This is a genomic window from Chthonomonas sp. (genome assembly GCA_016788115.1).
Lineage (GTDB): Bacteria > Armatimonadota > Fimbriimonadia > Fimbriimonadales > Fimbriimonadaceae > UBA2391.
Genome location: JAEURR010000007.1, coordinates 1 through 230,686, shown reverse-complemented (window position 1 = coordinate 230,686; position 230,686 = coordinate 1). Strand labels below are relative to the sequence as shown.

General features: G+C 59.8%; 204 protein-coding genes, 4 tRNA genes, 1 rRNA gene and 3 pseudogenes (1 of these 212 cut by a window edge). 120 read left to right on the top strand and 92 right to left on the bottom strand.

The features are described 5' to 3' along the window. Positions 1-765: the 5' portion of a phenylalanine--tRNA ligase subunit alpha gene (gene pheS / locus JNM85_08575; protein ID MBL8088105.1), read on the bottom strand. Its footprint begins 240 nt before the window's first position; the window shows 765 of its 1,005 coding nt (coding positions 1-765); it begins with the start codon at positions 763-765; its stop codon lies off the left edge, out of view. A gap of 215 nt (positions 766-980) precedes the next feature. Here pheS and JNM85_08570 point away from each other — a divergent pair, with 215 nt between their 5' ends. Then, positions 981-2,564, top strand: a complete 1,584-nt coding sequence (locus tag JNM85_08570; GenBank protein ID MBL8088104.1) for an HD-GYP domain-containing protein — start codon at positions 981-983, stop codon at positions 2,562-2,564. Here JNM85_08570 and JNM85_08565 read toward each other — a convergent pair. Beyond that, a complete protein-coding gene (locus JNM85_08565) occupies positions 2,561-2,866 on the bottom strand; it encodes a hypothetical protein (protein MBL8088103.1) in 306 nt (101 codons plus the stop codon). The two genes, JNM85_08570 and JNM85_08565, sit on opposite strands and share 4 nt — an antisense overlap. Positions 2,867-3,005: 139 nt before the next feature. On the opposite strand from JNM85_08565, the gene JNM85_08560 reads away from it, so the two are divergent. The 4 genes from JNM85_08560 to JNM85_08545 all read left to right on the top strand — a co-directional run bounded on the left by JNM85_08560 (position 3,006) and on the right by JNM85_08545 (position 6,968). Further along, positions 3,006-3,992, top strand: coding sequence for a glycine--tRNA ligase subunit alpha (locus JNM85_08560; GenBank protein ID MBL8088102.1), 987 nt, complete (start codon positions 3,006-3,008; stop codon positions 3,990-3,992). Between the two features lie 108 nt (positions 3,993-4,100). Beyond that, on the top strand, positions 4,101-4,724 hold the full coding sequence (locus JNM85_08555; protein ID MBL8088101.1) for a sigma-70 family RNA polymerase sigma factor: 624 nt from the start codon (positions 4,101-4,103) through the stop codon (positions 4,722-4,724). 98 nt (positions 4,725-4,822) lie between these two features. Continuing rightward, the gene (locus tag JNM85_08550) at positions 4,823-6,133 is read left to right on the top strand and encodes a hypothetical protein (GenBank protein MBL8088100.1); all 1,311 of its coding nucleotides are present in this window, start codon (positions 4,823-4,825) and stop codon (positions 6,131-6,133) included. A 4-nt stretch (positions 6,134-6,137) separates the two neighbouring features. Beyond that, positions 6,138-6,968: a DUF1460 domain-containing protein gene (locus JNM85_08545; GenBank protein MBL8088099.1), complete on the top strand. Its 831-nt coding sequence runs from the start codon at positions 6,138-6,140 to the stop codon at positions 6,966-6,968. Here the strand turns inward: JNM85_08545 and JNM85_08540 are convergent. Both JNM85_08540 and mgtE read right to left on the bottom strand, forming a co-directional pair. Continuing rightward, entirely contained in the window at positions 6,965-8,239 is a 1,275-nt protein-coding gene (locus JNM85_08540; GenBank protein MBL8088098.1) for a PDZ domain-containing protein, read from the bottom strand. The two genes, JNM85_08545 and JNM85_08540, sit on opposite strands and share 4 nt — an antisense overlap. Positions 8,240-8,357: 118 nt before the next feature. Continuing rightward, positions 8,358-9,764 carry a magnesium transporter gene (mgtE, locus tag JNM85_08535; GenBank protein MBL8088097.1) on the bottom strand — a complete coding sequence of 469 codons (1,407 nt, stop codon included), beginning with the start codon at positions 9,762-9,764 and terminating at the stop codon, positions 8,358-8,360. Positions 9,765-9,796: 32 nt separating this feature from the next. Between mgtE and tilS the strand changes: the two genes are divergently transcribed. From tilS to tgt, 4 genes are all read left to right on the top strand, one after another. Beyond that, positions 9,797-11,206 carry a tRNA lysidine(34) synthetase TilS gene (gene tilS, locus JNM85_08530; GenBank protein ID MBL8088096.1) on the top strand — a complete coding sequence of 470 codons (1,410 nt, stop codon included), beginning with the start codon at positions 9,797-9,799 and terminating at the stop codon, positions 11,204-11,206. A gap of 108 nt (positions 11,207-11,314) precedes the next feature. Beyond that, positions 11,315-13,216 (top strand): ATP-dependent zinc metalloprotease FtsH, encoded by a 1,902-nt coding sequence (gene ftsH / locus JNM85_08525; protein MBL8088095.1) that lies wholly within the window; start codon positions 11,315-11,317, stop codon positions 13,214-13,216. A 93-nt stretch (positions 13,217-13,309) separates the two neighbouring features. Further along, a complete protein-coding gene (locus tag JNM85_08520; protein MBL8088094.1) occupies positions 13,310-13,657 on the top strand; it encodes a tetratricopeptide repeat protein in 348 nt (115 codons plus the stop codon). Positions 13,658-13,659: 2 nt separating this feature from the next. Next, complete coding sequence (gene tgt / locus JNM85_08515) at positions 13,660-14,757, top strand: tRNA guanosine(34) transglycosylase Tgt (GenBank protein ID MBL8088093.1); 1,098 nt, start codon at positions 13,660-13,662, stop codon at positions 14,755-14,757. Here the strand turns inward: tgt and JNM85_08510 are convergent. Continuing rightward, complete coding sequence (locus JNM85_08510) at positions 14,754-15,332, bottom strand: response regulator transcription factor (GenBank protein ID MBL8088092.1); 579 nt, start codon at positions 15,330-15,332, stop codon at positions 14,754-14,756. The genes tgt and JNM85_08510 overlap by 4 nt on opposite strands. A 163-nt stretch (positions 15,333-15,495) precedes the next feature. Next, positions 15,496-15,807 carry a 4a-hydroxytetrahydrobiopterin dehydratase gene (locus tag JNM85_08505; GenBank protein MBL8088091.1) on the bottom strand — a complete coding sequence of 104 codons (312 nt, stop codon included), beginning with the start codon at positions 15,805-15,807 and terminating at the stop codon, positions 15,496-15,498. Between the two features lie 52 nt (positions 15,808-15,859). Here JNM85_08505 and mfd point away from each other — a divergent pair, with 52 nt between their 5' ends. Both mfd and JNM85_08495 read left to right on the top strand, forming a co-directional pair. Then, positions 15,860-19,420 carry a transcription-repair coupling factor gene (gene mfd / locus JNM85_08500; protein MBL8088090.1) on the top strand — a complete coding sequence of 1,187 codons (3,561 nt, stop codon included), beginning with the start codon at positions 15,860-15,862 and terminating at the stop codon, positions 19,418-19,420. A gap of 66 nt (positions 19,421-19,486) precedes the next feature. Beyond that, entirely contained in the window at positions 19,487-20,245 is a 759-nt protein-coding gene (locus tag JNM85_08495) for a hypothetical protein (protein ID MBL8088089.1), read from the top strand. Positions 20,246-20,305: 60 nt separating this feature from the next. On the opposite strand, the gene JNM85_08490 is transcribed toward JNM85_08495, so the two are convergent. Continuing rightward, positions 20,306-20,851 (bottom strand): acyloxyacyl hydrolase, encoded by a 546-nt coding sequence (locus JNM85_08490; GenBank protein MBL8088088.1) that lies wholly within the window; start codon positions 20,849-20,851, stop codon positions 20,306-20,308. A 52-nt stretch (positions 20,852-20,903) separates the two neighbouring features. Between JNM85_08490 and der the strand changes: the two genes are divergently transcribed. From der to groL, 3 genes are all read left to right on the top strand, one after another. Continuing rightward, positions 20,904-22,253, top strand: a complete 1,350-nt coding sequence (gene der / locus JNM85_08485; GenBank protein MBL8088087.1) for a ribosome biogenesis GTPase Der — start codon at positions 20,904-20,906, stop codon at positions 22,251-22,253. Between the two features lie 80 nt (positions 22,254-22,333). Next, the gene (gene gyrA, locus JNM85_08480; protein ID MBL8088086.1) at positions 22,334-24,811 is read left to right on the top strand and encodes a DNA gyrase subunit A; all 2,478 of its coding nucleotides are present in this window, start codon (positions 22,334-22,336) and stop codon (positions 24,809-24,811) included. Positions 24,812-24,992: 181 nt separating this feature from the next. Beyond that, a complete protein-coding gene (gene groL, locus JNM85_08475) occupies positions 24,993-26,621 on the top strand; it encodes a chaperonin GroEL (GenBank protein MBL8088085.1) in 1,629 nt (542 codons plus the stop codon). A 138-nt stretch (positions 26,622-26,759) separates the two neighbouring features. Here the strand turns inward: groL and JNM85_08470 are convergent, their stop codons facing one another. Together JNM85_08470 and JNM85_08465 are read right to left on the bottom strand one after the other, a co-directional pair. Continuing rightward, positions 26,760-28,148: a hypothetical protein gene (locus JNM85_08470; protein MBL8088084.1), complete on the bottom strand. Its 1,389-nt coding sequence runs from the start codon at positions 28,146-28,148 to the stop codon at positions 26,760-26,762. A 1-nt stretch (position 28,149) separates the two neighbouring features. Next, positions 28,150-28,812 (bottom strand): hypothetical protein, encoded by a 663-nt coding sequence (locus JNM85_08465; protein MBL8088083.1) that lies wholly within the window; start codon positions 28,810-28,812, stop codon positions 28,150-28,152. A gap of 307 nt (positions 28,813-29,119) precedes the next feature. Between JNM85_08465 and JNM85_08460 the strand changes: the two genes are divergently transcribed. The 4 genes from JNM85_08460 (at position 29,120) to JNM85_08445 (ending at position 35,949) form a co-directional block, all read left to right on the top strand. Continuing rightward, positions 29,120-30,448 (top strand): hypothetical protein, encoded by a 1,329-nt coding sequence (locus JNM85_08460; GenBank protein MBL8088082.1) that lies wholly within the window; start codon positions 29,120-29,122, stop codon positions 30,446-30,448. Then, positions 30,445-35,103, top strand: coding sequence for a hypothetical protein (locus tag JNM85_08455; GenBank protein MBL8088081.1), 4,659 nt, complete (start codon positions 30,445-30,447; stop codon positions 35,101-35,103). The genes JNM85_08460 and JNM85_08455 overlap by 4 nt, the downstream gene beginning before the upstream one ends. Then, a complete protein-coding gene (locus tag JNM85_08450) occupies positions 35,100-35,831 on the top strand; it encodes a VanW family protein (protein ID MBL8088080.1) in 732 nt (243 codons plus the stop codon). The genes JNM85_08455 and JNM85_08450 overlap by 4 nt, the downstream gene beginning before the upstream one ends. Before the next feature lie 44 nt (positions 35,832-35,875). Then, a tRNA-Gln gene (locus tag JNM85_08445) sits at positions 35,876-35,949 on the top strand. Between the two features lie 70 nt (positions 35,950-36,019). On the opposite strand, the gene JNM85_08440 is transcribed toward JNM85_08445, so the two are convergent. Next, positions 36,020-36,517 carry a TlpA family protein disulfide reductase gene (locus JNM85_08440; protein ID MBL8088079.1) on the bottom strand — a complete coding sequence of 166 codons (498 nt, stop codon included), beginning with the start codon at positions 36,515-36,517 and terminating at the stop codon, positions 36,020-36,022. Positions 36,518-36,579: 62 nt separating this feature from the next. On the opposite strand from JNM85_08440, the gene JNM85_08435 reads away from it, so the two are divergent. Continuing rightward, positions 36,580-37,809: a hypothetical protein gene (locus JNM85_08435; protein MBL8088078.1), complete on the top strand. Its 1,230-nt coding sequence runs from the start codon at positions 36,580-36,582 to the stop codon at positions 37,807-37,809. On the opposite strand, the gene pheT is transcribed toward JNM85_08435, so the two are convergent. From pheT to trxA, 5 genes are all read right to left on the bottom strand, one after another. Next, positions 37,773-39,827 (bottom strand): phenylalanine--tRNA ligase subunit beta, encoded by a 2,055-nt coding sequence (pheT, locus tag JNM85_08430; GenBank protein ID MBL8088077.1) that lies wholly within the window; start codon positions 39,825-39,827, stop codon positions 37,773-37,775. The two genes, JNM85_08435 and pheT, sit on opposite strands and share 37 nt — an antisense overlap. 33 nt (positions 39,828-39,860) lie before the next feature. Further along, positions 39,861-40,964, bottom strand: coding sequence for a dipeptide epimerase (locus JNM85_08425; GenBank protein MBL8088076.1), 1,104 nt, complete (start codon positions 40,962-40,964; stop codon positions 39,861-39,863). Positions 40,965-40,984: 20 nt separating this feature from the next. Then, the gene (locus JNM85_08420; GenBank protein ID MBL8088075.1) at positions 40,985-41,602 is read right to left on the bottom strand and encodes a helix-turn-helix transcriptional regulator; all 618 of its coding nucleotides are present in this window, start codon (positions 41,600-41,602) and stop codon (positions 40,985-40,987) included. 134 nt (positions 41,603-41,736) lie between these two features. Continuing rightward, positions 41,737-43,317: a murein biosynthesis integral membrane protein MurJ gene (murJ, locus tag JNM85_08415; GenBank protein MBL8088074.1), complete on the bottom strand. Its 1,581-nt coding sequence runs from the start codon at positions 43,315-43,317 to the stop codon at positions 41,737-41,739. A 103-nt stretch (positions 43,318-43,420) separates the two neighbouring features. After that, a complete protein-coding gene (trxA, locus tag JNM85_08410; protein ID MBL8088073.1) occupies positions 43,421-43,744 on the bottom strand; it encodes a thioredoxin in 324 nt (107 codons plus the stop codon). A gap of 173 nt (positions 43,745-43,917) precedes the next feature. Between trxA and JNM85_08405 the strand changes: the two genes are divergently transcribed. The 4 genes from JNM85_08405 to JNM85_08390 all read left to right on the top strand — a co-directional run bounded on the left by JNM85_08405 (position 43,918) and on the right by JNM85_08390 (position 47,974). Beyond that, the gene (locus tag JNM85_08405) at positions 43,918-44,793 is read left to right on the top strand and encodes a hypothetical protein (GenBank protein MBL8088072.1); all 876 of its coding nucleotides are present in this window, start codon (positions 43,918-43,920) and stop codon (positions 44,791-44,793) included. A 12-nt stretch (positions 44,794-44,805) separates the two neighbouring features. After that, entirely contained in the window at positions 44,806-46,536 is a 1,731-nt protein-coding gene (dnaG, locus tag JNM85_08400) for a DNA primase (protein MBL8088071.1), read from the top strand. Positions 46,537-46,611: 75 nt separating this feature from the next. Next, the gene (locus tag JNM85_08395; GenBank protein MBL8088070.1) at positions 46,612-47,472 is read left to right on the top strand and encodes a sigma-70 family RNA polymerase sigma factor; all 861 of its coding nucleotides are present in this window, start codon (positions 46,612-46,614) and stop codon (positions 47,470-47,472) included. Then, positions 47,456-47,974, top strand: a complete 519-nt coding sequence (locus JNM85_08390; protein ID MBL8088069.1) for an AhpC/TSA family protein — start codon at positions 47,456-47,458, stop codon at positions 47,972-47,974. The genes JNM85_08395 and JNM85_08390 overlap by 17 nt, the downstream gene beginning before the upstream one ends. Here the strand turns inward: JNM85_08390 and JNM85_08385 are convergent. After that, positions 47,948-48,712 (bottom strand): hypothetical protein, encoded by a 765-nt coding sequence (locus JNM85_08385; protein MBL8088068.1) that lies wholly within the window; start codon positions 48,710-48,712, stop codon positions 47,948-47,950. The two genes, JNM85_08390 and JNM85_08385, sit on opposite strands and share 27 nt — an antisense overlap. Positions 48,713-48,778: 66 nt before the next feature. Here JNM85_08385 and JNM85_08380 point away from each other — a divergent pair, with 66 nt between their 5' ends. After that, complete coding sequence (locus JNM85_08380) at positions 48,779-49,810, top strand: serine hydrolase (GenBank protein ID MBL8088067.1); 1,032 nt, start codon at positions 48,779-48,781, stop codon at positions 49,808-49,810. Here the strand turns inward: JNM85_08380 and JNM85_08375 are convergent. Beyond that, entirely contained in the window at positions 49,719-50,387 is a 669-nt protein-coding gene (locus JNM85_08375) for an LON peptidase substrate-binding domain-containing protein (GenBank protein MBL8088066.1), read from the bottom strand. The two genes, JNM85_08380 and JNM85_08375, sit on opposite strands and share 92 nt — an antisense overlap. 179 nt (positions 50,388-50,566) lie before the next feature. Between JNM85_08375 and JNM85_08370 the strand changes: the two genes are divergently transcribed. After that, on the top strand, positions 50,567-52,282 hold the full coding sequence (locus JNM85_08370; protein ID MBL8088065.1) for a GAF domain-containing protein: 1,716 nt from the start codon (positions 50,567-50,569) through the stop codon (positions 52,280-52,282). Here the strand turns inward: JNM85_08370 and JNM85_08365 are convergent. Beyond that, complete coding sequence (locus tag JNM85_08365; protein MBL8088064.1) at positions 52,279-53,022, bottom strand: PIG-L family deacetylase; 744 nt, start codon at positions 53,020-53,022, stop codon at positions 52,279-52,281. The two genes, JNM85_08370 and JNM85_08365, sit on opposite strands and share 4 nt — an antisense overlap. 34 nt (positions 53,023-53,056) lie before the next feature. Between JNM85_08365 and JNM85_08360 the strand changes: the two genes are divergently transcribed. After that, positions 53,057-54,067 carry a glycosyltransferase family 9 protein gene (locus JNM85_08360; GenBank protein ID MBL8088063.1) on the top strand — a complete coding sequence of 337 codons (1,011 nt, stop codon included), beginning with the start codon at positions 53,057-53,059 and terminating at the stop codon, positions 54,065-54,067. An 8-nt stretch (positions 54,068-54,075) separates the two neighbouring features. Continuing rightward, the gene (locus JNM85_08355) at positions 54,076-54,969 is read left to right on the top strand and encodes a hypothetical protein (protein ID MBL8088062.1); all 894 of its coding nucleotides are present in this window, start codon (positions 54,076-54,078) and stop codon (positions 54,967-54,969) included. Here JNM85_08355 and JNM85_08350 read toward each other — a convergent pair. The 3 genes from JNM85_08350 to JNM85_08340 are packed head-to-tail and all read right to left on the bottom strand — an operon-like array spanning position 54,943 to position 57,391. Next, positions 54,943-55,683 (bottom strand): HAD-IIA family hydrolase, encoded by a 741-nt coding sequence (locus tag JNM85_08350; protein MBL8088061.1) that lies wholly within the window; start codon positions 55,681-55,683, stop codon positions 54,943-54,945. The genes JNM85_08355 and JNM85_08350 overlap by 27 nt on opposite strands. Further along, entirely contained in the window at positions 55,680-56,663 is a 984-nt protein-coding gene (locus JNM85_08345) for a polyprenyl synthetase family protein (GenBank protein MBL8088060.1), read from the bottom strand. Before JNM85_08345 ends, JNM85_08350 begins: the two co-directional genes overlap by 4 nt. Next, on the bottom strand, positions 56,660-57,391 hold the full coding sequence (locus tag JNM85_08340) for a ubiquinone/menaquinone biosynthesis methyltransferase (GenBank protein ID MBL8088059.1): 732 nt from the start codon (positions 57,389-57,391) through the stop codon (positions 56,660-56,662). Before JNM85_08340 ends, JNM85_08345 begins: the two co-directional genes overlap by 4 nt. 102 nt (positions 57,392-57,493) lie before the next feature. Here JNM85_08340 and JNM85_08335 point away from each other — a divergent pair, with 102 nt between their 5' ends. Further along, positions 57,494-57,901: a prepilin-type N-terminal cleavage/methylation domain-containing protein gene (locus tag JNM85_08335; protein MBL8088058.1), complete on the top strand. Its 408-nt coding sequence runs from the start codon at positions 57,494-57,496 to the stop codon at positions 57,899-57,901. Positions 57,902-57,903: 2 nt separating this feature from the next. Here the strand turns inward: JNM85_08335 and JNM85_08330 are convergent, their stop codons facing one another. Continuing rightward, positions 57,904-59,106: an ABC transporter permease gene (locus tag JNM85_08330; GenBank protein ID MBL8088057.1), complete on the bottom strand. Its 1,203-nt coding sequence runs from the start codon at positions 59,104-59,106 to the stop codon at positions 57,904-57,906. A gap of 440 nt (positions 59,107-59,546) precedes the next feature. Here JNM85_08330 and JNM85_08325 point away from each other — a divergent pair, with 440 nt between their 5' ends. From JNM85_08325 to nuoD, 7 genes are all read left to right on the top strand, one after another. Beyond that, complete coding sequence (locus JNM85_08325; GenBank protein ID MBL8088056.1) at positions 59,547-60,440, top strand: prepilin-type N-terminal cleavage/methylation domain-containing protein; 894 nt, start codon at positions 59,547-59,549, stop codon at positions 60,438-60,440. Between the two features lie 7 nt (positions 60,441-60,447). Further along, a complete protein-coding gene (locus JNM85_08320) occupies positions 60,448-60,627 on the top strand; it encodes a hypothetical protein (GenBank protein MBL8088055.1) in 180 nt (59 codons plus the stop codon). Positions 60,628-60,920: 293 nt separating this feature from the next. After that, entirely contained in the window at positions 60,921-61,838 is a 918-nt protein-coding gene (locus tag JNM85_08315) for a prepilin-type N-terminal cleavage/methylation domain-containing protein (GenBank protein ID MBL8088054.1), read from the top strand. A 377-nt stretch (positions 61,839-62,215) separates the two neighbouring features. Then, complete coding sequence (locus JNM85_08310) at positions 62,216-63,127, top strand: prepilin-type N-terminal cleavage/methylation domain-containing protein (GenBank protein ID MBL8088053.1); 912 nt, start codon at positions 62,216-62,218, stop codon at positions 63,125-63,127. Between the two features lie 3 nt (positions 63,128-63,130). Next, entirely contained in the window at positions 63,131-63,340 is a 210-nt protein-coding gene (locus tag JNM85_08305) for a hypothetical protein (GenBank protein MBL8088052.1), read from the top strand. A gap of 100 nt (positions 63,341-63,440) precedes the next feature. Continuing rightward, complete coding sequence (locus JNM85_08300; GenBank protein MBL8088051.1) at positions 63,441-64,409, top strand: PEP-CTERM sorting domain-containing protein; 969 nt, start codon at positions 63,441-63,443, stop codon at positions 64,407-64,409. Positions 64,410-64,454: 45 nt separating this feature from the next. Continuing rightward, positions 64,455-65,672: an NADH dehydrogenase (quinone) subunit D gene (gene nuoD, locus JNM85_08295; GenBank protein ID MBL8088050.1), complete on the top strand. Its 1,218-nt coding sequence runs from the start codon at positions 64,455-64,457 to the stop codon at positions 65,670-65,672. 64 nt (positions 65,673-65,736) lie between these two features. On the opposite strand, the gene JNM85_08290 is transcribed toward nuoD, so the two are convergent. From JNM85_08290 to JNM85_08270, 5 genes are all read right to left on the bottom strand, one after another. Continuing rightward, the gene (locus tag JNM85_08290; protein MBL8088049.1) at positions 65,737-66,069 is read right to left on the bottom strand and encodes a hypothetical protein; all 333 of its coding nucleotides are present in this window, start codon (positions 66,067-66,069) and stop codon (positions 65,737-65,739) included. A 146-nt stretch (positions 66,070-66,215) separates the two neighbouring features. Continuing rightward, positions 66,216-67,136, bottom strand: coding sequence for a site-specific DNA-methyltransferase (locus JNM85_08285; GenBank protein ID MBL8088048.1), 921 nt, complete (start codon positions 67,134-67,136; stop codon positions 66,216-66,218). Beyond that, positions 67,114-67,674 carry a hypothetical protein gene (locus tag JNM85_08280; protein ID MBL8088047.1) on the bottom strand — a complete coding sequence of 187 codons (561 nt, stop codon included), beginning with the start codon at positions 67,672-67,674 and terminating at the stop codon, positions 67,114-67,116. The genes JNM85_08285 and JNM85_08280 overlap by 23 nt, the downstream gene beginning before the upstream one ends. Positions 67,675-67,684: 10 nt before the next feature. Further along, positions 67,685-68,095, bottom strand: coding sequence for a hypothetical protein (locus JNM85_08275; GenBank protein ID MBL8088046.1), 411 nt, complete (start codon positions 68,093-68,095; stop codon positions 67,685-67,687). Between the two features lie 188 nt (positions 68,096-68,283). Then, positions 68,284-69,618, bottom strand: coding sequence for a hypothetical protein (locus JNM85_08270; protein ID MBL8088045.1), 1,335 nt, complete (start codon positions 69,616-69,618; stop codon positions 68,284-68,286). Positions 69,619-69,795: 177 nt separating this feature from the next. Between JNM85_08270 and JNM85_08265 the strand changes: the two genes are divergently transcribed. From JNM85_08265 to JNM85_08255, 3 genes and pseudogenes are all read left to right on the top strand, one after another. Next, positions 69,796-70,716: a prepilin-type N-terminal cleavage/methylation domain-containing protein gene (locus tag JNM85_08265; GenBank protein ID MBL8088044.1), complete on the top strand. Its 921-nt coding sequence runs from the start codon at positions 69,796-69,798 to the stop codon at positions 70,714-70,716. 168 nt (positions 70,717-70,884) lie between these two features. Next, positions 70,885-70,980, top strand: a pseudogene (locus tag JNM85_08260) (prepilin-type N-terminal cleavage/methylation domain-containing protein). 999 nt (positions 70,981-71,979) lie between these two features. Beyond that, entirely contained in the window at positions 71,980-72,750 is a 771-nt protein-coding gene (locus JNM85_08255; protein ID MBL8088043.1) for a PEP-CTERM sorting domain-containing protein, read from the top strand. A gap of 55 nt (positions 72,751-72,805) precedes the next feature. Here the strand turns inward: JNM85_08255 and JNM85_08250 are convergent, their stop codons facing one another. Continuing rightward, positions 72,806-73,387 carry a DUF1211 domain-containing protein gene (locus JNM85_08250; GenBank protein ID MBL8088042.1) on the bottom strand — a complete coding sequence of 194 codons (582 nt, stop codon included), beginning with the start codon at positions 73,385-73,387 and terminating at the stop codon, positions 72,806-72,808. A gap of 5 nt (positions 73,388-73,392) precedes the next feature. Continuing rightward, positions 73,393-74,247 carry a neutral zinc metallopeptidase gene (locus JNM85_08245; protein ID MBL8088041.1) on the bottom strand — a complete coding sequence of 285 codons (855 nt, stop codon included), beginning with the start codon at positions 74,245-74,247 and terminating at the stop codon, positions 73,393-73,395. Between the two features lie 90 nt (positions 74,248-74,337). Between JNM85_08245 and JNM85_08240 the strand changes: the two genes are divergently transcribed. Genes JNM85_08240 through JNM85_08230 form a run of 3 tightly spaced genes read left to right on the top strand, consistent with a single transcriptional unit; the run spans position 74,338 to position 76,659 of the window. Beyond that, positions 74,338-74,958, top strand: coding sequence for an NAD(P)H-dependent oxidoreductase subunit E (locus tag JNM85_08240; GenBank protein ID MBL8088040.1), 621 nt, complete (start codon positions 74,338-74,340; stop codon positions 74,956-74,958). A 4-nt stretch (positions 74,959-74,962) separates the two neighbouring features. Continuing rightward, positions 74,963-76,291 carry an NADH-quinone oxidoreductase subunit NuoF gene (nuoF, locus tag JNM85_08235; protein MBL8088039.1) on the top strand — a complete coding sequence of 443 codons (1,329 nt, stop codon included), beginning with the start codon at positions 74,963-74,965 and terminating at the stop codon, positions 76,289-76,291. Next, positions 76,291-76,659, top strand: a complete 369-nt coding sequence (locus JNM85_08230) for a VOC family protein (GenBank protein ID MBL8088038.1) — start codon at positions 76,291-76,293, stop codon at positions 76,657-76,659. The genes nuoF and JNM85_08230 overlap by 1 nt, the downstream gene beginning before the upstream one ends. Positions 76,660-76,728: 69 nt before the next feature. Here the strand turns inward: JNM85_08230 and JNM85_08225 are convergent, their stop codons facing one another. From JNM85_08225 to JNM85_08205, 5 genes and pseudogenes are all read right to left on the bottom strand, one after another. Next, positions 76,729-76,887 (bottom strand): hypothetical protein, encoded by a 159-nt coding sequence (locus JNM85_08225; protein MBL8088037.1) that lies wholly within the window; start codon positions 76,885-76,887, stop codon positions 76,729-76,731. 774 nt (positions 76,888-77,661) lie between these two features. Further along, positions 77,662-77,799: pseudogene (locus tag JNM85_08220) on the bottom strand (prepilin-type N-terminal cleavage/methylation domain-containing protein). Positions 77,800-78,238: 439 nt separating this feature from the next. Beyond that, complete coding sequence (locus tag JNM85_08215; GenBank protein ID MBL8088036.1) at positions 78,239-79,336, bottom strand: NTP transferase domain-containing protein; 1,098 nt, start codon at positions 79,334-79,336, stop codon at positions 78,239-78,241. A 6-nt stretch (positions 79,337-79,342) separates the two neighbouring features. Next, a complete protein-coding gene (locus JNM85_08210; GenBank protein MBL8088035.1) occupies positions 79,343-79,678 on the bottom strand; it encodes a hypothetical protein in 336 nt (111 codons plus the stop codon). After that, positions 79,675-80,124 (bottom strand): hypothetical protein, encoded by a 450-nt coding sequence (locus tag JNM85_08205; GenBank protein ID MBL8088034.1) that lies wholly within the window; start codon positions 80,122-80,124, stop codon positions 79,675-79,677. Before JNM85_08205 ends, JNM85_08210 begins: the two co-directional genes overlap by 4 nt. Before the next feature lie 41 nt (positions 80,125-80,165). Here JNM85_08205 and JNM85_08200 point away from each other — a divergent pair, with 41 nt between their 5' ends. From JNM85_08200 to JNM85_08175, 6 genes are read left to right on the top strand one after another with little or no spacing between them, the layout of a single operon-like run. Beyond that, entirely contained in the window at positions 80,166-80,855 is a 690-nt protein-coding gene (locus tag JNM85_08200) for an endonuclease III (GenBank protein ID MBL8088033.1), read from the top strand. Then, positions 80,848-83,421 carry a hypothetical protein gene (locus tag JNM85_08195; GenBank protein ID MBL8088032.1) on the top strand — a complete coding sequence of 858 codons (2,574 nt, stop codon included), beginning with the start codon at positions 80,848-80,850 and terminating at the stop codon, positions 83,419-83,421. Before JNM85_08200 ends, JNM85_08195 begins: the two co-directional genes overlap by 8 nt. A 3-nt stretch (positions 83,422-83,424) precedes the next feature. Beyond that, positions 83,425-84,078 carry a glycerol-3-phosphate 1-O-acyltransferase PlsY gene (gene plsY / locus JNM85_08190; protein MBL8088031.1) on the top strand — a complete coding sequence of 218 codons (654 nt, stop codon included), beginning with the start codon at positions 83,425-83,427 and terminating at the stop codon, positions 84,076-84,078. Further along, positions 84,078-84,860 (top strand): hypothetical protein, encoded by a 783-nt coding sequence (locus JNM85_08185; protein MBL8088030.1) that lies wholly within the window; start codon positions 84,078-84,080, stop codon positions 84,858-84,860. Before plsY ends, JNM85_08185 begins: the two co-directional genes overlap by 1 nt. Continuing rightward, positions 84,857-85,933: an LptF/LptG family permease gene (locus JNM85_08180; protein ID MBL8088029.1), complete on the top strand. Its 1,077-nt coding sequence runs from the start codon at positions 84,857-84,859 to the stop codon at positions 85,931-85,933. The genes JNM85_08185 and JNM85_08180 overlap by 4 nt, the downstream gene beginning before the upstream one ends. After that, positions 85,930-88,236, top strand: coding sequence for a hypothetical protein (locus JNM85_08175; protein ID MBL8088028.1), 2,307 nt, complete (start codon positions 85,930-85,932; stop codon positions 88,234-88,236). The genes JNM85_08180 and JNM85_08175 overlap by 4 nt, the downstream gene beginning before the upstream one ends. On the opposite strand, the gene JNM85_08170 is transcribed toward JNM85_08175, so the two are convergent. Continuing rightward, positions 88,233-89,018, bottom strand: coding sequence for an ABC-2 family transporter protein (locus JNM85_08170; protein MBL8088027.1), 786 nt, complete (start codon positions 89,016-89,018; stop codon positions 88,233-88,235). The two genes, JNM85_08175 and JNM85_08170, sit on opposite strands and share 4 nt — an antisense overlap. 37 nt (positions 89,019-89,055) lie before the next feature. On the opposite strand from JNM85_08170, the gene JNM85_08165 reads away from it, so the two are divergent. The 4 genes from JNM85_08165 to folP all read left to right on the top strand — a co-directional run bounded on the left by JNM85_08165 (position 89,056) and on the right by folP (position 93,753). Then, complete coding sequence (locus JNM85_08165) at positions 89,056-90,945, top strand: DUF2029 domain-containing protein (protein MBL8088026.1); 1,890 nt, start codon at positions 89,056-89,058, stop codon at positions 90,943-90,945. 86 nt (positions 90,946-91,031) lie between these two features. After that, a complete protein-coding gene (locus JNM85_08160) occupies positions 91,032-91,580 on the top strand; it encodes a hypothetical protein (protein ID MBL8088025.1) in 549 nt (182 codons plus the stop codon). Next, positions 91,577-92,929, top strand: a complete 1,353-nt coding sequence (locus tag JNM85_08155) for an aspartate kinase (GenBank protein MBL8088024.1) — start codon at positions 91,577-91,579, stop codon at positions 92,927-92,929. The genes JNM85_08160 and JNM85_08155 overlap by 4 nt, the downstream gene beginning before the upstream one ends. Then, positions 92,926-93,753 (top strand): dihydropteroate synthase, encoded by an 828-nt coding sequence (gene folP, locus JNM85_08150; protein ID MBL8088023.1) that lies wholly within the window; start codon positions 92,926-92,928, stop codon positions 93,751-93,753. Before JNM85_08155 ends, folP begins: the two co-directional genes overlap by 4 nt. On the opposite strand, the gene JNM85_08145 is transcribed toward folP, so the two are convergent. Further along, positions 93,719-94,042, bottom strand: coding sequence for a hypothetical protein (locus JNM85_08145; protein MBL8088022.1), 324 nt, complete (start codon positions 94,040-94,042; stop codon positions 93,719-93,721). The genes folP and JNM85_08145 overlap by 35 nt on opposite strands. After that, a complete protein-coding gene (locus JNM85_08140) occupies positions 94,039-94,923 on the bottom strand; it encodes a sugar phosphate isomerase/epimerase (GenBank protein MBL8088021.1) in 885 nt (294 codons plus the stop codon). Before JNM85_08140 ends, JNM85_08145 begins: the two co-directional genes overlap by 4 nt. Positions 94,924-95,021: 98 nt before the next feature. Here JNM85_08140 and JNM85_08135 point away from each other — a divergent pair, with 98 nt between their 5' ends. From JNM85_08135 to JNM85_08120, 4 genes are all read left to right on the top strand, one after another. After that, positions 95,022-95,621 carry a PilZ domain-containing protein gene (locus tag JNM85_08135; GenBank protein MBL8088020.1) on the top strand — a complete coding sequence of 200 codons (600 nt, stop codon included), beginning with the start codon at positions 95,022-95,024 and terminating at the stop codon, positions 95,619-95,621. 63 nt (positions 95,622-95,684) lie between these two features. After that, entirely contained in the window at positions 95,685-96,599 is a 915-nt protein-coding gene (locus JNM85_08130) for an ABC transporter ATP-binding protein (protein ID MBL8088019.1), read from the top strand. Next, positions 96,596-97,372 (top strand): ABC transporter permease subunit, encoded by a 777-nt coding sequence (locus JNM85_08125; GenBank protein MBL8088018.1) that lies wholly within the window; start codon positions 96,596-96,598, stop codon positions 97,370-97,372. The genes JNM85_08130 and JNM85_08125 overlap by 4 nt, the downstream gene beginning before the upstream one ends. Beyond that, entirely contained in the window at positions 97,369-98,376 is a 1,008-nt protein-coding gene (locus JNM85_08120; GenBank protein MBL8088017.1) for a hypothetical protein, read from the top strand. The genes JNM85_08125 and JNM85_08120 overlap by 4 nt, the downstream gene beginning before the upstream one ends. On the opposite strand, the gene JNM85_08115 is transcribed toward JNM85_08120, so the two are convergent. Continuing rightward, on the bottom strand, positions 98,373-99,650 hold the full coding sequence (locus JNM85_08115) for an MFS transporter (GenBank protein ID MBL8088016.1): 1,278 nt from the start codon (positions 99,648-99,650) through the stop codon (positions 98,373-98,375). The genes JNM85_08120 and JNM85_08115 overlap by 4 nt on opposite strands. Before the next feature lie 166 nt (positions 99,651-99,816). Here JNM85_08115 and JNM85_08110 point away from each other — a divergent pair, with 166 nt between their 5' ends. Both JNM85_08110 and aspS read left to right on the top strand, forming a co-directional pair. Then, positions 99,817-101,706 carry a hypothetical protein gene (locus JNM85_08110; protein ID MBL8088015.1) on the top strand — a complete coding sequence of 630 codons (1,890 nt, stop codon included), beginning with the start codon at positions 99,817-99,819 and terminating at the stop codon, positions 101,704-101,706. Between the two features lie 57 nt (positions 101,707-101,763). Further along, entirely contained in the window at positions 101,764-103,578 is a 1,815-nt protein-coding gene (gene aspS / locus JNM85_08105) for an aspartate--tRNA ligase (protein MBL8088014.1), read from the top strand. Here the strand turns inward: aspS and JNM85_08100 are convergent. Continuing rightward, complete coding sequence (locus tag JNM85_08100; protein MBL8088013.1) at positions 103,575-105,428, bottom strand: diguanylate cyclase; 1,854 nt, start codon at positions 105,426-105,428, stop codon at positions 103,575-103,577. The two genes, aspS and JNM85_08100, sit on opposite strands and share 4 nt — an antisense overlap. A 251-nt stretch (positions 105,429-105,679) precedes the next feature. Between JNM85_08100 and nrdR the strand changes: the two genes are divergently transcribed. Both nrdR and JNM85_08090 read left to right on the top strand, forming a co-directional pair. Then, positions 105,680-106,162 carry a transcriptional repressor NrdR gene (nrdR, locus tag JNM85_08095; protein MBL8088012.1) on the top strand — a complete coding sequence of 161 codons (483 nt, stop codon included), beginning with the start codon at positions 105,680-105,682 and terminating at the stop codon, positions 106,160-106,162. Positions 106,163-106,264: 102 nt separating this feature from the next. Further along, on the top strand, positions 106,265-109,843 hold the full coding sequence (locus JNM85_08090; protein ID MBL8088011.1) for a vitamin B12-dependent ribonucleotide reductase: 3,579 nt from the start codon (positions 106,265-106,267) through the stop codon (positions 109,841-109,843). 57 nt (positions 109,844-109,900) lie between these two features. On the opposite strand, the gene JNM85_08085 is transcribed toward JNM85_08090, so the two are convergent. Continuing rightward, positions 109,901-110,539 (bottom strand): hypothetical protein, encoded by a 639-nt coding sequence (locus JNM85_08085; GenBank protein ID MBL8088010.1) that lies wholly within the window; start codon positions 110,537-110,539, stop codon positions 109,901-109,903. Positions 110,540-110,586: 47 nt separating this feature from the next. On the opposite strand from JNM85_08085, the gene JNM85_08080 reads away from it, so the two are divergent. From JNM85_08080 to argH, 11 genes are all read left to right on the top strand, one after another. Continuing rightward, complete coding sequence (locus JNM85_08080) at positions 110,587-112,242, top strand: formate--tetrahydrofolate ligase (GenBank protein ID MBL8088009.1); 1,656 nt, start codon at positions 110,587-110,589, stop codon at positions 112,240-112,242. Positions 112,243-112,365: 123 nt separating this feature from the next. Beyond that, positions 112,366-113,169 (top strand): PEP-CTERM sorting domain-containing protein, encoded by an 804-nt coding sequence (locus JNM85_08075; GenBank protein ID MBL8088008.1) that lies wholly within the window; start codon positions 112,366-112,368, stop codon positions 113,167-113,169. Between the two features lie 74 nt (positions 113,170-113,243). Further along, positions 113,244-114,875, top strand: coding sequence for an L-glutamate gamma-semialdehyde dehydrogenase (gene pruA, locus JNM85_08070; GenBank protein MBL8088007.1), 1,632 nt, complete (start codon positions 113,244-113,246; stop codon positions 114,873-114,875). 54 nt (positions 114,876-114,929) lie between these two features. After that, a complete protein-coding gene (gene argG / locus JNM85_08065; GenBank protein ID MBL8088006.1) occupies positions 114,930-116,147 on the top strand; it encodes an argininosuccinate synthase in 1,218 nt (405 codons plus the stop codon). After that, positions 116,144-117,202 (top strand): hypothetical protein, encoded by a 1,059-nt coding sequence (locus JNM85_08060; protein ID MBL8088005.1) that lies wholly within the window; start codon positions 116,144-116,146, stop codon positions 117,200-117,202. Before argG ends, JNM85_08060 begins: the two co-directional genes overlap by 4 nt. Further along, positions 117,192-118,244, top strand: a complete 1,053-nt coding sequence (argC, locus tag JNM85_08055; protein ID MBL8088004.1) for an N-acetyl-gamma-glutamyl-phosphate reductase — start codon at positions 117,192-117,194, stop codon at positions 118,242-118,244. Before JNM85_08060 ends, argC begins: the two co-directional genes overlap by 11 nt. 2 nt (positions 118,245-118,246) lie before the next feature. Then, entirely contained in the window at positions 118,247-119,371 is a 1,125-nt protein-coding gene (locus JNM85_08050; protein ID MBL8088003.1) for an aspartate aminotransferase family protein, read from the top strand. Continuing rightward, complete coding sequence (locus JNM85_08045) at positions 119,368-120,366, top strand: N-acetylornithine carbamoyltransferase (GenBank protein ID MBL8088002.1); 999 nt, start codon at positions 119,368-119,370, stop codon at positions 120,364-120,366. The genes JNM85_08050 and JNM85_08045 overlap by 4 nt, the downstream gene beginning before the upstream one ends. Then, positions 120,353-121,228 (top strand): acetylglutamate kinase, encoded by an 876-nt coding sequence (argB, locus tag JNM85_08040; protein ID MBL8088001.1) that lies wholly within the window; start codon positions 120,353-120,355, stop codon positions 121,226-121,228. Before JNM85_08045 ends, argB begins: the two co-directional genes overlap by 14 nt. Then, a complete protein-coding gene (locus tag JNM85_08035) occupies positions 121,225-122,301 on the top strand; it encodes a M20/M25/M40 family metallo-hydrolase (GenBank protein MBL8088000.1) in 1,077 nt (358 codons plus the stop codon). The genes argB and JNM85_08035 overlap by 4 nt, the downstream gene beginning before the upstream one ends. Next, on the top strand, positions 122,298-123,488 hold the full coding sequence (gene argH / locus JNM85_08030) for an argininosuccinate lyase (GenBank protein ID MBL8087999.1): 1,191 nt from the start codon (positions 122,298-122,300) through the stop codon (positions 123,486-123,488). Before JNM85_08035 ends, argH begins: the two co-directional genes overlap by 4 nt. Here argH and JNM85_08025 read toward each other — a convergent pair. Then, the gene (locus JNM85_08025; protein MBL8087998.1) at positions 123,478-123,933 is read right to left on the bottom strand and encodes an HIT family protein; all 456 of its coding nucleotides are present in this window, start codon (positions 123,931-123,933) and stop codon (positions 123,478-123,480) included. The genes argH and JNM85_08025 overlap by 11 nt on opposite strands. A gap of 37 nt (positions 123,934-123,970) precedes the next feature. On the opposite strand from JNM85_08025, the gene JNM85_08020 reads away from it, so the two are divergent. Continuing rightward, on the top strand, positions 123,971-125,293 hold the full coding sequence (locus tag JNM85_08020; protein MBL8087997.1) for a hypothetical protein: 1,323 nt from the start codon (positions 123,971-123,973) through the stop codon (positions 125,291-125,293). On the opposite strand, the gene JNM85_08015 is transcribed toward JNM85_08020, so the two are convergent. The 12 genes and pseudogenes from JNM85_08015 to JNM85_07960 form a co-directional block, all read right to left on the bottom strand. Continuing rightward, positions 125,208-127,133, bottom strand: a complete 1,926-nt coding sequence (locus JNM85_08015; GenBank protein ID MBL8087996.1) for a GNAT family N-acetyltransferase — start codon at positions 127,131-127,133, stop codon at positions 125,208-125,210. The two genes, JNM85_08020 and JNM85_08015, sit on opposite strands and share 86 nt — an antisense overlap. A gap of 35 nt (positions 127,134-127,168) precedes the next feature. Then, positions 127,169-127,408, bottom strand: coding sequence for a hypothetical protein (locus JNM85_08010; GenBank protein MBL8087995.1), 240 nt, complete (start codon positions 127,406-127,408; stop codon positions 127,169-127,171). Positions 127,409-127,520: 112 nt separating this feature from the next. Continuing rightward, positions 127,521-129,644 (bottom strand): sodium/proton-translocating pyrophosphatase, encoded by a 2,124-nt coding sequence (locus JNM85_08005; GenBank protein MBL8087994.1) that lies wholly within the window; start codon positions 129,642-129,644, stop codon positions 127,521-127,523. A 42-nt stretch (positions 129,645-129,686) separates the two neighbouring features. After that, a pseudogene (locus JNM85_08000) lies at positions 129,687-130,694 on the bottom strand (sodium/proton-translocating pyrophosphatase). Positions 130,695-130,913: 219 nt separating this feature from the next. Continuing rightward, complete coding sequence (locus JNM85_07995) at positions 130,914-131,636, bottom strand: hypothetical protein (GenBank protein MBL8087993.1); 723 nt, start codon at positions 131,634-131,636, stop codon at positions 130,914-130,916. Positions 131,637-131,702: 66 nt separating this feature from the next. Next, on the bottom strand, positions 131,703-132,440 hold the full coding sequence (locus JNM85_07990; GenBank protein ID MBL8087992.1) for a hypothetical protein: 738 nt from the start codon (positions 132,438-132,440) through the stop codon (positions 131,703-131,705). Then, positions 132,437-132,985 (bottom strand): RNA polymerase sigma factor, encoded by a 549-nt coding sequence (locus JNM85_07985; protein MBL8087991.1) that lies wholly within the window; start codon positions 132,983-132,985, stop codon positions 132,437-132,439. The genes JNM85_07990 and JNM85_07985 overlap by 4 nt, the downstream gene beginning before the upstream one ends. Before the next feature lie 86 nt (positions 132,986-133,071). Further along, the gene (locus tag JNM85_07980) at positions 133,072-133,533 is read right to left on the bottom strand and encodes a hypothetical protein (protein ID MBL8087990.1); all 462 of its coding nucleotides are present in this window, start codon (positions 133,531-133,533) and stop codon (positions 133,072-133,074) included. Between the two features lie 2 nt (positions 133,534-133,535). Further along, a complete protein-coding gene (locus tag JNM85_07975) occupies positions 133,536-135,377 on the bottom strand; it encodes a hypothetical protein (GenBank protein ID MBL8087989.1) in 1,842 nt (613 codons plus the stop codon). Positions 135,378-135,387: 10 nt separating this feature from the next. Next, positions 135,388-135,975, bottom strand: a complete 588-nt coding sequence (locus JNM85_07970) for a hypothetical protein (protein ID MBL8087988.1) — start codon at positions 135,973-135,975, stop codon at positions 135,388-135,390. Positions 135,976-135,983: 8 nt separating this feature from the next. Beyond that, positions 135,984-136,436 carry a type II secretion system protein gene (locus JNM85_07965; protein MBL8087987.1) on the bottom strand — a complete coding sequence of 151 codons (453 nt, stop codon included), beginning with the start codon at positions 136,434-136,436 and terminating at the stop codon, positions 135,984-135,986. A gap of 134 nt (positions 136,437-136,570) precedes the next feature. Further along, positions 136,571-136,936 (bottom strand): prepilin-type N-terminal cleavage/methylation domain-containing protein, encoded by a 366-nt coding sequence (locus JNM85_07960; GenBank protein MBL8087986.1) that lies wholly within the window; start codon positions 136,934-136,936, stop codon positions 136,571-136,573. 172 nt (positions 136,937-137,108) lie between these two features. Between JNM85_07960 and JNM85_07955 the strand changes: the two genes are divergently transcribed. Then, positions 137,109-137,924 (top strand): M48 family metalloprotease, encoded by an 816-nt coding sequence (locus JNM85_07955; GenBank protein MBL8087985.1) that lies wholly within the window; start codon positions 137,109-137,111, stop codon positions 137,922-137,924. Here JNM85_07955 and JNM85_07950 read toward each other — a convergent pair. After that, positions 137,911-138,447 carry an HD domain-containing protein gene (locus tag JNM85_07950; protein ID MBL8087984.1) on the bottom strand — a complete coding sequence of 179 codons (537 nt, stop codon included), beginning with the start codon at positions 138,445-138,447 and terminating at the stop codon, positions 137,911-137,913. The genes JNM85_07955 and JNM85_07950 overlap by 14 nt on opposite strands. Positions 138,448-138,562: 115 nt before the next feature. Between JNM85_07950 and fliM the strand changes: the two genes are divergently transcribed. The 7 genes from fliM (at position 138,563) to flhB (ending at position 144,104) form a co-directional block, all read left to right on the top strand. Then, positions 138,563-139,615, top strand: a complete 1,053-nt coding sequence (fliM, locus tag JNM85_07945; protein ID MBL8087983.1) for a flagellar motor switch protein FliM — start codon at positions 138,563-138,565, stop codon at positions 139,613-139,615. A gap of 3 nt (positions 139,616-139,618) precedes the next feature. Further along, positions 139,619-140,527: a flagellar motor switch protein FliN gene (gene fliN / locus JNM85_07940; GenBank protein ID MBL8087982.1), complete on the top strand. Its 909-nt coding sequence runs from the start codon at positions 139,619-139,621 to the stop codon at positions 140,525-140,527. After that, complete coding sequence (locus JNM85_07935; GenBank protein MBL8087981.1) at positions 140,527-141,222, top strand: flagellar biosynthetic protein FliO; 696 nt, start codon at positions 140,527-140,529, stop codon at positions 141,220-141,222. Before fliN ends, JNM85_07935 begins: the two co-directional genes overlap by 1 nt. Positions 141,223-141,333: 111 nt before the next feature. Further along, entirely contained in the window at positions 141,334-141,999 is a 666-nt protein-coding gene (gene fliP / locus JNM85_07930) for a flagellar type III secretion system pore protein FliP (protein ID MBL8087980.1), read from the top strand. Positions 142,000-142,001: 2 nt separating this feature from the next. Next, entirely contained in the window at positions 142,002-142,271 is a 270-nt protein-coding gene (gene fliQ / locus JNM85_07925; GenBank protein ID MBL8087979.1) for a flagellar biosynthesis protein FliQ, read from the top strand. Continuing rightward, entirely contained in the window at positions 142,268-143,044 is a 777-nt protein-coding gene (locus JNM85_07920) for a flagellar biosynthetic protein FliR (protein MBL8087978.1), read from the top strand. Before fliQ ends, JNM85_07920 begins: the two co-directional genes overlap by 4 nt. After that, complete coding sequence (gene flhB, locus JNM85_07915) at positions 143,031-144,104, top strand: flagellar biosynthesis protein FlhB (GenBank protein ID MBL8087977.1); 1,074 nt, start codon at positions 143,031-143,033, stop codon at positions 144,102-144,104. Before JNM85_07920 ends, flhB begins: the two co-directional genes overlap by 14 nt. Here the strand turns inward: flhB and JNM85_07910 are convergent. The 3 genes from JNM85_07910 to JNM85_07900 form a co-directional block, all read right to left on the bottom strand. Beyond that, positions 144,101-145,102: an alpha-ketoacid dehydrogenase subunit beta gene (locus JNM85_07910; protein MBL8087976.1), complete on the bottom strand. Its 1,002-nt coding sequence runs from the start codon at positions 145,100-145,102 to the stop codon at positions 144,101-144,103. The two genes, flhB and JNM85_07910, sit on opposite strands and share 4 nt — an antisense overlap. Before the next feature lie 10 nt (positions 145,103-145,112). Then, a complete protein-coding gene (locus JNM85_07905) occupies positions 145,113-146,240 on the bottom strand; it encodes a thiamine pyrophosphate-dependent dehydrogenase E1 component subunit alpha (GenBank protein ID MBL8087975.1) in 1,128 nt (375 codons plus the stop codon). A gap of 160 nt (positions 146,241-146,400) precedes the next feature. Continuing rightward, positions 146,401-147,372 carry a thioredoxin family protein gene (locus JNM85_07900; protein MBL8087974.1) on the bottom strand — a complete coding sequence of 324 codons (972 nt, stop codon included), beginning with the start codon at positions 147,370-147,372 and terminating at the stop codon, positions 146,401-146,403. Between the two features lie 97 nt (positions 147,373-147,469). Here JNM85_07900 and JNM85_07895 point away from each other — a divergent pair, with 97 nt between their 5' ends. Then, entirely contained in the window at positions 147,470-148,828 is a 1,359-nt protein-coding gene (locus tag JNM85_07895) for a glycosyltransferase family 39 protein (GenBank protein MBL8087973.1), read from the top strand. Then, positions 148,825-150,591: a hypothetical protein gene (locus JNM85_07890; protein MBL8087972.1), complete on the top strand. Its 1,767-nt coding sequence runs from the start codon at positions 148,825-148,827 to the stop codon at positions 150,589-150,591. Before JNM85_07895 ends, JNM85_07890 begins: the two co-directional genes overlap by 4 nt. On the opposite strand, the gene JNM85_07885 is transcribed toward JNM85_07890, so the two are convergent. Genes JNM85_07885 through JNM85_07870 form a run of 4 tightly spaced genes read right to left on the bottom strand, consistent with a single transcriptional unit; the run spans position 150,588 to position 154,992 of the window. Next, a complete protein-coding gene (locus JNM85_07885; GenBank protein MBL8087971.1) occupies positions 150,588-151,346 on the bottom strand; it encodes an ABC transporter ATP-binding protein in 759 nt (252 codons plus the stop codon). The genes JNM85_07890 and JNM85_07885 overlap by 4 nt on opposite strands. Before the next feature lie 8 nt (positions 151,347-151,354). Continuing rightward, entirely contained in the window at positions 151,355-152,542 is a 1,188-nt protein-coding gene (locus JNM85_07880; GenBank protein MBL8087970.1) for a branched-chain amino acid ABC transporter permease, read from the bottom strand. Continuing rightward, positions 152,539-153,714, bottom strand: coding sequence for a branched-chain amino acid ABC transporter permease (locus tag JNM85_07875; protein MBL8087969.1), 1,176 nt, complete (start codon positions 153,712-153,714; stop codon positions 152,539-152,541). The genes JNM85_07880 and JNM85_07875 overlap by 4 nt, the downstream gene beginning before the upstream one ends. After that, positions 153,715-154,992 (bottom strand): ABC transporter substrate-binding protein, encoded by a 1,278-nt coding sequence (locus tag JNM85_07870; protein ID MBL8087968.1) that lies wholly within the window; start codon positions 154,990-154,992, stop codon positions 153,715-153,717. Between the two features lie 147 nt (positions 154,993-155,139). Here JNM85_07870 and JNM85_07865 point away from each other — a divergent pair, with 147 nt between their 5' ends. Both JNM85_07865 and JNM85_07860 read left to right on the top strand, forming a co-directional pair. Further along, the gene (locus JNM85_07865) at positions 155,140-155,985 is read left to right on the top strand and encodes a hypothetical protein (protein ID MBL8087967.1); all 846 of its coding nucleotides are present in this window, start codon (positions 155,140-155,142) and stop codon (positions 155,983-155,985) included. A 3-nt stretch (positions 155,986-155,988) separates the two neighbouring features. Beyond that, entirely contained in the window at positions 155,989-157,209 is a 1,221-nt protein-coding gene (locus tag JNM85_07860; GenBank protein ID MBL8087966.1) for a PDZ domain-containing protein, read from the top strand. Here JNM85_07860 and JNM85_07855 read toward each other — a convergent pair. Both JNM85_07855 and JNM85_07850 read right to left on the bottom strand, forming a co-directional pair. Beyond that, a complete protein-coding gene (locus JNM85_07855; GenBank protein MBL8087965.1) occupies positions 157,145-157,801 on the bottom strand; it encodes a uracil-DNA glycosylase in 657 nt (218 codons plus the stop codon). The two genes, JNM85_07860 and JNM85_07855, sit on opposite strands and share 65 nt — an antisense overlap. Before the next feature lie 521 nt (positions 157,802-158,322). Further along, positions 158,323-158,398: transfer RNA gene (locus JNM85_07850), tRNA-Arg, on the bottom strand. A gap of 309 nt (positions 158,399-158,707) precedes the next feature. Between JNM85_07850 and JNM85_07845 the strand changes: the two genes are divergently transcribed. Further along, entirely contained in the window at positions 158,708-159,049 is a 342-nt protein-coding gene (locus tag JNM85_07845; GenBank protein MBL8087964.1) for a hypothetical protein, read from the top strand. Between the two features lie 241 nt (positions 159,050-159,290). Here the strand turns inward: JNM85_07845 and JNM85_07840 are convergent, their stop codons facing one another. Then, positions 159,291-159,488, bottom strand: coding sequence for a hypothetical protein (locus tag JNM85_07840; protein MBL8087963.1), 198 nt, complete (start codon positions 159,486-159,488; stop codon positions 159,291-159,293). A 139-nt stretch (positions 159,489-159,627) separates the two neighbouring features. Between JNM85_07840 and JNM85_07835 the strand changes: the two genes are divergently transcribed. Continuing rightward, positions 159,628-160,734, top strand: a complete 1,107-nt coding sequence (locus JNM85_07835) for a DUF1385 domain-containing protein (protein ID MBL8087962.1) — start codon at positions 159,628-159,630, stop codon at positions 160,732-160,734. Here the strand turns inward: JNM85_07835 and JNM85_07830 are convergent. After that, positions 160,731-161,276, bottom strand: coding sequence for a CAP domain-containing protein (locus JNM85_07830; GenBank protein MBL8087961.1), 546 nt, complete (start codon positions 161,274-161,276; stop codon positions 160,731-160,733). The two genes, JNM85_07835 and JNM85_07830, sit on opposite strands and share 4 nt — an antisense overlap. 13 nt (positions 161,277-161,289) lie before the next feature. Continuing rightward, the gene (locus JNM85_07825; protein ID MBL8087960.1) at positions 161,290-162,084 is read right to left on the bottom strand and encodes a tryptophan synthase subunit alpha; all 795 of its coding nucleotides are present in this window, start codon (positions 162,082-162,084) and stop codon (positions 161,290-161,292) included. 144 nt (positions 162,085-162,228) lie between these two features. Here JNM85_07825 and JNM85_07820 point away from each other — a divergent pair, with 144 nt between their 5' ends. Then, entirely contained in the window at positions 162,229-164,598 is a 2,370-nt protein-coding gene (locus JNM85_07820; protein ID MBL8087959.1) for a transglycosylase domain-containing protein, read from the top strand. Between the two features lie 294 nt (positions 164,599-164,892). Next, a complete protein-coding gene (gene mrdA / locus JNM85_07815; GenBank protein MBL8087958.1) occupies positions 164,893-166,731 on the top strand; it encodes a penicillin-binding protein 2 in 1,839 nt (612 codons plus the stop codon). Here the strand turns inward: mrdA and JNM85_07810 are convergent. From JNM85_07810 to JNM85_07785, 6 genes are read right to left on the bottom strand one after another with little or no spacing between them, the layout of a single operon-like run. Next, entirely contained in the window at positions 166,665-168,752 is a 2,088-nt protein-coding gene (locus JNM85_07810) for an O-antigen ligase family protein (GenBank protein ID MBL8087957.1), read from the bottom strand. The two genes, mrdA and JNM85_07810, sit on opposite strands and share 67 nt — an antisense overlap. Further along, entirely contained in the window at positions 168,749-169,678 is a 930-nt protein-coding gene (locus JNM85_07805) for a glycosyltransferase family 2 protein (GenBank protein MBL8087956.1), read from the bottom strand. The genes JNM85_07810 and JNM85_07805 overlap by 4 nt, the downstream gene beginning before the upstream one ends. Beyond that, positions 169,629-170,522, bottom strand: a complete 894-nt coding sequence (locus tag JNM85_07800) for a glycosyltransferase family 2 protein (GenBank protein ID MBL8087955.1) — start codon at positions 170,520-170,522, stop codon at positions 169,629-169,631. The genes JNM85_07805 and JNM85_07800 overlap by 50 nt, the downstream gene beginning before the upstream one ends. Positions 170,523-170,531: 9 nt before the next feature. Continuing rightward, positions 170,532-170,786 carry a twin-arginine translocase TatA/TatE family subunit gene (gene tatA / locus JNM85_07795; GenBank protein MBL8087954.1) on the bottom strand — a complete coding sequence of 85 codons (255 nt, stop codon included), beginning with the start codon at positions 170,784-170,786 and terminating at the stop codon, positions 170,532-170,534. 4 nt (positions 170,787-170,790) lie between these two features. Further along, positions 170,791-170,988: a twin-arginine translocase TatA/TatE family subunit gene (gene tatA / locus JNM85_07790; protein MBL8087953.1), complete on the bottom strand. Its 198-nt coding sequence runs from the start codon at positions 170,986-170,988 to the stop codon at positions 170,791-170,793. 54 nt (positions 170,989-171,042) lie between these two features. Next, positions 171,043-171,729 (bottom strand): hypothetical protein, encoded by a 687-nt coding sequence (locus JNM85_07785; protein MBL8087952.1) that lies wholly within the window; start codon positions 171,727-171,729, stop codon positions 171,043-171,045. Between the two features lie 70 nt (positions 171,730-171,799). On the opposite strand from JNM85_07785, the gene JNM85_07780 reads away from it, so the two are divergent. Beyond that, positions 171,800-172,411 (top strand): HD domain-containing protein, encoded by a 612-nt coding sequence (locus JNM85_07780; protein MBL8087951.1) that lies wholly within the window; start codon positions 171,800-171,802, stop codon positions 172,409-172,411. On the opposite strand, the gene JNM85_07775 is transcribed toward JNM85_07780, so the two are convergent. Continuing rightward, a complete protein-coding gene (locus JNM85_07775; GenBank protein MBL8087950.1) occupies positions 172,393-174,708 on the bottom strand; it encodes a hypothetical protein in 2,316 nt (771 codons plus the stop codon). The genes JNM85_07780 and JNM85_07775 overlap by 19 nt on opposite strands. Before the next feature lie 45 nt (positions 174,709-174,753). Here JNM85_07775 and tkt point away from each other — a divergent pair, with 45 nt between their 5' ends. The 3 genes from tkt (at position 174,754) to glnA (ending at position 178,735) form a co-directional block, all read left to right on the top strand. After that, complete coding sequence (gene tkt, locus JNM85_07770; protein ID MBL8087949.1) at positions 174,754-176,703, top strand: transketolase; 1,950 nt, start codon at positions 174,754-174,756, stop codon at positions 176,701-176,703. Further along, complete coding sequence (locus JNM85_07765) at positions 176,700-177,155, top strand: hypothetical protein (GenBank protein ID MBL8087948.1); 456 nt, start codon at positions 176,700-176,702, stop codon at positions 177,153-177,155. Before tkt ends, JNM85_07765 begins: the two co-directional genes overlap by 4 nt. A gap of 170 nt (positions 177,156-177,325) precedes the next feature. Beyond that, positions 177,326-178,735 (top strand): type I glutamate--ammonia ligase, encoded by a 1,410-nt coding sequence (glnA, locus tag JNM85_07760; GenBank protein MBL8087947.1) that lies wholly within the window; start codon positions 177,326-177,328, stop codon positions 178,733-178,735. Positions 178,736-178,783: 48 nt separating this feature from the next. Here the strand turns inward: glnA and JNM85_07755 are convergent, their stop codons facing one another. Then, positions 178,784-180,220 (bottom strand): aldehyde dehydrogenase family protein, encoded by a 1,437-nt coding sequence (locus JNM85_07755; GenBank protein ID MBL8087946.1) that lies wholly within the window; start codon positions 180,218-180,220, stop codon positions 178,784-178,786. A 42-nt stretch (positions 180,221-180,262) separates the two neighbouring features. Between JNM85_07755 and pyrF the strand changes: the two genes are divergently transcribed. Genes pyrF through JNM85_07740 form a run of 3 tightly spaced genes read left to right on the top strand, consistent with a single transcriptional unit; the run spans position 180,263 to position 182,856 of the window. Next, on the top strand, positions 180,263-180,940 hold the full coding sequence (gene pyrF, locus JNM85_07750) for an orotidine-5'-phosphate decarboxylase (GenBank protein ID MBL8087945.1): 678 nt from the start codon (positions 180,263-180,265) through the stop codon (positions 180,938-180,940). A 2-nt stretch (positions 180,941-180,942) separates the two neighbouring features. Beyond that, complete coding sequence (gene mutY, locus JNM85_07745) at positions 180,943-181,932, top strand: A/G-specific adenine glycosylase (protein MBL8087944.1); 990 nt, start codon at positions 180,943-180,945, stop codon at positions 181,930-181,932. Between the two features lie 9 nt (positions 181,933-181,941). Continuing rightward, positions 181,942-182,856 carry a serine hydrolase gene (locus tag JNM85_07740; protein ID MBL8087943.1) on the top strand — a complete coding sequence of 305 codons (915 nt, stop codon included), beginning with the start codon at positions 181,942-181,944 and terminating at the stop codon, positions 182,854-182,856. On the opposite strand, the gene JNM85_07735 is transcribed toward JNM85_07740, so the two are convergent. Next, positions 182,846-183,097, bottom strand: a complete 252-nt coding sequence (locus JNM85_07735) for a hypothetical protein (protein ID MBL8087942.1) — start codon at positions 183,095-183,097, stop codon at positions 182,846-182,848. The two genes, JNM85_07740 and JNM85_07735, sit on opposite strands and share 11 nt — an antisense overlap. 51 nt (positions 183,098-183,148) lie before the next feature. Next, positions 183,149-185,002: an ADP-ribosylglycohydrolase family protein gene (locus tag JNM85_07730; protein ID MBL8087941.1), complete on the bottom strand. Its 1,854-nt coding sequence runs from the start codon at positions 185,000-185,002 to the stop codon at positions 183,149-183,151. 51 nt (positions 185,003-185,053) lie between these two features. Here JNM85_07730 and JNM85_07725 point away from each other — a divergent pair, with 51 nt between their 5' ends. After that, positions 185,054-185,608 carry a phosphatase PAP2 family protein gene (locus JNM85_07725; GenBank protein ID MBL8087940.1) on the top strand — a complete coding sequence of 185 codons (555 nt, stop codon included), beginning with the start codon at positions 185,054-185,056 and terminating at the stop codon, positions 185,606-185,608. Here the strand turns inward: JNM85_07725 and JNM85_07720 are convergent. Together JNM85_07720 and JNM85_07715 are read right to left on the bottom strand one after the other, a co-directional pair. Beyond that, positions 185,584-186,159, bottom strand: a complete 576-nt coding sequence (locus JNM85_07720) for a GerMN domain-containing protein (protein ID MBL8087939.1) — start codon at positions 186,157-186,159, stop codon at positions 185,584-185,586. The genes JNM85_07725 and JNM85_07720 overlap by 25 nt on opposite strands. Then, on the bottom strand, positions 186,143-187,918 hold the full coding sequence (locus JNM85_07715; GenBank protein ID MBL8087938.1) for an N-acetylmuramoyl-L-alanine amidase: 1,776 nt from the start codon (positions 187,916-187,918) through the stop codon (positions 186,143-186,145). Before JNM85_07715 ends, JNM85_07720 begins: the two co-directional genes overlap by 17 nt. A gap of 95 nt (positions 187,919-188,013) precedes the next feature. On the opposite strand from JNM85_07715, the gene JNM85_07710 reads away from it, so the two are divergent. After that, positions 188,014-188,089: transfer RNA gene (locus JNM85_07710), tRNA-Val, on the top strand. Positions 188,090-188,163: 74 nt separating this feature from the next. Continuing rightward, entirely contained in the window at positions 188,164-189,132 is a 969-nt protein-coding gene (locus JNM85_07705) for a PEP-CTERM sorting domain-containing protein (protein ID MBL8087937.1), read from the top strand. A 1-nt stretch (position 189,133) separates the two neighbouring features. Here the strand turns inward: JNM85_07705 and lepB are convergent, their stop codons facing one another. From lepB to JNM85_07685, 4 genes are read right to left on the bottom strand one after another with little or no spacing between them, the layout of a single operon-like run. After that, positions 189,134-190,051 (bottom strand): signal peptidase I, encoded by a 918-nt coding sequence (gene lepB / locus JNM85_07700; GenBank protein ID MBL8087936.1) that lies wholly within the window; start codon positions 190,049-190,051, stop codon positions 189,134-189,136. 3 nt (positions 190,052-190,054) lie between these two features. Beyond that, positions 190,055-190,405, bottom strand: a complete 351-nt coding sequence (gene rplS / locus JNM85_07695) for a 50S ribosomal protein L19 (protein MBL8087935.1) — start codon at positions 190,403-190,405, stop codon at positions 190,055-190,057. A 54-nt stretch (positions 190,406-190,459) separates the two neighbouring features. After that, positions 190,460-191,173: a tRNA (guanosine(37)-N1)-methyltransferase TrmD gene (gene trmD, locus JNM85_07690; protein ID MBL8087934.1), complete on the bottom strand. Its 714-nt coding sequence runs from the start codon at positions 191,171-191,173 to the stop codon at positions 190,460-190,462. A 3-nt stretch (positions 191,174-191,176) separates the two neighbouring features. After that, positions 191,177-191,692, bottom strand: a complete 516-nt coding sequence (locus tag JNM85_07685) for an LmeA family phospholipid-binding protein (GenBank protein ID MBL8087933.1) — start codon at positions 191,690-191,692, stop codon at positions 191,177-191,179. Positions 191,693-191,764: 72 nt separating this feature from the next. Between JNM85_07685 and JNM85_07680 the strand changes: the two genes are divergently transcribed. Beyond that, positions 191,765-193,219: a family 10 glycosylhydrolase gene (locus JNM85_07680; GenBank protein ID MBL8087932.1), complete on the top strand. Its 1,455-nt coding sequence runs from the start codon at positions 191,765-191,767 to the stop codon at positions 193,217-193,219. Beyond that, the gene (locus tag JNM85_07675; protein ID MBL8087931.1) at positions 193,219-194,805 is read left to right on the top strand and encodes a family 10 glycosylhydrolase; all 1,587 of its coding nucleotides are present in this window, start codon (positions 193,219-193,221) and stop codon (positions 194,803-194,805) included. Before JNM85_07680 ends, JNM85_07675 begins: the two co-directional genes overlap by 1 nt. Here JNM85_07675 and trpE read toward each other — a convergent pair. Continuing rightward, entirely contained in the window at positions 194,802-196,274 is a 1,473-nt protein-coding gene (gene trpE, locus JNM85_07670; protein MBL8087930.1) for an anthranilate synthase component I, read from the bottom strand. The genes JNM85_07675 and trpE overlap by 4 nt on opposite strands. 44 nt (positions 196,275-196,318) lie before the next feature. Between trpE and JNM85_07665 the strand changes: the two genes are divergently transcribed. The 10 genes from JNM85_07665 (at position 196,319) to JNM85_07620 (ending at position 207,804) form a co-directional block, all read left to right on the top strand. Beyond that, positions 196,319-196,972, top strand: coding sequence for a YggS family pyridoxal phosphate-dependent enzyme (locus JNM85_07665; protein ID MBL8087929.1), 654 nt, complete (start codon positions 196,319-196,321; stop codon positions 196,970-196,972). A 33-nt stretch (positions 196,973-197,005) separates the two neighbouring features. Next, positions 197,006-197,413: a cell division protein SepF gene (locus JNM85_07660; GenBank protein MBL8087928.1), complete on the top strand. Its 408-nt coding sequence runs from the start codon at positions 197,006-197,008 to the stop codon at positions 197,411-197,413. 162 nt (positions 197,414-197,575) lie between these two features. After that, on the top strand, positions 197,576-198,178 hold the full coding sequence (gene leuD, locus JNM85_07655; GenBank protein ID MBL8087927.1) for a 3-isopropylmalate dehydratase small subunit: 603 nt from the start codon (positions 197,576-197,578) through the stop codon (positions 198,176-198,178). Further along, positions 198,175-198,792: a DUF192 domain-containing protein gene (locus JNM85_07650; GenBank protein MBL8087926.1), complete on the top strand. Its 618-nt coding sequence runs from the start codon at positions 198,175-198,177 to the stop codon at positions 198,790-198,792. The genes leuD and JNM85_07650 overlap by 4 nt, the downstream gene beginning before the upstream one ends. A gap of 32 nt (positions 198,793-198,824) precedes the next feature. Further along, positions 198,825-199,739: a hypothetical protein gene (locus JNM85_07645; GenBank protein ID MBL8087925.1), complete on the top strand. Its 915-nt coding sequence runs from the start codon at positions 198,825-198,827 to the stop codon at positions 199,737-199,739. A 203-nt stretch (positions 199,740-199,942) separates the two neighbouring features. Continuing rightward, positions 199,943-201,316 (top strand): hypothetical protein, encoded by a 1,374-nt coding sequence (locus tag JNM85_07640; protein MBL8087924.1) that lies wholly within the window; start codon positions 199,943-199,945, stop codon positions 201,314-201,316. Positions 201,317-201,494: 178 nt separating this feature from the next. Next, positions 201,495-203,027: a hypothetical protein gene (locus tag JNM85_07635; protein MBL8087923.1), complete on the top strand. Its 1,533-nt coding sequence runs from the start codon at positions 201,495-201,497 to the stop codon at positions 203,025-203,027. Between the two features lie 191 nt (positions 203,028-203,218). Continuing rightward, positions 203,219-204,733, top strand: coding sequence for a hypothetical protein (locus tag JNM85_07630; GenBank protein MBL8087922.1), 1,515 nt, complete (start codon positions 203,219-203,221; stop codon positions 204,731-204,733). A gap of 150 nt (positions 204,734-204,883) precedes the next feature. Further along, positions 204,884-206,278 (top strand): hypothetical protein, encoded by a 1,395-nt coding sequence (locus JNM85_07625; GenBank protein ID MBL8087921.1) that lies wholly within the window; start codon positions 204,884-204,886, stop codon positions 206,276-206,278. 14 nt (positions 206,279-206,292) lie between these two features. Then, positions 206,293-207,804, top strand: coding sequence for a M28 family peptidase (locus JNM85_07620; protein MBL8087920.1), 1,512 nt, complete (start codon positions 206,293-206,295; stop codon positions 207,802-207,804). Here the strand turns inward: JNM85_07620 and JNM85_07615 are convergent. Further along, positions 207,801-208,178 carry a hypothetical protein gene (locus JNM85_07615; GenBank protein MBL8087919.1) on the bottom strand — a complete coding sequence of 126 codons (378 nt, stop codon included), beginning with the start codon at positions 208,176-208,178 and terminating at the stop codon, positions 207,801-207,803. The genes JNM85_07620 and JNM85_07615 overlap by 4 nt on opposite strands. 48 nt (positions 208,179-208,226) lie before the next feature. Between JNM85_07615 and JNM85_07610 the strand changes: the two genes are divergently transcribed. The 3 genes from JNM85_07610 to scpB all read left to right on the top strand — a co-directional run bounded on the left by JNM85_07610 (position 208,227) and on the right by scpB (position 209,930). After that, positions 208,227-208,302: transfer RNA gene (locus tag JNM85_07610), tRNA-Cys, on the top strand. 303 nt (positions 208,303-208,605) lie between these two features. Continuing rightward, positions 208,606-209,367: a segregation/condensation protein A gene (locus JNM85_07605; protein ID MBL8087918.1), complete on the top strand. Its 762-nt coding sequence runs from the start codon at positions 208,606-208,608 to the stop codon at positions 209,365-209,367. Positions 209,368-209,369: 2 nt separating this feature from the next. Continuing rightward, entirely contained in the window at positions 209,370-209,930 is a 561-nt protein-coding gene (gene scpB / locus JNM85_07600) for an SMC-Scp complex subunit ScpB (GenBank protein ID MBL8087917.1), read from the top strand. Here the strand turns inward: scpB and JNM85_07595 are convergent. Beyond that, on the bottom strand, positions 209,927-210,925 hold the full coding sequence (locus tag JNM85_07595) for a hypothetical protein (GenBank protein MBL8087916.1): 999 nt from the start codon (positions 210,923-210,925) through the stop codon (positions 209,927-209,929). The two genes, scpB and JNM85_07595, sit on opposite strands and share 4 nt — an antisense overlap. Positions 210,926-211,029: 104 nt before the next feature. Then, positions 211,030-213,870: a zinc-dependent metalloprotease gene (locus JNM85_07590; GenBank protein MBL8087915.1), complete on the bottom strand. Its 2,841-nt coding sequence runs from the start codon at positions 213,868-213,870 to the stop codon at positions 211,030-211,032. Positions 213,871-214,124: 254 nt separating this feature from the next. Between JNM85_07590 and JNM85_07585 the strand changes: the two genes are divergently transcribed. Genes JNM85_07585 through JNM85_07575 form a run of 3 tightly spaced genes read left to right on the top strand, consistent with a single transcriptional unit; the run spans position 214,125 to position 217,296 of the window. Beyond that, positions 214,125-214,886: a type II secretion system protein gene (locus JNM85_07585; GenBank protein MBL8087914.1), complete on the top strand. Its 762-nt coding sequence runs from the start codon at positions 214,125-214,127 to the stop codon at positions 214,884-214,886. Further along, positions 214,886-215,704, top strand: a complete 819-nt coding sequence (locus JNM85_07580) for a type II secretion system protein (protein MBL8087913.1) — start codon at positions 214,886-214,888, stop codon at positions 215,702-215,704. The genes JNM85_07585 and JNM85_07580 overlap by 1 nt, the downstream gene beginning before the upstream one ends. Continuing rightward, a complete protein-coding gene (locus JNM85_07575) occupies positions 215,701-217,296 on the top strand; it encodes a hypothetical protein (protein MBL8087912.1) in 1,596 nt (531 codons plus the stop codon). Before JNM85_07580 ends, JNM85_07575 begins: the two co-directional genes overlap by 4 nt. On the opposite strand, the gene clpB is transcribed toward JNM85_07575, so the two are convergent. The 3 genes from clpB to JNM85_07560 form a co-directional block, all read right to left on the bottom strand. Next, the gene (clpB, locus tag JNM85_07570; GenBank protein MBL8087911.1) at positions 217,283-219,901 is read right to left on the bottom strand and encodes an ATP-dependent chaperone ClpB; all 2,619 of its coding nucleotides are present in this window, start codon (positions 219,899-219,901) and stop codon (positions 217,283-217,285) included. The genes JNM85_07575 and clpB overlap by 14 nt on opposite strands. Positions 219,902-220,036: 135 nt before the next feature. Continuing rightward, positions 220,037-220,312, bottom strand: coding sequence for a hypothetical protein (locus JNM85_07565; protein MBL8087910.1), 276 nt, complete (start codon positions 220,310-220,312; stop codon positions 220,037-220,039). Then, positions 220,281-221,642, bottom strand: a complete 1,362-nt coding sequence (locus tag JNM85_07560; protein ID MBL8087909.1) for a D-alanyl-D-alanine carboxypeptidase — start codon at positions 221,640-221,642, stop codon at positions 220,281-220,283. Before JNM85_07560 ends, JNM85_07565 begins: the two co-directional genes overlap by 32 nt. A 46-nt stretch (positions 221,643-221,688) precedes the next feature. On the opposite strand from JNM85_07560, the gene JNM85_07555 reads away from it, so the two are divergent. After that, positions 221,689-222,708 carry a GNAT family N-acetyltransferase gene (locus JNM85_07555; protein ID MBL8087908.1) on the top strand — a complete coding sequence of 340 codons (1,020 nt, stop codon included), beginning with the start codon at positions 221,689-221,691 and terminating at the stop codon, positions 222,706-222,708. Here JNM85_07555 and JNM85_07550 read toward each other — a convergent pair. Continuing rightward, positions 222,705-223,871: a hypothetical protein gene (locus JNM85_07550; protein ID MBL8087907.1), complete on the bottom strand. Its 1,167-nt coding sequence runs from the start codon at positions 223,869-223,871 to the stop codon at positions 222,705-222,707. The genes JNM85_07555 and JNM85_07550 overlap by 4 nt on opposite strands. A 59-nt stretch (positions 223,872-223,930) precedes the next feature. On the opposite strand from JNM85_07550, the gene JNM85_07545 reads away from it, so the two are divergent. Then, complete coding sequence (locus tag JNM85_07545) at positions 223,931-224,293, top strand: hypothetical protein (GenBank protein MBL8087906.1); 363 nt, start codon at positions 223,931-223,933, stop codon at positions 224,291-224,293. Next, on the top strand, positions 224,290-224,826 hold the full coding sequence (locus JNM85_07540) for an acyl-CoA thioesterase (protein MBL8087905.1): 537 nt from the start codon (positions 224,290-224,292) through the stop codon (positions 224,824-224,826). Before JNM85_07545 ends, JNM85_07540 begins: the two co-directional genes overlap by 4 nt. A gap of 1 nt (position 224,827) precedes the next feature. Here JNM85_07540 and mnmE read toward each other — a convergent pair whose 3' ends face one another. Then, positions 224,828-226,126 (bottom strand): tRNA uridine-5-carboxymethylaminomethyl(34) synthesis GTPase MnmE, encoded by a 1,299-nt coding sequence (gene mnmE / locus JNM85_07535; GenBank protein MBL8087904.1) that lies wholly within the window; start codon positions 226,124-226,126, stop codon positions 224,828-224,830. 90 nt (positions 226,127-226,216) lie between these two features. Here mnmE and fsa point away from each other — a divergent pair, with 90 nt between their 5' ends. Then, the gene (fsa, locus tag JNM85_07530) at positions 226,217-226,888 is read left to right on the top strand and encodes a fructose-6-phosphate aldolase (GenBank protein ID MBL8087903.1); all 672 of its coding nucleotides are present in this window, start codon (positions 226,217-226,219) and stop codon (positions 226,886-226,888) included. A gap of 4 nt (positions 226,889-226,892) precedes the next feature. Here fsa and JNM85_07525 read toward each other — a convergent pair whose 3' ends face one another. Beyond that, on the bottom strand, positions 226,893-227,492 hold the full coding sequence (locus JNM85_07525) for a hypothetical protein (GenBank protein MBL8087902.1): 600 nt from the start codon (positions 227,490-227,492) through the stop codon (positions 226,893-226,895). Between the two features lie 290 nt (positions 227,493-227,782). Between JNM85_07525 and JNM85_07520 the strand changes: the two genes are divergently transcribed. Further along, positions 227,783-230,686, top strand: a 23S ribosomal RNA gene (locus tag JNM85_07520); the annotation flags it as partial.

Genomic DNA, 230,686 nt, shown 5'->3' with positions numbered 1-230,686 from the left:
CCCGGGTTCGACGAACGGGAAGAAGTCGGGTCGGAACCGAACATTCACGTCCTCGCCAAACATGGCGCGTGCGAACGCTCCCAGCGTCCCCTTCAGGTTTGCCATAGAGACCTTCTCGTCCACCATGAACGCGTCCACCTGGTGGAAGGTGTGGCTATGGGTTCGGTCAACCGCTTCATTCCGGAACGTACGGCCTACGGCGAAGAACCGGAACGGAGGCTTGCGCGTCTCGAACATCCGGCCTTGGACGGCGGTCATCTGAGTTCTCAGCAGCAGGTCGTCGGTCACGTAGAACGTGTCTTGATCGTCCATCGCTGGATGGTCGAGCGGGTAGTTCAGCGCGGTGAAGTTGTACTTGAACTGTTCGAGCTCGGGCGATTCCACGTACTCAAAGCCGAGGCCGACGAAGACGCGCTTGATCCGGTTGATCGTGAGTTGCAAGACGTGCTCGTGGCCCACCGCCAGGGGCCGGGAAGGCATCGTGATATCGATCCGCTCGGACTCAAACTGAGCGGCCTGCTCGCGAGCTTTGAGTTCGGAGTGGCGCTGATCAATCGCGGCCTGGACCCGACCGCGCGCCTCGTTGAGGTTCTTGCCAAACTCACGCCGTGCATCGGGGTCCAGAGAACCCAGTTTATTCATGAGCAGCATCAGCGACCCTTTCTTACCGAGGAAGTCTGACTCGCACTGCTTGAGGGCTGCCAGATTTGGCGCTTCTGCAACCGCGCTCGAGGCTCGAACTTCGATGTCGACAATCTCCTGCATTCAGCCATCCATCTTACGCAACTACAGGTTTCTTTGCAATGGGCGTCCCAGTTTATGCAGCGCGATGCAGGTATTTATGCGAGCTAGTGTTCGCGCCAGTGTGTGGAAGTTAATAGGCAAGACCCATCGGGGAAGCCGTGCAGGGATGCTGGCAGTATGGGTTTGGGTGAGTTACTTTGGGACACATTGGAGTAGTCAGACCGACACGGATGCCGGTGAGTCAGAAGCTGATGCTTTTGATCACGGGCGTCGCTGTGCTCTTTCTGGCTGGCGTCGTGGTTTGGCGCCTTTCTGAGCAGAAGCGTGCTCACGACCTCCTGTCCCAGAACGCCGCAACCCGTAACAAGCAGCTCGACAAGTTTGTCGACTTCTTCGGGGCACAGCTTGAACGGATGGTGATTGACAACGCCACCGATAGCAAGCTCATGCGCGACGTCAGCCGTGGGGTGTCGACCGACTACACACGAGGTGTGGTCGGCGACATTGTCCAGGCGGGGGCGGATGCGGTTTGGGTCGTTTCCAAGAACGGTGAGAAGGTGGACTTCAAGGTGTCCGACCGCGATAAGGGGGCGTTTCCTGCCAACGCGGCGGCGCTGAAATCGCTGTTTAGCGATGCCAGCCGTTCGGTCCACTACTTCGCTCGGGTGCGAGACGGGGTCTTCATCGAGATGCGGGGAGCCAAGATCATTGATGCTTCGGGTCGTTCCTCGGGCGCATTGCTCGTGGGTCGTCGATGGGAGAAGAATGGCTACATGGCCGACCTCGGCCAGATCACGGGCACAACGGTCCGCGTCGTACCGATCGGGGATGTGAAGAAGACCGACGTTGCGGCTCCGTATCGCATGCCAGGGATCGACGGTAACGATCTCGCGGTCGTCTACTTCGATGATAAGAACAATGTGACGTCTCTCATGACCAAGGCGACGAACAACGCCCTGTTCATTTTCGCGATCTTCGCGATGACGGTTTTCGGCGTGATCATCACGGCGATGGTGCGCTGGGTAACGACTCCGCTGAAGCGCGTGTCCGAGGCAATGACCCACGGGGAACTCACCGCGCTGAGCGACATTGAGAAGGCCGGTGCAGAGTTCGAGCAGTTGGCAAGCCTGATGGCGCAGTTCGTGCTCCAGAGGGACGCGATCGCCAAGACGAAGGACATGCTTGAGAAGCGGGTCAACGAGCGCACCGCCGAACTCCGAGACGCGTACGAAGCGACCATCGAAGGTTGGTCCCGTGCATTGGAATTCCGCGATCAAGAGACCGAAGGCCACTGTCGCCGTGTGACTGCGATGACTGTTCGCCTATCCCACGAGTTCATGATCGAGGGCGACGACATGACCAATCTGCGCCGCGGCGCGCTTCTGCACGACATCGGCAAGATGGGCATTCCGGATAGCATTCTGCTCAAACCGGGCAAGCTGACCGAGGAAGAACGCCACGTGATGGAGCAGCACACGATCTACGCGTACCAGATGCTCGAACCGATCGCCTTCCTGCGGCCCGCGCTCGACATCCCGCTGTACCACCATGAGAAGTGGGATGGCACTGGATATCCTTACAAGCTCAAGGGTGAACAGATCCCGCTTTCTGCACGAATCTTCGCGGTTGTGGACGTCTGGGATGCACTGCGCAGCGACCGACCGTACCGCGAGGCGTGGTCTGAAGAGCGCGTGACGAGCTATCTCATTGAGAATTCAGGATCGCACTTCGATCCCGCTGTCATCCAGGCTTTCCTGCGCATCTCTGATGCGGAGAAGCTTGGAATCCGAGCCAGCGTGCAGCATCGCCGCGCGGCTTAACCGATTCGGCGGCTTCGGCCCAATTGGGCTTCGGGCAGATTCACCACTGCGGTTGGGCACGGATGCGTCGGAGTCTGCTCTTCCATGGTGACTACCACACGACGAGCGAGTTCCTTCCGCGTCGTCTTGCGCAGCATCAGCAGGGCCCCTGGCACGAGCAGATACAGCAACGCTGTGAGCGTGTGCGGCTCGCTGGGATCTAAGCGACGTCCGGTAGGTACGGACGGCTCGAATGGGCTCGCCTGGACCGGAGTGTCGGTGAGCGCGCGCGAGGTGACCTGTCCGGGAGATTCCGCAGGCAAGAGGGTGGCAACCGCAACCGCTAAGGCTATAACGAAGCAACGCATATGCTAAGAGCATCGGGCGAAACCTGAAGAAACTTGAGAGCTTTTCCGCTCTGCAGCCCTGGCGCCCGATGCATCACAATAGGGAGCACCCGCCATGGTCACGCTTCAAGATCTCATTTTCAAGCTCGACGAGTACTGGTCCCAGCAAGGATGTGCCATTCTCCAGCCCTACGACATGGAGGTGGGAGCAGGAACCATGCACCCGGCCACGACTCTGCGGTGCTTGGGGCCTGACCCCTGGAATGTGGCCTATGTGCAGCCGAGCCGACGTCCAGCGGACGGTCGTTATACGCGCAACCCGATGCGATCCCAGCGGTACTACCAGTACCAGATCATCATGAAGCCGTCACCGGAGAACATCGTGGATCTGTACATGGGTAGCCTTGACGCAGTTGGATTCGACACGAGCAAGAACGACGTCCGGCTCGTCGAAGACGACTGGGAGAGCCAGGCGGCCGGAGCGGCAGGAGTCGGCTGGGAAGTGTGGTTGAACGGGACCGAGATCACCCAGTTCACGTTCTTCCAGCAGATGGGTGGAATCGAGTGCAAGCCGGTCTGCGCGGAGATCACGCTCGGGCTCGAGCGGTGGGTCCTGATGCTCAACAACCAGAACAGTTTCTGGGACGGCATGATGTGGAATGAATCCACCTCGTACCGCAATGTAGATTTCCAGTTGGAGATGCAGAACAACATCTACAACTTCGATTTCGCCAGTACCGAGATGCTGTACACGCTTTTCGACCTCTACGAGGCGGAATCGAAGCGCGTCATCGAAGCGCCGTGTTTCTGGGAGCAGGATCTCGGGATACTGCAAGTGGGTGAGTGTCCGTACCCTGCGGAGCAGCGCGAAGCGCTGCGCACGGTACACGCCCAGGCGGGCGATGGCCCGGAGGGCATGGCCTATCCGGCGCTCGATCTTGCGCTTCGATGTAGCCACGTATTCAACGTGCTGGATGCACGAGGCGCAATCTCGGTCACCGAGCGCGCGGCGTTCATCAATCGAATTCGCGCACGTATCCGGGCCGCCTGTCTCAAGCACATCGAACAGTACAAAGTTGCACCCGCTGAAGTGAAGTCGTAACGAACGACTTCTGTCGACGGAATCTGTACTTTTTTGTCTGTGCCCGCATTTTTCTGGAACTGGGACCGTCTACCATGCGTTGCAATCAATACCAATCGGTACAGAACTATGCAGGCAATGGAAAACAACTCGGTACTTGAGCGCGATTTCCCTGATATGATGCGACAGTCGTACAAGAAGGTCTTCAACTTGGCCTATCGACTGAGCGGAGATCGGGCTGACGCAGAAGATCTCACGCAAGAGGCGTTCTTCAGAGCCTATCGTGGGTTCGACAAGTACGAAGGCGACCGACCGTTCGAGAATTGGATTTTCCGAATCGTCACCCGACTTTTCTTGGATCTGGTTCGCAGTCGCCGCCGCCGCGTGAGTACAGTCAGCTACGACTCGCCGGTGAGGGCCGACGGAGTGGACAGCGACCTACACTTGCAAGCGCCGGCCTACGGGCCTAATCCTGAGGAAGCGTTGCTGATGAACTCGCTGGACGACGACCTGGCGCGCGCCCTCGAAAGCTTGAAGCCGGATCAGAGAACATTGGTGATCTTGGCCGACGTCGAGCAAATGACTTATCAAGATATCGCCGCTTCGCTGGGAATCCCCGTCGGAACGGTGCGATCACGACTTCACCGGGCACACAAAAAGCTCAAATCGCATCTCGAAGCCGCCAACAAAGAGCGCGAGCGTTCGACTCGAGGGCTCCTCACCTCTCCGAGCCCATGCTTTGGTTGCGTTTGACAGTGCCGTAAGCAACAAGCCAACACTCCCAACATTGCCTTGCGGTCTCACCCCTCAAACCGCAAGGCTTTTTTCAATGACAGGTACGCTTTGGCGCAATGATCGAACTCACGTTGCGCCGCGTGATCACGGTCTACACACCTCTCGCGCTCTCCTGGTTGCTCATGGCGGCCGAATCGCCGGTGGCCGTGTCGATCCTGTCTCGGGGGGCAGAGCCTAAACTCCACACGGCAGCATTACTGGCGCTGATGGCGATCTGCCTGATGCTTGAGTCTCCGGTCATTGACCTGCTCACCACCTCCACTGCACTGGGTTCCGATGCCCAGCGGCTGAGCGTTCTCAGTCGGTTCACCCTCCTGATGATGGGTTTGTGCACCGCCGCCCACCTCTTGCTAGTGGCGACCCCTGCTTACGGATGGCTGATGGACGTGATGCAGCTCCCCCAGGCGTTGCGCGACATCCTGTTGCCAGCGCTGGTGATCATGTTGCCCTGGAGCGCAGCGATTGGCTGGCGCAGGTATCGGCAAGGCATCATGATCCGCAACGGCCTGACGCGAGCGATCAGCCTTGGCACGGGATTGCGGCTACTCACAATCGCGTCGGTCGGCTTTGGATTGGCGTCCCTGACGAAGTTGCCTGGCATTCAGGTCGCCGCCGCCGCCATTGTCAGCTCGGTCGTCGTCGAGGCCCTGTTCGTTCACTTTGCCAGCAAGAGCGCGGTCGAGATTCAGACTTCCGCGCCCGCCGATGAACGACCGCTGGATCTGCGCGCGGTGCTGAAATTCCATACTCCGCTGACGGGAGCGACCTTTGTGCAACTTGCGAGTATCTCGTTGATCTCAGCGGCGCTGGCCCGTACTCACGACAGCATCCTCCAGATGGCCGCATGGCAGGTGTGTTCGAGCATTGCATGGTCGTTTCGCACGATGACGTTTGCGCTTCCTGAGGTCATCATCTCGCTCGGCACAAATCGTCAGGCGGCGACACTCCTTCGGCGCTTCTGCCTCAATCTCGGGCTGGTTCTCAGTGCGTTGCAGTTGGGTTTTGCGATCTCGGGACTTGACCGATGGGTCTTCGAGCGGGTGCTGCATACATCTCCCGACACGGCGTTGGTGGCGCACTATGCACTGCTCGCCATGGCCCTCATCCCCGTCATTTCGGCCGCGACGAGCTACGTCCGTGGGCGGCTTACTTCGGCCCATGTGACGCTTGCGCGACTGTGGAGCATAGGCGCGAGCACGGTCGTGCTACAAGCGTCTTTGATGCTCTTGGTGACAATGGGGTACCCAGGTTGGGTGGTGGGCTCGGTGTCCGTCTACACCAGCATCTTGACGGACTTCTTGGTCCAGGCAGTTTTCTGGCTTCGGTCGGAGCATCGCGAGATTTCGGAGCCTCTTGCCTTACAATAGAAGCATGCTCTCCGCGCTGCTGTCCATCTCTCTCGTCAACGCCCAGTTCGAGGGCTCTCAGATTCTTCAAGAGGTCACCTCCACTGCGGAGCACCACCAATGGCAGAAGCTCCCGGTCGGCGTGCGGATGGCGAACATCGGGCAGCTGTTCATCGGGACGCCGTACGTCGGTGCGACGCTTGACCAGAGTGCGGACCAGGAGGCATGCGTGGTGACGCTGAAGGGGCTCGACTGCGTGACGTTTATGGAGTCGAGTTTGGGTCTGGCCCGGGCAATGGCGCGGGGCCCACTGACGGCAGAGGGCGTGCTGCGCGAGGTGACCTACACCCGGTACCGCGGAGGCAAGGTCGACGGGTATCTCTCACGGTTGCACTATACGACGGATTGGATTCGCGACAACCTGAAGAAAGGGGTCGTCGAAGACCTCTCGGCGACGTTGCCCGGAGCGAAAAAGCTCGACCGCCCGTTGTACTTCATGTCGTCGCACTCAGCCAGCTACAAACAGCTTGCCGTGCATCCAGAACTTGTGCCCCAACTCAAGAGGATCGAAGCTGAACTCACACTGGTGCGGCCATGGTATGTCCCGCGCGATCGCGTTGCCGAGAGTGCGAGCAAACTCCAGTCTGGCGACATTGTCGCATTGGTGGACACGCGCGAAGGTCTGGATTATGCCCACGTGGGCATGATCCTGGTGAAAGACGGTGTCCCGCACTTCATGCACGCCTCATCCGCAAAGAAGGAGGTGACTCTCGACACCTCCATCTCTGAATACCTCAACCAGAATCCGAAGATCCCAGGGATCTCGGTCGTCCGGCCGCTGGAACCGAAAGGTTAGTCCGTAATGACCTTTGTGTTGCGCAGGAATAGCAGGGCAGCGCTAACGCCTGGGTCAGACTCGGTCAGTCGTGCACGACCCGCCGACTTGATGGTCGGCTCGACGCCGTTACCCTCGAGCCGCAACCCCTTGACCGTGATGTAGTCCTGGAACGGATACTGGATCATGAACTCATGCTTGATCGGATAAAGCCGCGAAGCGAGCACTGCGCCGGCGGACTTTGAGCCGATCACTTGCGCGCTGCGGTTCTCCTTCATCGCGGCGGCGAACATCTCGCTGGCGCTACCGGTCCCACCGTCGATCAGGACGATGACTTCACCCTTGTACTGCGTCTTACCAACGGCATTGGGGCGAACGAGTGCCCGGCTATTCTTGTCCAACGCGTATTTGAGCATGCCGCTAAGATCTGTGCCGCTGCCGTTGGTCTCCTTCGTGTAGGTGTTGACCAAGTCCTTGGTCACCCATGCGCCCATCACGGTGTCGGTGGGGACAAAGTAGCCGCAAAGGTGGAGCAGGGCGATCACCTGGCCGCCGCCATTGCCGCGGAGGTCCACAATGAGCGCTTTGGCACGCTGTGCTTCGCCCATGAGCTTGCCGACCGTCTCGTAGCTGTAGCTCATGAAGCTCGGAATCTCGAGCTTGGCCACGTTTGGGTTGACCCAGGTCAACGTCTCGGGTCGGCGGGTCGAAAACTTCTTGCGGGTGACCGTGTGGGTCTGGATTGTGCCATTGCGCTTCTTGACCTTGATCGTGACCTTGGATCCTTCGGTGCCGCGGAGGGCTTCCGTGGTCTTGAGCGCTTTGCCATCGGCTTCCATGATGATGTCGCCGATCTCGAGTCCGACTTCATCGGCGGCCGATCGAGGAAACACGTAGTTGATCAAGATTCCGTCGTTGGACGGCATCGGCTGAATGCCGAGCCCGACAAACTCCTGTCGAACCATGGCCGTCGCCGCTTCGGGCGTGTTGAGGACAATGTGGCTCGCCGAGAAACGATTGAGTGCCTGGTTCACGGCATTGGCAAAGCTGAACGCATCGGTGGCCTTGTCGATCCGGTCCTTCTGAGCCGCGAGAATTTCGGGCCACTTGCTGAAGTCGATGCCGGGGACATAGGCGAACTTCAGGATCACGGTGCTGACATCATCGAGAATCTCCTGCTTCTCCTCGGCGGTGAGCGTCTGGGCGGGTTTGACGGGATCCGGCTGCGCAAACGCGGGGAGGGCGGCGACGCTCAAGAGAGCGGCAAATGCAGATCGGCTGAATTTCTTCATGGTCCTTTGGTGTGGGTGCTCCAGGGTTTGACGCCTGAAACATTCATTGGTTTAACTTACTGCGAACTCTATCCGGAATGTTGCAGGGAAAGTATAAATTCGTGCCTTACGGGCCTAATTACCATGCGCCGACGATGCGCCGCGCAAGTTCGAAGTAGATGATCAGTCCCGTGGCGTCCACGAAGGTCGAGATGAAGGGAGCGCTCATGACCGCCGGATCGATGCCGACTCGGCGGGCGGTGATCGGAAGCACCGAGCCGACCGTGCTCGCCCAAATGACGATGAGTGGGAGGGCTGCGCCGACGACGTAGCAGACGTGAGGCTCGCTGCCCCAGAAGATCGCGCGGACATAACCTACGATTCCCAGAGTCGCCCCAATCATGATCGCGGCCGACAATTCGCGCCAGATAACTTGGAGCGTATCGGCGGGTCGGATCTCGCCAACTGCCAGGGCGCGCGTAATGGTGGTGGTGGTTTGCGAACCGCTATTGCCGCCCGCACCGATGATCAGCGGCAAGAACACCACCAACTGAGCGTAGTTGCTGAGCTTATCGGGATGACCGTTTGCCTCGTGCGAATAGTGGCGAAGAACCAGACCCGTCAGGGTTTCGGCGAGGAACAGACCGAGTAGCCAGGGGACGCGTCGGAGATACAACTGCCAGGGGCTGAGTGACAAGTACGCATCCGCAGAACCGACAACCGCACCCAGCTTCAGGACGTCTTCGGTATCGGCCTCTCGGATGATGTGCTGCGCGTCGTCGCCAGTAAGTATTCCGACCATCTTGCCCATATCGTCTAAGATGGGTAGAGAATAATAGCCATAACGAGCGAGCTCGCGCGCCGCATGTTCGGCGGGGTCGGTCGCCCGGGCGGAGATGACCTCTTCATTCATCAACTCTCGCGCGGTCGTGTCGGGCCGTGATCGGATCGCCTTGCGGAGGCTGAAAACGCCGAGGAGTCGGTCAAGCTCGCCGAGAACGTATAGGTCGTTGACCATCTCGTACTTGTCGGCGGGTGATCGGCGGATGTCTTCGAGCACGTCGGCCATGGTCGCGTCCGCGGAGACCTCAAAGAACGCTTCCGTCATGATCCGCCCGACGCTCCCTTCCGGGTACGCGAGCAGGCGACGAATCTCTTGCGCGTCCTCGCTTGGAATGACGTTGAGCAGGGCATCGAAACGCTCTTCACCGATGTCCTCGCGCAGGTCGAGGGCGTCGTCCATCGGCAAAATGTCGATGTAATGCGCGAGGGTGAAGTCCGGAAGCTCGGCCAGGTACAGGCGAGCGGTGGAGGTGGGAAGCTCGCTGAGTAGTTCGGCGGCGCGGTCAGGCTCAAACTCCTTGAGAAGTTGCAGACCCTCTTCGACTTCGAGACGCACAAAACCTTCCGCGAGGTCGGCGACGTGAACATCGCTCAGCTCCTCACGGATCACCTTTCGGTCGCGAACATGCAGCAAAGACCGCAATCGCGTGACCAGGGGGGTGAGCTTAAGGTTCATGGTCAAGTACGCGACGCGTTGCGGCACGCATAAGAGAGTGTATCTCTCCGCGCAAGTGCGTGTCCATCGGCCAAAATTGGCTCACTATGACCTTCATCGAGCGGTTGCGCGATCACCTCGAAGGCACGGGGCTGATTCCGCCAGGATCGAGCGTCCTTGTCGCCCTGAGTGGAGGCACCGATTCTGCCTGTCTGACCCACGCGCTGCACGCACTTGGTATTGAGATCGTCGCCGCGCATTTGCACCACGGCCAGCGTCCCGAGGCCGATGCCGACCTTGAGCATTGCGCCCGATGGTGTGAGTCGCTCGGGATTCCGTTCGTCAGTGGAAAAGCAGACGTCCCCCGCCTAGCCCGCGATCGCTCGATCGGCATCGAAGAAGCAGGCAGGGAAGCTCGCTATGAGTTCCTGGAGCAGTCCGCGAGGCAAACCGGTTGTCATCTGATCGCAACCGCGCACCATCGCGACGATCAGCTCGAAACAGTCCTGATGAACCTCGTCCGGGGGGCAGGTCTACGAGGTCTCGGAGGCATCCCAGCTCGGCGCGGAAGGATTGTACGGCCCTTCCTCAGCTTTTCGAGGGACGAGATCAAAGAGTACTGCAACGCGCACGAGATTCCGCGGCTGCACGATTCGACCAACGACGACATTCAATTTGCCCGCGCTCGGCTGCGAAAGCGCGTCGTGCCTGAGCTTCAAGTGCTGAACCCAAGCGTGGTGGAAGCGGTAGCCCGGACGACCGCGCTGGTAGCGGAGGAAGATGCGTTTTTGGACGGAGCCGCCGCGGCCGCGCTCGAGCGAGCGGAGTTTCCGCTGAACGAGCCGATGCCGTTTTTGACGCACGATTGTGAGGTTGCCCTTCACCGCCCCCACATCGAGGCGCTTCCAGCAGTGCTCGTTCGCCGCGCCGTTCGGCTCGCGGCCAATGCGCTCGGCGCAACCGCCACATACGACCAGATTCGTGGGATCGAAGATCTGCTGGTGAGGCAGGGGACCGGATCGATCACTTTCGAAGGGGGGGCGGTCGTGGCCGAACTCGATGACGTGAAGCTACACCTGCGCCAACTGCACCCGACTGAGCCGTTCCGATTCAAACTGACCGTGCCCGGCGAGACGGTCGCGGAAGTGTTTGGTTGGCAGTTCACCGCAGAAAACGTGCACGCAGACGGCCCCTCGACGAGTCGACTGGTGGCGACGGTCGACCCAAAGACGGTGATCGGCAACCTATATTTCAAGTCCGCTGAGCCGACCGATCGGCTCTCCCCGCTCGGACTCGGAGCCGAGAAGAGGGTCCTCGATATCTTGGCCGACGCAAAGCTCACCCTGGCAGCACGCCGCCGCTTGCCGATACTTTGTGATATGGGCGGACCTATCTGGATCCCAGGGGTCACGCTCGCCGAACGGGTGAAGATGAGCGCTTGGCCGCAGCCAGCGGTCAGGATCACCTTTGGACCCATGCGAGAATCGTAAGCGCCATAATGAAACTGAACGTTCGCAGCCTTCGGAACGTATGGATGTAGAGGAAGTCTAACTTAGGAAGCGCATTTGAACAAATCCGTCAAATCGATAGTCTGGACCATGGTGATCGTCTTTGTGGCGATCATGCTGTTGAACGTATTCGGTGAGAACAAGCAGCTTTTCGGTGGCACCGGGCCGGTCAAGTTCACCACGAGCAAGTTCATGGAAGCGGTCGACAACCGCCAAGTCAAGGACGCTCAGTGGCAAGAAAAATCCATCACGGGCAAGCTGACCGATGGACGCAGCTACGAGGTTGTCGCATTCTCCCCCGATTCGAACTCCGGTGAAGACCTGAAGAAGCGCATGGAAGCGGGCGGCGTGGACTACGGCGTCATCCCTCCCCCGCAGACACAGTCGTTCATCATGCTCGCCTCGTACCTGGCGGTGCCGATCCTGTTGCTCCTCGCCATGTGGTTCTTCGTGATCCGCCCCGCTCAGAGCGGCGGCAATCAGGCGATGAACTTCGGTCGCAGCCGCGCCAAGCGAGTGGGCGAAAGCGGCACCAAAGTCACCTTCGACGACGTGGCGGGTATTGACGAAGCCAAGCAAGAGCTTTTCGAGATCGTCGACTACCTGAAGAACACCAAGAAGTACGTCGCGCTCGGGGCGAAAATCCCGAAGGGCATCCTGCTAACCGGCCCTCCCGGCGTGGGTAAGACCCACCTCGCCCGCGCGATCGCTGGCGAAGCTGGCGTGCCGTTCTATCACATCTCCGGTTCGGACTTTGTCGAAATGTTCGTCGGCGTAGGCGCAGCGCGTGTCCGGGACCTGTTCGAGACCGCCAAGGCCCATCGTCCGTGCCTCATCTTTGTGGACGAAATCGACGCAGTGGGACGTCAGCGCGGTGCAGGCTTGGGCGGTGGACACGACGAGCGCGAACAGACGCTGAACCAGTTGCTCGTGGAAATGGACGGTTTCGATCCGAATTCCGGCGTCATCATGATCGCCGCGACGAACCGGCCGGACGTTCTCGACCCGGCGCTGCTGCGCCCAGGGCGCTTCGACCGCCAATTGGTGGTGGACTCGCCCGACTGCAATGGCCGCGAGGCGATCCTAAAGATCCACGCGAAAGGCAAGCCGCTGGATGTGGATGTGGACCTGACTACGCTCGCGCGGCGCACACCCGGTTTCACCGGCGCGGACTTGGCGAACTCGCTCAACGAAGCCGCCCTGCTCGCCGCACGCCGCAACAAGACCCGCATCGCCATGGCCGACATGAACGACGCGCTAGATCGCGTGATGGGCGGACCTGAGCGGCGAAGCCGAGTCATGAATGCGCAGGAGCGCGAAGTGATCGCCTATCACGAGGCAGGCCATGCAGTCGTGGGCGAACTGCTTGAATTTTGCGATCCAGTTCACAAGGTCACGATTCTTCCACGCGGCATGTCGCTTGGCTCGACCTGGCACTTGCCGACCGAGGATAAATTCCTCGTAAGCGAGGAAGAGCTACTCGATGACATCACTGCGCTGCTGGGTGGTCGCGTGGCCGAAGAGGTGGTTTACAGCCGAATCTACACCGGCGCTAGCAACGACCTGCAGAGGGTCAGCCGGATCGCACGAGCGATGGTTTGTCAGTACGGTATGAGCGACCGACTGGGCACGCTCGCCCTTGGCCGACGCACGCAGAATCCGTTCCTCGGGCGGGACTACTCGGAAGAGCAGGACTACTCAGAAGACGTCGCCAAGGCGATCGACGAGGAAGTGCGCGCGATCGTGGAGAAGTGTCACCAGCGCGCGACACAGATCCTGACAGAGCACCGCGACAAGCTCGATACGCTTGTGCAAGAGCTACTCGTGCGCGAGACACTGAACCGTGACGACTTCTTGGTAGTCATGGCCGGGGAGAAGCTTCCCGAGTTCACGCCCGCAGCAGAAGTCCAGTCGAAGGACAGCGAAGACGAGAGCTCGGACTCGAATGGCACGAGTCAGCGCGTGGGGCCACCCCGCTTCGAGCCCGCGTAAATTGCGGCGGCAAATAGTTAGCGGGGGAACATTACCCCCGCATCTCCTGCCCAACAGCGTGTGATATACTCTCGACGCTAAGGGCACGTTCGAATGAGCATCACCGAGCAGTTTCAACTTGGATTTGCGGCGCGTTGCGAAGGGCGCTACGACGATGCCCGTCGGCACCTTCAACAGGTGCTGGGCGAAGACCCCAACCACTACGATGCCCATTGGCAGATCGGCCTCATCCAAGGCTTCGAAGGGGACTTCGATGGTTCGCTTCAAACTCTCCGTCAGGTCGTGGCCGCGAATCCGAACCACGACAAGGCCCGCTATGACATGGCGATGACGCTGATGATGCTGGGCGAGATGGACGAGGCTTGCGAGCAGTTTAAAGAGCTGCTGCGGCGGGACCCCACGAACGAGGACGCCGCGCGACAGGCGATCTACTGTCCTTAGGCGTGTCCGTCCACTTCGAGCTTCTCAAAGTTTGCCCGCACACGGGCGCGCGGCGCGGACGACTTCACACCCCTCATGGCACCGTCGAGACTCCGTGTTTCATGCCGGTCGGAACCCAGGCAACGGTCAAGACCTTGTCTGCCCAAGAGCTCGAACTCCTCGGGTTTGAGCTCGTCCTCTCGAACACCTATCACTTGGCGCTTCGCCCCGGCGAATCGCTCATCGAGCGCTTTGGGGGGTTACACGACTTCATGGGGTGGCGCGGAGCGATCCTAACGGACTCCGGCGGCTACCAGGTCATGAGCTTGGCGCACAAGCGGACGCTCAGCGACGAGGGGGTTCGGTTCCGTTCGCACCTGGACGGGAGCGAGCTCTTCATGTCGCCCGAGCGCTCGATCCAGATTCAGGGGGCGCTGGGGGTCGATATCAGCATGGCGCTGGACGTGTGCCCGCCGTACCCGTGCTCGCGCGAGGAGGCTGCCCTAGCGATGGCCCAGACGCATCGCTGGGCCCCGAGAAACCTTGCCGCAGCAAGAGAAGGGCAGGCGGTCTTCGGCATCGTCCAGGGCGGCGTCCATGAAGATCTCCGGCGAGAGTCTGCGGCCTTCCTAAGTGAGTTGCCGTTTGCTGGGTTTGCCGTGGGTGGAGTTAGTGTCGGTGAACCCACAGAAATGCAGTATCCCGTTGTGCAGCTAACTGCGCCATTGCTGCCGCAAAACAAAGCTCGCTATCTGATGGGCGTTGGTCACCCTAAAGATATTCTGCACGCTGCATCTCACGGGATCGACATGTTCGATTGTGTGTTGCCCACACGGATGGCAAGACACCACTGTATCTATACGCTAGGCGGCAGAATCAATGTCGCCGCGGCGAAGTGGGCGGAGCAGAAGGATTGGTACGATGAAGACTGCGTGTTCGAACCCTTAAGGCGTTATTCACCCGCATACATACGTCATCTCTTTAAGGCTGAAGAGAGCCTAGGAGCGCGATTGGCGACGCTGCATAATATGGCATTCTATGCACGACTCATAGACGAGATCCGTTGCGCGATAGAGGAAGAGAGTTGGCCGCAGTTGCTGGAACGATATCGCAAAGCCTAGCTAGATGAAACAGAGGACCAGATAGCCGCGACTCGTTGAATGGAAGGAGTAATCGTAATGATCGCTCCGACCGCTCTCGATCCATCGAGAACCGGCACAACATCGAGCCTCGTCCCTCGGGAGGTGAGCCCCGACCTAACGCGCTTGCCTAGAATCACGGCTTCTGTGATCTGGAGGATCTCCGTGCGGTCCTGGGCGGAAACGGGAAGGTGATTGAGCGAGAGGGGTGCCTCGGCACCGTTAACGCTCAACAGCTCGCGGGATGTAGCGTTCATCAATCCGATTGCAAGATCTGCATCGACTTCGATCACCCCCAGCGGAATGGCATCAAGAATCGATGCGTGCACGCCTGCGTGCGTTCCGTTAGAACTGCCCACCAGCTCACGGGTGTATCTGCTAACAATTTCTGCACGGGTGCGGCCATTGCACTTTGACCGAACCCGAGTCCAGTAAGTGTGGATGGTGCCAAGGGAGACACTGAGCTTTGTCGCAACCTCTTTATCGGTTAGTCCCTCTGAGGAAAGTCGAAGTACATCAAGTTCTCGTGCAGATAGTTGTTTCTTGAAGTATTCCACGCATTCCCCTCGATAGAATCTGACCTTTGCGATCCATCCTATTGATCGAACCAAGCAATAAATTGTTCCAACAGATCGCCCACATTGCCACAACGATATAACAGCGAAGCTCTGAACCTGATTAAACCCGATTCATACCACGGGCGTGCCCCATGTAATGATTTTATGGACGAGTCGAAGATTGAGTGATATAGGATTCGATTCGCCGAGCCAGCTCAAAGTCGTAGCTGGTGAGCCCTCCCGCGTCATGGGTCTCGGTACGAATCGTCAGCTTTTGGTAGCCAATGAGGAGGTCTGGGTGGTGATTTAGCTCCTCTGCAAGTTCGCCGATGCGCGCAGCCAGCGGGAAGGCCTCAAGATAGTGGTCAAGCTTCACCACACGCTCCAGCTTGGCGTCGGTAACGGTCCAGAGGGAGAGCGCGGGCAGGGCATCGCGAAGCTGTGCCTCAGAGAGGAGTGTATAGCTGAGTTCCATAGCTCAGTCTAACCCCAACTTGTCGACGAGTTTGCCGGTAGACTGCGCCGGTATGCGGATTTCCCGATGGGCGTCTGACGTGGCTGCCCACCCCGCGCTTCAAAGCCTCCTCTCTAGTCTCGATGCCGTGGCCCTCTGGCCCACCCTTGCGCTCGAGTCCAGGCCCTTCTTTGTCTCCGCGGCGCACCATGCCCGCCCGTGCAAGTCGCTAATCGTCGTTGCGAACTACGATCGTGCGCTGCAATGGCAGGCCAAGCTCCAGTTGTGCGGCGTGCCTGAATCGCAGATCCGCCAGCTCCCTTCGGGCACCTCGACCCTGTACGACGACTCGCCTCCCGAGGCGGTCGCACTCAGCGACCGGATCGGCGCACTACGCTTCTTGATCGAGCCCGGCCCGGGGTTTGTCATCGGGACTCCCCAAGCGGTGCTCGAACGCACGCTCCCAATTGAAGTCCTAGAATCGACCTTCCTCACCCTGAAGAAAGGGGACACGATTGAGATCGAGCAGTTGCTGCGCGCGCTGCTTGCAATGGGCTACGAGGCAGCCGAGCCGGTCCGCGTCCCGGGACAATACTCCCAACGTGGTGGGATCCTCGATGTCTTCGCGATCGGAGCCGATCTGCCGATCAGAATGGAGTTCTTCGGGGACGACATTGACGGCATTCGTTCGTTCGATCCAGGCACCCAGCGCTCGCTCGCGGCAGTCAAGCAGCTGACCCTCATCCCAACTCGCGAAACGCTCTACCACTTCTCCGATTCCGAACTGCCTGAAGACGTGCTCGCCGCACGCGAGAGCTTGGCGGAGATGATTGACCGGACGCTGCGGATCGAGGCCGCCTCGCTGAGCACGGACTACCAGCGCGAACTCGAAGAGCGGGTCTCGGGCGACGTTCAAGCGATTCGGCTTGGGACTTTCTTCGATCGGCTCGATCTATACCGCCCGCTCCTGCACCCCGACTCTGGATGCGCCGCCGATTTGCTGCCGAAAGACGGCTTACTGATCCTCGATGAGCCCACGGAGCTTGAGATCATCGCTGAAAAGTCGCGAGAAGAGCTTGCCCAGGCGCTCTCGGCTCGCCAGGCTCGCGGCGAGATCCTAGAAGCGGTTACGGGCGATTTCCTCGTCGATATCGACCACCTCGGCTATCCGGAGCGGCGCGTGGCGCTGCTTGGCATCGGCGATCCACCAGCATGGTTTGGGCACGGCGAGAGAGTAGAAGTTCACGCGGCCTCGCTCGAAGCGTATCGCGGACGCCCCGAAGCCCTCGCTCAGACGATGAAGACCTGGCAAGACGCCGGTTTCATCACGGTGATGGCTACCGACCAACCGACGCGCGCCAAATCGGTGCTCAGCCAGATCGAACTCTTCCCTCAAGAAGAGGTTGTTGACCTCGAAAAGCCTGGTCTTTACCTGGCGCAGGGCAATCTGGCGGGTGGATTTAGTTGTCCCGAAATGAAGCTCGCGGTCATCACCGATCACGAGCTGTTCGGAGTCGGGCGGTTAAAGCTTCCGCAAAGAAAATTCAACGAGGGCGCACCCATCGCGACCGTCCTCGATCTCAAGCCGGGCGACTACGTCGTCCACATCAACTATGGCATTGGCGTCTTCCAAGGGCTCGTCCGACGTACCATCGGCGAAGTCGAGAAGGAGTGCCTCTACATCCAATACGGTGGGCCCGACAAGCTGTTTGTCCCTGCCGATCAACTAGACCGGGTACAGAAGTACCTCACGCCGGGCGACACCGAACCCAAAATCAATCGATTACATAACGGTGAATGGCAGCGTGCCGTGGGAAAAGCCCGGGAAGAGGCCCGGGAGTTCGCCCGGGATCTGATTCGGCTCTACGCGCACCGCAAGCGAGCCGAGCGCCCGACGCTGGGTCCGGACAGTCCGTGGCAGGCGGAGATGGAAGCGACCTTTCCCTGGATGGAGACCCCCAGCCAGATGGAGGCGATCAAGGAGGTCAAGCGTGACCTCCAGACGACCTATCCCATGGACCGGCTGGTGTGCGGCGATGTTGGATTCGGGAAAACCGAAGTCGCCATCCGCGCCGCATTCAAAGTCGCGCAAGCGGGGAAGCAGGTCGTCGTCCTCTGTCCCACTACAATTCTCAGCGAGCAGCACTATCGAACGTTTGCCGAGCGTCTCGGCGCATTTCCGACACGGCTCGACTTTTTGAATCGCTTCCGGACCGCCGCCGAGCGGAGAGAGATCGTGGCGCAAGTCGAAGCGGGCGAGGTGGACATCCTCATCGGCACCCATGCGCTCCTCAGCAGCGATCTTCACTTTAAGGATCTCGGCCTGGTGATCATCGACGAAGAGCACAAGTTCGGCGTCAAGCAGAAGGAGATGCTCAAGAAACTCCGGAGTTCAGTGGACGTCCTGAGCATGTCGGCCACGCCGATTCCTCGTACCCTCAGCATGGCTCTGATGGACATCCGGCAGATGTCGCTCATCAACGATCCCCCTCCGGGCCGCCTCCCCATTCGTACGTTCGTCCGCAACTACTCGCAGGAAGTTGTCCGTGAGGCGATCTTGCGTGAGCTGGCGCGCGGTGGCCAGGTGTATTACGTCTACAACCGGGTCACGGGGATATATCACACCGCCGAGAAACTGAAGAAGCTGGTACCCATGGCGCGGATCGGCGTGGGCCACGGCCAGATGTCGGAGAAGGAGCTTGAGCCCGTTATGCTCGCCTTCATCAAGGGTGAACTCGACATCTTGCTTTCCACGACGATCATCGAGAACGGCCTGGACATCTCGAACGCGAACACGATGATCATCGAAAACGCGGACCGATTGGGGCTATCGCAGCTGTATCAGCTTCGTGGTCGCGTCGGACGCAGCGACCGACAAGCGTATGCGTACCTGCTTTACCAAAACGAAGCCGGACTGACAGAAAACGCGCTCGCCCGGCTGCAATCGCTGCAGGAGTTCAGCTCGCTGGGTTCGGGCTACTCGCTGGCGTTTCGTGACTTGCAGATCCGCGGGGCGGGTGAATTGCTCGGCGCGAAGCAAAGCGGCACCATGGCCACCGTGGGCTACGAACTGTTCGCGCAGATCATCGGCGAAGAGATTCAGTTCCTCAAGTCGCATGCGGACGGCGACGACTCGCCCACTTACAACGACCCACTCCAGGGACTTCTGCCGCTACCGACGGTCGATCTACCCGTCGAAGCACTGATCCCTGAGCACTACGTGCCGGAGCAGGCGCAACGGCTGTACTACTACAAGACCATGATGTCGGCACGCGATGAAGCCTCACTGCGTTCGACCGAGGCTGAGATTGTTGACCGCTACGGCTCGCCCCCTTCGGCCATCCTCAGCGCCTTCCGCGTGATGCGCTGCCGCATCCGAGCGTCCGAGATTGGGATGAGGAAAATCGATGGGCACGGAGGCCGGTTGGTAGTGGACTTCGATGACAGCATAGAGTTCAATCCGCGGCTTTTGAGCCTGCTGAATTCCGCGCACAAGGGTTGCTTCCTCGCCCGAGGACAAATGGTGTGGACATTTGTCGGCGACCCCATCGCCGCATGCGAAAAGATGCAGGAGACTTTCGTCGCCAAGCGGGAAGAAATTGAACGGCACCGTGCAGCATTAGGTCTCACTTAAGCGAAAGATCTGCGAATCTTGCTGAATACTCTCCAGTTTTGGGCCGTCCTTACGTAAGCTATGATCATGCGCTCTCATCAAATCGTTCGTTCGTCCGCGATTGCGATTGTTGCTACCGTCGCACTACTCGCTTCTTCGGTGGCTACCGCAGGGGATGCTACATTCAAGCTGCGCCGGGGCGGCAAGGTCGGTTCCAGCTACACGATGAAGATCGTGGCGGTGGCGGATCTGGAGGGCGAAGAACTGCGGTTCGAGTCTATTGTCGAAGAGAAGCTTACGAAGCTTGAGAAGGACGGATCGCATACGACCACGAGCACGCTCACGGGCGGCAAGTCTTCTTTCGGCGGCGAAGAGGAAGAGATGGATCCGGGTGATCCCGAGACCAACCACTATGGGCCGCGTGGCAACTGGAAGGCTCAGGATGTCGAGAGCGAAGACGACGTCGATGAGGATTCGAATCGGATGGCTTCGGTGCTGTCTCTGATCTACCCAGAGAAAGAGGTCAAAGTCGGCGACAAATGGGAGTATGAGCTCAAGTCGAACGACAAGCTCAGCACCAAGGACGTCACGTACAACTACGAACTCGTGTCCACGGAAAAGATGGACGGCATGACAGTAGCCAAACTGAAGTTTGTCGCGAAGGAGACTGAGGGCGAGGACCCCGTTTCGGCTGAGGGTTTCGTGTGGATTGATGTCGCCGACGGCACCATGGTCAAGGGTGATGCCACGATCAAGAACGTCCCGTTTGGCGGCGAGGCACTTCCGTTCGAGATGAAGGTGACCGCAGAGCGCGTTAAGGCTGGATCGGAAGAGTCGAAAGAATAGCGCTCACTCAAGAGCGATCTGCAGAGCAGCCGAGCCAGCAGGCTCGGCTGCTCGTTTTTGTTACAGCCGGAAGCCGAGCATGATCCACAACTGGTTTTGGCCCTTGTTGTGGCCCTTCAGACCTGCATTGGAGATGTGCATCAACCGTGTGGTGATCGTGATTGGGTTACGTTCTTTGAGGATCACCCCCATGCCGATTGTCGGGCTGGAGCTGAGCTGCGAGTCGAGATCGTAACTCTTCTGGTCAGAAAAGTGAAGCCCCCAGCCGCCCTCGACGAAGACACCGATCCGACCCTTGGCTTTGAATTCGTAGCGTGCCTGGGCCAAGATTCCAAAGTCGAAGTTGGCGTCGCCTGGAACCCATGGCTTGTAATCGGTCCAAGTGCGAAGGACATAGCCTTCCAGGTTCAGCTTGCCGCGATTGCGGCCCATACGCAGGAAGTTTTTGTCCTGGATCTGCTGATAGGAGACCCCTCCTCCGTACCGGCGATCCTGGGAGCCGAGGAAGATCATAGAGCGCTCTCCGATGAGGTTGATAACCCGTTCAGTCTCGGCGAAAGCCCGAGAAGTGAGCGCAAGAAAGGCGAAGATGCCGGTGGACTTCATCAAGTTAGTTCGTGAGCGTACCAGAGGTTCGGGTACCTTTAGGCGGTTCCCCATGCAGGCAAAACTCCCCGTCGTCGTGATTGTTGGCCGGCCCAACGTCGGTAAATCCACTTTCTATAATCGGATCGCGGGACGACGTATTGCTGTGGTCGAGGACTCGCCGGGGATCACGCGCGACCGGCTGTACTACGAAGTCGAGTGGTACGGATACAAGATGCAGTTCGTCGACACGGGGGGAATTCTGTTCGGCGACGAAGACCCCTTGGTGGAGCAGATTCGCGTACAGGCCGAGGTTGCTCTGGTCGAAGCGGACATCGTGCTGTTCATGGTCGATATCGTTTCGGGACTGAGTGCGGGCGACCAGGAGTTGGCCCACCGTCTGCGGATGATCAAGGTGCCCGTTTTCGTGCTTGCGAACAAGGCCGATAACCGCAAGCGTGCAGATTTTTCAAGCGAGTTTTATGAGCTCGGGTTTGAGAACGTGTACCCCGTGTCGGGCCTGAATGGTCACGGCGTGAGCGACCTCATGGACGCGATCTGCGAGCACTTACCCAAGGTCGAATCGCTGCCGATGGTCAAAGAGGAGGTTCGACTCGCTATCGTCGGACGACCGAACGTAGGGAAGAGCTCGATTTTGAATGCGTTCACTGGCGAAGAGCGCAGCATCGTCAGCAATATTCCGGGCACCACGCGCGATGCGATCGACACTCTCGTGCAGTACAAGGGCGAGCCATTCCGGCTCATCGACACGGCGGGGCTCCGGCGCAAAGGCAAGATCCAAGGCACGGTCGAGTACTACATGGCCATGCGCGCAACGCAAGCGCTCGAACGCGCCGAGTGTGCGCTGGTGCTGGTCGATGCCAGCGAGGGCCTGACCGACGGCGACAAGCGCACGATGAAGCTGTCGCACGATGAAGGCCGCGCTCTGGTGATCGCAATCAACAAGTGGGATCTCAAAGAAGACGTGAAGGCGACGGGCGGACGGTTATCGCCGCTCAAGAAGGACTTTCTGAAGATCATTCACGACCAGGTGCCTGAGGTCAAATATGCGCCGGTGTGCTTCACCAGCGCCAAGGAGTCTTCCGGGTTGGAGAAGGTCCTGGATCACGTGCTTATGGCGGTGGATAGCTGGAACTTCCGGATCGGCACAGGACACCTGAATCGGATCATACAAGAGTCGACGTTCGAGAGGCCCTATACGTCCAAGGGAAAGCAACTGCGCATCTACTTTGCCACTCAGGTATCGACCCGGCCGCCGACGTTTGTGCTCTTTTGCAACGACCCCGATCTGTTCCACTTTTCTTACCAGCGGTACATCGAGAACTGCCTGCGGAAGGTCTATCCGCTGCCCGGGACACCGCTCAAAATAATCCCCCGCGCCCGCACGTCGAAAGACGACTGATCGGCCCGGTCCTGGCACCTTTTGGGGTATGCTCTAGGTTCAATCGAGGCGCATACTGCGCCCGGAGCAGGTAGCAAACGGTGGCGGGAGAAGATACAAATCTTACAATCATTGACGTTCAGGATGAGCTGGCGCGTAGCTATGTCAACTACGCGATGTCAGTCATCATCGCGCGCGCACTTCCCGACGTAAGAGATGGGTTCAAACCGGTGCAGCGCCGCATCCTGTACGCGATGCGTCAGCTGAACCTGCAGCCCGGCCAGAACTACCAAAAGTGCGCCAAGGTCTGCGGCTCTACCTCGGGTGATTTCCACCCGCACGGCGAAGCGATCATCTACCCCACGCTTGTCCGCATGGCTCAGTCCTGGACTTTGCGCTACCCGCTGATCGACGGCCAAGGGAACTTCGGCAATATCGATGGTGACGGCCCTGCCGCCATGCGATACACCGAGTGCCGACTGTCCTCCATCGCCATGGAGCTTTTGGAAGACCTTGATCGCGAGACGGTTGACTGGATTCCGAACTACTCGCAGGAGCTGCTGGAGCCGGTCGTGCTTCCTGGCAAGTTCCCGAACCTGCTTTGCAACGGCGGCCAAGGCATCGCCGTCGGCATGGCCACCAGCTTGCCCCCCCACAACCTGACCGAGGTTTGCAATGCCATCTTGTGCCGCATCGAGAACGGGGAGTGCACGCTTGACGAGGTGATGACCCACCTCCCAGGGCCAGACTTCCCGACCTACGGCATCATCATGGGCACCAAGGGGATCCGCAGTGCTTACGAAACGGGTCGCGGCAGCATCATCATGCAGGCCAAGACGATGATCGAGCCTGGCGAAGCAGGCAAGTCGCTCATCGTGATCACTGAGATTCCTTACCAAGTTCAGAAAGAGAACTTGGTGCGAGCGATCGCCGCACTGATCAAGGATCGCAAGTTCGACGGCCTACTGCGCGTGGACGACTACTCGGACAAGCGTGGAATGCGGATCGAAGTCGAAATCCGCCGCGACGTCAACCCGAACAAGGCGCTGAACTATCTCCTCAAGCACACGTCGCTCCGCACCACGTTTGGCGCGATCATGCTTTCGCTGGTGGACGGCGCTCCGCGCACGGCCCCACTCCTCAGCATCCTCGACGAGTACATCAAGCACCGCCGCAAGATCATCGATCTCCGCACGCGGTTCGAACTCTACCGCGCGATGGAAGACGTTCATCTGAACGAAGGCTTCCAGATCGCCCGGCTGAACCTGGACGCCATCATCCGCTTGATCCGCGCATCCGCTGATGAGAACACGGCGCGCGTGGAGTTGGTGCGACAATTCAGCATGTCCCCGCTGCAGGCGCAGGCGGTGCTGAACATGCCGCTTCGCCGGTTGACCCAGCTGGACCAAACGCGGCTCGAAGAAGACTACAAGACCTCGCTTCTAAAGGTACAGAATCTGCTCGACATCCTGGCCGATCCAAATCGCTTGACCACGGTCTTGACCGACGAGATCGTCGCGATGCGCGACAAGCACGGCGACGAGCGCCGCACGAAGATCATCGGTCGCGAGGCTGGAGAGTTCAGCGACGAAGACCTGATACCCGAAGAGGAGGCGATCATCAGCATCTCGCGAGATGGCTACATCAAGCGCGTGTCCATCGATGCGTATCGCCAGCAGAAGCGCGGCGGCAAGGGTGTGAGCAACACCATGAAGATGGATGACGAGCCTGCCCACCTTTTCCAGGTCAACACGCACAACTTCATCCTGTTCTTCACGGATCGCGGTCGGGTGTACAAGCTCCGCGCTTACGACATCCCCGAGACCGGACGGTACGCCAAGGGCATGCCGGTCATCAACTTCATCGCGATCGAGAGCGAGGAGCGGGTCACCGCCACCGTCTCGGTGCGCGACATCAAGAGCGAAGGGTTCTTGACGATGATCACCCGCCACGGCGAGATCAAGCGAACGGAGATGGCGAACTTTGCCAACATCCGCTCCAATGGCCTCATCGCTTTTGATATCGAAGAGGGCGACGAACTCGGATGGGTGCTCAAATCGAACGGCACCAACGACATCATCATCGTCACGCACCTGGGCCAATCGATCCGATTCGCCGAGAAGGGCGTTCGCGATCGTTCGCGCGCCGCGGGTGGCGTCAAGGCGATGACGCTCAAGGGTGAAGACATCATCATCTCGGCGGACATTGTCCGAGACGATGCGACACTGCTCGTAGTCGGCGAGAATGGCTTCGGCAAGCGCACCCCGCTGAGCGACTATCGCATCCAGGGTCGCGGTGGCTCGGGAATCCTCACCATGAACGTCACCGAAAAGACCGGTGCCATCGTCGGTGCTGAGGTCGTCGAGCCGGACGACAAGCTCCTGGTCATGACGGTCCAGGGCAAAGCCATTCGCATGAAGGTGTCGGATATCCGGACCGTGGGACGCGTCTCACAGGGAGTTAAACTCATCAACCTTGGCTCGGGTGACCAAGTTCGCAGCATTGCGCGGGTGGTCCAAGAGGCCGATGAGGGAGAACTTGACCTCGCAGAAGAGGGAGACGAGTCCACACAAGAGTAATACAAAGCCCCGAGGCGATCGCCTCGGGGCTTTCTTCTTTCTGTCGCTGCTGAATTCTGTAGAACGAACTCGAAGCGTCCTCTCAGTGTTGACACTCGATGCCTCCGAGTGCCAAAATTAGCAGAAGTGACGTGCGAGTGCCAATCGCGCGCAAATCCTCAATTGGAGCAACAAGAACACAATGCCAGCAAAGAACCTACTTTACGATGAGAACGCACGACGCGCGCTTGAGCGCGGTGTCAACAAGGTCGCCGATGCGGTGAAGGTAACCCTCGGCCCCAAGGGTCGCAATGTTGTCCTCGACAAGAAGTGGGGAAGCCCCACGATCACCAAGGACGGCGTGAGCGTTGCCAAGGAGATTGAGCTCGAGGATCCGTACGAGAACATGGGCGCGCAGCTCTGCAAGGAAGTTGCCAGCAAGACCAACGACGTGGCTGGCGACGGTACAACCACCGCCACCGTGCTCGCTCAGTCGATCGTGAACGAGGGTCTGCGCTACGTCGCGGCCGGCGGTAACCCGATCGCGGTCAAGCGCGGCATCGACAAGGCCGTGGCCACCGTCATCGAAGAGATCAAGGCCGCGTCGCAGCCGATCAAGGATAAGGAGCAGGTGGAATTCGTCGCGACGATCGCCGGAAACGATCCTGAGATTGGCAAGCAAGTCGCTGAAGCGATGGACAAGGTCGGCAAGGACGGCGTCATCACGGTCGAAGAGAGCAAGGGTCGCGAGACCAGCCTTGAGATCGTCGAGGGTATGCAGTTCGACCGAGGCTACATCTCGCCGTACTTCGTGACCGACCCCGAGCGCATGGAAGCCGTGCTTGAGAATCCGCTGATCCTCATCCACGAGAAGAAGATCAACAGCGCACAGGACCTGCTGCCGTTCCTTGAGAAGGCCGCCCAGTCGCGCCGCCCGATTCTGCTCCTGGCCGAAGACGTGGAGGCCGACGCCCTCGCCACGATCGTTCTCAACAAGATCCGAGGCGTACTGCAGATCGCAGCCGTCAAGGCTCCGGGCTTTGGTGATCGCCGCAAGGCCATGCTCGAAGACATCGCAATCCTCACCAAGGGCCGATTTGTCAGCGAGGATCTCGGCACCAAGCTTGAGAACATCACCATCGATATGCTCGGTACCGCTAAGAAGGTCGTGATCACGAAGGAAGAGACCACGATCATCGAAGGCGCAGGATCGAAGGAAGACGTGATGGGCCGCATCGCCCAGATCAAGGCTCTCATCGAAAAGACCGACAGCAACTACGACCGCGAGAAGCTCCAGGAACGACTGGCCAAGCTGAGCGGCGGCGTCGCAGTCATCAAGGTCGGCGCATCGACCGAGACTGAGCTGAAGGAGAAGAAGCACCGATACGAGGATGCTCTGAGCGCGACTCGAGCGGCTGTCGAAGAGGGGATCGTTCCGGGCGGCGGTGTGACCCTGCTCCGCGCTGCGGGCAAGCTGGACAGCGTCAAGCTGACGGGCGACGAACTGACCGGTCTGCAGATCGTGAAGCGCGCTCTGGAAGCTCCGCTGCGCATCATCTCGGAGAACGCTGGCCTTGAAGGCAGCGTGATCGTGGAGAAGGTCCGCAGCGCTCCGGAAGGCACGGGCCTCGACGCGAGCACCGGTGAACTCACCGACATGGTGAAGGCTGGCATCGTCGATCCTGCCAAGGTCACTCGCAGCACGATCCAGAACGCCGCATCGATCGCCGGCCTGGTCCTGACGACCGAAGCACTGGTCGTCGAAAAGCCTGAGCCCAAGAAGGCCGCTCCCGCAATGCCGGGCGGTGGCATGGGCGACATGGATTTCTAAGGAACTCCGTCCAAACGAAAGCGAACTGGGGGTCGGAAGTCATTCCGACCCCCAGCCTTTGTTTGTCTTGTGCCGGGCGGAAAAGAGCCCGAACCTCCTTGCGGCGGTTCGGGCCCGAGTTCCAACTAACCGGATAGGCTAGCCGGATGGCTCAACGACGGTGACGGTAATCGTCGTGGTGTGCGTGTAGTAGGGCGACGTGCCCGTGACCACGATCTGGTAGTCACCAGGTGCAGTCGCGAAGGTCGTGTTGACTGTCAGCGTTGACTGTCCGCCGATCTGGATTGGATTTGCACTGAATGAGGTCGTCATGCCAGTGCCAAGTCCACCCGTGACGCTGAGCGTTACATCATCTGCGGCGCGCGAAAATGGCGCCGGTGACGTGCTACCGTTCATGAAGGTGAACACGTTCGTGTCAACCGATTCGTTGATCGTTACGAAGTACGGTCCTTCGTTGATCATCGTAAAATCGGGCGGGGCTGCCACGATGAGAGTCAGATCAGTCGATCTCTGGACCCCGGCGAAGTCGCCCGAGACCGTGATCGTGTACGTCCCAGGTGCGATGCCATTGGGCGTATTTACCAGCACCGTGCTGCTCGATCCAACTGCGATATCATTGGGAGTGAGTGTGATCGTCGAGCCATTCGGCAAGTTACTGGAGCTCGTCAATGTCACCGCCGTACTGCTGCGATTCAGAGGGCCGCTTGCTGTGACGGTAAACGAAGCCGAGTCGCCAGGCAAGATCGTCTGACTTGTGCTACCTGATAGTCCATAGACCGGCAGGACCGTCAGAGACACCGTAGTTGTCCGAACCGTGGTTCCTTGGGTTCCCGTGACGGTGATCGGGTAAGTCCCAGGTACCGTGTTGAATCCAACGCTTACAGCCAGCGTCGAGGCTGAGCCGACATTCACCGAAGTGAAGCTGAACGCGGCGGTGGTACCCGTCGGCAGGCCCGAAGTGACGGTCAGTTCAACCGGGTCGTTTGAGCGGGCTGTCTGGTCAGTAGTCTCAACGGGGATAATCGTAAAGTTCGCGTCATCTCCCTGGTTGACGGTTTCGGGAGCACTACCCGTCAGCATGAAGCTCTTAGCCGGTGGCGGGGTGTTGACGTTCAGGAGCGCACTGATCTCGACCACTAGGTCTCCAAGTGTTGCGCGTACCCTGAACGGATAAGAGCCCGCGGGTGTCTCCGGCGTCGTGAAAATGGTCAGATTGGTCTGTTCACCAAACGCGGATGGATTGGGCGAGAACGAGTATGTCGCACCTGCGGGCAGGCCCTCGACGACCGACCAAGTGATGAGATCGGAACTGCGGGCTTCGGCCGTGAGCAGCGATGTGGCCGTGAAAGCGAACACGCCGTTCGCTCCTGCGAGAACCGTCTGAGTGCCGCCACCGCCGATTGAGAATGTCTTTCCGACGGCAATATCGACCTTCGGAGCATAGGCCGCGCCGCCGCCGCAACCAATGACGGCAGCAAGAGTGAGCACAAAGCTCAGTAGAACTAGGAAAAGTTTAGACTTCTTCATGTTAGAACCTCGTCGTCAGCTCGACGTAGCCTCCCAGCCCTTTACCAAGTCCCGGGGTGAGCGACATGCCCGTCGTGCGTCCAAGCTGGTTAGTCACACCCAGTTCGAACTTGAGCTTGCCACCCAACTGTGGGCGAACTCCGAGCCGGTAAACAGCACGCTGCTCGCGCTTGCCGGTGTTGATCGAATACGTGTTTTCGCTGCCGCTGACCCACAGCCCCTCGAAGTAGGCATCCATGTTGTTCAGCTTGGTGTCCGCGCGAAAGCCGGTGCCGTACAGCGACGAACTGACGCGCGTCGCCGCTCGGAGCACGAGCGAGACTGAGGTCTTGTCGTTGCCTGCCATACGGGTCTCGCCGCTCAGCGTAAGAAAAGGCGCACTGCGTCCAGCGGGAGTGCTGGCGATTGCGAGTCCAAGTGACCCGCTCGCGTTTCCGTCGGTCTCGCGTCGGAGCCGCAGCTCGATGTCCGATCCGCCGTGGCGGATGGCAAAGCCGGTTCCGGCAAATCGCTTTCGCGAACCCATGGTTCCCATCAGGTCCACCGCCATGCCGTTTCCGACTGAGCGCGATAGCTTCAATGTGCCGTAGGCATTGGACTCCGTCTTGCCGAGGACACTGACCCCGACAGTGACGTCAATCGGCGATGCCTCGTCGGATGCCATTGCGGCACCGCATAGGCCCGCAAGCAGCAATCCGGCGCCGCCGGCGTGTAAGAGCAAACTCAAATTGGTTTTCATACCACCTCCATCAATCAGCATAGACGATGCTTGAAGCTATTTCTCACTGCAAGAATGTCTCAAATGACTGCTGGTATTTTTGTCGGCGGTTCTGTGAGCGTTCTGTACTCAATTCTCTGAAGTTGCGCTTCAGGTTTCGACCGAAGTAGCTGAGTTCGCCCGAACCCGAAAATTCCCCAATCCTTTTCCAGGTGTCGAGAGTTACTATCAATAGGGATTTCAAAACGAACTTATGGTGATTGGACTGTTTCTTGGGTCTTTGGTCGTCGCGCTTGTCGCGGGGTACTCCGGAGTGGATGGGTCGCATCGAACGCGAATGCTCGCTGCGCTTGGCCTCGCCATCCTCGCAGCGATCGTGGGGATGATGCCTGCAAGTCTTGAGCTGCGTCTCGCGCTCGGCGGGTTGCTCGGGGCTTTAGGGGTCGCATTGGCGGTCGGCGAATCGGGCTGGCAACATCGTGCGATTGCGCTCGCGCTGGCGACGGCGGCGTGCGCTATGCCGCAGGTGGCGCCTGCGGATCCGGCTTGGACCACGTATCTCTCGACCCCTGTCGCCATGGGGCTGATCATGTTGATCAGTAGAGCTTGGATCGGTCAATCTGGCACAGAGCCCGTCGCTGCTGCGCCCTTCATTGCGCTCTTGGGCGTCGCAGGCGCGTCGCTGGGTTCGATGAGTGAGATCGACACTCTGAGCCGCGTGCCCGCAATTGTACTGGGGTGCGCCTCGGTCTCTGCGCTGGTCACGTCGATGCTCAAGACAAAGTTCAACGACTGGATTGCAATGATCTTCATGGTCGCAACGGTGGGCATCGTGTCTGTCCGGGTGGCTCAGGAACCTGGGCTTGCGACGTCTTGGGTTTTGGCCGTCGCCGTCGCATTCTTCGGCGCATGGTTTTTGCGCAGCGGCGAAGCCAGGCCGATCAACACCGCCGTGCCCGCGGTGGTCTGGATTTCGCTTGCCACGCTCGGGTTCTCTCAGTTGCGCGGCTTTGGTCTCACGTCCATCGCAGTCGTTGCGGTTGCCGCTGTGACCCTATCCGGCTCGTCGCGGTTGCTCCTTAGCGCCGCGCCGCTCGCGGCCATTGCCTTCGCGCGCGTTGTCCGGGTCGCACTCCCGGACACGACGATGGCGTTCGATATTGGTCAACACTACGCGCTGATCGGGTTGCTTGTAGGGGCGCTGATCATCGGCGCGGCGAGCGAACTCTCGGCGGGACGAGTCAACCGAATCTCGCTCATGCTCGGTGGGGCTGGCCTGGTGATGCTTGCTCCCACCGCGAGTGTCTACCTCGGCCAGCGAGGGACGCTCGGACTGCTCTACGGGCTCCTCGTTGGCCCCGTCTTCATCGCGATTCGTGAAGGTGCGAGACTCTCCGCGCTAGCACTTTCGGCGATGCTGGCGGGTGGCCTCGTGATGCTCTATCCACGCTTGCTAGAGTGGATGGACCTTCCACGCGATGAGCGCTTGCGGATCCTTGGAATGATGGCCCTCGTCGCGGCGGCTCTCTTGGCAGTCGCGGGCATGCAGCGCTCGAAGCCAGTCCCGGCGGAGGCAGCGTGAAGAAGAATCTACTCGCCGGACTCGCTTTTGGCGCGCTTGCGCTGGGCATCGTAGGCACGGGTGTCAGCCGCGAGCTCCCGGTCGGTCGTGTGACCGGGACGGTCACCCTGTCTCACACCAAGACTGGATTTGCCAATGCCACGATTCGGCTTGTACCCCAGGTCCTCGGTGGCTACGAGGAAGTACCGATTACCACGATTTCCGCACGCACCGATGCCCAAGGAAATTTCAACCTCTCGGGTGTGCCCGAAGGGCTATACGCGATCGAATGCTACGGCCAGGCAGTCTCCGCCGAACGGAAGAGCGTAAGGGTCTTCGAGGCACAGACTGCCCGTGCCGATGTCTTAGTCAAGCCAATCATCCCCACGGCCGATCTGTACGTCAGTCAGCACGTCTTCACCCCATCGGAATCGCCGACCGCACTGCTCCGCGGTTGGTCTCAGTTGAAGATGGCGAAGGTGGGCATCTATCGCGTGAATCTGGATGGCTCGATCCGGGGCGAAGACTTGCGCCAGATGGTTTCGCCGCTCACGAGCCGGCTCAAGAGCAACGAACCCGTGCCCGCGGAAGCCGGGACTTGGGTCAAAGATGTTGACGTGCCGCTCGATGAGCGAGATAGCGAAGGGATATTCCACGAAGATCTGAAGCTGGATCCACTTCCGGACGGCGTCTACCTTTTGTCCATGAAGGTCGGGACTGACCAATTGCTGGGTTACGTGATCAGCACCCGGATCGGCGCGGTGGTCAAGGCCGTCAATGGCAAGATGCTGGCGTTCGTCTCGGACTTGAACCTGGGGACGCCGGTCAGCGGCGCGCAGATTCAGCTGGGTTCGGCTGCCGGGCTAAGCACCGTCGGCACGACTGGGGCGGACGGCACCGTCGAATTCGCTTCGCCCAAAGCCGAAGAAGGGAGCGACCAGCGAGTCGTGATCGCGCGCGCGGGCACGTCTAGCGCCTTTGTCTCCGCGTACGACTACTCTTCGAACGCGACGCACCGGCTCTACTTCCGCACGGATCGACCGATCTATCGCCCTGGCGACGTCGCCCAGTTTAAGGGGACGCTGCGCAAGCGCGCCGAAGACGGCTACGCACTGCCAGAGGGTGGGACCGCCAGCGTCACCGTGCGCGACCCCATGAACAATGTCCTGAAAACCGAGTCGCTGCCAGTGGGGGCGCATGGTTCGTTCGCGGGCTCGTTCCAGATGCTGGAGGAGGTGGTCGGCGGCTACAACGTTGACATCAAGTACGCCGATCAGGAGTTCACCCAGTACGTCGCGGTCGCAGCTTATCGCAAGCCCGAATTCAAAATGACAGTGACACCGACGGACCCATTCTTCTTGGTCAGCGACAGCGTCGAGATGAAGGTCGATTGCCGATATTTTTACGGGGGTCCGGTGCCCGGTGCAAAGCTGTCCGGGGAAGTGTATCGCCGCCCGAAGTGGTCCGACGACTTTGAGAACTTTGACTCGATCGGTGACTACGAAGATATGTGGACGTGGGATGGTGAGTACGTCGGGACCGTCAGTGGCGAGACCGACGCTCAAGGCATTGCGATCCTCAAGTTCAATCCGAAAGATTCCGAGTACGGGGGCGACGATCTCGAGAGCTACGACGCGACCTATACGTTCCAGGTCTCAGCGACCGAGACCGGCGACAAGTACTTCACCGCCTCTGGCAAGGCCGAGGTTCGGCGAGGACTGCTGCAGCTTCGGGCGAGCACCGATCGCTGGCTGATGAAGCCGGGCGAGTCCGTGGGAGTCGAGTACGAAGTTCTGGACCAAGATGGGAAGCCTGCGCCCGCGAACACACCCGTCGAGGTCGTCGTTGGCTACGAGCGCTGGCAGAAGCGCGCCGCCACATTCGAACCGACGGGCAAGGTCTCGCTCAAAACCGGCGTGGATGGCACCGTGCGAACCGCCCTGCGCGCCGATCGCGTCGGCACATTCTCGGTGCGGGCGTCCGTGGTCGATGCGCGCGGTAACACCGTCCGCGCTGAGCGCTATGTGGACGTCTGGCAAGACGGCGATCAGTACGACGCCGGGCCGGATACCGATCTTTCGATCAGCCTCGATCAAAAAACGTACCTGCCAGGGGCGACGGTCACCGCGCTCGTGAAGACCAGACACGCGGGTGGTTCAGCGCTCGTCACGGTCGAGCGGGACAAGATTTACTTCAGCAAAGTCGTTCCGCTCACCAGTTCGGCGAATGGAGTGACTTTCAAGCTGCCCGACAATCTGATCCCGAACGCCGACGTCTTGGTGAGCTACATCCATCACAAGAAGCTGCTGACCGCCTCCAAACGGGTGACGGTGCTCCGCACTCCCAAGCAGCTCAAAGTCCTAGTCAAAGCGGACAGGGATAAGTACAAGCCAGGCGAATCGGCGACCTTCAAGATCACGACGCTTGACGCCTCGGGCGCACCGGTCGCGGCAGACGTCAGCCTATCCGTGGTCGATGAAGCGATCTACGCGGTGCGCGAAGACAACTCCGATCCTGCCCGTGAACTGTATCCGTTTGAGTGGAACGATGTGAGCACCAGCGATTCGCTCGTTCAGTTGTATCTGGACGGTGGAGATAAGGGCGGTGCCAACGTGGATATCCGGACCGATTTCCGAGATACCGCCGCTTGGAACCCGATGGTGACTACCGGGGCGGATGGCACGGCGAGCGTGACCGTCCCTCTCCCAGACAACCTCACCGCTTGGCGCGCAACGGCGACCGCGATCACCGACTCGACTCTGTGCGGCGTCGGTCGCGGCGAAGCCATTGTCAAGAAAGACCTCATGGTGCGGCTGTCGCCTCCGGGGTACCTGGTGGCGGGCGACGAGGTGCGGTTCAGCATCATGGTCAATAACGGCCTGGGCGCAGCAACCAATGCGACCGTCGAACTCGTTCCGGGCAAGCTCCAGGTTCAAGGCGAACTCCGAAAGTCGGTCACCGTCCCGGCCGACAAGCCAGTACAGTTGACCTGGATCGCGACCCCGTCCGAGCCGGGCGACTACGAAGTGACCGCCATCGTCCGCGGGTCCAACGGCGCATCGGATGCGATGCGCCTGACTGTCCCCGTGGCAGCTTTTGGTCGTGAGTCGGTTACCGCCAAGAGCGGATCCGTCCAGACCGGTTCACGCGTGCTGAAATTCGATCGAGCCAGTGTGGTCACGGCGGGCAATCTCGAGATTCGGATTGCACCGAGCCTCGGAGCGGATCTACTCTCGGGATTGAATGGACTCATCGACTATCCTTACGGATGCGTCGAGCAGACTATGAGTCGCTTCATGCCAGCCGTGGTGGCCGACCGGGCTGCGCGCCAGTTGGGTCTTCCCACCGCCGAATGGTCGGAGCGGCTCCCTCGCATCACGGCGCGAAGCCTGAACCGACTGCAGACCATGCAACACTCCGATGGGGGTTGGGGCTGGTGGGAAAGCGACTCCAGCGACATCGGCATGACCGCGTTGGTGATGGAAGGGCTATGGCGCGCTCGGGCCGCTGGCGTTGCCGTCCCGGACTCCATGCTGTCGAGTGCGATGAAGTTCGCCCAGTCGTTGCCGATTCCTGCTCGGCTTGAGCCTGCAGACATTGGTCCGCGGTGCCAGCTGGCCTACGCACGCGCGCTGTTTGGACAGGTAGGTAAGGATGACGCGATACTCGCTAAGGCCGCCACGGAGCCCCTGCACCGAGCCTATCTGCTGCTCGCCGACCAAATGCGGGGGCGCAATGTGACCCAGGGCATCGACCGCCTAGTCGCTTCCTCGCGCACAGCCGAGGGCATCCGGTGGTGGGGTGCGCCTTCGGACGGTTGGGGCACCTCGGAGCTTGAAACCACGACCCGCATCCTGCAGCTCCTGACGATGGCACCGGACCGTCGCACCGAGGCCGAGGAGACGCTCCGGTACATCTTGGCGGCCCGACAGGGCTCGCAGTGGGAATCCACCCGGGCGACCGCCCAGATCCTCGTTGGGCTCGTCCAGTACTTGACCACCACTCGCGAGCTACAGGGCGGGGCCGTGGCCACGGTCTTGCTCAATGGTGAATCGGTGCTCGGGCACACCTTTGGATCGGGTGTCGAAAGCGCTCAAGTTGTGACCATCCCGGTGGACAAGCTGAAATCGGGTGAGAACAAGCTCGAAATAGTTCAGTCCGGAGATGGAGTCTTATACTATTCCGCTGAGCTGCGGCAATTCGCGCGCACCAAGACTCTGGACGCGATCACCGGTGCCGAGGGGTTCTCGGTCAGCCGCATTTTCCGCAGCCTGCACTCCGAACGGATGGCCTCGGGTCAGTGGGCTGTGGTACCCAGTCGCGACCCAGTGACGTCCTTCAAGTCGGGTGACACGCTTCAATGCAACGTGAAGCTTCAGGTTCCAAAGGGCGGCTTACCGTACGTGATGATCCGCATCCCGGTGCCCGCGAACTTCAAGGCCATCGAAGATCCGATGCTGGATGAGTGGAGCTGGTGGTACTCCTCGATGGAGGTTCACGACGACCACGTCGTGTACTTCGCGACCCGACTGTACGAAGGGGTACAGGAGTTCTCGTTCAATCTCCGCGCCGAGGCGCCAGGTACGGCGACCGCGTTGCCGGTGGATGCGTCCCCAATGTACTTGCCGCAGATTCGCGCCTCCAGCCAGGCCGTTCGCATCGAGGTGAGCGAGTGAAGGCTGTGCTGGCTCTGCTGGCACTCGCGGGGGCCGGAGTCGTCGCTTGGAATCCGAGCAATCAGGGAGAACGCGAGGTGGTCAAGTTTGCGACTTCGCTCGATGGCCGAACGCCGGGCCAAAGTCGAAACGCACGGCTGGCAGCGCGAGCGATAGATGGCAAGGTGATCCCCGCCCGCAGGGAGTTCAGCTTCAATAAGACGCTCGGGGGCTGGACGCGCGACAAGGGGTACGTCCTCGCACCGGTGAGTTACAACGGTCAACTGCTCCCGAGTTGGGGCGGCGGGGTGTGTCAGACGAGCACGACCCTGTATAATGCCGCGCTTGAGGCGGGATTAGAGATCCGCGAGCGACATCGCCACGAATTCGGCCCCACCTACGTCGCACCCGGGCGCGATGCTGCGGTCGCGTACGAAGACATCGACTTGAGGATTGCTAACCCCTTCGACTTCCCGCTCACCATCCGGGCGAAGATCGAAGGGGATCGGCTGGTAGTCGGGCTCGTCGCCTCACAACCATTGCCCCGGCGGGCGGCAGTCCGCAGTGTCGTCTTGTCGATGTCTGCTCCGGGCGAGTGGAAGGTCGGGCAAGGGGATCGCGCGCGCGTGCGCAACTCGGGCAAGCCCGGACTCGAGGTGCAAGTTTGGAGGGACTGGGGGAATCGCCGCGAACTGGTGTCGCATGACACTTACCCGGTCATGCACCGGATCGTAGAGCGCGCGAACTGAATCGACCGATTCGCCGGGTGTGATATACTTTCGAGTCACGGAGTTGCCCGATCGTCTAACGGCAGGACGACTGACTCTGAATCAGTTAATCGTGGTTCGAATCCACGTCGGGCAGCCAAAGTCTTGGTTCACTAGAAAAGCGCCACCCTCCGAACGAGTCGGACGGTGGCGCTTTCGTTCTTGCGGACTTACTTGATGAGTCCGTCGATCGCCTTGCTCAGCTCCGACTCCATGGTCGCTCCATTGAAACCGCGGCCGATCCACTGGACCACGCCCTTCTTGTCCACGAGCACGAAGTAGGGAATCCCGGTGATCCCCCAGCTGTCGGCGAGCTTGCTGTTGCCGAACGTAAACGTGTAGGTGTATTTGTGCTCCTTGCGATATCCTTCGGCAAAGCTCTTGTCCTCACTCTTCTCAAAGGCGTTGGCGCCGATGGCCACCAACCCGCGCTTGGCGTACTTTGTGTGCAGGCGCTGCATCATCGGGCTCGCCTGCTTGCACGGGCCGCACCAGGTCGCCCAGAAATCGAGAAGGATGACCTTCCCCTTGAGCGACTTGTTCGTGTGGGTCTTGCCTGCCAGATCCTTCATGCTGAACGCGGGGAGAGGCTGACGAAGCTGCGGTCCAGCGGCAAAGAGGCAGGCGGAGAGAGCGAGCGCGGCGACGGATAGCGTGAGTTTCTTCATGGTGTTGTCTGTCGATTTACCTTATTATGCTCTTCCGAGCCGATGGGTTCCATAATCCAGTCGTGAGGGGCTCGGCATGGGCATGGTTGGTACTGCTGGTGGCCTCGGTCGTCTTCGTGCTCACTCGGCCAACCCCGCACGCGCTTCTGACCGACACTGACACGCGCGCGATCATCCGTGGAATCGAGGGACAGTCCAGTCCTTTGCAGTGGTTCGTTGGCGATTGGCCACTGGGGAACCACTTCTACCGACCGGTTTCCACCCTCCCGTTCCAGTGGGATGTGGCCGTGCACGGCGAGTCCGAGGCCGGCTGGAGTCTCACGAACGCGATGCTTTGCGTGGCCGCAACTTGGGCTCTGATGTGGCTGGGGATGGAGGCGGGTCTCGGCGCGGCGGTATCGCTGGGAGCAGGGTTGCTGTTCATGCTCTGGCATCGGGACTACACGACGACCGATTTGTGGCTCGTCGCGCCTGTGGCTGCGCTTGGAGTTTTGCTACCCACCCGTCTGAAAGGGTGGAAGTTTGTTGCACTCGCGCTGGTCGCATTGTTCCTGTACAACGAAGTGCACGGCATCACCGGGCTGCAACTTGCCATGCTCGGTTGGATCCCCGGGCGAACGGCGTCGATGATGGCCATCTGGGCGTTCGCCTCGCTCGCGATGTACTTGAGGTCCTGCCGTTTGGAGTGCCGGTGGTGGGGGAGTCTGAGTCTTGTGGCGCTGGTGCTCGCGCTCGGGTCCTATGAGCAGGCCGTAGTCCTACCTGGGCTGTTCTTGGCTACGTACTTGCTGTGTCGCTGGCGCAAGCAGACGGCGAGTCTGATGCCGATGGTGGGGTCTTGGATGTTGCTGATCGGGTACATCGCGTTGCGCGCGGCGGTATTGCCGGACGGTTCGAGTGCTTACCAACAGCAGCAGCTGCGCACCGGAGGCTTCTCTGGAACCGATTTTTCGAGCTACCTCGTTCCGTGCTGGCACAGTATCCTCGAAATCAAGTCGGCCCTCGCCCTCTATCCTGTGATCTGGCTCAATGCTGCGCCGTGGATCGCGGTGCTTTCGGTCGTTGCCTTCATCGGCTCAGTTCGCTTCGCAGCGCAGTCCACCGAGAAGCTCTTGCTGCTATTCCTCTTCCTCGCCTCGTGCGCGGTGTACCTGCCGATGGCGTGGCTTAAGACTTTCGAGCATTACCACTACGCCCCCATGGGGTTCCGGGCGCTGTTCCTCGCTCTGCTCGCCGCTGAGCTTCGCAAAGCGAGTCAGCGCTGGACGCCGCCGAGCCGATTCAAAGCCTGAACCGCCCGGTCCCGGATATCGTTCGCGACTTCGTCCGTAAGGTTTTCGCCCATCCGCCGGATTTGTAGTGCGATCGCGAGCGAGTGGTGCCCGGGCTCGATGCCCTTTCCTTCATAGACGTCGAACAGCCACTGCTTCTCAAGGTCCGAGCCGCATGCCTCGGCGACAGAGCTTTCGATCTGGCTATAAGGCACGCTCTTGGGAATGAGCACGGCGATGTCGCGCCGGACCGCCGGGTTGCGGCTGATGGCCCGTAACGAGGGCTCGGCGTTGTCGTGAATTGCGAAAACAAGAAGGTCGAGTTCGGCGAGGAACGTCTCGCGGGGCAACCCTAGGTCGCTGGCAATGTCGGGGTGGATCTGTCCAATGGTCCCAGCCCATGACCGATTACCGTCGAGCAGCACACCGCTCTGTCGAGTCGGATGGAACCTCGGGTCGGGATCGCGTGGGTAGTCGAACCAGATGTGATCCCCAAGCGCCTGAGCAAGTTCCTCGACTGCGCCCTTGAGAGAAAAGAAATCCGCGCTGGGCCCCTCGCCATCCTGCCAGTGGCCGGGCGTGAGCGCGCCCGTAGAGAGGATCGAGAGCTCGGGGCTTTCATCGATCTGGTACTCGCCGCGTACGAACACACGCCCGACTTCAAATAGGTGCAGATTCCGGCCACCGTTGCGCTGGGCGGCCTCGGCCAGCCCCGGCAGCAGACTATCGCGAAGGTAAGCCATCTCCGGTGAGTGTGGGTTTCGCGGACCGACTCGTAGGTCCCTTTTGAAGTCGAGCGGGTGCTTGTCGCGCAGACTGTGGCTCATGATCTGCGTGAAACCACAACGCAGCATCGAGTCGCGGGCGGCATCGACGAGTGCTGCTACGCCGAACACGCCGCCGCGGGTGGTCGCGCCTGTCGGCATGGTTTCGGGAATGCGTTCGTAGCCGTGAACGCGTGCCAGCTCTTCGATGACGTCGTTTTCGATTTCGATGTCGGGGCGCCAAGAAGGGACCGCGACCACGAACGGCTCACCGTCCCCTTCGACCTGGAACCCAAGCGCAGACAAGTAACGCTCCGCTTCGTCCCGCTGGATGTCCATGCCGAGCAGCTCGTTGCTGCGAGAGAGTCGCGCGCGAACTGTGCGCGACGTGGGTGAAGCAGGGAACTCATCGGAAACTCCAGGAACCGCCGATTTGCCGGTGATTTCGTTGTAGAGTTGCGCGAATCGGTTCAGCGCTCGCACGACTCCGAGTGGATCGACGCTGCGCTCGAAGCGGTAACTAGCGTCGGTATTCAGTCCCAGTTGCTTGCGCGTCTTGCGGACGCTTGTGTTGACGAAGTGTGCGCTCTCAAGAAGCACGCGCTTGGTTGCAGGACCGACTTCGGTCTCTGCGCCGCCCATGACTCCGGCGACCGCCACGGCTCGTTCGGTGTCGCAAATCAGTAGGTGATCGGTTGTCAGATCGTGGTCAATACCGTTGAGCGTCGTGAGCTTCTCGCCGGCGCCTGCTTGCCGAACGACGATGCCTGGGCCCATCAAGGTGTCCAGATCAAAGGCGTGCAGCGGCTGACCCAGCTCAAGCATGACGTAGTTGGTGAGATCCACGATGAGCGAGATTGATCGCTGGCCTGCTTGGGTCAACCGCTCGACCAGCCACTCGGGCGAAGGGCCATTCTCGATGTCATCGAAGATCCGAAAGGCGTACCGCGTGCAGTTAGCGGAGTCGATGCGCAGGGTCACGCGCGCGCTCGCTGCGGGGTCAGATTCGTCGCCAAGTGAGAGCCCGGAACAGAGGTTGTTGTACAGCGCGGTCGGCACGGAGTCGGCTTGTTTCGCGAGGACTTCGCGGGCGAGCCCCAGCGCGGAGAGGCCGTCCCCGCGGTTGGCCATGACTTTGAGGTCTAGGACCGCTGCTTCGCCGGTTCCGATCAGTTCCTCGACTTCGAACCCCGCCATGGTCAAAAGGTCACCGATGGCCTCGGCACTGAGCGAGGTGGTCACGAGGTCACGCAGCATCGAAACAGGGAGCTTCATGGATGTCTCCCATTATAACCGTGTGTTTGCGGCTCAGTGCTTCAGGGTCTTGACGTGCAGCGGGTTCACCCATTTGGGGTCGGGCGCGATCCCAAGGCCCGGCGCGTCGGAGAGCAGAACGTCGCCATCGCGAATAATCGCGCCGCCCTGCATGGGGTCCTCGGTGTGGCCCGTGAAACTGTCCAGATCGAAGTAGCGGAAAGTCGGTCGTGCCGCGCCCATGTGGGCGGCGGCGGTCATCCCGAGGCGAGTCTCGATCATGCCCCCCACCATGCACCAGCCGTAGGCCGACTTGACGATATCGGCGATTTCGAGGCCGCGCAAGATGCCCCGCGATTTGCTAAGCTTCACATTGAAGAGATTGCACGCATCGGCCTTGATGAGGGCGATCGCATCGGTCGGGGAAAACACCGATTCGTCGGCCATGATCGGGATGGGCGAGCCCTGGGCCACCCGTGCCAGACCATCGTGGTCATGACGCGGGACGGGCTGCTCGCAGAACTCCACATCGAGTTCGCTGATCGCCATGAGCATCATCAGAGCGTCGTCCGATCGGTAGCCCTGATTGGCATCGATCCGAATCGCGACATCGCTGCCAATCGCCTCGCGAACGGCGGCGACCCGGTCCACGTCGTCGTCCAGCGTGGACCCGACCTTCACCTTGATCGTCTTGTGACCCTGCTTCGCAAATCGAGTCGCCGCGCTTGCTGCCTCGTGGGGAGGCTTGATGCCGATGGTCTGGTCGGTCGGTAGCGGTCGCGCGTCGCCACCCAGGTACCGGACCAGCGGCAGACCCACCGCTTGCGAAGCGAGGTCCATAAGCGCCATTTCGATGGCGCTTGCGGCCGCGTGCTGGTTGGGCATCAGGTACTCCATCAGGTCTACGACCGGTCGCGGAGCACGCGGGTCCGAGCCGAGGACGACAGGCAGAAGATCCTCGCAGGCGGCCAAGACCGTCTTTTGGGTTTCCCCATTGATGCTATGCAGCGGCGTCGCTTCACCCCATCCCACCAGCCCCTCATCGGTCGTGAGTTTGATCAGTGTGACCTCCGCCCGGTCGGTGACCATCGTTGCGATACGGAATGGCGAGCCCAACGGAATCTGGGCGGCGTAGAGGGAGGCAGAAGTGACCTTCACCGCTTCAATGTACCAGCGACTCAGTCGTCCGAGTCGTCGTCAAGATCGCTCTTCGAGGCGCGGCGCTTGCGTTCGCGGATGTCCACGAAGCCGAGACGGAAGAACGTAAAGAGCATGCCCTCGCGTCTTTGTCGTCCTCGCTCCAGTATCTCGTCGATCTTGCCCAGATGCTCGCCGAGCATCCGTACATCTTCAGCGGTCAGCCATGAGCTCTCGTACCCGAAGTGGAACGTACGGACTCCCGGGATGCTGCCGTGGTCAAATCGGCTGAGACTGCGCTTCAGCCCCTTGCTCACTGCACGCATAATCGAGTCGACAATCGAGATCGTATTCTTGACGTTCTCGGTGCTGCCTGAACCTGGAGGGAGGAACTTTTCGGCGGACCGCTCGTAGACCGCTTCCATGTGCCGCCCCGATTTCCGGCGGTCTACCTCTTGAATGAGTCCAGCTTGCAGCAGGATCCCTATATGGTGGTAAAGCGAGTCGGCCGGGAGACCAAGCAATTTTGCGAGCTGGGATACCGTCACCGGGCCAGCTGATCGCATGCTTATCAGGATTTCAAGGCGAACACTGGACCGGAGCGCATGCGTGATCTGCAGCGGACTAAATTCAACTTCACCTACAGGCGTCTTGCTCATATGTGCGCTCCACGGGCCCCAGCATCCCGTTGTAGAGATCAGGTGACCTCTAACTCTAGGACGCATTATGCACAAGGTTTCGCAGAACTCAACCTTGAATCTCGACTATTTTTCGACGGTCGAAAAAATCTGATCTATGAACGCTGTATGCGCTTGAGCGCACGCTCGACGTACGCACATTCGGGCATCGCCAAGGAGCGGGTGATGTAGTAGTAGAGCCACCCGAACCCGCACATCGCGACGAATAGAAGACCAATGTGGCCAAAGCGGCCGCCAAAGGAAATCTCACCGAGACCCATCATCAGTCCCGCAAGCAGCAGACCGCATACCGATGACGCGGCGAGCGCTTTGGCCAGCGTGACCCCGAGCCCCGCGAGATCGAGTCCACCCACGGTCTTGGCGAGCGTTACCAGAAGGGCACCGACCAGCAGGAACGCGCTGAGACTGCCTGCGAGCGGGAGTGCGCGATAGCCCGCGCCGGCCTGGGTGATCAAAGCGCACGCGCTGAAGAAAAAGACCGTGGTGATCGTACCGATGACGACCGGGGTCACGGATTTGTGAATCGCGAAGTACCCCCGCATCAGAACTGGCTGAAGGGACCAAGCGACTATCCCGATCGCGAACATCGCCAGGCAAGCCGCGGTTCGCTGGGTATCGACAGCGGTGAACTTGCCATGTTGAAAGAGCGCGCGGACCAAATGGTCGGGGACCGCGAACATGATGACCGCAACCGGGGTGGTGAGATACAGCACCTGCCTAAGGGTTGACATGAGTTGCTCCCGGTACAGGTTCATGTGGTCCTCGGCGACGTACTGGCTCAGCGCTGGAAACACGGCGAGCGCGAGAGACTGGCTGAAGATGCCGAGCGGCGCTTGCATCAGCTGGTTCGCCGTATCGTAGGCGGTGTTCATGCTCTTGCCGTACGAACCCGCGAAGTACTGCATGATCATGGGAAACACGGTGCTGAGCGACAGACCGAAAACGACCGGGGCCATGAGCCGAAAAACCTTGCGGACTCCGGGATGCTTGGTGTCGAAGGTGATCTTGAACTCCATGCCGAACTTGCGCATGGCAAGCAGCGGGAGGATGAAGCTTCCGCACGTTGCGCCCACCAGCGCGCCCCAGCTCATGCCGACCACTCCCGGAACGATGAAATAGGGAAGGATCACCGCTCCCAGGATGATGCCGATATTGTAGATGTTGGGGGCCAGCCCCGGAACCGAGAAAACTTGACGCGCATAGAGCGTCCCCATCATGAGTCCGCCGATGAAGAATGCGAACTGAGCTGGGAGCACGATTCGGCTCATCTGGGTGATGAGCGGGTACAGCGCCGGATCGTTCTTGGCGGCGATGATCGCGGTGAGTTGCGGGGCAAAGACCCAGGCGAGCCCAATGAAACCCAGGACAGCCGCCGACATGATGGTCGCGACCGCGCTGAACACATGCCAAGCCTCGCTCTTCCGGTCGGTGTGGTAGTACTCACTGAAGACGGGGATGAATGCCGAACTGAGCGCGCCGCCCGCCACCAAGAAAAATAGCAAGTCCGGGATCATGAACGACAGTCGATAGGCGTCGGTGAGCTCGTTCTGGCCGAACTGCCAGTTGATCACCATCGCCCGGACCATACCGAGCACGCGGCTCATGAAGAGGCTCAGCACCATGATGCCTCCCGCTCGGGCGAGGTTGGCGCGTGTCGATTCGGTGGATTGGCTCAAGCTAGCCCCAGGGAGTTCATCGGTGCGGAAAGGATACTGCAAACAACAAACCGAGCGGGGGCAATGGTGCCCGCGCTCGGTTTGAAGACATTCCGTTCGATGATTACAGGTTGCGCTTGATCAGTCCTTCGATGGCTTCCTTGGGACCCGCACCGACCATCTGGTCGACCTTCTGGCCACCCTTGAAGACGAGCAGCGCGGGGATGCTCATGATCCCGTATCGCTCGGCGATTGCGCCTTCGTTGTCGACATTTACCTTGTAGACCTTGGCACGGCCTGCATACTCCTGCGAGAGCGCGTCAATGCTGGGACCGATGGCGCGACACGGTCCGCACCACTCTGCCCAGAAGTCAACTAGGACAGGCACGTCCGATTTCAGTACTTTCTCGTCAAATTCAGCTGTGGAGACAGCGAGTTCTGCACCCATGATTCATATCCTCCGAAAATGAAGCCGGGACGCGTACATCCCGCTTGCTATTGTTGCATACGCTTCCTCGTCGAAGTTTTGTGCGACCTGTAACCAAATGCGCCTATCGGAACGTCCATTGAAGCAGGTAAAGTGGCTGAACACGAGACCGAATTTCGGAGGCTTTCACAATTTTGAAGACGCGTACACTAGCTCTGCTCCTCGCCTTGACGGTGACCATCCCTGTCGGATTCGCCGACGGTGGCGTGAACTATTCGACCGGAAGTTCAACCCAAGGGATGTCGGCCGCGAAGCGAAAGGCTCGAGCCATCAAGACCAGCACGATCGAAAGTGCGCTCGTTGGGATCGGGATCTACGACAGCGGCGCCAAGGTGATCGCGAAGTACGGTTCGCCCGATGAGATCATGGCCATCACCCTCGGCGGCGGCGGTGACAGCGGCGGCGGTGACGGCGGCGGCGGTGGCCGAGCAGGTGGTCCCAGTAGCGGCGGACGATCGGGTGAAGGCGGTGGCGCTGGCCCGGGCGGTGGCCCTCGCGCTCGTGAAGATGCCCGTCCTGAAGGGATGATCGGCGACCCATTCGGTGCTGAGTCCTTCAATCAGTTTTCGCCCGAAGATGAAGGCGGCGGCCGCAACGGCGGAATGAACGAAGGCGCAAACCCCCGTGGCAATGCTGGTGGCAGTGGCGGAGGCGGTGCGAGCGGAGACGGTACCTCAACCACCGTCGAGGCGACACAGTTCGTTCGGTGGGTCTACCGATTCCAGGGATCCCGCTACGGCTTCGTTCTCGATAAGTTCAACAAGGTCATCCAGATCGAAGCGATTGGCATCAAGGACGCTCGCGTTCTTACTCGCCGCGGCATCGAGTTCGGAGACAGCTTCGCAGACGTCATGAAGCGCTACGCCACCCCGGACGGCTACGAGATCTCGGGCGACACGATGGTCGTTCGATTCCTCACCAACAGCCGGGTTGCTTTCCGCTTCCAGAAGATCTCGCAGGGCAAGAAGCACCAGGTCACTGGAATCGTCGTCGCTGCCGGCAAGAAGTAAGGAGACACGCGCGTGGCCGATGAGCGCGAGCTTATCCGCGCACGCGTAAGTCTCGTCGAACTTGTTGGCGACGAAGTTCGCCTGCAGAAGCGAGGAAAAAATTGGACGGGTCTTTGTCCGTTTCACGACGACAAGAACCCGTCCTTTACTGTCAATGACCAGACCGGCAGCTACCGTTGCTGGTCGTGCGGCGCGAAGGGGGATATGTTCACGTGGGTCATGGAGACTCAGCGTGTAACCTTCCGCGAAGCTCTGGAGTTCCTTGCCAAGCGCGCAGGAATCGAACTCACCGCACGCCCCGCCCAAGACTCGAACAAGCGCGGGACCTATGAAGGGGCGATGAACGCCGCGCAGGAGTTCTTCGCCAGCCAACTCTTCAAGACTTCCGCAGCGACCGCGTACTGCTTTGGACGCGGACTCACGGAGGAGGTGCTCAAACAGTGGGAGATCGGATTCGCGCCCGATGTCGAAGAAGGACTCCCTACGCACCTCAAGAAGTCCGGGTTCTCCCTGGCGGACTGCAAGGAGCTCTTCCTCGTCGATGGTGACCAGGACCGAGGCTATGCATCAAAGTTTCGAGCCCGCCTGATGTTCCCGATTCGAGATGAACGCGGGGCCCTGGTTGCGTTCGGTGGGCGGCTCCTGTCAAACGGGATCCCGAAGTACATAAACTCCAGCGATACCCCGATCTACAGCAAGCGGCGAGTCCTCTACGGCATGCACCGAGCCAAGGACACGATCTCGAAGAAGAATCGGGCGGTGCTCGTCGAAGGTTACTTGGACGTCATCGCTTGCCACGCTGCGGGTGTGACCGAGGCGGTCGCCTCGCTGGGTACATCGCTCAGTGAGGACCACGCAAAAATGCTGGCTCGCTGGTGCAAGCAAGTGACGATTCTATACGACAACGATGCGGCGGGCCAGAAGGCAGCGGAGCGTGCGAGCGCGATGCTGGAGGAAGCGGGCCTCGTCGTGACCGTCGCGCTAATGCCTCCCGGCGAAGATCCGGATACGCTGTTGCGCACGAGCGGAGCGGGGGCGGTCGCGCGAGCGGCGGAAGGTGGCCTCACACCGGTGGACTTCCGGATCCTGCGATTGCAGGGAATCTACCAGCCCACGCAACCGGAGTACTGGCAAGAGGTTGTGGCCGTGCTGGCGACCGCATCGGCGCTGGACCGTGAACGGCTGGTCCAAGAACTTGCTCCGACGTATCCAGGGTTGCGCGATCCTATTGCCGCGCGCCAAGCGCTCAAGAACCAGATCCGGGACTATGGGCGACAACCGGCTCAACCGAGGCAAGGAGGTGCGACTGGCCCACGGCGTCGAGAGCGATTTGGCCGTAGCGAGATGACCGGTCCGGAGCGCGCATTGCTGCTAGCGCTTGGGGACCCGGAACTGAGGGCCCCCGCTTGGGCTGCCGTGCGACAACCGGAGTTGTTTGGGACCACCTTGGCGTACGACATCGCGACGATGCTGCGAGATCGGTTCGAGGACGATCCACCCGCAGGCGCGTTTGCTCTATGGGGGCACGACCTCACCCCCGAAGCTCTGAGATTTACTTACGCTGAAATGCTCGCGGGTCACGCCGAGCGATTGGACGCCGAAGTCGTGCGCGATTCCCTGGAGCGGCTGCGCCAGAAACTCTCGCAAAACTTGTTGCGCGCCTCGTGGCAGCAGAGCACGCCCGACGACACCGCCTTGTCGCAGATCAACGAAAAACTTAGAGAACTAAAGGGAAGCGGCTGAATCCTCAGCAAAATTATCAGGAATTCATTGATTTCTGTCGTACAGTGTTACTAAGGAATCAGGTGTGGGGCCTGGATGGTTGACCAAGTTTACGGGGTTCAGGGGGGAATAGAGGATGCCGCTACGGTCTGGTTACGGACCATTGGCCGCACTCCGTTGCTCACGGTGGAACAGGAGATCGCTTTGTCGCGCTGCGCGGCGGCGGGTTGCCACCAGTGCCGCGAGGCGCTCATTCAAGCCAACTTGCGTCTAGTCGTGAGCGTCTGTCGCAAGTTCATCGGACGAGGATTGCCACTCAACGACCTCATCCAAGAAGGCAATATCGGACTGATGAAGGCGATCGAGCGGTTCGATCCGTCGCGCGGCTATCGACTCAGTACTTACGCGCTTTGGTGGATCAAGCAGTCGATCTCACGGGCGGTTCAGGCGAACAGTCGATGTATAAGGGTGCCATACCATGTGGCTACCGAATGTAACAAAGTCTCGCAAGCGCGGACACGCCTAAGTGCGATTTTTGGGCGCGAGCCTACGGATGGGGAGATCGCCCGCGAAATCCACTCCGACGTGGCCTCGGTCGCCGAGGCTAAGCGGGTCCTGCTTGAGGCCACCGTTAGCCTGGATCAGCCGCTGGCAAGCGGCGGGGGAACGCTCGCGGATGTGCTATCCACAGACGCGGAGAGCGACTCAGAACTGATGATCACGCGAATGGAGCACACGGCTCGGATCGCTGCACTGCTTGCGCATCTCGATCCAAAGGGGCGTCAAGTGATTGAGCTGCGCTACGGACTGCTGGACGGTCAACCGCTCACGCTGAACGAGGTGTCTGAGCGCATGCATCTAACCCGCGAGCGAGTGCGCCAGATCGAAGCAACAGGACTGCGGCGGCTCCGCGCTACGGTCATGGTGCGCCAGCAAAGGGATGAGTATCGAGGCTAGCTTCCCGGTCCAACTCAGCTCCGGTGCTTGTGTTCCGTTCGAGAGTTTGTACCAACCTTCAGGCGCGCTGCTGGTGTTCCTGCGTCATCTAGGGTGTCCATTCTGCAAAGAGCAGGTGACCGCACTCAGACTCGAAATCGGGATCCCGGTTTTCTTCGTGGTGGGTGCGACGGTGGCTGAGGCAAGGCAGTTCCGGGAGAAAGTGCGGTCGCCACATGAAATTATTGTGGATGCCGAACGAACCCTCGCTGAGCATTTTGGGGTGGGTCGAGCGTCGCTAGCCCAACTCATCGGTCCCAAGGTCTTCGCTCGTGGGTTTGGTGCGATACTGCGCGGCCACTGGGTGGGTCTCCCGCTAGGAGATATCTGGCAATTGCCAGGAATCATCCATATCGGGGCAGACGGCGAGGTGGCATGGGAGTACATTGGTGATTCCGCCGCAAGCACCCTGAACGCCCAGCAAATCAGGGCAAGACTAGATATTCGGCAATCGAAATCCTGAGTCTTGCGGGAAAATCAGGAACGGCTTTTCAATTCTTTGTGCGCGGATCAGGGCTGGTATGTCCAGTGCGCTGCCGTCGAAGTAGCAGATCTCAGCCCCGAGCTCCGTGGCCATGCAGATGCTCGCCGCCACATCGTATAGATTCGCTTTGTGACTGATCACCCCGCGAAAGTGGCCCTTCAGCATAAACGTCGATTCGATCACGAACGCGCCTGCGTACCGCATCTTGCCGGGCAACTTGTGCCCAGCGTATTGAATGAGCGTCCGATCCGAGTAGCTCACGAGCTCTTCGTTCTTGATCGGACCGGGTCTGATGGCGGGTAAGGGAACGTCATTACAGGTCGCGCCCCCGCCAAAGTGTGCCGAGTAGATCTCGTCCAAGTCGGGAAGAGCGATGGCTCCGAGCACGACTTGACCGCCCTGGACCAGCCCGATGCTCACTCCCCACAGCGGCGAACCAAAACGGTAGTTGCTCGTGCCGTCTACCGGATCGACGAGCCACAAGCCATTGGGTCCGGGCTCCTGAAATCCCTGTTCTTCACCCCAAACGGTGGTTCCGGGTACGAGCTTGGGAAGCTCAATGCGCAAGAGTGCTTCGATTTCACAATCGGCCCGGGTGACGATACTGCCGTCGGACTTCAGTCGCGGGTCCATGCTGTTCCGCAGCTTCGTCGCAATCTCGCCTGCTTGGGCCGCTAAGAGTTGCAGTTCGAGACGCGCCGCAGCGTGGGAAGTCACAGTGTCGATTATGGCAGGCCCAGGACCGAACTGAACCTTTGGGGACTCCGCTCGTAACGACACACCATGAACGCACTCGTCGCTTTGCTACTCATTGCTTCTGCGCCACCGCTGGACTTCAGGGCCGCGGCATCAAACAGCGCTGAGCACCGAGGCGTTTCCTTCTTGGCGATGCAGGGCGGGAAGGTCGTGTACGAGGAGTATCCCAATGGGGGTGACAAGGAGCGCACGTGGGAGCTCGCCAGCGGGACCAAGAGTTTCTGTGGGATTGCCGCGCTCTGTGCGCAGGAGGATGGACTGCTGAAACTGTCCGATCGAGTTTCGGACACGCTCACCGAGTGGAAAGCCGACGGGAGACGAGACATCACGATCTCGCAACTCTTGCACCTGGTGGCAGGATTTCCTGGCACGCCCATCGGGCGTCCCATCAGCTACGCCGATACGCTTGCGGCAAAGCAGAACGCGAAGAACAACACTCGTTTCCAGTACACATCCACGTCGTTCCAGGCGTTCGGGGAGCTTCTTCGTCGCAAACTGGCGAGCAAGGGCCAAAGCGTGCTCGATTACTACGAAGCCAAGATTTTCAAGCCGCTCGGGATGACTCACGGAAGATGGCTGACCGATGCCGCGGGGAACATCCAATTGCCGATGGGAGCGTCTCTGAGCGCTCGAGAGTGGATCAAGTTCGGCGAGATGGTGCGCCGGGGCGACAAGGGCGTCCTTCGTCCCGGCAACATCACTCCGCTGTTCCAGACCACCACTTTGAACCCTTCGTACGCACTAACTTGGTGGTATCCCTCGGCGCAGGGGCTACAGCCCAGCGGGCTAGCAAAGTGGGATTGGTCCACAAAGCTCCCTAAAGATGTATACATTGCCGCAGGCCTCGGGGGGCAGCGGCTGTACGTGGTCCCTTCGCTGAACCTGACGATCGTGCGCCAGGCACCCGTACGTGTGATCGATCAGTTCCGTGACAGGGAGTTCTTCGAGGCACTGATGGGACGGTCCGTCAGTTCGGGTGAATCCAATCGACGAGCTGGGTCGACTCGACGCGGTAGAGCGAATGCCCGGCTCGAGCGTCGTCTACTTGCGCCTCAATGAGCGGCACGAGGTCGGCGAGCCGCTGGCTTGTGTCGGTGGTCTCCAGCATCCGCTGTTTGGTGAGATTGTCGATCGGCAGGTAGTTTGCGATGAGGAACGACATCGGAACGGGATCTTCGGGGAACTTCACTTCCACCGAGACCTCTTGTCCCGCGAAGGCAGTCTCGACCCAAAGCCGGAACACCTCTTGGGCCCGGATGCAGAGAGCGTCCAAGCGGTTGATGTTTTCGCACTCAATCTCGGTCACCGGCTCGACGAGCCCGACTAGATAGGGTTTAGATTCATCGATCTTGCGAACTCGGAAGCGGCGCTCGCCGTGGACATGCACATCCATCTTGCCGTCGTCGTAGGACTCTACTCGGTCGATGTGGACTGCGGTGCCCACCAGGTAGGGATCGGCCGAGCCCCCCACTTCGTCACCATGCCGGATCAGCACGACCCCAAACGGTGCGTCAAATTCGGTGCAGTACCGAACCATTTCGCGATACCTCTCCTCAAAGATGTGAAGTTGCATCGGTGCATATGGGAATAGCACCGCGTGCAGCGGAAAGAGGGGCATCTCCTCGAGGTGCGCCATGGCCAAAGTATAGTGCCAGGTCTTAGATTTCCGCTTGCGGGTAGCGGAACATCTCCCCGGTTTTCGCGTCCAAGCCCGTGAGATCGCTAGACGCCTGCCAGCCTGGGCTGGAGGGTAAGATAGCGAACTGGCGCAGGATGGGATTCAAGCCCAAAGCGCCACCAGGAGAGTCCTTGCCAGTGGATACGAATGAACAGTTTGAGCTTCTGAAGCAACGCATAGCAGAACTGGAGCGAGATAATTACAATCTTTCGAAAGAGCTTGCGGACCTGAAGGGCTCAACGAACGCCCCACAGAAGGCCTCCGTAGTTGACTCCAGCGTTGATGCAACCCCGCTTAACGAAGCTGATGCCACCCTTCGTCGGTTGGTCCAACGCATCGCGATGATTCTCCAGGCGGAGAAGATTGCGATCATGTTCCACGACCCGGAGCGTGGCGAGCTCATCGGTATCCCGCCTGCCTACGGGATCGACGACGCACACCTGCGCGAGTTCCGCGTGCGCGCGACACAGGGGATCTCGGGCGAAGTCTTCCGTAGCGGCGAGCCGATCATCTTCCACGACGCGGTCAGCGACGACCGCACCATGAAAGACAACGTGGTGCTCATGGGCGTCTCGAACGGTGTCACCGTCCCTCTGATTGTCGAGAAGCGAGATGAAGAGCAGCGCGTGATCGAGCGCAACGTCATCGGCGTCCTCCACGCGTTCAACAAGCGCAACGGCGAAGACTTCATCGATGAAGACGTTCGCCTACTGCAGCGCATGGCCATGAATGCTGGCGCGATCATCGCGAACCTGCAGCTTTACCGAGAAGTGGTCCAAGAGCGCGAAGAGCTGTTGCAGACTTTCGAATCGGTTTCCGCCGGACTCGTGCTGGTCAGCGTAGATGAGCGCATTAGCCAGATCAACAGCTCCGCGCGGGCCATGTTTGCCGTCGGTCCGGACGCGCTCGGCAAGCCTTTCCGCGAGGTCCTCAAGAGCGAAGCGCTCATCAAGCTTTTTGAGAGCGGTCTTCGGGGTGAGGAGATTGCGAGCGCGGAGATCGATATCACGGTCAACCGGAACGAACGCGTGTTCCAGGTTCAAGGGGCATCGGTTCGTAGCGAAGACGGCAAGGATCTCGGCGTCGTCGCGATCTTCAGCGACATCACCGAGGTGAAGACGATCGAACGCATGAAGAGCTCGTTTGTGGCAATGGCATCGCACGAGCTTCGCACGCCGCTCACCGCCATCAAGGGCTTTAGCTCGACCCTCCTGGAAGGCGTCGACGACGATATCTACGACAAGACTGACCAGAAAGAGTTCTTGGGCATCGTCGTCCACGAGTGCGATCGACTGCGCCGTCTCATCGACGACTTGCTCAATACCAGCCGCATCGAAGCCGGTGAATCGCTCAAGCCGCTCTACTCCGATGTGAACCTTCACGAGCTGCTCCGCAAGGTGCAGATGGTGCAGCAGCAGTCGACGACCAAGCATGTGCTCAAGCTCGACATGGACGAAAGCACACCGCAAATGATCGTGGGCGACCAGGACAAGCTGGATCAGATCCTGACGAACCTCATCAACAACGCGGTTAAGTACGCGCCAAACGGCGGCGATATCACTGTCCACGCCAAGCTCGACGGCGAAGAGGTCTTGATCGGTGTTGAAGATCAAGGTCTCGGCATCCCCGCCGACCACTTGGGCAAGGTCTTCGAGAAGTTCCACCGAGTGAACAACGAAGATAACCGCAAGATCTACGGTACGGGTCTTGGCCTCTACTTGGTCAAGCACCTAGTGGATGACGTCCACATGGGCAAGATCTGGGCGGAATCTCAGGTCGGCGTCGGTTCGACGTTCTGGTTCCGCATTCCGGCCAAGCTCGACATCGAAGTCGCCAAGGCCCGAAACAACTAATCCGCTAGTTTGTCGAGAGCACTCAGCCAGCGAGCCCACAGCTTGCTGGCTGCTACTTTCTGAGCAATCTCAGGCGGGAGGTTTGGGGTGCGGTAGTCTGTTGCGAGCTTCAGCCTCATGAGCTCGCGAGTGTCCAGTTGGAGATTCCGACCGATCAGCCGCTGAGCGATGTTGTACCAAAACAGGTTTCGGGCCATCGTCTGGCTCGGAAAGAGCCGAGGCAAGGCGCGCTTAAGCTCCGTCTCCTCCGGCGTGAGACTCAGTCGCTCTTCGCCATCCGGTTGCGCAAACTGGTTGAGATGCTGGAACGCCCGGTAGTACGCGTAGTACATCGGGAACTCGCACACCACCCCTTCGAATGCTCGGCTTACCATGTAGTTGGCGGCATCGTGGTCCAGATGTCCTTGTTCAAAGGCCATGACGGCCATCCGATCCGGCTGGAACTCTTGAACTTGCGCATCAAGCTGCGGCAGTAGCTCGCCCATCTCGTCTACCAGGGAACCGTCGGTCCCGCGCCAGAATCGTAGGGCGTCGTCGGGTACGCCAATTTGGCGCATCGCCAACCGGCTTTCGGCCTCGCGGACCTCGGTACTGTGGAGCCAGAGGCAACGCACTGGGTTCCCGTTCAGCACGAGACGCCTCATCCACGCTGCGATGGCAACTTCGTCGTCTGGGTGCGCAAAGCAAAACATCCAGCGAAGATCGGGTTTTGGGTCAAAAGCGACGGTGCCGTTCGTCATAAAGTTCGACGTAGAATAGTCTGGGTAGGGAATTATGTCGCATCAGCCTCGCATTCTGATCGTGAAGCTCAGCGCCATCGGAGACTGCCTTCACGCAACTCCGGCGCTGGCGGCGTTGCGCCAGACTTTTCCAAACGCTCACCTCGGGTGGGCGGTCCATGCACACTGCGCGCCGGTGATCACGTCGAATTCGAACCTGGACAAGGTCCACCGCTGGGACCGCTTGCGGATGCTCGAGGAATTCGTTGTTCTCCGCAAGTCTCTCCGCCGAGAGCGGTACGACATCGCGCTGGACCTGCAAGGGCTCTTCAAGAGCGGGTTCGTGACGAAGCTGAGCGGGGCCAACAAACGGTTTGGCCCCTCCGAGGCCCGCGAGTTTGCGCAGGTCTTCTACACCAGCAAGATCGCGAGCCAAAAAGGGCAGCACATCATCGACGTCTACTTGAACCGCGCCAAGGCGGTCGGTGCTCAGTGGGAGTCGCCGCCGCCGATGCTGTTTCCCGTCTCCAGCCGCGATGCGGAGTACGCCGACTTCTTGCTAAGGGAACCAGGAATCAGTCTGGATCGACCTATTATCGTGCTCAACCCCAGCGCGGGGAAGCCGTTTAAGCAGTGGGCTCCCGAGTGCTTTGGGCGGCTGGCCGACTCGCTCGTCTCCGAGCTCGGGGCGTACTGCTTGGTCACGGGATCGCCCGGCGATCGTCCGCTGGGTGAAGCGGTCATGGCACACACGCAGTACAAGGATCAGGTCTTCAACGTGGTGGGCCGCACTTCTTTGACCCAACTCGCGGGTCTCCTCTCAAAGGTGTCTCTGTTCATCGGCGGGGACACCGGACCCATGCACATGGCGCAAGCGGTCGGCACACGGGTGCTCGCGCTGTTTGGTCCGACCGACCCGGCGCGTCTGGGGCCGCGGGACACGGACCATCGTGTCATCTACCGCCCGGGCGACGATCCCATGCGCTCCATGCACAATATCACCGTCGAAGAGGTGTTCCATGAGGCGAAGGGCATGGTCGACGGCCGGGCTTCTGGCGTATCCTAAGACCTAGCGTGGCACAACGATCGTATTCCGAGAATCCGTACTTCATGGGGTACTTGGCGCGTCGCGACCAACTCCACCCCCGCAAGCAGGCCGAATACAAGACGGGCGTCGGATGTGCAACCGGCTTTGTTGCGGGCATGGTTTGCCTTGCCTCGGGCATCATCACCTCTTGGGGCAGCCCAATCGAGGTGATTCTCATGGCGGCGGCCGGGTTGACCGCCGGCGTCTTCTTGGGACGGTTCCTCGCGGGCTTTAGGCAACGATTCGATCGCGAGTCCGTGCAGCGCCGATCCCAAGTCTATTCCGCGCTTGACCGCTATTACCAATACAAGGGTGCGCGCACGCTTGCCAAGAACATCGACCCGGTTGCGATCAAGGTCCTGGAGGCGGGCGCTTTCTACTGGACCCAAGTGATGGCGGCGCTTGAGTCCCCGGTTTGGAATTCTGAGGGGGACAAGTCCTACTACGACTCAGTGAAGAGCGAGATACTGGACGCTGCCGACCACGCCATGGACGAGCTCGCGGTCCTTGGCTCCCACTGCATTGGCAAGCCCTTGCATACAGCGCCCGATGATCTGAAATCCGCGTTTGAAGACTTGAAGGAACTGCGCTTTGAGAGCGCGCTCGCCAAGTTCGGTCAAGCGACCGGCGGCGATCTAGAGCGCTACATGCACAAGAGCCCAAACTTGAAGGCGATCTTCGACCCGGCGCGAGAGGTTGCTGAGAAGCTCAAGCTGCTGAGTGCCGAAGTCGAGCGGCTGACCGCCGAGCGCGCCCACGTGCCGGGTGTCATCGGAGACGCAAAGTTCAGTTCATCGCGCATCGATGCACTAGTTTCGAACCTGCGCGCGAGCCGAGTTGCCGAGCAGGAACTCTCAGAGTCGAGCCAAAAGATCGAGTAGCGAGTGACCGTAGTCTTGGCCCGGCGGTGGAGTGCTAGTCACGCCAGTGAGCACCAACCACGTGGGGCAACCGGCCCGCTCGCCCGCGACGATATCCGTTTCCACCCGATCCCCGATGACGAGTGCGTCTGCCGGATCGACCCCTGCCTCTCGCAGGATCTGGTGGATGAGTGTTGGCTCCGGCTTTCCGATCACCTCGGGTTCTTGCCCGCTGACGACGGCGATGCTTGCGACGATTGCTCCTGCACCGGGCTGTTGCTGACCATCCTCTATGGGATAGGTGGCGTCAGTGTTGGTCGCCAGGAATCGTGCACCGGCTCGGATTGCGCGCGCCGCCGCATCCATGAGCTCGTAGCTAAACGTACGACAGATTCCCACCACGATCGCATCGGGCTGGAAATCATCGAGGGTGACCCCCGCAGCTCGAACCGCCTGATGCAGACCAGGTTCGCCGACCACGAGGGCACTTCTCAGTTTGAGCTCCCTCAGTCGAGCGGCGACGCCGTCAGCAGTCCCATAACACTCCTCGGGGGTTGCCTGGAAACCCATGCCCGCCAACCTATTGGCGATCATCGGCCGGGTCAGAGCTGAGTTGTTGGTGAGAAATCGAATCTTGTACCGCTCGCGGAGCTTTGCGATGGTCTCGATCGCCCCGGGCAGAGGAGTGGCCCCTCGGTACAGTGTGCCGTCCAAATCGAAAACGAGAAGTTTCACCGCTCGCGCTGCTGAACGAAGTCGACGATGGCGACGAGAAGATCCTTGGTTTCACCGTCGGGTAGTGCATCGAGGGCGCCCAGAGCCATGGCGCTGTGCCGACCCGCTGCGGCGAGAGCACGGGTGTAGCAACCCCGAGTTTCCATCCAGCCGCAGATCATGTGGACCTCGTCATCGCTTGGGTGGGCTCCGAAGCGATTCCGGGTGAAATCCAGTTCCTCTTCGGTTAGGTGCTCGCGCAGGTCGATCAGAGGCAGGGTGGCGCATCCCTCGCGGAAGTCGGTGGCGTTGGGTTTGCCGGTGGTCGCCGGATCACCGCGAAAGTCAAGGACGTCGTCCACGAGTTGGAACGCGAGTCCCAGGTGGTGGCCGTAGCTGGCCAGCGCGTCGGTCACAAGCTTGGGTGCGCGGGCGGCCAGCCCCCCGACCTCGCAGCAGCACTCGACGAACGCCGCGGTCTTCATGCGGAGAACCTCCATGTGCGCCTCAAAGCTTAAGTCGAAATCGCCCCGCGTCTCAACCTCGCGGGCCTCTCCTTCGGCCATCTCCACCACCATCGCGCTGACCTTTCGAATGATGTCCAGGTCGCCGTCCTCGGCGAGGATCTGCATCGACTTGGCCAGCAGGACGTCGCCCGCGAGAATGGCGGCGGTGTTGCCGAAGACGGCTGCCGCCGTCGGTCGACCACGCCGAGAGTCGCTGTGGTCGATGACGTCGTCGTGGATGAGCGTGGCCATATGGACGATCTCCATACACGCCGCCAGTTCCACCGTCCGATCCAGCTCCACAGGATAGCCGGTGGCCTTGGCACTCAAGATAAGAAAGGCGGGGCGCAGTCTCTTGCCCCCCGCACCCAAGGTGTGTCGATTGACCTGATCCACGACCTGCACCCGCGATGTGCATCGTCGCGCGAGTGTCGCTTCCACATGCTTCACGTCGGCCTGTATCTTTTCCAAAGCGGTTTGCCAGGTTACGTTCATTCGGGCTTTCTCCCAAGGTGCATGCAGATGTTTCCGAACATAAAGTCGCGAGTCGTGACGTCGATGAACCCGGCGGATCGCATGCTCTGCGTGAGCTCCTCGCGGGTCATGAACCGGGCAGTCGATTCGGGAAGGTAGGTGTAGGCCTGTCGATTCCCGAAGAGTCCGCCGATGAGCGGGACAAGCCGATTAAACACTTGGTCGGAAATCCAGCGGACGGGGCCAAACTTCGCCCGCGCCATATCCACGCTCACAAATCGTCCGCCGGGGCGAAGGACTCGGAATGCCTCTCGGTGGGCAAGGTCGACGTCTGGAACATTGCGGATTCCCCATCCGACGCTTACCGAATCGAACGTGCTCGAGCGGAACGGAATGGCACATGCATCCGCAAGCGCTAGCGACGCCCCATGCCTGGGCTTGGTTACGGCGCGGTCCAGCATGGGTGCGCAGAAATCAAATCCCACGACTCGACCCGACTCGGTCACGGCCAGTCGCAAGGGAAGAAGAAAATCACCCGTGCCGCAGCACGCATCCAGGGCGCGGTCACCTGGCTTCAAGCGTAGAGCCCGGGCGGCCGCAGCGCGCCAGCGACGGTGCGAGAACAGGGATACCAGGCCGTTTACGCGATCGTATGAGGGAGCGATCTGGGAGAACATGGTCTGAACTGAAGCTCGCTTTTGCGCGCCTTCTGCCAGCCAAATCTTCTCGGGGGTCTGTGTTGATCCCATAATTCGCAAGATCAGGGTACCGCGCCAGTCTTCAGATTGTCATGAAGTTTCAGAATTTTGTGAAACTTCTTTCCCGGCAAATGAACGAGCTAAGAGGGCCACGTGAGCCGGAATCTAACGAATGTCCTGGTTGCTCCCGAGAATCTTGATCAGGCCGGGTACAAAAGTTTGAAATCAAAGGCATTTACGCTTGTAGAAATGATGGTCGTGCTGCTCATCGTTGGGTTGCTTATGGCCATCGCCGTACCCCAATGGGCCAAGTCTCGCGATCGTTCCCGGCGAATGACGTGCCTCGCAAACTTGAAACAGATCGAGGATGCCAAGGACGTCACTGCCATGACGAACCAGCTGAAACCCGGCGACACGGTCACTGAGGAAGAGCTGGTCCCACAGTTCTTGAAGGGGACTGGGCTACCGGATTGCCCCTCGGGCGGCACCTACGATATCAAGCCAATTGGTGAGTCGGTCGAGTGCAGTATCCACGGCGTGGTCCACGGAAGCGCTGAGTAACGCTACTCTCGGCGCATGGCCTCAACCGGGTCCTGACGCGCCGCTTTGATCGCGGGGATGACCCCAAAGCACATCCCAAGCCCCAAGCAAACAACCAGGCACAATGAAATCGTGCCGCCGGTTACGAGCGGCTTGATCTGGGTGAATGCGGCCAAAGCCAGACATGTCGTGTAGCTGAGCGCCAGTCCGGCAAGCCCGCCAGCAAGCGAGATCAAAACCGCCTCTGCAAGGAAGTGAGCAAAGATCGCGGATCTCGTTGCACCGACCGTCTTTCGGATTCCGATCTCCCGCGCGCGCTCATTGACGGACATCAACATGACCGTCATGATGCCGATCCCGCCAACGATGAGGGCGATACTGGTCAGCCCTGTCACCAGCCAAGTCAGAATTCCGGTCAGCTTGAACACAATGCCGAGGAGGTCTTCTTGGGTGAGCACACTGTACTGCGCGAAGGTAAGCGTCCGCCCCAGGTTTGAGTCGATCCGTTTGATGAGTGCGCTAGGCTCGGCATCGGTCGCCGCCTGAATGAAGATCCGATCAATTTGAACCTTGGCATTGTGCTCTGTGAACTCGTGGTAAGGCGTGTACACGACGTTCTGGAGCGAAAACATCGAGAACATGCTCGAACCAGCCTTGGCGTCCTCCGTGACCCCAGCTACCCGGAACTTGCGCCCGTTGATATCGACGCTCTTACCGACCGGGTTCACTCCCGAGCCAAACAGGTCATCGCTGGCAACAGACCCAATCACCGCGACTCTCTCGCGCGACATGGGATCAGTCCAGATCGAACCAAACTTCAGCTTCTGCGGTCGAATCTTAAACCAATCGGCGGTCGTGGCGATGACCAGGGGATACGAAGGTTTGCCCCGGTACTCGATCCCGCCGCCCGCGAAGGAGAAAGGGGCGACTCTCACGACGCCTTCGAGACGGCGAAGTGAGTCCAGGTGCGATCCCCGGAGGTAGCTTTGCCCCCCAACGTTCGGGTTGACGGTCCCCAATTCGACCCGCCCGGGGAGGACGACGAGGGTGCTCACCCCCAGATCCTCGACTTGGCCGGTCAGATCGCGACGCACTCCGATACCGATCGAAATGAGCGTGACGATAGCAAAAGAGGCGACTGCGACCCCGAGCCCCGAGAGCAGTGCCCGGTGCCTTTGCTCGCGGATGCTGGTGATGGCATCTTTGAAGACAGTCCGAAGCCGCATGTCGGCAGTGTACGCCCATGCCTACCGACCGCATGCGCTTGAACGGTCCAAAGGTCCTGAAGTTCTATTCGTTCAAGCGATTAGGCCGAACTTTTTGACTGGTCGGAGGTATCTATACATTACTCTTTCGTGGAGAACCTTGAACGATTGTTGCACGATCGGAGCTGGGTTCGACGAATGAGTAACTGGATCATTCTTTTTCTTGCTTTTTGATTTGCTTCGAGACGTACAGCAGCATGGCGCACTGATCAAGGTGTGTCAGACCGGGGTTGTAGCGCGAAAACTGAATATCGAACATGGCCGACCTTGTTGTCCTTCCTACCGTTCGCGGTGGGACTCATCGCAATTATCTGTGGGTCGTCCTCGTTTCGCTCTATCGGTCTTGCGCCTGCAACCGGGTCCCGCCGCATCTCAGTGCTATTCAAACACTGAGGTATGTCATGAAAAACTCGAAGGCGTTTACGCTTATTGAACTACTCGTCGTGATCGCGATCATCGCGATTCTCGCCGCGATCCTCTTCCCAGTCTTCGCCCAAGCGAAGGAAGCCGCGAAGAAGACCCAAGCCATCAGCAACGCAAAGCAGATCGGCACTAGCTTCATCCTGTATGCGGGCGACACGGACGACAACTTGCCGCACGCGTACGCTCCAAAGGCTAACGGCAGTGGCTATTGGTGGGACTACGACTCGCCAATTCCGCAGGACTGGTTCAGCGACCCAGGCTACATCCCTTCGGAAGATGCTCAAATGTGGGCGAACTCGGTTCAGCCGTACATGAAGAACTACGGTATCGAAGAGGCTCCGGGTCTCCCGATTCTGCCGGTGAACCTGGGCAGCGCGGTCAAGAGGAAGGAACCAGCCAACGCTTCGTTCGCAATGAACGGACTGATGAACACCTACTCGCTGAGTGCAGTCGTTGCGCCTAGCCAAGCAACGATGATCTGGACCGGCTACGGTAAGGCACGACTGCAGGGCTTCGCAGGTTCGAACCCAGTCCTGAAGTGTGACAAACCTGGACCTTGTGTCTTCAATCCGAGCGGTGCTCCGGTATCCGGCCGAGCTGCCAACTCGGTCGAGTCGCAGGGCTGGATCTATCGATCGGTGTGGGCCTTCGGCCGAAGTGGCATCATGGTTGGAACCGATACTTCGGCGCGCGTGGTGCCTCTCGCTGGCCACGCAGGCGTCAGCTGCCCAAGCGGTTGTGGCAATGCCGAGAAGGATCCTTACTCGCAGTACAAAGCCGACGCGACGCCGATCGCTTCTTGGGTAAGCCGCTCAAGCACGGGCGCTCCCGCCTACCACCACTTCTTCCGACCGGATCGGGCGGGGAACTGAGGTGCATATGAAGAAGCTACTTCTGATGCTGACCATCGCGGCGATTGGGCTCGTAGCCGCTGGTTGCGGTTCGAAGGACGAGGCCGCTGAAGCCGCAACGAAGAACACCGCTCCGGAGGGTAGCGCCGCCGCAAGCGCGCAGCCAGCGGGGGATGCGGTTCGCGAGAACAAAGTCGGCAGAAACTAAGGCCACTCTGTAAGCAAGATACGGGCTCGGCACCTTTGGTGCCGGGCCCGTTCTTGTGTATTAGACTTCTGACGAGATGTGCAAAGGATCCTAGAAATGCAAAGGGCAAAGATCGTTCAAATCGCTAGGGAACACAGTGCAAAGGTTGAGACGTTCCTTGTCGTGTACCGTGGCCACCTCAGCGCGGTGCAGAATGATCCGGTCAGTGAAGATGCGCCGCTAGAGCGCAAAGAATCGACGAAACGCGTTGCTCGCATGGGTTGCGGCAATAGTTAGGCCGTAAGGAGTCGTACTTGAAACTACTACGCGCCTTCACCCTGATCGAACTTCTCGTGGTCACCGCAATCATTGCGATCCTTGCTGCATTACTGTTCCCTGTATTTGCTCAGGCGAAAGAAGCCGCTAAGGATACGCAAGCACTCAACAATGTAAAGCAGATGGGTTTGGCGGTGACCTTGTATTCGACCGACTCCGATGACGCGTTGCCACTCGCGGTACGGGTTACCGATGATCGCTTCGAGACTTGGCAGGGTCTGACCCAACCCTATGCAAAGAACTGGGACTTCTACAAACACCCCAAAGTCCGCAGTTTCCCGGAGAACACGCCCACGTCCGGATGGTTCTACCAGGCGCGATCGCACTGGGGGATGCCGTTACGCGCAGCGGCCGTCGGTCCAACCGTCCAAGCGCAGGGATACTACCGTTTTAGATCATCCGTTCTAACCGCCAACGAGTGGCGGAAGTTCGACGGAATCGGTGGCGTCGGGATCAGTCCGGGCTCGGGATGGATGGCCTATCGCTTTGCTCCTTCGCTCAGCACGACCGCCATCGCGCGTCCCTCAGAGACGATCCTAGTGGCCGAGGCTGGCGTGTGGGACTTCGGGTGGGGTACCGAAGACATCGACACTCCCCTGAACCGCTATTGGACGGCGGGGATCTGGCTCACCGCCAATCGCAACGTCTTCACCGGAACGGTATACAAGGGTCCCCACGCGCGGAAGCGGGTTCACACTTGCGATGGCGGCGACGACCCCAAGACCGCGGCTGGTGCGCCGAACTGCGCAGGCGGCTTGATCTATCCGGACGGTATGACGACGGCGGTTGCAGTCGATACGTCCGCGGTTTCGCGGCCCTGGAGGCAGATGATCCCTCAGCGGCTGGACTTGGGTGGTGGCGAAGTAGGGCTTAGCTGGCTGTGGCCCAACCAGTAAGTTCTAGTCAGAAAGAGCGATCGATCGTGGAAGATCTATTCACAACTTGATCCCTAGGATGTTACGCTGCTCACCATTCTGTCCTAGACCGCTAAGTTCTCACAGAGATGCAAGTGGTAAAGCGACTACGTCGCACAATGTGTGCGTAATATGTTCCACAGCCCGTGAAGGGCGATACAAAGATTGTCAGTGAACAATCGACTTGAACTCATGGAATGACGTGAGCTCTGACGTTTCGGAATGGGAAACCAAATAGTGGTCTAGAACACGTGGCTCAGTGAAGAGACCCACTGCATTCATACACTTGTCTCATAAGCTGTTATCATCGCGCAGTGGTTGCTCCTTGTTTGATCGGTTCTAGTCCTATAGGAGAAATCATGTTACGAAATAGACGAGCATTCACGCTCATCGAACTTTTGGTCGTCATTGCGATCATCGCAATTCTCGCTGCGATCTTGTTCCCCGTTTTTGCCCAAGCGAAGGCGGCCGCCAAGAAGACCGCGGCAATCGCGCAATCGAAGCAACTCGGCACGGGAATTCAGCTGTACCTCGCTGACAGCGAGGACAACTACCCGCTGGCTCTGGTGCCCGACGCATTTACCGGCGGAGAGCGGTATTACCAATCGTCGGCTGGCGGTCCCTATCCTGCGCTGTACCCCGCCGAAGACATCCCAGCGCTCGACTTCGATGTCCGAGAGGACGGTGCGTTCTGGATCAATTCGACCCAGCCCTACATCAAGAACCTGCAATTGGCCGAGGTCCAGGGCATGTTTGAGGTGAACGCCTGGGTGGCCACGGTCTACAACACCCGCAAGAAGGCCAATGCAAAGTCCAACTTGCAAATGAACGGATTCCTGCACGCCTACAATGCGAGCGCAGTCGCATCTCCCTCTGTGTTGCCGATGCTTTGGCAGGCATTCGGAACCCAACAGTTGCTGGGTGGCTCGGTCTCGAACCCGTTCCTAAACTGCGACGGCGTTGGACCTTGCCGGTACAACCCGAGTGGACCGGTCCAGCCCGGTCAGCGCAACGCGTTTAACAGTGACATTTACAGCCCCCTCACTGGGCGGGGGACGCACTACGTCTTCGGCAGGAGCTTAATCTTCATTGCAGCCGATACCTCGGCTCGAACAAAGCCAGTAGGCGGGGCAGCCGGAGTCACCGCGCCTCAGAACTCATTTAAGTTCGATCCGTTCCGCTTGTACAGTGCTGCGGGCATCGGTACCCGGCCGTACTACTGCGGTGCCCTGAGCTATGAGTGCACATTCCAGCCTGATCGGGAGTTCTAAATCATGAAACGACTACTCGCTCTCCTGTTCATTTCCGCATGCGTTTGGGGGTGCTCGAACTCCGACACGTCCGCGGTGGACGACCCATCGGCTGCGACGCCGCAAAAGGATCAAGCATCCGCCGGTGGGCCTAACGACGCCACCGACAAACAGCAAGGTCTGACCAGCGGCAACGCCGTCGACCCGATGGCCAACCCGAAGCGTCCCCGCTAAACGGCGACGACTGTGGCCCTCGACCAAAATTTCATGGGTCGGGGGCCAATATTTGGCTTATACTACTCCTAATCGGTCGTTGGATCGTTTTGGAGAGGAAATGAAAAACTGGCTTGTTACTGTTGCGGTAGTCCTGCTTGCGCCTGTAACTGCGCACGCCTCGTTTGATTTGATGCTTGTATCATCGGCGAACGCGGAACCTAGCAGTTTTAGCAACCGCATACACCGGTTGGACCCAGTCACCGGTGCGTACTTGGGGAGCTTCCTGGTGCCTACAAAGCCGGCTGGAATGGCTGCCAGCCGTCAGCGCGGCGAGCTCTATGTGTTGGGCATCAACGGTGATCTCCGTGTCTACAACTACAGCACGGGCGAACGCAAGGCTATCTATAACCTCGGGATCGGTGGGGTTCTTGACTTGGCAATCTCGAACGACGAATCCAAGCTCTACGTGGTCAATGGTAGTAGTCAAGTATGGACTACGAGTGCCCTCACCCCGAACTCACTTTCAAGCGTGGGTTCCCGAGCTGGGGCAAACTATCGTACGGTTTCGATCTCTCCAAGCGGAAGTTTGTTTGCGACCGACTCCCTGGGTTCTCGGCTCGATCGCTTCTTACCCTCAGGCGGATCGTTTGCGTTCTCTAGTTTCGGAACCATTGCGAGTGGGTCCGCAACCATGAGTCAGGTCGCCATTTCCGGACCAAGCCCAACAGGCTTCGCGGTTCTCGGACCTGGACCCTCTGCGGCGAGTGGTCAGTTCATGAACTTGTCAAGCGATAACCCTTCCGGATTTACGAGCTTCGCGTTCACGACATTTGGCTTTTCGGACTACCGGTCGGCCGTTAGGGCCCATGACGGTGCCTACTTTATCGGCACCGACTCTAGCGGAGCCAACACCGTCCGCGTCGGCTCTCTAGACGGGCTCGCCTATTACGGCTCTAGCTACGCCTTCTCGGGCGTCAGCGGTGGAGCTGGTAAGGTCGCCATCGTCTTGGCTCCCGAACCTGCCAGTCTGTTACCGGTGGCGCTGGGTGCATTGCTGATCCTTCGGCGTAGAAAGCGCTCCCGCTAGGCTTCTGGTGTTTGCCGGAGTTCGGTAAACTCCGGCGAACCCGCTATGGAAGTCAACACCTTCATGCCCACAACTGAGACGGTCTTTGAACGGACCGGCGAGAACACGATGATCGTGAACATGGGGCCTCAGCACCCGTCCACCCACGGCGTTCTTCGCGTCATCTGCGAGCTTGAAGGTGAGACCATCGTCCAGTGTCGGTGCGTCATCGGCTACCTCCACACGGGTATGGAGAAGGAAGCCGAGTACCAGCAGTACCACAAGTGCACGGTCATGACTGACCGCATGGACTACCTCAACGCTAACGGTAACAACTTGGCGCATGCCCTAGCGGTCGAGAAATTGCTGGGCTGCGAGATCCCCAAGCGCGGACAGTATCTGCGTGTCATCCTCGCCGAGCTGAGCCGCATCGCCAGCCACTGCGTGTGGCTCGGCACGCACGCCCTCGACCTGGGGGCGATGACGCCGTTCTTCTATATCATGCAGCAGCGCGAGATGGTGCTCGACATGTTCGAGCTCTTTAGCGGCGTGCGAATGATGCCCAGCTGGATCGTCCCTGGTGGACTCCGCGGCGACATGCCCGAAGGGTTCGAGAAGAAACTCAACGCATTCCTCATAGAATTCCCCAAAGAACTCGCGGTGGTCGAGACCATGCTCGTCGAGAATCCGATCTGGATGGAGCGCACGCAGGGGGTAGGGATCCTTTCCGCGCAGCAATCGCTAGAGCTGGGTTGTAGCGGCCCGATCGCGCGCGCCAGCGGCGTGAACTGGGATCTGCGTAAGAGCAACCCATACTGCAGCTACGAAGATTTCGAGTTCCAAGTACCCACCGGTCAGACGGGCGACGTGTACGACCGGTTCCTTGTTCGCATTGCCGAGATGAAGGAGAGCTGCCGTATCTTGCGCCAGGCGATGGATCGGCTGCCAGAAGGGCCGTACAACACGCTCGACCGCAAGATCGCGCCGCCGCCCCGGCATGAGCTGGACAACTCGATGGAGTCGCTCATCCACCACTTCAAACTGTACACCGAGGGCTACCACGTGCCGCCGGGAGAGGCCTACGTAGGCATTGAGGGGTCCAAGGGCGAACTCGGTTTCTACATCGTCAGCGACGGCTCGAACCGACCCTACCGCTGGCACGAGCGGCCGTCGTCGTTCATGAACTTGAAGTCGCTCGAGGTCCTCGCGGTCGGACGGTTGTTGGCGGACGTCATCGCCATCATCGGTTCGATCGACATCGTCCTTGGCGAAATCGACCGGTGATCGGCGCAGGCACTGGTTAGACAGAGGGGCGGAGCGGATGCCTCGCTGAGTTCGAACTCTGCTGTCACTCAGCGGGCGGAGGATCGTCGAACGTCATCGCAGACTGCGCGGCCTTGGCAGCGACCTTCTTCGCCCGCCCGCCGGTGTCAAGGCCCCAAGTGGGCAGTTCCATCAGTTTGCCGTCAAGCAGATCTTGCGCGGTGATCACTTGGAGCACCGGGAAGCTGCGGTCGGGGTGGAGGGTGCTGTTCCACCTTCCGGCGTCGGCGACCTCCTTCTTCATGGCACTCGTCGGGGCTTCGAGCGAAATCAAGATGCCAGAGACTGCCTGCTCCCTTTGCATGTCGCCTTTCAGCGTAGCCAGCATCTCCCGTCCGACGTTCTTGCCGCCCTTCACGCTGACCAGTGCTCGCTTGTATTCGCCCGGGCCACGAAGTTGATGATGCCATAGATACCGCGGTCCGCACCTTTCTTGTACTCCTATCTTCTCACAGAGCACAAGCGGATGGACCGTTTCTGGACTCGTGAATAAAGCAAAGAAAGTTAGAGCAGGGCTCCTTGCATAACCTGACCGTTTTCGCTAAGGATTTCAACAGGCTTGAAGCGCAACTCTGAGTCTCTCGCGTATTCCTCGCTTAGTTCCAGACCAAGCCACCTGCGATGAAGCGCTTCGGCCACTGCTCCGGTAGTATTGCTTCCTGCGAAGGGGTCGAGGACAAGATCACCGGCTTCCGTTAGAAACTCAATGAAGAATCTTGGCAGCTCCGCCGGATAACGAGCCGGGTGAATTTTCTTCTTCGTAGCCTTAGAGTTCTTGATGTAGCGAGAGTTGCTCTCATTGTTTCCGCACTGTATAAGATTTCCCGGGATGGATCCGCCGTGGTTGGAAGTAAACGTATCCTTGATCGCGTGCCCGGACGGGCGTACCGTCGCCTTGAGTCCCTTCTCCATCAACCGCTTCATGTCGCGGCTATATTCCTGGAGCACCTTAGCATTGTTTGCCTTCGGCCGCTCGGTCTTTGACAGCCAGAAGATGTATTCCACTGAGTCTTTGCATCGGATGCGTTGAACGTTCACCCACTCGGCAGGCGCGGGCATCTTCGCGGGGTTATACCAAAAGAACTCCTGCGCCAAATGAAATCCTATCTCGTCACATAGCGCCAACAAGAGTCGGAACTGATATAGCGACCTGACCGGATGTCCCGGAGTCCATGCGCCTCCAATGTTAAGAACGAAACTTCCCGAGGGCTTGAGGATGCGTTGGATTTCGAAGGCAAACGGCAACATCCACTGGACATATCTCGCTTGGTCTGCGTTGCCATATTCCTTCTTGAAGTGAAGCGCGTAGGGTGGCGAGGTCATAACCAGATCGACGCTATTGTCGGGCATGGAGCGCATGTACTCCAAGCTGTCAATACAGTGAAGCTCGCCCCATGCGGTGCTATAGATTAGTGAGGTTTTCATAGGCGTCAATTGCGTCTTGCAGTTTTCGGAACCACCTGACAATGTGGCCCTCTTCGAAGATCAGCTTGTGCATCACCTGTAGCTTCGTCACGTGGTCCTTGTGCCGCGGTAGCTCCGAGATTAGAGCGTAGGCGAATTCACTCCAATCTCCTGTAGTCCTTCCCATACATACGGCGACCAAGTCAAAGTGGGTTCGGTCGTAATATCTACTTGACGCGTCGCCTTTAGCCGCCCTTGTCTTCTGAAGCTCGACCTCGAGGACTTTTACGTTCCCAGCCCGCTCCTTCCGAATCGTCTTGACCTCGACTCTGATCGGCTGGCCAGCCAGCGTGACTAAAGTGAAGTCGTGCATGCCATCAACATCGTGCGCCTCGTAGGAGGCCAACCAGCCCTCTTTGCTCGCGATCTTTAGTTTCCGTTCGAAGTGGACTTCAGCAACTGCTCCCTCTAGCGCGACCTTCAAGCGGAATCGCCGATCAATGGCGTCCAGCAGCTCAGCTGCGGTTAAGCCGTACGTGATCTCAAGCGGGTGTGGCACTGATATCAGTTTACCGGTAGCCCAAAAAAGCATGCCGGAATAGCTGGGCAGAGTCTCGACGAGGCAGGGCCATCATGCACAGATAGGCCATCATGCTGTTGCCCTTCTTGCCGGTGTCGCCGGCGAGGAAGACCTTGAGGGACTGCATGAGGTTGCGCAGGTTGGTCGGCACTTGATTGCTGGTCATCAACTCGTGATAGGCCCCAGCGGCGGCTTCGTCCCATTCCCACGTGTCTTTGAAGGCTCCGGCCTGGGCGGCGCTGTCTTGGCCCGTGCTGGTCTTGAAGAGGACGTTGTAGTCGGCTTTGGAGTTGAACGGCGGATCGAGATAGACGAGGTCTATCGACTCGTCGGGTACTTGCTCGCGCAGCACGTCCAAGTTATCGCCGTAGAAGAGCTTGTTCACAAACCCGATCGACATTTTTCCTAGCATAGACGATGAAGCACCGCAAGTGGCACGTGCCATCGCGCCATAAGCTCATATCGTGCAGGCGAAGCCCCCGGCTGCTCGCTTGCCTCGGGGTGCGAATCGCCTACCACGAGCGGTAACCCGCTCGGCAGCGGAATGGTGTCGGGAGTCGGCATCATCTTGGAACTGTTGGGGAGGAGTCAGCGGTGCCGGACCCGGATCGGCGGCCGAAGCCTGTTTCCGAAGACGCTCCAAAGCACTACGCCCACGCTCAACCAAAGCATCCAATCGCCTAGGGCTTTGTACACGGTGAATCGCGGGTGAGTGGCGACCCGACCGCGCACCACCGCAGGACTCTCAGCACCGGCGATCGCTTGCACCGCGCCCATCCGGGTCACGATGGAACTGGCATGGTTGGCCTCTGCTCGCAAAATACTTACCCCCAGTTCTGCCGCCCGAAATCGACCGTACGCTTCGTGGATCCCAGCAATCCAACCGTTCGGCGTAATCGGGTCGAGCGAGGGGAGCACGATGACGGCTGCGCCCGCCCGGGCGGTGTCCCGCATGATCCATGGGTAGCAACTGTCGAAGCAGATGTTCAGCCCGATCTGCGTCTCGCGCCAGGGTGCGACGACTACCCGATTGCCCGCAGCGTGAACGTTCACCTCACCTGCGAACGGTTTGCGCTTCTCGTAATGCGCGAGCTCCCGACCTTGGCTGAAGAACGCCGCGACGTTGTGGGGCAGTGGCTCCGCTTGGTCGGGAAACGTTGTCACGAAAGCCGCGAGATTGACGCTCAGCAAGCGGGGTACATCACGCCCGTCCTCTGCGACCCAGTCGGTCGCGCTCAGCTCCGGCCAGACCACGAGGTCGCTCTCCGCAGAAGCCTTGCGGTGGAGAGACGCCAGTTCGGTCGAGTCGAGGGAGTTGGTTTGCAAGACCGCGACGGGCAACGAGCCTGAATCCGGCAACGGCGGAAGGAAGAGGAGAGGCGCCGCGCCGAGCCAGAGCGGCCATCGCCGAACCTCTTGCGCCAGGGCCAGGTTGCCCCACCAAACGAGCGCGCTCACCAGCCATATTCCGCCGAACGAGGCGAGGAGTAGCATCACCCCGCTCCGGTACTGGGTCAGCCCTAGGTGCATCGGCAGAGCGGCAGCCGTTGCCCATTCGACCAGAATCAGGCAACCGATGATCCCGAGCGGTTGCCTCCCTTCGGTGGACCGAGCAAGCGCCGAGAAGAGGCCGATCAGCGCGCCAAACGCAGTCAGGCCCAGGACGGTCCAGCCCGGGGTGGCGTCATTCGCAGTGGGCAGGAGGGGGAAGGAAGCGACTTGCGCCGCGAGCAAGCCCGTCAGCGGGCCGATCGCGAGCAGTAGAACGTTAGAAACGGCCGTCGGCAGCCGGATCAGTGGCACGGCAATCAGGAAACCCGCGGCGGCCACACCGATCGGTGGCAAGGCGAGCAGCATGAGCCCCGCGCTCAGCACCATCGCGAACGCGACCTTGCAGGTCAGCGTGATCGAGGAGGTGTTCATTAAAGCGTGGAGTGAGTCTCCGAGCGACAAAGTTCAACCATTTCTGTCCACCAGTAGCGCAAACCTTGCACTCTCGGGCGCAATTCCCGTTCCATCTCATGCAGGAACTTCGCATAGTCCTGCGTGCGTCTTGTACTCGGTGCTGCGAACCGTTGGGTCGCGCCCGCGTAGGTCCTCATGCGTCTTCGAACCGCGTTCACGCTCATCGAACTGCTCGTCGTCATCGCGATCATCGCGGTGCTCGCGGCGATCTTGTTCCCCGTTTTTGCCCGGGCCAAAGAGTCCGCACGCCGGTCGGCGGACCTCAGTAATCAGAGGCAACTCGCTTTGGCGGTCCACCTCTACCTCACCGACTCCGACGATGTGTATCCACTGGCCACGCCTCCAGGGTATTACGGCAGTTCGCTCATCCCGACCCCGAACGACGCGTTCTCCGAGTACAGCGCTCACAGCTCGGACTATGGCGCGGCTTGGGGCAACAGCATTTTGCCGTACGTCAAGAACTTCGAAATCCTCCGCGGGCAAAGCGCACAAGTCCTGAGCGACCGCGACGTGGCGATCGGTGGCAACTGGGTGAACTACGGCGCGGCATCCAAGCCGTACGCCATCACCAACTACCGCTACAACGGTCTCCTGAGTGCGTACTCGGCGACAGCGGTCAACCAGCCCAGCAAGCTGCGCATGTTCACGAGCACGAGCGGCACCATCAGTATCCGGGGTTTCACTGCTGCCGACCCATATCTGGACTGCATGAACGGCACCTCGCCGTGCATCTACCGTCCGGTCTCCGAGTGCAAGACGTTCTATGAGTTCAATGGCTGCAGCAGCAACATCTCGTTCTGGGGGTACAGCCGCGTGAAGCCGAGCATGTGGGTCTTCAACAAAGGAATGAACGCAGCGATGGTCGATGGTAGCGCGCGGTTCTTCCCGATGGGTCAGAACCTCGGCGGCGACACAGACTACCGAACCGACTTCCGGTCGAAGTATGACAAGAACGGTTACGCAGAGTACGTGTGGAAGGACGAGAACGGTCGCCACCCGATCCTTTTCCGCCCCGATTTCGACTTCGAGAACTTCGGTAGCCCCGTGCGGTTCTGATCTTGGTGGTGTACTGATGAACGATTTCCGGAGCAACTTTCGTTCTTTAAGCAGAGTCTCTTGGGTTCGGAATATGGGCCGGGTGATGCAAGTTAGACGCAAGCGGAGCGAGTCAGCTGAGCCACCATACGTCCGATCGTCTGATATCGCGCTGTCGGGTGCAAGCTAATGAGAAAGGGATTCACGCTCATCGAACTGCTCGTCGTGATCGCGATCATCGCGATCCTGGCGGCGATCCTCTACCCCATCTTCGCGGCAGCAAAGGCGACCGCCACAACGACGCAAGCGATCAGCAACACCAAGCAGACAGGGCTCGGAATTCTGCTCTACACCAATGACGCGAATGACTGCTATCCCATCAGCCATCGCCGATCTGGCAGTACGATCCTGGCCGCTGAAACCCCCGCGGGGTGGTTCAAGGCCGAAACCGAAGTGCGTGACGCAGTGGTCTGGGCGAACTCCTGCTTCCCGTACACCAAGAGCTACGAGATCATGATCGCCCCAGGCCTAAATCGGATCAACCTGGGTCGGCTCCCTGGGTTCTCCGGATTTTATGGCGATGTCAATCAGACTTACCGCGGCATCAAGCCGCGCGATACTTCGCTCAGCTTCAATGGCCTGCTGCACACGCTTTCCACGAGCGAGGTGAACTCACCCTCGAAGCTTACGCTCGTGTGGTGGGGCAACATGAAAGAGCAGTTGGGCGGCTATGCGTTCACGAACCCAATCCTCAGTTGTGCTGCGGATGCAGCGGGCTACCTGGTGAACTGCCGATTCAATAGTTCTGGTCGGCCGAGCACCGTCACGAGCCAGAACGACTACAGCTTCCCACCCTACGTCGCATCGAACGATACGGCGTGGGTCTTCAATCGTGGAATCGTGTTCGTCGCTTGCGATAGCTCGGCGCGTTTGGTGCAACAGAATCCTGGGGGACGCGCGGGGTCAGGCTACGCCAGCTACAAGGATCCGACGGCGACGTACGGCAAGGACGGCCAGCAAATCTCGTACCACCGATGCACTGCAACCGGAACCAGCCTCGGCGCATATCTGAGCTTCTTTCGACCGGATACCGACTTCACGTACCGCTTCGGGACGAGCACAACCACCCCGTGCACGCAGTGATTCGGCGAAGAAGCTGGCCGAAATTTGACCGCAGCTAAGCCATTTTGTGACCAATTGTACAAATTTCTTGTGACAAAACAAGATTTTTGCTAGATACTGTAGCAGTGGGCGTCAACTCGGCGCCTTGGAGAGGACTGACAAATGAAAAAGACAATTGTGCTTGCCTGTGCATTGGTCTCGGCTTGCGCCGCGAACGCGACCCTATTAACAAACCCCGACGATCCCCGAACCTGGCAAGGTGCCAGTGTCGGAACGTTCGCCGAGCTCTATTTCGGTAGCAACACCCTCGCCAACCGGCAGCAGGTGATCACCCAAGGGCTGCTCGATGACGGCTTGTTTAACGCCTCCGGCTTCACCGCGGCGAGCCTGCTCCGGGGAGGGGGCACAGCGGGTAGATCGCTGGATAACACCGGTACCGGATCGTACGACTACGTGATCGAGGGGACAGTCCCCGTTGCGGCGAACTCGATTGACGACAAGTGGTTCCAGTCCGACGGTCAGGTCGGGCAAACGGTCTTCGACCTCGGAGGACTTTCGAGCTTCTGCGCAGTCTTCCCGGTCATCGACCACGGGCCACTCCCGCAGGAGTCGATCGAATCAACGGTGTACCTGTCGAACGACCACAACGACCCAGCCAGTTGGGTGCAGGCCAAGGTCGTGCGCGTTTGGCTCGAAGGGTTCCACCCGATCCTGGGCGTCCATTGGGATGGTTTCACCTATGTCGTGACCACGCCGAACCAGACGCCGTTCCGCTACGCGAGCATCATCCACGGTGGACCGGGAGCGCTCATCAGCGATGGGGACGACGAGATCAATGGCCTGATGGGGCTGCGGACGGTGCCCGAGCCGAGCACCCTGTTCGCCTTCGGCGGCCTCGTGGCGTTCCTCGCGACTCGACGAAAGAAAGCCTGACAACGGGCCGCACGCAATCCGACGGTCCCGATGCTGAAGCGTCGGGACCATCACCCTACTCCGCGCCGGGCAGTATGCGCTCCATGCGCCGATCGGGCACGAACCACATGGCGGCCACAACGAGGTAGATCGCCAGAGAAGTCGCGGACGAAAACGGGCTCAGCACGATCGCGATGGCGTAACTGATGAGTGACAGCTTTCCCTTCACGTCTTTCCCGAGAGTGCGAGCGAATGCGGAATCTCGGCCCTCTTGTTTAATGATGTTTTCCTGCAAAACTTTGTACGCAACCACCGAAAGCAGCAGCACGGCTCCGTAGACTCCGACGGTCAGCGGCGTGAAGTGGTGCTCGCCCATCCATGCCGTCATCACGGGGACAAGCGACAACCAGAACAGCAGATGGGTGTTCGCCCACAGGACTCCGCCGCTCACGCGGTTGGTCGCGTGGATCATGTGGTGGTGGTTGTTCCAGTAGATCGCGAGGAACACGAAGCTCATGATGTAGCTGAGGAAAACCGGCCAGAGCTTCATTAGATCGCTCATTTCGCCGCCCGCCGGAGCTTTGATCTCCAGCACCATGATCGTGATGATGATCGCGAAGACGCCGTCGCTGAACGCCTCAAGTCTGTTCTTTTGCATCGACGTTAGAGCTTCCTTGCGTTGAAGGTGTCCCCGTCTGCGATCTTGCCGGACTCGTACCCGCGCATGAACCATCGAACGCGCTGCTCGCCACTTCCATGAGTGAACGACTCCGGCTGGACGTACCCCTGAGACTGGCGCTGGATGTTGTCATCGCCAATCGCACTCGCGGCCTCAAGCGCCTCACGGATGTCTTGCTCATCGAGTCCAACACGATCCTGGGCGTGGTGCGCCCAAACCCCTGCGAGAAAGTCCGCCTGAAGCTCCAGTCGTACCGAAAGCTGGTTGTATTGCTCCTCGCTGATGCTGCCGCGTCGCGCATGGACTTTGTCGAGGACGCCCAGCTGACGTTGGACGTGGTGCCCGACCTCGTGGGCGATCACGTAGGCTTGGGCAAAGTCTCCCGCCGAACGAAATCGCTCCCGTAGCGTTTGATAAAAGCTTAGGTCGATGTAGACGTTTTGATCCTCGCCGCAGTAGAACGGCCCCATGCCGGCCTCCGCCGCGCCACACGCCGAATCCACCTGACCCGTGAACATCACCAGTTTAGGTTCTCGATACTGCTTGCCGAGTTGTGCGGGAAACTCTCGCTGCCAGACCTCTTCGGTGGACTTGAGTGTCTTCGAAACGAGCTTACGCAATTCCTCTTCTTCAGGGCTGGCTTGGTACGGCGTCGAGGTGTCCTGCGAGCCCTGGTTGACGCCGTCCTGGCTCAGCAACGCGCTGGGATCGCCCCCCATCGCCATGACGATCAGCGCGATGACCAACACCCCGATGCCGCCACCGGCGGCAACCTTGCCGCGGCTCATCCCGCGGCGATCTTCTACATTTTCGCTTTCCTGCAAATCGTCAAGTCGCATGGCTCACCTTACCTGAGCACATTTTGACGCATTCGGCGCAGAGCTCCGCCCCGAAGTTAGGGTCAAGTGAGTAGAATCAAGGTCAATTCCATGAGTCAACTGATTCAACTTGGTGGCATCAACGAACGGCCGAAGGCGCCGAAGGGAGACACGCTGAAACTGCATTTCAGCGACGAGGCGATTCACGAACTGAACGCCTTGATGACCCACTACCCCGACAAGAAGAGTTGTATCCTTCCAGGACTTTGGATCGCCCAGCGCGAGTACGGCGGATTCTTGAGCGGCGAGGCGATCGCCGAAGTCGCCCACCGGTTGGAGCGGAGCTACGCCGAAGTTGAAGGAGTCGCAACGTTCTATTCGATGTACAACACCGCCCACGCAGTGGGCAAGCACATGATCGAGGTGTGCACCTGCCTGAGCTGCCACATGTGCGGGGCCTACCGCATTGCCGACCACCTGAAAGAGAAGCTGGGGATCGGCTTCGGCGAGACGACCCCCGACGGTCTGTTCACCCTTCACGAAGTCGAGTGCCTGAACGCATGCGACCGCGCGCCACTCCTTCAAATCGGCAGCGACTACCACGGGCCCGTCGATGCCGCGTATGTGGATCGGCTCATCGATGAGCTTCGCACTAAGGAAACTTCCAGCGTGACCCAACTTGCCGACGACATCGTCAAGGTTCACCTCCGCGACGTGGAGAAGATTCGATAACACCATGGCAGAAACCAAACTTCTCTTAGAGCACTCACATGACCCCGCGTACCGAACTCTCAAGGGCTACCAAGCCACCGGGGGTTACGACGGGTTGCGCAAGGCGATCGCGATGGAGCGCCAGGCCGTCATTGACGAGATCAAGGCTTCGAACCTGCGCGGTCGCGGAGGCGCTGGCTTCCCAACTTGGATCAAGTGGAACGGCATCGAGAAAACCAAGACTCAGCCGCACTACATGATCTGCAACGCCGACGAGGGCGAGCCGGGGACCTTCAAGGACAAGCAGTTGATGGAGACGACGCCGTTCCTGCTGATCGAAGGGATGACCATCGGTGGATTCGCGACTCAAGCCGACGCCGGTTACATCTACATCCGCGCCGAGTTTGTGGATGCCGCCAAGGCCCTGCGCAGCGCGATCGACGAAGCGTACGCAGCCGGCCTCCTGGGCAAGAACATCATGGGCTCGGGCTACGATTTCGACCTCTACATCCACCTCGGGGCGGGCAGCTACGAGTGCGGTGAAGAGAGCGCCCTGATGAGCTCGCTGATGGGTGAGCGGGGAATGCCCCGACTGAAGTTCCCTCACGCCCCGCTTCCGACCGTTGCGGGTGTCTGGGATCGGCCCACCATTATCAACAACGTCGAGACCTATGCTTGCGCACCGTTCATCCTGAAGAATGGGGGTAACTGGTACGCGACGCTCGGAGCCTCTACCAAGAACTCGCGCGGAACAAAGATTTTCTCCGTGAGCGGCCATGTGAACAGGCCCGGCAACTACGAGATCGAGTTCGGCGTCACGTTGAACGACCTGCTCGAACTTGCGGGCGGCATGAAGGGTGGCAAGCTGAAGGCCTGTGTCCCCGGCGGCTCGTCGGTGCCCATCATCAACGCCGAGGATTGCGGCAAAGCGATCATCGGTTACGAAGAGATGGGCGAAGTGAAGACGATGGTCGGCTCGGGCGGCTGCATGTTCCTGAACGAACACACCTGCATCGTCTCATTCATCTGGCGGACCGCCCTCTTCTATGCGCAAGAGTCGTGCGGGAAGTGCACTCCGTGCCGAGAAGGGACCAAGTGGATGCTTAACATCCTTGAGCGAATCATGCTCGGTCGCGGACAGGACGGAGACATGGAGTTGTTGCTCGACATCACCAAACAAATCGACGGACGCTCCTTCTGCGGACTCGGAGATGCCGCGGCCTGGCCGGTCGCAGCGGCTCTGCGAGTCTTCCCCGAGGAGTTCGAGTACTTTATCAAGCACGGCAAGTCGATGGTCCAGACCGCGGAAGCAAAAGCTTTGGTGCCGAGCGAGTTCCAACTCACGGGTGTTTGATGGCGTTCCCCTCGCTAGGGCAAGTCGCGTTGTGCGTCGCGGATATTGAACGCGCCAAAGCATTTTATGTCGATGTAATCGGCTTGACGCATCTGTTTGATGCAGGCCCCAAACTCTGCTTCCTCGATGCGGGCGGTGTGCGCATCATGCTGAGCCCGCCTGAGGGCGCAGGAGCCCCCGGAGCAAACTCGGTGCTCTACTACCGGGTGGCCGACGTAGACCAGGTCCACTCGAATGCCGTCAGGGCTGGCGCGGTGGACGCGGGCGCGCCTCATAAGATCGCCCAGATGCCCGATCACGAACTCTGGATGGCGTTCGTCAAGGACCCGGATGGGAACCTCGTCGGGCTGATGGAAGAGCGCCGCTAGTTGGATTCAAGACAAAACGCGCCCGTTCCAGATGGAACGGGCGCGTTTTGTCTTGCTTGAGAGTAGAAACTACTCCTTAGCTTGGACCGTGTCAGCCTTGCTGCCCTTGTTGTCAGCGGAAGCTTCGATGGGCTTGGAAGCCGCATCATCAGTCTTGCCACCGGAGCAACCAGCGACCAAGGTCGCGGCGATGGAACCTAGAATGAGAAGAGAAATAGCTCGCTTCATAATTTAGAATCCACTTGGGTTGAAGGCTCGGATGACCTTGTACGTGGTCGCGCCAGACGAGCTGGTCTGACCATCGTAGAAGAACGCGCGATGATCGACGGACTTGGCCGACGTGTCGGTTGCGACGTAGGTCGACTTGCCCTTCGAGATGGCGCAGCCCGTAGCTGTACCAACGCCGTTGCGCTGAGCTTCAGCGTCCGGTCGCGTAAAGGCGGTCGGACCTGCGTAGCCGTAGCTGCCACCGTTCACGTTGTAGCTTGCCGGGTTCCAGCGAGCACAGTAAGAGAGCGGGCCAACCGTTGCGGCGCCAGCGAGCGACATCCAGACGTCCCAGTTGTTCGCTTCGACAATCAAGGCCGTGGTCGAAACTTCTCCGACCTGCGACGAGGAGAGCGAAGGAGCGATGCCTCGACCGAGCCAGTCGTTCGTACCGGCAGCGTTCGGAGCAAGGTTTACGAAACCAGCGATACCGTCGTAGCGGACCGTCTGACCGACGTGCGTGCCCTGGAAGAAGCCCTGAGCGCGGACGCCTGCGTTGGCGTTGGTGACGGCTCGTGCCGGCATACCAAGGTGCTGGATTCGAATCCAAGCGATTTCAGCAGCTGCACCAGTTGGTCGCGAGCGCTTGACGTTCAGCATGATGTCCCAGTTCTTCGAGTAGGGCTGGATCAGTTCCTGCCAACCGTAGTCGCCGTCGATGACGGGCTGGCTGGCCATGGAGACGGCGAAGAGATCTTCGTAGTCGCCGGAGTAGAGGATCTGTGCCGTACCCGTCTGCTTCATATTGCTAAGCAGTTGAGTGTTCTTGGCAGACTCTTTGGCCTGGGCGAAGACAGGGAACAGGATCGCCGCGAGGATCGCGATGATCGCGATGACGACGAGAAGCTCGATAAGCGTAAATGCTTTTCGCATTAGGGTGTACCTCCAAGATTTCACGCCGGTCACCCGACGTGTTTGACTCCTGAAGTACGGCGCTTTCCAGAGCACACCCATGCTGTAGCGCTTTGTGCCCTTTCCCACGTCATGGTCGCCGAAGTCGAAGGTAGGCGTAGATAATTGCTTTTCATATTCCGCCTCGGACTCACCTGACGCTTTCGCTGGATCGGTGCCGTTTTTCAGTTGTCGGTCGATGCGCTCACCATCGAGCGCGAGCCCGAAGGCTCATGGCGAACTCTTCGCGGGACAGGTCCCTTGAAGAACCGTACTTTACCATCTTGAATTAACAAGATGTAAACACTCGGACGGAAAAGTCAAGGATTTCGTTCCAAGAATGTTCCACTGAGTGCGTTTGTGCGTGACGCTACTATACAACGCTAGATTCAGAACTACAAGCGGAAAGTGTCAATACAGGCTAGATTTTTTCCGGAGACTGCGCGCGCACAGATTCAACGACCCGCCGGACATCCTGCGCCCGATCCTTTGGCAGGACTAAAACGGCGTCCTCGGTGACGACCACGACCAGCCCCTCAACCCCGAGTGTACACACGGTCATCGTCGCCGATTCGTTGATGACGATGCTCTGCGAAGACTCGACAGCGTGGACGTCGCCCCGAACGACATTGCCCGCTGAGTCGGGGCTGAGTGACCGATCCAGTGCGTCCCAGGCACCTACGTCGTCCCAGTCAAACGCCGCCTTGGCTACGTACACGGTACGCGCCTTCTCCATGAGCGCGTAGTCGATTGAAATACTGGGCAGGGCTGCGAAGGCCTCGTCGGCCATCGTCTGGTCGCCTGACCTTAGTAACTCTGCGATTCGCATGGTTGCCGCATAAAGTTCTGGCGCGGCCAGTTCCAGTTCCGTCAGGAAGGTAGCCAGCGTCCAGAAGAAAGTGCCGCTGTTCCAGTAGAAACCGCCATGCACCAGGAAAGCTTCGGCTGTCGAATGATCAGGCTTCTCGCGGAATTGCCTCACGGGCAGGACCGGCACCAACGAAGTGCCCAAGGCAGTCCGGCCAGAATCAGCCTCGATGTAACCGTAGCCTGTTTCGGGCCGAGAGGGAGGAATCCCGATGGTGACAATGCCGCCTGTCGATTCCGCGACCCCTAGAGCTGTATCGATCGTGTCTCGAAATCGGTCGTCGGGCGAAATCCGGTGATCCGCCGCAATCACCGCCATCGTAACGGAGCTGCGCGCGTCAGCGTCTTGGGCCAGCAGGTTCGCCGCGACCCATATGAGGCAGCCCGCCGTATTGCGCTTGTGGGGTTCGGCCTGGACATTTCCTGCGGGCAACTCAGGCAAGGCGGATTGGCTAGGGGCGACCAAATGAGGGGCGGTCGCGATAAAGATGTTTTCTGCCGCGAACGTTGGCTGCAACCGATCCACTGTCTGCGCGAGCAGCGTCCGATCCGGCGAGGCCAGGTTCAAGAGCTGCTTGGGTCGATGGAGTCTCGATAGCGGCCAAAACCGCTCGCCCGATCCTCCCGCCATGACAATTGCTATGCGTCGCATTGCCATCTATTTTCGGTCGAACTCGAGCGTCCCTTTCACGCCATTTAGTACCAGGTTCGTTTCTCCCAGTCGTTCAATCTTGAATGTGCTCTTGTTGAGGGTCTTGTCCGCTGGCATCAAATCGAGGTCCTTCGGCGATCGGGTGTACTTACCCATGATCGAGATCGCAGACCCCGGATCGTTCTTCAGGGTCGCCGTCCATTCGTAGGAGTCCTTCGGTCCGAACCTCAGTGTGATCGTCTGATCTTGAAAAGTCGCGACCCAAGTGCCTTCGATCGGAGAGGGGCGACAACCAGAGAGCACGAACGCACCCAAGACCAGAGCGAAGCAAGCTCGCTTCACTTCGATTTGGCCTTGTCGGTCGTCGTCGGACCCGCGATTCGCTTGTAGATGGCCACTTCCTTGGGGCTATCAATCGGGCTGAAATGCCATTCGTCCTTGGAGGGCCACTTCACGGTTCCGACGTCCTGCTTTAGGAGGTCCGGCGGCAGTGTCTTGGCCATCTCCTTCTTGCGCGCATCACTCATGTTCTCGAGTGAAAACTCGCTCGGCTTGGCGTACAGCTTCTCATCCCGATATTGGTAGGTACCGCGAACTTCCAAGCGTTCTCCGTTAGTGTGCTTGAATGTACGATCGACGTATGTCCCGTCGGTGTACATGACGATCTCGTGTTGGATTCCCTTGGCGGTGGTCTCTTTCCAGACGCCGACAAAGTCTGGGGCAGGCTTGCTACAGCCGACCATCGTGAGGGTCGCAAGGGCAATGGCGCTCCATCCAATCGTTCGCATTCGTTGCAGTCTACTAGGAACCGCCATAATCGTCTAGCGGTATGGGCAAAGTCGGAACCGGTGCGCGTCAAGCCGAACGAATTCAGCAGATCATCGAGTCGCTTGAGCGGCTGCATGGTCGCCCCCGTTTCATCCCGCGTTTTGACCCGATGGACGAGCTCATCAGCTGCATCTTGAGCCAGCACACCAACGATGCGCGCAGCTTCCCGACGTTCACCCATCTTCGGGAGACCTACCCGACCTGGAAGTCCCTGGCCGACGCTCCGGTGGAGGGCGTCGCGAGGTGTATCCAGGGGGCGGGGCTTTCCAATCAGAAATCGAAGTGGATCAAGGCGTGTCTCCAGCGGATTCATGCGCATGCGGGCGAGTACGATCTTGGATTCCTGCGACAAATGTCGGACGCGGAAGCAAGAAAGTGGCTGGAGCAACTCCCCGGCGTCGGGCCCAAGACCAGTTGCATCGTCTTGTGCTTCGCCCTCGGACGCGAGGTCATCCCGGTGGACACTCACGTTCACCGGACATCGATCCGACTCGGGGTCATCGAGCCAGCGGTGAACGAACAGAGGGCCCACGACTTGTTGCCGTCGTTCGTTCCAAATGGATGGAGCTTTCGGTATCACGTCACGCTCATCCAACACGGTCGGACCACCTGTCGGGCGCAGCGTCCCTTGTGCAGTGAATGTCTCGTCGCGGACCTGTGCCCACGCATTGGAGTGCAGCTAAGTGCCTGAGCCGCTTCTCCCCAACTGGCGCGGAGTGGTGCCAGAGCACTTGCTCCGAGCGCTCGACGAGGCTCCCATCCCAAGCCTTGCCGTCTCCCAACTCGCCCGGCTCATCGACCAAAGTACCAATGCGGCGACATTTTGCGATGGGTTGGCCTCGTCGCCGCAGGGCGCATTGTTCGTTCGACTCTTGGGCTGCAGCCGCCAGCTAGGAAATACAGTCGCCCAAAACCCGGAGTTCGCCTCGCTGATTTTGGAGTCCGACCTGCTGCTCCAACCGTTTTCCATAGAGGCTGAGCGCGCGGTTTGCACGCGCTTGCTTGCATCTGCGACCTCGACCGACCACAAGCTTGATCGACTGCGTTTCATCAAGCAACAGTGGACGCTACGTTTGGCCGCACGGGATCTCGCCGGGCTTGTCCCACCGGCTGCTACATGGCAGGATCTGAGTGACCTCGCATCGCTGTTGATAGAGCAGACACTGCACGTTGTGTGGGCAAAACAAAGCGCGGACAACGGGCTTGAAGGCCGGCCACCCATCAGTATCGCTGCGTTCGGCAAGCTGGGAGGAGGAGAGCTGAACTACTCCTCCGACGTGGACTTGGCGTACGTCATCGCCGATGAAGCTGACGAGAAGATGGAGCGTCAGGCAGTCCGGTTGGCCGAGTCGCTTGGTCGTGCGCTCGCTCAGCGGATGGGGCGCGGCGCAATCACGCGCGTCGATGTCCGCCTGCGGCCCTACGGCGGAACCGGCCCACTGGTCAATCGCATGAAGTCGGTCGAGGCGTACTACAGAAAGTATGCCGAGCCTTGGGAAGTTCTCGCGCTCATACGGTCGCGAATCCTGATCGGCCCCGAGGAGATCCAGGTTCGATGGAATGCGATGCGCGCCGCGGCGTGCTTCTCCGGTGTTCCGGGGCAGTGGGCTGTGGAGAGCATCCTCGCCATGCGCAAGCGGATCGACGGGATCGCACGCCCCGACGATCTGAAGCGGTCACCAGGTGGAATCCGCGATGTGGAGTTCATCACCCAGCTACTGCAGTTGGCGACCGGTCACCAGTCCGTGACCTTGCGGGAGCGGGCGACACTGCCAACCCTGCAAGCTCTCTCTGAACATGGCGTCTTACCCGTGGTGGTCGCCGATCGACTCTCGGCGGCGTACACGCTCTACCGCCAGACCGAGCACCGTATCCAGTGGATGGACGATCGCCAAACGCACACCCTGCCCGAAAGCCCCTCAGAACGCGAGGCTTTGGCCAAGTCGCTCCATTTCGACGACTTTGCGGACTTGGAATCGCGACTGAGGGAAGAGGCCCAGTTTGTTCGCGGGACCTACTCCGATCTTTTTGCCGTCAGCGAGGACTCTCCTGACGACGCGCGCACCAAGATCCAGTCCGCCGGGCCCGATGTGCTAGCGTGGGTGGACTCCACTGCGACCCCGGAGCTCGCGGCGGCGACACTTGTGGAGAACCGGGATAGCCTGGGTCGGCTGGAAGTGCTTGCCAAGTGCGCGCCCGCCCTGCGAGAGCTTCTCACCCAGGACTCTGTGCTGTTTGAGCACGTCTTGTCGGGCGAAATCCTCGAGCCTCTCTCGCCGATGGTTTGGCCGACTTCGACGACTTCGCAAGCCGCCATGATCAGGCGCAGATGGGCGCGGCTCATAGTCCAAGGTGTGCTCGAACCGGAGGTGACCGTGTGCACAGACCTAAGCGAACTCGTGGGGGCAGTGCTCCGAAACGTAGTGCAGCACCCTGCGTTGGGAGTCATTGGACTCGGCAGTCTGGCCGCAAGGGAACTCAGTCCCGATTCGGACGTCGATCTGCTCCTCCTCGCTGACGACGCCTCAGACTTTGAATCGCTTGAGCGCGCCGCCCAAGAGTTACTGCGCTCGATCGCCGAGTTGCGCACACACGGTGCGCCTCTCAGAGTGGATTTGCGGTTACGCCCCGAGGGGAGCAAAGGACTTCTCGTTCGGTCTCTTGGAGGATTCTTAACGTATGAACTTGGCGACATGGAGCCATGGGAGAGGATGGCCCTGAGTCGCTCGGCTCCGGTCGCCTGCTCGGACGAGCTGTTTCGAGCGGTTCGCCAGGCAGCGTTCAACCTCAAACTGACTCCCGAAGCACTCGGCGAGCTTGATCGAGTCAAGCTCAGAGTCGAGAACGAGCGACTTAGCCCAGCCCTTCGAATGCGCCAGATCAAGCTCGGATACGGTGGGACGATGGACCTTGAGTGGGCGCTCCAGTTGCTGCTTCTTGCGGGAGCGAACGAGTTCCCGCTGGACCTCGATGCGGCCACCATCCCGCGCATCGAGTTTGCAGTGCAGGCTGGATGGGTGGGTGCGTCGGAGGGTGCACAGATGGCCCAGGCGTGGCGACATCACCAGCGCTTGCGGTTCGCCATCCCGCTCCTTGGCTACGAGCCTGACGTCCTTCCGGAGAATCCAGATAAACTCGCGACACTTGCACACGTCGCGGGCTTCGAGTCTGCCAATGCTCTCCTCGCCGTCGATCAATCGGTCCGCGCCACGACAAGAGAGCACTTGCAGACCATTCGCGAACGTCTCAAGCATTGAACAATGTTTGTAACTGTTATCTGCGCCGCTGCCAGCTTCTTGACAGGCTCCATTCCGTTCGGAGTGCTCGCGGCGCGTTCTCGCGGTGTGGACATCATGTCGGTCGGCAGTGGCAACACTGGAACGACCAACGTTTGGCGGAGTCTAGGTTGGAAAGTCGGGCTACCCGTGTTCATCCTCGACGTGCTCAAGGGCTTTGCGCCGACGCTTGTCTCGGCGAATCTGCTCGGGAAACCTGAAAACGGTCTGCTGATCGGGTTGCTGGCAGTGCTCGGACACTCGTTCTCGCCTTGGATCGGGTTCAAAGGAGGCAAGGGAATCGCCACCGGACTCGGCGTGCTTCTGGCCGCCGCCCCCGCCGCCGCTGGCATCGCATTTGGCGTCTTCGCAATCGTGCTCGCGATCACCCGCTACGTCTCGCTCGCGAGCATGATCGCATGCGTGGCCCTACTCGTTGCGGGCTTCGTTCAGCATCTTTCGCCGACCTTCCTCATCGCTTTCGGGGCGTTCACCCTGTTCGTCTTCATTCGGCATCGAGCAAACATCCAACGGCTCATGGCCGGGACCGAGAACCGCATCGGCTCGAAGAAATCCGGACCGAATCATGCTGCGGTGACGCTTGAGCCCGATCCACAACCAACGGAACCCAAGGCGTAGTGCTACTCCTCTACTTCACCCTGTACGCCCTCACTCTCGTTTGCACGGGAGTTACTGCGGTCACGACCGTGAACTTGATAATCATGGGCGAGATTGAGACGCTCTTGGGAATCATTGTGCTGTTCATGACGTTGGTCGTCGCCTTCTTCGTCATCGTTCCCCCGATCCCTGGCACGAGCATCATCTTCGCTTTGACCATCATCCTTTACACTTGCTTTGTCCCGACGCTTAAGGAGGCGATGAACAAGTACCAACTGGATGCCATCGACTACAAACAAACCAAACTCGCCTACGATCGACTGAAAGCCAACCCGTTAGCTTTGTCGAATGTCCTGTTGATCGCCGAGTCGGCTTACGCACGCGGCCTCATCGGTCCCGCCATCCGGATGATGGAGTCGGCCATCCCTCAGCTGCCCGCCGCGATGACCGTGAACGAGGTTGCAAGGCTCAAATCGTGGCAACGACAGTCGCCCTCCCATGAGCAGTTTCGGCCCCACGCGTGTCAGAAGTGCGGCATCCAGAATGAGCCCGAGCAGATATTCTGCCGTCGCTGCGGGCACGAGTTTTGGCTGGATTACATGTTTGTTGGCATCGCCCAGGCTAGCCCCGTTCGGCGAGCGTTCCAAGCATGGATTGCAGTTTCTGGCGCGTTGATAGCGGTGACGGTCCTTGGCCCGCTCGCGCCATTCCCGCTCAACCTCGTGGTTTACGCCGTGGCATTGGGCGTGGCGACCGCGATGGTCATTCGATTGCTGGTGCGTTCGGGAGGCACCGCCGCTTGAAGCAGCTCGACCGGTACATCATTCGTGAGATGGCGGTGCCGATGCTCATCGGCACCCTGTCATTTCTCATGATGTTTCAGGCGAACATGCTGATCGCGCTCTTCAAGGAGTACCCGATGGATCGGGTGCCCCCTCGCGCGATCCTCCAGCTCATCCTGCTGAAATCGCCCTATTTTCTGCAGATGACGCTGCCGATCGGGATGGCGATCGCCTCATCGCTGGCAGTGGCCCGGCTGGTTCGCGAGTCCGAACTCACCGCGATGCGCGCTGCGGGCATGGCGATCCGGCGTGTTCTCCGCCCCGTTGCGATGATCGGTCTTGTGATCGCTGCCCTGAACTTCGTGGTCGTCGAGTACGTTCAGCCGCCGAGCGAGGTGCGCTCCCGCAAGCTGTTCGAAGAGGTCCTACTCCTGAGCTCGATGGGCGCGCCCCAAGCCAACGTCACGCTCAAGGTCCGAGACTATTCGGTGAATGTGCGCGCAGTTGCTCCTGATGGCAAAGACCGCCTGATCCTGAGCGACGTCCTCCTCTTCCAGCGCCGCCAAGACGACGAGGTCGTCATCGTCACTGCCAAATCGGGCTGGTATCGCGAGGGCACTTGGCGTTTCATCCAGCCCCGGATGAACGTGGTCCGAGGCAACACGCTCATCAACGCGCGGGCCATTGGCGATATCCTCATCGAAGAGAAAATCAGCATCTCGGAGTACCTGAGCAACCAGCCTCGACAGGATGAGAAGAGCCTCCGCGAACTCTGGGCATTCGTGCAAGAGGGTCGCCGCACCCAGCGCGACACCAAGGTCGTCGAGATCGCGTTCCACAACCGCATTGCCATCCCGATCACCTGCCTCGTCTTTGCGATTACGGGCCCTATGACTGCGCTGTGGTTTGCGCGCTCCGGCCCGTTCCTGGGGGTTTTCATGAGCCTCGTGATGGTGCTCATGTACTACAACGGGTTCGTGATCTTTAACGAGATCCTGGGTCGCAACGGGTGGATCCCGCCGATCTTGGCCGCGTGGGCACCCAACCTACTGTTTCTTGCCGCCGGACTCTGGGCACTCCGGAGAGCCGAGTGAGGGTTTCAGTCGCTGCATTGTTTCTCGCCGGGTTCGCGGGACACGCGCTGGCCATCCCAACCGTTCCCGTCCAGCCGGTCATCCAGGAACTGCAACGCCGGGGCATCGTTCCCGTGCAACCGCAGCGCAAGCCGACGGAAGCGACTGGATTTCCCGGCGGGGGACAGAAAGATGTGCTTCCCGCTCCGAGGACGGACAGCACAAAGTTCGTGTTGAAGAACGCCGACAGTTCCCGCCGTGAAGGTTCGCGCGTGGTCGCGGACGGGGACGTGCGATTCAGCTTTCGCGGATACGAGTGCCGAGCAGACTCCGTCGATGGCGATGTCGCCACGCAGATCTTCGTGCTCAGCGGCAACGTCGTCATCACCGGCTCGGATCAAGCGGTGAAGGGCGCGCGGGCGGTCGTCAATTTCGACACGCGGACGATCGCCTACGACGATGCGAAGGCTATCCTTGGCCCGGCATTCGTCGGTCCGAGCATCCGCTCAAATCTCTACTTGAAGGGGAGTGCCGGCGGCGGGTCGCGCAAGCACTTTCACATTGGCGTGAGCACCGTGACCAGTTGCGAACGCGAACATCCCCACTACGAGTTTCAAGTCAGGGACGGCGACATTCAGCCCGGCAAGCGGGCAGTCCTCCGTGACGTCCGGATTCGGCTCTTCGACCGCACCCTGCTGCGGCTCCCTTATGTGCTCATACCTTTGGAGGAGCGCGTGGAACGGTACACGCCCGAGGTTGGACAGTCGCGCGATGAAGGGTATTTCATCAAGAACCGACTCGAGTTTCCGGTTGGTTCTGGCGATTCGATGTTCGCACGGACTGACTACTTCTCGAAGCTTGGCGCGGGTCTGGGTCTCGATTATGACTATGCGGGAGCCGGAAAACTCGGACGTGCGCGTGTTTATGGGCTCCCTGGTCGGGCAAGGACGGGACTGGTATCGCTCGAGCACCGGCAGGCAATGCTCGGCGGCCTTGTTCGAATCGACAGCACGCTCATTCAGAACAACTACTTGACCGCCCCGAACAACCGGACCTACAACGCCCGCGGAACCTACACCATCAACACCCCGGGCGGGCGCGTGAACTTCTCGGCGACTCGGACGGGGAACCGCACAAGTGGGTTCGGCAGCATCAACCAGGTGTTCTCGCTCTCTCACGACGAGTCGTGGAACGGCAAGTTCCGAACGAGTTTCTCCAGCGATCTTACACAAAATCGGTCTGCCGCGGGCGGGCAAAAGAGCGACCGACGCGTCGCAAACCTGAGTTTCCGGGGCACGCAAGATTTCGACCGCGCCCAGGCTCAGCTGGACTATCAGCGGCAGATCCCGGTCGGCCAGCAGAACGGGTTTTTCGGATCGACCGACCGTACGCCGCTCGTGACGCTCTCTACCGACTCGCGTAAGTTATGGGGCACCAAAGGGGACAAGGTCTTGCCGCTACGGGGTGAACTGTCACTCGGCGAACTCGCCGACTCGGTGCAGCGCAAGCGGTTCACCCGCACTGCGCTCGACCTTAGCAGCCAGAAATCCGTCAACCTTCCGCGGGACGGATCGGCGAACTACGCGCTGCGATTTCGTCAGGGTGTGTATAGCAATAACACTGCGCAGTACGTTCTGAACTCAGACCTTGGCTACAAGTTGGGCATACGGCGAAAAACGTCAATCTTCATCCGCCATTCTTATCTGAATCCATTCGGCTTCACGCCGATCGCCTCCGATCGTACCGGCAGAAATCACCAAGTTTCTGCCGATTTGCAGTACGAAGTCGCCCCTACTTTCAACGTGAGTGCACAGACTAGCTACGACTTTTTGCAGCTGGATCGCAAGCAAGTCGCTTGGCAGAACGTGGGTGTCCGCACGGACTGGACGCCGAACGACAAACTCTTCATCCGCACGCTCTCAAACTACGACCCATTCAACCAATGGTGGAGCAACGTACGTTTGGATGCGGGATGGAAAGTGAGCAAGGGATACGTCTCTGCGGGCCTGCGCTACGACGGCCCGCGGCATCGGTGGGGAAGTATCAACGTGCTCGCCGACGGGTTGGAGTGGAAGCGGCTTCGAACCAGCGTTCTCGCCAACTTCAATGGCTATTCGAACAAGATCGAATCGTGGCAACTCAGCATGACGTACGACCTGCACTGCGCCGAGGCTGTACTCCAGATCATCGAAAACAAAGTCGGATTCCGGTCCGGCCGTGAGATCGGGTTCTTTATCCGGCTCAAAGCGCTGCCGTTCGATACGCCGTTTGGCATCGGGCGTCGAGGCCAGGGCCTTGGTACCGGCACCGGAATCGGGTTCTAGCTGCTCGCGCTCGAATAGTCCCGGAGGGCGCGCCTCCAGAAGAGCCGCGTGGTTACAAGCATGAAAACGGCCCAGCTCGTGCCAATAGCCAAAAGCTGCGGACTCCAACCCGTGCGCAATATCATCGTCGGCACGTAGGCGACTGCCCCCAGGGGCAGGCCGAAGAGCATGATCCGCTGGGTGAGCCGGGGGAAGATTTCGAGTGGATACCGAGACACGTCGAACACCATCTCGCCGAGCACCCAAAGGTTATCAACTCGGACGAAGTAGATCGACAGGGTCATCAGCAACAGCGTGATGCCGTAGAAAATTGCAACTCCGCACAGCAATAGCCACACGAATCCAGCCCACTGCAGCGCATCGGGGGCCGGCGAAATCCTCGATCCGAACCATGCGATCACCGATCCTTGGACAAAGATGTCCGCGACCCGGTCGAAGCTAAATCGCCGTGAACTCACCCAGAACTGCGAATCGACCGGTTTCGTGACCACAAAGTCGAGCGTTCCCAGTCGAATCTGTTGGGGCAGCTCGCTCAAGCTGGTGGCAAAGACGGCGTGGATCGAATACGTCAAGAACGACGTGGCCGTGAGCACCAGCATCTCGTTGAGCGTCCAACCCGCAACCGTCTTGGTACGTTGAAAAATCACGAGCACGATGAGCGAAAAGAACACTGCCCACGTGAGGTTGCGGAGGATCTTGGCCAGGAAGTTGACTCGGAACTCAAGTTCTCGGGCGAGTGAACTCAGGAAGAACTGGCGGTAGATCTTGGCGTAACGACGCATCTGTCTCCGAGCCTACCCGGGCGTATACTCGCAGCCAGTGTTGAGCTCTGCTATTGTCCTGGTCTTCGGTCTCGTGTGCGCCTGGGCGGGCGCAAGCCTCCTGCCCAGCGCGCTCCGCGAGAGGATGGATCCGGCAGAACGGTTGGGCTTCGGGGGACTCTTGATGCTCGGCGTGCTGGGGACCCTCACCTTCCTCACCGCACTTGTCTCCACCTCGGCGTTGATCACCCTGATGATCGTCCCGGTCGGAGTGCTCGTCTGGCGTAGACCCCCGCTGGCCCACCTGAAGGGCAAGTTAGCGGTGCCCGGGCCGGTGCTTGGGCTCTTATGTCTGATCCCCTGGGTGAATGCGCTCGCACCGAGCGACGTCATGGACTGGGACACTCTGGCTTACCACCTTGCGGTCCCGAAGCTTTGGATCGAGGCCGGGCGGATCGAATATCTGCCGACGATCCACCACAGCAACTTCCCGTTCGTGTTCGATTCGCTTTTCCTCATGGTGCTGAAGCCGCTTGGCGAACATGGAGCGAAGACGTTCACGTTGGTCGCGCTGATTCTGGGGCTGCTCGCGCTGTTCGGCTTGGCCCGGCGCTGGACCCATGCGCTCGGCGCGTGGACGGTCGCGTTCGGGTTCGCCAGCATCCCCGTCGTTCTGTGGGAATCGGGTAGCGGCTACATCGATGTCGGACACGGCCTATGGGCCGGGCTCGGCCTGCTCGCCGCAGGTGAAGCGCTGCGGGAGCAAAGGCGCGAGCGGTTGGTGTTGGCGGCTCTGATGCTCGGGTTCGCCTGTGCCAGCAAATATACGGGCCTTCAGACGCTGCTTGCCGTCTGCGCTTGCTATGGGGTCGGAGCGCTCCTGATGCGACTGAGTTTTCGCACGGCGCTGCACGGTGTCTTGGTGGTTGGTGTGATCGGTGTCTCGATGGCGTCGCCTTGGCTCATCCGCAACACCCTCAACACGGGCAACCCGGTGTATCCGTTCCTCTATGAGCGCTTCGGCGGTCGGAATTGGGACGCCTGGCGTGCGGCAACTTACAAGAACGAGCAACAGACCTTTGGGCTGGGTCGAACCGAAACCAGCCGAAACTTCGCGCTTGCACCTCATGCGATCGTCGGCCTTGCCAGTCAGCCGGGTCGGTTCATCAACCCAGGCCAGGAGTCGGGCCGAGGATTCCCAATGGGCGCAGTCGGGATCGTCCCTCTTGTAGGGCTCTTTGGGTGGCTCATCTCGGGTCGGCGCGACCCCCGAATGACGTTTGGGCTGGCCGCATCGGGGCTGATGCTGTTCATGTGGTTCGTCCTCAGCCAGCAGTCGCGGTACATTATCCCGATCGCGCTGCCGGGCCTTTTCGCTCTCGCTTTCCTCATGAGCGACCGCATCGCAAGATTCGTTGCGCCCACGCTTGTCGCGGCGCAGTGCCTGTACACCGCGTGGATGCTCTACACCGTCAATACTACTCGCCAACTGCCGGTGGTCCTCGGGAGGCAAAGCGCCGAGAGCTTCCTCGCGGCCAGTACGCCCTTCGCTGCGGCTGCCCGGGCAATCAATGCCGATATCACCGTCAAGAAAGTCGCGCTGTACGATGAAGTGTTCGGCTACTTCCTGGACGTCCCCTACGTGTGGGCGAACCCTGGCCACAGCCTCCTCTTCCGGTACGAATCCATGGCTCGCGGCGAGCAACTCATCGCGCGGTTTCGTGAATTGGGGATCAGCCACGTCTACCTGAACCTCCGGCTCCTGGGACCAGCGCGAGAGGCTTGGGAGGAGGACGCCGTCGCGAGATCGGAAGAGGCGCGCGCGAAGTACATGTCCGACCTCAATCGTCGGTGGTTGCTCTTGCTGGCGGAGGCTCGCTCAGAGGGGTTACTCCGGGAGGTCTCGCGCGACCGAGGCTCAGTTTTGCTCGAAGTTGCGGGCTCGTGACCTGATCCAGCCGCACCCCCGCGTCTAAAATAAGACTGTGCGGCAATGGCGCCGACGCGAGGGAGCCTTCCCAAAGGTTGAATCAGTTGGCATCAAAACGGAACCGTTCAAAATTCTATACCGAGGCGATCTCGTGTGACGTCGCGCCGCCCGAGGCGGCCACTCCTGTCGAAACTGAGTTCGAGAAGAAGCGCGGCATCAGCAGGATCGAGCTACGATCCGAGTTCACCCAGATACACGTCTCGAACCTGGCCGAGCCGGTCATGGAGTGGCGTCTCAACGTCCTGGAGGCGATCGCCTCCCAGGGTGTGAGCGTCGACTTCATGAAGTTCTCGCCGTCGGGAGTATCGTGTCTGGTCGCCGACCGGGATGCGCCGCTCGCCGAACGAGGGCTGACGTCGCTTGGACTTGAGTTCACCGTCCACACTGACCGTAGCGTCGTGCTCGTACACGCGGTCAATCTCCGCGACGAAGAAGGGCTCATTGCCCGGATCCTATCGGTGGCGCTGGGGGCCGGTGCGCCGGTTGACCATCTGGGGGACACCCACGACCGCCTGTTGATTGCGACCACCGAGTCCGGCGCAAAGGTCATCCAGGAAGCGCTTCATGCTGCCAACCTTGAGGTGGACGCGTGAAGATCAAGGTCATGAAGTTCGGCGGGACGAGCGTCGCCACCCCCGAAGCACGCATGCAAGCCGCGCTTCGCGTCATCTCGGCCAAGGAGCAGGGGTTTCTTCCCGTGGTGGTCGTGAGTGCCATCGGGCGCAGAGGTCAGCCCTACGCGACCGACACCCTGATTGATCTCTTGCGAGAGATCGATCCGGCTATCCAACCCGATGCACGTGAAGTCGACTTGATGGTTGCCTGCGGCGAGATCTTTTCGAGCGTCATTTTCGCTCACACGCTCAAGTCTCTGGGGCACCAGGCGATGGCATTTCGCGGCGGCCAGGCCGGTATCCGAACTGACGGCAATTACGGCAACGCGCGCATCGTCAGCATCAATCCGATCGCGATTCGGCGTTCTCTGGAGAAGGGCTTCATCCCCGTAGTGTGTGGCTTCCAGGGCAATTTCTATCCGGATCCCGCGTACCCAGGGGGCGAACTCACCACCCTCGGTCGTGGCGGAAGCGATACGACCGGCGCGGCGCTAGGTGCGGCCCTGAAAGCCAGTGCCGTCGAGATTTTCACCGACGTGGAAGGTGTGAAGACCGCCGACCCCGATTACGTCCGCACTGCGCCCACGCTGAGTCAAGTGACCTACGAAGAGGTCGCAGAAATCGCCCACCTCGGCGCGAAGGTCTTGCACCCCAGAGCGGCCGAGATCGCCATGAAGTACGACATCCCGCTCTGGGTCAAAAGCACGTTCAGTCAAGCATCGGGCACGGAAATCGTGAAGCAGGGAGCACTGCCCAAGCGCGAGGTCAGTGGCATCACCCACACCGGGAAGCTGGTGCACTTGATGTTCGATCTGCACGAGGCTTCGGAAGTACATCGCGCCGCCCTGACCGCCCACGTCTTTGCGATGATGGCCAAGTACGGCATCAATCTGTACATGATGACTCTCAGTCCATCGGGCATCGGTTTTGCCGTACCGCGCGGGCAGTACCCGACAGTGGAGAACCTGATTGACGGTCTGGTCATCCCGCTCAATGGGGACGAGACCCAGATCTACATGTTCCAGGTAGGCGAGACTCCCTCGAAGGAGGCCGAGACCCAAGCGCACCTCCTGAAAGGGCTGGGTCGAGTGAAAACGGTGGCGATCGAGCTCACCGAAGGGTGCACCATGGTCAGCGTGATTGGGCGCGAATACTTGAACAAGGCGGGGGCATTCCACCGAGTCTTGAGCACGCTGTACGCAGAGAACGTCCCCGTCTTCCAGACCAGCGATAGTGGTCTTTCGCTGAGCTGCTTGATTCCAGAATCTGAGCTGGAGAAGGCAGTAAGCATCCTGCACGACAAGTTCGTGACCCTTGAGGTGCAATGAGCCAGTTCGAACTCCCAGCCGATCGCCCAGCGATCATGGGGATCCTGAACGTCACTCCAGACAGTTTCTCCGACGGTGGGCTCTATCAATCCCGCCAGGCTGCCATCGCCCATGCGCTCAGCATGCGCGATCAGGGGGCCGACGTCATCGACATTGGAGGCGAATCGACCCGACCTGGTGCTGCACCGGTCGAGGCCGAGGTGGAGATCGCCCGCACGATTCCGGTCGTCACCGAGCTGGCAAATCGCGGCATCCCCGTCTCCATCGACACCAGCAAGGCCGCGGTGGCCAAGGCAGCGATTGAAGCCGGAGCCCATATCGTCAACGATGTCACCGCCCTGAGCGATCCTGCGATGGCTGAGCTCTGCAACCTATCCGGATGTACGGTCTGCCTCATGCACATGCAAGGGACACCACGGACCATGCAACTTGCGCCCGCCTACCAGGACGTGGTGGCCGAGGTTCTCACGTTCCTCTTGCAGCGGGCAAGAAGGCTGGCCCTGCCCAAAGAACAGATTTGGATCGACCCGGGCATTGGCTTTGGGAAGACCACCGAGCAGAATCTAGCGTTGATCCGCGCGACGGATGTGTTTGTCGCGAGCGGGTATCCGGTGCTCGTGGGGATCAGCCGTAAATCGTTTCTAGGTCGAATCCTCGGCACCGAAACCGAACCTGCCCCCCTCGAAGAGCGACTTGAGGGGAGTCTCGTGCTCGCGGCACAGGCGCAACTCGCAGGTGCGCGCATCCTGCGCGTTCACGACGTCGCGGCGACCCGACGTGCAGTCCGGGTCACTCAGGCTTTTCGGAATCAGCAACCGATTTGATCGTCGGTACCAGTCGCGAGACGACCAGCGAGTGGAACACGCCCGCGGTCCCGCCCGCACCCAAGCCTAGGATGAGCACAGGAAGCGCGAGCCCCGGCTTGGCTCCGAGCACGAACCCGATCAGCCAGCACACCAGACCAATCGTTTCGGTCATGGCCCCGCGCAAAATCTTTCCCGCAAAAATCCGTGGTTGGAGGTCTTGCCGGAACAGCGTCGTCACGATGAGGAACGTTCCCCAGGAGCACAGGATCGCCGCCAGCGCCATCAAGACGATTTGTAGGGTCGTCACTTGGGATTCTCCACGTACGCTCCACCACGGCAGGTCTTCAGATAGTTCAAAGCATGCACCTGGCCGGTCATCTCCAGGTCCTCACGGTAGACGGGGTCGTGCCAACCTTCGATGTCGATTGCCCCGCAGAATCCGTTCATCCTCAAGAGAGTGATGATGTCGCTCCAATTCGTGTCACCGAATCCCGGCGTTCGGTGGTGAACCACATACATGCCGCTGCGCGTGCCGTACTTGCGCACTAGGTCGTGGTGTACCGTTGCATCCTTGCCATGAATGTGAACGACCTTGCCGACCCACTCGCGCAGATTCGCGATGGGATCGACGAACGAAACCATCTGGTGGCAGGGCTCCCACTCGAGTCCGAGCGAATCGCTGTTCACTGCGTTGAAGAGCATCTCCCAAGCCCGCGGGCTGTGCGCGATGTTGAACCTTGGGGACTCCCAAGAGCCGCCCATATCGCAATTCTCGAAGCCGATCTTCACCCCTTCGGCCTCGGCCATCCGGGTCAGCTCGCCCCACACTTCAACGAACCGGTCCAGATTTTGGTCTACAGGCCGATCCTCCAGCGCGCCGGTAAATCCGCACACTGTGTCGCACCCGAACGCCGCACAAAGCTTGACAATCCGCGGCCACTCCGACAGGCAAAGTTCATCGGTCATCGGGTTGCCGTAGAGTCCGAGCGCGCTGATCACTGCGCGGCCTTCGACCAGCCCCAGAATGCGCTTGGCGAGTTCAGAAACGTCTTCCGTGGGGAGCTTTTGCCAGCAAGTGAGCTGAAAACTCTCGAACCCATGGCCGATGATTTGAGGGATGACCGACTCTGCACGGTCCATCGAGACGAGCGTGCCGATTCGGATGTCCAAGTGCTGCGCGTGACTCATGTTTATTCAAGGGTACCAGCCATCTGATGATTGACAACTCGGTAACAATTTCGGTGAGTATTTGAGCGTTGTGAGCCGACTTTAAGCTAGGACGGACTATGGATCTGAAAATCTACCGCGGATATCGCTTCTTCGCGAAGTCTTTGCGCACCTCGGAATCGTTCTGGGGATGGGTCGCCGAGACCGAGGTGAATGATTTGCAGCTTGATCTGCTCGGCCAGACCGAAGCAGCCAAGGGCGACCGCCTGGCGTTTTCGATCACCATTCCCACGGGTACCTTCCAGTTCCTTGTCCGGGTCACTGAGCGCGACGGACAGACCCTTCGATGCTCCATTGACAGCCGCATCACCCTCGTCGATTCCAAACAGACTGCCCGTCGCCGCAAGCGAATGGAACTTCCGATCCAAATCGATGGCGAAGCAGTCATGGGTGAACTTTGCGATATCAGCGAAGGCGGCATCGGGCTAGAGACCTTCCAGCCGCTGCCAACCGGCACTCGACTGGAGTTTTCGCTCGAAACCGAGGATGGACCCCTCGCTGCGGCGGGGCACGTGACCTACTCCGGACCATCGAGTTCCGAAGGTTCTTTTCGCATCGGCGTGAGCCTGGAGAAGATGGATCGCCTCACTTGGGCGCGCTGGCAAGTGCTGTTGCAAGATGGTGAGCGTGTCACGGTAACTCGCACCCGCTCCGCTTAGCGAAGCATTTGAAGCCTCAAGTCTTAGGGTTTCGACCCTAACCTCCGATAATCTACTTTAACTATGTGCGATTACGCCATTGAAGTAGATCAGTTGGGGATTCAGTACTCCCGCAAGGGCAAGACACCGATTCAGGCAGTCACCGACCTCTCGTTCCAGGTGAAGACCGGCGAGATCATCGGATTCCTTGGGCCCAACGGTGCAGGCAAATCCTCGACCTTGAAAGTCCTCATGGGCTTCGTGCAACCGAAATCTGGCTCTGCCAAGGTCTTCGGGCTCGACGCTGGGACGGAGCAGGCCCGAAAGAAAATCGGATACCTGCCCGAGGTCGCCGTGTACTACCCGTACCTCACACCGCTAGAGACCCTGCGTCTCTACGGCGAACTCCAGGGTCTGCGGGGTGCATCGCTCAAGCGAGAATCGCAAGAGCTGTTGGATCTGGTCGGCCTCGATGATGCCATGAACCGGCTCAACCGAACCATGAGCAAGGGAATGCTTCAGCGCGTGGGGATCGCCCAGTCGCTGCTTGGCAGCCCTGAGCTGTTGGTGCTTGATGAAGTCACCAGCGGCCTCGACCCCGTCGGTCGTCGCGAGCTTCGCAACTTGTTGCTCGATCGCCAACGACAAGGCGCAACGCTCCTCTTCTCCAGCCACGAGTTGGCCGAGGTCGAGATGCTCTGCGACCGCATCATCCTTATAGACCAAGGCCGTTTGATCGAAGAGCGCGAGATGACCGCGCTCAAGGACTCCCTCCGCGGATTCGAAGTCGAGTTTTCTGGCGATATCGATTTGGACGTCCTCCCGAAAACGCTCGAATCGCTCGGTCGGCACCGCTGGCGGGCAACGTTCAGCAACAAGGAAGATTTGCTCCGGGCGATCGATCTAATCGTCCGCAATCGAGGGGTGATCCTCAACCTCATCGCGGCTGATGGTTCGCTTGAGGAGTACTTTGTCTCCACCGTTGGGAGGGCTGCATGAAGTTTCAAGTTTGGTGGGCGCTCGCACGCGCCGTGATTCTCGAATCGATCCGTCGCAAAGACCTCTGGGTTGTCGCGATCCTCGGGTTCCTCATCATGCTCAGCGCAGGCGCGCTTGGGTTCTTCGGACTCAACGGGCTCGAAGCATTCGCCAAGGACCTTGCTGCTACCGTGCTCGGCCTCTTCAGCACGATCATCGGCATCTTGACTGCGAGCCGCCTCATGCCGGAAGAGATCAAGAATCGAACGCTGTACCCGCTCATTGCCCGCCCGATTTCAAGGCTAGACCTGCTCATCGGCAAGCTCGTGGGGGCCATCTGCGTCACCTGGATCAGCTTCCTGATCTTGGCGGGACTCACCGCGATTTCGCTTGCGATGTTCCACGTACATTTCGAGCCGGTCATGGCCCAATTCGTCCTGTGCAAGGTGCTCGGTTTGAGCATTGTATGCGCCGTGAGCTTGAGCCTGAGTTTGTTCATGACCCCGGCTGCCGCGGCGACCATGAGCTTTATCCTCGCGTTTGGTTCGAGCATGCTTACCCGGGCATTCACGATGGCGTACGATTTCAGCCCGCCTGCGATGCAGGGGCTCTTCAAGGTCATGAATGCCGCGCTACCGCAATACGGACTCTTCGACCTCGGCTCACGCGCCGCAAACGCCCACTGGGGGCCAGTACCGCTTTGGGTTGTAGGGACTCTATTCGCTTACGCCTTGGTCTACTCCGCTGCGATGGTCACGCTGGGCTGGGTGAAGTTCAGGAAGCAGGCAGTATGAACTCATCCAAGTGGATCGGCCTAGGTGCTCTGAGCATCGCAGTACTGGCGAGCCTCGGTGCGCAGCGCGTGCAGCCCGAACTTGAAGCCCCGCACCAAAACGCGGGTCTGAACGCACACGAGACCCACGCGTCGGCGTCCTTGCTCGGGCAGTTTCGCACGAACTTATCGGCTTGGCTTTGGCTACGCGCCGATCTGTACCTGCACAACGGCGTCGAAATGCGACCGCTCACCGAACAAGAGGTGTCTGCGGGCAAGCGCGGCGTCGGATCAAGCGATAACCACGAGAACGAACTCCACGACGACAGCAAGATCACAACCGTGATCCCTTCCGCCGAACACGATTTCCGCGGCATCTTTGGGGACATCGAACGGGAAACCAAGACTTACAAGGACATGCGCGGGCACGATCACAACTCGCCGCGCGAGTCCCTCCCGCTATTCAGACTCATGACCTGGGTCGATCCTCAGTTCATCCCTGCATGGACCGTCGGAGCGAACATACTCTGCTGGGACAAGGATCCTATGGGGGTAGCCAAGGCCGTCGCCTACCTCAACGAAGGCATCAGTCACAACCCGAAGAGCATCGCCCTCCAGAACGAGATGGGAAGCGTCCTCCTGCGCAAAGCTAAGGACATGGACGCGAGCGTCCCATACTTCACAGCTGCGATTGCGCTGAAACCGCGCGATGCAAAGCTCTTGGAAGAAGAGGAATCCGACGCCCTGCAGCAGAGCTATCGTTGGCTGGCGTTGGTGCACCGCGAGCAAGGGAACCTGGCGGAGCAGTTGCGGATCGCACGCGAAGGGCTTGCGCAGTTTCCACAAGATCGCGTTCTCTGGAGACTTTCACACCCGATCCCCAAAGTGCTCAGCCCCTCGGCTTACGAGCTCGAACTGAAGCGGCACAAGGAGATCGACCTGGCCGCCGAGGCGGCCGCACGTGAAGACACGCATGACCATGATCACGACCATGATCACGGACACGGCCATGATCACGAGCATTAGGTCGAGCCGCGGACCTTCCTCAGTAGGACCGCTCCTGCGCCGGTAAACAAGCCTGCGACAAGGAACAGCGTGACGTAGCCCGCATGCGGGTAAGAGGTCACCATCTCTCCGCCGCGCTGCACCTGTGTGGACCCGAACGCTGCGATCATTTGACCGGCGAGCGGGGCGGCCACTGCCTGCGGCAGCGTCATGGCGATATGCCACACCGCCATGTCTTTGCCTGCATCGGCATGGTTCGGCAAGACATCCGATCCCAGCGCCCAGTCAACGCTGTAGTACGCGCCGTACGCGAGCCCAAAAATTGCGGCGGCAACGATCGCTGTGGGAACCGTGGTCGCGATCGCAAACCCCACGCAGATAATCGCCATCAATGAGTTTGCCCAGATGACGATTCGCTTCCGCCCATGTCGGTCGCCGAGCATGCCACCAACAAGCCCGCTGACACTCGCACAGACAATCACGCTGGCCCCCAGCAGCAGGGTCGTCTTGCTTGGATCGGAGCCGCGCAGGACGTCCGCGGAAAAGAAGATGAGAAATGGCTGAATGCAATAGAAACCCATGACCACCAGCGCACGCGTGATCCAGACCCAGCGGAAATCGTTGTGCTTCATCGGCTCCCAGAGTGAGGCAAGCATCTTCGACGGTGGAATCGCCGGGGGGGCCTCGGTGATAGCGGTCTCCTTGACCATGGTCATCGTGGCCACAAGCGAGAGCCCGAGTATCACCGCGAGCAGAGCCATCAGCATCGGGACTTGGTGAACCTTTCCAAGGAATGCTCCTGCTATCAGACCCAAGAGCGTACCGAGCTGCGAGAGCGCCGCCATGAACCCGGATGCCGTCCCTCGCTGGTCCATGGGGACCAGATCGGGGATCAACCCGCTATACGCAGCGGTGGCAATGTTGTTACCCAGGTTTGTAATGAGATAGCCCAACACCAACAGCGGAATGCTTAACTGATGCGCGGCGAATCCGATGCCAGCCAGGCCCACGATGCTCATGATCGTGCCGGTCAGCATGAATGGGCGGCGGCGACCTAGATGCGACAGGCAGCGGTCGCTCATAGGGCCGACGAGCAAGGGGACCACGATTGCGGCGATGCTGCCGATTCCGAGGATGTTCCCCGTGAGCTGCGCGGGATTGGCGCTGGCGGTAGCTTTGACGATGACCGCCACCGTGTAGGTCATCAGCACTCCCCAAAGCATGTGCGTGGTGAACCAGTAGCTGCTCAGGGCTACGTGGAAGGTTGTTCGCAACCGTTCGGTGGGCGTGGTCATGGGTGCGATGTTACTCGGTGGTGTTCGATGCCTGAAAATCGGATAAGATTCGGCAACGAACGGCGAGCCAATTTGCGTATCCTGGGGCATGCATTTTCGCCGCGGACTATTGGCTCCGCTTGTTTGCTTCTCGTCGTGCGCTCTCGCGCAACCCACGCCCCCCACAATGGCATGGTTTCAAATCCAGACCCCACCGACCATTGATGGTGACGTCACCGATGCCGAATGGGCCGGGGTACCGCAAGGGACCGGCTTCATCGACCCCGTAACTTCGCAACCCGCAGCAGACCAGACGGTGGTCTCCGTTGCGAGCGACGACCAAGCGATCTACGTGGCTTTCCGAATCACCGACTCACAGCCGGAGAATCTCACGGTGAGGACTTTCCAGCAGGGGGCGGGTATCCGCAACGAGGACGTCGTCTCGTTCTCCATTGACCCGTACGCTCGCGGGCGTGGCATGTGGCTCTCCACGTTCCGGATCAATCCGGCAGGGGTCACGGCCGAGACGATCGCGGGCGGTCGCGCCGCCAAACAGGAGTGGCGCGGACTGTGGAAAGGTGCGGCCAAGCGCACCGCAACAGGTTGGTCGGCAGAAATGCGCATTCCTTGGAAGGTTTTGGACCTGCCTGCCCAATCCCAGATTACGCCGATGATCAACTTCTCGCGATACCAGGCGCGCCCCGATGTACTCAGCCGATGGGCCGACATCACGCTGCGCGAACTGGAAGAGTACACCGGTCGCTGGGTTGATGTTCGTATTCCGAAGCAAACTCGTAAGGTAATCGAAGGACTTGCCTATGCCTCCCCTGAGTTTGACTCTCACGAGAAAGACAACTGGACTATGCGGTCCGGGCTGGACGTTCGCGCAAAGATGGATGGAGATCGCACCGCGCTCCTCAGTATCAATCCTGACTTTAAGAACATCGAGTCACAGGTGAGTACCATCGGGTTCACGCGTTCCGAAGAGTTTCTTGGTGAGTCCCGTCCATTCTTCAATGAGGGCGCGGACTTCTTCCGGACGACGGGTGATTTCAGTATCGGGCGAGCCTTCTACTCGCGCAGGATACAGCAGTTCGATCAGGGTGCCAAGTGGTTCGGCAGCCTATCGAAACGAATCCAAGCTGGTGCGCTTGTAGCACGCGACAGCGACCGCATCGATTCGGTCGCGAATGTCCGCTACGAGATCGACGCCCGAAGTAACGCGAACGTCTATGCCACCCAGCGCGACGAGAATGGCACCGCGAGCCGCACGATCGGAACCTCCGCGAACATCGAGAAGGGGTTTTGGGGAACGAGTTTCGATCTCGCGATGGTGGACAATCCCAAGGCCAAGGCCCAAGCAGGATCGGGCCAATTGTCCTACGGCGACGGGAAGGTCTACAGCGAGTTTCGCTACGTGGCGGTGCCCCAGAACTTCCGTCCGACGCTCGGACTGCCCGGGATTACAGACCGGCGGGGTGTATACAGCTTCACCGAGTACGGTTCCGACTACCGTTCGGGCCCGATTCGGGCACTGAACATCAATGTGTTCGCCTCTCTGCAAGACACGTTTTCTGGCAAGAATTCCGAGCGGTCGATCAGTGTCGGCAACTTCATCCGCACTTGGGCCAATATCGGCTTCAACACCGGCTTTGACCTCACCCGCTTCCGCGACGAGGAGGAACGGAACGTCTCGCTCAGCATGCAGCTCAACGTGAACAACCCTGATCGCACGGGCGGTATCTACGTGAGCAGAGGCGAACGCGGAGGAGTGAAAACTCGGAATCAGGGGTTCAACATCGTCCACAAGCTCGCGTCGAAACTCCGCGGTGCGGTCCAGTACGATCGTCGCGAGGATTCGGTGCGGATCGCCCAATGGGTCGGGTCGATGGCGTTCGAACTCAGCCGAACTCAGACCATCTCCGGTCGTTGGGTGCGTCGGGCTGGCGAGTCCAACTTCTATGTCGCCTACCGAAACTCAGGCTCGACAGGTATGGAGACGTTCGTCATCCTGGGAGATCCAAATGCTGCCAAGTGGCGCAATCGCGTGGCGGTCAAGTTTGTGTTTCCGTTCTAAGGCTGCACCGACCGTTTAGGTTCAATTGAAGCTCATTCGGGTATCCTACGGAGCCCGATGAGCTTCACGCAACGTACCCATTCCTGCGGCGACATCCGACCCACCCATGTCGGTCACGAGATCGTTCTTAACGGCTGGGCGCACAAAGTGCGCGATCTTGGTGGCGTTACATTTGTGGATCTGCGTGACCGCTCCGGCATCGTCCAGCTCGTCTTCAACCCCGACAAGTTCGACGTACGCGAACTCCGCAACGAGACGTGTCTGGCGATACGTGGCACTGTGCGCTCGCGGGACGAAGCGACCAAGAACCCCAAAATGACCACCGGAGAAGTCGAAGTGATCGTCGACTCTTACGACATACTCGGCCCCGCCAAGCCGCTGCCGTTCCCGGTGAGCGACGAAGATCAGATGCGCAACGTAAACGAGGAGCTTCGAGTGAAGTATCGCTACCTCGACTTGCGCCGACCATCGATGGCGCTAAAGTTGGTCTTGCGCGCCGCTGCTGTTCGCAAGATGCGTGCCTACCTTGATGCGCGTGACTTCACCGAGATCGAAACGCCCATCTTCACCAAGTCAACGCCAGAAGGTGCGCGCGACTATCTCGTGCCCTATCGACTTGAGCCAGGCAAGTTCTACGCTCTGCCTCAGAGCCCGCAGCAGTATAAGCAGATTCTCATGGTTGCTGGCATGGAGCGGTACTACCAAATCGCCAAGTGCTTCCGCGACGAATCCCAGCGGTCGGACCGCCAACCCGAATTTACTCAGCTCGATCTTGAGATGTCGTTCTGTACCCAGGAAGACGTTCTCCAACTGATTGAGGGGATGACGCTAGAGGTAATCAACTCGATCATCCAGGAGTTTGACCTACCGAAGGATCCGGTCCAGCCATTCATTCGCCTGACCTATGACGAGTCCATGCAACGATATGGCTGCGACAAGCCGGACGTTCGGTTCGGACTGGAGCTTTTTGATGTCTCCGGGATCGTCGCTGCATCGGGATTTGGTGTCTTCGCGGGCGCGGTTGAAGTGGGCGGCAAGGTACGAGGCGTCCGGTTCCCGGGCGGCAGTGTCCTCAGCCGCAAAGAGATCTCGGCACTGGAAGACTTCGCCAAGGAGTACGGCGCAAAGGGGATGGCGAACTTCGCGGTCGCGCGGGATGCCAACGATGGCGAGAACGTCCTGACGACCCCCAAGGGTCGCTTCGTCCGAGGCGGTTGCGCCAAGTTCCTGAGCGGGGAAGAGCAGGACGCGATCCTGGATGCCGCCGCCGCCGAGCCCGGCGATTTGCTCTGCTTCATTGCCGACGAATACTCGGCGGGAAACAACGTCCTGTACCGCCTGCGAGTCGAGATTGCCGAGCGTGCGGGTCTGCGCGATAAGCGCAAGTTGGTATTCAGCTTCGTACTCGATTTTCCGCTTGTGGAGTGGAATCCCGACGCCAACCGCTGGGACAGTACGCACCATCCATTCACCTCACCCAAGCCCGAAGACATGCAGTACTTGGACTCCGATCCCGGTCGCATCCGTGCCGACTGCTACGACGTCGTGTGCAACGGAACGGAGTGGGCCAGCGGCTCGATCCGAATCCACCGCCCCGATGTCCAAGCGCGCATTTTCGAACTCCTTGGGATTGATGCAGAGCGACAGCAAGAGCGATTTGGGCACATCCTTGAGGCGTTCCAGTACGGTGCGCCCCCGCACGGCGGTATCGCGCCGGGAATTGATCGCATGATCATGTTCCTGCTCGATGAGGAGAACATCCGCGAGGTCATCGCGTTCCCGAAGGTGGGAGGCGGTTACGATCCATTCATGGATGCACCCAGCACCATCGACCCGCAGCAGTGGGCTGAGCTTGGTCTGCGCCTGAGCTAGGCAGCTCGCTCGTCTGCGTCGAGCGGAGCACCAAAGACGTGCACGCGGTTGCGGCCCGAGTGCTTCGCGGCGTAGAGGGCCTGGTCTGCCAGGTCAATCAGCGTCGAGGCATGCATGATGTCCTGGGACGCCTCGACGACGCCGATGCTCATGGTGACCTTACGGTGCGGGAACTTGGTCTCCTCAATCACACTGCGCAGTCGCTCGGCAGCTTCGATCGCACCGTCGAGGGTCGAATTGCGGAGAATGACGGCAAACTCCTCGCCACCATAGCGTGCAACCACGTCGGTCGCGCGAACGTTGTCCCGCAGTACCGATGCCACCATGCGCAGGGCCTCGTCTCCCGCCAAGTGCCCGAAGATGTCGTTGTACGACTTGAAGTGATCCACGTCAAGAAGCAGGAATGACAGGGGCCTCCCGGTGGAATGGCTCTCATCCAGGTCATCCTCCAACTGCTCGTACAGCCGCCGGTGATTGGGAAGCCCCGTGAGTCCATCGCGCTGCGAGGTCTCCAGCAGCATTTGGTTTGCTGCGGCGAGCGCCTCGTTGGTGCTCTCGATCTGCTCGCGCATGTTCTCAAGCGCCTCGTTCGCGATCTCCAATCGCCGCAGTTGCTCCACCATCTCCAGCTGCATTCCGCGCAACTCCTCGTTCGCGTCGCGCGCGCGCTGTTCGTTGGACTGCGCTTGATTGCGCTGGATCTCAAGCTCCACCACCGAAGCCTCCAAGCTGCTCTGCATCATTTCGAGTTCGGTATTGCGTCCTTCGAGTTCTTCGTTGACCACGCGCATCCGGTCTTCGTTCTGCGAAAGCTGAGTCAATGCGCTGTGCAACCCGCGATTGAGCTCCTTCACTTCTCGCACGGCAATGATCAAGCGAACGATTCCGAGCACGAGGAGGCACACCGTGATGCCGAGAGCACTACGCCCCTCAGCAGTGCCATAGCGTGCCATGAACGTGTAGACGCCCCAACCGACGGCGGCGGGGACAAAGGCATACCAAAAGTGCATCGGAGACACTTCGAGTCGCTTCGACGCCTTGGAAGTTACCTCGGCGCGGTTTTCGAACAGCACCGCACGGTAAGCAGCAATGCCGTAGGCAACATACGCCAATGTCCACCCCATGTTGGCGACGAGCGGGCGGTTGTATCCGGGCGCAAGGCTCTCTTGCGCAAACCAGTAGTCAGCGACGAAGAATCCGATCCCGCCCACCACCAGCGGCCATCGTACTGCGCGTACCATGCCGGAAGCCGTCTGGATGCTCAGCAAGATCAGCGACGAGACGAGAACTAGGTCGCCGATGGGGTAGGCGACCAAAACTGTTTGTTCAAGCCAGGAACCCGTCGCGATCCCAAGAATGGGCTGGATGCTGAAGAACCAGGAGAACATCGCCAGCGACAGGATGCAAAGCATCGAGTCCAGCAGAAGCTTGATCCGCTGGGTACCGCCTGTGCGCACCTGTGGCAAAGTGCAGACCGCCCAGGCTACTGCGATGTAGTAGGTAAGGAATGCCATGTCAGCAAAGCTGATCACGGGCTCCCTGCCGTACTTCAGCTGGTAGGCCAGGAAGTAGATGTTGCCGAGCGCGAATAATCCCACCGCGACCAGCAGCCACCGGGCCGGTGCCGGGATGGCGTAGCGGTTGCGCAGCGCTGCTTTCAGAAAACCGCCGATGACCGCGAGGCCGATGAGAATATCGATCACCGTCGAAACGGTTTCTGTAGTCGTCAGCTCAAACGGCGACCAGAAGCAAGAGACGAAGAGCACGGCATTGAGGGCAATAGCAAGCCAGAACGGTGAAAGACTTTGCTTCACCGTGCCGCATGCACCCCGCTTGTGATCCCCAATCATGTCGTCACTGAGCACTCTAGCTCCCCCGCTAAGTGCCAGTACAGTTGTTCCGCAATCTCCCGCCGAACCAACACTTTTTTGTCATTGATCTTTTGACTGTCCTGATGATCTCGGGGAACAGCTGTGAATAACGCGGTGGAAAATGGCGAAAAAGCCGTGGGAAAAATGGGGGGCAGAAAGGGGTTGACGATACCACCTGTTGTGGTGCATCATGGATCAGCCACAAGATATAGTGGTTTCCAGAGAAATCGATGAAGTGTCCGTACTGCGGTTATCAAGAGCAAAAGGTGCTCGATTCGCGCCCCTCCCGGGAGGAGGAGGCAATACGCCGCAGACGTGAGTGTCTGCAATGCAGCCGAAGATTCACGACGTTTGAGCAGCCGGAAAAGCCGCGACTGTTTGTCGTGAAGCGCTCCGGCGAACGTGAAGAGTTCAGCCGTGACAAGGTCCTCATGGGGATGGTCACCGCATGTCGGAAGCGCCCCGTGAGGCACGACGATCTTCGAGATGCAGCGGAGCGCATTGAGCGCGAACTGTTCGATCTTTGCGAGCCCGAAATCGATTCGACAGAAATCGGAGAGCGGGTGGAAAGTGCGCTCCTGAATATGGATGGTGTCGCGTATGTGCGCTTCGCGAGTGTTTACCGCGAATTTGCCGATGCGGGCCAATTTAATGCCGTGGTGGATGCCTTGCGTCGCGATCAGAAGCGACTTCAATCGACCCAGAAACAGTAGAGGTCGGTAGAGAAAAGAGAATTCAAACGAGGGAAAACGTAGTAATATGTCTACTAGTCATGTCAGGATGATGCACGCAATCAACGGAGTGAGGTCCACGCAATGAAGGTCAGCCGCTACTTTACACAGACGGGATTAGGTCCCTACACCGGCATCGAATTCGAGCCTCGCAAGAGCGAGATTCGGAACCCCGATGGCAGCACGGTCTTCTCGATGGAGAACGTGATGGTACCGACACAGTGGAGTCAGGTTGCCACCGATATCCTCGCGCAGAAGTACTTCCGCAAGGCGGGACTGTCCGACGCCTGGAATGCCGAACAGCACCTGAGCGAATTTGGTGACCCGAATTCCGATCACGAGACGGACGCACGGCAAGTCTTCCACCGACTGGCAGGTTGCTGGCGCACATGGGGTGAGTCGCACGGCTACTTCGACTCCGCCGAAGATGCGCAATCGTTCTACGACGAGCTCTGCCATATGATGGCTCGCCAGATGGCTGCGCCGAACTCCCCGCAGTGGTTCAACACCGGCCTGCACTACGCGTACGGAATCACCGGCACGGCACAGGGACACTATTACGTTGATCCGAAGAGTGGCGAATTGCAGCGCTCGGTCAATGCCTACGAACGACCACAGCCCCACGCATGCTTCATCCTCTCGGTGAAGGACGATCTCGTCAACGAAGGCGGCATCATGGATCTATGGACCCGCGAAGCTCGCATCTTCAAGTACGGCTCGGGCGTCGGGACGAACTTCTCGCGCATCCGCGCCGAGAACGAGAAGCTCTCCGGCGGCGGCAAGTCGAGCGGCCTGATGAGCTTCCTGCGTGTCGGCGATCGCTCGGCGGGAGCGATCAAGTCCGGCGGCACCACACGCCGCGCCGCCAAGATGGTCTGCTTAGACGTCGACCATCCAGACATCGAAGACTTCATCAATTGGAAGGTCAAGGAAGAGCAGAAGGTCGCAGCCCTGGTGACAGGTACGGCCCTGAATCAGCGGCATCTGAACGCCATCATCCGCGCATGCCACACCGGCATGGCCTCGCCCGAGACCGAGGCAGACAAGTTCAACCCGCGCAAGAACCAGGCACTGTACACCGCCGTTGCGGAAGCCAAGTCCGCGGCAATCAGCCCGAACTACATACAGCGGGCCATCCAACTTGCTGAGAACGGTGTGACGTCGGTCGATTTCCCCGTCTTCGACACGGGCTACGAGAGCGAGGCATACGTCACCGTTTCGGGTCAGAACTCGAACAACTCGGTCCGGGTCTCGCACGACTTCCTGACTGCGGTCAACAAGGGTGCAGACTTCAATCTGACGGCACGCATCGACGGTCGAGTGATCAAGACGTTGCCTGCTCGCGACCTGTGGGAGCAGATCTGCGAAGCCGCGTGGGCGAGCGCCGATCCGGGCCTTCAGTACGACACAACGATCAACGACTGGCACACGTGCCCGGCCGATGGGCGGATCAACGCCAGCAACCCGTGCAGCGAGTACATGTTCCTCGATGACACGGCGTGCAACCTCGCGTCCATCAACCTGATCAAGTTCTACGAACCCGCCACGAATGAGTTCGATATCGATGGCTATCGCCACGCGATTCGCATCTGGACCATGGTGCTCGAGATCAGCGTGCTCATGGCGCAGTTCCCAAGCCACGAAATCGCCAAGCTCAGCTATGAGTTCCGGACGCTCGGCCTGGGTTACGCAAACCTGGGTGCGCTGCTCATGCAGATGGCGATCCCATACGACAGCCCGCAGGGCTTCGCGATCGCGGGAGCTCTCACCGCAGTGCTCGGCGGCGAAAGTTACGCCACGAGCGCGGAGATGGCACGTGAACTTGGCCCATTCCCGGGTTACGCACGCAACTCGGACAGCATGCTGCGGGTTGTGCGCAACCATCGTCGTGCAGCGTACAACGCCGGGAATGATCAGTACGAATCGCTCCACGTCGCCCCCGTCGGGATCGACTCGGACGAGTGCCCGACCGGTCTGCTCAAAGCCGCCCGAGAGGCATGGGATCGCGCCGAGAAGCTCGGCGAGGCCCACGGCTATCGCAATGCTCAAGTGACCGTTCTCGCCCCGACCGGCACGATCGGCCTGATCATGGACTGCGACACAACAGGCATCGAGCCCGACTTTGCCTTGGTCAAGTTCAAAAAGCTATCCGGTGGCGGTTACTTTAAGATCGTCAACCAATCGGTGCCGCCAGCGCTCGAGCATCTGGGTTATCGCCAAGAGCAGATCGAGGACATCATCGGCTACTGCTTGGGCTCCAAGTCGCTCGTCGGCTGTCCTCATATCAACCCCGAAGAGCTACGCGCTCGTGGTTTCACCAGCGAGATCATCGCAAAGATTGAGTCGAGCATTGAGAACGCCTTCGAACTGCCGTTCGTTTTCAACAAGTTCGTGCTGGGCGAAGAGTTCTGCCGCGAGTACCTTGGCTTCACCGAGGAGCAGCTCAATGACTGGAACTTCAGCATGCTGGAGGCGATGGGGTTCACCAAGGCTCAGATTGCCGAAGCCAACGACTACGTTTGCGGCACGATGACCATCGAGGGTGCGCCGCACCTGAAACTTGAGCACTACGCAATCTTCGACTGCGCCAACAAGTGCGGCAAGACTGGCAAGCGATACATCCTCGCCGAAGGGCACATCCGCATGATGGCGGCGGCTCAGCCGTTCCTTTCGGGCGCGATCAGCAAGACGATCAACCTACCTTCCCACGCCCACATCGAAGACGTCAGCAACGCCTACTTGCTCTCCTGGCAGCTCGGACTTAAGGCCAACGCGCTCTATCGCGATGGCTCCAAGTTGTCCCAGCCGCTCAACGCGGCGGTGGACGATGCGGCTGCGGCAATCCTTGAAGCTTCGCTCGGCGATGCGCCTTCCGAAGCGACCGTTGAGCAGATCGCTCAGAAACTGGTCTACCGGTACATCGCTAAGCGGCGCTTGATGCCAGGTCGGCGCAAGGGCTACACCCAGAAGGCACGCGTCGCGGGCCACAAGGTGTATCTACGCACCGGCGAATACGAGGACGGAGCGCTCGGCGAGATCTTCATCGACATGCACCGCGAAGGGGCGGCGTTCCGCTCGCTCATGAACTGCTTCGCCATTGCTGTCTCACTGGGTCTGCAGTACGGGGTGCCGCTGGAGGAATTCGTGGAAGCATTCGTCTTCACGCGGTTCGAACCAAACGGCATCGTCAACGGTCACGACAACATCAAGATGTCCACATCGGTCATCGACTACATCTTCCGCGAGCTCGCGCTGACCTATCTGGGACGCACCGACCTCGTGCAAGTCAAGCCGGAAGACCTTCGCAGCGATGCGATGCACCGACCTTCCAGCACCCTCGAATTCGAGGAGGAAGAGGATGGCGACGAAGTGCAGGGGTCGATCCCAGGACTCTCGACCGAAGACCACACTGCCCGCGGATTTGGCCAAGGCCCTAAGGAAGGCGACCCGCTCGGCGGCATTGGCGTCCCCGCTCAACGCTCGCCGGAATCGGCCCCCGCTGTGCCGGTCACTGTCGGTGGGGAACTCACCGCCAAGGTACGCGAAGCCCGGCTGAAGGGTTACGAAGGCGACCCGTGCTCGGATTGCGGGGCGTTCACGCTCGTCCGCAATGGCGTGTGTCTGAAGTGCAACACCTGCGGCGCGACCAGCGGCTGCAGCTAAGTCACTTCCACATGCCCCGGCTCCCACGTGGTAGCCGGGGCATGGTTATGTCTGGACTTATTCCCCTTCGTTCGACGTGTCGCCAGGCTGCTCCGATGGGCCGCGAGGCGTGGTCGGAACCGGAGTCGTAGGAGTCTGTGGGGTGGTGGTTGCGCCAGCTGCGGGTGCAGGCTGAGCGATGATCGGGGCCTCGGACGGCGGCGCTTCCGTCGGCTCGCCTTGGGTCCGATTAAGACCGATCAAGACCCAAAGTAGCACAGCGACCGCGATCAGTGTCAACAGCGAAATGGACAAAATCTTCCCGGTCGAGGGTTGCGCTTTCTTCGTCTTCCAACCCGCGTCCGACATCTTGTTCGCGGATCGAATCTCGAAGTCGTCGGAACCCTTTGGGGGATCTTTCACGATTTCCAGGTCCCCAAATCCACCCACTGCAGGAACAGCTGGCTTGGGGGCCGGGGTGGCCTGCGGCATCGTGTGTGCAATCGCTGGCTCGCTTGGAGTGTTGAAAAGCTCGGTAAGGTCAAAGTAGCCCGAGCCTTCGTCTTCTGTCTTGATGACGATATCGGGGTTGCCGGTCGAATCGGGCTTTGCCACTACCGGGTCCGGAGCGCCGTTGATCTCAATCCCACCGCTATCCAGATCAATCGGCTGATCAGACTTCTTCGGCTCCATAGGTTGGTCGTTCGGATCGTTCATCGCGAAGTAAGGATACCGCCGCGAACTCGCCAGCGAAGATTCTGCGCATGAGGAAAACTGTACTCATGCCGACCGAGACCAATCTCTATATCGCCCAAGCCGCCAAGTTACAGGACATCCAGGCGCTGGCAACGGGCTACCACCTCGCGGACGATGAGTTCGAACCGCTGGGGCGGGCCAAGGCGAAGCTCTCGCGCGATGGAATCCGCAGACTTGTGACGGGCAAAAAGGGGAAGCTGGTGTTGGTCTCTGCCATTACGCCGACTCCTGCGGGGGAAGGGAAGACGACCACCACGATTGGCCTCGCTCAGGGGCTGTGTAAGATCGGGCACACTGCGATCCCCTGCGTGCGCGAACCCTCTCTCGGTCCAATCTTCGGCAACAAGGGCGGCGCATGCGGAGGCGGGTACAGCCAGGTGCTGCCGATGGAAGACATCAACTTGTTCTTCACCGGAGATTTCCCTGCGGTCTCAAGCGCGCACAACCTCCTTGCCGCAGCAATAGACGCGCACCTGCACCATGGTAACCGCTGTCGCCTCGATGCCCGTAGAATTACCTGGCCGCGAACGATCGACATGAACGACCGGGCGCTTCGAGAGATTGTCATCGGGCTCGGCGGCTCAACCAACGGTTATTCGCGGGAGGATGGCTTTGTCGTCTGTGCTGCGAGCGAGATCATGGCGATCCTGTGCATGACCACGGGAATGGAAGACTTGAAAGCCCGGCTTGCACAGATTGTCGTCGGGCAAGATGATCAGGCGGCCCCCGTTCGTGCCGGCGCGCTTGGGGTGGTCGGAGCGATGGCCGCACTGCTCCGTGAGGCGATCCGTCCCAACTTGGTCCAGACCCTCGAAGGTGGTCTGGCATTCGTCCATGGCGGGCCGTTTGCAAATATCGCCCACGGCTGTTCCTCAGTACTCGCGACCCAGTGCAGCCTTGGCCTCGCCGAGTTCACGGTCACCGAGGCAGGCTTCGCGAGCGATCTCGGAGCGGAGAAGTTCATGAATCTGGTTGTGCCGCAGATCGGGAAGGCCCCAGAGGCGGTGGTCCTCGTCGCGACTGTCCGGGCGCTTCGTCACCATGGGGGCGGCGAGCTCGGCCCTGGCCTCCGGAACCTGGAGCAGCACGCATCGCACCTCAAGAAATACGGCGCGCCTGTCGTCGTGGCGATCAACCGATTTGAGGACGACGAAGAGCACGATCACCGCGTGATTCATGAGGCGTGTCGCGCGATGGACGTCGGCTGTGCAAGTGCAAACCCCTGGGGTGGTGGTGGGGAGGGATGTCGGCAACTCGCAAAAGTGGTCAACCGCGTCGCCAATCAGCCGTCAACATTCGAACCGCTTTATCGGCCCACCGACTCCATCGCCCGAAAGCTTCATCTCATTGCTTCCGAGGTTTACGGTGCCATTGGAATCCGGCTTCTCGATGGAGCACGCCGCCGGTTGGTCTGGGCCGAGAAGCATGGAATGGGGCACCTATCGCCTTGCGTGGCCAAGACTCAGTACAGCTTCGCTGACGACGCCGCGAAGGGACACACGCCGACCGATTTCGAGGTGACGATCCGAGAGCTTCGGCCCCTAGCTGGTGCGGGCTACATCACCGCACTCGCGGGCGAAATCATGCTTATGCCGGGGCTCGGGAAAGAGCCCGCCGCCTTTGGAATCGACGTCATCGACGATCAAATCATTGGACTCGTGTGATCGAACCGCAAAAACTGAGCACGAAACTACGGACAATGTGACAATCTCGCACGCAAACCCAGCAAAGACACCGGCCTAACCGTGCCGCGTCGCGGATAGAATCAGATGCGGAGGACAGAGGACATGTCAACTTTTCGTTTGACTGCCCTAGGGGCAGTTGTTTTTGCATTTTCGGCGCTGGCGCAAGCGAGCGATCCAAATTGCTGGGTGCGTGGTGTCGGTACGACTTTCGGAAACGTTTCGAACTCGAGCAGCAGCAATCCTATGGACAGCAACATCCTGCCGGACGCGGCGGATTTTCTGTACGATAACACGACCGATATCCCGACGAGCGTCGGTTCGGCGTACATCAACACTTCCGGCTACGCTCAGTACGGCGCGATGCGCCTGACCACCTACGCCGCGATCGAAGGTTCTGGTACCGTCGGCTCGACCACACAACCACCGGCCGGTACCAACCCCGGTTACAACCTGGGATTCAAGGACCAGATCGAATTCTGGACCCCGTCGATTGCGTTTGGTGCGCCACTCGATTGGCAGATTTGCTTGACGCTGAAGAGCTTCACGTCCGGCTTTAGCCCGACGGCATCCAGCACCTCAGCGAGTGTTCGGTTGGGTTCGAACCCTGCGATGAACCTCTCGCACGCGGCCTCCGGCACGCAATCGACCTTCATCTGCCGCACCTACACGATCGCCAACGGCGATTCGTTGTCGTTGTTCGGCGGTCTGGGCAACTCCGTGCTTGCCTCTGGCGCAGGTAGCTACTATCTCGGGTCGGAGATCGAAGTGACGATTAGGCCTCTGACGAACCCGAATGCAGTGTTCAGCTCGTGCAGCGGGTACGCCTACGCGGTGCCCGAGCCCGGAAGCCTCGCCGCCATCGGCGCAGGCCTCTTGCTGCTCGCGCGACGTCGTCGCAAAGCATAAACCGTCGGTTATGCCCCTCTCCGCTTGATAGGCGGGGAGGGGCTTTTCGTTGCCTGGCCGGTACACTCCAAGGCATGAACTGGGGCAATTTCACCTACCCGCTACCTGTCAATGAGCCGGTCCTGCAGTACGCACCAAACTCGCCCGAACGCGCAAGGCTAAAGGCGCAGCTGGCCGCATTTCAATCTGAATCGGTCGATATTCCGATGTTCATCGGTGGAGCCGAAGTACGTACCGGCGACCTGAAAGCCATCGTCCAGCCGCACAAAATCGCGCACACGCTAGGCCACTTTCACGCGGGTAGCGCCGCCAATGTTCAAGCGGCGATCGATGCGGCGCTCGCCGCGCGCGAGCACTGGGCATCGCTGAGTTGGGAGAATCGAGCCAACATCTTCCTCCGGGCCGCCGACCTCATTGCGACCAAGTATCGCATGCACCTGAATGGCGCAACGATGCTTGGCCAAAGCAAGAACGCCTACCAGGCCGAGATCGACTCCGCCTGTGAGATCATCGACTTCTTGCGATTCAACGTCCACTTCCTCGACGAGATCTATCGCCAGCAACCGATCTCGGGCGCGGGCATGCACAACCGTATGGAGTACCGCCCACTGGAAGGGTTTGTCCTCGCGGTCACTCCTTTCAACTTCTCGGCGATTGGAGGCAATCTGCCGACCTCGGCTGCGCTGTGCGGGAACGTCGTCGTGTGGAAGCCAGCGAACACCCAGGTCTACAGTGCGCACGTTTTCATGCAGATCCTCTTCGAGGCGGGGCTGCCTCCGGGAGTCATCAATCTCGTGACCGCTAACGGACCGACCGTAGGGGAAGTCTGCTTTGCCCATCGCGACTTCGCCGGCGTCCACTTCACCGGCTCGACCGGCGTTTTCAACTCTATGTGGGCGTCGATCGGGTCGAATGTTGGCCGGTACAAGAGCTACCCGCGTATCGTCGGGGAGACGGGCGGCAAGGATTTCGTCCTGGTGCACCCATCCGCTGACCCCGCCGTCGTTGCAACCGCGCTCCTGCGCGGGGCATATGAGTATCAGGGGCAAAAGTGCTCTGCGGCAAGTCGCGCCTACCTCCCTAGTAACCTCGCTGGTGCGGTGAAGGACCGATTAGTCGCGGACATGAAGACGCTCAAGATGGGGCCGGTCGATGACTTTTCGAACTTCGTCAACGCGGTCATCGATGAGAAGTCGTTCGACAACATTGTTCGGTACATCGACGGCGAACGTGCCAACCCGAGTGCGACGATCCTACAAGGAGGCGGTGCCGACAAGTCGGAGGGATACTTCGTCGAACCGACCCTGATCGAAACCACCGATCCCAAATCGACGACCATGTGCGAAGAAATCTTCGGACCGGTTCTGACGATGACCACCTACCCCGAGAACGATTTCGAAGGCGCGATGAACCTGGTCGATTCGACTTCACCGTACGCCCTCACCGGCGCGGTCCTCAGTCAGGATCGAGACGCGGTGGATCGAGCAGTCGCGCGGCTGAGGAACTCCGCGGGCAACTTCTACATCAACGATAAGCCAACCGGCGCGGTCGTGGGCCAACAGCCGTTTGGTGGGGCGCGGGCGAGCGGCACAAACGATAAGGCGGGATCGGCCCTCAATCTGTACCGCTGGCTGAGCGCGCGGACGATCAAGGAAACGTACAATCCGCCGACCGACTACCGCTATCCCTTCCATCAAGCGCCGTAACATTCAAGCAAGTGGGACTTGCATACTTATGATCAATGTGCAATAATATGCGCTATGAATCTTGGCTCTGCTGATCCTCGACCGCGTGTCGCGCTCGCCTTCTCCGGCGGGCTCGATACGCGGTGGTGCATCCCGAAGCTGCTTGATTCAGGCTACGAAATTGTCACCGTGACCGTCGATGTGACCGGTGACGGGCAAGCGGATGCAACCGCATTTGCCGAACTCTCCAAACAACTCGGGGCAATCGATCATGTGCATATTGATGCGTCAAATGCATACTATGCTGATACGTTGCGCCTGTTGATCGCTGGGAACGTTTTACGCGGTGGCACCTACCCGCTGTGCGTGGGCGCGGAGCGCAACCTACAGGCGCAAGAAGTCGCTAGGGTCGCGGTTGCGAAAGGGTGCGAGGCGGTCGCCCATGGCTGCACTGCCGCGGGGAACGACCAGGTCCGGTTTGAGATTACGCTGCGTAGCGTCGCGAGCGAGCTGAACGTGATCGCTCCGGTGCGAGACCTCGCTCCCAGCCGAGCTGAACAGATCGAGGACCTGGAGAAGCTCGGCTATCCGGTGCCAGAGAAGGCACAGTACTCGGTCAATGCGGGGCTCTGGGGCGTCACCATCGGTGGCAAAGAGACGACCGGTACCGCCGAGTCGATCCCGGAGTCGCAGTGGCTCTGGACCCGAAACGCCTTCGACCATCCGATGCCCTCTCGCCTCATCAAGATCGGATTCAGAGACGGTACACCGGTTGCACTCGACGGGGACGAGCTCGAACCGGTGATCTGCATCACCGAGCTGAATACTCTCGGTGGGTCATACGGCATCGGGCGGGGGATCCATCTCGGCGAGACCATCCTTGGAATCAAGGGGCGCGTCGCGTTCGAGGCCCCGGCCGCGACGATCCTCATCGCGGCGCACCGGGAGCTCGAGAAGCTCGTTTTGACGAAGCGACAGATCCAAGCCAAAGATGCGGTGTCGGCCATGTACGGCGATTGGATTCACGAAGGGTTGGCGTGCGATCCGGCGTGCCGAGACATTGAGTCGTTGCTCACCTCCAGCCAGCAGCGAGTGACCGGTGAAGTCGCTGTGCGGCTCCGCACGGGGAGCTTCATGGTCGAGGGAGTTCAGTCGCCGTATTCGCTTCATGCCGCATCGCGCGCAGTGTACGGTGAGGCGGTAGGTGAGTGGACCCCCGCCGAGGCGCTTGGCTTCTCACGACTGTTTGGACTCTCAAGCGTGCTGCACGCCCGAGCGGGAGAGAAAGCGTGAAAGCGGTCGTCCTGGACAAGATCGCCTCGGTGACGCGCAACTGCACCCTGCGACGCGACGCCCGGCTAGGCTCGGACATACACTGTAACGAGGGGGACGTCCTAGCGGTGCGCATCCTCAACAACAAGTCTTCGTACAACCAACTTGAGCTACCGTCGGGTCGCATGTCCACCCTCAAGGCCGGCGACGTCATCGCCGGTGCGCTAGGCCACCGCAATGCGCTGCTCGGCTATGCCGGGGTAATCCCGAGTAGCTTGGCTGTCGGCGATACGATCCAGCTCTTAAACCTTGGAGGCGTTCTCGGCACGTGCACGGCGTACTCCCCGGCAGTCGGGAAACCGTTCGAGTGCGAAGTGCTTGGCCAAGTCTTAGAGTTTCCCGTACTCCAAAGCCGCAAGGGCGTGCCCGCCAATATAGCCCGAGTCGTAGGGCCACTCGATGAAGGGCTCGATGTCGGCGAAGTCCCGATCATCGGAGTGATCGGCACGTGCATGAACTCGGGCAAAACGGAGGCGTGTCTCGCGATCATCCAACAGTTCGTCCGCCGGGGCTTGAACGTGATGGCAGCGAAAGCAACCGGGGTCAGCCTGCGGCGCGACATCCTCGCAATGGAGGATGCGGGTGCATCGCGCACGATGATCTTCACCGACCTCGGCATCGTCACAACCAGCCGATCGAACGGATTGGGGAGTGCGCGAACAATGCTGAACCGCCTCGCCGCGGATCGACCGGACGTGATTGTGCTCGAGCTGGGCGACGGTCTGCTCGGCGAATACGGGGTCGATTCAATCCTTGCCGATCCGTCGTTGCGCAAGGCGTTCCGAGGGACCGTCCTCGCCGCGGGCGATCCCGTGGGAGCATGGGGCGGAGTCGAACTGCTCCAAGCTCGTTACGATCTGTGCCCGCACGTCATCACCGGGCCCGCCACTGACAATGAGTCCGGCACCAAAATCCTCACCCGCGAGACCGGGATCAGCGGGGTCAACGCCCGCCAGAATCCGGCCGAACTTGCCAACGCTGTGATCAACCGAATGGAGCTTGCCCGTGCTATCTAAAACGATTCCCACTCTCGTCCTTGGAGGGAGCGGCTATGTCGCTGCCGAGGTCATGCGCCTGCTGCTGGGCCATCCGAACTTCCGGATCGAGGCGGTCATCTCGACCACGCACGCAGATCAGCGGGTGGACGAGCAGTTCCCCCACCTGGCGGGCGCAGCTCGCGATTTGGCGTTCAGCGATCTGTCGGTCGCGAAGGAGCTGATCGCCTCCAAGCGTCAGCTTGCGGTCTTCTCAGCGCTCCCTCACGGGGAGACGGCCGCCGCGCTGGACGACCTGCTGAAGGGCTCCGGCGATGCCGTTCGCGTGGTGGATATGTCAGCAGACTTCCGTTACCCGGGGGCCGACCAGTACGAAGCGATCTATGGCAAAGAGCACGGGGCCAAGGGTCTGATGCACCGTTTCATCTGCGCCTGTCCGGACCTGCAGAAGGAGACTCCCGATGCTTACATCGCCCATCCAGGTTGCTTCACCACCACGGTCGTGCTCGCCTTGGCTCCGCTCCAAGCGCTCGAACTCACGGTCCCGAACTACGCGGTGAGCGCAGTCACCGGTAGTACCGGAGCCGGTCGGCAACCCCGCGCCGGTACGCACCATCCCGAACGCCAAAGCGCTTTGTGGTCCTACGAGCCATTGCGCCACCGGCACCAAGCGGAAATGACGATGATCGCCGCGCGTTTCGGCACGACTCCGACTTTGGCGTTCGTTCCGCATTCCGGTCCGTTCGCGCGCGGTATCCATGCAACCGTCTTTGCCCAGCTCCACCGACCACATTCCGCTGAGGAAATCGTCCAGCAGCTCCAAGAGTTCTATTCGGCAACTCCGTTCGTGCAGGTCGGTACACGCATGCCTAGCGTCAAGGAGATCGCGGGATCGAATCGCTGCCACATCGGGGTAGCCGTCCAGGGGCAACAGTTGGTGCTGACCTCGGTCATCGACAACCTGGTGAAGGGTGCGGCTGGCGGCGCTGTGCAGTGGATGAATCGGCTCTGCGGCCTGGACCAAGCGGCAGGGCTGATGCACCCCGTGCCGGGCTGGATCTGACCATGGAGTTCCCCGTCTACACACGCATCGGTCCAGAGTTGGTCTCCGGTTGCGGCGTCACCGTGCGCGACGGGCACGGTCGCGAGTACATCGACTTTTACGGCGGCCACGCGGTGGCTTCGCTAGGCTACAGTCATGCCGGTCTGAGCCAGGCCATCTCCGCGCAGGCAAAGGACCTTGTGTTTCAATCCAATGCGATTGAAGTGCCGGTCCGCACGCGCGCAGTCGAACGGCTGGTTGGGCAACTGCCTAGCGGCGTGGACCACGTGCTCTTGGTGAACTCGGGCGCGGAGGCCAACGAGAATGCCCTGAGGCTTGCGCTGACCCATACGCAGCGCCTACGCGTGACGGCTCTGCGCGGAGCATTTCACGGCAGAACCGCGGCGGCGGCCGCCATCACCGACGGATCGACCAGCTGGTACGGGTTTCCGAATCGACCTTTCGAAGTCGACTGGCTTGAGCCCGAAGATCTTGATGGGCTGGAGAGCGCGGTCACCGACCAGACGGCGGCGTTCATTTTCGAGCCAGTCCAAGGGGTCGCGGGGGCCAGGACACTGAGCACCGAGTTCGTTCAGGCTGCACGGCGGCGCTGCACGGAAACGGGTGCACTCATGATCGCCGACGAAGTCCAGACCGGCGCGGGTCGTTGCGGAACCTTCTTCGCGATCGAAGCGCTGAGAGTCATCCCTGACATTCTCACGGCTGCCAAAGGGCTCGCGGGCGGATTCCCGATTGGGGCGACCTGTGCAGGTTCCGAGCTTTGCAAAGACTTGCCGAAAGGAAGCTACGGTACTACCTTCGGCGGCGGGCCCATGGCGTGTGCCGCGATGGATATCACGATCAAGGCGGTGAGTCGGCCTGCGTTCCTTGCGAATGTGAATCGGATCAGCCAACGACTGATGACAGAAACCAGAGGCGGCGTGGTCCGCAGCGTTTCTGGGCGGGGCCTACTCATCGGACTGCACACCATCCGCCCGAGCCGAGATGTCCGGGCCGAGTTGCTCGATGCCGGTTTCATCACTGGCGATGCCAAGGACCCCAACGTTGTGCGCCTGCTACCTCCCTTGGTCATCGATGACGCCGCGGTCGATACTTTCTTAGCGGCGCTTCGCAAGGTGCCAGCATGAGGAACTATCTCTCCCTCACGGATTTAGCGAGCGATCAGACCGAGATGCTTCTTCGGCTTTCGGACTATTTGAAGACCCATCCCGATGCAAGGCCGCTGGCGGGCAAGGTCGTTGGCTTGCTCTTCATGAACCCAAGCTTGCGCACACTCGCCTCGATTCAGTCGGGGGTGGCGCAGCTTGGCGGCGGATCGTTCGTGATCCAGCCGGGCTCGGGCTCGTGGCAACTGGAGACCCGCGACGGTATCGTTATGGATGGCGCGGAACAAGAACACCTGCGCGAGGCGATTCCGGTGCTTGCGCAGTATTGTGACCTGCTCGGCGTGCGCTGCTTTGCGAAGCAGCAGTCGCTCAGCGAGGATCTGGCTGACGGACTGATGCGGCAGATCGCCGACCTGTCCCCAAAGCCCGTCATCAACATGGAATCGGCGTCAGACCACCCATGCCAAGCCCTCGCCGACTGGAAAACGCTCGATGACATCGACGTCCCTCGTGACGGCAAATTTGTCTTGAGTTGGGCGTACCATCCCAAACCGCTCCCGTATGCCGTCCCACGCGCCGCGCTCATGATGGCTGCCCGGCGTGGCATGCACGTCACCGTGCTGCGTCCGGCTGGATACGACCTGCCGGATCAGATCCTGGTCGAAGCCCGCGCCTACACCAGAGTACAGACTACCGACGATCGGGTCGTTGCGCTTGATGGTGCCCACGTCTTGTATTGCAAGTCGTGGTGCCGCCCCGACCTGTACGGCCATCCTGATGCCGAACTCGCCGCCCGGTCCCACCTTCGCGATTGGTGCGTGGCCGAATCATGGTTCGAATCGGCACGCCCCAACGCAAAATTTATGCACTGCCTCCCGGTAAGGCGCAATGTGAAAGTCGCCGACGAAGTGCTCGATGGGCCGCGCAGCATCGTGCTGGCCCAAGCTGCAAATCGGCTGCACGTGCAGAAGGCGATCATGACCCACCTCATGGAGAAGAACAATGGAGCATCCTAGCCCCGTCGCATCGCTCAGGCACGCGATTCCCTATCTGCGGCACCACCGCGGCCAGACCTTTGTCGTCAAGTGCGGCGGGGAAGGGCTACGCACGCAAGAAGAGGCGCTCCGGGTCCTGGAGCAACTGCAAGTCCTGCACGATCTGGGAGTTCGCGTCGTATTCGTCCATGGCGGTGGAACCCAAGCAAACGAACTGGCAAAGCGGCTGGGGGTCGAGTACACCTTCGTGGAGGGTCGTCGAGCAACCAGTCGCGAGATGCTGCAGGTCTCGATCTTGGCGCTCAACGGGGAAGTTCAAGCGACGCTGCTCGGAGCCTGCCGCAAGCTGGGAGTGGATGCGGTCGGCCTCTCTGGCATCGACTCGGGGCTCATCCAAGCTGAGCCGCGCAGCAAAGTCCCCATCGACTTTGGGCATGTCGGCGAGATCGTCGGGATCGATACCAAAGTCCTGGAATCACTCTTGGATCGTGGTCATCTCCCGATCGTAAGCCCTCTTGCGGCCGACGCCAACGGCGAGCCTCTGAACATCAACGCCGACACCGTCGCAGCAGCGATCGCCGTTGCGATCGGAGCTTCCAAACTCATCATGCTCACGGGGGCGGAAGGGATTCTGGAGACGTTTGGCGACCCGACTACGCTGATTTCGCAGCTGGCGCTCACCGAGCTCGAAGCCCTGATCGAGTCTGGAAAGTTGTCGGGAGGCATGTTGCCCAAATCGTCCGCGATTCATTCGGCGCTGAAGGGTGGCGTCGATCGGGTCCACGTCATCGGATTTGGGTACCCCGATTCGATCTTGACCGAGCTCTTCACAAACGAGGGGTGCGGCACGCTCATCAGCCTTACTGAGTGTGACCTCCTATGACCGAAGCGCAGCTGCTGCAACTCCACCGGGACCTGGTCCGAATCCCCAGCGTTTCGCATGAAGAAGGTGAGATCGCTGACTTCGTGTCCGAGTTTCTGAGCAGCGCAGGAGTCGAGGTGCACCGCCTGCATCACAACGTCATCGCGCGGACTGGTCGCGGCCAGCGGTTGCTTTTAAACTCACACCTCGACACCGTGCCCCCAAACTCTAGCTGGACGCGCGATCCGTGGGATCCGGCTCAAGAGGACGGGCGGGTCTATGGTCTGGGCAGCAACGACACGAAGGCCAGCGTCGCCGCAATGATCGCTGCCTTCTTGCGGGCCCACGAGTCCGGAGGACCCTGCGAGGTCGTCCTCATGCTTGTCGGCGACGAAGAGACCGGCGGGCTGGGGACCGAAGTCGCTTGGCCCTGGCTGCGCGACGAACTGGGCTGGCGACCCAACGGCGTCGTGGTGGGTGAGCCCACCGATCTCCACATCGGAACTGCGCAAAAGGGGCTCATGATCTTGAACCTGATCGCCCGTGGCACTGCCTGCCACGCCGCCAATGCCGACTCCTTGGGCATCGATTCGCCGGGTTGGCAACTTGCGCGTGACCTCGTCGCCCTAAAGAGCGCAAACCTGGGATCTCCGCACCCCGAGCTTGGTCCAACGACCCTCCAAGTCACCATGCTACGGGGCGCAGAGGTTTCCAATCAGGTCCCCGGCCAAGCCTCGGCGACGCTAGATATTCGAACCTCGCCGGGCATAGAGCACGGGGCGCTGGTGGACTATTTGAGCTCGCTGGTCGAAGGTGAGATCGAACCACGTTCGACTCGGCTCTTGCCATATGCGTGTCCACCCGATGCGGCAATTGTCAGAGCTGCGCAGCAAGCCGCACCGGACCGCCGGACTTTCGCGAGCCAAACGATGAGCGATCAAGTTTTCTTCCAAGACGTCCCCACGATCAAGGTGGGCCCAGGGGTCTCAGCCCGGTCGCACTCCGCCGACGAGTTCGTCCTTGAGAGCGAGCTTCTCGATGGGGCGCGCTTCTATTCCGCACTGATCGACCGGTTCGCAGAGGTGGCTTCATGAGTCGCCTGTGGGAGAAGGGGACCGCGGTGGACGCCGCGGTTCTGGAGTTCACCGTAGGTGACGACGTGACCCTGGACGCGCGGCTCGTCGGGCACGATTGCACCGCAAGTGTTGCCCACGCCCGCATGCTCGCACGGTGTGGCTACCTCAGCACGGAAGACGCCGAGCGGTTGGCAGTAGCACTGAGCGATCTAGCGGCAGAACACGCACAAGGGCAGTGGTCGATTCTTCCCCAGCAAGAGGATTGTCACACAGCCATTGAAGCGCACCTGACCATGCGGCTGGGTGACCTGGGCCAGCGGATCCACCTCGGCCGCTCGCGCAACGATCAAGTGCTGACTGCGATGCGGCTTTACCTGCGCGCTGAAGCGGAGGAGATGCGCAACCTGGCCGCCGCCGCGTCAAACGCGTTCAACGCTCTCGTCGTGCGCCAGGGCAATCTGAGCATTCCCGGCTACACTCACCTGCAACGCGCGATGCCCAGTACCGTTGCGGATTGGGCAGGTGCGCATGCCGCCGAGCTGATGCATAGCGCGGACACGTTGGATGCGCTCAGCGGACTGTGGAACCTGTGCCCGCTCGGCTCGGCCGCAGGCTACGGCACGCCGGGACTCGTACTCGATCGCGTATGGGTGGCAGAAGAACTCGGATTCGCTAGCCCGCAGGAACCTGTAACCGCGGTGCAACTCAGTCGCGGCAAAGCGGAGTCGGCGTTTGCGTTCGCATGCACGCTACTGCAGGGTGATCTGAGCCGTGCGGCATCGGACCTGGTGCTCTTCGCGACCACGGAGTACGGCTTTGTCACCCTCGATCCAGCTTTCACGACCGGTTCATCGATCATGCCTCAGAAGCGCAACCCCGACGTCTTCGAGCTGATTCGCGCCCATGCGACGCAGGCCAATGCCGATCTCGCCGCGATCCAAGCGCTCACGACGCGGCTGTCGAGCGGGTACTTCCGGGACCTGCAATTGATGAAGGCACCGCTCTTTCGGTGCATCGACCGGACCAAGGCGTGCCTCAGCATTGCGGCCCATGCGCTCGGAGGCGTGAGGTTCAATCCCGCGACGCTCGACCATGCCATGACGCCCGACCTCTATGCTGCCGAGCGTGCTTATGCGCTCGTCCAGGGGGAAGGGATCTCGTTCCGCGAGGCGTATCGACGCGTTGCCGCCAAGCTCAATCTCTGAGCCGTCGCCTAATCTGCTGGATCAAGTCCTCGTGTCTCACGCGATCGAACAAGTGCTCTGCAGCCTCGTCCTCGGTGGGCATGCACTGCCACACCGGCAGCAGGGGCTCCGGTTCATTGAGATACCGCGGGAAGACGTGCCAATGGTGGTGATGGCACACGTTCCCCAGGGCCTCGGTGTTGAGCTTGTTCGGTCGGACGGCGAGCCTCACCGCCTGCGCCAGCCGCGCCATGTCGTCAAGGTATTGCTTGCGGAAGAGCGGCTCAAGCTCGTCCAGCTCCGTTGCGGGCTCTTTGCATATCAGGAGTGAATAACCGTAGAAATACTGGGATGGCCCAAGCACGGCGAAGCCAGATTCCATCTCGGAGATGAGGCGCGGGTGCGATCCGTCGCGACATAGAATGAGCTGATCGCACAATTCACACGGAATCTGATGGAGCGCCATAATTCGCTCATTATCCCGCGTAGAACGAATGTCTAGCATGAACTTTCCGGAATCGGTCCAATACATTGCATCGCTGGAAAAACGCGGTTGGCGGCTCGGCCTCGACCGCATGGATGAGTTCGTGTTTCAGGCGGGCTTGGGAGATGCCATAGGGATCGGCGAGCGCGGGCCCAGGTTCGTACACGTCGCCGGGACGAACGGCAAAGGCAGCGTCACGGCAATGCTCCAAAGCATGCTGGTGGAGCATTGCCATGTGACAGGTGCGTTCTTCAGTCCGTACGTGTACGACATCCGCGAGCGGGTGCAGCTCGGGCGTCAACATATCTCCGAAGAGGAATTCGCCCGGTTCACGACTCAGCTCCGTCCCGTCGCGGAGGCACTGGAGAAGACCGAGTTCGATGGCCCAACGGAGTTCGAATTCAAGACCGCGCTCGGCTTTGCCTATTGGAAGGCAATGCAGGCCCGGTGGGTCGCGCTCGAGGTCGGTCTGGGTGGTCGGCTCGACGCCACCAATGTGGTGACACCCCGGTGTTCGGTCATCACCAGCATCGGCTGGGACCACATGAGCATTCTGGGTTCGACGCTGGGGGAAATCGCGACCGAGAAGGCCGGGATTATCAAACCGGGCGTACCTGTGATCGTAGGACCCATGCTCTCGGAGCCGCGCGAGGCGATTCTGCGTCGCGCGGACGCGGTGGGAGCACCGGCTTACTTGCTGGGTCGCGATGTCTTGTTGGAATTCTCGGGCGACTGCTATGCGGTGGCGACCCCCTTCGGTGAAGTCGGCGGTCTGAAACCGGGGCTGACCGGAATGATGCAGGCGGAAAACATGGCGCTCGCGGTGGCGGCGATGCTGGCGTCCGGAGCTGGCTCTGATCCCGCCGCCCTCGCGCGGGGTGCGGCCCGCGCCTTCATCCCTGGGCGTTTTCAACGGACCGAGCACGCGGGGGTGCCCTTCATTTTGGATGGAGCGCACAATCTGAACTCGGCAGAGAACTTGAGCGCGACGCTCGCAAAAGAAGGGATTCGGTCGGTGGTACTCATCTCGAACATGATCGACGGGCATGACCTGGGAACCTTCTACACACCGCTCAGGGGCGTCATCGAGAGCATCATCGTTCCGCCCATCATCTTCTACCGGGCGCGGGAGCCCCATGTCACTGCCGACGCTTTGAAGCAAGTTGGCTTCGCAGTAGAGACGGTCGCGAACGATGCGGAAGCGATCTTAGCCGCGTGCGCTGCCGCCCGGGCCTGTCACGCCGACGCGGTTCTTGTCACAGGGAGCTTCTACTTGGTAGGTCAGATCGGTCGGGCGCTGGGACTTGGGGTGCACTCCGAGTCGGCGTCACCTCAAGCGTGAAAACCTTCATGTCCTCTTCGTGGGTCACGGCGTAGGGAAGTCCGCACGTCTCCATGAGGTGGATCATCGCGCGATTATCCTGCTCGATGTAACCCTTGAGTGCGACGATGCGCTGGCTACGCGCATGGTCGATTAGGGCGGCGAGCAACACGCGACCCAGGCCGCGGCCGCGATAGGGGTCGATGATGGCGAACGCGAGTTCGGCAGTCATGTCGACGTCATTGAAAATAGCGCGCGCTGTCGCCACAATCGTCTCGACCTCCCCCACGCGCTCCGTCGCGACTAAGGCCATGTGCCGTTGATAATCGACGTTCACCAGGTCGCTCACGACCCGGTCGCTGAGCATGCGGATCGCGCGGTGGAATCGGTGGTGCACCGCCTCGGGGCTGAGCGTGTGGAAGTGCCGTCGCAGCAGCTGATCGTCGGTGGGCAAAATCGGACGTAGCCACAGCGCGGTGCCGTCATTAAGATGGATTTCGCGCGCCAAGTGGGCGGGGTAGTTCACCTCCACCGACGGCTGATCTTGGGGCACTAGACCGAGCTCCTTTGCCTGTGCCAGCAGCGCGTCGCGGAAGCTCGGATGGGCGATGCGGATGAGGGCGAGCGCTCGCTGCCGAAGCGTCTTGCCATGCAGGTAAGCGACTCCGTACTCGGTCACCACGTACCGGACGTCGGCGCGCGAGGTAACGACGCCTGCGCCTGGGGCGAGCTGAGCCACAATGCGGCTGACTTCGCCCCCGCGAGCCGTTGAGGGCAAGGTGAGGATCGGCTTGCCGCCCTTGCTGAGAGACGCTCCGCGAATGAAATCCACTTGACCGCCGATACCGCTATAGATCCGGCTGCCGATGCTATCGGCGACGACTTGGCCGGTAAGATCCACCTCCAACGCACCATTGATCGCAACCATCCGATCATTTCGAGCGATCACGTTCGGGTCGTTTACGTACTCGGTGGGCGCAAGGTAGAAGAACGGGTTGTTGTGAATCGCATCGTAGGTGGGTCGGGTTCCCAATACAAATGTGGCGACCACCCGGTCACGGTGCAGCGTCTTCTGCCTGCAATTCACGTTGCCGCGTTCAATGGCCGCGACCAGTTCATCGCCAAAGAGCTCGGTGTGGATACCAAGGTCGTTCTTGTCTCCAAGCGCGTTCAAAACCGCGCTTGGGATTGCTCCGATGCCGGTCTGCAGCGTCGCCCCATCGTCGATCATCACTGCGATGTTACGGCCGATCTGAGCGGTCACCGGATCGCTGGTACTCGAAGAGAACTCGATGATGGGAGTCTCCACAGCGACAAAGGCGTCAATCTCTGATACGTGCAGGAACCCGTCTCCAAGAGTGCGGGGCATGTTCGGGTTGACCTCGGCGATCACCGATCGCGCCGAACGACACGCGGCGTAGCCAATGTCCACGCTCACTCCCAGCGAGCAGAACCCGTGGTCGTCCGGAGGGCTGACACTCACGAGAGCGACATCGAGACCCAGCTGCCCGGACTTGAACAGTCGAGGGATGTCGCTCAGGAAGACTGGCATGTATTCGACCCGGCCCGCATCGCTGGCTGCACGCGTGTTCGGGCCGATGAAGAACGCAACGTGGCGGAAGCTCTCCCGGAGGCCCGGCTCGACGTATGGGGCGGGACCAAAGGTGGCGAGGTGGACCACCTCGACTCCGCTGAGCCGATCGGCATGATTGACGAGTTCGGCGGTGAGCGTGACCGGATGCCCGCAGTTTGAGCCAACGTAGACCCGATCCCCGCTTCGGATACGCGCGATGGCTTGTTGCGCGGAAACGGTCTTCTGAACGAACTCTTGCTCGAATCGGTCGCTCGGCATATCAGGCACCGTGCCTGATTAGGAGCTTACTCGCGGAGGCACATTTACCGCAGGATGGCGTCCAGAACGATGTCGCGAAACTCTTGGCGGCCCTTCAGAGCGTGCATGGCATGATTGACGTTGTCGTGGATATCGCCTGCGCCATCCGAGTCCATCTTGAGGGTGCCCCGAATGTAGGCAACCCCATGGGAGACACGCAGGTCAGCCATAGAAGTGTCGATCTTCCGCTTCAGAAACTCTAGCCGAAGGTGCTTCAGCGCATGAACATCGCGAATATCTGACATCGAACGCCTCCAAGAAGGGGATTCGACATAGGATTACTCTGACCTGCTCCAAAAAAGTTGCCCCGAAGTCCAGATGAACTTCGGGGCGTGTTGCTCGGGTTCCGAGCTTCGTTTACGCTTCGTCCGTCGTGCCCTTGAGGCCATCGCTGAGCGAGCCTCGCTTGGACCACATGAAGGAGAATGCAAGTGCCAGGACCGCGACGACCGTGATGGAGATCGTGATCGCATGGTCCATCGGCTTGATGATGACCGGAGCGAGCAACAGCGCGACCAGGTTCATAACCTTGATCAGCGGGTTGAGCGCTGGGCCAGCCGTGTCCTTGAACGGGTCGCCGACGGTATCGCAGACAACGCCAGCCTTGTGAGCTTCCGTGCCCTTGCCACCGTGCAGGCCGTCTTCGATGAGCTTCTTCGCGTTATCCCAGAGGCCGCCCGAGTTGGCGAGCATCACAGCCAGCAGCTGACCCGAAAGGATCGTTCCGGCCAAGAAGCCACCCAGAGCTTGTGCGCCACCGAGATTCACCTGCACACCACCGACGTACTGCGGTGCCGCGCCGATGCTGAAGCCAAAGGCCACCGCTACCGGCAGGAAGATCGCGAGAATGCCAGGGCCCATGAGCTCCTTCTGAGCAGCAGCGGTGACGATCGCCACGCAGCGGCTGTAGTCGGGCTTGGACGTGCCAGCCATGATCCCCTTGTCTTCGCGGAACTGCCGTCGAACCTCATTGATGAGGTCGAACGCAGCGCGACCCACGGCGTTGATCGAGAACGCAGCGAACAGGTACGGAGCGGCACCACCGATGAGAAGGCCGAGGAAGATCTCGGGCACTTCAAGTCGCATGCCTGCTTCTGTAAGTTTCGCCGATTCGACATAGCTGTGGAACAGTGCGACCGCCGCAACCACCGCGGTGGCGATTGCGAAGCCCTTGGTCAGAGCCTTGGTCGTGTTGCCTGCCGCGTCAAGGCGCTGAATGCCCTTGCTCGCTTCAGGATTTGCGTGGCCAGCTCCTGACATCTCAAAAACGCCCTGGGCGTTGTCCGAGATCGGACCGAAGGTGTCCATCGCGAGGATGTAACCCGTGGTCGTGAGGAGTCCGAGACCCACCAGAGCGATGCCGTAGAAGCTAAGGATATAGCCACCGAACAGCGCAGGCGGGAAGATGAAGAGCGGCGCCATCAGCGACACCACGATGGCAAGAACCGAGAACACGCTCGATTCCATACCGTAGCTCATACCCTGAATGATCATCGGGGCTGGGCCTGCGGTGGCCATCTTTCCAACTTCCTGGACCGGCTTGCGGTGCGTGGAAACGTAGTAGTCGGTGAGCATCTCGAAGGCAAATGCCATGAGAAGCCCGAAGAGTACACACGCGAGGAATCGCCACCAGTCGGCGTTGATCACCTTCGCGCCAACCGTATCCATGCGTTTGACCTCAGGCGGGGCGACCGAACCGTCAGTGGCCTTCTGAGACTCTTCCGTACCCTTCTTCACGGCGTCGGGCGAGAGCTTGTAGTAGCTCGCGTCGAATCCGAGCGGAGAGACCTGGTCTTTCATGTCGAAGTTCACAATCCCGACCGCGAGATCGCCCTTCGTGTTGGCCATGATCTGAACATCCCAAGTCTTGCCACTCGGCTCGACCTTGAGGTTCTTGTTGGTCTCCGTGGCTTGCTTGATCAGTCGATCGAGCGTCGCCTTGTCCATTGGGCCGAACTTGCCCATTTGAGTCTGGGTCGTCGGCTGCGCCGGCGGAGTCGCCGGAGTCGTCTGGGTGACCTTGATCTCCCAAACCTTTAGCTGCTTGTCGGCAATGGGCTTTCCGGCCTCATCGTACTGTGCCTTCAGGAACTCGCCCAGTGTGATGTAGTCTGTTGACGGTGCGGGTGTTGCCGACTCTTGCGGTTTCGGAACCGCGTAGCCCAGAACAGGGTTCTGAGTGTCCTTGTAGTTGACTCGGGCGAATCCTTCAAGCGCCTTCGCTTCTGGTCGCTTCTCGCGATCCATGCCGAGGAAGCTGGTGAGCACACCCTTCTTGTCTTCGCGACCAAGTTCCAGATCCTTGTAGAACTTCTCGTCCTTCAGATCTTCGCCCTTGACCTTCTTGACATCGCCATCGTACTTTTTACTGGCGATGCGGTCCTGAGCTTCCTTGATCACGTCGAACAGTTCCTGCTGACCCTGCTGTTGCGTAACAATCTTGGCGGCCTGAATCGGCGCACCGCCCATTCCGCCCATCATGAAGTAGGCAAGTCCGCCGGTCAGAACTGCAGCAATCGCTGCCGATGCGTAGAAGCCCTTTCGGATCGCCTTCAGCGGATCGCTGTCGATGTCGTCAGAGCCCTTCACCGAATAGATGCCGATGATGGAGGCAAGGATGCCAACGCCGCGCGCCATGAGCGCGAACAGCACGAGTTTCATCCAAGTCTGCTGATCAAAGATTGCCGCCGTGGCCGCACCGAGAATGATGGCGGCGACGAGCGTGACCTCGTACGATTCGAAAACGTCCGCGGCCATACCTGCACAGTCACCGACGTTGTCGCCGACGTTGTCAGCAATCGTTGCCGGGTTGCGCGGGTCATCCTCAGGGATGCCAGCTTCGACCTTGCCAACCAGGTCAGCTCCAACGTCCGCAGCCTTGGTAAAGATACCGCCACCAACGCGCATGAACAGTGCAGCCAACGAGCCGCCGAACCCAAAGCCCACCAAGAGCTTCATCGCATCGGCTTCGGCGAAGAGGAAGATCAAAGTTGCGCCAATAAGGCCCATGCCGACCGTGAACAGACCTGCAACTGCACCCGACCGGAAGGCCGTTCGCAGAGCGAGCGCGTAGCTCGTAAGGCCTGCGTGGGCAGTGCGCGTGTTCGCGCCGACGGCCATAACCATCCCCATGTAACCTGCGATGTACGACGCGGCAACGCCCGCCACGAAGCTCAATCCCAGGAACCCGGCCATGGTTGGGCCGTAATCCTTGTAGTGCGCGCCAAACAGTACCAAGCCGATGATCACCACGAAGATCGACATCGTGGCAACCTGCTGGCGAAGGTACGCCATGGCACCGGCCTGAATGGCGTCGCCGACTTCGACCATCTTCTCGTCACCGCGCGACTGCGCCATGAGAGAGCTGCGAAGTATGAGTGCGACGGCAATGGCGATGACGCCAAGGCCGAGCGAAATGAAGAGATAAATCTTATCCTGCGATGTGAACGAAAGTCGAACGTTCTCACCGCCCGCCGCAAAGGCCATGGTCGGCACCATCATCGCAACGATTGCCAGCAACATTGCTAGCATGCGAGGACTTGCCGCAGAAGCCTTGCTTCGGATTCGGTTGATAATCCAAGACATGAGTGGAAAACGACCCCCAAGTGTGTAGTCGATCGGAGCTTCGAGCACGAAACCCCGATCAATCGGGCGAATGATACCCGTGTTTGGGCCAAAAATGAACCCGAACAGGCTCAAAAGAGGGGCATTTACCGGGCTCTGACGTCGCCTGTTCCGAGCGCCTCGTGCCTAGTTCATGCGCGAAAGCTCGATGATGTCGGTTTTCCCCTCAAACTTCGCTAAATCTTTCTGTACAAGTTCCGCTTTCATTCTTGGAACATTGGTCAGCAGCGTGCACGGCACGGCAGCGATCATGTCCTTGACCTGATTACGGTTTAGTGCAAGAAGATGTTGCAGATGTTGGATGAGCTGTTCGTTCTTATGACCCGTTTCGGTCAAGATTAGCTCGTAACGCTTATCATCGGTCTTGGCCGCGAACTTGTGGGTTGCCTCGGTCGCCATCCCATCGCTCACCGCGATCGGGATCTCGCGGTCGCACTCCTCGCAAAGCAAACCCACGCTCTTCTCGCTGTAGTAGTTGAGCGTCCCGCAAAAACCGCATCGAACCTGGGAAACGCGCAGCAGGCGACCCTTCACGATGGGCATGAGCCGATGACATTGGACGCAGGTTTCGTCCTCCTGCGGCTCCTCCGTGAATACATTCTTGCCGTGACAGTACGGGCATGCGATGCTGAAGCTGGGCACCTTCTTGATCTGTTGGTAGCAGTAGATCGCGTATCCTAAAGAAGCTGTACCCCCGACGGCAAGCAGAATGCCCAGCACAAAGAGTGTTCCCTGGTAGTAAATGAACAGCGCGCCGAGCAGGACCGCGACCAGTCCGCCGATCCCAAATTCCAGCGCGTGCTCGCCGTGAACTTCTTGAACGTCTGAGCTTCTCTCTGTATGCGGCATAGTCCCTCGGGGCAGGCGTCCGCCGACCCTCAAGGATTAATGTTCGGCACCAGTACTAATTTTCCTTCAGCGATCTCGCAGATCGAGGTCACCTACGTGCGGGTCAGCGGCGGGTGTGCTGGGAAGTGCAGGCACGATGAGCACGTGTCCGGGCTCTTGCTCCAGCGGTGTAAACCCGAACTGCAAGCCCAGCGCCCGTAACACATCCATTGCCGGGACGCCCTCATAGTTCGCTGCGATCAGGTCGTCCTCGGTTCCAGGGGCGATCTCGATGATGAGGCCCGACTGACGTTGGATCTCCGCCAGTAGGCGCGAAAGCGGTTTCGGTTCCGATCTCAGAAAGATCAACTTCTGCGCTGGATCGACTTTTTGCGCCTCGCCGACCGGGGGCACCGAGCCCGGCTCCAGCGATTCGTGTGAGACTGGCCCCGATTCCTCGGGCGCAGGGATTGTCACCATCGGGCGCTGCTCGGCGGGTTGCACCACGACGGGCGACATTGCGGGTTGGCTCACCCTCTTTGCACCGTAGAACGCGGCAAAACCGATGAGGCAGAGCGCCATCGCGAATCCCGCCGTAACTGCATAGCGGGGCTGGGTGAATCGTGGCTCGACGTTCGGGCGGAAGGGGCGGCCTGCACTGAGCGGTTCCTCAGGACTGGCTGTACGAAGTCCTCGGACAAGGTTGACCCTCCGCATCAGTTCGGCGCGGTCCGAGGGGTAACGAAGGGCAAACGCCTCAATCGCCTCGTCATTCTCGTTCTCGGCGATGAGCCACATCAACTCGTCGTTGGGAGAGATGCTCATGAGCCCCATCCCCGGTAGTGCTTGGCAAACCGCTCGCGGGCGCGGAACAGGCGTGTTTTGGCAGCGTTCTCATTGCAGCCGAGGCTGAACGCGATCTCTGCCAGGCTCTGCTCTTGCCAGTAGTAAAGTCCCAGAACCGCACGGTCATCGCGGCTGAGCTGGCCCAGAGCAAAGGCGATTCTGGGGTCCGTGGAGGTGACAAATTGTTCGGTAGTGGTCGCGCTGTCTTCGCGCAGCTCCACGTCGTGGGCGCGGTGACGTAGCTTGCGCTTGTACTGGATCGCGCGATTGACCGCGATGCGATAGAGCCAAGTGGCGAACTGAGACCGACCGTCAAACTTGGCCAGCCCGCGGTATGCCGCGGTGAAGATCTCCTGAACGGAATCTTCCGTGTCTTCGGCATTCAGGAGGATGCCGTGGGCAATCACCTGGACCTTCGGATAGTAGCGTTGGTAAAGTCGCTCGAAACATTCAGAATCGCCCGCAAGAAACCCTTCGATGAGAATCGTATCCTCATCGAACTTCGCGGACGATATCGAATTCATTGCACGCGACACCACTACACCTTGCTTAGACGGTGGCCCTTGGCGAGAGGTTACCGCTGCGATGTGGGACGGTTGGCGTGCGATGCCTAGTTCGAGTCCTTCTTCGACTTTCGCTTTGCGGCGAGCTTGACCGCATCATAGGACGGCATGTTTCGGTCCGCGTACCGCTTCAAGCTGACCGCCGCGCCGACCCCGGCCGCGAGCAGCAGCCCGGCAAACCAAGGCGTAGGAGTAGATTTGGGCTTTGCGACGGGCTTTGCCGCGACCTTGAGGGTCTCGGCTGCCTGGACGTTTGCGTTGGCGACGTCGCTCGCGCCATCGCCGTCATTGTCTGTTGTCCATGGCACATCGGGGCGTGCCTCGATTCGTTTGGGCACAACTCCGACTTCACCAACGGTTTGGTTCATAGCCTGTTCCTGGGCGAGCCGCTCCTGGCTGGCTTCAGGGATCACGTCAACGTCAGACGGCTTATCCTTGTTCCAGCCCATCGCGGTCACGCTGCAACCAACAAGGGATGCCAAGACGAGGACTCGGTGTAGTGAGTTCATGGTTAGTCTCCGCTGCTAAATCCGCGGTCACGCCAAGTGCTGCGGAGCAAGATCGGGCTGCGGGGCAGCATCAAGTCGATGAGTGGCTGCTGAGTCAGCTGGCGCTCGCGGATACGGTTGTCGTAGTTCTGAATAACCGGCAAGCTCCAGATAACCATGGCTTCGTCCCGTGAAATGATCGTTCCATTGAACTTGACTCCACCGCCGCCCGAGCCCAGGTTGCCGCCGCCCACGAAATTCGTGTAGATAACGGCGTCGACTTGGTTAATGCCGGAGCTGATGGAATCTAGAGCCGAGTCGCCCAGGACGCTCTTGTAAAGCAGGGTTCCGGTCGAGTCCCTCTTGGTTGCGTCGTAAGCAGGGATCAGATTGCCAGCTTCGTCGTACCGGTCTTTCGTGAAGGGCGGCGTCATGTACTTCAGCGGGTACGGATTTGCAAACGTCTTCGGGTTGCCAAAGATAACGGAAGACCGAGCCGCCAGCCCCAAGAAGTCCCTTTTCTCATTGCTGTTGTCAATGGACGTCATGTTCGTTCCGCGGAAATCCGGCGGGTTCTTGTACGTGATCGAGCCGACGATGTGCACATTCCGGCCGGTGTAAATGGTTCCTTGACCTTCGACGGTCCCTTTGATCACCGCATCCTGAGTGATCGTGACCGGGCCGTTGATCTTGATCGGCTTGTCGGTCGTACCGACGAGGATCGCCGAGCCGGTGATGACGCCGTTTGTTGACAGTCGCACGTACTTGTTTTGACTGGAGCTCCAGGTCTCGACGTACGCACCTTGGTTGGCGTTCGGGTTCGCGGTCCCGTCCTTGAATGCGGTCTTCTTGTTGCTGTAGCTGTTGCTCTGGGTCTTGTAGTACTCCAGGTCGTTCAAGTCGGGCATGACGACTTCCTTCGTGGAAGTCGAATCAAGCACGGTGTTCGTGGCGGTGGCGCTAGTGCTCGTCCGATCCCACCCGCGGTAGCCCGCAGCATCACCCAAGAGCGCACCGCCAAAGCGGCCGTTTGCGACCGAAGCGGTCGAGTTGAAGACGAAGTCCTGCCACTGTTGGTGCGTCGCCGATCCAATCGCCCCAACCAAAGCCTCAGAGTAACTGGGACGCATCCGAGCATCGGTCGCTGCGCGGGTCGCATACGTCGAGTTGGCCCACTTGACCGGGCCTGTATTGATGAGTCCGACCGCGGCAGGCACGAGCTTGTCATTCACCGAAGCGTAGACAGAGCCGTTCACCGTCGGCGAGCCGTTCAGGAACTGGAAGTTTCCGTTCGCACGCATGTCGCCATTGACGATAAGATCGTTGGGTCCAAAGCCGTCCATCCACCCGTAGTTGTTAACGAAGTACGTGTAGTCAAACACCTGACTGCGAGCTAGCTCGTAGCGCGCCGTAACATCAACGACCTTGCGAGCCTCACCGGCATCCAGACGATTGTTGTTGTTCGCGTCGAAGTAACCAACAGACCGGACCACGACTTCACGCGCATACGTGTTGCCGTTCGGGGTGGTGTAGCTGATAATGCCAGCCGAGAACTTGCCTACGTTGTCAATCGAACCGACGTTGCTTGCTACTGGCGAGTCCTGGCTTGCGCCCGAGCACATCGAGTCCATCTCCGCAAAGTCCTGATCGACCTTGAAAGGTCGCCACAACTGCCGGAGAACCGACTGGGTGCCTGCTTCGCACAAGTGGCTCGCCGTGACGTCGAGGGTTTGCCGAGCGGAAGTCCGGACCGATTGCGTGGCGTGGGTCACATATGAAGCGGTTCCCACGGCCAAGAGGCCAAGGACGATGATGCTGCTGATGAGGACTGAGCCTCGATTTCGTTTTTGTCTCTTTTGCGGCATGGGTGACTCCTTACTGGGTTGTAGTGGGGACATTTCTCAAGAAGACCTCTTCACGTGCCCGCGCAGACTTCTTCACCGAACTCGATCCGTAGTTCTCAGCGACGAACATCACCGTGACTTGGCGCGTGACTGAACCTGTGCCGGCGGTGAACAGCCGGTAGTTGTTCGAACGACCGTCGAGCGCGCGCTCCTGAACCACTACATTCCTCAGCACAACGCGCTCGGTGGTGCCTTCCTTGATCACGACTGATTTGGTCGCACTCTTGTATTCGATGGAGCGGGAGACACCATCCCAGACGATAGGCACAACGTAGCTGCCGTTGGTCATTTGCGGTAGGCGATAAGTAAGGCTCTGACCGTTCGATGCGACGGTCACTTGCATCGCTTCCCGGAGTTCCTGGGTGACGGTTCTCATCCCCGATTGAACGCCCATCTCACTTGTAAGCTTTCCGGTTCCGTCCGCCCATCGGGACATTCCCGTGAGCAACGAAACAATGAGGGCAAACAGCACCACGGTACTGATGCCCGCGCCAACGACGACTTCGACCATCGTCGCGCCGGCGTGCCGCCTAGTTCGCTTTCGAGTCAGATGCTTCATCGTGTTTGTCATAGGTTCGCGACCAGCGTTCCGAGTACAAGCGAGTGGGTCTTGCCGCTCTCTCGGTAAGTGACTTCGATGGTGATGCGGCGCAAGTCTAAGTCGACTTGCTGGATGGTGATATACGCCTTTCCGGTGGGCAAAACTTGGGCTGCGCTGTCGCTTCGGTTGGAATCCACATTCGTGAATGCATACTTGTTGGTGCTAACCGGCGTTGCCGAGTCGATCGCTCCGTTCGTGAGCAGTTGCGCCGCGGTCAAGTTCGCATACCCGAGCGCCTTCACCCGCTCAAGCTGTTTCTGCGCGATGCCTGTTGCCGCATTGTTCAGGTCGGCACGCTCGCGAGAGGTCGTCGCGATGGGCAGTGTTGCCGCGAGGATAGCAGCCACCGTCCCCGTGATGAGGACGGCGAAGAGAACCTCTATTAGGGAGAACCCCTTTTGTTTTCGGTGCTGTTTCATAGCGGCTTCGTTCCTCTTCGCTTATTCCTCAGCAGAGCAAATTTCTACAAGGGTCAGTGCGAAACTAGTACAAATGCAAGAGAAAGGTCGTCGCGTTTCCGCGACGACCTTTCTAAGTGGTTTGCCCTAGTAGTTTAGGGGATGTTGAGGGCGTGGTCGCCACCGATGCTGCAAGTCGGATCCGTTCCAACTGCGGCGACATCGTAGGTACCACCCGACGGGCAAAGCGGCTCGGCCTTGATGTAGTCACCCGGAGTCGAACCGTCACCCCAAAGGTCGGCACCGTCAACGGCGTCACCCTCATTGAGGCGGTTCTCCATGGCGTACTGCTCCTTGCCGGAGTCAATCTGCTTCAGGTTGCCCATACAGGTCTTGGCCCGGCTTCGCTCTCGAGCTCGAACAAAGTTCGGCACGGCGATCGCAAGCAGGATGCCAATGATCAAAACGACGATCATGATTTCAACGAGCGTAAAGCCCTTTTTGTTTCGAGAGCGCTTCATAGTTTTTCTGCAAACCTTCCCATTGGAGATGTCGGAGCCATGGCCCCTTCGCTTTAGACCTTCCCGATCAGAAAGGTGCGGGCACACCGAAAAATTGCGGGGTTTTGTTCGTTCTTGAGTTCACTCCGCCGGAACGAGTACGCTGAGACCGTCGTCAAATCCGAAGGTAGCTATGAAGACAAAGATCCCCATCCTCGCACTAGTTCTGGCCTCTGCTGCGGTCTCGGCCACTGCCGATCCGTTCAAGATCTCTGCGAAGGAGCAGGCGGAACTTGGTCAGCGCGCCGCTGGTGAGGTCCGGAAGACGGAGAAAGTCCTGCCTGCGACCGATCCCCGCTCGATGTACGTGAGCTTTGTCGGCGAGAAGCTCCGCGCTCTGTATCTGCAGGACGACTCAAAGGAAAAGAATCCCAAGCCGTTCACCTACACCTTCGAAGTTGTGGAGAGCAAAGAGGTGAATGCCTTCGCTTTGCCTGGCGGGCCGACCTTTATCTACACCGGGTTGCTGGAAAAGCTGACCACGGAGGACGAACTCGCGGGCGTGATGGCCCATGAACTCACCCACGCGCGCGAGGAGCACTTCGCCAGCGACTACGCGGCTGCACAGCGCCGGGGCATCGGCCTCGCCGCACTCCTCACAATTCTGAATGCGAATCAGCAAGTGGTCAACGTCGCAAGCATCACCAACGACGTCGTCTTCGGCTCCAAGTTCAGCCGAAGGAGCGAGAACCGCGCCGACGAAGGCGGATATAAGCTCATGGTCCGCGCGGGCTACAACCCCGAAGGGATGGTGAAGCTATTTGAGCTCCTTGCCAAGCAGGGCGGGAGCAAGCCGCCGGAGTGGATGAGCACCCACCCGAGCGATAAGAACCGGATCACGAATATTCAGAAGTGGATCGACCGAGACAAGAAGAAAGGCGTCAAGTTCCCCGAGCTCACGAAGTTCGATGTGAAGCGGGGCAGCCGCGAGCGACTCAGCGATCGCTGAGGGCCTGGACCGCGCGCCACAGCCCGACATTCCGCTGCTCTGGAATAACATCGAGCAACCGGCGGGTTTGCCACAGATAGCGCTCTAGCTTCTTTTTTGAGCGTGTCCGCCACGCTTCTTCGACGTTCGAGAGCCGGTCGGCAAGCTTAATGACCTGGGCATCCGCCGGCATCGCCGCGACCTCCGCTATGAGCATGTCTGCCCTGAGTCGCCACACCGTCTCTGCATCCATCCCTCTGATCTGCGCGGCCGTCGGCTCGTCTCGGGTGAGATTCACGACGAGATCCACAATCCGAGCCGGGAACTTCGCCTGGAGGGTTTCTACCGTCACGGGAGTCTCTTCCAGCAGGTCGTGCAGCGCGGCCGCGCACAAGAGGCTTTCGTCTGTGACCTCGCCGACGACACGGAGCTTGTGCACGACGTCCATGGGGTGCATACAGTAGGGCAGCGCCGAAGTGCCCTCGCGGAGTTGGCCTCGGTGCGCGGCCACCATAAACTCTAAGGCTTCTTGGAGCAGAACCATCCCCCGATTCTCTCACACCACTTTAGGATTTGTACGCGCAACCCTATAGAACGAGGCCGAATCTCCAATAACCGAACTGACAGCCCCACATGGGCCCGAAAGTTTGGTGTAGCACGTGTCCAATATTCTGTCGCAGTCTGAAATCGAAGCCCTCCTAAACTCATTGACCGATGAGGAAGGGAAGGGAGATGCCTCAGGCCCTACTGCCGGCGCGTCCTCATCTGACCCGAACAAGGTGTTCGCCAACCTCGACAACCTTGTAAACGTCGCGGGCACCGGCTCTAAGAGTGCCGTGGCCTACGAGCTGTACGATTTTCGACGACCGGACAAGTTCAGCAAGGATCAGCTCCGCACCATGCAGATGCTGCACGAGACCTTTGCCCGTGTCGCCGCGACGGGGCTCAGTGCCTACCTCCGCAGTCCGGTCTCCATCGACTTGATCTCTCTAGAGCAGGTGCCTTACGAGGAGTACCTCCGCAGCATCAACACCTCCGTCTTCACCGTCATGTCGCTCCCCCCGCTCAGCGGCCAGGCGGTGCTGGAGCTGGAGTTCCAACTCATCTTCACCATGGTCGATCGTCTGCTCGGTGGACCCGGTCGAAGCATTCACCGGACGAACCTCTCGGATATCGAGAAACCGCTCGTGCGCCAGATGATCGAGCGGATGTTCTCTGCTCTCAAGACCGCATGGGAAGGGATCGTCATCCTGAACCCCGGCATTGAGACCATGGAGACGAGCGCACAGTTCGTCCAGATTTCGCCCCCCAACGACATCGTCGTCACCATCCTGTTTGAGGTCAAGATCGGTAACTCGCGGGGTGCCATGAGCATCTGCGTGCCCTATCTGGTTCTCAAGCCAATCACCGCGAAGCTCAGCGCGCAGAAGTGGTTCGTGAACAATAGCCGCAAGAACGCGGGTATTTCTCGCAAGCTGCTGGCCTACCACACCCGCCAGGCTCCGATCGACTGCGCCGTCGAACTCGGCAAAGCGAAGATTTCCATGCGCGACATGCTCGAACTCAAAGTCGGCGATGTCGTCTCCCTGGACCAGAAGAAGGACGAAGACCTGATTATGCGGATTCAGAAGAATCCCAAGTTCACCGTGAGCCCATCGCACCGGGGCAAGCAAATGATTTTCACTGTAACCGACACCATCGAGAACCTATAAGCCATGCCTAAGATCTCTGAAGAAGTACTGACAAAGTTTAGCAACGTCCAGAACCAGATCTGGCAGACCGTCTCGATCACCTGTAGCGAGGCGATTGGCGACACTCTGACCTTTGGTTCGCCGTTGCCGGACGTCACCACGACGAACGACCTGTTCTCGGAGATGGCGAGCCCGAAGCTGATCATCCAGTTTGCGCTGGCAGACCAGCCGGACAACCAGCAGGTCATCTTGATGACTCAGGAGACGTTCGCAGACCTCGCCGCCATGGCGAAGAAGGTCGATCCGATCGAGATCACGGCCATTGACGAGAACTTGGTTGCCGATGCCCGCCCCCTCATCGACGCCATCGTTCAGGGTCTTTGCCTTGCCGTCGGAAACATCAAGAACGAGCCGCTGGTCGCGCTCGGCCTGACGGTCCGATACCAAATTTTCAACTTCCCGCCGAGCCTGCAGAAGGCCGAATCGGTTATGCGCACGAGCATCGCGATCACCAGCAATGTGGTGAACGGCTCGCTTACGTGGATCATCGATGGAGAAACCGCGAGCTCGATCGCCGGCGTGATGGTCAATGCCGAGGGGACCTCTCTGGCGACCGCTGTGGAAGACGCCAAGACGGCGGAAATCAATGCGCTTCCTGATGAAACCGGCAGCCTAGAGATTCTCATGGACATCCCGCTCGAGATCAGCGTTGAGCTCGGTCGGGTTCGCATGATGGTCAAGGACGTGGTCGACTTGGGTTCGGGCAGCATCATTGAGATCGACAAGGCCGCCGGTGAGCCGGTAGACGTCTTCGTGAACGGACGCCTCGTGGCCCGTGGAGAAGTCGTCGTCATCGAAGATAACTTTGGCGTTCGCGTCACCGAAATCTTGAGTCCGCAAGAGCGACTCAGTCGCCTTCAGGATGCCGCCTAATGACACTCCGATCTTGGTTCAAGCTTGATGGACTCGTGCGGCGTCGCGCCGAGAAAATCCGTTCTCGGATGATCTCGCGGGTCACGCTCATCGTCCTCGGCATGAGCTTCTCGGCTCTGGCCTTGGCGCAGACTGAGTTCGGAACCAAGAAGGACCTCGTACTCCCCGAGACGAAATCGTTCTCGACGGGCCCAGGGATGATGCCGATCCTGCAGATGTTACTTGCGGTTGGTGTGGTCATCGGTCTGCTAAAGTTTGCGTTGCCGCGGTTGATGCCGCTCATGAACAAGCGGATGAACGCGCGCCTCGGCAGCTCCATTCGTATTGAAGAGACCGCGTCGTTTGCCGCTGGCACGCTGTACATCGTGCAAGCAAAGTCGCGCACGCTGTTGCTCTCATGCACGCAGCAGGGCGTCTCGTGCCTGGCCGACCTCACCGAGTCTCCGGCACCTGTTGCGCAGCCCACCGTGGCAAGTGCGCCAGCTCCTTCGCCCGAGCCTGCCTTCTTCGAACTCGTCGATGCGGCGCAGGAGAAGAGCCCGACACTTCTATCCGCCGTCGTGCACACGCCCTATGAGGACGACGACGAAGCCGATTTCGCCACCTCACGCGCTGCCGCGCCTGCCGCTTTTCGCGACCTCAATCGCGACCAAATTGAATCTGCGCTGAGCCGATTGCGTCGGCTGACTGGCTAAACCGAGATGACACCCTTTCGCCACCCCCTTCGCTTCGTGCTGATCGCGACCCTCGTACTTTTAGGGGTATTCGCCACTGCACAGACAGCTCAAGCCCCAACCCAGTTTTCGGTGCCCAACATTAATCTGGGCATTCCGGGCAAGCCGGGCGATGATCAGATCAGCTCAAGCCTGCAGATCCTGGCGTTGCTCACGATCCTGAGCCTTGCGCCAGCGATCATGATCCTGACGACGGCGTTCACCCGCATCGTCATCATCATGAGCTTGACGCGAACTGCGCTCGGAACGACGAGCATTCCGCCAAACCAGGTGCTGATCGGGCTCTCACTGTTCCTCACGTTCTACGTCATGGCCCCGACGTACGACGAGCTCCAGCAGAAGGCGATCCAGCCTTATCTGAAGAAGCAGATCACCATGGACCAGGCAATTGAGCGGGGACAACAGCCGCTGAGAAAGTTCATGCTCAAGAACACGTACGACAAGGACCTGAACTTGTTCTTGAACCTTCGAAATGAGAAGGCGACCCCCGAAACCGTTTCGCTTACCGCCCTCATTCCCGCCTTCATCATCAGCGAGCTTAAGACTGCGTTCGTTGTGGGCTTCTACATCCTGGTGCCGTTTGTGATCATCGACCTTGTGGTCGCGAGCATCCTCATGAGCCTCGGCATGATGATGATGCCGCCCTCAGTCGTGGCCCTACCGGCCAAGATCCTCGTTTTCATCCTCGCTGACGGTTGGTCACTCCTCGTTAGCACCATTCTCTCCGGGTACGCATAACCATGAACGAGACATCCGTACTTGATTTGACCAGACAAGGACTCACGGTCGCCGTGATGGTGGGCATGCCCATCCTCGCGATGGCGCTCTTCATTGGTCTGTTGGTAAGCGTCTTTCAGGCGGTGACGCAGGTCCAAGAAATGACCTTGACCTACGTGCCCAAGCTCATTGGCGCGGGAATCATGGTGGTTCTCTTCGGCAGTTGGATGATGAGCACGCTTGTGGCGTTCACACGCTTCTGCTTCCAGCACGCTGCACAGGTGATGCGTTGACCCTTGGGGCCGCCAGCCTTGTCAGCCTCTTTCTGATCTTCGTCCGAATATCGGCTTGCTTGCTCGCGTCGCCCCTCTTTGGCAACACAACACCCGTGCAGGTGCGCGTTCTGCTTTGCGCCGCCATCGCCTTTGCACTTAACCCCGTTCTGAGCCCGTACATCCAGGCCGACATCAAAAACCTGGGTGACTTTCTGCCACTGATCCTCAATGAGGTAGCCATCGGCATCCTGATCGGGATGTGCCTGCAAATGGTTGTTTACGCCGCGCAGATGGCCGGATCGCTGCTTGATATCCAGATCGGCATGGCCTCGATGCAGCTGTTCAACCCCCTCGCGGGCTCGCACACGACGCTGTTTGGAAGCCTCAAGATGTGGCTCTCGCTGGTCCTCATCCTTCTCCTCGACGGGCACCACATGATGCTCGGTGCGTTCGTGCAGAGCTACCAGCTCACCGCATCACCGGTGGTGTCGATGGCCGAGTTTGGCTTGGTGCAGCTGCTCGGAAAGATGTGTCTTCTTGCGATCCAGATCGCTGCGCCTGCGGGAGCCGTTGCCTTGCTTGTCGATATTGCCGCGGGCATTGTCAACAAGTCGGTGCCTCAGATGCAGGTCTACATGGTTGCCATGCCGGGCAAGATTCTCATGGGCGTCATGGCCGTGACCATTTCGCTGCCGATCCTGGTCTCGGGCGTCACTGCGGGGCTCGAGCACAGCTTCGACGCACTTTCAAACATGACCAGAACCGGAGGCCCTGCACATGGCGTCAAGTGACTCCGGAGAAAAGACTGAGGACCCGACACCGAAGCGCCGCATGGACGCGCGTCGGAAGGGAACCGTCGCCAAGAGCACCGACCTTACGGGCGCGATTGTCCTGTTGGCGGTCGGGCTCGCGATCCCGAGCGCCGCGGGTCAGCTCTCAAGCGGACTCTTGCTCGCCTTTCAACGGGGCATGACCATCGTCCCCACCGAGTTCAGCAACGCCTCCCTTATGGACTCGGTTTGGACGATTGCCCGGCCCGGCATGCTCGCTTTCCTCATGATCGTCGGAGTGGCCATGGTCGCTGGCCTCGGCGCGAGCTTTGCTCAAGTTGGCTTTGTGCTGAGTGCAGAGTCGCTCCAACCGTCGCTCGCCAAGCTCAACCCGCTCGAAGGGTTCAAACGGCTGCTCTCCTTCCGGTCCGTTTTCGAAGGGATCAAGGCGCTCGCGAAGGGGTTGTTGTTCGGGTTTGTCGCATTCTCGGTCATCGCCGCCAATTGGAATCTTGTCGCGTCGCTCGGCTATCTAAGCGCGGCGGAGTCTGCAACCATCGTCGGGCACATCGCGCACACGATTCTTATGCGGGTTGCGCTGATCTGGCTTGTTATTGGGTTCATCGACTACGGCTTCCAGCGGAAGCAGATCGAGAAGCAACTCAAGATGACAAAAGACGAACTTCGACGTGAGATGAAAGAGCAGGAGGGTTCGCCTGAACTTAAAGGCGAGCGGATGCGCCGCGCTCGTAAACTCACCAAAGGTCGTATGGCGGACAAGATTAGGACTGCGGACGTCATCGTCACCAACCCGACCCACTTCTCCGTTGCCATCAAGTACAACCGGAGCGAGATGCACGCGCCAATGGTGGTCGCCAAGGGACAGGACTACCTCGCTCTGCGGATCCGAGAGATGGCGAAAGAACACCGTATCCCGATCGTTCCGAACCCGCCTCTGGCACGCGCCCTCTACAAGCAATGCGAGGTCGGTGACTTCGTGCCGCGAGATCAATTCGCAGCCGTCGCCGAAATTCTTGCGTATGTGTACCAGGTGCTTTCGGCGACGAAGAAAGCGAGTTAGAACGTCAGTAGTCGAAGCGCCGTCTGGGTGATGTCATCCACCGACGGGAGCACGTGCGACTCCAACGGCTTGGCCCAGGGAACCGGAGTGTCCATGCGCGTGACGCGCAACGCCGGAGCATCCAGATGCTCGAACGCGAGCTCATTGACCCGTGCGACGACTTCGCCCGCGTAACCGCAGGTCTTAGGCGCTTCGTTTACCACCATGACGCGGTTGGTCTTGCGGACCGATTCGACGATCGCCTCTTCATCGAGCGGTACGAGCGACCGCAGGTCGATGATCTCGACGTCGTATCCCATATCGAAGAGTCGATCGCACGCTTCGAGGCAGTGGTAGACGTTTTGGCCATAAGTGATCATGGTCAGATCCTTGCCAGGTCGCGCGATGCGTGCTTTGCCAATCGGCACAATGTAATCTTCTTCAGGCAATTCCTCTTCGATGTCCTTCCAGCGATAGAGCTGCTTGATCTCGAAGAACAACACGGGGTTGGGGTCGCGCAGGGCCGCCTTCATGAGTCCCTTTGCGTCGTACGGAGTGCACGGGCAGACGACCTTGAGCCCAGGCGAGTGGCAGAACCACGACTCGTTCATCTGGCTGTGGTACAGCGCTCCGCCTCCGTACCCGCCAGCAGGCCCGCGGAGGGTGACATTCAGGGCTACTTCGCCAGCGGTCCGGTAGTGGTACGTCGCCATCATGTTGACGATTTGGTCAAATCCGCAAGAGATGAAGTCGATGAACTGCATCTCGGCCATGACGGTCTTGTCGTTCAGCGCCATGCCGACACTCGCGCCGACGATACACGCTTCGCTGATAGGCATGTCGATGACCCGCTGGGGGCCAAACTTTTCGGACAGGCCATCGGTCACGCCAAATGCGCCCCCGAGGATGCCGATATCTTCACCCAGACAAACCATGTCCGGGTTCTGAGCCATCTCTTCGGCAATGGCTTCCTTGATGGCAGTCAAATAGTTCTTCTTGGTTGAGGCGACGGTACTCATGAAAATTGGACTACTCCCGGAACACCCACATCGCGCCTTCTTCGGCGGGGGGTAGTGGCGAGTTGATGGCGAACTGGACGCCTCGCTTCAGATATTCGACGACGCGCGGAGGGAAGTCCTCGTCAGAGGCTTCGGCCGCACCCTTGCCCTCGGCCTTGTACTGGTTGGCCTGGTCGGGACTGAGGTATCCGCGCTCGAGGAGCGCCTGCTTGCACAAGGCGATGGGATCTCGGCTACGTCCACGCTCGACTTCTGCAGTCGGTCGATACCGTGCGGCGCGGTCGTCGTCATGGTCTCCGTGCCCGTAGCTGCGGAACGTCTTGCATTCGATGATGCTGGGACCGTTGCCTGCGCGAGCCCATTCAACCGCCTGCATCACCTTGTCGTAGACGTCAAAGACGTCCTGCCCGTCAGCGATCAGGCCCGGGATTCCGTAACCGTCCGCGCGGCGAGCAAAGTCTTCAAGCGAGTACTCCAAGTGGGTCGGTGTGCCATAAGCCCACTGATTGTTCTCGATGATCGTGATGACGGGCAGGCGGTGTACCGCGGCGAAGTTGATCGCCTCATGGAAGACGCCCTGAGCCGTTGAGCCTTCGCCATTGTAAGTCAGGACGACGGAGTCTCCCCCGTTCAGCTTGTCGGCATAGGCGACTCCCGCGGCGGCAGGGATGGTCCCAGCAAGCATCGATGTCGAGTGAATAATGCGCTTGGCCTTACTGCCGATGTGGCTCCAGTTGTCCCGTGCGCGACCCGGCGAGTCTGCCTTGCACCAGACCTGGGAGCAGAGCTGCTCGATCGTCAGACCCATGCGGTCGTCGTTGTCCCAACCGGCGCGGAGGTCCTTCATGAAGAAGGCTGGCATGTCGCGGTGGATCGGGCTGATCCAGTCGTCTGGACGCAAGCCGAAGAGGGAACCGACGAGGATCGCCTCTTGGTTGTGAGAGCTATACAGGGTGCCGGTGAGACGCCCGCGTCGCTTCTCTTTGACCAGTCGGACGTCGAAGTAACGCGCCAAGAACAACTGGTCGAGGATCTCAAGCTGCTCCTCGCGGGTCAAAAGGTCTCGCGGCCGCTGAGCGGCCGTGGATGGTTTGAAGGACTTCTTAGTGCTTTTTGGCGTCGTGGCAGAACTTCCCAAAACTGGTTCTCCAAGTCCGTGGGTCGGACGAAGGTCGGTCGTTCATCTTACCTTCGCATTGGCATCAAATGTGGATAACTCCAGGCTCAATCGCCAGAAGATCGTGACAAAAAACGCCCCCGGGACCGAGATGGGTCCAGGGGGCGTGCGTCGGCGAGGATTAGTTTCCGATGAAGCCCTTGAGGTTCGAGAGATACTCGTCAACCTCGACGTATCCAACGAATCGTCCCAGCTCTGCGCCCGAGCTGCTGAGCAGAATCGTAGTTGGCATCGCTTCGATCATGAACTTTTGCGCGATTTGCGGCTGAAGATCAACGTCGATTCGGCACAGGACCATGTTGGCTGAGAAGTTCTTGAACTTCTCAGTCGTGAACACGTTCGCCTCAAGCATCTTGCAGGGGCCACACCAGGTGGCATAGAAGTCCACGAGGATCGGACGATTGGTCTGGCTTGCCAGGGCGAGCGCTTCGTCCAGACTCTCGATCCACTTCTGCGTGATCAAGTCGGCTTCCTTCACTTCTTCGGTCCCGACGGGGGCCTTGAATGCAAAGGTGGCAGGATCAGACGGGCCCAAAGCCAACGTGGTGATGTCGAGCACTTGTGCGCTCTTGCCAGCGCCCTTTTCCAGAACCGCTTGTTTCAGATCGCCACTCTTCGGATCGAAGAAGGCGGTGATGGTCGAACCCTTGCTTGAGTCAACGACGACCTTGACCGCCTGGAGCTTGACTCCGTTTCGGTTGGCGTCGGGCAGTCGACTAGTCGTCAACTTGCTCGCCATGCCTGCGTCAAAGAAGCCTGACCACAGCATCACCGCCGGATCCGCAAACTGCTTCGCGAGTTCGGCCTTGGTCTGCGGCTTGGTGTAGTACTTCTTCAGGCTCTTGACGAGGACAGTGATGTTGGTGCCGTCGGCCACGATCAACTTCTGCGGTCCGTCGATCCGAGCGCTGCCCGGTCGGCCAAGCGTGATCGTGTAGTTCGCGGCCACGCCATCAAGACCCGTTACCGTGTAACTGGTCTTCAGACCTTCTGCTGAGCTCATCTTCTTCATGAAAGTAGTGAGCGGGTTCGTTTGGGCGAGCGCGAAGGCGCTCACACCCACAAACACGGCTAGAGACAATAGCTTCTTCATAAGTTCACCCTGTTGTAAATAGGAGTCGTTGACTCTATTGTACGCGTACCGAGCCACTTGTCTTCAACAATCTATGCCGCTCGCTCATAATCGCGTTATGCCCGGACGTTGGATCCTCGCACTGATCCTGGTCGTTTTTGCGATCTCGGCCGTTCGAATGAACGCGGCCACACCGTACCGCACGGCCGGTGAGCTGCATCTTCAGCGGCAGGCGGACGGGAGCCGGGCGACGACCCAAGATGTCGGTGCGCCTGACGAACGTCAGCATGCAAACTACGTTGCGACGGTGCTAAAGGAGCGCTCGCTGCCCGTCTTTCGTCCGGGATCGTCCGATCTGTACGAGACCTACCAGTCGCACCAGCCACCGCTGTACTACATCCTCGCTGCGGGGTGGAGCCAAGCGCTTGGCTTGGACCCTCAGACCCAAGCTGACGGCTTTCGCCTGCGCCTCTTCAATACGCTGTTGGGACTCCTGACCTTGGTGGGCATCTACTCAGCGGCCCGGTGGGGAACCGGGAGCGAGACCTCGGCGCTGACGGCCGCCGCCCTGGCGGGCCTTATGCCTATGTTTGTGGCTCTGCACTCGGCAGTCAGCAACGATCCACTTCTAATCCTGGGCTGTACGTGGTCGCTTGCGCTCATGGCGCGAGTCTTGAGGGAGGGTTGGACCGTGAAGCTTGCGCTCGCATTGGGATTGGTGATGGGACTGAGCCTCATCACGAAAACCACCGCGCTGGTGCTTCTGCCGGTCGCGCTCATTTTATGCTGGCAGACCCGAGAGAGCTTGCAGCCGAGATGGGTTACGGCACTCGTTTTGGGCTTGCCGCTCCTCATTGCGTCACCGGTCTGGATGCGCAATATGACGCTGTACTCGGACCCGCTCGCCATGCGGGCCTTCAAAGAGGCGTTCGTAGGGACCGCTCAGCGCAAGGACATGATGCAGATGGTGGCGATGATGCGCGAGGCGAACGGCTTGGCTCCGAGCGGTGCCGCGGCGGACTACTGGGTGAACTGGTTTGGGTGGTGGACGGGGCGCAGTTTTGTCGGAGCCTTTGGTCAAATGGACGTCTTCTTTTCTGCGACCGTTTATCGTGTCGCGCTTGGACTGTTGGGCCTTTGCGCCTTGGGATGGCTTCTCACGATCCGTCGCGCCAAGGAAGAGTTTGAACCTACCGAGCGCAAGTTCCACATCCTCGCCGCCACGCTCGTGGGGCTCGTGTGCCTCCTCTTCCTCCAGTTCAACTTGACCTACTTCCAGGCGCAAGGGCGGTACCTCTATCCCGCCATTGCGGCCATCGCGATCGGCTTGTCGGTTGGACTGCTCCGCTGGATTCCGCGGTCGATGCGGGTTTGGACTCCTCTTGCGTTGGTGCTCCTCATGGGGACGGCGACCTGGTTGGCAACCGACTACGCCGCACATGAGCTTCAACTGCGGTCGGTGGGAGGAGAGCGATGACGGCGCTGCTCCTTGCGCTGCTGATGCGCGCTGAAGGTCTTCAGCTTGACGGTCGAGTCGAGACGCTCTCGATGACGATGCCGAGGTTGGCGCAGGCGACTGGGTTGCGGCTCACCCTCGATGCGTCGCTTGGGAGTCGGCTCGGATACCTCGTTGCGCGTGATGCGGATCAAGACAAGTTTCTTGAGAGCATCGCGCTTGCATTCGATGCCCGGTGGGCGCCTGGCACAGGGGGTGCACGCAAACTGGTGCCGAACCCCAAGAGACTTCCGGACGCAGCAGAGGAAGAGCTACCGCCGATGGGCACTCGCGACGCGCTCGCTGAGCGAGTTCGCCAGATGCTTGCCCAAGCTCAGGTCACTAGCCTCGATCGGCTCACTGCTCGCAACGCCGAGAAGATCGCGGCCTTCGATCCGCTGGTCCGGCTTCGCGAAAGGCTGGCGAAGCTCATCGATCCGAAGGAAGCCGCGCCTATGTTGCCGGGCGAGCGAGCAGTCTTCGCGGCCCTGCCAAACAAAGCGCAACGGCTTTTTCCGGCCGGATTCCAGGAGGCGTTGGACAAGTACAACTCGGAGTCCATGGCTTTCAACGACTCGGTGGCAAAGGCACTCGCCGACTTGGGCGCACCGCCCCTCCTGGACCCGATCCTGGAAGATGTGATCCCCGACCCAATCGTAATTCTGACCCGCGAGTTGGGTTCTGAACCGAAATTCACACTCTCCATCCCGAGCTTTGAGCAGCGCGCGCGCGCCTCGGTTCCTGATTCGAAAGAGATCTGGTCCGAAACGTCCGAGGAGTTTCTTAGCACGACCTTTCTCGTGCGCGAGGAGGTGTCCCCGGTTATGGTCGCGTTCGCAGAACGGGCGCAGAGGTCGCTCACCCAACCCTTCGCAATCGTCGAACCCAGCGCACCGCTAGAAGGCGACCCCGTAACGCAGCGCTTGGGTCCACTGTTTGATCAAGTCCGCGACAATGTGATCGACACCGGCGTGTTCGCCCTTGGGGACGACTTCGCAACGAGTGTGCTGCTCCTCACGCGTCCGACGAACGCGTTCGCCTCGCGTGACGTCGGCCAGTACGGTCACGTGCTGGGGCGTAGTGCCAACTTCGACCGCTCGCTGATGCAAAGGTTGAAGACCGGGATTGCTGCGGGGAAGAGCGATCTGAACGACTGGGCCAGCGCCCTTTACCGCTTGGAACGAGGCGAGAGCGAAGAGATGCTGACGGTTGAGCTTAGCCTGGCCCACCCGGGCTGGCAAGGCTTGCCCGCGCTGGCACTGGAGCGTGGTGTGTTGGCGACCCTCGGTGCGCTCACAGCTAGCCAGCGTAACCAATTGATCGCCGGCGCGCCGCTCCCAGCGCGCATGCTGGGTCCCGAGGCTTGGCGCACCCTGAACACGCTCGTTTACGGAGTCCCAGGCTGGATTCGTGGGCGAGAGGCACCCTTCGCCGAGGTGGGTGGGGAACCAACGTTCCTCGTCCCCGAATCGATCCCTTCGGGCGCAGCCCTGCGTCTTGAGATCGAGAGGACCTGGCGGTTCCTGCCTGAAGGCAATGTGCAAGGCGCGGTACCGTGGGAGATCATCGCCAAACGCGAAGCGACGGGACGCTACCGCATCCAGCCCGCACAGCGGATAACCTTGACCATGCCGCTCACCGAGCGGTACGCCTTGAGGGCGGTTGCGACGCTCCTAGACCCGATGGGGCGAGAGTGGCTTGAGCCTGACGAGTTCCCAGACGAGGTCAAGGCGAGCTTGCCCTAGACGGGTTCGCCCAAGTAGGCTTCGACGACTTTCGGGTTGCTTCGAACCAAGTCGGGTGGACCCTGCGCGATCTCCTCGCCGTGATCAAGCACTACAATCCGTTCGCACAAGTTCATCACAAACTTCATGTCGTGCTCGATGAGTAGCACCGTCTTGTCAAACTCGTCGCGGATTCGGCGGACGGTGCGCATGAGATCCTCGGATTCCTGCGGATTCATCCCTGCCGCGGGTTCGTCCAGCAGCAGCAGCGAAGGCTGTGTCGCCATGGCTCGCGCGATTTCCAGTCGCCGTTGCTTGCCATACGGTAGATCCACTCCCCGCTTGTTCGCATCGTCTGCGAGTTCGACGATCTCCAAGAGCCGCATCGCTTCGGCGCGAAGCTCCTTGGTTTCGTGGATCGCACTTGGCATGTGGAGAAACGCGCTCGCCAAGGACGACTTGTGGCGCAGGAAACTCCCTACGACGACGTTCTCCAGGACCGACAACGTGCTGAAGAGGCGGATGTTCTGGAATGTGCGTGCGATCCCCTTGGAGCAGATCTTGTCGGGGCTGTCGCCGGCGATCTCTCGCCCCTGAAACCGGATGACTCCGGAAGTCGGACGGTAGACCCCGGTCACCAGATTAAAGCAAGTGGTCTTTCCCGCGCCGTTCGGGCCGATGAGGCCGAACAGGTCGCCCTTGTTCACCGTGAACGAAACTTGGTTGACGGCGATCAGCCCGCCGAACTGAATCGTTGCTTTGTCGAGCTCCAAAATCGGAGTGTTCACGCCCTCGCCTCCGAAGTCTTGCGGAACAGCCCTCGGACCCAGTTCCAACTGAACTCGTGGTGGGCGAAGACACCTTGTGGCCGGAGCAGCATGACCATGATGAGCGTTGCCGCGAAGATGACCAGCCGCAATTTGGACCCTTCGACCGAAGCCGATGCCAGCGCTGGGATAAGCCCCAGTAGGAACTTCAGCACGTAGGTGACCACGACGGCACCCACCAGGGTGCCAGCGATTCGAGCCGCCTTTTGCGATGCCTTGCCGTGGAAGTGCTCGCCGACATGACGAAGCACGACGACCGTTCCGATCAGCGATATCGTTGCGCCGATCAAGCCGGACATCGTGACTGCGTCGATGAGGCGTAGCGCCTCGGGAAGGATGCTGAGGACGATCGCGGCAATGGTTGCGCCGGTGATCGATCCGGTGCCACCGAGCACCACCATCGTGAGGATCACGAACGAGGTCTCCATCGTGAACATGTTCGGCTCGATGAAACCACTGTTGTGGGCCATGAGCGCGCCGGCCGATCCGGCGAACGCCGAGCCGACCAAGAACGCAACGACCTTGGTCTTGGTGACATTGATCCCCATCGCCGAGCTCGCCACCTCGTCATCGCGTACGGCCAAGAAAGTGAGCCCGTGGGCAACTTTCAGCAAGTTTCGGCATACGGCGATGCAGACGGTCGCCAACAGCACCGCCAGCCAGAGCGGCGCCTCTACCTTGGGCGAGACGCTCAGGCCGCGCGCTGCACCGAGCTCCTGCGTGTTCTGGACGACGATGCGGATGATCTCACCAAAGCCCAGGGTCGCGATCGCCAAGTAGTCCCCGCGAAGCCGCAGGCTCGGAAGCCCAACAATGAGTCCTGCCAGCGAAGCCATTATCGCGCCGACAACGAGCATTGCGATGATCCAGACCGGGGCCGAGAGCGATTGCCCCGCGAAGTAGTTGATGGACAGGTAGGCGGCTGCGTAAGCCCCCACTTGGTAGAACGCTGCGTGGCCAATCGAGAACTGGCCCGTCACGCCGTTGATCAGGTTCAGGCTCACCGCGAGGGTCACGTACAGTCCCGCCAAGAAGACCAGACGTACGGCGAACGAGTCAAGCGCTCCTTTAACGACCGTGTCAAAGGCGAAGGCCCCCAGGATCGCGAGCGCGATAGAGCCCACCCGGATCAGCGCGAACTTCAAACCTTTTCCACCTTGGCCGAGCCCAGCAGACCGCCTGGACGCACCAGCAAAACGAGGATGAGAATGACGAAGGCGACGGCGTCCTTGTAATCACTGCCACCACCCCACACGACCATCGTTTCGGTGAGCCCCATCAGGAACCCGCCCAAGACCGCGCCGGGGATGTTACCGATGCCGCCGAGGACGGCAGCAACGAACGCTTTAACTCCGGGCAGCAGTCCGAAGAAGGTGTCGATCTTGATGCCGGCTTGAAACGTGGCGCTGAGCATGGCCGCTGCGCCGGCGAGGGAAGAACCGATCACGAATGTCAACGTCACGATCTTGTTCACGTTGATACCCATCAGCGAGGCAGAATCGAAATCGTGGCTCACCGCGCGCATCGCCCGGCCTGCCTTGGTGAAGAGCACCAGATGCCGTAGCGCCGCCATGAGGACGAGGGTGACGACAAAAATGATGACGTACCCTTTGCTGATGCCTACCGTGATCGCAGTCGCACGAGCATCGGCGACCGCCTTGTCATACGTTGCGCGCGTGTTGAAGAACGCGTCGCGAATGGCCTTGCCCTCCGGCGAAGGGTTGTAGGTGTCCTTCTCTTTGATCTGCTGGGCGGTCCAAAGGCCTTCGAGCCGCTTGAGCTCTTGCTGTTGTGATTCGGCTTTGGCAGTGAGCTCAGGGTCGGCGGCTTTGAGCGTGAAGGAGTATGCGCCGGGGAACGGGTTCACGCGCTGACTCACGTTGGGCGCAGGAGAATTGGGCAAGAAGAGCTGACCACCGTATTGCAGCAACAGCGAGACGCCAATGGCCGTGATGAGCGCGGCAATGCGTGGCTGACTGCGCATGGGTCGATACGCGAATCGCTCAATGATCACGCCGAAGAGTGCGGAGACGGCCATGCTCGCCGCGAGCATGGCGATGATAATCCAGACGTTGGTTTGGGTACCGAGTTCTTGTGCAGGGCTGAACCCGAACGCCCAGGAGACGAAGAGAGCGGTGTAGGCTCCGAGCATGTAGATTTCGCCATGCGCGAAGTTGATGAGCCGCAGCACACCGTAGACCATCGTGTAGCCCAGCGCCATTAGCGCGTAGACCGCACCGTACTGCAGGCCGTTCACCAACTGTTCTGGCAGCGTTTGGAGTTCAAACGCTGCCAAAAGCCCGGAGCCGAGCACCATTTACTTCATCACGTCCGCGTACTCGTAAGCCTTGCGGAACACCTGGAATCCCTCGGCCATCGGTCTCACTTCGACGACGAGTGCGCGCTTGGGAGGATTACCCTTCATGCCCTTGAGCGTGATGTTGCCGCTGACGCCTGCCATGTTCACCGTGTTTTCGATCTCCTCGATCAAGTTCTTGCTGTTGAACTCTTTCTGCGCGGCGGCGAGTCGCTTCAGAGCGTCGATCACGACCAGAGCCGCATCATAGCCCAGCGCAGCCATGGTGGTGCCGGGTTCCTTGCCGCCGCTGATCGCCTTGTACTTGGTGAGGAAGTTGCCGACCTCCGGTCGATCTTCCTTGTTGTTGTAGTGGTTGCACAAGAATCCGCCGAGGATCGCATCACCGCCAGACTGTAGGATTGTTGGGGAGTCCCAACCGTCGCCACCAAAGAACTTTGCAGTGATACCAGCCTGTCGAGCCTGCGAAGCGATCGGGCCGACTTCAGGGAAATAGCCGCTCAAGAAGATGCCCTGCGGATTCTTCGCTTTGATCTCGCTCAAGATGCCCTGGAACTGGGTTTCGCCGGTCTGGTAGGCCTGCTCGGCGACGATCTTGCCACCCAAGCTCTCGAACTTCGTCTTGAAGCTTGCACTGAGACCCTGCGAGTACGGAGCCTTGCGGTCCGTGATGATCGCCATCTCGCGCATACCTTGTTCGTCATAAGCAAACTGAGCCATAACCGGCCCTTGGAAATCGTCCGTGTAGCAGACGCGGAAAACGTTCGTGCCGATGTCGGTGATAGTCGTCTTCGTCGAACCGATAGAGACGACGGGGACGCCCTTCTCGTACGCGGTGCGTGCGATCAGCTCCGTGTGGCCGCTCGCGACTTCTCCGACGATGGCCAGCACGCCATCGGAAATGAGCTTCTCGGCGGCGGTCTTGGCTGGGTCCGGCTTGCTGGCGGAGTCTTCGGTCAGCAACTCAATCTTCTTACCGCCAATGCCTCCCGCGGCATTCAGTTCATCAACCGCGAGCTTGGCACCTTTGGCGCTGTCGTCGCCCCAAGGCTTCTGATCGCCAGTCAAGCTTGCCACGCAGCCGAGCTTGATCGTTTCGCCAGCCATCTTGTTGCCCTCTGCGGTAGGAGCCGGTCGAACGGTGTCTGCTGGCGCGGTGGAGCCCGCCTGCGTCCCACCCGTCGCCGCGGAGTCTTCCGCCTTCTTGCATCCGCTGAGGCCAGTCATTGCAACCGCCAAGGTAGCCAAACCAGAAATCAACCACAGTTTTGAATTCATAACCCGTATCCCTCCGATATGCGCACGGAACGCATTTTGGGTCCCAGTATAACGACAGATCCGAAATGAATGCCAGCTATTCCGTTCGAACCGATTTGACGCCGAATGAGCGTAAGCTTCATACTCTGGCACAGAAGGCAAAATTCTATGTCCGAAAAGTACGATCAGCTCATCCAAGAAGCGACTCAGGCGTTGGGCGAACACCGGTTTGAAGACGCTTTGCGTGCTGCAGACGGGGCGCTCACCGAATCTCAGAAGTCGTCGCAGGCGCACACGATTCGTGGCATTGCGCTCGCTCAGCTTGGCCGATCGGCCGAGGCCACCGGGGCGTTCCAGGTTGCCGTCAATGCAGACCTGCAGAACGCCAAGGCGCGGTACAACTTCGCGACGCACCTGTATCAGCAGGGAGATCGGGACTCGGCGTACTCGCTCGCTCGTGAGGCCCTGCAGATCGATAGCGGGATGAACAGCGCACAGGACCTGATGCGGCTGATCGATGAGGAGCGGCGTGCCGCGGCCCATTCCCAGCCCGCCATGGCTCCTCCCCCCGGTGTCCCTTATGGAGGGATGGCGGCTCCGCCCCAGAGCATGCCTCGTGCGGGATATGAGAGCAGATCGGTCCACACCTTGCCATTCCTTACAAAGAACGCCGGTCTGTGGACCGCAGCCGGTTGGCTGTTGGTCCTTCTCTCAGCGTGTGTGTTCGCCTATTCAGTTACGGTGCTACTCCCCTATTTCTCCGAGTTGATGGCAAATGCTCAGAATCAGGACAAAACTAAAGAGCTGTCCGAGCGCATGAGCAGCGTGATGCCGGGTTGGGTGAGTCTCTTGTCTCTTTTCCTCACGATCGGCACAATCTTCTGGACAATCATGGACTTGGTCGATCGGCGGGGAAACTTCATCTGGCTCGTACCGTCAATACTGTGTACGATCTGCGGTATGCAGTGGATGGTGTTGCCTATCTACATGGTCACTGCGCGTAAGAGTAATTAGAACATGATTCAAGCCACACTTCTTAGTCTGCTCATTGCTGCCGGACCGGTCGCTCCTGTCGAACACCCGTTCATCAAGACCGAAGAGGCTATGGTCGTCGAGGCGCTCGTGAACGGCCAGAAATGCAGTTTCATGTTCGATACGGGCTTCTCAGGTGTCGTCGTCATCAGCCCATCGGTGAACATTGGAAAGCCGACCGGATCCATAACACTGCGGGACTTCGTCGGACAATTCGAGGCCCCCACCGTGCCGATCAAGACGCTCTCCCTCGGCGCGATGAAAATCGATACCAAGGGCTTCACCGCGGTGCAGCAGGACCAGGGAAACATGAGCGAGAACTATGGCGTCCACTGCGACGGGATCATGGGGCTCGAAACCATTAGCCACCTGACAACCGAAATCAACTTCGAGAAGAGCAAGTTCATTTTCTATCCGGATTCATACGACATCAGCAAGCGCAAGCCCGACAACGTCAAGACCTTTTTGCTGAAAATGCTCCCCACGGGCAACAACTCAATCGAATTACGCGTGGAGGCACCAACTGGAAAGAGATTCACACTCGCGCTCGACACCGGGAACGCGTTTTATGCAACCACCCACAAGGACGTCCTTGAGGACGCGGGGATTTGGAAAATCGGTGACGCACCAAAGTTCATGAAGCAGTCGGGCGTGGCATCGGGAACGGTGGATAGTTGGTACATGTACATGAAGGACATGAAGATCTTTGGCGTTCCGGTCAAAGAGAGTGTCTGGTCGATCATCGACTTGCCCAGCAGCTCCGCCGAGAGCGCGGGCACGGTGGGCTTCGGCTTCCTCAAGAACTTCAACATCACGTTCGATATGGAGCGCCGCTACGTCTGGCTGGAGCGATACACCGAGGACCCGGGGAGCAAGCCCATCGCCGAGACGGGAATCCTGGCTGCCTACTATGAGGAGATGGAGCGCACGATGATCTTCCGCGTGGTGCCAAATAGCCCGGCGTCCAAGGCGGGGCTGAAGGCAGGGGATAGTCTTCTAAGCGTTGATGGCGAGGACCCGAGCGGACTTTCGTTCAAGAAGCTCGCGAACATGATGGAGGGCCAAAAAGGCACCAAGGTCAATATCACCGTCTCTCGCAATGGCCAGCTTATGAAGTTCGTGGTCGAGCGGGACTACCTAATCAACGGCATGCCCACCACCGCGCCAGCACCTGTTCCAGCATCGGCTGCGTCAACCGGCCTGTAAAGGTGTTCTGCTGACTGGGGTGGTAGCACCCAAAGACTCTCAATCCGGTCACGGAGGTCGATTCGACCCCGTGGCCGAATTTCATCTGAGGCTTCTCACCAAGGGTCTTGTGGAATCGATCCCAAGCAATGCCTCCGAGGCAAAGCACTGCTCGCCATGGTCGGAGCGCGAGCGTCCGCTGCAAATGTACTGAGCACGCATCCATCTCCTCCGGGGTGGGTTTGTTGCCCGGCGGCGCGCAGTGGTTCACCGCCGTGATCAGTGCGCCCCTAAGGGCCAGGCCGTCGCCGCGATCCGTCGCGTGAGGCTGGTTGGCCGCGCCGATCGCGTGCAGACTGCGGTACAGCCAGTCCCCACTCCGATCGCCGGTGAACATCCGTCCGGTCCGGTTTGCGCCGTGCGCCGCGGGGGCAAGCCCGACGATGAGCAGCGTGGCATCGGGGTCCCCAAAGTTTGGCACGGGCAATCCCCAGTAGTCGTCATCCCGAAAAGAGGCACGCTTCTCAGCGGCCACCTGGACGCACCATGCCCGGAGCCGCGGACAAGCTTGGCAACCGGTGATGTCCGCGTTCAAGCGGTCATGAGGGTTCACGAGGGGAGATTTACCTGAAGGCAATTTTCCTTGGCTGGAGGGCACCCCTGTTTCTCAGGGCACCCTCGCCAATCCTTTCTTGGACGCATTGGCTGCGTCCCGGCGACCGAAGTCGCTCGTTTTTAAGAACTCGAATCTACATTCGAGCGGAATGCTGCCTACCCCCGTGCCTGCGGTCTCGAAGAAAACTCGGCACGTTCGGTAGACCGTATTCATTAGAATAGGTCGGAATCGCCAAAAGTTGCAGCCCTGGGACCAAAAAGAGCAAAAATACAGGGACCGGCCCAATCCGAACTGGACAGGTGATGCCGGACGTCACGTTTCAACGGGAGCACCAAGGTCCAATCGGCGCCTATTGGGTCTGCGGTTCTAAAATCCGGTCGAACAGTTGTTCGAAGTCGCTGGAACATGCTTGGACGGCGGAGGCGATTTCTGCTCAAGCACCACTGTCGCAGGCGTGGTCCAAGATTAATGACCCCTGTTGTGGAGTTCTGTCTTGACTCTGTAAAGGTGAGGGAAAGTGGCGCGCTCGAGAGGACTCGAACCTCCGACCCCCAGCTCCGCAAGCTGATGCTCTATCCACTGAGCTACGAGCGCGTAGGGATAGAAGATACCCTGCGAGAGCCGAACGCATCAACGGGCCGACGATCTCTTTGCCCCTACGGTTCCCGCGCCGAGGCACTCCATGCAGCCCGTCGAATGCCGGGGATAGCTTGCCGATTTAGGTTCAAAAGGCCCCCGTACAACCCTCCAGCTAGACACCTTACGGGCCAGCAAACGGTCTAGCTGGAAACGGTGCTTGAGTTCAATCGACACCCGTAATTCGACTAACGTGCGCGGCGAGGGAGCAGGGAACAATCCACCCATCGGAAGCTCATCTGGCTCCCGACGGGGACTAAAGAATCCATGTATATCGTTAATTGGAACGAAGAGGAAAACACACTCGAGGCAAGCCTCGGCGGAAATGTCACGGTTGGCGAGGCGCAAGTCTTCGCCGATGCGATTGTTCACGAACTGGGGGCCGTCCCTCAGCGACCGTTCACCTACAAACTCGACTATTCAAAGGCGAACCGAGTGGATGAGGGTGTCCTAGAGGCATTTCACGTGGCGCAGGTCTATTGCCGTCTGCGTGGCGCAACCAAGTACGTCTGTGTTGCCCGGACCCAAACCGAGGTCGAGTACATCATCGGCCTCCGACTGCAGCAAGTCCTCGAAGGCGAGGAAGAGTACCAGCTCGCGGCTGCCTAATCGATGCATCCCCAGGCCGCGGCGAAACAATGCAGTGAGTCGCGGCCCTCTGTGGGCTCTCTTTGAAATCATAAACCGGAAACGTTGAGTGGCCGTCTCTTTCTGGCTTTCCTGCCACACCTGCGGGATGGCCGCTCAGCGTGCCTGTAGCAATCAATACAACCAACTCCTATCTCCCCCCGCGTGGCTTTCACTACGCGGGCCTTTTTTTGCTCCAGAAACGAACAAGGCGATCTGAGAATCAGACCGCCCGTTCCAGCTCACCCGCTGGCTGCAGAGACTTATGAGATGATTGCGAACAGAACGCAGCCAGTTTATGAATGGCCTCTTCCGAAGTTGCGTCGAGCTTCTGCGGACTGGTCAATGCCAGGTTCAGCAGCGCGAACGCCTCCTCTTCGGTGAGCACAAGGCCATTCGACTTCATGTCGATGGTCTTCATTGTTTCCCTCCAAGGAATGCTCTATTCTAGACGCCTCATCTTCGGCAATGTTCACGAAAGTCCCAGTGATCTGGCGGGACTTCTGTGAAAACATCCCGGAGAAGAGCCGAAACTCACCCTAGGTACACTTCCAACGCCTATGCCAGATGCGGAGTATTTACAGTTCGGCGGTCAAGCCGTCATCGATGGAGTGATGATGCGCTCTCCGCATTACTTCGCGGTGGCCTGTCGGGCCCCGAACGGGAACATCGTGGTGCACACCGAAGAGCTCGCCAAGACCTGGGTCGGTCGGCAGAAGTGGCTCAAACTTCCGTTTCTGCGGGGCACGCTCGCAATCCTCGATGGCATGGCGCTTGGCATCAAGTCGATGCGATTTGCCGGGGACGTTCAGATGCGCCCGGAACTGGCTTCACCTGAGCCTGAGGCTCTAGCCTCGACACCTTCCGCCAATGCCAGCACTCCGACGCCTGCCGCCAAGGCGGTTCCAGCCGAAGGACTGCCACAGCCTGCGCCTACAAGCACCGCTATCCAGAGTGCCTCAATCATCGGCGCGCTGGTTGTTGGCTTGGGGATGGGCATCATGCTCTTTCAGTACGTTCCCAACTTGGTTGCGCAGTTCTCCAGCCGTTGGACCGGCGATAAGCAAGGCACGGCGACCAACTTCATTGCCGAATGCGCCAAGGTCGTTATCTTCCTAGCTTACTTGTGGCTTATCGGCCGCATGGCCGCTATCAAAGACGTCTTTCGATACCACGGGGCCGAGCATAAGGCGATCAACGTCATTGAGGCAGGGGAAGAACTGAACCTGGAGAACGCGACGAAGATCACGCGATTGCACCCGCGATGCGGAACCAGCTTCGCCGTCATCGTCCTCATCGTGAGCTTTCTGTTCCTGCCGCTCGTCCCCCGCTATCCGGTGACGGGTGCTCCAGGCAACCTGCTCGCCGACACCACCGTTCGCGTGCTTATTGAACTTTGTATCGTGCCGCTCATCGCCGGTGTTAGCTACGAGCTCTTGCGCCTGGCAGGGCGGTTCCGATCCAAGCGGATCATCACGATTGCGTTTGCCCCCGGCCTGTGGAGCCAGCAGTTTCTGACCACGCTTGAGCCGGAACAGAAGCACCTGGAAGTCGCGATTGCAAGTCTCAAGGCCGTGCTCCAAGCGGAAGCGACCGGTGAAGAACTGAAGACGGACAATTACGAAGCCGCTCCGATCGAGCTGAAGCCGGTGACAAGCGTCGCCTAACGTCCGAGGAAGTCCTGAACCCAGTACTTCAGATACTTGCTATCGGGGTCGAAGTAGTACCCGATCCCCATCTCGGTCACGTCCGGCCGCAAGATGTTCTTGCGGTGCCCGGGACTGTCCATCCACATCTTCACCACTGTGGCCGGATCGGCCGCGCCGCCCGCGATGTTCTGCGCGATCACCTTCCAATCCTTGATGCCGAGCGCTTCAATACGATCCTTGGAGGTGCGTCCGAGTGAGTCCTTGTGGTCGAAGTAGCCCTTGGACGCCATGTCCTTCGCATGCCAAAGCGATGCTTCGGCGAGTTTCCAGTTCAGTCGAACGGGCTTGAGCTTCTCCTCGGACCGGATCTGGTTGATCCGGACGAGGACTTCGCGCGCGTAAGTGACCATCGTCTCTGAGAACCCGGCGATGGGGACGCCGATCTCGGTGGAAGCGCTCGAACTGGAGGCCAGCGGTTGCTCGGTCTGGGCAGCGCAACACAGCGCCATCGCGAACGCGGAGGCAGTTGCGATCCCGTGCCAGAGCCGTCGAGTCTTCATCTCCCCACCTCTATTATGGTCGGGTACCAGCCTTCAAACCACGAACGAACTCACGAATCGTCGATGCGCCTCGGCCCGAATCCCATTCGCTCGCCAGCAAATCTACCAGTGAAGAGCCCACCACCGCACCATCAGCTTGCTCGCACACCGCGTGCACATGCTCCGGCTTGCTGATTCCGAATCCAACACAAATGGGGATATTGGTATGGGCCTTGCACCGTAGCACGAGGTCACCGACCTGGTCCGAGAACTTCGAACCCACGCCGGTGACACCCGTTCTCGACACGGCATAGAGAAATCCGCTCGAACACTTGGCGACCATCGCGAGCCTCGCCTCGGTGCTCGTCGGTGCGGCCAGGTAAATATGGTCCAGCTCGCACGCCTCGCTCGTTGCAATCCAGGCGTCCGACTCCTCGGGCGTGAGGTCGCTGATGATCGTGCCCGATGCGCCAGCATCACGAATTGCCTGAGCGAACCGCTCGATCCCGGCGTGAAGCACGGGGTTGTAGTAGCCCATGAGCACAATCGGCGCCCCAGGGTTTTGCCATCGTGAGAGGGCCTCCAGGACCGCCATCGGCCGGACTCCGCGATCCAGTGCACGTTGGCTACTTGCCTGAATGGTAGGGCCGTCGGCGATCGGATCGCTGAAGGGGATTCCCAATTCGATAATGTCCGAGCCTGCCTCGCAAAGAGTGTCCAGGATCGCCGGGAGTTGGTCCAGGGACGGGTCGCCCGCAGTGACGAAGGTCACTAACGCCTTCTCACCCGCTTGGGCTAGGGAGTCAAATTTGCGGGAGATGGGTCGCATGGGTCCCTCTAGTTTGGCGCGCACCATGGGATTTTCGCCTAAGCTGCATGCAACTAGGCCCCGCTTCACGTCTAAACCTCTTGGAGATCAGTCTGAAGCACGGGCACGACTCTCGAACCCTGTGCGTTATACTGAACGAGCATCGTGTCCACCAAGGGTAACGCACTAAAGGCCTCTGCACGTCCGGCGCGCAAGCCTCGGCGAAAATGGTTGCACCGGCTGAAGATTACGGCCTTGGTGCTCTTCATTTTTGCATCGGTAGGCGTCTTGGCTGGCTCGTACGTCTGGGGCATGAAGCTCAAAGAGGCCGAGCCCCTCGCGGTGACGCTCAGTTCGGTCAAGGACAAGATCGACATCGCTCCGACCGAGATCCTGAGCCGCGACGGGAAGGTCCTCTTCAGCATGGTCGGCGAGAACCGCGAATGGGTCGCGCTCAAAGACGTCCCCAAAATTGTCCAGGACGCGACGCTGGCCGCAGAGGACAAGCGGTTCTATTCACACAGCGGTATCGACCCGTGGTCGCTTGTGCGGCAAGCCGTCACCAATGCCCGTGAGCGTAGCATCGAAGGCGGAGCAAGCACCCTCACGATGCAGGTCGCCAAGCGGGTCTACACCAGCCCCAAGCAGACCATCGAACGCAAGCTGCAAGATATGGCCCTGGCGGTTGAGATCGAAAAGCACCACACCAAGGAGTTCATCCTCGAGTTCTATCTGAACCAGGTGTACTACGGATCTTGGTCTTACGGCATCAAGAAGGCAGCCGAGACGTACTTCGACAAGGATCTCGACGAACTGACGATCGCCGAAGCGGCGACGCTGGCACGCTGCGTTCGACGACCCAGCTTCGAGAACCCGATCGCGAACCCTAAGGTGGCCCTGCACAATCGAGACGCGGTCCTGGTGATCATGCGCGATGAGAAGATGATCACGGAGGCGCAGTACCAGGCCGCAAAAAATGAGCAACTCGTGCTTAACAAGCGCAAGCCGTCGCCTGGGCTGCGCACCAAGAAGGTCGCACCGTATTTCGTTGATTACGTGCTAAAGACGATTGAGCGTAGCTATCCCGATCTGCATATTGACCAAGGCGGTTACAAGATCCGGACCACGCTGGACGCCTCGCTCCAAGACGCGGCAGAGGACCGGGTGAAGACGATCGTCGATCGGTACCGCCGGTCACGGGTGACCACCGGCTCGTTCTTGCTCCTGAATCGCGATGGGGAGATCCTTGCGATGGTCGGAGGCTGCGACTACAACCGAAATCAGTTCAACGTCTGCTCGCAAGGGAAGCGGCAGCCGGGGTCGTCCTTCAAGCCTTTCGTCTACGCGCTTGCGCTTGAACAGCGAATCCTGAGCCCGAACAGTGCGCTTACCAACGCGCAACAAGTCTTCAGACTTTCGGGGCAGCCGCCCTACTCGCCTCGCAACTCGACTGGCCGGTACGGAGGAAGCGTGGACTTGCGGACCGCGATTTCGTTTTCGATCAACGTGCCCGCAGTGGACGCGTTGTATCGCTACGGGAGGTCCCGTGGCCTCGCCGACTTTTCTAGCCGCTGTCGCCGAACGTTTGGTTTCGAGCACGAGATCTACCCGTACCTGAGCAGCGCGCTCGGAGCGAGTGAGGTGAGCCCGATCGAGATGGCGCGGGGCTACAGCACGTTCATGCTCAGCGGTGGGCAGTTCGAGCCGTTTGGAATCTCCCAGATCACCGGCCCGGACGGCGACATCTTGGTGTCGAATCGCGGTCGGATCACGCGGGGCAAGCTAAAGGCCGACGTCGCAGACCTGCTCGACAGCTACATGCGCTCGGTGGTCACCTCTGGCACGGCGAAGGCCGCGTCCGGAATCACCAACGCGCGCGGAAAGACCGGCACTACGAGCGACAACCGGGATGCATGGTTCGTGGGCTACACGGACAAGTTCCTTGGCGTGGGCTGGATCGCCAACGAGATCCTTGAAAAGCGCCCTGGCGGGATCATCGTGCCGAAGTACGAGGAGATGTCCAGCAACGTATTTGGCGGTACCCATACGGTGCAGATGTGGACCGACATCGTCGCGCGCGCGCAGCGCAAGTACGGTGAGCGGGGAACTTCGCACAACGCTCCCGCCATCGATGGGTGGAAGGCCGAGACCCCGAACACCAGAGACGAGAATCCCCCTGTCAACACCGAGCCGAATCCAGATGAGAATCGCAACGGAGACCCGGCAGGCTCGCCAGAGCAGGCACCGCCGATCCAGCCCGCGGACACACCTCCCGGTGAGCGAACGACTCCCAATGACGACGGTTCTCAAGGCGGGATGGAACCCCCGGCGACGAAGCCAGAGCCAGGTCCCAAAACGACTCCGCGGCAAACACCCCCGGCTGCAAAACCGCCCGAGGAGGAGCGAGGAACCATCACGGTGATGGTATGCGCGGATACGGGTCAACTGGCGAGCGCAGCGTGTCCGGAGAAGACTCCCCGGACGTACCGTCGGGGCCGCGAGCCGAAATCGACGTGCAGAAAGCACGGCGGATGAAACGATTGCCTGGTCAATCGAGTTAATACTTCTGTGCCTGGAGGCAGCATATGCCCGAGCGAAGAAAGCCCCGCCCCATGAACACGGATTTCCGCACCTGGATGCTTTTTCTGGTGCCGTGTTTCGGCTTGCTTACGGTCTTTGCGCGCCTCTGGTACATTCAGGTCATCGTCCCTCCGAAGCAACTAACCGGGGCGAAACGTGCCCCGGTCAAAACCCAGGCGACGCGTACTCACGATTCGCCTCTTGTGTCACGGCTGAAGCGAGTTTGGCGGGAGCTGAAGAACCCCTGAGATGTCCGTAATCCACGAAGAGAGAGGCCAAACCATGGATGCGCGCGTCATGCTGCTCATCTCGCTTCCGTTCATCGGGATTCTTGGCCTATTCTTGCGCCTTTGGTACATCCAAGTCGTCAAGTCACCCGCTCTCATTGAGCGTGCGGAGCAGTTGGGGCGGCAGCGGATCGAGACTCCCGCACCCCGAGGACTCATCGTTGACCGCGATGGCACCATCGTCGCCGGGGTGAAAGCTGAACTCGTCGTGACGGCTCAGCCGCGCATCGCCCTGCGTGATGCGAAGGTCATTCAGCGGGTGGCCCAGTTGATTGGCATCCCCCCCGCCGAGCTCAAAGCCAAGATCGAATCCGAGAAGTGGCGGGGAATCTTGCCCGTCCCGGTGGCCACGGGCGTGGATATCGTCGCCGCGACCAAGATCGCCGAGAGCAGCGTCGATTTGCCCGGTTTCGGTGTCGATTCCCAGCCTCTGCGGATCTACCCCGGCGGTGCGGGGATGAGCCACGTGCTCGGCTTTGTCCGTCCGCCGGACGAGAAAGACGTGGAGCGGCTCAAAGCGGCCGACGCTAAACCCGGGATGTTCGTAGGCAAAAGCGGCGTGGAGTACTCGCACGAGCTTGACCTGATGGGGACGCCGGGGCAGGACGAACTGGATGCGCCGCGCAAAGGTCAGGATCGGAAGATCTCGAAGCGCTCTGAGCCGACCCCCGGTTCCAAGCTCGTGCTCGGTATTGACGGTCGGCTACAGCAGCTCGCAACTGAGTTGCTCTCCGGTCGCAAAGGTTCGGCAATAGCGCTCGACCCGAATACTGGCGAAGTGCTTTGCATGGTGAGCTCGCCCAGCTTCAACCCGAGCATGTTCCTCGATGGTCTCACCACCGCAGAGAGCCAGTATCTGTATCAGAATGAGGATCGTCCGAGCTTCAACCGCGCGACGCAGGCGACCTACCAGCCCGGCTCGACGTTCAAGATCGTCACCGCGATCGCGGCCGCTCTTACTGGCAAGTTTGATCCGAATCGTCCGGCGTACTGCCCTGGCTTCTACTCGTTCGGCAAGGGACGACCGCTGAAGTGCTTGGGCACCCACGGGTCGATCACGTTCCATCGAGCGTTCGAAAAGTCGTGCAACACCTACTTTTGCGATCTGGCGAACCGAGTGGGAGTGGACGGCCTGCGCAAAGCATGTGAGCTTCTGCATCTGGGCCCAATGCAGGGGATCGACCTACGCGAAGAGGGAAGAAGCATCATCCCCACGGAGGCGTGGGTCCAAAAGAACCGTGAGGGGCGCTATTACCGCGGCAACCTGGTCCAATTCGGGATCGGCCAAGACGCGGTTTCCATGACGCCGATGCAGATGGCGAACCTCGTGGCGACGGTTGCGAACCGCGGGATTGTCTACAAACCGCACGTCGTGCGAGCGATCCAGCAGTATGGACAGACCAGCGCCGACCGGGTCTCGCCGCAAGTGCTCCAGCGGATTGACTTACCAGATACGTTTTGGGACCAACTCCAGTCCGCCGCTCTGGCGGTTGTGGAGACTGGCACCGCACGAGGAAGCAAGATCCCGGGATTCCAATACTGCGGCAAGACTGGGAGTGCCGAAGACGGCCGTCGAAGCCTGACCCACAGCTGGTTTGTGGGGTACGCGCCCGCAGTCAACCCCAAGATCGCGATTGCGGTGGCGGTCGAAAACGCGGGACACGGGGGCGAAGTCGCCGCGCCGATTGCTTCGAGACTCATCAAGGAGTTCTGCGTCGATGGTCCTGCCCGACGTCACTCGGCTTTGAACAAGGTGCCCAGGACCCCTTCAACTTCCGCCGCCTTGCCACCAAGATTCTGATCGCGATACGCGCGCGCCAACTGCCGACCAATCTCAATGGCCAGGGTCCGTTTCTCGCTGAGCGTTTCCAGCGATTCGCCGGCGTACCGCGCCTCCGAATCGTCACCGATCACGTTCCGGACGAACGGGTCGCTCACCGTTGCGAACTGAACCAGGGTCTGCCATGCGGGCTCCAACAGCACCGCCTGCTTGTGGGCGATCAGGCTCCTACCGGCAAGGTACTGCCGCGCCTCGGCGGTCTCGGTGGGGACAATCTCGGGGATCGCACGGACAGTGAAGGTCGTCGACTTCTCAGCTTCGATCATCTGTCGAGCCACCTCTTGCGCTCCGCTGTCGTCGCCGGAACTGATGGCGATCTTTCGCAATGAGTTCAGCGCGTCGAGGTTGTAAGGGTCCAGGCGTAGGCCGTCCCGAATAGCGAGCATCGCGTTCTCCGGCTCGGACCGCGCGAGGTAAGCCTGGGACAGCGCGCGATAGTAGCGCATCCGGGGCTCCGCCGCTGCCGCCTGCCTGAGTAACTCAATCTGACGATTCTCCGCGCCCGTGGGCGGCAATGCGCTCTCCAGGTACATGGCCATCCCGTCGCCGGGGTTCAGCGCCGTCGCTTGACGAATGGCTGCAGCTCCTTCGGGACTCGAGATTTGCGCTAGGCCCGTGCCACGCAGGACCTCACCCATCGCCGCCTTGCCTAAGAGGACCACGAGAAGCCCGCAACCGAGGGCTGCCACGATCCGCGCGGGTTTTGGCATCACTTCGGGCGATGAGCCGTCTGCGGCCACCTGGAGGCCGATCCCGATCATGCCGAAGAGCAGGAGAAGATACTCGAAGTGGTAGAGCAGGCTGTCGAACTGGTTGTGCACCGCCGCCGCGACGATGGCTCCGAGCACTGCGCTGCGAATGAGTTGGTTTGCTTCGGGTTCGCCGTGCGACCGACGGCCAAGCTCGAGCATCACTGCCACGAGGACGACGACGAATGTCACCGCGGCGAAGGGCGTTGCTTCGGCGGCAAGTTGCAGATAACTAGAGTGCGCGAGCTGGGTCTTGCTTACCAGCCCTGGCTTCGTGCCGACGTACTGAAACGTATTCAGGCCGGAACCCGCGGGGTTTTCCTTGGCCAGGGTGATCGCACTCTTCCAGAGGAGCTTGCGGAAGTCGGCAGAGTTCGACGGGGCTGCGCCCCCGCCGAGAATACGCGGTCCCGCCGTCGTTCCGCCTCCCTTGGGTCCTGGCTTGGTGGCCAGCACGCCCGCCACGAGCACTGCCGCGACAATCAATGGAGCGACGAAGGAGCCGATCTGGCGCACGGTCGGACGCCTGAGCGGCAGCAGCAGGCACACCAGTAGTCCGCAAGCGATCGACAGCACGCCACCGCGGGATTGGGTGAGATACAGCGCGAAGAGGATGATGCCCGCGCCGAGAATCGCGAGCAGCCGAGCAACCCGCTCGCCGGTCCAGCACCAGGCAAGTGCGGAGAAGAAGCACAAGTTCAGTACCGCGGCGTAGACGTTTTGATTGATCCAACCACCGAAGATGCGCCAGTTCGGATCCAGTGCGCGGGAGCCGGCGTACTCCTGAATGCCCACGAGAGACACCGCCACGCCGCCGACGGCGATGGCCGCAAGCAGCAACCGCGGTCCACGTTCGCGTCCAGCAGTGACGAGGATCGCGCCGAGCATGGTCGCCGCCGTGGCCCACTCCAAGAACGAGACGAAGCTGATGTAACGCGCGACCGAAACGATGACCGAGATGAACAGCAACCCCAGGAGCACCATGAGCGGCACCAGGACCTTAAGGTTTGGGGTCGGAGTGACACGTCGCCGCGCCAGGGCAAGCCCGAAGATGCTCACAGGGACGAGACCGAGCATGAAGTGCACAGTAGTCGGCAGTTCCGGTACCCGTGGTAGGCTGCCGAGAATTGCCGACCAGACTACGGGCATGGGCTCAACTGTGATGAAACCTCCCGTGACGGTCGCGAGCGCGAGCACGACGGCGAGCAGGGCAAGCGGGATCCGTTGGCTCATCGCCGTAGCCTCCGGCCCAGCCGGTCGATTAGGTTTTTGATGATGAACGCGCTAGCCCGCAAGGTCAGTCCGCTCGCCGCGACGAACAGCATGAGCGGTCGTGCGAGCGGCGCAAAATCACGGATCTGGTTCCGTTTGAAAAAGAGATACATCGACTTGTGAAACCGGACGATCATCCGGTTCGGAGCCTTGTCGGTGCTGCGGCCAATGTGGTGGGTCACGTGGGCGGTTGGTAAGTAGTGGACCCGAAATCCGGCTCGGTGGCAACGAAAGCAGAGGTCAACATCTTCGCAGAACATGTAGTACTCGGGGTCAAAGGTGCCGACGCTGTCGAGCGCGCGACGTGACATCATGAACGCCGCCCCACTCACCCAATCGGCGTCGATCGGCGCATCGTGGTCGAAGTCCTTCATCAGGTAGGTGCGCGTGAAGGGGTTCGAAGGCCACAGCCTGCCTAGCAACGTGTTCCGGAACAGGGCTGCCACGGGGTTCGGGAAACGTCGGACGCTGTACTGGAGCGAGCCGTCGGTGTTCAAGAGTTTGGGGCCAAGGATCGCGATCTCGGAGTTTGCTTCCAGGCAGTCGATCATGCGCCGCAACGCTCCTTCGTGAACGATCGTATCGGAGTTGAGGCAGAACCAGTGTTTGCCGAGCATGTGCCCGACTCCAACGTTATGGCCGCCGCAGAAACCAAGGTTCACCCCCTGTCGGAACAGCCGAACCTCGGGGAATTCCTGAGCCACCATGTCGCCGCTGCCGTCTTCCGAGTTGTTCTCGATGACGATGGTCTCAAACCGCGCCTCGTTGGCACGGTCTCGCAGGGAAGCGAGGCATGCCCGCAAGTCTTCGCGCGCATTCCAGCTACAGATCGTGATGCTAAGCTCTAAATCCGCGATGATAACTCCGGGCGCGCACCCACGCGCCAAGCCAAATCACCAGGGCCAGGCCAGGCAATAGAAGCCGCGCTGTCCTCCGGGTGTGCTTCACAAGATACCGGATGAGGCTTCGATGAGACTCCCAAATCATCTGCGGACGAGCCTGCCGAGTGCTCGCGCCCCCCAGATGGACAATCTGGACCTCGGGGCAGTAGAGCGTGCTCCAACCGTTCTTCGCCAGCCGCGCCAAGAGGTCCACTTCATTGAAGAAGATCGGAAAACGCTCGTCGAATGGGGAAGTCGGATCGCCGATCGTCGCCAGCGCCGCGCGCCGGAAGAGTAAGAAAGTCCCCATCGGTTGGGGTGCGTTCTGCTCCAGCTCATAGTCGAATCCGGGGAGCGAGTATGAACCCAAGGTGCCCCGTGGGAAGCGCTTGTCCAGCCCGGTCAGCATGCCGAGAATCCCCAGCACGCTGGGAAAACCTCGGACGGATCGCTGAGACGCATAGGGAGGTTCGGGATCGATGAGCTTGGCGCCCAGGCACGCGTGCTTGGGATGGTTCCGCAACCGTTCGAGTGCGGTATCCAGCGCTCCCTCTGTCACCTCAGTATCGGGATTGAGTGTCAGGAGCCAGTCGCCGCGCGCCACCTGGAAGGCGAGGTTGTTGCCGCGCGCGTAGCCGTGGTTCGTTTGCTCGGCACGCAGCGTGATGCCCATCTCACGGACGGCTTCGGCGCTGCCATCGCTGCTGGCGTTATCGACGACGATGATCTCGTACGGGACGCCGGGAGGAAAGCGATGGATGGAATCGATACACCGCACGAGCCATTCGCGGGTGTTCCAATTGACAATGAGGACGCTCAGACTGGTCTGTGGGATTTCGCCATCCGCCATACCCGCGGCCTACGGAGAGGGCTCGCTCTTCGCTTCGGTCGAAGCCTCGGGGGTAGGCAGCACTGCGGGAGTTGGCTTTGCGGGTGCAGGCTCGTTCGCCTCCATGGCCGCTTCATTCAGCATCCGCTTGCTGTCCTCGACTCCTTTTTGAAGTTCGCCTAGACCTTTGCCGATGCCGCGCATCATCTGGGGGATCTGCTTGCCGCCAAAAAGCAGCAGCACGACCATGAGAAGGATTAGCCACTCTGGCACGCCACCAAACATGTGGTTACGACTCCTTCTTCTCGTCTTCGGGCTTGCGTCCTTCGCGAATCCCGCGTTGGAACTCTCCCGCGCCCTGGCCGATGCCGCGCATGAGTTGCGGGATCTTGGAGCCACCGAACAACAGCAGCACGACGAGACCGACGATCAGCCATTCGGAGCCGCCGCCAAAGAGAGCCAAGCTAGATGAAAGGAAAATCGTCATTCAGTTACCGTGCCTAAAGGATACTACGTTTATCGGGACCCGGAAAGAGCCAGCTCAGCGCCCATTCGACGTACCGGTCTCAATTCGAACTCCGGTTTTGGATTCCGGGCCCGTACGGAACCGAATCTTTGAATCATCCATCTTCATCTCGCCCTTGATGTTCACGACGAACCAGTCGCGGGCCTCGCCGGCAATGATCTTCGGTGCCGTCGACTTAGGCTGGGGAACGTAGGGGGTCGCGGCGTTCAGCCTGACCTCTGGTGTCTCGAAGAAGAGCACGGTCGATTCGGGGTTGGTGATGTCCGAGAGCTTCTTGCCCGCAACGTCAAGGTTAAATGTGATGCCGGTGTTCGGCGTTTTTGGCCCGGTTTCACACGACCACGGCTTGTCCTTCGGCAGCGGTTTGATCTCAAACTTGGTCCCCATGAACTCTTTGCTCTCCCCAAGCCTAGCGCTCAATTTACGATAGTACGGCTCTAGCGCTGCCTGCCAGTCCTTTGAGGGAGGGAGTGCGCCGTTATGATCGCCCGCGTAAGCCAGGGCCGAGTCCCGGACGTACTCGAAATTCGCGGCGCATGCCGCGGTTGGCATGATGGATTCGCTCATTGCGCTCACTCCCTTCTTCAAGAAGTTGTATCCGATGAAGCTGAGAACTATGCATGGCACGAGCACGAAAACGAGGACCACCAACACGACTTTGAGGGCCGTGTTGTCGGACCTAGCGGGGGGCGATTGCGGCATCACGCTATTGGGTACGGTCTGGAACCGCAAAAGGATGCGTCTTGGGGTAGGTTGTTGCCCTAGGCGGACTATGGACCTATCGAGCATCTTACATGCAACACAGCGGGACGCCGTCCAGGCCCTGCTCGGCGCGCTGGACATCCACGTTCCTGGCGAGGCCGATCATGCGCAGAGGGTCGCGGTCTACGCGGTCGCTACCGCGCATGCCCTCGGACTCGATGAATCGGAGCTTGCCGACATACGCCGGGGGGCCATGCTGCACGACATCGGCAAGATCCAAGTGGATCGTGAGATACTCACCAAACTGGGAGAACTCACGGATGAGGATTTCAAGGTGATCAAAGCGCACTCACACCTGGCTGAGACGATGTTGGAAGAGCTGCCATGGATGGTTCCTGCGCTGGCGATGATTCGCCACCACCACGAGCGCTGGGACGGCCAGGGCTACCCCGATGGACTCCAGGGCGAGCGAATCCCGCTCGGCGCTCGCATCATCGCCGTTGCCGAGGCGTTCGATCAGATGACCCAGGAGTCCGGTTGGCGTGATCCCATCAGCGCAGGTGAGGCCCTCGCCGAAATCCATCGCAATGCGGGCAAGCAGTTCGACCCGGACGTGGTCGAGGCATTCGGTAAGGTTCAGCCGATTATCCAGCCCGTCTCACTTCATCGTGACGGAATCTGAGGCAAGATTAGGGGCGGCGTGATCCCATCGGGGCGGAAAGTCATTGGGCTGATCATGAGTGCATCAAGCTCCATGGAGGCCCCGTCGTCTGAGTCCACAAACACCGCAATCTCCGCTTCGCCATCGGCGAGGTTCGCGGTGCCGAGTTTGTACCAGCCAAATCCACCGGAGTAAAGGCTCACGGGCGGCGCATCGAGCTTGAAAACTAGGTCGCCCAGCTGGACCGAAACGCGGTCTCGTAACCCGGCGGGGATCCTCGCCGCGAGCCAGAACTCGTGTTGCCCGAGCTGCCTCGGCCGGAAAGTGAAGTTGGCTCGAAGCGGAGCGACATCGCTCGGAATCCGCGTCCTAAGTCGCAAGACGTTGTCTCGCGATGCGCCCTTCAGCGGAAAAACGTCTCCAAAGGTGTGATTCCGTGACGACTCGGCCTCGATCCAGACGTACTTCGACATCGAAACTTGAACGCGTCGTAGCATCCTACGCATCTCGACCAGCGCTGCACCGGGACGCGTCTCGTAGTCGCGCAACAAGTCCTTGAGCAAAAGCGCTTCTTGGTCCGCATCGGGAATCGAGTTGCCCGCTGTCGCGAAGAACGCACCCATGGCATTCGTTGTTTCGCCCAGGACTTCTTCGGGGGCGGGCGGCTCGTTCAAACCGGAAATGAGCACCGGCGATGACCCGAGCGTGATCTCGATGCCACCCTTGAACGCTTTTGCTCCGACGTCGTTGCCGTCCGAGCTCACAAACGTCGCTGTCTTGGCGTCGGCCATCCGGATCTTGGTGCGCTTCATCTGGTCGGTTCGCCAGAGGGCGTAGTAGGAGCGGCCGTATCCGACGTATCGGTAGCAACCGAAGTTCGGGCCGTAGTCCACCCGCTCGCCTTCGCCAAGCGCGGGAACCCAGTAACGTCCGCCCGCGAGCAAGCCGCTCGTCGCGGGATTTTGGCAGGCAGCCGGGAAGTAGACTGGGGCGATACTCCACTGCGACAGCGAGCGATCGGCGTTGAGCGCGGTCTGTGCGGCGGCGATGGTCTTCATGGCCTCAGGGTCCGAGGAGCGGAAATAGAACCCGCGCACGCCCAAGTTCTTGAGGTCGTTGACAATGCGATTCACATCGGTCGTATCGCTCAGATCTGTGGCGATGGAGAGCATGGCTTTGCCACGCGAAGTGGCGACGGAAACTACTTCAGCCGCTCCGTCGATGAGCTCAGTACGACTCTGGGCGTCGCCCACGAATCCGAGCCCAGACACCGCCGTCGTCGAACTCGCATAGGGGGCATTCCATCCTGTCCATTCCTGGACCACGGGCACATTCCACACGGACTGGATGCTCTGCACAAGCCGCTCGTAACGATTCGTCGCTGTGTCCGAGAGGGCCGCGCGGAAGTCTCGCCAGAAGGTACTTCGCTTGTAGTCGGCGTCGTAAATCTTGTCGGTGCCTGCGTCCCACATCTTGGGGACTCCGCGTGCATCGGTCCAGAGGGGCACAAGCCGGGCCAGGTCCTGGAACTGGTCGATGTCTACGGCGCGCAGGGCCCATGCGCGACTTGCGGTCAAGACGCTGGTGTACTTTGCGCGCAAGTACGCCTCGAACTCGAGTCGGAACATTCGGCTGGTTGGGATAAGCCGCGTGTCGGGTCCGGGGAATTCGGTGACTGACCCAATCGGGTTCACGAGTCCACGCAATCCGGGAGGCGTTGGATTTGCCTGAATCGTCCGCAAGAGTTGGTCGCGGTGTCGGTCCCATCCCTCCCAGTAGTCCAGCATGCCCTGGTTTTCAAGCTCCGGGTACAGAAGGACCACGTGCTCCAGCGTCGACCGAGTATCGACCCGCTCGCGCAGCGACCCGCTTTGGAGCGTGACCGGTCGAAGCTCTTGGATCGCCGCATCGCGCTGCGTGATGACGGCCATGAGGGCGCGGCTTGCCCCCGCAATTCGTAGGTTAAGGATTCGCTCCCCGGTGATGCCCGGTATCCGGTACCCCTCGGGCTCTACCGCGATGACATTCGCGTTCGCCGCCTTGTTCGAGATGGCGACGAAGTACCGCATCTCGTTCGCTTCCAGAAGCTTGATTGTGTCGACCCAGCTCGAGCCGTCCGCGGGCATCTCGACGATGACATCTCGCAGCCCGGCATCGTGCGCACGGAGGATGGCGTCGGGGGAACCGGGAATTCGCACGCCGACCGGGATGTACGGCGCACCACCCCAGAGCATGGTGCGCGAGGGGTTCACCGACCAACTTGGGGCGAGAAGCGCCTGGGTGCAGGCGACGAGAGCTCCAATGAGCGAGACTGACATTGCGTTGAATCTACCTCCGACGGCGTGTCTGGTACCCTTTTGCCCGTGAGCGCGACCACCACTTCTTCCCTCGATCTGACCTGCATCAACGTCTTGCGAGGGCTTTGCATCGACGCCGTCCAACGGGCAAATTCGGGGCACCCGGGCCTGCCATTGGGAGCGATGCCCATGGCCTACACCGTGTGGTCTCGGCACTTGCGACACGCGCCCACTAGGCCGACGTGGATCAACCGCGATCGGTTCATTCTGTCCGCTGGTCATGGCTCAATGCTGCTCTACGCGCTGCTCCATGTGACCGGCTATGACCTTTCACTCGAAGAGCTGAAGAACTTCCGACAGTGGGGAAGCAAGACACCGGGTCATCCCGAGAACCATTTGACACCAGGGGTCGAGATGGCCACAGGCGCGCTCGGGCAAGGCGTTGCCACCAGCGTTGGGATGGCCATCGCCGAGGCATCGCTAGCCGCTCACACCGGCATCATCGATCATTACACCTACGTGCTTTGCTCGGACGGTGACCTCATGGAGGGCGTGGCGCAAGAGGCGGCTTCGCTCGCGGGTCACCTACAACTTGGAAAGCTGATCTGGCTCTACGACGATAACAAGATTTCGATTGACGGCAGCACCGAGATCGCGTTCACGGAAGATACCGGGGTGAAGTTCGCGGCCATGGGCTGGCAAGTCATTCGCGTCAGCGACGGCATGGATGTCGAGCAGATCGATGCGGCAATTCGAGAAGCGCAGCGCGACTCCGAACGTCCCAGCCTCATCATCTGCCCGACCACAATCGGCTTTGGCAGTCCAACCTTTGCTGGCAGTGAGAAATCGCATGGATCGCCGCTTGGAGTGGAAGAGGTTCGCCTGACGAAGCTCGCTCTGGGACTCCCTGCCGACGAGGATTTCTACCTGCCGAATGATGCGCTGGCTGAGATGCGCGGAGCCGTCAAACGAGGAGAGGAACTAGTCCGCGAGTGGGACGCCAGGGTGGCCCAGTCCGGCATCGATTTTGACAAACTCGTTGACCCGAGCAAGATCTCGCTCCCTGCGTTCACCGACCCCATCGCCACGCGCAACGCCACCGGAGCGGCGCTGAATGCGATCCTGCCCGGGACGCTGAACCTGCTCTCCGGATCGGCAGACCTGAGCAATAACGTCTTCACCACGCTCAAAGGGGCGGGTCGGTTTGCGCCGGAGGACCGCAAAGGGCGGAACGTAGCTTACGGTGTGCGCGAGCATGCGATGGCCGCGGCCGCGAATGGCATCACCCTACACGGGGGATGCAAGGCCGTCTGCGGAACTTTCCTCATCTTCAGCGATTACTGCAAACCGTCGATCCGGCTTGCCGCCCTCATGCAGTGCCCCACCCTGTTCACGTTCTCGCACGATTCGATCGGACTAGGCGAGGACGGTCCGACCCACCAGCCGATCGAGCAACTGGCGATGCTGCGCGCGATTCCCGGCTTGAATGTCATGCGCCCGGCCGACGCCAATGAGACCGTAGCGTGCTGGATGCGCGCATTTGAGGAGACGCACACCCCGTCACTCATTGCGACGTCGCGTCAGGCGCTGCCCATCGTTACTCCCGCCCCGGGCCAAGATCACCCGAGCCGCAAGGGCGCATACGTGATTCACGAGCCAACCGCGACGCCACGGCTCAACCTCGTGGCGAGCGGCAGCGAAGTGAGCCTCGCGCTCAAGGCTGCGGAAACTCTCGCCAGCGAGGGCATTCCCACCCGCGTGATCAACCTGGTGTCGTGGCACGACTTCGACCGGCTGGATGCCTCGGAGCGCAACACGATTCTGGACCGGTCGCTACCCACGATGAGCGTTGAGGCAGGATCGACGATGGGGTGGTCGCGATATGCGGACCGCACGATCGGCATCGACACTTTCGGGGCGTCTGCGCCTGGCCCGCTCGTGATGGAGAAATTTGGCTTCTCCGTCGAAAACGTGGTCGCTCAGGCTCATGATCTAGTTAACTCGAGGCAAAGATGACCGACGAAGAGAAATCCAAGGCCCATCGCTGGTTCGCGGCGGATTGCTACAACCGGACGTGGACCTACATGGACAACCCGGGACGGACTCCGGACGAAACGCAGGCCATGATCGAGTCGTGCCTGGCGTCGATGCACCACTGGCGGTTCCGCGAAGATCAAAACGACGAGAAGCGCAGCATCGGCTTTTGGCAAGCCTCCCGGGTCTATGCGCTTGCTGGAAATGCGCAAGAATCTCTCCGCTATGGCGAGTTGTGTCTGCGCCATGCGGCCAATGCAGAGCCGTTCTATCGAGCCTATGCGCATGAGGCTCTCGCACGGGCGTACGGGGTTCAAAACGACGGGGACAGTCGGCGGAGACACGTCGAGTTGGGGCGGGCAGAGGCGGCCATGGTGACCTCCGAAGAGGACCGAGAGGTCGTGCTGAATGATCTGACGGGCTTGGGCGACTAGCGGCAATTGGACCTGTCAGATTTGCCATAATAGTCCATCGCAAGGGCGCGAGTTAATCGGAAGGAAGAGCTCGAAAGGATCATCGTTGAAAGACTGACGGGCGTCTTTTGGATTCCGCCGGTGGGTGACTCACCGACCGGCGAGTTTATGACTCAGAGGGTGAAATTCGAATGACAGTTCAAGAAGCGATGCATCTCATCACGGATAGCGACGTCCAGCTCATCGATATCCGATTTACCGACCTCTTCGGGCAATGGCAACATTTCACGATCCCAACGACCCACTTCACGACCGACACTTTCGAAGAGGGACTGGGATTTGACGGCTCTTCGATCCGCGGTTTCAAGTCCATCAATGAATCGGACATGCTGCTGATCCCGGATCCCAATACCGTCTTCATCGATCCATTCAGCGACTTCAAGACTGCGGTCATCATCTGCGACATTGAGGACCCGATCACCCGCGAGCGGTACGACCGAGACCCGCGTTACGTGGCAAAGAAGGCCGAGCAGTACCTGAAGAGCACGGGCATCGCCGATACCGCCTTCTTCGGGCCCGAAGCGGAGTTCTTCCTCTTCGACAAGATGCGCTACGAGAACAACCCGCAAGGGGCATCGTACAGCCTGGATGCCGAAGAGGCGTTTTGGAACAGCAACAAGGAAGACTCGCTGGGCTATACGCTCCGACCGAAGGGCGGCTACTACCCGGTCTCGCCCAACGACAAGCTCCAAGACGTTCGCAGCGACATGATGATGCGCATGATCGAGCTGGGAATCGACGTGGAAATGCACCACCACGAGGTCGCCTCGGCAGGTCAGTGCGAGATTGACATGAAGTTCAATACGCTTCTGCGCATGGCGGATCAAATCCAGATGTACAAGTACGTCGTCCGCAACGTCGCGCAGCAGTACGGGTTGACCGCGACGTTCATGCCGAAGCCGATCTTCGGCGACAACGGCAGCGGAATGCACGTCCACATGTCGCTGTGGAAGAACGGCGAGACGCTCATGCACGACGAAGCAGGTTACGCCGGTCTGTCGGATGTTTCGCGATGGTACATCGGCGGCATCCTCAAGCACGCTCCTGCGCTACTTGCATTGTGCGCCCCGACGACCAACAGCTACCGGCGATTGGTTCCCGGCTACGAAGCTCCGATCAACTTGGTCTATAGCTCGCGAAATCGGTCGGCCTGCGTCCGCATCCCGATGCTTAGCAAGTCGCCAAAGGCAAAGCGCATTGAGTTCCGCGCTCCAGACCCCACAGCCAACCCGTACCTAGCCTTCCCGGCATGCTTGATGGCCGGTCTCGACGGTATTCAAAACCGGATCGAGCCACCCAAGCCGCTGGACAAGGACCTCTACGAGCTCCCGGCAGAGGAGAAGGCCGGCATTCCTCAGACGCCTGGTTCGCTGCGCGCAACGCTGGCCGCGCTCGCCGACGACCATGAGTTCCTGCTCAAGGGCGATGTCTTTACCAAGGACCTGATCGAGACGTACATCGAGTACAAGCTCAAGAATGAGTGCGATGCGCTGGACCTCCGGCCGCATCCATACGAGTTCTTCATGTACTCCGACGTCTAAGTCGGATCGCGAATCGGTACGCGCGGATGCAGCTTGCATCCGCGCGTTTTATTTTCTGCGCAGGGTGACCCGAGGGGTCGTGAACTCGCGCATGGCGTAGGCAACCCCCTCACGCCCGATCCCCGCGCGGCGCTCGCCGCCGTAAGGCATCGAGTCGAATCGGACGGTTGGAGCGTCGTTGACGATCAGACCACTCACCTCCAGGACCGACTCGGCTAAGCGGATGAGCGTCTCGTCCTGGGTGTAGAGGGATGCGTGGATTGCGGCGTGGCCCCGATTGATCCAGCCCAGGGCATCCTCCAGGTCGTCGAATGGCGAGGCCGTGAGCACGGGCGCGAATACCTCCTGGGTTGCGAGCGCCGCTTGCGCCGCTTGCGCAGCAGCAAAGTCGGGAAGCACGACGAGCGTTGCCTCCATGCGATTGCCGTCGGCCCTGCCACCCGCAAGCACTTCGCCGCCGGACGAGGTGACCATCGCAAGCGCCTTGGCTGCCGCCTCGCCAGAGATCATCGGCCCAAGCAGCGTCTGTGTTGAGCGAGGATCGCCAACCTGGACTTGCCGGGCCGCCTCGGTGAGCCGGTCTACGACTTCATCGTAGACCGATCGATGCGCGAATACGTGCTGCGCGCTGATGCACACTTGACCCGCGAAACCGAACGCGCTTGGTACTAAGGTCTCAACGACGCGATCCAAGGCCGCATCGGCGGCGATGATGGCAGCGGCATTCCCTCCGAGTTCGAGTAGCACATGCTTGTCCGGATGCCGTTCACGGATCGACCAGCCAACCCGCTCAGACCCAGTGAAGCTGATCACTTGAACCGCGTCGGCATCGGTCATGCGCTGGGCGTCCCGGTCCATCGTCTGGACGGCGTTCAAAACTCCCGGTGGGCAGCCCGCTTCGTGGATGATCCGCGCCAGCGTCAAGGTGCTCAGGGAAGCCAAGTTTGACCCTTTCAGGACGACGGTGTTGCCCGTGACCAGCGCCGGGCCGAGTTTGTGCGCCGCTAAGTTGAGTGGCCAGTTGTAGGGCGCGATCGCGAGCACCACGCCGCGAGGTTCATTCCGAATCGAGCCGTCGTACTGCGCGCCGCGAGGGTCTGCCGAAAGGTCTAACGGGGAAGAGTCAAGCTGCGTCGTGGCCGACAGCAGAAAGGTGATCCGGGCGCGTTCGACCTCGCCTTCGGCCCAACGGATGGGTTTGCCAACTTCCAAGCAAAGGAGCTCGGCCAATTCTTGCCGTCGCTCGCCGATTGCTTCACTGACTCGGTGCATCAGGGCTTGACGCTCGGCAATCGGCGTTTCGCGCCATACGGGGAAGGTTTGCTGCGCGCACGCGATGGCAGCAAACGCTTCCGCGCCGCTCGCTTCGGCGGCAGTACCGATCACGGTTCCATCCCATGGGCTCCGGACGACCTGCTTGGACACTGACTGGTCACACGGACCGCCAATGAATACGCCATTGATCAAGAGCTCACGATGAATCATCCGGTGGCTTCCGCGTACACTATTGCGAGTATGCAACCTCCTGTGATCTGTGCGCTAGACAACTCGAACTTGGCTCATTGTGTGGAGTTGGTGAAGCGCGTTTCACCCTGGATATCGAAGTACAAGGTGGGTCACGCACTTACGTTGCAGCACGGGCTGAGCGCGATCGATGCGTTGCGCGCCGCCGGAGCAGAGCGGATCTTTCTCGATCTGAAGTTCCACGACATCCCGAACAGTGTTGCGCTCGCCGTGCGCGAAGCTGCCCAAAGGGACGTGTGGATGACCACAGTCCACACAACTGGGGGAAGTGACATGATGCGGGCGGCGGTCGATGCCGCCGAAGGACGCACCCACGTGGTCGGAGTCTCGGTGCTGACCAGTATGGACCCCGAAATGCTGGCGACCGAACTCGGAGTTGCAAGGTCGATTGAAGACCATATGCTGAGGCTCTCCGAGCAAGCCATAGCCGCGGGTCTGAGCGGTGTCGTGTGCTCACCGCGCGAGGTCAAGCTGCTGCGGCAAGCCCTGGGCCCCGAGGCATGGCTGGTCGTGCCGGGGATTCGTGCGCCAGGCGGCCCAACCCACGATCAAGTGCGGGTCGGAAGCGCGTCGGAATCGCTCTCCGACGGGGCGACGTACCTGGTCATGGGTCGCGCGCTCTTGGAAGCACAGAGCCCCGAAAAAGCGCTCGCCGAATTCGGATTGCTCGGGACAGTCTGAGCGTGCTCACTCCGTTTCAGCGCGCTCTGCGAGCGTGGTACGCCAAGCATGGTCGCGCACTCCCATGGCGAGCCACGCGGGATCCATACTCGGTGTGGGTGAGTGAAATCATGTGCCAGCAGACTCAGGTCGGGACCGTGATTCCGTATTACGAGCGTTTCATGAAGCAGTTTCCGACGGTCCAGGCTCTGGCCGATGCAACTGAGCCCGAAGTGCTCTCGCGCTGGGAGGGTCTGGGCTACTATCGCCGGGCGCGCATGCTGCACTCGGGGGCCAAGCTTGTGGTGAAAACGGGATTTCCCGGTTCAGCCAAGGAGTGGCGGGCGGTGCCCGGGGTGGGTGCCTACACGGCGGGGGCCATTGCCAGCATCACACTGGGAGAGTCGGTGCCGGTGGTGGACGGCAACGTGGAGAGGGTCTTTGCTCGACTCACGGCGAACTCGGACGATCGCGCCGCGCTCCACCGAGCCGCATGGGCGTGGGCGAGCGAGCAGGTTCCAACGGACAAGCCTGGCGACTGGAATCAGGCTGTCATGGAGCTGGGTGCGACGGTTTGCACGCCGGCTCGACCCGCGTGCGAATCGTGCCCCGTCTCTCGCTGGTGTGAGGCCTACTCGGTGGGGGAGCCCGAGCGATTCCCGCGTCCCAAAGAGCGGGCGCAAACTGTTTTGCTCAAAGACTGCGTGGTTGTTTGCGTGTGCGGCGAGAGGTTTGGTTTGCGCCAAATCCCGGCAGGGGAATGGTGGGAGGGAATGTGGCAGTTCTGCCGCGGCGACCGACCGCCTTTCGATCCCCTGGTGCGCTGGGATCTAGGCATGCTGACCCATGCCATCACGAAGCATCGGATCACACTTCGCGCCGAACTGTGGAAACTGGCAAAAGAGGAAGAAGGGCTGCAGTGGTTTGATCCCGAAGCGCTCGACGCTCTCCCCATGCCTGCGCCGCAGCGAAAGCTCCTCAAGCGAGCCTTGGAAGTCCTGACGCAACGGTAAGCTTGGCGCATGTTGGCCGCGCTCGCCCTCTGCATGACCATGAACAGACCCGCCGAACCCAAACTCGTCCCAAGCGCATCGCTCCAGGTCCAATGTGAGAAGGCGGTTCGTGCGGTCATGGATAAGTTTCAGGGAGATGGACTGGTCACCGACAAGCTCGCCTTGACGGTGGTCCGCGTTGCGTCGGATTCTCAGTGCCTCACCGCTTCCGTTCGCGGCGATGTATCGATCTATCCAGCGAGCGTCGTGAAGCTGTGCTACCTGGCGTACGGAGCGCACCAATTGCAGGCCGGGAAGATCAAACTCACGCCCGAGATTGAGCGGCAATTCACGGACATGATTGTGGAGAGCGACAACGATGCGACTGGCGCGGTGGTCGATCTATTGACGGGGACCACGAGCGGCCCCGAATTGGCCCCGAAGGCGTTCCAGGAGTGGTCCGACAGGCGGCAAGTCGTCAACAAATGGTTCGCAAGCCGCGGCTATCAGGGCATCTACGCGTGCCAAAAGACTTGGTATAGCGGTCCCTACGGCCGCGAGCGACAGAGCTACGGTGCAAGCTACGAGAACCGCAACAAGCTCACCACCAATGCGACCGCGCGCTTGATGCTCGAGGTCAAGCACGGCGCGATCGCCGATGAGAAGTGGACGACATGGATGCTGGCCAAGCTCTCGCGCAAGAATCCTGCCGACTTTGCTGATGCCGACGGTCAGGCGAAGAACTACATCGGCGGTGCACTACCCAAAGGAGCGAAGCTCTGGAGCAAAGCGGGCTGGACAAGCACCGCGCGACACGATTGCGCCTACGTCGAGCTGCCGAGCGGAGAAATGCTGGTGATCGTCATCTTCACAGAGGGCGTCGCGGCGCAGACCGACATCATTCCGACCTTGGCCAAAGAGCTGATCGCTCGTGTCACCGGGTAACCATCGAGGCATCGGGGATGGTGAGCGCTCCTCGCTCGACCGCGAGAATCACTAGCTGAAACGTCACCGAGAACATGATGCTGATGAGGCAGAGCCGGATGGTGACAACGAGAACCGGAAGCCCGTAGCGCCTTGCCCAACGGTTTTGGCGGTGGATATTGTCAAGAGCGATCATCTGTCGGCGCTCAGGGAGAAGCTGGAGCATCCGGAGTTGCAGCAGACGAACGCTTGGGCGCCTCATCGAGCTGAGGATCAACCACCACAACCAACGCGCGAGCTTCGTTGCCAACGATCACCCTTCTAGTGGCAGAAATTCGCTCGGGCGCACGACTTCCCCCGTGTCGCTGAAGAAGCTCAGCGTGAACGGAGCGGCGGGCTGGCGATTGCGAATGAGCTTGATCATAATGAGATGCGTACCTTCGGCTTGGAACTCGCCCACGTAGGGCACGGACAACCGCGGGATGGGCACGTGCTCCTGCTGATACCGGACGAGCCGTTGCCGATCGACACTAACGACCACCCCTGGCGATCCCGCCGCGACGACGCGCACTGTTCCTGCGTGAGCGAAACGTATTCGCGCGGCCAGGTAGTAAACGCCCTCGCTATGAACAAGCGCACTCTCGGTATCGAACGGCCCCGGGGCCCAGAGCACCGGCTGCCAACGGACACCCATTTGGGATCTTCCACTAAAGACTTCTTCCATGTTGAAGACGTCTTCGCAGCGATAAACCTTGTCGTAGCCTTCTTCGCCAACATTTGCAAATGGGCCTGCGCCGAACCACGTCTCCGCCACGAGGATAGGGAAGTTCATCGTCACCTGGTCTAGATGCAGTTGAAGCGTCGGAGAGAGGGGTTCTTTGGGTCCAGCGACCACAAACGCAAACTTGACGCTTTGGCCTGGGTCCACTCGCGCGGAGGTGAGCTTGGTCGCAAGCCTCCAGCCTTCGGAGATCGTCAACTTTGGATCGATGGACACCTGCGAAGCGCCGAGGTTGCGGAACGTCAACTCCGCCTCGATGCCGCGCTCGCCGTTCTGGATCGGGGGCGACACAAATCGGCATGCGACACCGATGCTACCTACCCGGAAGTGCAACTCGCGCGAATCGAGAAAGGTCGGTGCCCACGCTGGCGTTGCCGCGATCACATCGGTCGGCGTGTCCTGCTGCCCTTCGTCGTCAAGCCGCAGCTGACCACCGGCGAGTTCGAAGACCTGAGGCTCAGGCTCTTCCGCGGCCGACGCTCCAGCGATCTTCGTCACCCACTCCTTCAAAGTGATAGGCACGTCCATCGCGGTGAGCGCTCCGCCCGAAATGTATGCCGTTCCAAGAACTTCGGTCCATTCGGCCGGGACGCCCCCAGCGAGCTTGGCGACGATCATGGCAGCGGGGATGGTCGCGGCGTCGCTTGCGCCCCCGCATCCTGCCGCGATCCGAACGGTGCGGTCAAACTCACCTGCTCCAGCCAGCAACGCCAACACCAGACAGGCAAACGCTCGCCGTACATCGAAGGGATCTCGTGACGGCATCGCGGAGTCGATTTTGGGGAGGATCGTTGAAGGGTCGCCGCCGGCCGTAACTTCTCGCTGTACCAACGACACCAGGAGGTTCGTTTGCGGACAGCGGTTCCAGCACGGCGCTACGCCAGCAACAATGTCCAAAGGAGTGAGGCCCGGACGCGCCATGGAGATCGCGGCGGCTACCGCCATGCTCAATGCGACACCTTCGTCAGCGTGGTCGAGGGCGGCATCGTAGCTGGCCCAAATTGCGGCGTTCGCGCTGTCGTCCGCAAGCACGCCCCAGAGGGCGGATCGTGCGAGCGCCTCCGCACCCAGCGGCAGCGGATTCGATAGCCCGCCGCTCAATGGCGCGCGGAAACCCAACGCGAGGTTGCGCGTCCCGTACGCAGACTCGGGACCGTTGAGGCGAAGGTGGAAGCGCCACGTGTCGCATAGATCCTCTGGCGATCGGCCCGAAGAGAAGTGCTCAGCCCAAGCGAGCCACACGTCGAGTACGTCATGCGGCGCAATCCGGGTGGGAATCGGCTCGTAGAATCGGAGCGACCGAAAGGCGGCGCGACCGCGAAGCGGGGCGCTGAGAGTTGCCCCCGCCAGTGCACCCCATAAGGCCGACACATTCGCTTCATTCATGGGCCCGGTTGTACCAGAAACTGCAAAGCGGTCCTAAGTACACTGGCGCACGTGAACGGGTTGGATCGCGCACTCTTCCACTGGATCAACCGCTGGCCAGATGGGTTGGAACCCCTAATGCTGTTCCTGAGCAAGGGGACCGACGGGTTCGTAATGAAGATCATCTTGGCGGTGCTGTTGGTGTGGCTCGTTTGGCGACCGGCGACCCGAGTCGGAGGACTCGTGGCAGGGTTGGGGTGGATCTTCGCGAACTTCCTCACCGACCTCTGGAAGATGATCCCGTTCGCACGCCCAGGAAATGAGCTTGCCGATGCGGTTGTTCGTGTCGGCATGAGCCAAAGCATGGGCACCGCCAGTGCCCACAGCGCGAACATGGCGTTCGTGGCGTTTGCCTTTGTGGCGTACTTTGGTCGGTGGGGTTGGCCGTGGGTTGTTGTCGCGCTCTTGACGGGACTCAGCAGGATCTACGTAGGGGCGCATTACCCCTCGCAAGTGTTGCTCGGATGGGCGACCGGATGTGGCGCGGCTTGGCTGCTGATCCGATTGGTCGACCTGCGATGGCCGCGCAAGCGACCGCACGATCAGTCGTTGACCAAGATGTCCTGAGTCAGATCGACATTGCCCAAGGTCTCGATGGCGTGGCCATCGACCGTAATGCGAATCCGCTCGACCCCGGGAAATTGTTTGGCGGTCTCTCGCAACCCATTGAGCAGCGTGTTCTCGTCCTCAGTGCCGTAGGTTTGCTCAAATGACGTGGTGAAATCGATCACAAGCACATTGCCGCTCTTGGTCGCGCTCTTGGCCACGGCGTCGCGCGGAGCCACCTTGGCTGCCTCTAGGAATCCGTTGACCGCGACCAGGTAAGGGTTCTCATCCTTCTTGATCGATCGGTCAGATTTCACAAACTTCAGCGTGTCGTTCTCGTAGACCGGCCGCAGGACGCGTACGCTCTTGCTCTCGACGATGGGGCGATCCGTCGCAGCGGGGACGTTCTTGGCCGGAGCCGCTGAGTCGGTGCGCAACTGAGCTTCGGGCACCCGGTCCGCGGGCGCAAGTTTGACGTACGCGAAGGTCGCCGCGAGCCCGCCAAGTCCCAACAAGGTGAGCACGGTCGCGGGGCGCATTCCAGAACGACGAGACTTAGTTGCTTTGGGCATCGCCTAGATAGACCTTGATTCCTTTTACGATGGCCTTGGCCACCGCGGTTTGATACTCTTCCTGAATGAGCCGGGCTCGATCCGTAGAGTGGTTGATAAATCCGAGTTCGCAGAGCACTCCGGGCATTGTCGAATTTCGCAGCACGGCGAATCCGCTGGAGTAGATGCGTCCGTCGCTGATCGCGCCCAGGTTGGGAAGATTGCTGACTTTGGCGATCTCGCGTGCGATGCACTCTGCCAGCAGGATACCGAGCGGGTCCTGCTTGTGGTGGAAGATGTAGCACCCGGAACGCGAGTTGTTCACCTTGTTCGAGTTGACATGAATACTGATGAACAGGTCGGCCGTCAAGCGATTCGCGATCGCGCTGCGCTCTCCGAGGGCAATCTTGACGTCGTCGATGCGCGTCATGACAGCCTGTGCGCCCTCATCGGTCAGTTCCTCGGCAAGGAACTTTGCTACCTTGAGCGTGATGTTCTTCTCGTAGACTTTGCCGTCGGGGCTAACTGCACCCGAGTCGGTCCCACCGTGGCCCGCATCGACGACGATGGTCTTGCCCGCCAGTCGCGAGTTCGAAACTTTGGGCCGGACGAGCAAGATGCTCAGTTCAGTCGCGGTGTTGCTGACCCGTACGCCCATGGGTCGGGACGTGGTCAACGATATGCGACTGTCGCTGACTCCAGCCGCGCTCAGTTCCAGCCCTTTCAGACTCTCTGCGAGGTTGCGGCTCATCACCGGGGACCCGGGGACGGAGTTGGGTACCAGAATTTCGATCTGGGTCAAATCGGCGTACTTGCTGCTTGCTGGGTTCTGCAGCCGTCGCGAGATAGGGAAGACCACGAGTAGATCGCCACTCTTTTGCGGCACCAATCGCGGTTTGGAGATGGTGACCGGCTGCACGACGGGCATGGGAATCGCTGCCTGCTTCCCATTTGGGTCGAAACTATCGGGATTGACGACGGGGTCGTTCGATTTGACTGGCGGCTTCGGATCGTTCTTGGGGAGCACCCCGGGGAAGCCGCTCACCGCCGATTCGGCGGGCTTGTCAGTTGCACTGGAACTGCCGTCCTCGACCGGCTTGACCGGCTGCGCGTCCCGGGTGATGATGGTCGTCGGGTTGTTGGCCACCCCGAGCGGCCGCAGATCAATGTCAAAGCTTCGACCGGGCGTTAACCGAGGTTCGGGCGCGGAGGCCGTCTTAGGGTCCTCAATGACGATCCGGAATGTGTTGCGTCGGTATTGCGCGATCCGCACACCTTGGGGAAGTTCAAACCGATAGGGGTTGCCAGAAGAGTACGATGCCCCTTCCAGGTCGATCACGAGGCGGCTGGGGTTCGACAGTCGACCGAGTTTTGGCCAGACGTCCAGGGTCGTGTCAAGCGAAAGTTTGCCGTTGGCGAGGGTGATGTTGCGGACGGCGGCGGTGACCACGAACTGGTTCGTCCCGTCGATCCACTCGCCGTTTGCGCCAAGTTGCTTCAGGCAGTCCTTCAGCGAGATGAGTGCGGTGCCATCGACTTGAATGAGCGGCACCTGGAGTCGGCGCGACTCGGCGGACACCGTCGCGTCGTTACGGTGGAGGTCAACCTTCCAGCCCCACTGTTCGAGCGCGGTTTCAGTCGCAAGTACGTCGTCCTTGACGCGGGTAAGTCCCCGCTCAAAAGTGCCGTAATGGGTGTACGCCACCGACACTGGACCGCTGTCCTGCGCTGCTGCAATCATCGCCATCCATGGAGCCAGTGCAAGCAGCATCTGCTTCATAGGGCCGTTATACCTTTGCGTGGGGCCGTCATTACTACCAGTAACGTCGCCTGAGGCGCGGAATGTCAGGGATTCAGGTAAATTATCGGCGCATCGGGCAGTTAGCTCAGTTGGTAGAGCGCCTCGCTTACACCGAGGATGTCGGGGGTTCGAGCCCCTCACTGCCCACCACTGCAACCCCACTGTTGACGGAAAACTCGCAAAATTCAGTCTTCAATTCGTCCAACTTGCCATAGAATAGGTTCATGTTTGGACGGCATTGGTTGATTGTTGGTTGTGTTGCGTTCGGTGCGGCTGGAGCGCATGCCTCGTACGAGATGCTCATCACGGCGAGTACGTCGGGGACTTTCTACCGGTACGACCTGGAGAACCGAATCTCGCTGGGTACGTTTTCAAACTTCCAGTGCAAGAACGTCACCTCGATGACTTCCATCGCGAGTGCCAACCGGACCTACGCCAGCGACTCGTTTGGCCGTATTCACCGCTTTAACCACTTCACCGGCGAGTATCTGGGCTCCTTTGCGTCTGGGAAGAGCGGGATCAAACAGCTAAGTCCGATGGCCAACGGGAATATCCTTGTGACCGACGCCACGACAATCGGTGTGTTCAACCCCACGACAGGAACGCTGGTTACTAATGTAGTCCTGGTTGCCGGCGATACCCCTGTTGGAGCAGTTCAACTTCCGGATTTGTCATTCGCCTCCTTCTCGTACATAGCGGGGCGTACCTACTATCGGAACCTCCATACTGCTTCCGGGCTTTTGAATATCTCGAGCCAGTTCCAGGTTGGCGTCTCAGCCGCAAACGAGTACGTTGGAGTGGGGCTCGACGGAAGTGACCTGATCGTATGGGGCAAGACCCAGTCCGCCTACGCGGCGGGATCTTTCAAGCGAGTTAGTTCAACCGTAGCACTGACAAGCTCCAACATCACTAGCAGCGCGCTCGGTTCCGATGAAGCGTTCATCAGTAGCAATTCCGCGCGGACTCACTCCGGGCGGTGGGTGAACGTTCAAGACTTCCAGAGCATCAGCTCTTCCGCTCGGGCGGTGTATTTCATCGAGCCGCAGACCAACACGGTCGAACTTGTCGGTGGATTCGGTTGGTCTGGCGGAAAGGTGGCGGGCGTCTCGACGATTCTGGCCCCCGAGCCAGGCACCTGGCTAGCCATGGGCGCGGGGCTTGTGCTGATCGCGCGACGCCGAAAGGCACGCTAACTTAGCGGACGAATCGCCAGCGGTTGAATGGGAACCAGATGCATTCGGCGCGACCGATGATGTCGTCGCGCTGAATGAGCCCCCAGAACCGGCTATCGAGTGAGCCGAAGCGGTTGTCGCCCATCATGAAGTAATAGCCAGGCGGGATCTTCATCGGCGGCAGTGAGCGGAGCTTGGCGGCTTCGTCTAAGGAGGTGGCCTGGTACTGCGGCGCAAACATCCCTTTATCATTGACCATCATGCCCGAAACGTTGACTGGGAACGGCTTGCCGTTGTACTCCACCAGCTTGAAATCGGGCCACATGACCGCGTCGATCCCCTCCGGCGTCAGTTCCTCAAACGTTGCTCCCTTCGAGTCGAGCGAGCGGCTGAAGAACTTGTACGGCTCTTCGACCTTCTGCCCGTTGCGGTAGAGGATGTTATTCTTGACTTCGATGGTGTCACCGGGCATGCCGATGAGCCGCTTGATGAAGTCGGTAGCATCGCGATCGCCATCTCCGACTGCGGCCTGTGGTGGCTTGAAGACGATGATGTCGCCGTGTTGGGGCTCGCTGTACCGGTAGATCATCTTGTTAGCGACGATGTAGTCGTGCACCAAGAGTGTCTTGACCATCGATCCGGATGGGATCACGAAGGTTTGGATCACGAACGGCCGGATCACGAGGAAGACGAAGATGCCCGCATAGATGATCGCATCGGTGATCTCGTTGATGATCGTGCCGAGACGGTGTCCCCCGCCGCGAAGGTACACCGGTACGGGCTTGAGCAGAATGAAGTGCGCCGCCAGCCGGATCACCGTACAGACGGCCATGAACATGACCACCACGCTCAGCTGTGTGCGAGCGACTTTATCGATGATTCCGAGTACTCCCTCTTGCTGAGGGATGGTCTGCTGAGCCAGCAGCAGCGAGAAGTTCACTGTTTAGCGCTTTTCCTTGATGCGTGCGTCCTTACCAACCTTATCGCGCAGGTAGTAAAGCTTGGCGCGTCGCACTCGGCCTCGTCGGGTCACTTCGAATTTTGCGACGAGCGGCGAGTGGAGCGGGAACGTTCGCTCGACACCCACGCCGTTGCTGATCTTGCGGAGGGTGATGTTCTCGGCGATGCCGCCGTTCTTGCGAGCAATGCAAACGCCTTCAAAAATCTGAATCCGCTCCTTGCCGCCTTCACGAACCTTGGTGTGGGCTCGAACAGTGTCGCCTGGGTTGATGGCGGGCAGGTCGCTCTTGATGTGCTGCTCGGCGACGCTTCGGAGTAGTAGCTGCTTAGACATGTCTTGAATCCTTGTGGTGCCCGATGTGGTCCAATAGCCGGGCGCGAACACAGATTATAGCAAATCCAAGTCATCGCGCGAAAGGGGCGCGGTCGAAAATAGATCGGGTCGCCGTTCGCGGGTCGTCCGAAGCTGCATTTGCCTGCGCCACCGGGCGATCTTGCCGTGATCGCCGCTGAGCAAGACCTCCGGTACGCGCATCCCTTCAAACTCCTCGGGCCGCGTGTACTGCGGTGCCGAGAGGAGCCCATCCGAGTGGGAGTCGGCGACGAGACTTTCTGCCGAGCCGAGCGCATTGGGAAGGGTTCGAACGACCGCGTCCGCGATCAAAAGGGCAGGGAGCTCTCCGCCGGTGAGAATGAAGTCGCCCATGCTGAAGACGTCGGTCGCGCACAGGTCAAGCACCCTCTGATCGATTCCCTCATAGTGGCCGCAGACGAACGTGATCGCCGAACTCTTGGCCAGTCGTAGGGCATCGGCCTGCCGAAACATCGTGCCACTGGGCTCGAAGAACACGATGCGCCGTCCTTCCGCCGAGGGAATGGAGCGGATGGCGGCCATCATTTCTGGCGCACGTAGGAGCATGCCCGGACCCCCGCCGAAGGGACGATCGTCAACCGTGCGGTGCGTGTCGGTTGCGAAGTCCCGCGGGTTCACGGTTCCGTATGCCACATCCCCCCGGCGAACGGCTCGCCCGACGATGCTTGTTTCCAGCACCGGGCCGATCATTTCAGGGAAGAGCGTCACGAAATCGAGTTGAAGCGGCATGGCTTAGCTCAGCTGGAACTCCCCGAACACACGCAATTCGCCTTCCGTACTCTCGGCGCGCAAGAGCCGGGTCGGTACCGGAAGGTCGCGGGCATCGAAAACGGGGTTGACCCGATCGACCTGACCTTCGACGAGTGTGGCGATGGGTCCGCCTGGGTCAATAGACTCCACTCGCACGAAAATCTGCTGCTCGTCGACGATCTCCAGTCGGCACATCGCCAACGCTTTGATCTCGAAAACGACCTTGGCGATGACCGCGACTTGGATTCGACCGCCCACGCACTGGACGTCGACTTGCCGTACCGCGGAGGGAAGTTGGGTAGAGAGGAATTCGCTGAGGGTGGCTTCTTTCACCCGCGCGGTGATCTGTCCGGGTTCGGGAGTCTCTGCGCTCACTGGGTTCGTCGATATCCGCATTCCTGCAGCATTTGCCTCAATCTGGTCCACGCGCAATCCATTCGGTAGCGTCAATTCAGTAAGATTCAGTGAAACGTGGCCGACGGCGATCGCGTTCTCCATTGGGTTGAACGATACCCGCCAGGCTGAAGGGAGCATAGAACGATGATGTTAGGGATTCTCGGAGGATTAGCCATGATGGTTTCGCAGACCCCGGAGCCAACGATCCCGCGCGAGTTTCGCGGAGTGTGGGTTGCTACGGTCGACAACATCGACTGGCCCACGAAGCGCGGCCTGAGCACAGCAGACCAAAAGGCCGAGTTGCTCAAGATCGTCGAGACCGCCTACAACCTCCGGCTCAACGCCATTGTCTTCCAGGTCCGCCCCAGCGCCGATGCCATGTACAAGTCCGCTCTAGAACCGTGGAGCATCTATTTGAACGGTGCCGACGGGAAGGCACCGAACCCAGCTTGGGATCCCCTTGAGTTCATCATCGCCGAATGCCACAAGCGGGGCATGGAGCTTCACGCCTGGTTCAACCCTTACCGCGCGTGGCATCCAGCCGCCAAGGCCGATCCGAGCGCCGGGCACATCGCCAAGATGCACCCCGAGGTAGTCCGCGACTACGGGACCTTCATGTGGATGGACCCGAGCGAGCCGTTCGTCCAGCAGCGCTCATACGACGTGATGATCGATGTGGTGAAGCGCTACGACGTCGACGGCATTCACATCGACGACTACTTCTATCCGTACCCTGTACGCGATGCGGACAAGAAGCTCGTGGACTTTCCCGACGCGAAAAACTTCGATGCGTACCAATCGAGTGGCGGCAAGCTCAACAAGGGTGACTGGCGTCGAAAGCAGGTGGACGACTTCATCCAGCGCCTGTACACAGGGATCCACAAGACCAAGCGTCACGTGCAGTTTGGGATCAGCCCGTTTGGTATCTATCGACCAGGGGTTCCCGAAGGCACCTCGGCAGGGATTGACCAGTACGACGCGCTCTACGCAGACTGTCTCAAGTGGCTTCAGAACGGCTGGATGGACTACATGACCCCGCAGTTGTACTGGCCCATCGGTCAGAAGCTGCAGAGCTACCCGGTGCTGCTGAAATGGTGGTTGGAGAACAATACCAAGGGACGTCACCTGATTCCAGGTAATTATACTGGGCAAATCGGATCCGATGCGAGTTGGCCCGTCTCAGAGATCGAGAACCAGATTGATCTCACCCGTAAGGCTGGGGCCGAAGGGAACATCCACTTCAGCATGAAGGTTTTCACGCGCAACGCAAAGGGCGTGAACGATGCCCTCAGGTCCGGCAAGTACGCAGACCGAGCCTTGCCTCCGGCATCGCCGTGGCTGAGCGGCGGGGCGGTACCTGCGCCGGTGGGCGTGAATGGGCGTGTTAACGCGGACGGCTCGATCACGATCAAGTACGGCACGCCGCGGATCGCTGGTCTGAAATCGTTGGTTTTGGTGGAGACGAAGGACGGACGGGACAGAATTCTGGGTGTTGTCCCCGCCTCCTCACCGGAATTGACCGTGCAAAGGCTAGGTTCCCCGAAAGTTGACGTACAATCACTTCGAGTCGCACTGACAGACCGAGCCAATGTGCTCGGCCCGTGGGTGCGTGTTTCTTGGAAAGACTGATGATCAAGCGCGCTTTTGCATTGCTCTCGGTTGCCGCCGCAACCGCTGTTTCGTCGTGGGCCCAGTCCGGGACCTCGAAGAACAACGACAGCGTGTTTCAGTCTTCGACCAATGTGATGCCCACCTTCAGCCGCGAAATGCGGGGCATGTGGGTCACCACCGTTTTCAACCTCGACTGGCCTTCGAACACGACGCGAACAACCGCGCAGCAGCAGCAGGAGGCGATCGACATGCTCGACATGTGCGCGGCCATGAATGTGAACACGGTCTGCGTCCAGGTTCGTAGCCAAGCCGACTCGCTGTACTCCAGCACGATCGAACCTTGGGGGCCCATGCTGCGGGGCACGTTTGGGACCGCGCCCAACCCACTGTACGATCCGTTGACCTATTGGATCACCCAGGCCAAGGCCCGCGGTATTCAGGTGTATGCGTGGATCAACCCTTACCGCGCGCTCAGCAGCAGCACCTCCACCACGCCAGCCAACCACATCTCGAAGAAGGCCGGATACACGGACCTCTACCCGACGAGTGCCACTGCGAACTCAGTTTGGATCGATCCGAGCGGTCCGGGTGCGCAGCAAACGAAGGACGTCATCAACGATGTCGTCACGCGGTACGACATCGATGGAGTGATCTTCGACGACTACTTCTATCCGTACCCCTACAACAGCGTGGACTACCCAGACTCCGACGCCTACGCGGCGTACCAAGGCGCGGGTGGGACCCTTTCCAAGAAAGAGTGGCGGATCAAAAACGTCAACGATCTTGTCCAGTCAGTCAATCTGTCGATCAAGCAGATCAAGCCCCACATGAAGTTCGGGATTTCACCGTTCGGCATCTATCGCAGCAGCAACGGCATCACCGGGGACGGTCGTCCGCGCATGCCATCGCCCGTGATCGGCCTGAACGCCGTGGATGAGTTGTACGCCGACTCTTTAAAGTGGATGCAGAGCGGCTGGATTGATTTCATTGCCCCGCAAATCTACTGGTCGATTGGCAGCACCAACCAGCCTCACGGCACGATCATGAACTGGTGGGTTCAGCAGAACACCGCCGGGCGTCACGTGTACGTGGCCAATGCTGCGAGCAGTGTAGCCTCGGGCTCATGGAGCGTGACCGAGTTGGTCAACCAGATTAACCTGGCGCGTTCGAACGCTGGCGTCACGGGCAACATCCACTACCGAATCTCCTCGGTCCAAGACACGGCGACGCTTCGCAACGAGTTCACCAACAACACGTACAAGGAGCCTGCTTTGATCCCGGCGTACACCTGGATCGATGGCGTTCCGCCTTTGCCGCCATTGGTATCCCTCACGCAAAACACCGGCCTCGGCACACAGACAATCGCCTGGACCCCGTTCGGCAGCGAAGCCGCCAACTGGTACACGGTGGCTTATCTGGTTGGGACGACCTGGACCAAGCGGATCGTCCCCGCAACCACCACGAGCATTCTTCTTCCGCTGAAGAGTTCGGGGAAAGCCCTCCGCGCCTTTGGTGTTGCGAGTGTGGATCGGGCTGGCAACTCCAGCACCTGGTCGCAGCGCATCCTTGATCCGACCGTGATCGGTACGTCGATCCGCGACTAAGCAAACAACTCGCCGGTGTGGGCCATCTCAATCGCTCGCAAAGCGGCTCGGGCTTTGTTGCACGATTCGTTGTACTCGTAGGTGGTGTCGGAGTCCACAACGACGCCGCCACCCGCTTGCACGTACGCCTTGCCGTTCTTGAGTAGGACCGTGCGCAGCGCAATCGCGGTATCCAAGTCCCCCGTTGCGGAGATGTAGCCGACCGCGCCTGCGTAAAGCCCGCGCCGGGTGGGTTCGAGCTCTTCGATCACCTGCATGGCGCGAATCTTGGGAGCTCCGGAGACGGTGCCAGCCGGAAAGGTCGCGCGGATGAGGTCGAAAGCGTCGAGATCGGGCCGCAGGGTCCCGGTAACTTCGCTGACGATGTGCATCACGTGGCTGTAGCGCTCGACCACCATGAGCTCGCCGACCTTGACGCTGCCGTATTCGCACACCCGGCCCAGATCGTTCCTCCCGAGGTCCACGAGCATCACGTGCTCAGCGCGCTCCTTCTCGTCCGCGAGGAGTTCCTCCGCAAGGCGTTGGTCCTCGGCCGCGTCGGCTCCGCGCCAGCGGGTACCAGCAATCGGTCGTACTCGGGCCACCCGGCCCTCAAGGCCGACCTGCAACTCGGGTGATGCGCCGACGACATCGAAATCGCCGAACCGGTAGATGAACATATACGGCGAGGGGTTGAGACTGCGCAGGCATCGGTATAGCGTGACCGGGTGTGCCTGGTTGGATGTTTCGAAACGCTGGCTTGGGACCATCTGGACGCCGTCTCCTTGCGAGATGTACTCAATCGCGCGGGACACATTGGCCTCGAATTGAGCCTGAGTCATGTTCGCGGTCACCGGCGCAGCGGTTGTGCTTAGGCTGGGAAGCGGTGGAGGGGTCGATGAGATTCTTGCCTTGGTCGCTTCGATCCTAGCGATGGCGATATCGTATCCACCTGGCGTTGGGTCGGCAAGGACAATGATGCGCAAAAGGTTCTTGGCGTGGTCGAAGGCGACGACTTCGTCGCACAGCATCATTGCCATGTCGTCCATTTGCAAGTCGTCCACCGTACTGTCGCCGATCTCTTCGAGATAGCGGATGAAGTCGTACGCTAGGAACCCAACTGCGCCGCCGATCAGCTTCGGGAGTCCTTCCATTGCCACGGCAGGGGGTGGCATCGCGTGCGCAAGCGCGTGAAGCGGGTCCTGCCCCAGCTCCAGCGCCGTAGTGACCGAACTCGTCGGGGTTTTGGTAGTCAGTTGGCCGTTCTTGCTGCGAAGGACCGACTTCGGACGCGCGCCAATGAACGAGTAGCGCGCGACTTGCTCGCCGCCTGTGACGCTCTCCAAGAGAAAACTGTGAATGGCATCGTGCGCGAGTTTCCAGTAGGTGCTGAGCGGCGTTTCCATGTCGGCTAGCATGTCGGCCACGATAGGAATGGGCCGATTCTGTGCGCTTAGCTCCAGGAACTTCTCGCGGTTTGGGGTGACCATCTCCGTCGATTATGGCGGACAGGGGCGTCGGTACACTGGCTCAAGTGGACGCATCGGCACGACTGGATGAGATTCGTGGACGCACGCGGCGAGCGGCGTTGCGTGCGGGTCGCGACTCCGATGAAGTCACTCTCATCGCGGTCAGCAAGACGTTTCCAGCCGAAGCGATCTTAGAGCTTTACCGGGCTGGGCAACGCGACTTCGGGGAGAGTAGGTTGCAGGAGTGGGAGCAGAAGCGTGCGGCTTTACCGACCGACATTCGGTGGCATTTTGTGGGTCATCTGCAATCGAACAAGGCGCGGCGAATCGCGGACGGCGCCTCGGTTATTCACTCCTTGGGAAGCGAATCTGCGCTCGTGGAACTGGAAAAACGCGAAACCAAATGCGATGTTTTGATCGAAGTTAACGTAGCAAGTGAGCCGCAAAAATCAGGCATTTTTCCGGAGGCCCTTGACAGGTTCATCGATAAGGTCCTAGAATGCAATGAAGTCTGTCTGAAGGGATTGATGACCATCGGACCCTCCACGCGGACTGCGGAGGAATCTCGACCGTGGTTTCGGTTGATGAATGTGCTCAGGGAAGGGCACCCGCAGTTGCAGTGGCTAAGCATGGGGATGAGTCAAGACTTTGAGGTGGCGATCGAAGAAGGTTCGACGCACATCAGAGTGGGGTCAGCACTTTTCGGCCGGCGCCCTTGAGCAATCAAGGTCCAAGGATGGAGGAAGCAACACATGGAAGAGTTGGAACTGCATGAGCGACCGGGCTTTTTTGGCCGACTGCGCGAGAAACTGATGGGCGAAGAGCCAATCGAAGACGTCGCAGAAATGGATCTCGCTCCTCGACGCATCGCCCTGCACACGAACTACAAATACGCTGTGACTGTGCGTCGCCAGATCATCTCTTTCCAAGATGCCGTAGCCGCCGCGGATGGTCTCAAGCGCGGCGAGCAGCAAGTGCTGAATCTGACGGCGGCCGATACCGCTTTGCGCGAGAAAATTAAGGACTTTATGTGCGGCGTGAACTATGCCGAGGAAGGGACCTGGGAAGAGTTGGGCGACAACATTTTCTTGCTATGCCCACCCCACGCGACAGTCGAGGTCGCACCGGCGTCGCCCCGAATGGCAGCGGTCCGAAACTAAGTTTCATTCGAGTACCTCTCTCTGACACCAAAAAAACGCCTCGCCCATTGGGCGAGGCTTCATTGTTTTTCAGCGTAGTGGATGGAATGGAGAAGAGGCCGAACTGGGGAGTGTAGGCGCCTCTGGGCGGGGAGCCAGCAACAACCGTGCCACAATGAACTTATGAGCGGGTTTAGCACGCACACGGGCACCTTGGCAGTCCTGCCTGGTGATCATGTCGACACCGACCGAATCATTCCGGCCCGATTCCTCAGCAAAGTCTCGAAGGCGGGCTACGGCGAACTGGCGTTTGCGGACGTGCGGGGCGGGGACTTCGCCTTGGACCAGCCCGAGGCGCTGGGAGCATCGATCCTCGTGGTTGGCACCAACTTCGGCTGCGGATCCTCCCGCGAGCACGCCGTCTGGGCGATCCAGCAGGCGGGGTTCAGTGTGATCATCGCCCGTACGACCTCCGAGACCGCTGGCTACAGCGACATCTTCCGTCAGAACGCAGCCAATTGCGGCTTGCTGTTGCTTGAGCTCGACGAATCGCCACATGCAAAGTTCGTTGCAGCAGGCTCAGGCGCAACCTCGACCGTGGACCTTGAGAATTGCAGGATTGAGCTTGGGAGCGAGACCATCCCCTTCCGGGTCTTGGAGGCGACACGACTACAGATCATTCGCGGATTGGACCTCATTGGTACGACGCTGGAACATGGTGCCGCTATCGATGCGTTTGAGAAGAACATGGTGACTTTTGTCCCCGCTAAGGAATCGCTCGTATGAAATTTTTGTTGCCTTTCGTCGTCGCCGTTCTGGCCTCCGGTTGTCAGACTGAGCCCGAGATTGCGCCTGTCGCGGCGAAACCCGAGCCCGCTGCGAAAACAACTGAACCCGCACCTGCGCCCCCAGTCGCGATCAAGCAAGAGAAACCCGCCACTCCCCCGGCGACCACCACCAAGTCCGGGCGACGGGTTGTCACCGAACGCATCTTCCAGATGGACGACTTGGAAACGGTGAAGGTGAAGCTCGCTGGCAAGACGTTCACCGCATTCGTCACCGACACCGAAATGAAGATGGCGGAAGGCATGATGTACCTCAAGGACTCGGACGTGAAGGATACGGAGTGCTTCATCTTCGTGTTTCCCGAGCCGCAAGATCTAGGATTCTGGATGCGCAACACGCTCATCGACCTCGATATCGCCTACATCAAGGAGGATAAGACGATTCGAACGATCCGCACGATGAAGGCGCACGATGAGACCTCTGTTCGGTCGAATGGAGAGGTGCTCTATGCCATCGAATTCAAAGCCGGGACGCTCAAAAAGATAGGGGCAAAGGTCGGCATGCCGGTCGAGATCCCGGCTTCCGTCCGCTTCAAAGGTCCAAACCAGCAGTGATGGACCCAGCTCATGTGTAAACTGCACGCCTGATGGAAATCATCCCCTACGGTGGGTGGTCCCGATGTGCTCGGCTCGTTTCGGGCGACGTCGATGCGGTCGTCACGCTCGAAGTGGGTCCACGCGTTATCCGGTTTGGCCGGGTCGGAGGCCCTAATGAGTTTGTGGAGTACGAGCGGCATCGCGGAATGACGGGCGGTGATCAGTATCGCAGCTACGGGGGGCACCGGCTGTGGGTCGCGCCCGAGCGGGCGTCCGTGACCTATGAGCCGGACAATGAGCCGGTTGAGATCCTCGAAGAAGACGGTTGGACTTCGTTCCGCGCACCGGTCGGGCCGGTGGGAATCCAGAAGACCCTTTCCATTCGGCCGATCGACTCGCTCGACGGGTTCACCATCCGCCACGCGCTGCTCAATTCAACGTGCGAGAGCGTCAAGCTCGCTCCTTGGGGTGTGACCGTCATGGCCCCGGGGGGAGAGTGCATCTTCCCGCAGGCTCCGCCCCGTCCGCATACCGAAGCGCTTCTTCCAGCCAGGCCGCTGGTGATGTGGCATTACACCAAAATGCAGGATCCGCGCTGGACGTGGGGTGACCGGGTGGTCCGGCTACGCCACAACATCGAGGGCGACAATCAGAAGGTTGGCGCATGTGTAAGCCAAGGATACGCAGCCTATGCCAACAATGAGAACCTCTTCCTAAAGCGATTTGCCTACCACGACGACGCGAACTACCCCGATTTCGGGAGTAACTTCGAGACGTTCACTCGGACGGACATGCTCGAAATTGAGTCGCTGGGTGGACTGGTGACTCTCGCACCGGGCGAGTCAACCGTCCACTGGGAATCGTGGTACTTGATCCCGGATGTGGTGCCTCCGCGTGACGATTCGGAGTGCTACGAGTGGCTAGAAGAGCTCGTAAGTTCGCACGGCTTGATCACGTACGAGTGAACGTTAGTGAACCTTTTGGTCGGGACCGTAGTCTGCTTACGTAGGGCGAACCCGGTAATTCGCGCATAGTCCCCTGCACACCGGTCTAGTAAACTGGAGTGACTCGAGTTTGTATTATGATGAAGGGAAGAATTTCTTACGTTGGCGCGAGCCTTATCGCGTGCGGGTTGATCGCAAGTGCAAGCTCTGCGTTCGCACAAGGGATGCGATTCCCGTTGGCCGATGTGCCCGTGAAGTCGCTCAAATCCTCGGTCGCAAGCGCGGTTGCACCCCTCTACGCGAGTGGCCGAATCGGCCAGTGGAGTCAAATCGAGTCTACTCCGAACGTGAAGAACGCCCCGAACCTCGTCATGGCCTGGGACTCCATGAGCACCAGCCCGACCACGCTTGCTGCATTCACCCAGGGCGTCTACGGCGCACATCCGGGACCGAAGCGGATCAACAACGACTCGTATCGTGAGTACCTGTGGGTCAACGACGCGAACTTTGTGCCTTCGACCCTGGGACGATTTGGGCGCTACCTAAAGCTTGGGGTCTATGTGAATCCAAATGGTGGGACGACTGGCGCCGGTACGGCCGACTACATTTTTAAGATCTCCACCGCTGCCAAGTTCGATGACACGGGTAATGGCCCCGCCGCCGACCATGAGCTGACCGGCATTGCCGCGCGATTCAATGGCCTCGCTGCGGGTAACCACATCTTAACCATCGACCTGGCGAGCACGGCAACCTCGGTCCCCATTCCACGACAGAACGGTGCTCTGCGCATCGAAGTGGGGAAGCCAGACGGGGTGGGGCAGTACACGAAGCTCGTCTTCCCTTCATCGATCCAGCCACTGCTGAGCAATATGCTCTCGCCCGGCGAGCCGCTCTTCCCGGGTACGAACACTTCGAGCTCGAGTAGCTGGCAGTGGGACGACGACGGCGACGTGGCCTTCGGCTTCGGCAGTCCGGATTATGTGCTCCAAGACTTCACGAATACGGCCTCGGAAGCGTTTCCATTTGCCGAGCAGTACGACTACACGGATGCCACGCGCGGCATATTGCAGTGTGCAGCCGCGATCTTTGTCGATACGAACGTGACGACCATCTCGGGCCAGCTCTCGTTCTCCGGGCTTGTAGCCTCTGCCGCGAAGCCAAGTTCTGCGATCTTCCAAGTCAAATCAGTTGCAACGGGGCAGGTCATCAGCACTCAGACGGTCGGTGTGAGTTCGGCCGGTGCTTACACGATCATGGACCCCCAGCAGGGCACCGGGGGCAACTACGTGGTCTACGTAAAGGCTTCACACTGGCTGCAAAAATCGTTCACAGCCAATACCACTGGCGGTTTGAACGTTTCGGGCCGCAATGCGGTGCTCACCAATGGCGATTGCAACCACGACAACATGGTCGATCTGTTTGATTATCTGGTCATGAGCGGCGTCTACGAACTCGATTCGAGCGTTCCTGGCTGGGACTATCCGGCAGAAAGCGGGGTTCGCACCGCGGACGGGGACTTGAATGGCGACTTGATCGTCGACTTCTTCGATTACCTCATCCTCAGTTCAAACTATGAGCTTGAGGGCGACACCCCGTAATGATGCTGGGTTCAAGAATCTAGTCCGAGAAAATTGTACGAAAACCTCTTGGCATTAGGTTCCGGCTGTGATAGGATAACCCAAGCTTAAACGCGCTGCCTGGTCAATGACGAACTGGGGGTCGCGGAGGCTGCGGGTGGCCTTGAACCTGTAACGTCTCTTGGAGGACTTAGATTCAATGATTCTTTCGTACAAGCATGCAACTCTGACGATCGCAGCCCTGGCGGTTGCGGCGTCTTCGTTCGCTCGTCCGACGACCCCGCTGGTCGTCGCCGATACGAGCAAGATGATCAACTACTCGGCTGAAGCCGCGGCGCGAGTCGTCAACGGTAAGATTGTGGGCCCGATCATTCCACTCACCAGCAACCCGTTGGCAAAGGACGCACCTGTCTTCACTGAGATCTACAACAACGCTCAGTTGAACCCAGCAGTGTTCCCAGCTAGCATTTCGCGGTCGTACAAGTTCGCTCCGGGCGGCGTCGCACCTGCCGGTTACCCGGCCTCGCCTCCGCTGTTCACCTATGGCACGTCGGCCTACCAGAACTGCTTCGCCATGGACGACGTCAATGCGATGACTGGCATGGCAGGCAAGCCGATCCGCGGCTTCTGGACTGCTTACCGGTACACCCCTGGCCTAGGTGACGGTGACGCAACCGACACGACCCGCTGGAACCTGATTCTGCTCATCTCCTCGACGAATGACGTTGACCTGACCGGCAACGGTCCATCATTCGTTTCGGAGAACGATGGCGTCGCGCTGTTCTACAGCATCACGACCTTTGGTGGATTCTACGGACTCCGAAGCGATCTGTCGGCCAGCGGTCTGCAGCTCAACATGCCTGCGAACGGTGGCGGTCTGGCAATGACGGCTTTCACCTTTGATGGCCCGTCTTCAGCACCGACGAACGTTCGAGAGATTAGTGCCACAGGTATTGCATACCCAGCCTGGACGTTCAACTTCAGCGCCACTGGCGGCACGAACCCGGTCGGTACCAATACCGCCAGCTCGGCCAAGCCAGCGTGGGAAGATGACACCGAATCGACCTGGGACGGCGTGGTTGCCAACTACGTCAACCGATCGGACTATCAGCACGATGATCTGTTCACCACGCAGTCACTGGGCGCGAATGCATGGGCTGAGATCTATGTCTCGCCTCTGACTTCGGCTCCGTACGCCGGTACCGACCTTGTGCACTGCTGGACCGTTTTCGGTGACAGCAACCTGCGCACGATCAAGGGAACTGTCAAGCTGACTGGTATGGTCGATCCGGCTTTGGCGCTCATTCCTGAGTTCTCGACCGGAGTCCAGGTGAATGCTAAGGCTGACGACCGAACAGTGCCGTTGGTGCACGTGAGCGGCGACGTCTACTCGTACGAGTTGGTCGACCTGACCCCGACTGGCGCAGGTGGCGTTCGCGACCTCTCGTTCAAGGTTCCTGGCTTCCTTCGACGCAACATCTCGGTGAACACCACCGGTGGTAGCGTGACGAATGCAAACGTGGTCCTTCCGAACGGCGAAGCCAACGACGACACGACGGTCGACTTCTTCGACTATCTGATCGTCTCGGCAGGGTACGAGTCCGCGTTTCCGGACACCGCGTACATTGACAACTTCACGGCTGACTTCACCCGCGACGGGACGATCGACTTCTTCGACTTCCTGTTGCTGAACGACAGCTACGAGTTGGAAGACGATCCCGAGCTTCCGTAAGGAAACCTGGGTTATCCAAGGAACCCGCGCCACTCTGTGGCGCGGGTTCTTCCTTTTGTTCTGGAGATTTCTTGCTCCATTTCGGATTTTCCGTTGTAAGATAGACCACAGTCACAGACTGCTTTTTCTTCTATTGCTTCAGAACGTCGATTACAGAACGGGTCCCGCAAAGAAATTTGGAGGACTTTGTTTTGAACAACACAAATACGCTTACTCGAGGGTTCGCCCTCACTGCACTCGCTCTCTTCGGCGTTTCTGCATTCGCCCGCCCTGTGCGGACGGAAGTGGACTCGTCCAAGCTCACTCCGCGCCAAGCCTCTGCTGTCGCCGCGTACAAGCATGGTCGGATTTCTGGCGCAGCCCAGGAACTGGCCAATCAGGGATTCTGGCGTGATGCGCCAGTCTTCGTGGACCTGTACAACGGCGCAGGAGTCAACGCCAACACGTTGACGACAAATCCGTTCCCGACGTACAAGTACGCCCCGGGTGGCGTCGCTCCATCGGGCTGGCCGACGAACGTGCCTCTGACGTTGTTCACGGGCTATCAGAACGCCTTCTCGATGGACGACATGCGATTGCCAGCCGCGGCGGCCGGTCAACCGGTTCGCGCTCTTTGGCTCGCAGCCCGCTGGGCTCCAGGCTCAGGCGACTCGAACAATCTGGCCATCGTCATCTCTTCGGAGAATGTCGTGGACATCACGGGAGTAGGCCCGAACTCGCTCTCAACGAATGAAAGCGTCGCGCTCTTCTACGACGGTCTTGCAGCTGGAGGATACGCTCTGAGCAGCAACCTCACGACGTCGAGCTTGCAGTTCAACATGCCGGACACGGGCGGCGGTATGTCGCTCACCTTCCTCACTTACGATGGATCGGGCGCGAGCCGCACGAACTTCCGTGAAGTGTCATCCACCGCAGGCATCGCGGTCGGCTACCAGCTGAACTGGAGCACCACCGGTGATCTGCCGGTTGGTACCAACCCCGCGGGCAGCGACAATGACGCGTGGGAAGACGTTGTGGATGCGACTTGGGACGGAGTCGGTGCCAACTTCGTGAACGACTCGGACTACCAGCACGACGACTTCTTTACGACGGACGCCTTGGGCGATAACTCTTGGTCTGAACTCGTTCCGAACGATGCGAGCCTCATTCTCTCGAATCCGGGAGTCCGTGCTGGGACCCAACTTCACCATGCGATGAGCTTTTGGGCAGACACCAATGCACGTGTGATCTCGGGCACGGTGAAGCTGACCGGCATGGTTGATCCTTCGGTAGCGCTCATCCCTGAGCCCGCTGCAGTCATCCAGTTCGACGCGAAGGCGGATGATCGCGCCGTGCCTCTTGTCCACGTCTCGGGCGATACCTACAAGTACTACCTCGTTGACAAGACACAGACTGGAGCAGGCGGCGTTCGCAACCTCTCGGTCAAAGTTCCAGGCTTCCTTCGACGCAACCTGACGGTGAATACTACCGCCGGCAGCGTGACGAATGCGAACCTGGTCCTTCCGAACGGCGAAGCCAACGACGACACGACGGTCGACTTCTTCGACTATCTGATCGTCTCGGCAGGGTACGAGTCGGCGTTCCCGGATGCCGCCTACATTGACAACTTCACGGCTGACTTCACCCGCGACGGGACGATCGACTTCTTCGACTTCCTGTTGCTGAACGACAGCTACGAGTTGGAAGACGATCCCGAGCTTCCGTAAAGATACTTGGTTCGTACTGGAATGCCCCGCGGCGTTGGCCGCCGCGGGGTTTCTTTCTTGTTCCCAGGGCTTTTTCGTGATAGAGTAAGTAACGCTGTGCGGGGCGATTTGTCATGCCTTGCCAGACGGCAGAGGGGAGTCGAAGTCAAAATGAGAGTGAAATACGGGATCGCATTGCTGGCGGTGCTTTGTAGCGCCTATGCTGCCGCGAGCGACAAGAGCTTCCGGTCAATTACGCCAGATGCCTACGCGGTGCTGGATTTGAACGGGAACCCGGTCGGTGGCTGGAATCCCATGCCCGCCGCTGCGCAGGGCCAACGTGACGCCGTCACCTTTGCTGCCGCGTACGATGCGACGCACGCGAATCTTGGCAGTTTGCCCAACCCATCGGCTCTCTTTTCATCGGTTTATGGCGGGTCGGTCCCTGCCGACCTGGAGGCCGACACCTACCGTGCGTACCGCTATGCCGACGATATGACCCTGGCATCGGGTACGCAGTTCAAGGTCGCCTCTGCCGCCTCCTTCTTTGGGTTATGGAATCCTGCCGGAACTCCGACGGCGTCCGGGATGAAGGACCTGGTGGTCACCGTCACAACCTATCTGGGTGCTGGGACCAGCTCAGCCGGTCCGTTTGCTTCGCAACCCCTGACGTCGATCGCATTGGTCTACCGTAACCTCACCGCGGGGTTCATTTCGGGCGTCATTGACCTTTCGCAAGTCAGTCAAGGCTGGGCGCTTCCTGGAGTCGGTGGCGCAGTGGAACTGTCCGTCGCAACGACGGTCAGTTCTAGCACGGTTGTTCCGCTGACGACCGAGAGTTTCCAGCTTGCACTCGTTCCCATGAGATCGCCGGGTGATCCGGTGTATCCGGGCACGAATCCCTCGAAGAGCAGCAAGTGGGCGTGGATCGATTCGAGCAAGGCCAGCTCGGGGCTGAGCGTGAACGCGCCAGATTACATCTTCCAGGACCTGACCAACACTGCGGGTGGCCCCTTCACCTATTCGGAGCGAGTCGATCTGGACCGGTCGTCTTCGGCAGACGGCATCTATCATCCGGCGATCGGGCTCTTTGTCGATACCTCAGGACGGACCGTTTCAGGCAAGCTGAACTTCGGCCCGATCGCTCCCGGCACGGCCCCCAAGACGGTGACGGTGACCCTCAAGCGGTTCTTCACCGTGCATGATGCCGTGGCAACCGTCCAGGCGGACGGCAGCTTTGTCGTGAAGGACATTACCCCCGGCGCTCCCGGTGGTCCAAGCACGTTCTCGGTGAAGGTGGACACCTGGCTCCGGAAGAACGTTGCCTACTCAACGTCTGCTGGTTCGGTCAACCTAGGCACGATCGATCTTACAAACGGCGACTGCAATGGGGACGACAACGTCGACTTCTTCGACTACCTGATCTTGAGCGGGGCGTACGAAACCAGCTCGGGTGGCCCAGGCTACATCGCGGGAGCTGACCTGAACCGGGACGGCGAAGTCGACTTCTTCGACTACCTGTTGCTTTCGGATTCGTACGAGAAGTCGGGCGACCCCGTACTTTGATGTAAAGTAGCGGGATGAGGCTTCGACGCTGGCTTTCGTCTTGTGCACTCCTGTGCGCGGCCCAAGTGTGGGCTCAGGGAGATCCGGGGACCATCAAGGTCATTCTCAGCGAGGGGATGGATCGTAACCAAGCGGCCGTCCTTCTGAAGGAGCTCTCCTACGACATTGGCCCGCGCCTCACTGGCTCGAAAAACCTGGCCCGCGGTCAGCAATGGGCGATGCAGAAGCTGCGCAGCTGGGGTTGGCAAAACGTGCGCCTGGAGAAGTGGGGGGAGGTCCCTTTTGGCTTCGACCGCGGACCGTCTTCGTTTGGCCGAATGAACCAACCGGTGCGGTGGGACCTCATGTTCAGCAGCGCCGCCTGGATGCCCGGCACTGACGGCCCGCGCAAAGCCCTGACGGCCATCCAACCGAAGTCCATGGCCGAGTTTGAGCTCCGCAAGGACCAGCTGAAGGGGAAGTGGATTCTCATGGAGACGGCGGCGACGATGCGCGGCTCCCGGCCGCTGGTACCGCTGACGCCAGAGCTTCGCACCAAGAACCCTGCGCTCGCTGCGCTTGAGGACGTCGAAGCGGCACTGGACAAGCTCGGCATTGCTGGCAAGGTCTTCGGCGGGGCGGACAAACAGAACTGGGTGCACACGAGTGGTTCGTGGGCACCATTGGTCGCTGGCAACGCCCCGAAGGACACGCGCGTCAACATCCGATTCGGAGACTTCCGGTGGATCCGACGCATGACCGAGGCCGGCCGTCCGGTGGAGCTCGAGTTCAACCTCGATCAGTACATTGGGACCAAGCCCGTGCCCCAGTACAATCTGGTGGCCGATTGGCCCGGCAGTTCGAAGGCGGACGAATGGGTGATGTTTGGGGGGCACTTCGACAGCTGGGACGGCCCGGGATCGCAGGGGACCAGCGACAATGGAACCGGCTCGAGCGTGAGCCTGGAGGCTGCGCGCCTGATCGCGATGGCCAAAGCGAAGCCCGTCCGGTCGATGCGGATCATCCTCTGGAGCGGGGAAGAGCAGGGCCTGTATGGCAGCGCCGCCGATGCAAAGAAGTGGGATCGGCAGAAGCTTGTGGCCGTCTTCAACGAGGATTCGGGTTCGAACTACCAGTCCTCGCTCAGCGTGATGCCTGCTTGGAGGCCCATCATCGAGCGCGCCCTGTCGGACTACGCCAAGGCGTTTCCGGAGCAGCCCATTGTGGTGAGCGACGCGGGCGGTCAGTGGATGCGAGGCGGGGGAAGTGACCACGCTTCCTACTTGGCCCAGGGGATCCCCGCGTTCGCGTGGGGCAAGACTGGTCCACAGACGTACCGGTTCATCTGGCACACGGCTAACGACCGCTATACGAACGCATTCCTTCCCGGATTGAGGCAGATGTCGGTGAATACGGCTCTGCTGGCTTACAACGTGGCTTGTGCCCCCGAGAAGCTGTGGAGGCCAGAGAAGTGGCCCCTACCGGCTGAGCCGGCTCCACGCTCCGGCGGCATCGCGCCTGAGGACGAGCACGATCACGAGCACTAGTCGGGAAAGTGGCCAGCTTGGATGACCTGTACTGCCCCGTAGATCTGGGTCATGTACCGGTCGAACATCGCCGTCGCTTGCGTCGCATCTGCATAAAATGCTTCGCACGTGACGCACAGCACGTCCGCTTGCACCCATAGCTTCACGCATTTGACCTTCATGTTGAGCTCCTCTAGGAGCTCGTGCGACGCCGCAGGCTGGTCCTTGTCCCACACGTGGTAAAAGCTCAGCTTGAAGTAGCTCGCATCGTCTGGCTCCGGGTGTAAGACGAAGACATTCTCATCGACGGTGAACCGAATCTCGCCACCCGGCAGGCTCTCGGGTGAGAACTGCCGTTCGGTGAGGAATGCTAGCCAGACTTCAGCTTTAGACATGTGCGTGCCCTGACGATACCCGACCCAATGCGGTATAACTGGGCTCCTGGCGCCGTACCCAAGTGGTTAAGGGGAAGGTCTGCAAAACCTTTATCCAGCGGTTCGAATCCGCTCGGCGCCTCCAAAAGTTTGTTCCTTTCAAGAGCTGGTCCGATTTCGGATCAGCTTTCTTTTTTGTCTGCGTCGATGCAGCACAGGCGTAATTTTGGATAATAACTTGCACTTAGTCGTGTGGATGCACATCTCAAAGTACAAGTCTTGCAAGGGCGCAGAGCGCTCAGATCTAGCGTCATGAAACAACGAGCTAACATGTCGCTTGTCCAGCAAGCTGCATGAATAGATACTGAAACCTATACACTCTAACGTGCACATCGGGCGCAATTTTCCCGCGCTACAAGGCCCGTGCGGATCGTCTTTACAGAACAACGTGAGTTCTGAATCCACCCACATCCAAAAGCTGACTCGGCTGGGATTTGCTTCCGAGCCGCCGATAACGGTCGAGTGCGAAGCGTTTTCCGGGTCGCTGGGCATGCTGCTGAATAGCGTGCGGAACCAGCGGGTGGACCTGCTGGGTGTCCCGCTACTCCCGATATGTGAGGCGTACTTCTCTTACCTCCTGGGTCGGGCCGATCACGATCAAGATTTGGAGGAGGCGGGGTCTGCGCTCGTCGCTCTGAGCTTCCTGGTGGAGCGGAAGGCGTGGCGACTGATCCCGGTGCCAACTTTGGCCACTGAGGATCTGGAAGAGGGATCGGACTTCGAATACGAAGCAAGCGTGCATGAATATGCAGACGCAGTCGAGTGCCTGAGCCTCTGGTATCAGGATCGCGAGCAGCGGTTCTTCCGCACGGGCGGCGATGAAACGCTCTACGAGGTCCCGTACGAAATGGGTGCGGTCACGGCAGGCGATCTGTCGCGCGCGCTTGAGCGGCTGCTTAAGCGCGCGGTCCCCGAGCGCCCGGAGATCCTCAACAAGCCTCGGCGGTCGCTTGCCCAGCAAATGGTCGAGGTGGCCAAGGTCCTCCCCAAGGAGTTCAGGCCTCTGGACGAGATCGTCGTCGGCGAGTTCACCCGGACCGAGGCCGTGTGGTGGTTCTTGGCGCTGCTTGAGCTGATTCGTCTGGGCCAGGCGCGAGTCCAACTGCTGGGCGAGGACGTGCTGTTCGCGGCCGGGGAGTTGCCCTCCTGAACTTGGTGGAGAAGGTTGAGGCGATCCTCTTCGTCTCGGACAAGCCCGCAAGCCTGAGCGCGCTGTGCGAGGCGATCGGCGCGGCTGAGCCGCAAGTGCGGGAGGCGGTCGATCAGCTCAGTGCGCGGCTTCGATCCTCTGGTTCACTGCAGGTCGTCCAGATCGCGGGTGGATTTCAGCTTTGCACCAAGCCCGAGTTCGCAGAACTCGTCGCGACGTACCTCAAGCCGCAGAAACAGCGGCTCTCCAGGAGCATCATGGAGGTGCTCGCGATCGTGGCCTATCAGCAGCCGATCACTTTGGCCGAGATCGAGGCGGTCCGCGGCCTCCACAGCGACTACGGGTTGAGACAGCTCCTGGAGCGGAGGCTCGTCCGAGAAGTGGGGCGTAGGCAAAGTCCCGGTCGGCCGGTGCTGTACGGAACCACGCAGCAGTTCCTGCACCAGTTCAACATGCAGGCACTTGATGACTTGCCGATCCTGCAACTGAGCGTAGGGAAGAGTCATCCGGGCGAGCTCCCCGCGCCAAAGCCCAACGAACCGCCTGCTTTGCCAGGGCTCTAGTCGATCGCGGATCGCTCGTCTTCGAAGACGGGGTCTGCTACATGATCGATATCTTCATTCGCGACGTCCCGGGCCATATGCCGACAGTAGATCGCCAAGGTGGGCTCGGGGTCCGATTCGGCTGCAAGCTGTAGCTTAGTGACGATTCTGTCGCGCCAGGCGGGGAGCCATTCCGCCAGATGGAAGCTGGCATGATAGGCGGCGCGGCGTCCGATCCGGTCGGAAGAGTCAAAACACTCCAACAGGGCTGCTGCTGCGTCCTCGGTACAGATATGGCCGCCCAAGACGACGCCTGCTTTGTAGATGGAGCGGCAAATGTCGTCGGTGGCATCCAGGATCAAATTCCGCACGGCCAAGACGGCTTCACGTTGAACGTCGACCGTGCCGCAGAAACTGGGGAGGTCCTCGAACAAGTCGAGCACTTGCCAGTGGGCCGCGCGACGATAGGGGTGCGTTCGGTTCTTGAGAATCTCTATCAGGCAGGAACCGAAAAGGTGGGTGCTGGCGTGGGTCTCGATGACGACCGCAGCTTCGCGGCCAATGTCTCGGTTGGCGGCGAAGAGGAGTTTGATTAGGTCGAGCGGTTTCAGTTCGCTTATCGACCCGCAGTATCGTCCAGGCATACCGAGCAGAGTGGCGATTTGGCGCTGGCGGGAGAAGAGCGGCTGTGCCGCGTTTCTCAGACTCGTGAGCACCGCCGCCCGGCTTTCGCCCTTCGCCTCGTGCCAAAGTCGCTCGACGCGACCGAAGACGCCCTGGCTGGTGTGCGCAAACCGAACTGTGAATGGCTCGCCGTCAAAGTCCGCGATCACCGCATCGACGAATTGGTCGCCGTGCACATGGTAATCCAGGCTCACGGGGCGCGGTGGCCAATGGAACTCCACCCGGTGGCCCATATCGACCGCCTCAGAGGTCCCAAGTCGTTCGACTTCTCGGTCGATCCAGACCTGGAGCTCTTCGCGCAAAGCTTCGGCGGACTGCTGGTGGGTCACCATCTTGATGTACGGTTGATCGTACCCGGGCGTTCGACTCCCGGCCGATCAAAGACGCGGGGAGCTCGCCGATGGCAAGCTCCCCGCGTTGATTGAGCGAGACGTCCTTACGGGCGACCGAACAGCGAGTTCAGGTCGAAACCGCCGCCACCACCGGCGCCGAAGTTACCCTCGACGCGGACGCGGTTCTGGTACCGAACGATTAGATCGGCCAGAGCGCGGAGATGCGTTCGTGTCGCATCGTCTTGCTTGCGAGCGGTCGCCGCGGCATTGAATCGATCGCGCAGTCGCGTGACCGAAGTCGCAGCGATGTTGCGCAGATCGGACGACAGATTATCGTTGACTGCCTGGTCGAGCAGGGCCTGGACGACGAACTCTTGTAAGTCGCGTCGCACCGGCTGAATCTCAACGTTGGTGCCCACTTCCTCAAACACCTTGGCCAAGATCTGGCCGTAGTGCTCTTGCAGCGTGTATGGGGCGGTCGATCGCGTTTTGAACTCATTCTCCAAGATCATCTCGGCGGTGCCGTTGGACATTAGTCCGCCGGCGAGACCGATGAGCTGACCTGAGATCATGCTTCGAAGCGGCATTGTATTCGAGTGACCCGCTCCCGTCTCGTAGCTCAGATTCATCGATTGTAGAACCGCTTCAGGTACGTCAATCGACTTCATAGAGAGCGCCTCGCGCAGGATCGTTTGCATCGCGGAGCGCTGCAGATTTGCGTCCACGGGACGCAAGGTGTTGCGACCGATGGGGTCCGTGGAGAACGCGCGACTCGCCTGAACACCTCCGATGAACGGGGTCAATGCGGCCGCCGAGCGGAACGTCCGGGTGACCGAACTGATCAAGAGCCGGTTGCGAAGATCGAGACTCTCACCTGGCTTGGGCAGTTTGGTGAGGGCGTAGCGTCGGAGGTTCTTGGCGATTTGGAACTCGGATGCGGAATAGGCCACCGGGTCTCGACCAAGGTCCCAACGTCGAACGAACGGGTCTGGACCGTCCGCGTCTTCATCGGACATGAACTCAAGGCCGCGCTTGGCGGCGTTGCTCGCCAGTCGCTTCAACTGGGGCAATTCCGACTCAGGCGAACTGGCCATGATGTCGCGGTAACCATACTCGATGGCTAGGTAGTCGTAGATGCCAGGCCCTTCGTCGTAGAAGATGCCGGAACCACGGAGCAGCGCCTGGTTGTTCACCGGTGTGTAGTCCATGAGCGACGCGGCTACGCCTTGTGAGCGCACCAGCTGATCATCGGTCAGGTCTGCGGCGGCGAGATTGGTCGAGGCCACGAAGTTGTGTCGAAGACCCAAACAGTGGCCCATCTCATGGGCGGTTACGTTGGTGACGAACTGCTTGATGTACTCGTCCTTGGCGATCTTGCCGCCAGCCGAGGCATCCAGCGCGGCGAGGTCGTAGCTGACCCGCCTGCCCGCTTCTGAACCGTAGTTGCAACCGAATTGATCCCAACCGAACTTGGCGGCAGCTTTGCGGAAGAGATCCTCAGCTGGGTTCTTCAGCTTGAACATGTAGTTGAAGGCATCGGTACCCGAGATCGGAGCGTGATCGTGGGCGGCAGTGCCGCAGTCGTTGACCATGTACCGAGCCAACTGGCGTGCGCGACCCGCGGGAATGAAGTCCCGGTCGTACTCGTTAGTGCCGAAGATGACGAACGATGCGTCGAAGTTGATGGACGCGTTGCGAATCTCGCTCGTGAATGGGTCGGAGCGGAAGAGCGCGATCGCGCCATCGAATCCGTTGGTGATCGTCCAGCGGTAGACGTTGAATCGGCCGTCTGCGTGGTCGTAGTTCTCGTCTGCCGGAGCGTCGATGACCTGAATCGCATTCTTGTAACCGAGCTTTTCCAGCGGCCCGTTCCAAGAGAGGATGCCCTGCTTGGCGGCGTCGCGATACTCCGCGGGGACGGTGCTGTCGATGACCCAGACCATCGGGCGATTGGGCTCGCTGAGCTTCTCCGAAGGGTTCTTCTTTCCGCCAAAGTTCCATCGCGTGATGTATCGCGTATCCTGGTCGTCGGATACGTACTTGCGATCAAGGTCTCGGAAGTTCGTGGTGAAGTAACCGATGCGCGGATCCGAGATGCGCGGCTGGTAACCGGTGTCTTTAGGCCAGTACATCGTGAAGGTCACCTTGATGGGTGCGCTTCGGCTCTCCTCAAGGTTATTGCCCCCCATACCGAGCATCGCGAGCAGCTCGAAGATGCCTCCTCCTCCGCCGCCTCGTGCACCGATGTAGTGCTGGGCCATTCGGACGCTAGTCGCATCCTTGTCGGCCACGATCTTATCGATGCCGGTCTTCTCACGGTCGAGCGCGAACGGCGACCCGAGCGCCATCTGCATCATCTCACCCAATCGCACCAGGTCCCCAGTGAATAGCGAGGACGCGTTCACCAGCATGCGCTTGGCTTCGGGGTCCGTCTGCTCGATGCGCAGCTCGGCTACGATGGCCTCGGGAAATGCGTTCTTGCTCGCGTTCGCCCAGGGCGAGGAGTCGGACCACCGGAACTTGGTGTTCGGGCGGACCAAGTGAATTCGGTCGTCGCCAAACTTTCGAAACTGGAAGACATCAATGTCGTTGATGGGCAGACCGAACTGCGCCGCCGTGCTTCCGCCCGTGTTGAACGAAGCCTGGAAGTAGATGTTTTTGTTCAGCGCCGATTCGGGGATCTCCAGAAGGATGTCCTTCTTTTTGACGTAGAGGGCGAACGCACCGTCGTACTTCGGCAAATCCTTGATCGCCTTCTCGTACTCGGCGGTCTTCGGGTCCTTCTTCTTCTCGTCGGGCTTTTTCTCCTCAGGCTTCTTGGCCTCGGGAGCCTTCGCATCGGCGGGTGGCTTTGCGCCAGCAGCGGGCGCGGTCTGGGCGAATGCCGGCTCGACCGCGATGGTCAAGGCAGCGACTAAGGCAAGCAATGAGAGTCGGCTTTTCAATGGAACAGATCTCCTCGATTAATGGCCCGTTTGGGAATGTTCCAGTTTAGCCAGTTCGCAGGCCTTGGACACAAGCGATCCGCACGAGACATCGCGATGCCATAAGAACGTGGGCACACCCCCGCAAGATTCCCTTAAGTGCAAATCTGGGCCAAATTTCGGGGGCGAACTGTGGAATGAGATTCTTAGATGTTCTCGATGACGATCGACAGCAGCCGGCGCAGCGTGCGTCCAGGGCTAGAAATGGAGGGGAAATGAACTCGAAGCGGTATCTGAGTCAACGGTGCAAACTGCTCCGCGGAATGACGCTCATCGAAGTGATGATCGGGATGTTCTGCGTGGTGATTCTGTGCGGCGCAATGTTTGGGATCATGGGTGCGTCGATGAAAATCAACAGCCGTACCGATGCCCGCACCGCCGCGATGTGGATTGCCAACCAGAAGATGGAAGAGCTCTGCTCGACCACCAACGGGGCGCGCGAGCTCATCAACGACCAGTCTTTCGCAATCGATGCGCGCATAGCCGAGCAGTTTCCCGAACTGAACAATCTGCGGTTGGCGGGCTCCTATAGCATCAAAGAGGTCGCCGGACAACCTGGACTCCAGCAGCTGACCGTCCGAGTTCAGTGGCGCAGTGCGAGCGCGTCGACGTCGAAGCCGTTGGCCGTTGAGATCTCCAGCATGGTGGCCGATCGATACGAGCTGAACGGCGCATCCATCGGCGATACCGAGAACGATGTCTTTGTCCCGCCACCGCCCCCGCCTGACCCACTTCCGCCCATTATCGTTTCTGACCCGGGTAGTTCCGGCGGCAGTAGTTCTGGCGGCAGCACAGGATGGGTCGAACCTCCTCCTCCTCCCCCCACCGACGACGACGATAGTTCGGGCGGCAACACGGGCGGAGGCGATTCGGGCGGAGGCGACTCGGGGGGCAATTCTGGAGGCGATTCCGGCGGATCCACCGGAGGCGGCCCGAGCTTGGAGCTTCCGATTGACTATGGAGGAATGTGGGGCTAGTGCGTAGCAAACAACGAGCATTCACGCTGATTGAGATCCTGGTGGCGATGATGATCATGGTCTTGCTCCTCGGCACACTGTTCGCGGCGACGCTACAGACGTCGCGAATGGCGGTCAAAGTGGAGAACGAAGCGCAGTCCGCCATTCAGGTGCGAACCGGCATGGCGGCACTGATTTCGGACATTAGGATTGGGTCGCGGATCCTGAGCCGTTACCCGGCGACGGGCGATCCGGTTGCGACGAGCAACACCAATCGCTCCATTGTCGTGCAGGTCCCCCGGTTCGAAACCGACGGAACCATGTCGCTCACCGACTACGACGTGGTGGCGTACGTATGGACTCCGTCGGACGATGGCTCGGGGCCGGTGGTCAGGTCGACTGCGCGCGTTCGCAATGGCGCCGAAGGTGACATGGTGACCGACCGGACAGTTTTGCGCTCGATCTCAGACTTCCAGATCGCCTACCAAGCGACAGAAAGTTTCATGGGCAACGACTCGCAGACCTCGTGGGGTCTAAGCGGCCGTCCGGTTGGTACGACGAACCAGAAGATCTATATGGGTTCCAAGGACTGGAATGGCACGGCGATGGCGAGGTTTGCCGATAGCTCGGTGGAGTTCGAAAGACCGCCGCGTTGGGGAATTCCGATTGATGTGGTCTACGACGTCGATCCCGGCACGAGCACCCTCCCGAACGGTGCCTCGGCGGCAACCATGGTCCGGCTAGAGATCGGAACCAAGGCCGTGCACAGGACCACCAGCTACAAAGACAGAAGCCATTCAGTGAAATTGCAGATGAGCGCGGAGTTGAAGAACCGATGAAACAGTACGTAACTAGAAGTCGACGTCAGCGAGGGTTCGGTAGCACCGTCCTCGTCGTGGTCGTGCTTGGGGTCTTAGCCGTCGGCGTGGGAGCAATGACGCTCACGATGTCGGCGTACCAGAATTCCAACCGCTCTGCGGAAAAGTACCAGGCGACTGCACTAGCCGAAGCAGGAGTTCAGGACCTGTACAACCGAATTCGGCGACAAATGCAGACCTCCGGCGACTTTCCGTTCACGCTGGACTCAGTTGAGCTCGACCACAACCAAGTGGCGGGGCACAGCGCAGGCACGTACTCGGCGCGCGTCGTGAACTGGAGCAACAGTACCGAGGACGTGAACTACGACGGCCGCGTCCGTCGCGTCACCTACAAGTTTGAGATAGAAGGTTTGGGTACGTCGGTAACCGGAATCGCAAGCAAGGTTCGCACGAAGTTTACGGGGCAAGTTGACTTCAATCTGAAGAAGATCACGACCACTACAAAAATTGGCGATGCGCCAGCTCAAATCTACTATCCGAAGGCGGCCATGTCCACGAATGGACAGCTCAATATACAGAATTCGGCGGGAATGGAAGTCGGTGCCCCCGGTGGTCAGGCCCACCTTTTGGCGAACGATGGAATGAAATGGGATCCGCACGGCTCGGCCAAGGAGACGTTTGGATCTGCGGCCGTCCTGAAAGTGCAGGGACAAATCGCAGTCGCCAGAGATGCGTACGATTTCACTGTCAGCTCGAACGGCCTCGGCAATGGCAACGGAGAGAAGAACTACACGACCGATTCAGCGGCGGCGTCGATGCCCGACAACACCATCCTCTATTCGGGTTCGCGCATCGCGTTCGCGGACTCCGGAGTCGTGTCCACTTGGCAGACCCGGTGGAGAACCACCGCTTCCGTGAAGGTCACCCCAACCAGCGTGAGCACCTCCTCGATGACGCCGGATGCGAGTGGCAACAAGGTGATTGAGGCACCGTCTTACATCGAAGGCGACCTCACGATCAATTCCGGGGACATCCTGAAACTGAAGCCCACGAGTACCAACCCTTCAAGAAACATCATCTATGTGAACGGCAAGGTCACCAATGCAGGGGCGCTTCAGAATCTCGGGGTGAAGATTGTCGTCGTGGACAAGTACTCCGAGTCGGCGAGCGGCTCGTACGGAGTGGCCACTGCGGGCAGCATTTTCTCAAACCAGACCCGTGTTCTCCAGAACAGTGGTCTCCTCGTCCTTGGCGAAGGGAAGGATGCGGTGAGGATCCAAAGCGGCGCGACTACGACTTCAGGGTTGATCTATGCGATGCGCGGTGGGATCGACATCGACGCGGACTCCAAGCAGATCAGTGGGCTGCTCGTTTCCGGCGGTTCCGGAAACGATGGTGGGATCGACATCAAGATGTCGAAGACGGGCAAGTTCAAGCTGATTTACACCCCCGAAGCCGCCATCCCAGGAGACATAGCCGCCGGTGACCTCGAGAAGATCGACGTGACTTACGAGATCAATGGCGTGCGAAGTCCGTTCAACGCGACCCGGATGACCGAGTGGGTTGAACTAGACAAAGCGGGCAAGGTCGTCAACACCTTTACGAAAGGCTGACCTCGGTGTCGGGCACCGCGGTGAATTGGAACTGCCCCTGGGCCCAGTCCACCGCAATGCTCGCGCCGTCCGTGATCTCGCCCGCGAGCAACTTGGTTGCAAGCGGATTCAGGATCGACTGCTGAATCTGCCGCTTGAGCGGGCGCGCGCCGTACACCGGGTCAAACCCGCTGCTTGCCAAGTGAAGTGCTGCCGCATCGGTGAGCGTCAGAGTGATCTTGCGCTCCGCGAGCCTGTCCGAAAGCAGGGCTAGCTGAATCTCGACGATGCGTCGAATCTCGCCCATCCCCAGCGGTCGGAAAACGATCATGTCGTCAAGCCGGTTCACGAACTCTGGCCGGAAGAACGTCCTTGCTTCGGCGATCACCCGCTCTGCAATCTCTTCGAAGCTATCAGGATTCGTCATCGGGTCGCCATAGTGGTGACTCCCTAGATTGCTCGTCATGATGATTACCGTGTTGCGGAAATCGACCGTGCGCCCCTGACCGTCGGTCAGCCGTCCATCGTCCAAGAGCTGCAGGAGGACGTTGAAGACCTCTGGGTGCGCCTTCTCGACTTCATCGAGGAGGATGACGCTGTAAGGTCGACGCCGGACCGCCTCGGTCAGCTGTCCGCCCTCGTCGTACCCTACGTACCCTGGAGGTGCACCGAGCAATCGCGCCACCGTATGCCTCTCCGAGTACTCGCTCATGTCGATGCGCACCAAGGCGCGCTCATCGTCGAACATGAACTCAGCGAGGGCGCGTGCGGTTTCGGTCTTGCCGACGCCCGTGGGTCCAAGGAACAGGAACGAACCGATCGGCCGGTTTGGGTCGGCAATACCCGCCCGGGAGCGACGAATCGCGTCGCTGATGACTCGGAGCGCAGTGCCTTGGCCGACAACGCGTTTTTCGAGGTGCGATTCCAGCGTCAGCAGCTTGGCCATCTCGCCTTGCAGGAGCTTGCTCACGGGGATGCCGGTCCACTTGCTGACGATCTCGGCGACGTCCTCGCTGTCGACCTCTTCCTTCAGCATCTTGTCTTCGGATTGGAGCGCCTCCAACGTCCGAGTCTCTTCATCAAGCTTCGCTTGAATCTCGGGCAGACGGCCATTCTTGATCTCTGCCGCACGCGCATAGTCGTAATCGCGGTTGGCAGCTTCAAGCTGAACCGTCAGTTCGTCCAATTGCTGCTTGAGCGTCCGGAGCGATTCAATCTTGCTTTTCTCGACTTGCCACCGTCCGCTGAGTTCGTTTTCTTGATCGGTTAACTCGGAAATTTTGCGGCGCGTCACATCAAGGCGCTCCTGGCTGGCCTTATCGGGCTCCTTCACCAAGCTCGCCTCGTCGATTTTGAGCTGCATGATCTGGCGCCGGACGACGTCGATCTCGCCGGGAACGCTGTCGATCTCCATCTTCAGCTTGCTCGCCGATTCGTCGATGAGGTCGATCGCCTTGTCGGGCAAGAACCGGTCCGAGATGTAACGGTGGCTCAACGTCGCCGCGGCGACGAGCGCCGAGTCGGTAATCCGCACGCCGTGGTGGATCTCGTAGCGGCCCTTCAGCCCGCGTAAGATCGAAATCGTCTCTTCGACCGTAGGCTCATCGGCGAGGACGGTTTGGAATCGGCGCTCCAGGGCAGCGTCCTTCTCCACATGGAGTCGGTATTCGTTCAGGGTCGTCGCGCCCACGCAACGGAGTTCGCCCCGTGCCAGCATCGGCTTGAGCATGTTCGCCGCGTCCAGCGAGCCTTCTGCCTTGCCCGCGCCGACGAGCGTGTGAAGCTCATCGATGAAGAGGATGATTCGACCGTCGGACTGCTTGATCTCGTCAAGCACCGACTTCAGGCGATCCTCGAACTCGCCGCGGTACTTTGCTCCAGCGACCATTGCCCCGAGGTCGAGGGCGATCACGCTCTTTTCGCGAAGACTCTCAGGGACGTCACCGTTCACGATACGTTGCGCGAGACCTTCGACGATGGCGGTTTTGCCGACTCCCGGCTCGCCGATGAGCACCGGATTGTTCTTCGTGCGGCGGCTGAGGACCTGAATCACGCGGCGGATCTCATCGTCCCGGCCGATCACGGGGTCCAGTTTGCCTGCACGTGCTCGGGCGGTGAGGTCGATCCCGTACTTCTCGAGCGCCTGGTAGCGGTCCTCGGCGCTGGCGTCGGTGACTTTCTTGCCCCCCCGGATTTGCTCCATCGCGGCTGCTAGTGCTTCGCGCGTCGCGCTCAAACTGCGCATGATCGTCCCCGCACGGCCCTTCTCCTCAGAGATTGCGAGCAGGACGTGCTCCGACGAGACGAAGTCGTCGTCCATGGTGTCGGCGATTCGAAACGCGTCGTTGAAAACCGTTTGAAGCCGACCGGACATGTTGCCGCCAAAGCCGGACGCGCCGCCTTGGACCTTTGGTTGGCGGTCCAGCTCAGCAAACAACTCGTGCAGCGCGGTTGCAGAATTGGCACCGACCTTGTCAAAGAGCGATTTCGCAATCCCACCATCAAGTTCCAGAAGGCCAAAGAGCATATGCTCCACGTCAATCGTTGCGTGCTGCTTGAGCTCCGCAATCGATTGAGCCGCTTTTAGGGCGTCTTGTGCCTTCAGAGTCAGTTTGTCAAATCTCATGGCTTTAGTGTCTCACTATCAAGTGACATTACAAAAAACGACTTATGATCGAAATCCGTTCCAACCGGGCTCGAAATAATACAGGCATCGGAACGAGTTCCGATGCCTGTATTTTGGATGGATTCGGGTACCGAATTAGGCAGCCGCGAAGAACCAAGAGCACCAAATGAGAATGTAGGCAGCACTGCCGATGAGGCAGGCTCGGCGGCAGAACTCCTTGTGCGCGTGTCCGTATTTGGCGAGGAAAAGCCAAGCGATGACGAGCGTTGCGCCCTTGACGAAAGCAAAGAGCCACTCGCTAGTTTCAATGACCGGCCGCATGATCGGATTCAGTTCGACGATCTGGCCCTGCTGGTGAAGAACCGCGGTTGCGACGAGGTCAACGAACCCAATTCCGAGCAGGAGATACAACGCTCGCGTTGGGAATGTTGCGTGCACTGATTGCGCCATGTTGCGTGCCAACGTCAAAAGCCGTGCCATAGAGAGAACCTTGCTCCAACTTTACAACCACGGAGTCCAGAATAGAACGGACTTTTTGCGAGTTTGCGGGCGCGTTGTTCACGATCATGCTGACGATGATCTCTTCGCCAGACACGTTCTTGATGAATCCGGAGAGCGAGACTACTCCGGTGAGGGTTCCCGTCTTGCCCCGGAAGCTTGATCCCGCGAGGCGGCCCTCAAGGGTGCCGCGACCCGGGGAGGCAAGCGCATCGCTGTACATCATCCACCACGGCTGTGTCTTGCTCCATTGAAGCAGACTCGTCAGCCCCCGCGCCGTGACCAAGTTTTGCCGAGCCAGTCCGCTGCCATCGACGACGTTCGCTAGCGGTTCTTTCCAACCGACCGTATCGAAAAGGAACCGCTCGGCCTGCTGAGTTGCATCGGAATAGATGTTCTCGACCTGTTTGTTCCGGTTCGGTGCCGCACCCATGAGCAGCAGACTTTCCGCATAGAGGTTGTCGCTCCGGACGAGACAGTCCTCGACGGTCTCAATCAGCCGGGGTCCAATGATGGCGGCGTCCGGGTTTCGTTTGGGGATCACGGCGTAGCCGATCGCAATGTCGCCAAAGAGCTTTGATGCCACGGCGGAGGGATCGCGCAGTGCAAACGCCTCGATCATCGTGGGGACCGTGGGGAGTTTTCCAGAGAGCGTTAGCTTCCCGGTCCAGTAGTTGTAGCTCGCTTTGGCCGCACCTTTTGGGCTGCCGTAGCCAATGCTCAGCCCGTACTCCTTGGGCATCGGGCGGATTTTGCCGTTCTCGGCCCAAACCTCGAAGCTCCCGCGGTCAAACGTGAATGCGCTCACAGGAGCGGCGTATCGGTTTGGCAGATCTCCGACTTCCCATTCGCCGTGAATACCCGGGTTGTACGCCTGCTGGACATACACGTATTTGGCCCGTCCCAGCTTGGTCGCGACCTCTTGCAGTTGAGACCACTTCAGGGTTGGATCGCCAGGCGCATTGATGATTATCGTGTCCCCCTCGCGCCAGAACAGGGTCATCGGCGTGTAGCTAAACCCAAGTTTGTTGAGAGCGAAGAGGGATGAAATGAGTTTCTGATTACTGGCCGGGACCATCCGTCGTTCCGAGTCACGATCGAAGATCACGCGACCCGTCGAATCGACCGCGAGCGCGGAGATGGATGCACCCTTGAGCGCTGGATCGGCAAGCAGCGTCGTGATCTCTTGTTGGATCGTCAGCGGCTGGGCCGCGGTCAGGAGTGCAAGCGCCGGTACAAGCATCCCGGGTTTTTACCTGAGTCCGTATACTTGCGAGATGCGTGAGGGCGTGGAGATTCGAAGGGGGCAGGCAAGTGACGGACCGGGCGTCGCGCGCGTCAAGTTGGCCGCTTGGCGTCAGCAGTACGCAGACATTTTGCCCGCCGAATACCTTTCTGCCATGACCACCGCAGGTGCGGTCCAGCTCTGGGAATCGACTGTCGCCAAGCTCCCAACATGGGTGGCGGTGCTGGAGGGAACGGTGGTCGGTTACGCGATCCGCAAGCGAACTGGCTATCCGGAAATGCCGCATCAGCAAGAACTCGGCGCGCTGTACGTGCATCCCGATGTGCAAGGGAGAAAAATCGGGGCTCAGCTGACCGCGGCGTTCGTGCGGGATCTGCTGCGGGACGGCGAGCGCGGCTGCGTCATCTGCTCGTTTTCGGCCAATTCGCGCGCGCGAACAATCTATTCTGGCTGGGGCGGGCAGGACTATGGAGAAGGGGTTTTCACGGTGGATGGCGTCCCCTATCCCGATCAGCGATTTGTGTTCGACGATCTCAGCGCTTTGCACCATCGGCTCGCTCCCGTGTCTATTCGAGGGCTATCCGCTACAGACGATTTGGAGCGGATCACCGAGGTGCTGCATGCCGCCTACGGGCAGGTCGCCGAGCGCGAAGGTTTGCGATTCTTGGCTTCGCACCAGACGTCCGAGGTGACTCGCGAGCGAATTGAAGGTGGGGTTGCCACATGGGTTGCCGAGTGCCACGGAAGTCTCATCGGAACGGTGACGTTGCATCCGTGCAGAACTTATTCGACCGACGGGTATAAGCCGCCCGCCCCAACGTGTTGGTTCGGCCAGTTTGCCATCGACCCCGAGTACCAGCGATTGGGTTTGGGGAGCAGGATGCTTAGGGTCGTGGAGGAGGAGGCTAGAGCTCAGGGAGCTCAATACCTCGCTCTGGACACCGCCCAACCTGCGACGGGGCTCATCGCCTTTTACGAGCGCGAGGGATTTACCATCGTCGCAGAAGTCGACTGGCAACCAGTCACGAACTATCTGAGCTGGGTGATGATCAAGCCGCTCTAGCCGCGCGGGTCGAGCGGAATGTTCTTCACTTCGATGCGCTTGCCGACGTACGGCTTCAGCCGGAGTTTGGCGATGTTCTTCGGATCCACGGTGATGAACACGGTGCGATCGCCCAATTGTCGGTCTTGGTAGCCGGGGATTGCGGGCCGGTTGAACATGCCCTTTTCGCGCAATTTCGGATTCTCGCGAAGCTGGTCCGGATTGGGGGGAGTCGTGTCTCCAATCGCTCCGTTCGCCCCTGCAAACCGGATCTCGTTGCCCGATGCATCGAGCAACTCCAAGTCAAACCCGGTCTCGCTTGCGCCCTCTCCGGACAGACTGAAACCAAGCTTCCAAGCGCTACTGACATTGCTCGTCGTGGGTGCACTTTTCGCGGCCGATTCTACGCTCGAGAGAGTCACGGTTGCGCCACCGAGCTTTGCAGTTGAGCCGGCGGTGGCGGGTATCTCAGCCACTCCCTCAAGGAACTCGACATCCAACGCGAAGAGGGACGTTGATCGTTGAGACCGTCCGGCGACGACTCCGAGCACCTCGTAGAGGGTGAAGAGCTTATCGGGGTTCTGGCGGTCGTAGGGCTGTTCAGAGTCCATTCGGAACGTAGGGCGACGGTCGAGTGAGGTACCCGCCTGAATCATGTTCACGAACCGCCCTGCGCCTCGGCCCTTGATCATGGTCACGATGAAGCGCTTTTTGAACTCCTTGGGCATTTCCTCAGTGATGCTTGGGCTGACGGATCGTGACTTGGCCATGGCCGCGTTCACCGCCTGAGTGAGGTCGATCGAGAGTGCGCCCGTGTAGTCCCAGCACTTTGCGTCCGGGCCCGATAGATCGCACACGCCCCGAACTGTCAGCGTCCTGAATGGCTTGGCGTCGGAAGTGTTACGCTTTGTAGTCGCGCCTGGGGTCCCGGGCCCACGGCCAGGGATGGGGGGGATTTTTGTTCCATCGGGCAAGGTGGGCTGGTTGTTGGATGCGACGGGCGTTTGGCCAGGAGCGCCCGAAGACTGGGCACCCGCGCCAGGTTGTGCGGGGTCAGCGCCGGTGGTCGCGCCGCCTGCTTCCGTGCCTTTCGCCGCTGGCATCGGTGCCGACTTGGTATTCGAGCACCCTCCTGCGAGGACGGAAACAAGCGCAAGCCAAAGAGCAGGTCGGATGCGAGCCATGCCCTAGTATGAACGAGCCGACTCCTAAGGTACATTTGTCAGGCTAGGGACTTGGCAAGATGAAACGAACTTTGAGCCTGATGACAGTTGCACTGTGTTTCGTCGGGGGCATCGCGGGGTGCACCCCAAAGTCGGACATGGTTGCGTTGACCCTAAAGTTCGAGAACCCTCGCGACATCAAAGACCTGGTCCTGAAGGGTGAGAACACTGAGTGGAAGTACAGTCCGGCGGCGTTCGACGTCGTGATCACCCGCAAAGTCACCCCCGGGACGTACACCCTCACGTGGAAGTCGCCCACGACTTCGTTTGAGTTTCAGATCAAGATCGATGACGTCGGGGAAGCGTCGCTGTACCTGACCGAAACGCCGCCCTACGTCGAGGCCAGCCGTGCTGAAGTGTTGAGCGGTGGAGCAAACGGTTGAGCGTTCGGACCAAGACGGTTTCGGAATCGCGTGTCAGAATTGCGGTCGTCATTGAACCCACCGATGCCAACTTCTTGGGTAAGGCGTTTGGCGCAGCAATCCTTGCTAAGATCGACATTTGCGCCTATGCGACGGCAAGCAAGTACGCGGGCGGCATCGCGGTCACCGCGAGCTTTGACCGGGTCGATTTCCACGAGCCGATCGAAGTGGGTGAACTTGTTGAAATGGAAGGGCTCATCACCTACGTGGGCCGAACTTCGATGGAAGTCACGATCGAAATCTACGCAACCAACCTGATGGAAGGCACCCGCAGGCATACCAACACCGCTCGGGTGACGATGGTCTACCTGAAGGACGGCAAACCTGCGGAGGTCCCTCGCCTCGTCTGCGAGAACCGCGAAGAGAAGCTGCGATTCTTGGAAGGAAAGATGCGGAGGGATCGTCGCGTACGGCATCGAGCCGAGTTTGAGGAGATCAAGCAAGACTTGAGCAGAATGTCGGACGCAGAACTGGACGCGCTCATCGGCGCGTAGGTCACTTGCCGATGCAGAAGTCGGCGAAGATACGGTCCACCATATCCACCGTCGAGGTCTCGCCGGTCACTATCCCGATCTGGTGAATGGCATCGCGCAAGCAGGTGGACACTAGGTCGGTTGGCAGGTCGCGTTCCAAGGTTTCGATCGCCGTGTGGGTCGAAGCCATCGCTTGGGTTAGGTAGGGAACGTGCCGGGCTTGGATGAAAATCTCTGCCTCGACTTCTTGGAGATTTGCTCGTCGGACGATCTCCTCGGTGAGTTCGGCGATTCCTGTTCCGGTGACCGCGCTCGTTGCGAGCTCGACGGCCGGATGCTTGAGCAAGTCGGCCTTGGAGATGACGCGCAACACCCGGGCGTCTTTGGCTCCATGCATCCATTCGCCACGGTCATCCGCTGCTTTGAGGTCGATGACCAGGTCGGCGGCTTCCGCCTCCCGGCGGGAGCGCTCAACGCCGAGGCGCTCGACCTCGTCGTCGGAATCTCGGAGCCCTGCGGTGTCCACAAGTCTGACGGGAACCGATCCAAGCTCGACCAACTCCTCTACGGTGTCGCGGGTGGTCCCAGCCGTCGGGGTCACGATTGCACGGTCAATGCCAAGCAGGGCGTTCAGGAGCGAAGACTTGCCAGCATTGGGCTTGCCTAGAATCACGACCCGGAATCCGTCGCGAAGCACGCGTCCGCGGTCGGCGGTTGCCTCCAGGGCGGCGAGCGCTTGCAGCGTCTCGGTGAGCACGGCGAGGGAAGCGTCTGTATCCAGATCGCCAATCTCTTCGGCGAAGTCGGTCGTGGCCTCGACGGCGGCGAGCACCCCGTAGAGTCGATCCACGATGTGCCGAAGTTGCTTGTGCAGATGCCCGTCGCGAGTCCTTTGGGCAGCTCGAAGTTGCGTTTCGGTGAGCGCCTCGATCGTGTCGCGCACAGACTCGGCTTGCGTAAGATCGATGCGGCCGTTCATGAAAGCTCGCCGGGTGAATTCTCCGGGCTCTGCGGGCCGGCAACCAGCGCGAAAACACGCCGCTAGCAGAGCGCGCACGCTCGCAGGTGAGCCGTGGATGTTGCACTCGATGGTGGCTTCGCCGGTGTAACTGTGCCCGGGTTCAAAGGCGATAAGCAGCCCATCGTCCCCGTGCGAAAAGCGCCCATAGTAAGCGTGTCGAGGGACGATGGGATCTGCGAGCGGCTGGAACACTTGCCGAGCCACTGAGAACGCCTGTGGCCCCGACACGCGGACAATCGCGACCGCCGCGCGCTGTGCGCCGGTGATACACGCTGCGATCGTCCCCAAGTCAACTGTCAACGGCAACCCCAGACGGGACTGATATGGTGAGAAGGGTCGCCGAGCATCGTCGAGAGGTTTACCCGGCGAGAGAGGATACAATCATGGGCGATGAAACTCTTTGTAGATACCGGCGAACTGGATGAAGTGAAGCGCGCAGCGGAATGGGGGGTGCTAGACGGAGTCACGACTAATCCAACACTCATCGCAAAGTCGGGCAAGCGGTTCCGAGAGACCGTCCTCGCCATGTGCGAGCTCCTTCCAGAGGGTGACATCAGCGCCGAAGTCGTGGCGACCGATTACGAAACGATGCTCAAGGAAGCGCTTGAAATCGCGAGCTGGCACCCGAACATTGTCGTCAAGGTGCCGCTCATTGAGCCCGGCGTTCGGTTGGTCAAGACGCTCGCGGACCGGGACATCCGCACGAACGTCACGCTGGTTTTCACGGTGAGTCAGGCGCTGCTTGCGGCAAAGGCCGGGGCAACGTACATCAGCAATTTCGTCGGACGCGTGGACGACATCAGCGATGAGGGCATGCGCGCAGTCGCGGATACCGTCGAGATGGTCGAGCGATTTGGGTTTGAGAGTCAGGTCCTTGCGGCGAGCATTCGCCATCCGCTACACATGGTCCAGGCGGTACAGGCGGGCGCTCATGTCGCAACGCTGCCGCTCAAGATCCTTGAGATGATGTTCAAGCACCCGCTAACGGATTCGGGCTTGGAGCGGTTCTTGGCCGACTGGCAGAAGGCCGGGCTGTCGATTTTTGAACCGGCGCGCGCCTAGGGCGTTACTGCTTGCGAACCGCGGCCCGTTCGGGAACGATGCTCCACTTGACTGCGGCGGACTCGGTTCGGGGTCGGCGGAAGATTTGGGCGTTTCGCGCCCTGAGTACCTTCTTGATCGCCCGCCATTGCTCCGCCCCAACTTGGTCCTCATCGATGCCCAGAATCTGCGCCTTGAGGCTGTAGGTACCGGGCTCAAGGACCGAGCCCACGTTGATGAGCGGAACGGTCACGATGGTGGATTTCTTGGGTGGGATGAAAACCAGGTCCTCGACAGTAACGGGACCCTGATGCTCGGAACCGTAGTTCAGCGTGTCGGTGATGAGGCTGTCACCACCGCCCTCGTAGAGCAGCAGTCGCCCATGGACTTGATCCACAGGGACCGCGATCGTCTGCGTGGTGTTGTTTCGAATGCTGAGCGCGGCACGGGAGAGCTTACTCGGGTGGATGAGCCCCTTGATGATCGGGCCTTTGGGGACTCGGATGATCTTGACGGTGACCGGGGGGCCAGCCGAAACGGGGGCGGCGCTGCCCTTGGTCCTGGAACCCGTGTCGTTACAGTCAAAGCCCGCGATGCAGAGCAAGGCTGCACCAACGACAATCACTGAGCTAAAGCGGGGCCGACTTCGGTTCATTCCAATTCGTACTATCGGTCGATCCGGACGTTTCTGCACCCCTCGCGCAGGAAGACTAGCGGGGTTGCGGGGGCGCTCGGGGGAGGGCGACGATTTTCGAGAAAATCCCCCTATCCCCCTTGACACCCGGAGAGCCCTCTGGTATAGTTTCTCTTTGCCGCTGGACGGAGAAACCGAAAAGCGACGACGCGAAAGCACCTTGATAGTTGAATATAGAACTGTAGGAACGCGCATCAGTTTAAGCAAGCATGAACACACAGTGTTAAGCTACTAAGAGTGTGCGACGAATGCCTAGGGACGAATTGCCGAAGAAGGACGCGTAAGCTGCGAAAAGCTGCGGGGAGCTGCACAAGAGCGAAGATCCGCAGATGTCCGAATGGGGAAACCCAGCTAGGGTCATGCCTAGTTACCCGTACCTGAATACATAGGGTGCGAGGAGGGAACCTGGTGAACTGAAACATCTAAGTAACCAGAGGAAAAGAACTCGAAGAGATTCCGTAAGTAGCGGCGAGCGAAAGCGGAAGAGGCCAAACCAGTCGGTTTACCGGCTGGGGTAGTGGGGCATCCACCAAGTTCCCCAAACGAAGGGACGGACCGAGAGATCGGAAAGGACCTTTTGTTTGAGGAATTTGGAAAAGAAGATTGAACTTGGTTTAGAAGAACAGCGTTGGAAAGCGTGGCCATAGAGGGTGACAGCCCCGTATTATAAAGACCAACCAAATTCAGGATGTACCCGAGTAGCGCGGAGCACGAGGAACCCCGCGTGAATCTGTCCGGACCACCGGATAAGCCTAAATACGATTCGTCACCGATAGTGCATCCAGTACCGTGAGGGAAAGGTGAAAAGAACCCCGGGAGGGGAGTGAAATAGAACCTGAAATCGCAACACTCGCAAACAGTCAGAGCACCATGGGCGGAGCAATCCGTTCAAGTGTTATGGCGTACCTTTTGCAGAATGATCCTGCGAGTTACTTAGTAGTGGCAAGGTTAAGTGTCTCAGACACGGAGCCGGAGGGAAACCGAGTCCGAATAGGGCGTCAAGTCATTACTAGTAGACCCGAAACTGCGTGATCTAGCCATGGTCAGGTTGAAGTGTTGGTAACACAACATGGAGGACCGAACTCATTGACGTTGAAAAGTCTCGGGATGAACTGTGGTTAGTCCGGTGAAATGCCAATCGAACGCAGAGATAGCTGGTTCTCTCCGAAATGTATTGAGGTACAGCGTTACGTGTTTCGTTCTGGGGGTAGAGCACTGAATGGGCTAGGGGGCCTACCAGCTTACTGAACCCAATCAAACTCCGAATACCAGAACGTGAAGCGTAGCAGTGAGACTGCGAGGGATAAGCCCCGTGGTCAAAAGGGAAACAACCCAGATCGTCAGCTAAGGGCCCTAAACCCAGGCTAAGTGTGAAACGATGTGAGATCGCGTAAACAGCCAGGAGGTTGGCTTGGAAGCAGCCATCCTTTAAAAAGTGCGTAATAGCTTACTGGCCGAATGTGATCTTGCGCGGAAAATGTAAGGGGGCTAAAGCCTGGTCCCGAAGCTACGGGATCCCGCATGAGCGGTGATCGGTAGGAGAGCGTCGTCAGTGCAGTGAAGCTTGAGCGTAAGCACAGGTGGAGCGCTGTCGAGTGAGAATGCAGGAATGAGTAGCGATCACTGAGGTGAGAATCCTCAGCGCCGAAAACCTAAGGTTTTTCCGGCTATGTTCGTCAGACGGAAGTTAGGCGGACCTAAGGCGAGGCCAGAAGGCGTAGCCGATGGACAGCAGGTAGATATTCCTGCCCCAGTCATAGTGCGATGGATGACGCTTCTACAAGCTTACGACAGACCGTTGGTTGTTCTGCTCGGAGTCTTCGGACGATGAGGTGTAGGTGAGTAGGGGCCGAGAAAAACTCCTAAGCTTCAGCTATGGCTGACCGTACTGTAAACCGACACAGGTAGGTGAGTCGAGGAGACTAAGGCGTTCGGAAGAACTCTCGTTAAGGAACTAGGCAAATTGACCCCGTAACTTAGGAAGAAGGGGTGCCCCGCAAGGGGCCGCAGCAAAGCAGCCGGGGCGACTGTTTACCAAAAACACAGGTCTCTGCTAAGGTGAAAACCGAAGTATAGGGGCTGACGCCTGCCCAATGCTAGTAGATTAACAGGAGATGTCAGGGGCAACCCGAAGCATTGAATCGAAGTCCTAGTGAATGGCGGCCGTAACTCTAACGGTCCTAAGGTGGAATGTAAACTGCCCGTGTCTAGCGTAATCTAGACAAAAGTATCTGGCTATATGCTGGAATATCCGGTGTATCCGGCACTACTCAGCAATGAGTGACAATGTGTCCGGTGCGGACAATCAGCAGGAAAGGCCGTCGAGCAATCGACGGAATCCTCAGAGACCACACGCCAGACACCCCAAGTGGGTGAAGATATGGTCCCATCTGCATGGCGACATGTAGGGATCGTCCCCGGAATAGGACGATCCGCTCAGCGGGCAACTGCTGAGTAAGATAGTGAGCGAAATTCCTTGTCGGCTAAATACCGACCCGCATGAAAGGCGTAACGACTTCGGCACTGTCTCAACGAGAAATCCGGTGAAACTGTAGTACCCGTGAAGATGCGGGTTCCGCGCAGTAGGACGGAAAGACCCCGTGGAGCTTTACTACACCTTCAGATTGTTGATTGGATGTAGATGTAGAGCGTAGGTGGGAGCGTAAGCATCAATGGAACACCACCCTTCTACATCTGGTTAACTAACCTGCACCGTTATCCGGTGTGGAGACAGTCTGTGGCGGGTAGTTTGACTGGGGCGGTCGCCTCCCAAAAAGTAACGGAGGCGTACAAAGCTACACTCAGCCTGGTCGGAAATCAGGCGTTGAGCATATAGGTATAGAGTGTGGTTGACTGTGAGACTGACAAGTCGAGCAGGTGCGAAAGCAGGTCTAAGTGACCCTCTGGTTGTGCGTGGGCACGCCAGGGTTCAACGGATAAAAGCTACCCCGGGGATAACAGGCTGATCTTGCCCGAGCGCTCACAGCGACGGCATGGTTTGGCACCTCGATGTCGGCTCGTCGCATCCTGGGGCTGTACAAGGTCCCAAGGGTTCCGGAGTTCACGGATTAAAGCGGCACGCGAGCTGGGTTCAGAACGGCGTGAGCCAGTTCGGTCCCTATCCA

Bases quoted from the DNA above. Each gene is read 5' to 3' on its own strand.
- JNM85_08560 (MBL8088102.1), top strand. From the start codon at position 3,006: ATGGTCACGCTTCAAGATCTCATTTTCAAGCTCGACGAGTACTGGTCC.
- JNM85_08555 (MBL8088101.1), top strand. From the start codon at position 4,101: ATGCAGGCAATGGAAAACAACTCGGTACTTGAGCGCGATTTCCCTGAT.
- JNM85_08550 (MBL8088100.1), top strand. From the start codon at position 4,823: ATGATCGAACTCACGTTGCGCCGCGTGATCACGGTCTACACACCTCTC.
- JNM85_08545 (MBL8088099.1), top strand. From the start codon at position 6,138: ATGCTCTCCGCGCTGCTGTCCATCTCTCTCGTCAACGCCCAGTTCGAG.
- JNM85_08540 (MBL8088098.1), bottom strand. From the start codon at position 8,239: ATGAAGAAATTCAGCCGATCTGCATTTGCCGCTCTCTTGAGCGTCGCC.
- ftsH (MBL8088095.1), top strand. From the start codon at position 11,315: ATGGTGATCGTCTTTGTGGCGATCATGCTGTTGAACGTATTCGGTGAG.
- JNM85_08520 (MBL8088094.1), top strand. From the start codon at position 13,310: ATGAGCATCACCGAGCAGTTTCAACTTGGATTTGCGGCGCGTTGCGAA.
- JNM85_08505 (MBL8088091.1), bottom strand. From the start codon at position 15,807: ATGGAACTCAGCTATACACTCCTCTCTGAGGCACAGCTTCGCGATGCC.
- mfd (MBL8088090.1), top strand. From the start codon at position 15,860: ATGCGGATTTCCCGATGGGCGTCTGACGTGGCTGCCCACCCCGCGCTT.
- JNM85_08495 (MBL8088089.1), top strand. From the start codon at position 19,487: ATGCGCTCTCATCAAATCGTTCGTTCGTCCGCGATTGCGATTGTTGCT.
- JNM85_08490 (MBL8088088.1), bottom strand. From the start codon at position 20,851: ATGAAGTCCACCGGCATCTTCGCCTTTCTTGCGCTCACTTCTCGGGCT.
- der (MBL8088087.1), top strand. From the start codon at position 20,904: ATGCAGGCAAAACTCCCCGTCGTCGTGATTGTTGGCCGGCCCAACGTC.
- groL (MBL8088085.1), top strand. From the start codon at position 24,993: ATGCCAGCAAAGAACCTACTTTACGATGAGAACGCACGACGCGCGCTT.
- JNM85_08470 (MBL8088084.1), bottom strand. From the start codon at position 28,148: ATGAAGAAGTCTAAACTTTTCCTAGTTCTACTGAGCTTTGTGCTCACT.
- JNM85_08465 (MBL8088083.1), bottom strand. From the start codon at position 28,812: ATGGCATCCGACGAGGCATCGCCGATTGACGTCACTGTCGGGGTCAGT.
- JNM85_08460 (MBL8088082.1), top strand. From the start codon at position 29,120: ATGGTGATTGGACTGTTTCTTGGGTCTTTGGTCGTCGCGCTTGTCGCG.
- JNM85_08440 (MBL8088079.1), bottom strand. From the start codon at position 36,517: ATGAAGAAACTCACGCTATCCGTCGCCGCGCTCGCTCTCTCCGCCTGC.
- pheT (MBL8088077.1), bottom strand. From the start codon at position 39,827: ATGAAGCTCCCTGTTTCGATGCTGCGTGACCTCGTGACCACCTCGCTC.
- JNM85_08420 (MBL8088075.1), bottom strand. From the start codon at position 41,602: ATGAGCAAGACGCCTGTAGGTGAAGTTGAATTTAGTCCGCTGCAGATC.
- trxA (MBL8088073.1), bottom strand. From the start codon at position 43,744: ATGGGTGCAGAACTCGCTGTCTCCACAGCTGAATTTGACGAGAAAGTA.
- JNM85_08395 (MBL8088070.1), top strand. From the start codon at position 46,612: ATGGTTGACCAAGTTTACGGGGTTCAGGGGGGAATAGAGGATGCCGCT.
- JNM85_08390 (MBL8088069.1), top strand. From the start codon at position 47,456: ATGAGTATCGAGGCTAGCTTCCCGGTCCAACTCAGCTCCGGTGCTTGT.
- JNM85_08380 (MBL8088067.1), top strand. From the start codon at position 48,779: ATGAACGCACTCGTCGCTTTGCTACTCATTGCTTCTGCGCCACCGCTG.
- JNM85_08375 (MBL8088066.1), bottom strand. From the start codon at position 50,387: ATGGCGCACCTCGAGGAGATGCCCCTCTTTCCGCTGCACGCGGTGCTA.
- JNM85_08365 (MBL8088064.1), bottom strand. From the start codon at position 53,022: ATGACGAACGGCACCGTCGCTTTTGACCCAAAACCCGATCTTCGCTGG.
- JNM85_08360 (MBL8088063.1), top strand. From the start codon at position 53,057: ATGTCGCATCAGCCTCGCATTCTGATCGTGAAGCTCAGCGCCATCGGA.
- JNM85_08345 (MBL8088060.1), bottom strand. From the start codon at position 56,663: ATGAACGTAACCTGGCAAACCGCTTTGGAAAAGATACAGGCCGACGTG.
- JNM85_08340 (MBL8088059.1), bottom strand. From the start codon at position 57,391: ATGGGATCAACACAGACCCCCGAGAAGATTTGGCTGGCAGAAGGCGCG.
- JNM85_08330 (MBL8088057.1), bottom strand. From the start codon at position 59,106: ATGCGGCTTCGGACTGTCTTCAAAGATGCCATCACCAGCATCCGCGAG.
- JNM85_08325 (MBL8088056.1), top strand. From the start codon at position 59,547: ATGAAAAACTCGAAGGCGTTTACGCTTATTGAACTACTCGTCGTGATC.
- JNM85_08320 (MBL8088055.1), top strand. From the start codon at position 60,448: ATGAAGAAGCTACTTCTGATGCTGACCATCGCGGCGATTGGGCTCGTA.
- JNM85_08310 (MBL8088053.1), top strand. From the start codon at position 62,216: ATGTTACGAAATAGACGAGCATTCACGCTCATCGAACTTTTGGTCGTC.
- JNM85_08305 (MBL8088052.1), top strand. From the start codon at position 63,131: ATGAAACGACTACTCGCTCTCCTGTTCATTTCCGCATGCGTTTGGGGG.
- JNM85_08300 (MBL8088051.1), top strand. From the start codon at position 63,441: ATGAAAAACTGGCTTGTTACTGTTGCGGTAGTCCTGCTTGCGCCTGTA.
- nuoD (MBL8088050.1), top strand. From the start codon at position 64,455: ATGGAAGTCAACACCTTCATGCCCACAACTGAGACGGTCTTTGAACGG.
- JNM85_08285 (MBL8088048.1), bottom strand. From the start codon at position 67,136: ATGAAAACCTCACTAATCTATAGCACCGCATGGGGCGAGCTTCACTGT.
- JNM85_08275 (MBL8088046.1), bottom strand. From the start codon at position 68,095: ATGTCGATCGGGTTTGTGAACAAGCTCTTCTACGGCGATAACTTGGAC.
- JNM85_08270 (MBL8088045.1), bottom strand. From the start codon at position 69,618: ATGAACACCTCCTCGATCACGCTGACCTGCAAGGTCGCGTTCGCGATG.
- JNM85_08265 (MBL8088044.1), top strand. From the start codon at position 69,796: ATGCGTCTTCGAACCGCGTTCACGCTCATCGAACTGCTCGTCGTCATC.
- JNM85_08255 (MBL8088043.1), top strand. From the start codon at position 71,980: ATGAAAAAGACAATTGTGCTTGCCTGTGCATTGGTCTCGGCTTGCGCC.
- JNM85_08250 (MBL8088042.1), bottom strand. From the start codon at position 73,387: ATGCAAAAGAACAGACTTGAGGCGTTCAGCGACGGCGTCTTCGCGATC.
- JNM85_08245 (MBL8088041.1), bottom strand. From the start codon at position 74,247: ATGCGACTTGACGATTTGCAGGAAAGCGAAAATGTAGAAGATCGCCGC.
- JNM85_08240 (MBL8088040.1), top strand. From the start codon at position 74,338: ATGAGTCAACTGATTCAACTTGGTGGCATCAACGAACGGCCGAAGGCG.
- nuoF (MBL8088039.1), top strand. From the start codon at position 74,963: ATGGCAGAAACCAAACTTCTCTTAGAGCACTCACATGACCCCGCGTAC.
- JNM85_08230 (MBL8088038.1), top strand. From the start codon at position 76,291: ATGGCGTTCCCCTCGCTAGGGCAAGTCGCGTTGTGCGTCGCGGATATT.
- JNM85_08225 (MBL8088037.1), bottom strand. From the start codon at position 76,887: ATGAAGCGAGCTATTTCTCTTCTCATTCTAGGTTCCATCGCCGCGACC.
- JNM85_08215 (MBL8088036.1), bottom strand. From the start codon at position 79,336: ATGCGACGCATAGCAATTGTCATGGCGGGAGGATCGGGCGAGCGGTTT.
- JNM85_08205 (MBL8088034.1), bottom strand. From the start codon at position 80,124: ATGCGAACGATTGGATGGAGCGCCATTGCCCTTGCGACCCTCACGATG.
- JNM85_08200 (MBL8088033.1), top strand. From the start codon at position 80,166: ATGGGCAAAGTCGGAACCGGTGCGCGTCAAGCCGAACGAATTCAGCAG.
- plsY (MBL8088031.1), top strand. From the start codon at position 83,425: ATGTTTGTAACTGTTATCTGCGCCGCTGCCAGCTTCTTGACAGGCTCC.
- JNM85_08170 (MBL8088027.1), bottom strand. From the start codon at position 89,018: ATGCGTCGTTACGCCAAGATCTACCGCCAGTTCTTCCTGAGTTCACTC.
- folP (MBL8088023.1), top strand. From the start codon at position 92,926: ATGAGCCAGTTCGAACTCCCAGCCGATCGCCCAGCGATCATGGGGATC.
- JNM85_08140 (MBL8088021.1), bottom strand. From the start codon at position 94,923: ATGAGTCACGCGCAGCACTTGGACATCCGAATCGGCACGCTCGTCTCG.
- JNM85_08135 (MBL8088020.1), top strand. From the start codon at position 95,022: ATGGATCTGAAAATCTACCGCGGATATCGCTTCTTCGCGAAGTCTTTG.
- JNM85_08130 (MBL8088019.1), top strand. From the start codon at position 95,685: ATGTGCGATTACGCCATTGAAGTAGATCAGTTGGGGATTCAGTACTCC.
- JNM85_08125 (MBL8088018.1), top strand. From the start codon at position 96,596: ATGAAGTTTCAAGTTTGGTGGGCGCTCGCACGCGCCGTGATTCTCGAA.
- JNM85_08120 (MBL8088017.1), top strand. From the start codon at position 97,369: ATGAACTCATCCAAGTGGATCGGCCTAGGTGCTCTGAGCATCGCAGTA.
- JNM85_08115 (MBL8088016.1), bottom strand. From the start codon at position 99,650: ATGACCACGCCCACCGAACGGTTGCGAACAACCTTCCACGTAGCCCTG.
- JNM85_08110 (MBL8088015.1), top strand. From the start codon at position 99,817: ATGGCATGGTTTCAAATCCAGACCCCACCGACCATTGATGGTGACGTC.
- aspS (MBL8088014.1), top strand. From the start codon at position 101,764: ATGAGCTTCACGCAACGTACCCATTCCTGCGGCGACATCCGACCCACC.
- JNM85_08100 (MBL8088013.1), bottom strand. From the start codon at position 105,428: ATGATTGGGGATCACAAGCGGGGTGCATGCGGCACGGTGAAGCAAAGT.
- nrdR (MBL8088012.1), top strand. From the start codon at position 105,680: ATGAAGTGTCCGTACTGCGGTTATCAAGAGCAAAAGGTGCTCGATTCG.
- JNM85_08090 (MBL8088011.1), top strand. From the start codon at position 106,265: ATGAAGGTCAGCCGCTACTTTACACAGACGGGATTAGGTCCCTACACC.
- JNM85_08085 (MBL8088010.1), bottom strand. From the start codon at position 110,539: ATGAACGATCCGAACGACCAACCTATGGAGCCGAAGAAGTCTGATCAG.
- JNM85_08080 (MBL8088009.1), top strand. From the start codon at position 110,587: ATGAGGAAAACTGTACTCATGCCGACCGAGACCAATCTCTATATCGCC.
- JNM85_08075 (MBL8088008.1), top strand. From the start codon at position 112,366: ATGTCAACTTTTCGTTTGACTGCCCTAGGGGCAGTTGTTTTTGCATTT.
- pruA (MBL8088007.1), top strand. From the start codon at position 113,244: ATGAACTGGGGCAATTTCACCTACCCGCTACCTGTCAATGAGCCGGTC.
- argG (MBL8088006.1), top strand. From the start codon at position 114,930: ATGAATCTTGGCTCTGCTGATCCTCGACCGCGTGTCGCGCTCGCCTTC.
- JNM85_08050 (MBL8088003.1), top strand. From the start codon at position 118,247: ATGGAGTTCCCCGTCTACACACGCATCGGTCCAGAGTTGGTCTCCGGT.
- JNM85_08045 (MBL8088002.1), top strand. From the start codon at position 119,368: ATGAGGAACTATCTCTCCCTCACGGATTTAGCGAGCGATCAGACCGAG.
- argB (MBL8088001.1), top strand. From the start codon at position 120,353: ATGGAGCATCCTAGCCCCGTCGCATCGCTCAGGCACGCGATTCCCTAT.
- JNM85_08035 (MBL8088000.1), top strand. From the start codon at position 121,225: ATGACCGAAGCGCAGCTGCTGCAACTCCACCGGGACCTGGTCCGAATC.
- argH (MBL8087999.1), top strand. From the start codon at position 122,298: ATGAGTCGCCTGTGGGAGAAGGGGACCGCGGTGGACGCCGCGGTTCTG.
- JNM85_08025 (MBL8087998.1), bottom strand. From the start codon at position 123,933: ATGGCGCTCCATCAGATTCCGTGTGAATTGTGCGATCAGCTCATTCTA.
- JNM85_08020 (MBL8087997.1), top strand. From the start codon at position 123,971: ATGAACTTTCCGGAATCGGTCCAATACATTGCATCGCTGGAAAAACGC.
- JNM85_08010 (MBL8087995.1), bottom strand. From the start codon at position 127,408: ATGTCAGATATTCGCGATGTTCATGCGCTGAAGCACCTTCGGCTAGAG.
- JNM85_08005 (MBL8087994.1), bottom strand. From the start codon at position 129,644: ATGATGGGCGGAATGGGCGGTGCGCCGATTCAGGCCGCCAAGATTGTT.
- JNM85_07995 (MBL8087993.1), bottom strand. From the start codon at position 131,636: ATGCCGCATACAGAGAGAAGCTCAGACGTTCAAGAAGTTCACGGCGAG.
- JNM85_07990 (MBL8087992.1), bottom strand. From the start codon at position 132,440: ATGAGCATCTCTCCCAACGACGAGTTGATGTGGCTCATCGCCGAGAAC.
- JNM85_07985 (MBL8087991.1), bottom strand. From the start codon at position 132,985: ATGAATTCGATATCGTCCGCGAAGTTCGATGAGGATACGATTCTCATC.
- JNM85_07980 (MBL8087990.1), bottom strand. From the start codon at position 133,533: ATGAACTCACTACACCGAGTCCTCGTCTTGGCATCCCTTGTTGGTTGC.
- JNM85_07975 (MBL8087989.1), bottom strand. From the start codon at position 135,377: ATGCCGCAAAAGAGACAAAAACGAAATCGAGGCTCAGTCCTCATCAGC.
- JNM85_07970 (MBL8087988.1), bottom strand. From the start codon at position 135,975: ATGAAGCATCTGACTCGAAAGCGAACTAGGCGGCACGCCGGCGCGACG.
- JNM85_07965 (MBL8087987.1), bottom strand. From the start codon at position 136,436: ATGAAACAGCACCGAAAACAAAAGGGGTTCTCCCTAATAGAGGTTCTC.
- JNM85_07960 (MBL8087986.1), bottom strand. From the start codon at position 136,936: ATGAAGCGCTCTCGAAACAAAAAGGGCTTTACGCTCGTTGAAATCATG.
- JNM85_07955 (MBL8087985.1), top strand. From the start codon at position 137,109: ATGAAGACAAAGATCCCCATCCTCGCACTAGTTCTGGCCTCTGCTGCG.
- JNM85_07950 (MBL8087984.1), bottom strand. From the start codon at position 138,447: ATGGTTCTGCTCCAAGAAGCCTTAGAGTTTATGGTGGCCGCGCACCGA.
- fliN (MBL8087982.1), top strand. From the start codon at position 139,619: ATGCCTAAGATCTCTGAAGAAGTACTGACAAAGTTTAGCAACGTCCAG.
- JNM85_07935 (MBL8087981.1), top strand. From the start codon at position 140,527: ATGACACTCCGATCTTGGTTCAAGCTTGATGGACTCGTGCGGCGTCGC.
- fliQ (MBL8087979.1), top strand. From the start codon at position 142,002: ATGAACGAGACATCCGTACTTGATTTGACCAGACAAGGACTCACGGTC.
- flhB (MBL8087977.1), top strand. From the start codon at position 143,031: ATGGCGTCAAGTGACTCCGGAGAAAAGACTGAGGACCCGACACCGAAG.
- JNM85_07910 (MBL8087976.1), bottom strand. From the start codon at position 145,102: ATGAGTACCGTCGCCTCAACCAAGAAGAACTATTTGACTGCCATCAAG.
- JNM85_07900 (MBL8087974.1), bottom strand. From the start codon at position 147,372: ATGAAGAAGCTATTGTCTCTAGCCGTGTTTGTGGGTGTGAGCGCCTTC.
- JNM85_07895 (MBL8087973.1), top strand. From the start codon at position 147,470: ATGCCCGGACGTTGGATCCTCGCACTGATCCTGGTCGTTTTTGCGATC.
- JNM85_07890 (MBL8087972.1), top strand. From the start codon at position 148,825: ATGACGGCGCTGCTCCTTGCGCTGCTGATGCGCGCTGAAGGTCTTCAG.
- JNM85_07875 (MBL8087969.1), bottom strand. From the start codon at position 153,714: ATGGTGCTCGGCTCCGGGCTTTTGGCAGCGTTTGAACTCCAAACGCTG.
- JNM85_07870 (MBL8087968.1), bottom strand. From the start codon at position 154,992: ATGAATTCAAAACTGTGGTTGATTTCTGGTTTGGCTACCTTGGCGGTT.
- JNM85_07865 (MBL8087967.1), top strand. From the start codon at position 155,140: ATGTCCGAAAAGTACGATCAGCTCATCCAAGAAGCGACTCAGGCGTTG.
- JNM85_07860 (MBL8087966.1), top strand. From the start codon at position 155,989: ATGATTCAAGCCACACTTCTTAGTCTGCTCATTGCTGCCGGACCGGTC.
- JNM85_07845 (MBL8087964.1), top strand. From the start codon at position 158,708: ATGTATATCGTTAATTGGAACGAAGAGGAAAACACACTCGAGGCAAGC.
- JNM85_07840 (MBL8087963.1), bottom strand. From the start codon at position 159,488: ATGAAGACCATCGACATGAAGTCGAATGGCCTTGTGCTCACCGAAGAG.
- JNM85_07835 (MBL8087962.1), top strand. From the start codon at position 159,628: ATGCCAGATGCGGAGTATTTACAGTTCGGCGGTCAAGCCGTCATCGAT.
- JNM85_07830 (MBL8087961.1), bottom strand. From the start codon at position 161,276: ATGAAGACTCGACGGCTCTGGCACGGGATCGCAACTGCCTCCGCGTTC.
- JNM85_07825 (MBL8087960.1), bottom strand. From the start codon at position 162,084: ATGCGACCCATCTCCCGCAAATTTGACTCCCTAGCCCAAGCGGGTGAG.
- mrdA (MBL8087958.1), top strand. From the start codon at position 164,893: ATGTCCGTAATCCACGAAGAGAGAGGCCAAACCATGGATGCGCGCGTC.
- JNM85_07810 (MBL8087957.1), bottom strand. From the start codon at position 168,752: ATGAGCCAACGGATCCCGCTTGCCCTGCTCGCCGTCGTGCTCGCGCTC.
- JNM85_07800 (MBL8087955.1), bottom strand. From the start codon at position 170,522: ATGGCGGATGGCGAAATCCCACAGACCAGTCTGAGCGTCCTCATTGTC.
- tatA (MBL8087954.1), bottom strand. From the start codon at position 170,786: ATGTTTGGTGGCGTGCCAGAGTGGCTAATCCTTCTCATGGTCGTGCTG.
- tatA (MBL8087953.1), bottom strand. From the start codon at position 170,988: ATGACGATTTTCCTTTCATCTAGCTTGGCTCTCTTTGGCGGCGGCTCC.
- JNM85_07785 (MBL8087952.1), bottom strand. From the start codon at position 171,729: ATGCCGCAATCGCCCCCCGCTAGGTCCGACAACACGGCCCTCAAAGTC.
- JNM85_07780 (MBL8087951.1), top strand. From the start codon at position 171,800: ATGGACCTATCGAGCATCTTACATGCAACACAGCGGGACGCCGTCCAG.
- JNM85_07775 (MBL8087950.1), bottom strand. From the start codon at position 174,708: ATGTCAGTCTCGCTCATTGGAGCTCTCGTCGCCTGCACCCAGGCGCTT.
- JNM85_07765 (MBL8087948.1), top strand. From the start codon at position 176,700: ATGACCGACGAAGAGAAATCCAAGGCCCATCGCTGGTTCGCGGCGGAT.
- glnA (MBL8087947.1), top strand. From the start codon at position 177,326: ATGACAGTTCAAGAAGCGATGCATCTCATCACGGATAGCGACGTCCAG.
- JNM85_07755 (MBL8087946.1), bottom strand. From the start codon at position 180,220: ATGATTCATCGTGAGCTCTTGATCAATGGCGTATTCATTGGCGGTCCG.
- JNM85_07740 (MBL8087943.1), top strand. From the start codon at position 181,942: ATGTTGGCCGCGCTCGCCCTCTGCATGACCATGAACAGACCCGCCGAA.
- JNM85_07735 (MBL8087942.1), bottom strand. From the start codon at position 183,097: ATGAGGCGCCCAAGCGTTCGTCTGCTGCAACTCCGGATGCTCCAGCTT.
- JNM85_07730 (MBL8087941.1), bottom strand. From the start codon at position 185,002: ATGAATGAAGCGAATGTGTCGGCCTTATGGGGTGCACTGGCGGGGGCA.
- JNM85_07720 (MBL8087939.1), bottom strand. From the start codon at position 186,159: ATGCCCAAAGCAACTAAGTCTCGTCGTTCTGGAATGCGCCCCGCGACC.
- JNM85_07715 (MBL8087938.1), bottom strand. From the start codon at position 187,918: ATGAAGCAGATGCTGCTTGCACTGGCTCCATGGATGGCGATGATTGCA.
- JNM85_07705 (MBL8087937.1), top strand. From the start codon at position 188,164: ATGTTTGGACGGCATTGGTTGATTGTTGGTTGTGTTGCGTTCGGTGCG.
- rplS (MBL8087935.1), bottom strand. From the start codon at position 190,405: ATGTCTAAGCAGCTACTACTCCGAAGCGTCGCCGAGCAGCACATCAAG.
- trmD (MBL8087934.1), bottom strand. From the start codon at position 191,173: ATGCCGCTTCAACTCGATTTCGTGACGCTCTTCCCTGAAATGATCGGC.
- JNM85_07685 (MBL8087933.1), bottom strand. From the start codon at position 191,692: ATGGAGAACGCGATCGCCGTCGGCCACGTTTCACTGAATCTTACTGAA.
- JNM85_07680 (MBL8087932.1), top strand. From the start codon at position 191,765: ATGATGGTTTCGCAGACCCCGGAGCCAACGATCCCGCGCGAGTTTCGC.
- JNM85_07675 (MBL8087931.1), top strand. From the start codon at position 193,219: ATGATCAAGCGCGCTTTTGCATTGCTCTCGGTTGCCGCCGCAACCGCT.
- trpE (MBL8087930.1), bottom strand. From the start codon at position 196,274: ATGGTCACCCCAAACCGCGAGAAGTTCCTGGAGCTAAGCGCACAGAAT.
- JNM85_07660 (MBL8087928.1), top strand. From the start codon at position 197,006: ATGGAAGAGTTGGAACTGCATGAGCGACCGGGCTTTTTTGGCCGACTG.
- leuD (MBL8087927.1), top strand. From the start codon at position 197,576: ATGAGCGGGTTTAGCACGCACACGGGCACCTTGGCAGTCCTGCCTGGT.
- JNM85_07650 (MBL8087926.1), top strand. From the start codon at position 198,175: ATGAAATTTTTGTTGCCTTTCGTCGTCGCCGTTCTGGCCTCCGGTTGT.
- JNM85_07645 (MBL8087925.1), top strand. From the start codon at position 198,825: ATGGAAATCATCCCCTACGGTGGGTGGTCCCGATGTGCTCGGCTCGTT.
- JNM85_07640 (MBL8087924.1), top strand. From the start codon at position 199,943: ATGCGATTCCCGTTGGCCGATGTGCCCGTGAAGTCGCTCAAATCCTCG.
- JNM85_07635 (MBL8087923.1), top strand. From the start codon at position 201,495: ATGATTCTTTCGTACAAGCATGCAACTCTGACGATCGCAGCCCTGGCG.
- JNM85_07625 (MBL8087921.1), top strand. From the start codon at position 204,884: ATGAGAGTGAAATACGGGATCGCATTGCTGGCGGTGCTTTGTAGCGCC.
- JNM85_07620 (MBL8087920.1), top strand. From the start codon at position 206,293: ATGAGGCTTCGACGCTGGCTTTCGTCTTGTGCACTCCTGTGCGCGGCC.
- JNM85_07615 (MBL8087919.1), bottom strand. From the start codon at position 208,178: ATGTCTAAAGCTGAAGTCTGGCTAGCATTCCTCACCGAACGGCAGTTC.
- JNM85_07595 (MBL8087916.1), bottom strand. From the start codon at position 210,925: ATGGTGACCCACCAGCAGTCCGCCGAAGCTTTGCGCGAAGAGCTCCAG.
- JNM85_07585 (MBL8087914.1), top strand. From the start codon at position 214,125: ATGAACTCGAAGCGGTATCTGAGTCAACGGTGCAAACTGCTCCGCGGA.
- JNM85_07575 (MBL8087912.1), top strand. From the start codon at position 215,701: ATGAAACAGTACGTAACTAGAAGTCGACGTCAGCGAGGGTTCGGTAGC.
- clpB (MBL8087911.1), bottom strand. From the start codon at position 219,901: ATGAGATTTGACAAACTGACTCTGAAGGCACAAGACGCCCTAAAAGCG.
- JNM85_07560 (MBL8087909.1), bottom strand. From the start codon at position 221,642: ATGCTTGTACCGGCGCTTGCACTCCTGACCGCGGCCCAGCCGCTGACG.
- JNM85_07550 (MBL8087907.1), bottom strand. From the start codon at position 223,871: ATGGCTCGCATCCGACCTGCTCTTTGGCTTGCGCTTGTTTCCGTCCTC.
- JNM85_07545 (MBL8087906.1), top strand. From the start codon at position 223,931: ATGAAACGAACTTTGAGCCTGATGACAGTTGCACTGTGTTTCGTCGGG.
- fsa (MBL8087903.1), top strand. From the start codon at position 226,217: ATGAAACTCTTTGTAGATACCGGCGAACTGGATGAAGTGAAGCGCGCA.